Origin of the sequence: Corynebacterium sp. HMSC27B11, assembly GCF_001815985.1 — a bacterium.
In the GTDB taxonomy this organism is placed as follows: domain Bacteria; phylum Actinomycetota; class Actinomycetes; order Mycobacteriales; family Mycobacteriaceae; genus Corynebacterium.
Map to the genome: position 1 here is coordinate 1 of NZ_KV823550.1, position 182,744 is coordinate 182,744.

The 182,744-nt window shown below is 64.9% G+C and carries 148 protein-coding genes, 4 tRNA genes and 2 pseudogenes; 57 read left to right on the forward strand and 97 right to left on the reverse strand.

Translation table 11 applies throughout. The features are described 5' to 3' along the window. Positions 1-69 precede the first annotated feature (69 nt). A tRNA-Glu gene (locus HMPREF3097_RS02900) sits at positions 70-145 on the reverse strand. Between the two features lie 184 nt (positions 146-329). Between HMPREF3097_RS02900 and HMPREF3097_RS02905 the strand changes: the two genes are divergently transcribed. Beyond that, positions 330-1,469, forward strand: coding sequence for a YihY/virulence factor BrkB family protein (locus HMPREF3097_RS02905; RefSeq protein ID WP_070757841.1), 1,140 nt, complete (start codon positions 330-332; stop codon positions 1,467-1,469). 177 nt (positions 1,470-1,646) lie between these two features. Here the strand turns inward: HMPREF3097_RS02905 and HMPREF3097_RS02910 are convergent. The 4 genes from HMPREF3097_RS02910 to HMPREF3097_RS02925 all read right to left on the reverse strand — a co-directional run bounded on the left by HMPREF3097_RS02910 (position 1,647) and on the right by HMPREF3097_RS02925 (position 4,674). Beyond that, positions 1,647-1,719: transfer RNA gene (locus HMPREF3097_RS02910), tRNA-Glu, on the reverse strand. A gap of 38 nt (positions 1,720-1,757) precedes the next feature. After that, positions 1,758-1,829, reverse strand: a tRNA-Gln gene (locus HMPREF3097_RS02915). Positions 1,830-1,946: 117 nt separating this feature from the next. Continuing rightward, positions 1,947-3,446 (reverse strand): glutamate--tRNA ligase, encoded by a 1,500-nt coding sequence (gene gltX / locus HMPREF3097_RS02920; protein WP_070760819.1) that lies wholly within the window; start codon positions 3,444-3,446, stop codon positions 1,947-1,949. Between the two features lie 151 nt (positions 3,447-3,597). Further along, positions 3,598-4,674 (reverse strand): CE1 family esterase, encoded by a 1,077-nt coding sequence (locus tag HMPREF3097_RS02925; protein WP_070760821.1) that lies wholly within the window; start codon positions 4,672-4,674, stop codon positions 3,598-3,600. A gap of 106 nt (positions 4,675-4,780) precedes the next feature. Between HMPREF3097_RS02925 and HMPREF3097_RS02930 the strand changes: the two genes are divergently transcribed. Continuing rightward, entirely contained in the window at positions 4,781-5,923 is a 1,143-nt protein-coding gene (locus HMPREF3097_RS02930) for an isochorismate synthase (RefSeq protein WP_070760823.1), read from the forward strand. 54 nt (positions 5,924-5,977) lie between these two features. Here the strand turns inward: HMPREF3097_RS02930 and HMPREF3097_RS02935 are convergent, their stop codons facing one another. The 4 genes from HMPREF3097_RS02935 to HMPREF3097_RS02950 form a co-directional block, all read right to left on the reverse strand. Continuing rightward, entirely contained in the window at positions 5,978-6,784 is an 807-nt protein-coding gene (locus HMPREF3097_RS02935; RefSeq protein ID WP_012360016.1) for a fumarylacetoacetate hydrolase family protein, read from the reverse strand. A gap of 11 nt (positions 6,785-6,795) precedes the next feature. Next, positions 6,796-7,515: an exonuclease domain-containing protein gene (locus tag HMPREF3097_RS02940; RefSeq protein WP_070760825.1), complete on the reverse strand. Its 720-nt coding sequence runs from the start codon at positions 7,513-7,515 to the stop codon at positions 6,796-6,798. Between the two features lie 37 nt (positions 7,516-7,552). Further along, positions 7,553-9,415: a DUF294 nucleotidyltransferase-like domain-containing protein gene (locus HMPREF3097_RS02945; RefSeq protein WP_070760827.1), complete on the reverse strand. Its 1,863-nt coding sequence runs from the start codon at positions 9,413-9,415 to the stop codon at positions 7,553-7,555. 135 nt (positions 9,416-9,550) lie between these two features. Next, positions 9,551-10,570 (reverse strand): 3-isopropylmalate dehydrogenase, encoded by a 1,020-nt coding sequence (locus HMPREF3097_RS02950; protein WP_070760829.1) that lies wholly within the window; start codon positions 10,568-10,570, stop codon positions 9,551-9,553. Between the two features lie 139 nt (positions 10,571-10,709). Here HMPREF3097_RS02950 and HMPREF3097_RS02955 point away from each other — a divergent pair, with 139 nt between their 5' ends. Then, positions 10,710-11,564 (forward strand): ABC transporter ATP-binding protein, encoded by an 855-nt coding sequence (locus HMPREF3097_RS02955; protein WP_070760831.1) that lies wholly within the window; start codon positions 10,710-10,712, stop codon positions 11,562-11,564. A gap of 134 nt (positions 11,565-11,698) precedes the next feature. Further along, positions 11,699-13,213, forward strand: a complete 1,515-nt coding sequence (locus HMPREF3097_RS02960; protein ID WP_246821228.1) for an ABC transporter permease — start codon at positions 11,699-11,701, stop codon at positions 13,211-13,213. A 195-nt stretch (positions 13,214-13,408) separates the two neighbouring features. Here HMPREF3097_RS02960 and serA read toward each other — a convergent pair whose 3' ends face one another. Further along, the gene (gene serA, locus HMPREF3097_RS02965; protein ID WP_070760835.1) at positions 13,409-15,001 is read right to left on the reverse strand and encodes a phosphoglycerate dehydrogenase; all 1,593 of its coding nucleotides are present in this window, start codon (positions 14,999-15,001) and stop codon (positions 13,409-13,411) included. 661 nt (positions 15,002-15,662) lie between these two features. Between serA and HMPREF3097_RS02970 the strand changes: the two genes are divergently transcribed. The 3 genes from HMPREF3097_RS02970 to HMPREF3097_RS02980 all read left to right on the forward strand — a co-directional run bounded on the left by HMPREF3097_RS02970 (position 15,663) and on the right by HMPREF3097_RS02980 (position 19,725). After that, positions 15,663-16,430: a phosphatase PAP2 family protein gene (locus HMPREF3097_RS02970; RefSeq protein ID WP_070760836.1), complete on the forward strand. Its 768-nt coding sequence runs from the start codon at positions 15,663-15,665 to the stop codon at positions 16,428-16,430. An 8-nt stretch (positions 16,431-16,438) separates the two neighbouring features. Next, positions 16,439-17,914: a DUF5129 domain-containing protein gene (locus HMPREF3097_RS02975; protein ID WP_246821229.1), complete on the forward strand. Its 1,476-nt coding sequence runs from the start codon at positions 16,439-16,441 to the stop codon at positions 17,912-17,914. Positions 17,915-17,982: 68 nt separating this feature from the next. Continuing rightward, positions 17,983-19,725, forward strand: a complete 1,743-nt coding sequence (locus HMPREF3097_RS02980) for a DUF5129 domain-containing protein (protein WP_210398519.1) — start codon at positions 17,983-17,985, stop codon at positions 19,723-19,725. A 33-nt stretch (positions 19,726-19,758) separates the two neighbouring features. On the opposite strand, the gene HMPREF3097_RS02985 is transcribed toward HMPREF3097_RS02980, so the two are convergent. The 4 genes from HMPREF3097_RS02985 to HMPREF3097_RS03000 all read right to left on the reverse strand — a co-directional run bounded on the left by HMPREF3097_RS02985 (position 19,759) and on the right by HMPREF3097_RS03000 (position 24,422). Beyond that, positions 19,759-20,757, reverse strand: a complete 999-nt coding sequence (locus HMPREF3097_RS02985) for a cation diffusion facilitator family transporter (RefSeq protein ID WP_083317933.1) — start codon at positions 20,755-20,757, stop codon at positions 19,759-19,761. Between the two features lie 96 nt (positions 20,758-20,853). Then, positions 20,854-21,867: a ketol-acid reductoisomerase gene (ilvC, locus tag HMPREF3097_RS02990; RefSeq protein WP_012360004.1), complete on the reverse strand. Its 1,014-nt coding sequence runs from the start codon at positions 21,865-21,867 to the stop codon at positions 20,854-20,856. A 138-nt stretch (positions 21,868-22,005) separates the two neighbouring features. After that, the gene (gene ilvN, locus HMPREF3097_RS02995) at positions 22,006-22,509 is read right to left on the reverse strand and encodes an acetolactate synthase small subunit (RefSeq protein WP_070759343.1); all 504 of its coding nucleotides are present in this window, start codon (positions 22,507-22,509) and stop codon (positions 22,006-22,008) included. After that, complete coding sequence (locus tag HMPREF3097_RS03000) at positions 22,509-24,422, reverse strand: acetolactate synthase large subunit (protein WP_070760840.1); 1,914 nt, start codon at positions 24,420-24,422, stop codon at positions 22,509-22,511. The genes ilvN and HMPREF3097_RS03000 overlap by 1 nt, the downstream gene beginning before the upstream one ends. A 351-nt stretch (positions 24,423-24,773) precedes the next feature. On the opposite strand from HMPREF3097_RS03000, the gene HMPREF3097_RS03005 reads away from it, so the two are divergent. The 4 genes from HMPREF3097_RS03005 (at position 24,774) to HMPREF3097_RS03020 (ending at position 31,783) form a co-directional block, all read left to right on the forward strand. Continuing rightward, positions 24,774-26,468, forward strand: coding sequence for a mechanosensitive ion channel family protein (locus HMPREF3097_RS03005; protein WP_070760842.1), 1,695 nt, complete (start codon positions 24,774-24,776; stop codon positions 26,466-26,468). A 76-nt stretch (positions 26,469-26,544) separates the two neighbouring features. Next, positions 26,545-27,210: a PH domain-containing protein gene (locus HMPREF3097_RS03010; RefSeq protein ID WP_246821231.1), complete on the forward strand. Its 666-nt coding sequence runs from the start codon at positions 26,545-26,547 to the stop codon at positions 27,208-27,210. A gap of 98 nt (positions 27,211-27,308) precedes the next feature. Then, entirely contained in the window at positions 27,309-29,186 is a 1,878-nt protein-coding gene (gene ilvD, locus HMPREF3097_RS03015) for a dihydroxy-acid dehydratase (RefSeq protein ID WP_070760846.1), read from the forward strand. Positions 29,187-29,191: 5 nt separating this feature from the next. Continuing rightward, the gene (locus HMPREF3097_RS03020; protein WP_070760848.1) at positions 29,192-31,783 is read left to right on the forward strand and encodes an excinuclease ABC subunit UvrA; all 2,592 of its coding nucleotides are present in this window, start codon (positions 29,192-29,194) and stop codon (positions 31,781-31,783) included. A gap of 101 nt (positions 31,784-31,884) precedes the next feature. On the opposite strand, the gene HMPREF3097_RS10025 is transcribed toward HMPREF3097_RS03020, so the two are convergent. Continuing rightward, positions 31,885-33,411: a DoxX family protein gene (locus tag HMPREF3097_RS10025; RefSeq protein WP_070760850.1), complete on the reverse strand. Its 1,527-nt coding sequence runs from the start codon at positions 33,409-33,411 to the stop codon at positions 31,885-31,887. Between the two features lie 233 nt (positions 33,412-33,644). On the opposite strand from HMPREF3097_RS10025, the gene HMPREF3097_RS03030 reads away from it, so the two are divergent. Then, positions 33,645-34,691: a glutathione S-transferase family protein gene (locus HMPREF3097_RS03030; RefSeq protein WP_070760852.1), complete on the forward strand. Its 1,047-nt coding sequence runs from the start codon at positions 33,645-33,647 to the stop codon at positions 34,689-34,691. 29 nt (positions 34,692-34,720) lie between these two features. Here HMPREF3097_RS03030 and HMPREF3097_RS03035 read toward each other — a convergent pair whose 3' ends face one another. From HMPREF3097_RS03035 to gatC, 10 genes are all read right to left on the reverse strand, one after another. Continuing rightward, the gene (locus tag HMPREF3097_RS03035; protein ID WP_246821232.1) at positions 34,721-35,665 is read right to left on the reverse strand and encodes an ABC transporter substrate-binding protein; all 945 of its coding nucleotides are present in this window, start codon (positions 35,663-35,665) and stop codon (positions 34,721-34,723) included. A gap of 119 nt (positions 35,666-35,784) precedes the next feature. Continuing rightward, positions 35,785-36,489, reverse strand: a complete 705-nt coding sequence (locus HMPREF3097_RS03040; protein ID WP_070760854.1) for an ABC transporter ATP-binding protein — start codon at positions 36,487-36,489, stop codon at positions 35,785-35,787. After that, positions 36,486-37,541: a FecCD family ABC transporter permease gene (locus HMPREF3097_RS03045; protein WP_070760856.1), complete on the reverse strand. Its 1,056-nt coding sequence runs from the start codon at positions 37,539-37,541 to the stop codon at positions 36,486-36,488. Before HMPREF3097_RS03045 ends, HMPREF3097_RS03040 begins: the two co-directional genes overlap by 4 nt. Before the next feature lie 86 nt (positions 37,542-37,627). Further along, a complete protein-coding gene (locus tag HMPREF3097_RS03050; protein ID WP_070761021.1) occupies positions 37,628-39,259 on the reverse strand; it encodes an AMP-binding protein in 1,632 nt (543 codons plus the stop codon). A 135-nt stretch (positions 39,260-39,394) separates the two neighbouring features. Further along, positions 39,395-40,909 carry an Asp-tRNA(Asn)/Glu-tRNA(Gln) amidotransferase subunit GatB gene (gene gatB / locus HMPREF3097_RS03055; RefSeq protein WP_210398520.1) on the reverse strand — a complete coding sequence of 505 codons (1,515 nt, stop codon included), beginning with the start codon at positions 40,907-40,909 and terminating at the stop codon, positions 39,395-39,397. A gap of 54 nt (positions 40,910-40,963) precedes the next feature. Then, positions 40,964-42,001: a 6-phosphofructokinase gene (locus HMPREF3097_RS03060; protein ID WP_070760860.1), complete on the reverse strand. Its 1,038-nt coding sequence runs from the start codon at positions 41,999-42,001 to the stop codon at positions 40,964-40,966. Positions 42,002-42,071: 70 nt separating this feature from the next. Further along, positions 42,072-43,517 carry an MFS transporter gene (locus HMPREF3097_RS03065; RefSeq protein WP_070760862.1) on the reverse strand — a complete coding sequence of 482 codons (1,446 nt, stop codon included), beginning with the start codon at positions 43,515-43,517 and terminating at the stop codon, positions 42,072-42,074. 124 nt (positions 43,518-43,641) lie between these two features. After that, positions 43,642-44,319: an NUDIX domain-containing protein gene (locus HMPREF3097_RS03070; protein WP_070759320.1), complete on the reverse strand. Its 678-nt coding sequence runs from the start codon at positions 44,317-44,319 to the stop codon at positions 43,642-43,644. A gap of 81 nt (positions 44,320-44,400) precedes the next feature. Next, complete coding sequence (gene gatA, locus HMPREF3097_RS03075; protein WP_070759318.1) at positions 44,401-45,909, reverse strand: Asp-tRNA(Asn)/Glu-tRNA(Gln) amidotransferase subunit GatA; 1,509 nt, start codon at positions 45,907-45,909, stop codon at positions 44,401-44,403. A 99-nt stretch (positions 45,910-46,008) separates the two neighbouring features. Next, positions 46,009-46,314, reverse strand: coding sequence for an Asp-tRNA(Asn)/Glu-tRNA(Gln) amidotransferase subunit GatC (gene gatC / locus HMPREF3097_RS03080; RefSeq protein WP_070759377.1), 306 nt, complete (start codon positions 46,312-46,314; stop codon positions 46,009-46,011). A gap of 97 nt (positions 46,315-46,411) precedes the next feature. Here gatC and HMPREF3097_RS03085 point away from each other — a divergent pair, with 97 nt between their 5' ends. Beyond that, positions 46,412-47,095, forward strand: coding sequence for an ACT domain-containing protein (locus tag HMPREF3097_RS03085; RefSeq protein ID WP_070759316.1), 684 nt, complete (start codon positions 46,412-46,414; stop codon positions 47,093-47,095). A 63-nt stretch (positions 47,096-47,158) separates the two neighbouring features. Here the strand turns inward: HMPREF3097_RS03085 and ilvA are convergent, their stop codons facing one another. Together ilvA and HMPREF3097_RS03095 are read right to left on the reverse strand one after the other, a co-directional pair. Then, a complete protein-coding gene (gene ilvA / locus HMPREF3097_RS03090; protein ID WP_070759314.1) occupies positions 47,159-48,694 on the reverse strand; it encodes a threonine ammonia-lyase, biosynthetic in 1,536 nt (511 codons plus the stop codon). A 24-nt stretch (positions 48,695-48,718) separates the two neighbouring features. Continuing rightward, a complete protein-coding gene (locus tag HMPREF3097_RS03095; protein WP_246818125.1) occupies positions 48,719-49,390 on the reverse strand; it encodes a 3'-5' exonuclease in 672 nt (223 codons plus the stop codon). A gap of 62 nt (positions 49,391-49,452) precedes the next feature. Between HMPREF3097_RS03095 and ligA the strand changes: the two genes are divergently transcribed. Next, positions 49,453-51,588: an NAD-dependent DNA ligase LigA gene (gene ligA, locus HMPREF3097_RS03100; protein ID WP_070760864.1), complete on the forward strand. Its 2,136-nt coding sequence runs from the start codon at positions 49,453-49,455 to the stop codon at positions 51,586-51,588. A 70-nt stretch (positions 51,589-51,658) separates the two neighbouring features. Here ligA and HMPREF3097_RS03105 read toward each other — a convergent pair whose 3' ends face one another. The 28 genes from HMPREF3097_RS03105 to rho all read right to left on the reverse strand — a co-directional run bounded on the left by HMPREF3097_RS03105 (position 51,659) and on the right by rho (position 80,637). Beyond that, entirely contained in the window at positions 51,659-52,717 is a 1,059-nt protein-coding gene (locus HMPREF3097_RS03105) for a uroporphyrinogen decarboxylase/cobalamine-independent methonine synthase family protein (RefSeq protein WP_070760866.1), read from the reverse strand. Further along, a complete protein-coding gene (gene mnmA / locus HMPREF3097_RS03110) occupies positions 52,714-53,934 on the reverse strand; it encodes a tRNA 2-thiouridine(34) synthase MnmA (protein ID WP_070760868.1) in 1,221 nt (406 codons plus the stop codon). Before mnmA ends, HMPREF3097_RS03105 begins: the two co-directional genes overlap by 4 nt. A gap of 29 nt (positions 53,935-53,963) precedes the next feature. Continuing rightward, positions 53,964-55,151 (reverse strand): cysteine desulfurase family protein, encoded by a 1,188-nt coding sequence (locus HMPREF3097_RS03115; RefSeq protein ID WP_070760870.1) that lies wholly within the window; start codon positions 55,149-55,151, stop codon positions 53,964-53,966. Between the two features lie 30 nt (positions 55,152-55,181). Continuing rightward, on the reverse strand, positions 55,182-56,561 hold the full coding sequence (locus tag HMPREF3097_RS03120) for an SLC13 family permease (protein WP_070759375.1): 1,380 nt from the start codon (positions 56,559-56,561) through the stop codon (positions 55,182-55,184). A gap of 135 nt (positions 56,562-56,696) precedes the next feature. Then, a complete protein-coding gene (locus tag HMPREF3097_RS03125) occupies positions 56,697-58,481 on the reverse strand; it encodes a vWA domain-containing protein (protein WP_168167010.1) in 1,785 nt (594 codons plus the stop codon). Positions 58,482-58,669: 188 nt separating this feature from the next. After that, positions 58,670-59,620 (reverse strand): electron transfer flavoprotein subunit alpha/FixB family protein, encoded by a 951-nt coding sequence (locus HMPREF3097_RS03130; RefSeq protein WP_070759305.1) that lies wholly within the window; start codon positions 59,618-59,620, stop codon positions 58,670-58,672. A 62-nt stretch (positions 59,621-59,682) separates the two neighbouring features. Continuing rightward, positions 59,683-60,471, reverse strand: coding sequence for an electron transfer flavoprotein subunit beta/FixA family protein (locus HMPREF3097_RS03135; RefSeq protein WP_070759303.1), 789 nt, complete (start codon positions 60,469-60,471; stop codon positions 59,683-59,685). A 190-nt stretch (positions 60,472-60,661) separates the two neighbouring features. Beyond that, entirely contained in the window at positions 60,662-61,933 is a 1,272-nt protein-coding gene (locus tag HMPREF3097_RS03140; protein WP_070760873.1) for a class I SAM-dependent methyltransferase, read from the reverse strand. Positions 61,934-61,940: 7 nt separating this feature from the next. Then, complete coding sequence (locus HMPREF3097_RS03145; RefSeq protein ID WP_070760874.1) at positions 61,941-62,855, reverse strand: NUDIX hydrolase; 915 nt, start codon at positions 62,853-62,855, stop codon at positions 61,941-61,943. 50 nt (positions 62,856-62,905) lie between these two features. Further along, entirely contained in the window at positions 62,906-63,766 is an 861-nt protein-coding gene (locus tag HMPREF3097_RS03150; RefSeq protein WP_070759297.1) for an ABC transporter ATP-binding protein, read from the reverse strand. Positions 63,767-63,832: 66 nt separating this feature from the next. Next, entirely contained in the window at positions 63,833-64,870 is a 1,038-nt protein-coding gene (locus HMPREF3097_RS03155) for a tetratricopeptide repeat protein (RefSeq protein ID WP_246821234.1), read from the reverse strand. A gap of 89 nt (positions 64,871-64,959) precedes the next feature. Then, positions 64,960-65,700 carry an endonuclease NucS gene (gene nucS / locus HMPREF3097_RS03160; protein WP_070760878.1) on the reverse strand — a complete coding sequence of 247 codons (741 nt, stop codon included), beginning with the start codon at positions 65,698-65,700 and terminating at the stop codon, positions 64,960-64,962. Positions 65,701-65,735: 35 nt separating this feature from the next. After that, positions 65,736-65,945 (reverse strand): hypothetical protein, encoded by a 210-nt coding sequence (locus HMPREF3097_RS09655; protein ID WP_141759485.1) that lies wholly within the window; start codon positions 65,943-65,945, stop codon positions 65,736-65,738. A gap of 48 nt (positions 65,946-65,993) precedes the next feature. Further along, positions 65,994-66,425, reverse strand: a complete 432-nt coding sequence (locus HMPREF3097_RS03165; RefSeq protein WP_141759456.1) for a DUF2550 domain-containing protein — start codon at positions 66,423-66,425, stop codon at positions 65,994-65,996. Positions 66,426-66,677: 252 nt separating this feature from the next. Beyond that, positions 66,678-67,052: a F0F1 ATP synthase subunit epsilon gene (locus HMPREF3097_RS03170; protein WP_070759292.1), complete on the reverse strand. Its 375-nt coding sequence runs from the start codon at positions 67,050-67,052 to the stop codon at positions 66,678-66,680. A gap of 11 nt (positions 67,053-67,063) precedes the next feature. Continuing rightward, positions 67,064-68,512 carry a F0F1 ATP synthase subunit beta gene (gene atpD / locus HMPREF3097_RS03175; protein WP_012359967.1) on the reverse strand — a complete coding sequence of 483 codons (1,449 nt, stop codon included), beginning with the start codon at positions 68,510-68,512 and terminating at the stop codon, positions 67,064-67,066. A gap of 2 nt (positions 68,513-68,514) precedes the next feature. Next, positions 68,515-69,492: a F0F1 ATP synthase subunit gamma gene (locus tag HMPREF3097_RS03180; RefSeq protein ID WP_070760880.1), complete on the reverse strand. Its 978-nt coding sequence runs from the start codon at positions 69,490-69,492 to the stop codon at positions 68,515-68,517. A 64-nt stretch (positions 69,493-69,556) separates the two neighbouring features. Further along, positions 69,557-71,194 carry a F0F1 ATP synthase subunit alpha gene (atpA, locus tag HMPREF3097_RS03185; protein ID WP_012359965.1) on the reverse strand — a complete coding sequence of 546 codons (1,638 nt, stop codon included), beginning with the start codon at positions 71,192-71,194 and terminating at the stop codon, positions 69,557-69,559. Positions 71,195-71,251: 57 nt separating this feature from the next. After that, complete coding sequence (locus HMPREF3097_RS03190) at positions 71,252-72,070, reverse strand: F0F1 ATP synthase subunit delta (protein ID WP_070759371.1); 819 nt, start codon at positions 72,068-72,070, stop codon at positions 71,252-71,254. Positions 72,071-72,075: 5 nt separating this feature from the next. Further along, positions 72,076-72,636, reverse strand: coding sequence for a F0F1 ATP synthase subunit B (locus tag HMPREF3097_RS03195; RefSeq protein WP_012359963.1), 561 nt, complete (start codon positions 72,634-72,636; stop codon positions 72,076-72,078). Between the two features lie 148 nt (positions 72,637-72,784). Further along, positions 72,785-73,027 carry an ATP synthase F0 subunit C gene (locus HMPREF3097_RS03200; protein WP_012359962.1) on the reverse strand — a complete coding sequence of 81 codons (243 nt, stop codon included), beginning with the start codon at positions 73,025-73,027 and terminating at the stop codon, positions 72,785-72,787. A gap of 100 nt (positions 73,028-73,127) precedes the next feature. Continuing rightward, positions 73,128-73,928, reverse strand: a complete 801-nt coding sequence (gene atpB, locus HMPREF3097_RS03205) for a F0F1 ATP synthase subunit A (RefSeq protein WP_012359961.1) — start codon at positions 73,926-73,928, stop codon at positions 73,128-73,130. A 347-nt stretch (positions 73,929-74,275) separates the two neighbouring features. Then, positions 74,276-74,788: a Cg1360 family ATP-synthase-associated protein gene (locus HMPREF3097_RS03210; RefSeq protein WP_070759287.1), complete on the reverse strand. Its 513-nt coding sequence runs from the start codon at positions 74,786-74,788 to the stop codon at positions 74,276-74,278. After that, positions 74,781-75,962 carry an MraY family glycosyltransferase gene (locus HMPREF3097_RS03215; RefSeq protein ID WP_070760882.1) on the reverse strand — a complete coding sequence of 394 codons (1,182 nt, stop codon included), beginning with the start codon at positions 75,960-75,962 and terminating at the stop codon, positions 74,781-74,783. The genes HMPREF3097_RS03210 and HMPREF3097_RS03215 overlap by 8 nt, the downstream gene beginning before the upstream one ends. Positions 75,963-75,977: 15 nt before the next feature. Further along, positions 75,978-76,637: an L-threonylcarbamoyladenylate synthase gene (locus tag HMPREF3097_RS03220; RefSeq protein WP_070760884.1), complete on the reverse strand. Its 660-nt coding sequence runs from the start codon at positions 76,635-76,637 to the stop codon at positions 75,978-75,980. A gap of 89 nt (positions 76,638-76,726) precedes the next feature. Further along, positions 76,727-77,737, reverse strand: a complete 1,011-nt coding sequence (locus tag HMPREF3097_RS03225; protein WP_070760886.1) for a N5-glutamine methyltransferase family protein — start codon at positions 77,735-77,737, stop codon at positions 76,727-76,729. Next, positions 77,738-78,853 carry a peptide chain release factor 1 gene (prfA, locus tag HMPREF3097_RS03230; RefSeq protein ID WP_070760888.1) on the reverse strand — a complete coding sequence of 372 codons (1,116 nt, stop codon included), beginning with the start codon at positions 78,851-78,853 and terminating at the stop codon, positions 77,738-77,740. 62 nt (positions 78,854-78,915) lie between these two features. Then, positions 78,916-80,637 (reverse strand): transcription termination factor Rho, encoded by a 1,722-nt coding sequence (rho, locus tag HMPREF3097_RS03235; RefSeq protein WP_015381451.1) that lies wholly within the window; start codon positions 80,635-80,637, stop codon positions 78,916-78,918. Between the two features lie 540 nt (positions 80,638-81,177). On the opposite strand from rho, the gene HMPREF3097_RS03240 reads away from it, so the two are divergent. Genes HMPREF3097_RS03240 through HMPREF3097_RS03255 form a run of 4 tightly spaced genes read left to right on the forward strand, consistent with a single transcriptional unit; the run spans position 81,178 to position 86,031 of the window. Beyond that, positions 81,178-82,947, forward strand: coding sequence for a long-chain fatty-acid--CoA ligase (locus HMPREF3097_RS03240; protein WP_015381450.1), 1,770 nt, complete (start codon positions 81,178-81,180; stop codon positions 82,945-82,947). A gap of 44 nt (positions 82,948-82,991) precedes the next feature. After that, positions 82,992-84,035, forward strand: coding sequence for a GTP 3',8-cyclase MoaA (moaA, locus tag HMPREF3097_RS03245; RefSeq protein WP_246821235.1), 1,044 nt, complete (start codon positions 82,992-82,994; stop codon positions 84,033-84,035). A gap of 1 nt (position 84,036) precedes the next feature. After that, positions 84,037-85,335 carry a molybdopterin molybdotransferase MoeA gene (locus tag HMPREF3097_RS03250; RefSeq protein ID WP_070760892.1) on the forward strand — a complete coding sequence of 433 codons (1,299 nt, stop codon included), beginning with the start codon at positions 84,037-84,039 and terminating at the stop codon, positions 85,333-85,335. A gap of 18 nt (positions 85,336-85,353) precedes the next feature. Next, complete coding sequence (locus tag HMPREF3097_RS03255) at positions 85,354-86,031, forward strand: molybdenum cofactor guanylyltransferase (protein WP_070760894.1); 678 nt, start codon at positions 85,354-85,356, stop codon at positions 86,029-86,031. A gap of 77 nt (positions 86,032-86,108) precedes the next feature. Here the strand turns inward: HMPREF3097_RS03255 and HMPREF3097_RS03260 are convergent, their stop codons facing one another. Then, on the reverse strand, positions 86,109-86,363 hold the full coding sequence (locus HMPREF3097_RS03260; RefSeq protein WP_070760896.1) for a MoaD/ThiS family protein: 255 nt from the start codon (positions 86,361-86,363) through the stop codon (positions 86,109-86,111). Positions 86,364-86,391: 28 nt separating this feature from the next. After that, complete coding sequence (locus HMPREF3097_RS03265) at positions 86,392-86,937, reverse strand: molybdopterin-binding protein (RefSeq protein ID WP_070760898.1); 546 nt, start codon at positions 86,935-86,937, stop codon at positions 86,392-86,394. A 173-nt stretch (positions 86,938-87,110) separates the two neighbouring features. Here HMPREF3097_RS03265 and HMPREF3097_RS03270 point away from each other — a divergent pair, with 173 nt between their 5' ends. Continuing rightward, entirely contained in the window at positions 87,111-88,163 is a 1,053-nt protein-coding gene (locus tag HMPREF3097_RS03270; RefSeq protein WP_070760900.1) for a ThiF family adenylyltransferase, read from the forward strand. Positions 88,164-88,178: 15 nt separating this feature from the next. Here HMPREF3097_RS03270 and thrB read toward each other — a convergent pair whose 3' ends face one another. From thrB to argS, 4 genes are all read right to left on the reverse strand, one after another. Further along, the gene (gene thrB / locus HMPREF3097_RS03275; RefSeq protein ID WP_070760902.1) at positions 88,179-89,099 is read right to left on the reverse strand and encodes a homoserine kinase; all 921 of its coding nucleotides are present in this window, start codon (positions 89,097-89,099) and stop codon (positions 88,179-88,181) included. Positions 89,100-89,104: 5 nt separating this feature from the next. Further along, positions 89,105-90,445, reverse strand: coding sequence for a homoserine dehydrogenase (locus HMPREF3097_RS03280; protein ID WP_070760904.1), 1,341 nt, complete (start codon positions 90,443-90,445; stop codon positions 89,105-89,107). Between the two features lie 182 nt (positions 90,446-90,627). After that, complete coding sequence (gene lysA, locus HMPREF3097_RS03285) at positions 90,628-92,016, reverse strand: diaminopimelate decarboxylase (RefSeq protein ID WP_070760906.1); 1,389 nt, start codon at positions 92,014-92,016, stop codon at positions 90,628-90,630. Between the two features lie 12 nt (positions 92,017-92,028). Beyond that, positions 92,029-93,693: an arginine--tRNA ligase gene (gene argS, locus HMPREF3097_RS03290; protein ID WP_070760908.1), complete on the reverse strand. Its 1,665-nt coding sequence runs from the start codon at positions 93,691-93,693 to the stop codon at positions 92,029-92,031. A gap of 123 nt (positions 93,694-93,816) precedes the next feature. On the opposite strand from argS, the gene HMPREF3097_RS03295 reads away from it, so the two are divergent. Next, positions 93,817-93,889 (forward strand) — tRNA-Arg (locus HMPREF3097_RS03295). A 64-nt stretch (positions 93,890-93,953) separates the two neighbouring features. On the opposite strand, the gene HMPREF3097_RS10030 is transcribed toward HMPREF3097_RS03295, so the two are convergent. The 4 genes from HMPREF3097_RS10030 to HMPREF3097_RS03315 are packed head-to-tail and all read right to left on the reverse strand — an operon-like array spanning position 93,954 to position 102,251. After that, positions 93,954-96,848: an AAA family ATPase gene (locus HMPREF3097_RS10030; RefSeq protein ID WP_070760910.1), complete on the reverse strand. Its 2,895-nt coding sequence runs from the start codon at positions 96,846-96,848 to the stop codon at positions 93,954-93,956. A gap of 12 nt (positions 96,849-96,860) precedes the next feature. Continuing rightward, on the reverse strand, positions 96,861-98,129 hold the full coding sequence (locus HMPREF3097_RS03305; protein WP_070761023.1) for a metallophosphoesterase family protein: 1,269 nt from the start codon (positions 98,127-98,129) through the stop codon (positions 96,861-96,863). A gap of 13 nt (positions 98,130-98,142) precedes the next feature. Beyond that, positions 98,143-99,075 carry an SWIM zinc finger family protein gene (locus tag HMPREF3097_RS03310; protein WP_070760912.1) on the reverse strand — a complete coding sequence of 311 codons (933 nt, stop codon included), beginning with the start codon at positions 99,073-99,075 and terminating at the stop codon, positions 98,143-98,145. Then, positions 99,072-102,251 (reverse strand): DEAD/DEAH box helicase, encoded by a 3,180-nt coding sequence (locus HMPREF3097_RS03315; RefSeq protein WP_070760914.1) that lies wholly within the window; start codon positions 102,249-102,251, stop codon positions 99,072-99,074. The genes HMPREF3097_RS03310 and HMPREF3097_RS03315 overlap by 4 nt, the downstream gene beginning before the upstream one ends. A gap of 260 nt (positions 102,252-102,511) precedes the next feature. On the opposite strand from HMPREF3097_RS03315, the gene putP reads away from it, so the two are divergent. The 3 genes from putP (at position 102,512) to HMPREF3097_RS03330 (ending at position 105,358) form a co-directional block, all read left to right on the forward strand. Beyond that, positions 102,512-104,086 carry a sodium/proline symporter PutP gene (gene putP / locus HMPREF3097_RS03320; protein WP_070760917.1) on the forward strand — a complete coding sequence of 525 codons (1,575 nt, stop codon included), beginning with the start codon at positions 102,512-102,514 and terminating at the stop codon, positions 104,084-104,086. Positions 104,087-104,271: 185 nt separating this feature from the next. Then, the gene (locus HMPREF3097_RS03325) at positions 104,272-104,826 is read left to right on the forward strand and encodes an HNH endonuclease family protein (protein ID WP_246821237.1); all 555 of its coding nucleotides are present in this window, start codon (positions 104,272-104,274) and stop codon (positions 104,824-104,826) included. Positions 104,827-104,872: 46 nt separating this feature from the next. After that, a complete protein-coding gene (locus HMPREF3097_RS03330) occupies positions 104,873-105,358 on the forward strand; it encodes a hypothetical protein (protein ID WP_070759262.1) in 486 nt (161 codons plus the stop codon). 178 nt (positions 105,359-105,536) lie between these two features. Here the strand turns inward: HMPREF3097_RS03330 and HMPREF3097_RS03335 are convergent, their stop codons facing one another. Continuing rightward, entirely contained in the window at positions 105,537-107,882 is a 2,346-nt protein-coding gene (locus tag HMPREF3097_RS03335; RefSeq protein ID WP_070760919.1) for a DEAD/DEAH box helicase, read from the reverse strand. A 248-nt stretch (positions 107,883-108,130) separates the two neighbouring features. Between HMPREF3097_RS03335 and HMPREF3097_RS03340 the strand changes: the two genes are divergently transcribed. Next, a complete protein-coding gene (locus HMPREF3097_RS03340) occupies positions 108,131-109,561 on the forward strand; it encodes an amino acid permease (protein ID WP_070760921.1) in 1,431 nt (476 codons plus the stop codon). Between the two features lie 101 nt (positions 109,562-109,662). On the opposite strand, the gene HMPREF3097_RS03345 is transcribed toward HMPREF3097_RS03340, so the two are convergent. Both HMPREF3097_RS03345 and HMPREF3097_RS03350 read right to left on the reverse strand, forming a co-directional pair. Then, positions 109,663-110,970, reverse strand: coding sequence for an FAD-dependent oxidoreductase (locus HMPREF3097_RS03345; protein ID WP_246821238.1), 1,308 nt, complete (start codon positions 110,968-110,970; stop codon positions 109,663-109,665). Positions 110,971-111,123: 153 nt separating this feature from the next. Beyond that, the gene (locus tag HMPREF3097_RS03350) at positions 111,124-111,951 is read right to left on the reverse strand and encodes a hypothetical protein (RefSeq protein WP_070760923.1); all 828 of its coding nucleotides are present in this window, start codon (positions 111,949-111,951) and stop codon (positions 111,124-111,126) included. 166 nt (positions 111,952-112,117) lie between these two features. Between HMPREF3097_RS03350 and HMPREF3097_RS03355 the strand changes: the two genes are divergently transcribed. Both HMPREF3097_RS03355 and HMPREF3097_RS03360 read left to right on the forward strand, forming a co-directional pair. Further along, complete coding sequence (locus tag HMPREF3097_RS03355; protein WP_246821239.1) at positions 112,118-115,708, forward strand: ABC transporter ATP-binding protein; 3,591 nt, start codon at positions 112,118-112,120, stop codon at positions 115,706-115,708. Positions 115,709-115,826: 118 nt separating this feature from the next. Beyond that, a complete protein-coding gene (locus HMPREF3097_RS03360; RefSeq protein ID WP_070760928.1) occupies positions 115,827-119,525 on the forward strand; it encodes a multifunctional oxoglutarate decarboxylase/oxoglutarate dehydrogenase thiamine pyrophosphate-binding subunit/dihydrolipoyllysine-residue succinyltransferase subunit in 3,699 nt (1,232 codons plus the stop codon). Between the two features lie 199 nt (positions 119,526-119,724). Here the strand turns inward: HMPREF3097_RS03360 and HMPREF3097_RS03365 are convergent, their stop codons facing one another. Beyond that, positions 119,725-120,321 carry a hypothetical protein gene (locus tag HMPREF3097_RS03365; protein WP_246821240.1) on the reverse strand — a complete coding sequence of 199 codons (597 nt, stop codon included), beginning with the start codon at positions 120,319-120,321 and terminating at the stop codon, positions 119,725-119,727. A 197-nt stretch (positions 120,322-120,518) separates the two neighbouring features. On the opposite strand from HMPREF3097_RS03365, the gene HMPREF3097_RS03370 reads away from it, so the two are divergent. The 3 genes from HMPREF3097_RS03370 to HMPREF3097_RS03380 all read left to right on the forward strand — a co-directional run bounded on the left by HMPREF3097_RS03370 (position 120,519) and on the right by HMPREF3097_RS03380 (position 123,665). After that, a complete protein-coding gene (locus HMPREF3097_RS03370) occupies positions 120,519-121,832 on the forward strand; it encodes a magnesium transporter MgtE N-terminal domain-containing protein (RefSeq protein WP_246821241.1) in 1,314 nt (437 codons plus the stop codon). Then, entirely contained in the window at positions 121,825-122,391 is a 567-nt protein-coding gene (locus HMPREF3097_RS03375; RefSeq protein WP_070760934.1) for a DUF1003 domain-containing protein, read from the forward strand. The genes HMPREF3097_RS03370 and HMPREF3097_RS03375 overlap by 8 nt, the downstream gene beginning before the upstream one ends. A 143-nt stretch (positions 122,392-122,534) precedes the next feature. Further along, positions 122,535-123,665: an Mrp/NBP35 family ATP-binding protein gene (locus HMPREF3097_RS03380; protein WP_070760936.1), complete on the forward strand. Its 1,131-nt coding sequence runs from the start codon at positions 122,535-122,537 to the stop codon at positions 123,663-123,665. Between the two features lie 125 nt (positions 123,666-123,790). Here HMPREF3097_RS03380 and tatB read toward each other — a convergent pair whose 3' ends face one another. Genes tatB through sigE form a run of 3 tightly spaced genes read right to left on the reverse strand, consistent with a single transcriptional unit; the run spans position 123,791 to position 125,505 of the window. Then, positions 123,791-124,369, reverse strand: coding sequence for a Sec-independent protein translocase subunit TatB (gene tatB / locus HMPREF3097_RS03385; protein ID WP_070760938.1), 579 nt, complete (start codon positions 124,367-124,369; stop codon positions 123,791-123,793). 31 nt (positions 124,370-124,400) lie between these two features. Further along, entirely contained in the window at positions 124,401-124,874 is a 474-nt protein-coding gene (locus HMPREF3097_RS03390; protein WP_070760941.1) for an anti-sigma factor family protein, read from the reverse strand. A gap of 10 nt (positions 124,875-124,884) precedes the next feature. Next, entirely contained in the window at positions 124,885-125,505 is a 621-nt protein-coding gene (gene sigE / locus HMPREF3097_RS03395; RefSeq protein ID WP_070761029.1) for an RNA polymerase sigma factor SigE, read from the reverse strand. Between the two features lie 185 nt (positions 125,506-125,690). Between sigE and HMPREF3097_RS03400 the strand changes: the two genes are divergently transcribed. Both HMPREF3097_RS03400 and HMPREF3097_RS03405 read left to right on the forward strand, forming a co-directional pair. Beyond that, on the forward strand, positions 125,691-126,371 hold the full coding sequence (locus HMPREF3097_RS03400; protein ID WP_070760943.1) for an O-methyltransferase: 681 nt from the start codon (positions 125,691-125,693) through the stop codon (positions 126,369-126,371). Between the two features lie 114 nt (positions 126,372-126,485). After that, entirely contained in the window at positions 126,486-128,096 is a 1,611-nt protein-coding gene (locus tag HMPREF3097_RS03405) for a glycoside hydrolase family 32 protein (protein ID WP_070760945.1), read from the forward strand. Positions 128,097-128,289: 193 nt separating this feature from the next. On the opposite strand, the gene HMPREF3097_RS03410 is transcribed toward HMPREF3097_RS03405, so the two are convergent. From HMPREF3097_RS03410 to HMPREF3097_RS03425, 4 genes are read right to left on the reverse strand one after another with little or no spacing between them, the layout of a single operon-like run. Continuing rightward, positions 128,290-129,159 carry a methyltransferase domain-containing protein gene (locus tag HMPREF3097_RS03410; RefSeq protein WP_070760947.1) on the reverse strand — a complete coding sequence of 290 codons (870 nt, stop codon included), beginning with the start codon at positions 129,157-129,159 and terminating at the stop codon, positions 128,290-128,292. A 43-nt stretch (positions 129,160-129,202) separates the two neighbouring features. Continuing rightward, on the reverse strand, positions 129,203-130,690 hold the full coding sequence (locus tag HMPREF3097_RS03415) for a leucyl aminopeptidase family protein (protein WP_070760949.1): 1,488 nt from the start codon (positions 130,688-130,690) through the stop codon (positions 129,203-129,205). Between the two features lie 3 nt (positions 130,691-130,693). Next, the gene (locus tag HMPREF3097_RS03420; protein WP_070760952.1) at positions 130,694-131,038 is read right to left on the reverse strand and encodes a DivIVA domain-containing protein; all 345 of its coding nucleotides are present in this window, start codon (positions 131,036-131,038) and stop codon (positions 130,694-130,696) included. A gap of 14 nt (positions 131,039-131,052) precedes the next feature. Beyond that, complete coding sequence (locus HMPREF3097_RS03425; RefSeq protein ID WP_070760954.1) at positions 131,053-131,931, reverse strand: LOG family protein; 879 nt, start codon at positions 131,929-131,931, stop codon at positions 131,053-131,055. 166 nt (positions 131,932-132,097) lie between these two features. On the opposite strand from HMPREF3097_RS03425, the gene HMPREF3097_RS03430 reads away from it, so the two are divergent. Continuing rightward, the gene (locus tag HMPREF3097_RS03430) at positions 132,098-133,522 is read left to right on the forward strand and encodes an amino acid permease (protein ID WP_070760956.1); all 1,425 of its coding nucleotides are present in this window, start codon (positions 132,098-132,100) and stop codon (positions 133,520-133,522) included. Positions 133,523-133,626: 104 nt separating this feature from the next. On the opposite strand, the gene dapC is transcribed toward HMPREF3097_RS03430, so the two are convergent. From dapC to typA, 6 genes are all read right to left on the reverse strand, one after another. Further along, on the reverse strand, positions 133,627-134,796 hold the full coding sequence (gene dapC / locus HMPREF3097_RS03435) for a succinyldiaminopimelate transaminase (RefSeq protein WP_070760958.1): 1,170 nt from the start codon (positions 134,794-134,796) through the stop codon (positions 133,627-133,629). 97 nt (positions 134,797-134,893) lie between these two features. Beyond that, positions 134,894-135,211: a ferredoxin gene (gene fdxA / locus HMPREF3097_RS03440; RefSeq protein ID WP_012359913.1), complete on the reverse strand. Its 318-nt coding sequence runs from the start codon at positions 135,209-135,211 to the stop codon at positions 134,894-134,896. Between the two features lie 76 nt (positions 135,212-135,287). Continuing rightward, entirely contained in the window at positions 135,288-135,788 is a 501-nt protein-coding gene (locus tag HMPREF3097_RS03445) for a hypothetical protein (protein ID WP_070760960.1), read from the reverse strand. After that, complete coding sequence (mshB, locus tag HMPREF3097_RS03450; protein WP_070760962.1) at positions 135,781-136,788, reverse strand: N-acetyl-1-D-myo-inositol-2-amino-2-deoxy-alpha-D-glucopyranoside deacetylase; 1,008 nt, start codon at positions 136,786-136,788, stop codon at positions 135,781-135,783. Before mshB ends, HMPREF3097_RS03445 begins: the two co-directional genes overlap by 8 nt. Further along, the gene (locus tag HMPREF3097_RS03455) at positions 136,781-138,658 is read right to left on the reverse strand and encodes an ABC transporter family substrate-binding protein (RefSeq protein WP_246821243.1); all 1,878 of its coding nucleotides are present in this window, start codon (positions 138,656-138,658) and stop codon (positions 136,781-136,783) included. Before HMPREF3097_RS03455 ends, mshB begins: the two co-directional genes overlap by 8 nt. Positions 138,659-138,732: 74 nt before the next feature. Next, a complete protein-coding gene (typA, locus tag HMPREF3097_RS03460; RefSeq protein WP_070760964.1) occupies positions 138,733-140,643 on the reverse strand; it encodes a translational GTPase TypA in 1,911 nt (636 codons plus the stop codon). A 354-nt stretch (positions 140,644-140,997) separates the two neighbouring features. Here typA and HMPREF3097_RS03465 point away from each other — a divergent pair, with 354 nt between their 5' ends. Next, positions 140,998-141,705, forward strand: coding sequence for an Rv1157c family protein (locus tag HMPREF3097_RS03465; RefSeq protein WP_070760966.1), 708 nt, complete (start codon positions 140,998-141,000; stop codon positions 141,703-141,705). Positions 141,706-141,784: 79 nt separating this feature from the next. Here HMPREF3097_RS03465 and HMPREF3097_RS03470 read toward each other — a convergent pair whose 3' ends face one another. Beyond that, complete coding sequence (locus HMPREF3097_RS03470; protein ID WP_246821245.1) at positions 141,785-143,014, reverse strand: SulP family inorganic anion transporter; 1,230 nt, start codon at positions 143,012-143,014, stop codon at positions 141,785-141,787. Positions 143,015-143,196: 182 nt separating this feature from the next. Further along, complete coding sequence (locus tag HMPREF3097_RS03475; RefSeq protein ID WP_070760970.1) at positions 143,197-144,366, reverse strand: acyl-CoA dehydrogenase family protein; 1,170 nt, start codon at positions 144,364-144,366, stop codon at positions 143,197-143,199. A gap of 156 nt (positions 144,367-144,522) precedes the next feature. Between HMPREF3097_RS03475 and HMPREF3097_RS03480 the strand changes: the two genes are divergently transcribed. The 7 genes from HMPREF3097_RS03480 (at position 144,523) to HMPREF3097_RS03510 (ending at position 154,422) form a co-directional block, all read left to right on the forward strand. Then, positions 144,523-145,269, forward strand: a complete 747-nt coding sequence (locus HMPREF3097_RS03480; protein ID WP_070760972.1) for a DUF4232 domain-containing protein — start codon at positions 144,523-144,525, stop codon at positions 145,267-145,269. 37 nt (positions 145,270-145,306) lie between these two features. After that, the gene (locus HMPREF3097_RS03485) at positions 145,307-147,217 is read left to right on the forward strand and encodes a DUF2339 domain-containing protein (RefSeq protein WP_246821246.1); all 1,911 of its coding nucleotides are present in this window, start codon (positions 145,307-145,309) and stop codon (positions 147,215-147,217) included. Between the two features lie 73 nt (positions 147,218-147,290). Further along, positions 147,291-148,217, forward strand: coding sequence for a DUF808 domain-containing protein (locus tag HMPREF3097_RS03490; RefSeq protein ID WP_070760976.1), 927 nt, complete (start codon positions 147,291-147,293; stop codon positions 148,215-148,217). Positions 148,218-148,224: 7 nt separating this feature from the next. Then, positions 148,225-149,100 carry a patatin-like phospholipase family protein gene (locus tag HMPREF3097_RS03495; protein ID WP_012359902.1) on the forward strand — a complete coding sequence of 292 codons (876 nt, stop codon included), beginning with the start codon at positions 148,225-148,227 and terminating at the stop codon, positions 149,098-149,100. 133 nt (positions 149,101-149,233) lie between these two features. After that, positions 149,234-151,087, forward strand: coding sequence for a heavy metal translocating P-type ATPase (locus HMPREF3097_RS03500; RefSeq protein ID WP_070760978.1), 1,854 nt, complete (start codon positions 149,234-149,236; stop codon positions 151,085-151,087). Positions 151,088-151,275: 188 nt separating this feature from the next. Further along, positions 151,276-153,024 (forward strand): thiamine pyrophosphate-dependent enzyme, encoded by a 1,749-nt coding sequence (locus tag HMPREF3097_RS03505; protein WP_070760980.1) that lies wholly within the window; start codon positions 151,276-151,278, stop codon positions 153,022-153,024. Positions 153,025-153,054: 30 nt separating this feature from the next. Beyond that, positions 153,055-154,422, forward strand: coding sequence for a YkvI family membrane protein (locus HMPREF3097_RS03510; protein ID WP_070760982.1), 1,368 nt, complete (start codon positions 153,055-153,057; stop codon positions 154,420-154,422). 138 nt (positions 154,423-154,560) lie between these two features. On the opposite strand, the gene HMPREF3097_RS03515 is transcribed toward HMPREF3097_RS03510, so the two are convergent. The 3 genes from HMPREF3097_RS03515 to HMPREF3097_RS03525 all read right to left on the reverse strand — a co-directional run bounded on the left by HMPREF3097_RS03515 (position 154,561) and on the right by HMPREF3097_RS03525 (position 156,869). Next, positions 154,561-154,965 (reverse strand): cupin domain-containing protein, encoded by a 405-nt coding sequence (locus HMPREF3097_RS03515; RefSeq protein ID WP_070760984.1) that lies wholly within the window; start codon positions 154,963-154,965, stop codon positions 154,561-154,563. A gap of 154 nt (positions 154,966-155,119) precedes the next feature. Next, the gene (locus HMPREF3097_RS03520) at positions 155,120-156,001 is read right to left on the reverse strand and encodes a trypsin-like serine protease (protein ID WP_070760986.1); all 882 of its coding nucleotides are present in this window, start codon (positions 155,999-156,001) and stop codon (positions 155,120-155,122) included. Continuing rightward, the gene (locus HMPREF3097_RS03525) at positions 155,982-156,869 is read right to left on the reverse strand and encodes a DUF418 domain-containing protein (protein WP_070760988.1); all 888 of its coding nucleotides are present in this window, start codon (positions 156,867-156,869) and stop codon (positions 155,982-155,984) included. The genes HMPREF3097_RS03520 and HMPREF3097_RS03525 overlap by 20 nt, the downstream gene beginning before the upstream one ends. Positions 156,870-156,951: 82 nt before the next feature. Between HMPREF3097_RS03525 and HMPREF3097_RS03530 the strand changes: the two genes are divergently transcribed. Further along, positions 156,952-157,620 (forward strand): response regulator transcription factor, encoded by a 669-nt coding sequence (locus tag HMPREF3097_RS03530; RefSeq protein WP_070761033.1) that lies wholly within the window; start codon positions 156,952-156,954, stop codon positions 157,618-157,620. Further along, positions 157,617-158,651, forward strand: a complete 1,035-nt coding sequence (locus HMPREF3097_RS03535) for a sensor histidine kinase (protein WP_070760990.1) — start codon at positions 157,617-157,619, stop codon at positions 158,649-158,651. Before HMPREF3097_RS03530 ends, HMPREF3097_RS03535 begins: the two co-directional genes overlap by 4 nt. 28 nt (positions 158,652-158,679) lie before the next feature. Here the strand turns inward: HMPREF3097_RS03535 and HMPREF3097_RS03540 are convergent, their stop codons facing one another. Then, entirely contained in the window at positions 158,680-159,120 is a 441-nt protein-coding gene (locus tag HMPREF3097_RS03540; protein ID WP_070760992.1) for a YtoQ family protein, read from the reverse strand. 121 nt (positions 159,121-159,241) lie between these two features. Between HMPREF3097_RS03540 and HMPREF3097_RS03545 the strand changes: the two genes are divergently transcribed. The 5 genes and pseudogenes from HMPREF3097_RS03545 to HMPREF3097_RS09870 all read left to right on the forward strand — a co-directional run bounded on the left by HMPREF3097_RS03545 (position 159,242) and on the right by HMPREF3097_RS09870 (position 163,443). After that, positions 159,242-159,784, forward strand: a complete 543-nt coding sequence (locus tag HMPREF3097_RS03545) for a DUF488 domain-containing protein (protein ID WP_070760994.1) — start codon at positions 159,242-159,244, stop codon at positions 159,782-159,784. Positions 159,785-159,943: 159 nt separating this feature from the next. Then, positions 159,944-160,072, forward strand: a pseudogene (locus tag HMPREF3097_RS03550) (alkane 1-monooxygenase); the annotation flags it as partial. A gap of 127 nt (positions 160,073-160,199) precedes the next feature. Further along, positions 160,200-160,559 (forward strand): Cd(II)/Pb(II)-sensing metalloregulatory transcriptional regulator CmtR, encoded by a 360-nt coding sequence (locus tag HMPREF3097_RS03555; RefSeq protein ID WP_070760998.1) that lies wholly within the window; start codon positions 160,200-160,202, stop codon positions 160,557-160,559. Continuing rightward, on the forward strand, positions 160,556-162,448 hold the full coding sequence (locus HMPREF3097_RS03560) for a heavy metal translocating P-type ATPase (protein WP_070761001.1): 1,893 nt from the start codon (positions 160,556-160,558) through the stop codon (positions 162,446-162,448). The genes HMPREF3097_RS03555 and HMPREF3097_RS03560 overlap by 4 nt, the downstream gene beginning before the upstream one ends. A gap of 641 nt (positions 162,449-163,089) precedes the next feature. Further along, positions 163,090-163,443 carry a type IIL restriction-modification enzyme MmeI gene (locus HMPREF3097_RS09870; RefSeq protein ID WP_016423158.1) on the forward strand — a complete coding sequence of 118 codons (354 nt, stop codon included), beginning with the start codon at positions 163,090-163,092 and terminating at the stop codon, positions 163,441-163,443. Positions 163,444-163,513: 70 nt separating this feature from the next. Here HMPREF3097_RS09870 and erm read toward each other — a convergent pair whose 3' ends face one another. From erm to HMPREF3097_RS03590, 5 genes are all read right to left on the reverse strand, one after another. Further along, positions 163,514-164,368, reverse strand: coding sequence for a 23S ribosomal RNA methyltransferase Erm (gene erm / locus HMPREF3097_RS03570; RefSeq protein ID WP_070517629.1), 855 nt, complete (start codon positions 164,366-164,368; stop codon positions 163,514-163,516). Positions 164,369-164,717: 349 nt separating this feature from the next. Then, the gene (locus HMPREF3097_RS09875; RefSeq protein ID WP_246821248.1) at positions 164,718-164,930 is read right to left on the reverse strand and encodes a recombinase family protein; all 213 of its coding nucleotides are present in this window, start codon (positions 164,928-164,930) and stop codon (positions 164,718-164,720) included. A gap of 218 nt (positions 164,931-165,148) precedes the next feature. Beyond that, a complete protein-coding gene (locus HMPREF3097_RS10010; RefSeq protein ID WP_081636726.1) occupies positions 165,149-165,403 on the reverse strand; it encodes a HepT-like ribonuclease domain-containing protein in 255 nt (84 codons plus the stop codon). Next, a complete protein-coding gene (locus tag HMPREF3097_RS03585) occupies positions 165,324-165,653 on the reverse strand; it encodes a nucleotidyltransferase family protein (protein ID WP_070761034.1) in 330 nt (109 codons plus the stop codon). The genes HMPREF3097_RS10010 and HMPREF3097_RS03585 overlap by 80 nt, the downstream gene beginning before the upstream one ends. A 274-nt stretch (positions 165,654-165,927) precedes the next feature. Beyond that, positions 165,928-167,409 (reverse strand): ApeA N-terminal domain 1-containing protein, encoded by a 1,482-nt coding sequence (locus HMPREF3097_RS03590; RefSeq protein WP_070512995.1) that lies wholly within the window; start codon positions 167,407-167,409, stop codon positions 165,928-165,930. A gap of 30 nt (positions 167,410-167,439) precedes the next feature. Between HMPREF3097_RS03590 and HMPREF3097_RS09885 the strand changes: the two are divergent. Next, positions 167,440-167,595, forward strand: a pseudogene (locus tag HMPREF3097_RS09885) (RCC1 domain-containing protein); the annotation flags it as partial. A gap of 36 nt (positions 167,596-167,631) precedes the next feature. Continuing rightward, positions 167,632-167,991: an RCC1 domain-containing protein gene (locus HMPREF3097_RS03595; RefSeq protein WP_246821256.1), complete on the forward strand. Its 360-nt coding sequence runs from the start codon at positions 167,632-167,634 to the stop codon at positions 167,989-167,991. 277 nt (positions 167,992-168,268) lie between these two features. Here HMPREF3097_RS03595 and HMPREF3097_RS03600 read toward each other — a convergent pair whose 3' ends face one another. Together HMPREF3097_RS03600 and ychF are read right to left on the reverse strand one after the other, a co-directional pair. Further along, complete coding sequence (locus tag HMPREF3097_RS03600) at positions 168,269-170,329, reverse strand: hypothetical protein (protein ID WP_246821250.1); 2,061 nt, start codon at positions 170,327-170,329, stop codon at positions 168,269-168,271. Between the two features lie 208 nt (positions 170,330-170,537). Continuing rightward, positions 170,538-171,623 carry a redox-regulated ATPase YchF gene (gene ychF / locus HMPREF3097_RS03605; RefSeq protein WP_070761005.1) on the reverse strand — a complete coding sequence of 362 codons (1,086 nt, stop codon included), beginning with the start codon at positions 171,621-171,623 and terminating at the stop codon, positions 170,538-170,540. A gap of 226 nt (positions 171,624-171,849) precedes the next feature. On the opposite strand from ychF, the gene HMPREF3097_RS03610 reads away from it, so the two are divergent. The 4 genes from HMPREF3097_RS03610 to HMPREF3097_RS03625 all read left to right on the forward strand — a co-directional run bounded on the left by HMPREF3097_RS03610 (position 171,850) and on the right by HMPREF3097_RS03625 (position 176,282). After that, the gene (locus HMPREF3097_RS03610; protein ID WP_070761007.1) at positions 171,850-173,532 is read left to right on the forward strand and encodes a sodium-dependent transporter; all 1,683 of its coding nucleotides are present in this window, start codon (positions 171,850-171,852) and stop codon (positions 173,530-173,532) included. A 1-nt stretch (position 173,533) separates the two neighbouring features. Continuing rightward, positions 173,534-173,701, forward strand: coding sequence for a methionine/alanine import NSS transporter subunit MetS (metS, locus tag HMPREF3097_RS03615; RefSeq protein WP_012359873.1), 168 nt, complete (start codon positions 173,534-173,536; stop codon positions 173,699-173,701). A gap of 98 nt (positions 173,702-173,799) precedes the next feature. Next, positions 173,800-175,446, forward strand: coding sequence for an AI-2E family transporter (locus HMPREF3097_RS03620; protein ID WP_070761009.1), 1,647 nt, complete (start codon positions 173,800-173,802; stop codon positions 175,444-175,446). Between the two features lie 5 nt (positions 175,447-175,451). Beyond that, positions 175,452-176,282 carry a DUF6542 domain-containing protein gene (locus HMPREF3097_RS03625; RefSeq protein WP_012359871.1) on the forward strand — a complete coding sequence of 277 codons (831 nt, stop codon included), beginning with the start codon at positions 175,452-175,454 and terminating at the stop codon, positions 176,280-176,282. 181 nt (positions 176,283-176,463) lie between these two features. Here HMPREF3097_RS03625 and HMPREF3097_RS03630 read toward each other — a convergent pair whose 3' ends face one another. After that, on the reverse strand, positions 176,464-177,492 hold the full coding sequence (locus HMPREF3097_RS03630) for a 4-hydroxy-3-methylbut-2-enyl diphosphate reductase (protein WP_070758597.1): 1,029 nt from the start codon (positions 177,490-177,492) through the stop codon (positions 176,464-176,466). A gap of 154 nt (positions 177,493-177,646) precedes the next feature. Between HMPREF3097_RS03630 and xseA the strand changes: the two genes are divergently transcribed. Continuing rightward, positions 177,647-178,939, forward strand: coding sequence for an exodeoxyribonuclease VII large subunit (gene xseA / locus HMPREF3097_RS03635; RefSeq protein ID WP_070761011.1), 1,293 nt, complete (start codon positions 177,647-177,649; stop codon positions 178,937-178,939). A 26-nt stretch (positions 178,940-178,965) separates the two neighbouring features. Next, entirely contained in the window at positions 178,966-179,280 is a 315-nt protein-coding gene (locus HMPREF3097_RS03640; RefSeq protein ID WP_070761013.1) for an exodeoxyribonuclease VII small subunit, read from the forward strand. Here HMPREF3097_RS03640 and HMPREF3097_RS03645 read toward each other — a convergent pair. Next, a complete protein-coding gene (locus tag HMPREF3097_RS03645; RefSeq protein WP_210398522.1) occupies positions 179,277-179,942 on the reverse strand; it encodes a DUF4245 domain-containing protein in 666 nt (221 codons plus the stop codon). The two genes, HMPREF3097_RS03640 and HMPREF3097_RS03645, sit on opposite strands and share 4 nt — an antisense overlap. Before the next feature lie 224 nt (positions 179,943-180,166). On the opposite strand from HMPREF3097_RS03645, the gene glpX reads away from it, so the two are divergent. Both glpX and HMPREF3097_RS03655 read left to right on the forward strand, forming a co-directional pair. Beyond that, complete coding sequence (gene glpX, locus HMPREF3097_RS03650) at positions 180,167-181,195, forward strand: class II fructose-bisphosphatase (protein WP_070758600.1); 1,029 nt, start codon at positions 180,167-180,169, stop codon at positions 181,193-181,195. Positions 181,196-181,361: 166 nt separating this feature from the next. Then, positions 181,362-182,744 (forward strand): class II fumarate hydratase (locus tag HMPREF3097_RS03655; RefSeq protein WP_070761015.1); only part of this gene is annotated, 1,383 nt, incomplete at its 3' end.

A 182,744-nucleotide genomic window follows, 5' to 3' on the forward strand; every position in this document is an offset into this window, starting at 1 on the left:
ACACCGGACACACATTTTGTCGTTTAACCCGAAACCTCCCACCACAATCAAGTGGTGGGAGGTTCTTCTTGGTACCCCGTACGGGATTTGAACCCGTGTTACCGCCGTGAGAGGGCGGCGTCCTAGGCCGCTAGACGAACGGGGCGCATAGGACACACAAAACTAGCTCTCTACCGGCGTACCGATGTAACAGCAACCAGCTCTGTGATCGAGAACAAAGCCTACAGGCCACTGCCTCAACTCTCCTAATCCGCTGGTCAATGCCGGGTTTTAGGGAGTTCTCGCGTTAGCATGAAAGCAGTAGTGTCGCCGATGCGCCAAGGATGCCAATGACCCGTTCCGAGAATGACACCCCCGACTCGCTCGTAATGCCGGCCGGCGGTGGCACGGACCGACAGGCGATTTCTCCGGATCGTTACTCAGCAGAGGTCACCAGCGAGCATCGTTTTCCTGGCCCGAAGGCATGGGGCATGATCGCCAAGCGGCTGTACACGGAGTTTTTCTACCGTGGGCTTCCCGATAAGGGCGCGACGCTGAGCTTCTACTCCATCTTCACCGCGATCCCCACCCTCATGGCTTTCTACGCGATCGTGATGCTGGTACTCGACCAGAATCGCGATCAGGTGCTGGGCGTGACCGGCGAATTCATCAACCGCAACATCCCGGCAGACTTCGCGGCTCAGGCGTCGAACATCATCGAGGCGATCATCGGCACCACGCAGCGCTCCCTGATCACACTGATCTTCGCCGTCCTCTTCGCGCTCTTCTCCTCCTCGGCCTATGTTCGCGCGTTTTCCCGCAGCGCGAACGCGCTCTACGGCCGCGAGGAGGGCCGGTCGATCCTACGGACCTGGCTCGTGATGTGGGGCTTGACCATCGCTTTGGTTGCGGGGCTTGTGTTGATCGCGGCGGGTTTCTTCCTCCGCGAGGAGCTCCTCTCCCCCTTCTTCACCCACATCGCCGATCCCTTGGGACTGGCTGGCCTGCGCACCTTCATGCTCGACTATTTCCTGCCGCTGTGGACGTGGCTGCGGTGGCCGGTGATCTTCGGGCTCTCCCAGATGCTCATCGCGCTGCTCTATCACGTCGCCCCGAACGTCAGGCAAGGGCGTTTCCGCCTGTTCACTGCGGGCTCTGTGAGCGCGCTGGTTGTCCTCACGCTGATCGGGGAGGGCTTTCGGACTTACCTCAACAACTTTCTGCACATCGGCATGTACGGGGCGCTAGGCGGCATCATCGGCGGCTTCTTTTGCCTTTTCATGGCAAATAACGTGCTGCTGCTAGGCCTGCAGCTGGACGCTGAGCTCGCGCGTGCCCGGGAGCTCGCGGCGGGCTACGACTCCACCGAGCTCATCCTCGCCCCGCCCCGAGCCTCGGGTGCCGCGGATGGTGAGAAGCAGCTCGCCGAAACGTTGCAGGCCCAAGCCGTAAACTTCCAGCGCCGCGTACGGAACGCTGAGGACGACTAGCGGGCGGCTTTTACTCTTTCCATCCCACCGCCTGAGACGCGCTTCTGACCGCCCTCCTCAGCGCCCTAGGGTTATTCCTTGCATCTGAGGCTTCGTCCCTATCCGCGACCATCAGGCTTGGGGACTCCGCAGAAAAGAAAACAGCCTCACCGGAAAACCGGTGAGGCTGTTGATTTGTACCCCGTACGGGATTTGAACCCGTGTTACCGCCGTGAGAGGGCGGCGTCCTAGGCCGCTAGACGAACGGGGCATTAGGACGCGAGAGAAACTTAAAGTTAATCTTCGCTGCTGGCCTACCAGGACTCGAACCTAGAATGACGGTACCAGAAACCGTAGTGTTGCCAATTACACCATAGGCCAATCGTTAACACTGCGAGCATCTCCTTCTTGAGGAGCCCTGCGCTGTGCAACGATGACTACTATAGCCAGAAGCCATCGTCACACACAAATTGGCAGGTCGTCGCCTATTTTTAAACCTTAGTTCGCAGGCTGTTCAGCTTGGAAGGGAGTCTGCTCCAGCCCGGCGCGCAGGCGGGCCAGCGTGGAGTCCTTGCCCAGCAGCTCCATGGACTCGAACAGCGGCGGGGACACGGCCTGACCACAGATCGAGACGCGCAGCGCACCGTAGGCCACGCGCGGCTTGAGCTCCATCTGCTCGATCAGTCGGGTGGACAGGGCCTTCTCGATCGCCTCGGTGCGGAAGTCCTCCTCCGCGATGGCTTCGAGCTCCTCGATCGCCGCAGCCAGTGGCTCCTTCGCGGCCTCCTTGAGGTTCTTGCGCGCCGCCTTCGGCTCCAGCTCAAGGTCCTCGTCCTTGGTCAGCAGGAAGCGCAGCAGGCCGTCGGCGTCACTCAGCACCTTGATGCGGGTCTGCACCAGCTCAGCGGCGAAGGCAAACTTCTCCGCCGGGTAGTCCGCCGGCCAATCCTTGAATTCCTCCAGGTAGGTGCGCAGACGCTGCGTGAAGTCCGCCAGATCCAGCATGCGGATGTGGTCGGCGTTGATGGCCTCCATCTTCTTGTGATCAAACCGCGCCGGATTCGGCTTCACATCGGCGATGTCGAAGTTCTCAATCAGCTGGGACATCGTGAAGATGTCCTCGTCGGCGGACAGCGACCAGCCGAGCAGCGAGAGGTAGTTGAGCATGCCCTCCGGGATCACGCCGGCGTCGCGGTGGTTGAAGAGGTTCGACTCCGGGTCGCGCTTACTCAGCTTGCGGTTGCCCTCCCCCGTGACGAACGGCAGGTGCGCGAAGGTGGGGACCTCCTTGGCCACGCCGATGCGGATCAGCGCCTCGTAGAGCGCGATCTGGCGCGGGGTCGACGGCAGCAGGTCCTCGCCACGCAGCACGTGGGTGACCCCCATCAGCGCGTCATCCAGCGGGTTGACGAGGGTGTAGAGCGGCTGCCCATTGGAGCGGGCGACGACGAAGTCCGGCATCGTCTTGCCGTCGACGTCCATCTCGCCGCGGACCAGGTCGGTCCAGGTGTAGCGGCGGTCGTGGTCCATCTTCAGGCGCCAGACCGGCTTGCGGCCCTCCGCCTCGAACGCGGCGATCTGCTCCTCGGTGAGGTCGCGGTCGTAGTTGTCGTAACCCAGCTTCGGGTCACGACCAGCGGCCTTGTGGCGCTCCTCGACCTCCTCCGGAGTGGAGTACGCCGGGTAGACCTCGCCGGCGGCCTTCAGCTTTTCCAGGACCTCGGCGTAGATATCCATGCGCTGGGACTGGCGGTAGGGCTCGTGCGGGCCGCCGGTCTCGATCCCCTCGTCCCAGTCGAGGCCGAGCCACTTCAAGGAGTCGATGATGGCCTGGTAGGACTCCTCAGTATCGCGCTGAGCATCCGTATCCTCAATGCGGAAGATCAGCTTGCCGCCGGTGTGGCGAGCATAAGCCCAGTTAAACAGCGCGGTGCGCACCATGCCGACGTGCGGGGTGCCGGTGGGCGATGGACAAAAACGTACGCGAACTTCACTCATGGGCACTTATCCTACCCGCGCTACCCCACTGCACGATCGAGTGCCGGGGCGAGCACTCGCCCCTCGCCTTTCACACACAAAAAGCCCCGGGTGGCATAGCGACACCACCCGGGGGCGAGCACGGGTCATTGTCCCGCGCATGGCAGATGGATTACCTGAAGAAGTTCCAGGACTCCTGCGCTGCATCCGGGTTGCTCGGGTACCAGGTGTGCTCGCCACCTGCGACCTTCTTCACCATCGTCGGTACGGCGCAGCCCCGGTAGCGGTAGGTCGTGATGTTGCCGTTCGTGGCGGCACTCGGAGCCTTAGAGACGTCACACTTGTTCCGGGCAGCGAACTGGCGGTGCACCTGGTTGATGGAGAGGTAGCTAGCACCGTGACGGGAACCGCCGTTGTAGTTCACGATGTCATCGCCCGTGCCGTGGATGATCATGGTCGGCACCGAGGCATTCACACAGTTGCTCACCGCCGGGGTGTAGTAGGCGCCGGACACACCAACAACGCCCTTGACCAGGTCGGGTGCGGCACAACCGACGCCGAGGGCCAGGCCACCGCCATTGGACAGCCCGGTGGCGTAGACGCGGTTGCGGTCTGCCTTGCCTTCGCGGACCAGGGTGTTGACGATCTGGCGGACGAAGGCCACATCGGCGCTGCGGCTGGTGTTGGTGGCGTACGGGGCGCCACCCCACGCCGGGTAAGTCTCGCCCTTGAAGGTGCTGCGCACCGGCTCCGGGTACACGATGATCGCCGAGTCACCGGCTGCGGTGTTTTCCAGGCCGGCGTAGCTGCGGGCGTACTTCGCGTCGTGCTGCCAGCCGCCGAACATGAACACGACCGGCAGGTTGTTCCGCAGGCCGGACTTCGGCATCTTGACGATCGCCTTGCGGGTCTTTCCGTTGACGGTGAAGGTCCGCTCGCCCAGGTTGGCGTTATTGCTCGGAGGGGTGCCTGCCCCGCCTCCGTTACCATTTTGCAGGCCGCCGACGATGCCGTTGATGATGCCGGCGAGGTCCTCCAGGTCGCCCGCGGAAGAGCTGAGGCTTCCCATGGAGGACTGTGCCTGGGCTTCGGGGGATCCCTGCGGAACGAAAGAGAGGGAGAGGGCTGCTGCTGTGGCGAGTGCTCCGGTCAGGCCTCGGCGAATCATTCCGCGGGATTCTCCGGACTGGCGGGTCTGCTGCTCAGCGGGCTCACCGGCGCGCTGAGACAGGTGGGGAAGAAAGTTCATGCGGCAAATGTACTCTATGGCCCCTCAGGAAACCTAGCTGCGCCGAAAATTGGCCCTTGAGGTGGCCATCGAGGAGCCCGCGGGGGCGGTCGGTAGACTGGCGGGTATGGATTCAGACAAAAGGCCGGTGACCGCTCCGGACTTTTTGCTGTCACGACCACATCACAGCATTCGGACTCAAGGGCGTAAGGCCACGTTCCCGGACCCTTTCGAGGCCAGCACGGCCCTGCGCGAGGGCACCGCTGAGCTGCTGGTCGGCGCGATTCCTTTCAACACTGGCTTCCGCGCCGCGCTCATGGAGCCGGAGAAGGTCGTCACCTTCGACGGCCCGCTCGAGCCGCCCGCATATTTCCGCGGACGAGAGGCCGCCGAGTCCCTCGAGGCGGTCGAGGTCACCGTCGCGACCACGAAGGAAGAACACCAGGCCCGGGTCGCCGCGGCGATTCAGACCATCCGCCGGACCAGCCTGGAAAAGGTGGTTCTGGCCCGCGTTGCGGACGTGTACTTCGCTGACACCATCGACCCGCTGCTCGTCGCCGCCCGCTTCATCGATCTTTCCGCCAACCGTGACGGCTACGCTGTGGACCTGTCCGCGACCGGGCGCAAGGAGGACCAGGGGTCGATGTTCGTGGGCTCCTCCCCCGAGATGTTGGTCTCCCGGAAGGGCAGGACGGTTCGAGCTTTCCCGCTCGCGGGTTCAGCGCCGCGCACGGGCATTGCAGAGCGCGACGATGCGACCGCCGAAGAGCTGCGTTCCAGCGAGAAGAACCTCGTCGAGCACGCTCTTGTGGTGGAGCACTACCGCAGGATCTTGGAGCCACTGTGTTCGGAGCTCGATATCCCCGCCGAGCCCCTCATTCACGAGACCACCGAGATGATTCACCTGGGAACCCCGATCGTTGGCACCCTGGCTGACGCGGAATACTCCGCCCTTGATCTGGCCCTGATGCTGCACCCAACCCCGGCGATCGGTGGCACCCCCACCGACGAGGCGGTGGGGATTATTGAGTCTGTGGAGGAACCCCGCGAGTTCTATGCCGGCGCGGTCGGCTGGTGTGATGCCAGCGGCGACGGCGAGTGGATGGTCGCCATCCGTTGTGCCTGCGTGGAGGGGGATTCTGCGCGCGTGTGGGCCGGCGGCGGGATCGTCGCCGACTCCGATCCCCACGAGGAGGCGGAGGAAACCACCGCCAAGCTGCAAACCGCGCTGCGGGCGCTCAACGTCCCCGCCAGCATGCGGAACGTCTAACCCCCGCCCCCACGGCGTGGCGGACCTCCCCCGAGGCCGCCGACTCCGTATCTTCTAGTACGCCTGAACCGGGTTCGCCAGCGTTCCCAGGCCTGGGATTTCCACCGCGATGCGGTCGCCTGGCACCATCTCCGCGGTACCGGCCGGCGAACCGGTGCAGATCACATCGCCCGGCAGCAGGGTGAACGCGGAGGATACCCACTCGACGATCTCCGGGATGTCCTTGATCATCTGGTTAGAGTTCGAGTCCTGCTTGGTCTCGGTCTTCCCGTCGTGGGTCAGGTGTGCCTTGATGGGCAGGCTGTCGATGTCGATGCCGTCGACGTTCGTCTCGATCCATGGGCCGAGCGGGCAGAAGCTGTCCAGGCCCTTCGCGCGGGACCACTGACCGTCAGCGAACTGCAGGTCGCGGGAGCTGACGTCGTTGACGATGGTGAAGCCCAGGACGACGTCCTTCCAGTTGTTACGGTTGACGTCCTTGCACGGTCGTCCGATCACGATGGCGAGCTCGCCCTCGAACTCGACACGGGTGGCCCACTCCGGGATGCGGATCGGGGCTTCGGGGCCGACGACGGCTGTCGGGGGCTTCAGGAAGATGGTCGGTGGGAGGTGCTCCGCGCCCTGCTTGAAGACCTCCTTGACGTGGTCGGCATAGTTGCGGCCCACGGCAACGATCTTGCTGGGAAGGATCGGCGCGAGCAGCCGAACCTCCTCGATCGGCCACGACTTGCCGGTGAACTCCGGCTCGCCGAATGGGTGATTAGCGATTTCGCGGCAGGTGGCGCCGGTGCCGTCCGGCTGGCCACCCTCAAGCACCGCGAATGTCATTCCTTCTGGGTGAGCAATTCGGGCGATACGCATAGGTACCAACCCTACCTGGCTGTGCGCTCGATGATGTCGCTTAGGGTACTTGTTATCGAAAGATTATTTCTTTCGTGTTTCAGCATCGCGAGCAGCAGCTCCCCGCAGGCCAGCGCGTCGCTGAGCGCGTTGTGGGAACCGTAGTGCGGTAGCCCGTAGCGTTCCCGCACCCGTGGTAGCCGCAGATCCTCACCGCGCGGGTAGGTCGCCATGCGCTCGAAGTACCGGCGTTCGATGGCGAAGGTGTCGATGACCGGGACGGAGAGACCCGAACCGAAGTGTTGCCTGCACGCTTGCCCTAGGAACTGGGTCTCGATGGGCGAAAAATGCACGACCATCGCCCGGCCCCGGAGCGCCAACAGCAACCTGCTCAACACGTCGCGCAGCGGCTCCCCTGCCTCGATGTCCGTGTGGGTGATGCCATGGATCTTCGCCGATTCCATGCCGGCGGGTACGCGCTCCAGGGCCTCCGGTTCGTGGTGGATCACCGCGTAGTCCGCCTCGGCCGGGGTGATACGCCCGCCAGTCATGGGCACCCAACCGATGGAGAGGATGAGGTCCTTCTTTGGATCCAGGCCGGTGGTTTCGACGTCCACGGCCAGCAGTGGGGCCTCTCCGATGGGCTGGTCCACCTTGGCGCGGGGGACGTCGTAGTACTCCGCCAGGGCGCCCGTCGCCTTGCGGGTACGCCAGGAAGTACCCAGCCAGGGGGCCTGCCACCACTTCGCCATCGCTACTCCTTTAATAATCCTCTCGCTCGTCTTCGCGTTACACGCTGCGCACTGGGAAACGCACCGAGAGCCCCGATTGGGCCTTCTTGATGATCTGGAAGGCATCCCGCAGGTGCTCCCGTTCCATCTTCTTCAGCTCCCCCGGGTCGACCCGGTAGTCCGGCACCTCCCCTGCCGCGTCCTGATTCACCTGGTGGTGAAGGCTGATGGAAGACAGAAAATCGAAGGCATCGGTGAGGTCTGCCGCGGCCGATCGGCTCAGCGAATCCCCCGCCGCCGCGGCCAGCCGGGACCGAGTGGAGAGCTCGTGGCTGCCGCTCAGAATCGCGTGCAGGCGCGCGATCTGCACGACGGCGGCCAACCCGCCCTTCTTGATGTCCAGGGTGTGCGCGTGCTCGCCGCGTCGCCCCAGGATCAGGCCACGAAAGACCCCGAGCGGGGGTTCCCGGCGTACCGCGAGCGCGGCGAGGTGCGCGTGCAGCCGGGGTGCCTGGTTGGCCGCAGCGGTTGCATAGGCGTGGATCTCATCGACCATCTCCTCCCCGCCGCCGACGGCCCGCATGTCGAAGAAGGTCTGCGCGTGCAACAGGGCATCGGGTTCGGGGGCGGTGATCCAGTGGTGGAAGGTCGCCCGCCATTGGCTGACCGTCATCCGCCACTGCGGGTTGGAGGCCATCATGTCGCCGGGGCACAGCGGCTGCCCGGCGGTGGCCAGACCCTGGCAGACCATCTCGCCAAGGCGCCGGAAGTACTCGCCGTGCTTCTCGGGCTCGTATTCATCGGAGATGACCAGGGCGTTGTCCTGGTCGCTGGCGGTGCCCATCTCGCGGCGCCCCTGCGAGCCCAGCACGGCGAAGGCGAAGGGCACAGGGGCTGGGCCCAGCTCCTCCTCAGCGAGCGTGAGAAGCCGCCTGGTCAGCGCGTCGGTGGCCACGGTGAGCAGCCGCTGGGCCTCCTCAGAACTGGCCCCGCGCTCCAAGAAGCGGATGGCCACGGATTTGGCGGAGCGATAGGTCTCGGCCAGCTCCTCTGGGGTGCTCTGGCGTGCGAGCTGGCCGGAAAGATAAAGCGGGTCTGACTGCATGAGGCGCATGATGTCGGCCGCGGCGATGATGCCCGCAACCTTGCCGTCGTCGACGACCGGGATGTGGTGGATCCCGCGCTCCGCCATGAGCAGCATGGCCTCGAAGACGAGCGCGTCCGACCCCAGGGAAGTGGGGTTAGCGGTCATGGCCTCGGAAACCGGCGAGTCACCGCGGATGTCCGCGGCGACGGAGCGGCGCATGTCGCGGTCGGTGATGATGCCGCGCAGCTCGCGGTCGTCGATGACCAGCAGCGAGCTGACGTTGTGCTCCCCCATGCTGATCGCGGCGTCCCGCAGCGTGGTCTGTGAGCTTGTGGCGGCGGGGTCGGTGATGGCAAATGCCCCCAGCGGGGTGCGCAGCACCTCGGAGCTGGTGTTGCTGCGGGTCTGTTCCGCGGCGAGCCGGATGCGCTCGGAGAGGCTGGAAAAGTAGCGCAAAAAGTCGGCGAATTCTTCTGCGAGCGGGGCGAAGGTCTCCCGCGAGATGTAGATGATGAGGCTATCCTCCACGGCCTCCATCTGATAGTGGGATTCGGGCTCGGCAACGAGCGTGGAGTAGCCGAAGGTCTGGCCGATATCCCGGCGGTCCAGGAGGATGCCGTCCTCATCGATGACGTCCACGGCCCCGGAGCGGATCACGCCGAGCTCGTCGTTGACCTCCCCGTGGCGGATGAGGACCTCGCCTTTGCGGGCGTAGCCGATCTGGGTTCCCGCGGCGAGGGCGTTCAGTGCGGGTTCGGGAAGCCGGGAGAAGGGCTCGTGGGCGGCGAGGAAGCTGCGGATCTCCTCGACTTCGACGCTGACTGGCGCATTCATGGCCTCAACCTACCCATTCGGACCTAGGTTTGGGTGCCAAACCACCGAAGTGCTTCTCGCTGACGTGCGCGAGGCAGCACAAAGCCCGGGCCACGATATGAGACCCGGGCAGGTGTCGCTGAAGCGAGCGTAGGGCTAAGCCTGGACCGCTGCGGCGATGCGGTCGCCGACTTCGGCGGTGCGGATCGGGGAACCATCCCGGCCAGCAGCCTCGTCCAGCACGGCCTTCTCGATCTTCTCGGCGTTGGCCTCATCACCCAGGTGGCGCAGCATCAGGGCCACGGAGAGGATCGCGGCGCACGGGTCGGCGATCCCCTGCCCGGCGATGTCCGGGGCCGAGCCGTGCACCGGCTCGAACATGGAGGGGTTCTTGTGGGTCGGGTCGATATTGCCCGAGGCGGCCAGGCCGATGCCGCCGGTGACCGCACCCGCCAGGTCGGTCAGGATGTCGCCGAAGAGGTTATCGGTGACGATGACGTCGTAGCGGGATGGGTCGGTGACCATGTAGATGGTCGCGGCGTCGATGTGGTTGTAGTCCACCTCGACGTCCGGGAATTCCTCACCAATGGTCTCGATGGCGCGCTGCCACAGGCCACCGGCATTGACGAGGACGTTGGTCTTGTGGACCCAGGTCAGCTTCTTGCGGCGCTCCTGGGCGCGGCGGAAGGCGTCGCGGACGACGCGCTCGACGCCGAACCAGGTGTTCTGGCTGACCTCGCTGGCAACCTCGTGGTCGGTGCCCTCGCGCAGGGTGCCGCCGTTTCCGCAGTAGAGGCCCTCGGTGCCCTCGCGGACGACCACGAAGTCGATCTCGCCGGGGTTCTTCAGCGGGGAGCTCGCCCCCGGGTAGAGCTTGGAGGGGCGCAGGTTTACCGCGTGGTCGAGCTTGAAGCGCAGCGGCAGCAGCAGGCCACGCTCCAGTACGCCGGCCGGGACGGTGCGTGGGTCGCCGATCGCGCCCAGCAGGATCGCGTCGTGCTGCTTGAGGCTCTCCAGGTCGGCGTCGGTCAGCGTCTCGCCATTGCGCAGGTAGCGCCGGGCGCCGAGGTCGTATTCCGTGGTCTCGACGTCATCACGCACCGCCTTGAGAACCTTCAAGGCCTCTGCGGTGACCTCAACGCCAATGCCGTCACCATCAATAACCGCGAGTTTCATAGAATGAACCCCTTCATCTCACTATTTGAACACTGTGAGTGTATCACCTCACAGCTTAGAGCTAAAAGAATCTCTATGGCCGTGGCGAAAATTCGCTCTCACCCCAGGGCACGCGGGGCCACTTTGTTAGCTTGAAAACATGAGTGAAGCCCATAGCATCCGCCCCTACCCCGGCAGCTCCGCCGACCGCCCCGACACCGACGAGGTGGCTTCCACCGCCCTGACTATGAGCGGACTGAGCAAGAGCTTCGGCGACACCCGCGCCGTCGATAATCTCAACCTCCGCATCCCGCGAGGCAGCATGTACGGCGTCGTCGGACCCAACGGTGCCGGAAAGACCACCGCACTGACCATCGCGACCGGGCTGCTGGAGCCCACCAGTGGCAACGCCTGGATCTGTGGCATCCCGATGTGGGATCACGCCTCCGCCGAGCAGGTCATGGCAGCGAAGCAGCGCTTCGGGCTGTTGGCGGATGGGCTGCCCATCTTCGACCGGCTCACTGCCCGGGAATACCTCGACTACTTGGGCCACCTGCGCGGAATGGACTCGCAGGTCATCGAGCAGCGCACCGAGGAGCTCCTGGAGGCGATGGACCTCACCGGCGCAGAGGGTAGGTACATCGTGGACTTCTCCGCGGGCATGACTAAGAAGATCCTGCTCGCCGGGGCCATGCTCCACGGCCCAGAAGTACTGATCCTGGACGAGCCATTCGAGGCCGTCGACCCGGTCTCCGGGCAGGTCATTCGGGACATCCTGCGCCGCTACGTCGCGGCCGGCGGCACCGTCGTCATGAGTTCGCACGTCATGGAGTTGGTCGAAGGCCTGTGCGACCACGTGGCCATCATCGCCGACGGTCGGGTGCTGCGCGCCGGCACCATCGACGAGGTCCGTCAGGGCCAACCCCTCAACGAGGTCTTCGTCTCCCTCGTGGGCGGTCGCAGCCTATCGCAGGGTTCCTTCAGCTGGCTCGGCACTCAGGGAGACGCCCAGTGAGCCTCGCCCCAAGCCAACAACCCGCCCCAGCGCGTGCCAAAAAGTCACTGACCAAGCACCTGATCCGCCTCCATCTGACAATGTGGCGCCGGAGCTTCAAAAAAGATTGGGTCCTCATTTTCAACGCCATCTTCATGGCTGTTTTTGGGATCGCCGGTGCCATCGGGCTCGGCGCGTTCAGCTACGCGATGCTCACGCAAGAACATGAGGTGCGTCTGCTACCGCTGACCATGGCTGCCGGCGCCCTCGCCTACCTCCTCATTGTGTTCGTGTGGCCCAGCCCGGAAAACCACTTGACCCCGCAGAAGTTTGCCACACTGCCGGTCACTGAGCGCCAACTATTTCCCGGGCTGACCTGCGCGGCGTTCCTGCAATCCCGCGCCCTACTATCCCTCATCTGCTCGCTGATCATGGCTGGCTTCGGCGTGGCCGGAATCCAGGCGAGTGCTGCATCCGGCGCGGGTCTGCTCTCCGCGCTCTGGGTCATTGCCTGCCTCGCGCAGGGCATCGTCGCCGTCCTCCTGGGCGAGGCCCTAGGCTCGCTCAGCTCGGCGATGGCCAGCCGTGTGTGGTCGGAGCGGCTGGGCTACGCCTTCTCTTTCCTCTTTCTCGTGGCCATCATGGGACTGAATTTCACCACCAATGGTGTGCAAAACCTGGATAAGCTGCTGGAATTGGGCACGGTCTTTAGCTGGACGCCGTTTGGCGCAGCGGCAGGTGCCGCAGCCTCTGCCATCGCGGGCAACGCCGGCGCGGCTGTGGCCCAGGGCCTCATTGCCGCCGCGACCATTCTTGGCTGCCTGTGGCTCTGGCGCACTGCCCTGCGCTTCGAGCTGACCCACCCGATCCGCAGTAGTTCTGATCAGGCCACGAAGCACACCGGTGGGGTCATGCTGCGCTGGGCGTCCGCTGGCCCGCGCGGCGCGGTCTATTCCCGCACGCTGCGGTATTGGCGCCGCGATGTGCGCTATTCCTATCAGGCCGTGGTGTTTATTCTGATCGGCGCCATGCTTCTCGCTCTCGGCGTGCTCCAGGGCACCGGGGTGCAGTGGTACGCGCCCTTCATCGTCGCCCAGGGCGTGCTGATGGTCAATGGCAATGACTTCGGCCTGGATGGTCCCTCCAACTGGGTGAACATGGTCTCAGGGGTACGTCCGAAGGATCTCATCGCTGGCCGCCTGTTGGCCTCGCTGACGGCCATCGGCCCCATTTTCCTCCTCATCGTGATCGGGCTTGGGGCCATCGAAAACTTCCGCCCCCTCTGGGCGGGTATCAGCCTGCTCGCCGTGTGTTCCCTGGTGCAGTCTCTGGGGCTCAGTCCCGCTTTCGCATTGCGCTTCCCCTTCCCCAGCGCCGCACCGGGCACGAGCCCGATGAAGAACCGCTCCGGAACGTCCAGCAACGCGTTCATTCTTTCCATCGTCGGCCTGTTGGGGCTGTTCCTGCCGCTCATTCCTGGAACAGCGCTGCTGGTCATCGACCTCCACGACGCCGATTCCTGGGCAGATGCATCCCGGCTTAGTGCCATTGGCATCGGGGTGCAGGTGCTGATCAGCGGAGCTATCGGGCTTTTCGGCTACCGCTGGGCGGTGAAGAACACCTCCCAGCGTTGGCCCAAGGCCTTCGCGAAGGTCCGAAACTGGGTTTAGCCTTGGCTTTCCTGGTTCATTCGCCCGCAGCGTCGTGTCCGGCGCCCAGCCGATTAAGCCTGCAGGCCCCGCCCAACACATGGCAAACCGCCCCCGGCGCAGAACATTAATCCTGCGCCGGGGGCGGTTGCTGAAGAGAGCCTTGGCTCCGTTCGCTGCCCGCCGGTTGGCGGGAGGCGATGTGAGGAGTGCCTCTTAGAAGGCGACCTGGAAGGCGTTCTCGGCGGAGAGCTCCGTGTTAACAGCCTCCAGCTCATCCTCGGTCAGCACACGATCGATGCGCAGCACGAGGGTTGCGGTGCCGTCCTCGGTATTCGGGGACAGAGCCGCCGCAGCGATATTCACGCCCTGCTGGCCCAGCAGGGTGCCGATGCGGCCCAGCGCACCGGTCTGGTCCGCGTAGACCAGGAAGAGGTTGGTGCCCTCGGCACGCAGGTCCAGGCCGCGGTCGTTGATGCGGACGATCTTGTCGACGCGCTCCAGGCCGGTCAGCGCACCAACGACGGTGGCCGAGGAGCCGTCAGCGGCGACGACCTTGACCTCCAGCACGCTGCGGTGGGTGACGGACTCGTCCTGGGAGTTCACCTCGAGAGCCACGCCGCGCTGCTCAGCGATGGACGGGGCGTTAACGAAGGTGACCTGCTCGTCCAGCACGCCGGAGAAGGTGCCGCGCAGGGCAGCCAGGCCAAGTGCGTCGATGGACTCGCTGGAGAGCTCGCCGCGGGCGGTGACGACCACGGAGGCCGGAGCACCGTCCAGGAGCTTGGCGGCAACCGCGCCCAGCTTCGTGGCCAGGTTCAGCCACAGGGCGACCTCCTCGGAGACCTTGCCACCGGAGACGTTGACCGCATCCGGGACGAAGTCGCCAGCCAGGGCCTTGAGGACGGAGGCAGCGACGTCGGTGCCAGCGCGGTCCTGCGCCTCAACGGTGGATGCACCCAGGTGCGGGGTGACGACGACCTCGTCGAGCTCAAACAGCGGGGAATCCGTGCACGGCTCGGAGGCGTAGACGTCGAAGCCCGCGCCACGGATGTGGCCGGACTTGATGGCATCGGCGAGGGCCTGCTCGTCGACGAGGCCGCCGCGGGCAGCGTTGATGATGATCTGACCCTTCTTGGACTTCGCCAGGAGGTCAGCGTCGAACATGCCGCTGGTCTCCGGGGTCTTCGGCAGGTGGATCGTCACGAAGTCCGAGCGGCCCATGAGCTCCTCGAGCTCAACGAGCTCCACGCCGAGCTGCGCGGCGCGGGCCGGGTTGGCGTAGGGGTCGTAGGCGATGATCTCAGTCTCGAAAGCGGCGAGGCGCTGAGCGAACAGCTGACCGATGTGGCCGAAGCCCACGATGCCGACGGTCTTGCCGAGGATCTCCACGCCCTTGAAGGAAGAGCGCTTCCACTCGCCGTCGCGGAGGGTCTTATCGGCTGCCGGGATCTGGCGGGCGGTAGACAGCAGCAGGCTGATGGCGTGCTCGCAGGCGGAGTGGATGTTCGAGGTCGGCGCGTTGGCGACCATGACGCCGCGCTCGGTCGCGGTCTCGATGTCCACGTTGTCGAGCCCGACGCCGGCGCGACCGACGATCTTCAGATTCTTGGCGGCCTCGAGCACTTCCTTATCCACCGTGGTGGCGGAGCGCACGAGCAGGGCGTCGGCATCGACGACGGCGTCAAGGAGTTCTGGCCGGTTCGGGCCATCCACCCAACGGACGTCGACGGAATCGCCGAGTGCATCGACGGTGGACTGAGAGAGCTTATCTGCGATTAGTACAACCGGGCGGTTGGTGGTGCTCAAGGGAATTCTCCTGAAAAATTTTCACTTCCCCAGCGGGTGAAACGACCGCGTCACCCGAGGGGGCCCACGCCTGACCGTGTATGGCGCATGACCCCACAATCATATCCCTTGGCGGTGGCGTGTGTGTCGTAGGCCACCCTTAAAATCCCCCCGCTGGGCGGTGGTTTTGCATCTATTGGGAACCCCACCCCCGGCAGTGCCTTCACCGGCGAGCCCGAATCCTGGATTCGCCCAGATCATCTGCCCCTCACCCAGTAGGCACGAGCTCCAGTAACCAGCCCAACCATGTCGCGGCTGTTCACTCTCGCCCACTCACGTCGACCTCACTGCACCCCCTTGCAGCGGCGACCAACGTGAGTTGATCTGAGCCCCACCCCTGGTCCGCAACCCCGCGGACACCCAGGAATCGGGCTTGCCGGAAAGGTCGCCAGCCGAGCCCCGCCGCAGCGGTGCATCATGCTGACAAACCTAACCTAGGAAATTTGGGGAGCATTCGTTTTACCTTTTGCGTAATTGGGAGAAACTTTTCCCCACACCACCCCCTGTGTGTTCTATAGATTCTCCCGCTGCCAGCATCTTTAAGAATTCTTTAGCACCCCCGTTAGCTCTTCCTCAGCGGGCAAGTGGCGAGTACCTTCCGCTCTGCGAAGAATGATGCCCCGTGAATGCCTCCACCCCTACCCCGCACTCTGATCCGCAGCCACCGCCCCGCCAGCTCTGTCACCCGCCGCGCCTCGGCCCGGTCTCGGCGCTGGCCGCTGCGGGCATGGTTCTCGTCGCCGTGATGGGGTGGTTCCTGCAGGACTCCACCTTCGACCTGGCCGCGACGCAGGCGGCGAATCGTGACTTCACGGGCGCGACACGCCAATTTTTCGACGCGATCTATGCAGCTCTCCTCGGCCGCAACCTACCGCTGGTGCTGCTGGCCGGCCTGGTGGTAATCGGTCTAATATCTCGCCGGTTATTGCGGCCCCTGATCAGTGTGTTGACGATCGCCAGCACCTGGGCGCTGGTCTTCATCCCGAAGGCTCTGGTCGGCAGGCCCCGGCCCGACTGGGATTTTTTAACGCACCCGCCACAGGGCCTGCCCAGCGATATGAGCTTTCCCAGCGGGCACACGACGTTCATCGCCGTCACGGTTGCCGTCTGCCTCATCGCGACGTATCGCGGTCTCGACTCGAGCCTGCCCCGTTCGACGGTGGGATGGAAGGGAATCGGCCTGGTCGCCGTGGTCGGCTGCGCTGCCATCGCACTCATCGTGACCACCGTGATGGCCCGTGGCGTCCACTTCCCCAGCGACGCAGCCGGGGCCATTATTTTCTCCTTCAGCCTGGCACCGTTGGTGTGGACGCTATGGGAAAAACTGGCATTCCACCTCCTTCCTCGTGGCTGCTCGGCTCCCCGCGGCCACCAGAGCCCTGTGGCATGATTGGTGCCATGATGCACTCGCGACGTCGCCCCACTGCTCCGCTCCTGGCCCTCATGGGCATCGCGTGCGCCGGAGCAGCACCCTGGTTCCTCGTCGGAACTGCTGCTGGGGAGCAGCCGGTGGCCCCCAGCATCGTCCAGGCTCAGGCGGCACCGGCCGTGCCCCACACCAAGGTGGACGTCCAGGTCGCCGACGACTCCGGCGTGCTGGGCGACGCCGCGCGCCAGGGAATGATCGACCAGACCGCAAGGATCGATTTCCCCGACTCCGTCCACAAGGTCGTCTACGTCCTCATCCCGGGCAGCAGCGATAACTTCAACGACGACGTCCTCGACTGGGCAGCCCGAAACATGCCGGAGCTGGTGCCCGACGGCACCGGCAAGGGCGCCACATGGGAGAACGGTACTCTGATCCTGGGTGTGGGCACCAGCACCCGAACCAACGGTGTGTACTGCGGCAACGACGTCTGCCAGGACCTGGATATCTTCGAAGGCCCCCACCTGGACGCCTCCCTGGAGGCCATGAAGGACAGCTTCCGCCGCGGGAATTTCGCGAATGGGCTCGTGGAGGGCGCCAAGGTCGCCGCGGATACGGAACTGGGTGCGCGCCTGGCCGAGGAACAGGCTCGCGAGGACCGCAACGCCATGCTCGGCATCGGCGCGGTGGGCGTGGGCGCCGCGGGCCTGGGAGCGGCCGCCTGGCAGCGCCGCAAGAAGAAGCTGACGGCCACCGCGAAGCAGCAGTTCTACGAGCTTTCCACCCACTACACCGAGCTCTCGCAGCGCCTGGACGCCCTGGATATCCGCGCCAATTCGCTGAGCTCCCCGCTGGCGAATGCCGAGCTGCGTGCGCAGTGGACCACGATCCGCGACGAGTTCTTGAGCCTCAACAACCGGGTGGGGGCACTAAACCTGACGCTCACGAGCGATGACAAGGAGTTCTACGCCAAGCACAAGCAGATCGCGAACGCGCACGAAACTCTCGAGTCGATGAGCAATGCCGAAGACAACATCAACCTGATGTTCGAGCTGGAAAACGGCGATCAGATCAAGCGCGAGCGAGAGCTGCGTTCCATCAAGCAGGACCTCTCCGAAGCCCTGTTCGAGGTGCGCAACCGGGAGGCGATCCGCCAGCTTAAGAATGTCGAGGCGCAAGTCGAGGAGCTGATGCGAGACCTGCAAGCCCCGGACTTCATGGACCGGTTGGCCCGCATCGTCAGCGACCAGGCGCACGCGCTGGAGCTGGCCTCCCGCGACATGAAGCACCTGGACCGCGAGGCTCACCGCGACGAGCGCCCCTCCCTCACCGACCGCGACTGGCGCCCCGGTTACGTGTACTCGAACTGGGTTCCCTACTACCTGCTGGCCTCGTGGCACAGCGCGGATACCCGGGCCGCCGAGTCTTCCTCCAGCAGCAGCGGGGGCATTGCGAATACCAGCTTCAGCAGTGGCTTCTCCGGCGGTGGCGGCTCCTCCAGCTGGTAGCGGCGCCAGAGCAAACGGTTGCCGAAGCCGAGGTGGGAATTAGAACCTTTTGTGGCAAAATTAGCAATATGACCCACTCTCGCTGGCGCACTACCGCGCCACTCCTGGCCTTAACGGGTATCGCGTGCGCCGGTGTCGCACCGTGGCTTTTCGTCGGAGTAGCCGCCGCGGAACAAGCGGTCATACCCGCCACCATCCACGCCCAGGAAGCCCCGGCTCTACCGCATAGCAAAATTGATATCCACGTCGCCGACGAGTCCGGGGTGCTGAGCGAAAACGCGCGGCAGGGACTAATCGATCAGACTGGAAATATCGATTTCCCTGCCTCCGTTCAGAAGGTCGTCTACGTCCTCATCCCGGGTAGCAGCGATAATTTCAACGATGACGCCCTCGACTGGGCGGGCCACTCCATGCCAGAACTAGTCCCCGATGGAACTGGAAAAGGCGCAGCTTGGGCCAATGGCGCACTGCTCCTGGGAGTCGGTACTGAAACCCGAACCAACGGTGTTTACTGCGGCAACGACGTCTGCCAAGACCTGGACATCTTCGAAGGCCCCCACCTGGACGCCTCCCTGGAGGCCATGAAGGACAGCTTCCGCCGCGGGAACTTCGCAAATGGCCTCGTCGAAGGGGCCAAGGCCGCAGCAGACCCGGAGCTGGGCGTTTCCGATCCCTACGGCCTCGACTCTTTCTTCGACTCACTTGAGAGAAGACTCGATGAGCTCGCAAACGAGGCTGCTCAGCAGACTGAGGAAGAAAAGAAGGCGGAACTAGATCCACTGTTGGCTGAGGAAAAAGCCCGCGAAAACCGCAATGTCGCCATCGGAGTGGGGGCTGTAGGAGTGGGAGCCGCGGGCGCGGGCGCCGTAGCATGGCAACGTCGCAGACAACAGCTGACAGCCACCGCGAAAGAGCAGTTTAGCGAGCTTTCCACTCGGTACTCGGAGCTCGCTCACCGTCTCAACGAGCTAGATATCCGGGCACACTCACTGTGCTCCCCGCTGGCGAACGCGGAGCTGCGAGAACAGTGGACCACGATCCGTGATGACTTCTTGAGCATCGACAAACATATTGATGCATTAGGACTCACCCAGGCGAGCGAAGATAGCGATTTTTACGCTAAACACAAGCAAATCGCCAACGCTCACGAAACGCTCGAGTCAATGAGCAACGCCGAGGAAAACATCAATCTGATGTTCGACCTCGAAAACGGCGATCGGGTCAAACGCGAGAGGGAACTTCGGTCGATCAAGAGAGACGTTTCCGAGGCCCTGTTCGCCGTTCGCAATGCAGAGGCGATTCGCCAGCTTAAGAACGTCGACGCACAGGTGGATCCTCTCCTGCACGCATTGGATGCCCCGGACTTCATGGACCGGTTCGCGCGCATCGTTAGCGACCAAGCGCACGCACTGGACCTAACGGCCCGTGACATGGAGCACTTGGATCGCGAGGCTCATCGGGAGGAGCTTCCTGCACTCGGCAACGCCGACTGGCGCCCGGGCTTTGCATACTCAAATTGGGTTCCGTATTACCTGCTGGCTGCCTGGCACAGTGCGGATATGCGAAAATCAGGGACCTCCAGCAGCCGTGGAACTTCAACACCGAATTTCACGGACTTCGCAAAAACAAGCTTCCGGGATGGCATTCTCATTACGATAGCCAACAGCCTCAGCGAGCAGAAAGATCCCACCATCGACGAGAAGACTCGGAAGAAGCAGGAGAAGGCCGCGAGAAGGCGAGCTAGACGCAGTTCAACGCGTACCAGCTTCAGCAGTGGCTTCTCCGGTGGTGGCGGCTCCTCCAGCTGGTAGCGGGGAGCTCTCCCGCCGACGGTCCGCGCGGGGCTAACAGACGTTGTGCGGCCCCTCGTGCTCAACGTGGCTCGGGCGCTCCACCTGAATCGTCGAGTGGGCGATCCCCCGCTCTTGCAGGGCCTCCTGGGCCACACACAGCACGGCAGCCGGGTCGCGGTCTTCCGGAACGACCAGATGCACCGAGGCGAGCGCACTCGTCCCGTCGAGGGACCACAGGTGCAGGTCGTGAACATCCATCACACCGTCCACCTCGCGGAGAAGCGCGTCGATCTCGGCCGGGTCGTAGCCCGGCGGAGCCTGCTCCAGCAGGATCCGCAGCGTGTGCATCATGAGCTGCCAGGCGCGTGGCAGCACGAGTGCTGCGATGACGAGAGAGGCAATGACGTCCGCGTACTGCCAGCCGGTCGTGATAATGACGCCACCAGCGATCAGGACGGCGACGGAGCCCAACATGTCCGCCAACACGTGCAGGAAGGCGCCCTGCACGTTTACGGAGTTATCCCGCTGGCTGTGCAGGATCCACGCGGAGACCACGTTCGCGATGAGACCAATCACGGCGATGATCATCATGGGGCCGGCGAGAATCTCGACGGGCTCGCGGAGCCTGCGGATGGCCTCCACCACGATCCACACGGAGATGCCCAGCACAGTGACCGCGTTGACGAGTGCGGCCAGCACCTCCACGCGCCGGTAGCCGAAGGTCGCCTGCGCGTTGGAGGCCCGGCGCCCGATGAGGATGGCGATCACCGCGATGATGATCCCCGCCGCATCGGAAAGCATGTGCATCGCGTCGGCCAGCAACGCAACGGAGCCGGTGACCAGCCCGCCGATGAGCTCGGCGAAGAAGATCGTGCCGGTCACCGCGAGCACGATGAGCAGTGCGCGCAGCGGGGCGTCCGTGGGCGCGTGGGAGTGGGAATGCCCGTGTGCCTCGGAATGGGAGTGAGAATGCGAAGAACCGTGGCGGTGCGGATCGGCACCACCACGGTTCTGTGGGCGCTCGGGGGCTGCGTCAATGTGCTCGCTCATGCCCTCAAGCTTAGCGAGCGCCCCCCTTATTGACAACTTATTGAAAATAGTCGGGAGACGCGGTCGCGGGGCTATACCCCGCGGGATAACGAGACCTTAGGCGGTCTCGTTCAGCGGGTTCTTCACCCAGCTCATCAGGTCGCGCAGCTTCTCGCCAGTCTTCTCGATCTCGTGATCGTTGTAGCTAGCGCGCAATTCCTCGAGCTCCTTGTTGCCACCCTCGACGTTGGCGACGAGGCGCTTGGTGAAGGTGCCGTCCTGAATATCGGACAGGATGCCCTTCATGCGCTCCTTGGTATCGGCGTCGATGACGCGCGGGCCGGAGATGTAGCCGCCGAACTCCGCGGTATCGGAGACGGAGTAGTTCATGTTCTTGATGCCGCCCTCGAAGATGAGGTCGACGATCAGCTTCAGCTCGTGCAGGCACTCGAAGTAAGCCATCTCTGGCTCGTAGCCAGCCTCGACCAGAACCTCGAAGCCGGTCTTGATGAGCTCCTCGGTACCACCGCACAGGACGGCCTGCTCACCGAAGAGGTCGGTGACGGTCTCTGCCTCGAAGGTGGTCGGGATGACGCCCGCGCGGCCGCCGCCGATTGCCGCAGCGTAGGACAGAGCCAGGTCGCGGCCGTTACCCTTCGGGTCCTGCTCGACGGCGATCAGGCACGGAACACCCTTACCGTCGACGTACTGACGGCGCACCAGGTGGCCCGGCCCCTTCGGTGCGACCATGCCGATGGTGATGTTGTCCTCCGGCTTGATCATGCCGAAGTGAATGTTCAGGCCGTGACCGAAGAACAGGGCGTCGCCGTCCTTCAGGTTCGGGGCGATGTCGTTTTCGTAGATCTGTGCCTGGGAGGTATCCGGGGCGAGCAGCATGATGACGTCTGCCCACTCGCTGGCCTCGGCGTTGTTCAGGACCTTGAAGCCGGCCTCTTCAGCCTTCTCGCGGGACTTGGAGCCCTCGCGCAGGCCGATGGCAACCTCTACGCCGGACTCGCGGAGGTTCTGCGCGTGAGCGTGCCCCTGGGAGCCGTAGCCAATGATCGCAACCTTGCGACCCTGGATGATCGACAGGTCAGCGTCGTCGTCGTAAAAAACATCAATTGCCATGAGGTTTCAACCTTTCTCGCCAGCCGCGTCTGCCCGCGGCTGGCTATCGATGAGCATGTTTAGATTATAACAGAAATTTCACTCTTTGAGATGAAATTTACCATTCTATGAAATTTTACCCGGGCGGGTGCCCCCGGTTTAACGGCTCGGCGCCATCGATCGCGGACCGCGGGACATCGCAGTCACGGAAGACTCGATGAGCTCGCGAATACCGAAGGGCTCCAGAACATCCAGCAGCGCCTGCAGCTTGGACGGAGTGCCCGTGGCCTCGATAATCAGCGAGTCCGGGCTGACGTCGACAACGTGCGCACGGAAGAGCTTCGCCGCCTCGACAACCTGGGTGCGGTTGCTATTGCCGGCAGCGACCTTGACCAGCAGCAGACCCCGCTGCACCGTGGTTTCCGGATCCTGACGCGAGACCTTGAGCACCGGAACCAGCTTGTTCAGCTGCTTCGTGATCTGCTCGACAACGATCTCCTCGCCCTCGACGACGAGCGTGATGCGATTGACGCCGTCGACCTCAGTGCGCCCCGAGCTAATGGAGACGATATTGAACGCACGCCGGGTGAACATTCCGGAGATGCGGGAGATGATGCCGTCCTCGTCCTGAGTCAGGACCGACAGAGTGTGAAGGTTGGACATTAGTTCTGTTCCCCTTCCTGGGCGTCGATGTTGTCGACTTCGGTGTCCTGAAATTCCTGCATGGTCTCGTGGATCTCGGCCGGGGTCTCCGCTGCCGATTCCTCGTCGTCGAAAAGCGGGCGCAGATCACGCGCATACTGCACCTCGTCGTTGGAGGTGCCGGCCGGAACCATCGGCCACACCTGGGCATCCTCCCCGACGATGAAGTCGATCACGACCGGGCGGTCATTGATTTCGCGTGCCTTCTTAATGGTCGGGAGGACGTCCTCCTCCTTCTCCACGCGGAAGGCGGCGCAGCCCATGGACTCCGCGAGCTGCAGGAAGTCCGGGAGGTAGGCCTCCTTGGGCTTGAGGTTGGTGTGCGAGTAGTGCCCGTCGTAGAACAGGGTCTGCCACTGGCGCACCATCCCGAGGTTGCCGTTGTTGATCAGCGCGATCTTGATCGGGAAGCCCTCGACCGCACAGGTGACGAGCTCCTGGTTTGTCATCTGGAAGCAGCCGTCACCATCGATGGCCCAAACTTCCTTATCCGGCGCGCCAGCCTTGGCCCCCATGGCCGCCGGCACCGCGTAGCCCATGGTGCCGAGGCCGCCGGAGTTCAGCCAGGTGCGCGGGTGCTCGAAGTCGAGGAACTGTGCGGACCACATCTGGTGCTGACCGACACCGGCGCAGTAAATCGCGTCGGGACCGACCTCCTTGGACAGGGTCTCGATGACGAACTGCGGGGCCATCTTCTCGTTCGGCGTGTGCTCGTAGCCGCGCGGGAAGTGCTCCTGCATCTCCCCCAGGTACTCACGCCACTCGGTGGTGTCCGGACGAGACAGACCGTGGGTATCGATCGCCTTGTACAGCGCAGTGAGAACCTCCTTCGCGTCGCCGACGATCGGCACCTGAACCTCGCGAATCTTGCCGATTTCCGCAGGGTCGATGTCCGCGTGGATGACCTTGGCGTTCGGCGCGAAGCTCTCCAGCTTGCCGGTCACCCGGTCATCGAAGCGGGTACCGATGGCAATGAGCAGGTCGGAGCGCTGGAGGGCGGCCACTGCGGGCACGGAACCGTGCATACCCGGCATGCCCATGTGCAGCTCGTGCGACTCCGGGAAGGCACCGAGAGCCATCAGGGTGGTGACCACCGGGATGTCATTCGCTTCAGCGAAGGTCCGCAGCTCCTTGTGCGCCTCGGACTTGATGACGCCGCCACCGATGTAGAGCACTGGGCGCTTGGCCTTGCTAATGAGGCGCACAGCCTCCTCGACCTGGCGACCGTGGGGCGTGGTGACCGGGTGGTAGCCCGGCAGGTCGAACTGCGGTGGCCAGACGAAGTCCAGCTCGGCGTTCTGCACATCCTTCGGCACATCAACCAGCACCGCACCCGGGCGCCCGGTGGACGCCAGGTGGAAGGCCTCGGCCATCGCCGCCGGAATATCCTCCGGGCGGGTCACCATGAAGTTGTGCTTCGTGATCGGCATGGTCACGCCCCGAATATCGGCCTCCTGGAAGGCATCGGTGCCCAGCAGCCCCTTGCCGACTTGACCAGTAATCGCCACGAGTGGCACGGAATCCATGTTGGCATCCGCGATCGGGGTGACCAGGTTCGTCGCACCCGGGCCGGAGGTAGCGATACACACGCCAACCTCACCGGTGACCTGGGCGTAACCCGTGGCGGCATGGCCGGCCCCCTGCTCGTGGCGCACGAGAACGTGGCGGAGCTTTTCGGAGCCATACAGGGCCTCATACAGCGGGAGGACGGCGCCACCCGGGAGCCCGAAGACCACGCCGGTCCCCAGCTCTTCAAGGGAACGCACGATCGCCTCTGCACCGTTAATGCGCTCGGGCTTGCGGGCCTGCGCGACGCCGCGGCTAGCCGCAGCGACCGTGGCGGGCGTGGGCTGTGAGCGTGAAGTGTTGTTCACGGTTTCAATCGCTCCTTGCTCGGCACGCGAGATTTTTACTCGCTTCTACTTCATCGGGGACAAAACAAGAACGCTGCAACCTGCCGCATTTCCCCGAATTTCGGTAACCGGCGGGCTGAGCATTGTGATGATACTAACAATATGAGCCCCGGATGGCAAACTTCGCGACCTGCAGGTTCTCAATAGTTGAAATGTTTATTCCCATAGAGTGATTGCATGAGCGTGCTTGGACGACCGAGAGAACTATCCCGGCCCGTGTCATCCCCCGCCCCTGTTCACAGCCAGCATGCTGCCTGAATTATCAGCAGAGACCCGGCAAGGTCACAGGCTGCCTCGCTAGGGTTGTGCGCTATGCAAGCATCGACCTATTTCCTCACGCATTACGCGATCAAGGCATGGGAGTGGCTGATCCACCCCGGCCTGCCGCTAGCCGCACTCGCGGTTCTGGCGGTTCTGATCCCGCGAATCGGCAGACTATGCGTCCGCGTCGTCGCCCAGCGGCTGGATGCCGATGAGGAATCCACGAAATCCAAGCTCGCCCTCGCCGGCGCGCTGGTGTACCTCGTCGAAGCGGTGGTCTACTTCATCATCGCCATCCGGGCTCTGACCCTGCTCGGCGTACCAGCGGCCTCGGCAGCCGTCCCCGCCACCGTCGTTTCCGCCGCAATCGGTTTCGGCGCGCAGAACATCATCGGGGACTTCCTTTCCGGTGTCTTCATCATCACCGAGCGTCAGTTCGGCGTCGGCGATTACGTGAGCTTCGAGGGCACCAACAATGCGGTTGAGGGGACCGTCGTCGCGCTCACCCTCCGCGCCACGAAACTGCGTACCGCTAGCGGTGAGATGGTCACCGTCCCCAACGGCAAGGTCGGCGCGATCACCAACTTCTCCCAGGACTGGTCCCGCGCCTTCGTCGAGATCGATATCCCGCTGCGCCCCGGTGAGAACATCGACCACCTGGTCTCACAGGTCGAAAAGGCAACCAAACGCGCCGTGTCCGCCCCCGACGTCAAGCCCAATGTCACCGGCGACGTCGACGTCATGCCCGCCATCGCCGTCGTCCAACCCCAGGCAGCCGGTCAGCCGTGGGCCGTGACCTTCCGCGTCACCGTCGACGTCATCCCCGCCAAGCAGTGGGCCGTGGAACGCGCCATTCGCTCGGCCATTCTGAACACCTTCTGGGAGCGCATGGAAACCGTTCCCGCCTCGCCGTTCGGAGCAAAGGAAGCCTCCGGCACTTCCATCCCACACAGCACGGTGCCGGGAGCAGCCCCGAACACGGCAGCGGACGACTCCGCCCCCACGACCGTGTTCGCCACCCGGCAGGAAGCAAGCGCTTCTCCGCAGAGTTCGCCACATGACGGTGTCCACAGCACGGATACGTCTCGTCTGTCCGATGCCGACGATTCCGGCACCCCACTGGACCCGGCAGAAGAGGTCGCGATCATCCGATCGAAGGACGACGGCCCGGGAACAGCTTCCGACGGCGCGCTCATCGTCGGCACCGAAGACGACGATGAAGAAAACCTCGATTCCGGGGTATTCAAGCGATACGACTACAGCTCACGCTTCCAGCGCTGGCTGACCTTCGGCGGCCGAACCAGGGTCTCCACCACCCTGCTGTTCATCGCACTCGTGGTCCTGGGGCTGCTCGCCGCAGCATCCTCTAACCCGGACGATGGCCGCGCCGGCATCCTCAACCCCGCTTATTGGAGCGACCGGCCGGCGAAGACCAGCGAACAGACCGAGTCTCCGGCCCCGGAGCCATCACAGCCCGCAACCCAGGATTCCCCAGAGCAACAGGGGCAGCAGCCCCAGCAGACTGGCCAGGCGGATAGCCCCGAGCCTCGATCCACGCAGCAGCCGAACGCCAACGAGCCGCAGCGCGGACAGCAGAATCAGGCCCCGCAGCCTCAGCAGCGAAACCAGAATCAGAATCAAAACCAGCAGTCCGATGGGAATCGCGGTGCCGAGGCACCGTCTCCCACCGGCGCTGGCTCCGGGACTGGTGCGGGAGACTCCGGCGGGGACGCCGGGGGCTTCTAACGCGATCACACTGAGAGCCCAGGACTGAGGAAAAGGGATTTAAGCCCCACCCCGGGCACCTGGTTAAATGGCTCACATGAGCGCCCAGGACAACAACCCCACGAATAAGCCCCGCCCCGACCACAACCACGGTCGGCCGGCGGTGCGTCCCCAGACTTTCCACCCGAGCCGGGAAAACATCCTGGTCGGTTTCGTCATGTTCCTGATTAGCCTCATCTTCACCGGATACAACGTCTCGGCGTTCTTCTGGATCCCACTGCTCCCACTGCTGTTCATCGTGTGGGTCATCAAGGCAGGGACCCGAGTGGATGGCAAGGGCATTACGGCCAAGCCTCTGATCCGACCATCCAAGACCGTGTCCTGGCAGGACTTCCAGGGCATCCGTTTCAACAAGGCGGGGAAGGCCTACGCCGCTGCCACAGATGATTCGCAATTCTGGCTGCCTGGCATCACCTTCAACAGCCTCCCCGCCCTCGCCGAGGCCACCGCCGGCCGCATCCCGGACCCCCTCACCCCGGCGCGCCTGGATATTCACAACAAGGTGCAGGTCGTCAACCGCGATGGTTCGGCTGTGCTGATGGACTCCGAGGATTACGCTGAGTACGAGAAGCAGCGTCGCGCGGAGTACGAGGCCGAGCACCCCACGGCCGAACCAGCACCTGATGCGGATTCCGCCGCCTCCCCAGGGAACGCCGAGAATCCGGGTGCCAGCAGCACCCCCGAGCGCGCTCGCGATAACTAAAGAACACAACGCCGGCCTCGCGTTACCCGCTTCCAGGGACCGTACGGGGCCGGATAGCCACTTTCACCCATAGAGATATTGAAGAGAGCACTTCGACAATGACATCTCAGGACAACACCACTTCTTTCGGAGCCTCGATCCCGCTGCGCTCCGACGTCACGACGCAGGGCCGCAACGCTGCAGGTGCACGCGCGCTGTGGCGCGCGACGGGCATGACGGACGACGATTTCCACAAGCCGATCATCGCCATCGCGAACTCCTATACCCAGTTCGTGCCGGGCCACGTCCACCTCAAGGACGTCGGCGACATCGTCGCTGAGGCCATCGAGGAGGCCGGCGGTGTGGCTCGCGAATTCAACACCATTGCGGTCGACGATGGCATCGCGATGGGCCACGCTGGCATGCTCTACTCCCTGCCCTCCCGCGAGATCATCTCCGACAGCGTGGAGTACATGGTTAACGGGCACGCCGCGGACGCCCTGGTGTGCATCTCGAACTGCGACAAGATCACCCCGGGCATGCTGAACGCCGCGATGCGGTTGAACATCCCGGTCGTCTTCGTCTCGGGTGGCCCGATGGAGGCCGGTAAGGCCGTCGCCGTCGACGGCGTGGTCCAGGCCCCGACGGACCTGATCACCGCGATCTCGGCCTCCGCATCCGACAAGGTCGACGCCCAGGGGCTGCTGGACGTCGAGTCCGCAGCGTGCCCGACCTGTGGTTCCTGCTCTGGCATGTTCACCGCCAACTCCATGAACTGCCTCACCGAGGCGTTGGGCCTGTCCCTGCCGGGCAACGGCTCCACCTTGGCGACCCACGAGTACCGCCGCCGCCTGTTCACCCAGGCCGGCCACACCATCGTCGACCTGTGCCGCCGCTACTACGGCGAGGGCGACGAGTCCGTCCTGCCGCGCAATATCGCGACCAAGCACGCCTTCCAGAACGCAATGGCGCTGGACATGGCGATGGGTGGGTCCACGAACACCGTGCTGCATATCCTCGCCGCCGCCCAGGAGGGCGAGGTGGACTTCACCCTGCAGGACATCGACGATCTCTCCCGCGAGGTGCCTTGCCTGTCCAAGGTCTCCCCGAACTCCGACTTCCACATGGAGGACGTCCACCGCGCCGGCGGTATCCCCGCGATCCTGGGTGAGCTGTGGCGTGGCGGCAAGCTCAATGAGGACGTCCACACCGTGCATGCAAGCAGCCTCTCCGAATGGTTGGAGGACTGGGACATCCGCGCAGAGAGCCCGAGCGATGCCGCCATCGACCTCTTCCACGCCGCTCCGGGCGGGGTGCGCACCACCGAGGCCTTCTCCACCGAGAACCGCTGGTCCTCCCTGGACACCGATGCGACTGCGGGCTGCATCCGCGACGTCGAGCACGCCTACACCGCCGACGGCGGCCTGGTGGTACTGCGCGGCAACCTCGCCGAGGACGGCGCCATCATCAAGGCGGCCGGCATCGACGAGGAGCTGTGGCACTTCGAGGGCAAGGCCCTCGTCGTCGAGTCCCAGGAGGACGCGGTGCGGGTGATCCTGGATAAGAAGGTTTCCCCAGGCGACTGCATCGTCGTCCGCTACGAGGGCCCAGCCGGTGGTCCGGGTATGCAGGAGATGCTGCACCCGACCGCCTTCCTGAAGGGCTCCGGCTTGGGTCGCGAGTGCGCGCTGATCACGGACGGCCGTTTCTCCGGCGGTTCCTCCGGCATCTCGGTCGGCCACATCTCCCCCGAGGCTGCCCACGGCGGGCTGATCGGCCTGGTTGAGGACGGCGACCCGATCCTCATCGACGTCCACAATCGCACGCTGGAGCTGCAGATCTCCGAGGAGGAGATCGCGCGCCGTCGTAGCCAGATGGACGCTTCCGACACCCCGTGGCAGCCCACCACCCGCAAGCGCCGGGTCACAAAGGCCCTGCGTGCCTATGCGGCGATGGCAACCTCCGCCGATAAGGGCGCAGTTCGCGAGGTGAAGTAGCCACCATGGCTCAGGCCTCCTCCGGGTCCCCGGCTCCGCACACGACGGAGCGCGCGGGTCACGATCCGATGATCCGGGTGCGCGATGCACACCTGCACAACCTGAAGCACATCGACGTCGATCTGCCCCGGGACACTCTCGTGGCGGTCACCGGCGTGTCGGGTTCGGGCAAGTCCAGCCTGGCCTTCGGCACCATCCATGGGGAGGCGCAGCGCCGGTACCTGGAGTCCGTCTCCCCCTTCGCGCGCCGTCTCATCGGCGGCGCGGTCAACCCACGCGTCGGGTCGGTCACGGGGCTGCCGCCGACGGTGGCGCTGCAGCAGTCCACCACCCTGGGTGGAGCGCGCTCCTCGGTGGGCACGATCTCGAATATGTCGAATAGTATTCGGCTGCTCTTCTCCCGCTCCGGCAGCTACCCGGACGGCATGCGCGAGCGGTTGGAGTACGGCAGGCTCGATTCGGACGCCTTCTCCCCCAACACCACCGCCGGCATGTGCCCCGAGTGCCAGGGCACCGGCACCGTGCACCGGCCGACAGAAGAGTCGATGGTGCCGGATCCCAGCCTGTCCATCTGGGATGGTGCGATCGCCGCGTGGCCGGGAGCGTGGTTGGGCAAGAACTTCCGGGACATCCTGGGAACCCTCGGCTACCCGCTGGACGTCCCGTGGCGGGATATTCCGCAGGAGGACCGCGACTGGATCCTGTTCACCGACGAGCAGCCCGTGGTCACCGTCCACCCGGTGCGGGACGAAAACGCCGTGCACGGGTCCTACAAGGGAAAGTGGCGCTCGGTTGCCACCTACCTCAACGACACCCTGGCGGAGACGGAGTCGGATAAGAACCGCCGCCGGGTGCTCTCCTTCATGCACTCATCGACGTGCCCGACGTGTCAGGGCCGCGGCTTTCAGCCGGATACCCTGCAGGTCACTTATGCCGGTTATGCCATCGACGAGTTCAACGGCCTGGCGTTGAAGGATGTTCTTGCTGTGCTGGAGGATCGCCTCCAGCAATTGGCGGGTATCGCCAAGCAGCAGTGGACCGAGCACGACGAGGCCGAGGAACTGTTGCTGGATCAGGTGCTGCCCACGGTGCGCGCCGCAATCGAGCTGGGGCTGGGGCACTTAAGCCTCTCCCGGCCGGCACGCAGCCTGTCTGCGGGCGAGCACCAGCGCCTGCGGCTGGCCTCCCAGTTGAACTCGAGCCTGTTCGGAACGACCTACGTGCTGGACGAGCCCTCGGCCGGCCTGCACGTGGTGGAACGGAAGGCGGTCTCCGAGCTGCTGCAGCGCTTCATCACTGCTGGGAACTCGGTGCTGCTGGTGGAGCACGATATGTCGCTGGTTGCCGGCTGCGATTGGGTCGTGGACATCGGCCCTCGCGCTGGTGAGCGCGGCGGGCAGCTGGTGTTCTCCGGCCCTACTGACGAGTTCCGCGCCCGCGCCGACCAGCTGGGCTCCCCCACAGCCACCGCGTTGAACGAGGGCTTCCCCGAGTTGACGGCCACCCCGGCCGGCACCGGTGAAGCAATCGGCCTTCGTGGCGTGCACGCACGCGCCTTCGACGGAGCCGACGTGGACTTCCCGCTGGGGGCGCTCACCGCGGTCACGGGGGTGTCTGGCTCCGGCAAGTCCACCCTGGTCATCGGGGTTCTGGCAGACGCGGTGTCCCGCTCGGCCAAGCAGGTAGTCGGCGCCGACGAGGTCTCGGACGAGGACCCGGATGCTTTGGCCACGGCAGGTTCCGACCGTGACAGGAATTTCCGTGTGGATAGCGCCACGGGGGTCGATAAGATCCACCGGCTGGTGCACATCACCCAGAAGCCGATTGGGCGTACGGTGCGTTCCACCGTCGCGACCTACACGGGCCTGTTCGATCACGTCCGCAGGCTCTTTGCCGCGACCCCAGAGGCGAAGCGGCGAGGCATGTCGGTCTCCGATTTCTCGTATAACACGACGAAGGGCCGCTGCCCGGAGTGCGACGGTGCGGGCAGCATCGAGGTCGAGCTGGTGTTCCTGCCCGGCACGTACACCACCTGCCCGGCCTGCCACGGCAAGCGCTATAAGCCGGAGATCCTCGAGGTGCAGTGGAACGGTCGCAGTATCGCCGATATCTTGGCGCTGACCGTGGACGAGGCGCTGGAGGTCTTCGCCGAGGAGCCGAGGATTTTGCGCTCCGTCAAATTCCTACACGCCCTCGGCCTGGGCTACCTGCGGCTGGGGCAGGGTTCCCCGGAGCTCTCGGGCGGTGAGGCGCAGCGCATCAAGCTGGCCTCCGAGATGCAGCGTGGCTCCAGCCACAAGCACAGCCTGTACCTCCTGGACGAGCCGACGACGGGGCTGCATCCGGCGGATGTGGACCTGCTGCTCGCCCAGCTGCGTCGCCTGGTCGACGACGGTGCGACGGTGATCGTCGTCGAGCACGACCTCCGGGTGGTCGCGCAGGCAGACCACGTCATCGACGTCGGTCCGGGAGCCGGTGACGAGGGTGGCCAGATCCTGGCCACCGGGACGCCGGCGGCGGTCGCTCAGCAGGGTATGCAGCCGGATTCACGCTCGGTGACGGCCCAGGTTCTGGCCGATCGAGCCGGCTTGAGCTGAGCCTGAACACCTAAGGCCTGCCCAAAGGCATAAGAAAACCCGAGCCCTGGTGGGCTCGGGTTCTGTTTTCGCTGGCGCTTGCGCGCGCCGTACCGCGAAGTTTAGAAGGGGTTGCGACCGCCCGTGAGCAGCCAGAGCGCGGCGAAACCGGCGATGCCGAGGACCGCAAAGATCCACGAGGAGGCCAGCGGCCGGGTCGCCCAGCTACGGGAGCGATCCAGGGATGCCCCGCCCGGGCCGGTGAAGATCAGGCTGAGGCTGATCAGCGCGTAGAGCGCCCACTGGTGGATCACCGGGTTCAGCCCGTAGGGCCACAGCGAGCCCTGGTGGCCGGAAAGGTGGAAGGTCGCCATGAAGGCCGAGACCACGAAAGCGAGGGCGGCGGCGAACGGCGTGAGCAGGCCCAGGATCAGCAGTCCACCGGCGATGACCTCGGCGGCAGGGATAGCAACAGCGAGCACCCCAGATCCGCTGAAGAAACTAAGCCGACTTTCGAGGGCGCTGATGCCTGGATCCCCGGCAAAGCCAAAGAGGGTCTGCAGACCGGAGATCAGCAGCACCGCGCCCGCGACGATGCGCAGGATAGCCAGGCCGAGGGACTGAGTACCGCGGCGGGTCTCCACTGGCTCGGCGATCGGAGCAAGCGGCTGGCCGTCAGGCCCGTAGGCAACCTCGCCCTCAGGCCCCACCGGCTGCGCGTTCGGATCCCACTGCGCATCCGTGTCGAAGCCCCCCTGGGGGTGAGCTTCGCCTGGCTGCGCCGGGTAGCCCTGCGCGGCGGTGTCGGCGTCGTTCTTCGAAGCGCCGACGCCAGCGGCGTACCCGCCGGCGGCTCCCGCGGCCCCCGCCCCGGCCACCCCAGCGCCGAGCGCTGCGGTGTTTGTGCCGGTCTGTGGCTGAGCCTGCTGCTGCGCCGCCGTGCCCTGCGAGCCGGTGCCCGCACCAGCGCCAGAGAGGTCGAGCACCTCAGTCCGCTGATCCTCGGCGGCGCCTGGCTGCTCACCAGGCACATTCGGAACATCGGCTGCCGGCGCGGACTCAGCCTCGGGAGCTGGTTCCGGCGCGGGTGCCTCGATGCGCTGGGGGCGGGCGCGGCCCGCGAGCGCATAAATATCGCGCGGACGGCTCTGCTCAGCGGTCCCCCGCTCTGCCGCCCCTGCCGTGTCAGTCCGCTCCGCTGCGTCCTTGCCCTTGGCCGTGGCCTTAGCGTCAGCCGCCGCGGTGTCGGCCTTCTTAGCCTCGGCAGGCTTGGTGCCAGTAGCCTTAACTGCTGCCTTCGGGGCATCGCCCTTAGCAGGCTTCGCCTGAGCGGAGGCTGGGGATTTGTCGTCACCCGACTTCGCCTTGGGCTTGGCCGCAGTCTTCGCGGTTGGGGCATCCTTCGCAGCCGCCTTCTTATCCGCGGCAGCCGGGCCGTTCTTCACGGTCTTCGCCGCTGGAGCAGCCGGAGCCTTCGGGGCACCTGGCGCCTTCGGAGCACCCTTCGCGGCTGGTTCCGGCGTTGCGCCCTCGTAATCTGGCACATCGATATCGGCGTACGGTTCCGATGCGCGGTCGCTGTGCCCGAAGGGCGAACCTCCAAGCGCCCCCTTCTGGGGCTTCTTGCCATTCTTCGATGCGTCAGTCATGTCCCCAGCCTAAACGAGTTTCCCCAGGAACAGACCGAACAGACGCGGAGTGTCGGAGAACACTGCACCTGCCCAATCGAGCAACCTCCCTAGGATGAAGTTATAAAACCCGCAGCTCAGAGCATTCAAACGTCCAAGTGGCTGACTTTTGTTGACATATCATCAATAATGGAGGAAAGCCTAGCGGCTCAGGTCTCCAACAGAGCACGCAAATATAGAGGACAGTGAGGGATATGGCTTACGTTGAATCGGGCGGCGAATTCGATCGCGACATGAACTACATCGACGACCGCATCGTCAAGGACGTCGAAAACTTCGACCCCAGCAACACCGCCTCCGGCAAAGGACAGGCCTGGCCGGTCAAGCCCAATACTTACCGGCTGATCGCAGCCCGCGCCTGCCCGTGGGCACACCGCGCGGTGATCACCCGGCGCCTCATGGGCCTCGAGGACGCGATCTCCCTGGGGCTAACCGGCCCCACTCACGACTGGAAGTCCTGGACCTTCGACCTCAACGAAGACTCCGTCGACCCCGTGCTGAAGATCGGCAAGCTCCGCGACGCTTACCTCAACCGCTACCGGGATTACCCTCGCGGCATCACCGTCCCGGCGATGGTGGACGTCGCGTCGAAGTCGGTGGTCAGCAACGACTTCTTCAGCATCGTCGAGGACCTCGCCACTCAGTGGACCGATTATCAGCGCCCCGGAGCCCCGGACCTCTACCCGGAGGCGTTGCGCGCGGAGATCGACGAGATCAACGAGCGCGTCTTCCGCACCGTCAACAACGGCGTCTACCGCGCAGGGTTCACCGGTTCGCAGGAGTCCTACGAGAAGGCTTTCAACGAGCTCTTCAGCACCCTCGACTGGCTGGAGGAACGACTGAGCAGCCGCCGCTACCTGGTCGGCGATCACATCACGCTGGCGGATGTGTACCTCTACCCCACCCTGATTCGTTTCGACATGGTGTATCACAACCACTTCAAGTGCAATCGAAACAAGATCTCGGAGATGCCGAACCTATGGGGCTACCTGCGTGATCTCTTCCAGACACCGGGCTTCGGCGACAGCACGAATTTCCAGCAGATCAAGGACCACTACTTCCTGGTCCACACCGATATCAATCCCACCGGCGTGGTCCCGGTCGGCCCAAGCCCGGAGATCTTCTACACCGAGCATGGCCGCGAGGAGCTCCCGGGCAGCCCGTTCGGCGAGGGCACCGCCCCGGGCGCTCCCCAAGGGGAGGACGTGCTGGACGGCGACGAGGTCGGCGCCTTCGCCTAAGTTAGCGCCTGGTTTTTAGCGCTTCGGCACTAACGCTTGGTGCCGATCTTCTCGGCGACATCCTCCAGCCCCGTGGTGATCTTCGAACCCGCGGAGGCACCCGTGGTCGCCGGGGAAATCAGCTCCACCCGTGCGCCCAGCTCGGCGATCGCCGGCTGGTCCAGAAGATCCGCGAAGGCCTCCTTGCCCTGCCCGCGGAAGTCTTCGACGAGGATGACGTCCGGAGCAAGCGCGGCGATGCGCTCCGGGTCTGCCGGTGCCGCACCCCGCATGCCCTCAGCCTCGGAGATCAGCTCGCCACCGGCCTCCTTCACCAGGCCGCTGGCCATCGTGGACGGCGCCATGATCATCTTCTTGCCGCCGCGAGCCATGAGCAGCAGGACGCGGGGCTTGGCTTCCTTGTCCAGCGACCCCACGATCTCATCGCGTCGCTCGCCGATCTTCGCGCTCAGCTCCTGGGCCTTGTCCTGCTCGCCGGTCAGCTCGCCGAGGGTGGTCATGCTCTTCATGAGGCTGTCGATGGAGCTCCAGTCGGAGTCCTTGAAGGTGTGAACCTTCACCCCGCTGTTGGCGAGCAGCTCCGCGGCAGAGCCCTCGGAGCCATGCCGCTCGGTCAGCACGACCAGATCCGGGTTGAGCGCCAGCACCTGCTCCGGGTCGGCGTGCACCCCATCGGGAAGCGCGGTCTCGCCAACCGGCTTGCTGCCAGGGGTCGCCGGGGATGCCACGATGCGCTCGTGATCGACGAGCTCCGCGAGCACGCTGGTCGCATCGGAAGACAAGGAGGCGATGCGCTGCGGCTTGGTTACCGCCTCTCCGGACTCGGTGGACTCCGCGCTGCGGCTTTCCTCCGCTCCCTGCGTAGCTTGCGCAGCGCCGTCGTCCTCGGCCGGGGAGCACGCCGCGGCGAAAGTGAACAGCGAGAGGGTCAGCGCGACGAGCGCGCGACGCCAGTGCTTACGGGTAGTAGTCATTCTCATCCTTAAAGTCTTTTGTCTTGGGTCTCGGGGCGTAGCGTTTCAGTGCTCCGCCACCGTGGGATTCGGGTTTACGGCGCATCCGGAAGCAGCGGCCAACCCGCCGCCACGCGGTGTCACAGCGGGGTGACTCGCAGGCTCTCCGTCACCGGGTCCGGCCTAATGTCCACCGGGACGCCGTAAACCTCGGATACCAGCTCCGGGGAAAGCACCGCCTCAGGCGGCCCCGTGGCAGCCACGTTCCGCTCCGCCATGAGGACGAGCCGGTCGCAGTACCGCGCCGCCAGGGTCAGGTCGTGCAGGACAACCACCACGGTCTTGCCCTGCTGTGCCTGTTCCCTCAGGAGGTTGAGCACCCGCACCTGGTGTTTAAGGTCGAGCGCGCTGGTGGGCTCATCGCACAGCAGAACCGGGGTGTCCTGCGCGATCGCGCGTGCGACGTGAACCAGCTGGCGCTCGCCGCCAGAAATCTGATTGACCGATTTCTCCCTCAGGTGCTCGATCCCCACCCTCGCCAGCGAGTCTTCCACGATCTGGCGGTCGGAATCCGTGAACTGTTGGAACCGGGACACGTGGGGGTGGCGTCCGAACTGGACGACCTCGGCGACGGAGAAGTCGAAGCTCATCGTCGTTTCCTGGGGGACGACCGCCATCTGCTGGGCGCGCTGACGGTCGGAGGTTCCAGCATCCAGCCAGACCCCGCGCAGCAGCGTCGACTTGCCGGCCCCGTTGGGGCCGATGATTCCGGTGACCTGGCCCTGTTCGGCCGAGAAGGCGACGTCGGAAAGAATGCCGGGGACGGTGATGCGGGCGTCAATCATGCCGACCACCCCGCCGGACGACGGCCACGCAGCAGCAGCCAGAGGAAGATCGGCGAACCGATGAAGGCCACGACCGTTCCGGTCTGCAGCGTGACTGGGGCGAAGAGCATGCGGGCGATCGTGTCTGCTGCCAGTAGAAAGGCCGCACCGGCCAGCGCAGCGGTGGGCAGCAAGGACTTGTGATTCGGGCCGATGATCAGGCGGATGAGGTGCGGCACCACGAGCCCCACGAAGCCGATCACACCGGAGACCGCCACCGCCGACGCGGTGATCAATGCAGCAACCGTAAGTGTGACAACGCGAACCCGGCGCACATTCACTCCCGTGGTGCGGGCAGCCTGGTCGCCCATCAGCAGGATGTTGAGGTCCCGGCTAAAGAGCAACAGAAGCACAATGCCGAGCACAATGGGCAGGCTCGCGATGGCGACGGGCTCCCAGGTGCGGGCGACAAGATCGCCGTTGAGCCAGAAAGCCACGCCGCGGATATCCGAGTCCGAGGGTGCGTTGGCGATCGCAGCCGAGGTGACCGCACCCAAAAACGCGCTGAGCGCAATACCGACGAGCACGAGGGTGGCCGGGCCTCCCCCGCGCATCGCCGCGGCCAGCTGCACGATGGCCACGGCTCCCAGCGCCCCGAGGAAAGCCGAGGCCGGCAGTGCCCAGGCGGCCACCGCGCTGAATCCGGTGACGATGGCCAGCACCGCGGCCGTCGCCGCCCCAGCGGACACACCGATGATGCCCGGGTCTGCCAGCGGGTTGCGGAAGACCGCCTGCATCACGGTTCCGGCCACGGCCAGGGCCGCGCCCACGAGAGCGGCGATGATTGCGCGGGGCAGGCGGATGGTCGCCACAACGTTATAAGCGCTCCCCAGCGCCGGATCCTGCCGGGCGATCTCTCCACGCCCAGTGATCTGCGCCCAGACGCTGGCCAGCACATCCGGCACCGCGATGGTGACCGGCCCGATGGCGAGCGCTGCGATAAAGAGAATTGCCGCCAGGATCGCCGCGATGGCGATTGCTACCGCCGGCGAGCTAAGACGACGTTTCTGCACACCGCGAACCTACATTAATTGATAGCCATTTTCAATATTTGTGCAGGCTATCACCTCTAGGCCAATCTTCGGCCGCCAAGCAGGAGTTAGTGGATTTTGGCTTCCTGCCCTTGCCACGCCTCGTCACGTAGTTCCTTCTTGCGCACCTTGCCGGTAGAGGTCCGGGGCAGCTCGTCGAGAATGACGATATCCTTGGGAACCTTATAGCCCGCCATATTCACCCGGCAGTGGGCGATGATCGCCTCAGAAATCGCCTCCGGATCATCCCCTCGAGCCTCCGACCGCAGCACCACGTACGCACGCGGCCTCTCGCCCCATTTCTCGTCCGGCACTCCAATGACCGCGCAATCGGAGACGTCCGGGTAACTGACGATGCCCTGCTCCACCTCGATGGTGGAAATGTTCTCACCGCCACTGACCACCACATCCTTGGCCCGATCCAGCAGCTGGATATAGCCATCGGGGTGCTTGACACCGAGATCGCCGGTGTGGAAATACCCACCCCGGAAGGCGATGCGGGTGGCTTCCTCATCCTCGAAATATCCCGCCATCACCCCATTGCCAGTCATGACGATTTCGCCCATCGTCGTACCGTCGCTAGGCACCTCGACAATCGAATCATCATCTTCAGCGGTTTGCTCGATGACCAGCACCTCTTCGTTGGTGATCATTGCAACGCCCTGCCGGGCCTTCAGCACCGCGCGACGCCGGACAGTCATATCCGACCACTCGCGCTGTGGCTCGCAAACAGTAAACGGCCCATAGGATTCCGTCAGCCCATAAACGTGTGTGACTTCGATGCCGAGATTCTCACACCGAGTGATGATGGTGGGGCTCGGCGGGGCTCCCGCGGTCACGATCCTGAGGTTCTTCACGCGCCGCTTGTTCTCATCATCGACCAGCGTGGTGAGCACCGCGGGAGCGCCACACATGTGAGTGATCCCTTCTTCTGCGATCAAGCGCCACATCTCCGGCCCTCGCACCGCCCGGAGTGCCACCTGGGTTGCCGAAACTGCCATCGTCGCCCAGCCGGTACACCAGCCTGAGCAGTGAAACATGGGCAGCGTCCACAGATAGACGCTGTCGCTGGCGAATTTTTGCGCGTTAACCTCACCGATAGCGTTGAGATAGGCTCCGCGGTGTGTGTACACGGCGCCCTTCGGCTTACCGGTCGTGCCCGAGGTGTAGTTGATCGCAATGGGCTCATTATCGTCGGCCACCCGATAACTTAGATCCTCGCCCTCCCGGTGGGGCGCGATGAAATCCGCGAAAGAGGGGAACTTCCCGGGCTGGGTGCCGTCCAACTCTGGGATCTCCAACAGCCGCAGTTCTTCTGGCAGTTCCTCAACCACGCCGGCTAGCAGGTCAGCTGCACCGATGAGGATATTAAACCCAGCGTGACCTTGGATATAGGCCACCTCGGCCGCCGCGAGCCGGGTGTTGATAGGCACGGTCACTCCCCCAGCGAGAGGCACAGCAAACTGCGCCAGCAGAGCCTCGTAGCTATTCGGGGCAAGCACCCCTACCCGGTCGTGCAGCCCCAACCCGTGGGCTCGCAACGCACGAGCGAAAGCCTCCGCATCCTCTCGGAACTGCCTGAAGCTGATGCGCCGCACTCCGTCGATGCAGGCCGTGGCTTCTGGGAAGATATTGGCGCTGCGCTCTAGGAACCGCAGCGGGGTCAGGGGAACGTTCAAACCTCGATACTTAGTTTCCATAACCAACACGCTACATTCCCGCGCCCGCTTAAAGCGAGAGAAAATAAGAAACCTCCGAGCCCGTTTTCCCGGGGCCCGGAGGTTTCTACGCGAATCACCGCGCATCACGCACGCGAGCGGTGGCCGCGTGCGGTGCTAGTTCAGCTTCTCGGCGATCAGCTTATTGACCTGCGCCGGGTCACCCTTACCCTTGGTTGCCTTCATCACGGCACCCACGATCGCGCCGGTGACCTTCTTATTGCCCGCGCGGTACTTCTCCACGATGTCCGGGTTTGCAGCCAGGGCCTCGTCGACGGCGGCCTCGATCGCGCCGTCGTCGCGGACGACCTCCAGGCCACGATCCTTGACCACCTGGTCGACGTCACCCTCCCCTGCCAGCACACCGTCGACGGCCTGGCGGGCGAGCTTGGTGGTCAGCTTGCCTTCCTTGACCAGCTCGATGATGCGGGCGACCTGTGCTGGGGTGATGTCGAGCTGCTCCAGCTCCACGCTCTGCTCATTGGCCTTCTGCGCCAGGTAGGCCACCCACCAGCTGCGGGCATCCGCCGGATCCGCGCCAGCCTCGGTGGTCTCCACGATCAGGTCGAGCGCACCAGCGTTGACGAGGTCGCGCATCTCCGCGTCCGGCAGACCCCACTCCTTCTGGATTCGGGCGCGGCGGATCCACGGCATCTCCGGTAGGGTCGCGCGGATCTCCTCGACCCACTCCTCCGGCGCAAGCACCGGGGGCAGGTCCGGGTCGTTGAAGTAACGGTAGTCCGCCATGGACTCCTTCGGACGACCCTTCGAGGTGGTGCCGTCCTCCTGGTAGTGGCGGGTCTCCTGCTGGATCTCCACCCCGTTGACGAGGCAGGCGGCGTGGCGCTGCATCTCGAAGCGCACGGCCTGCTCCACGGAGCGCAGGGAGTTGATGTTCTTGGTCTCGGTGCGGGTGCCGAACTCGGTGCTGCCCTTCTCGCGCAGGGAGAGGTTCGAGTCCACGCGCATGGAGCCCTGGTCCATGCGGGCATTAGACACGCCGAGGGCCTTAACCAGGTCGCGCAGCGCGGTGACGTAGGCGCGCGCGATCTCCGGGGCGCGCTCGCCGGCTCCCTCGATCGGCTTCGTGACGATCTCAATCAGTGGCACCCCGGCGCGGTTGCAGTCCACCAGGGAGGCAGTCGCACCGTGGATGCGACCGGAAGCGCCACCGAGGTGGGTCAGCTTTCCGGTGTCTTCCTCCATGTGGGCGCGCTCGATCTCGACGCGCCACTCGGTGCCGTCATCGAGGACGACGTCCAGGTAGCCGTCGTAAGCGATCGGCTCGTCGTACTGGCTGATCTGGTAGTTCTTCGGCTGGTCTGGGTAGAAGTAATTCTTGCGCGCGAAGCGGGAGTACGGCGCGATCTTGCAGTTCAGTGCAAGCCCGATCTTGATGGCCCACTCCACGCCCTGCTTGTTGACGACCGGCAATGCGCCCGGCAGACCCAGGCTGCACGGGTCCACGTGGGTATTCGGATCCCCGCCGAAGGCAGCGGTCGAGGTGGAGAACATCTTGGTGTTCGTGGACAGCTCGACGTGGACCTCCATTCCCATCACGGGTTCGAAGCGCTCCAGCACTTCGTCGAAATCCATCACATCGTCGGAATAGTCATACAACTGCGCAGTCATGGCGCCCATCTTAGTACCTTTGCCACCGGTCATCTGTAATCGGCTCGGGTGCTTTTAGCCCAGCAGGCCCTGGAGGTTTTGGTAGCGGTAGCCCGGCACGGACTTCACCCGCCCGACGGCCTGCTCGAAGTCGATGAGGTCGATTTTCTCGCCGTGCAGGGCGGCCACTTTTCCGGTCTTTCCTTCCAGCACTGCCTTGGTCGCGTTGACCCCACAGCGGGTGGCCAGCACCCGGTCGAAGGCAGTCGGGGTCCCGCCGCGCTGCATGTGCCCCAGCACCGAGGAACGCACCTCCACTCCCAGGCGCTTCTCCACAGCTCGGGCCACCTGGTAGCCCATGCCCTGGAGCTTGACGTGCCCGAACTCGTCGAGCTCCTCTTCCCCCTCGCCCTGGCCGTCCAGGCTGCCGCCCTTCGGTTCCGCGCCTTCTGCCACGCAGATGATCCCGTAGCGCTCGCCCTGCTCGAAGCGCTTCTCCATGCGGGCGCAGACCTCGTCGATGTCGAAGGGGAACTCCGGCAGCAGCACGTCGTGAGCGCCACCGGCCATGCCCGCATGCAGCGCGATCCAACCGGTGTGGCGCCCCATGACCTCAACGATCATGACGCGCTTGTGGGACTCCGCCGTGGTGTGCAGGCGGTCGATGGCCTCGGTGGCCACGGCGACGGCGGAGTCGAAGCCGAAGGTGTAATCCATGCCGTCGACGTCGTTGTCGATGGTCTGCGGAATGCCGACAACCGGGATGCCGTTGTCGTGCAAGAACTGTGCACCCCGCAGGGTGCCGTCACCGCCGATCGGGATCAACGCGTCGACCTCGTGCTCCGCGAGGTTGGCCTTGATTGTGTCGATCTGCGCCTTGAACTTATCCGGGTGCAGCCGGCCAGTGCCGAGAATCGTGCCGCCGTAACGAATGATGCGGTCGATATAGGCGTCGTCGTAGAGCGGGACCACGCGGTTTTCCACCAGCCCCTGGTAACCATCCTCGAAGCCAATAACCTCGACACCGGCGGCACCCGCGGTGCGCACGACACCACGAATCACTGCATTCAAGCCGGGGCAATCCCCACCACTGGTCAAAATCGCGATACGCATATCCTTAAGCTCTCCTCCCGAGCTGTGCCACCGGCACGTGTGCTTCCGTTGCAGCCTTACGCCAGCAACACTAGTTGCGCGGGGCAGGTCCTGGCTTAGCACTTCCCGAGACGGCCGTGGCCACGAGCCCGACCAGCAGCGCAGCGGCGATCGGGAGGAAGGACTGGCCGAAGGCATAAGCAAGCTGCTCCCCCGCGCCGTCGCCGTAGTGGCTCAAACGCACCTGGAGGACAGCGCCCACCACGGCCACGCCGGTGACCGCACCGACCTGGCGGATCGTGTTATATGCCCCCGATCCGGCACCGGCCAGGTGGGGCGGCAAATCCCGCAGCGTCATCGCGGAGTTGGGCGACCAGAAGGCAGCGTTGCCCGCCCCCATCAGCAGCATGGGCACGATGATCGCCCCGGCCGATCCTCCCGGGCGAAGGCAGAAAAACAGCCCGAGAATCCCGGCGATCATGAACACGAAGCCGGCCACGGCGATGGGCTGGGCGTCCTTCCGGTCGATGAGCCAACCGATCCAGGGTGACAGCGGCAGCGCCAGGACGGACATGGGCAGCACATAGGCCACGGCCGTCATCGCGGAGAGTCCGTGGACCTGCTGCAAGTACATCATCAGCGGCAGCATCATGCTTGCGGTGGCAAAGCCCATCGTGAAGATCGCGAGGTTTCCCATCGAGAAGCTGCGGCGGGAAAACAGCGTGGTCGGCAAGACCGGATCCTTGCCTTCCGCGCCGTGCGTGAGCCGGGCCTGGCGGCGGAAGAAGAGCACGCCGATGGCGATACCCGCAGCCATCACGGCCCAGATCCACCAAGCCCAGGCCACGGTCTCGCCCTGCTGAATCGCGAAAATGAGGCAGCTGACCGCGAGCATGGACTGGACCATCGAGATCCCGTCGATGGGCTTATCGGTGGGCTCGAAGGGCGGCACCCAGGCCGCAACCAGCGCGATGGACAGGATGCCGATGGGAACGTTGACCAGGAAGATCCAATGCCACGAGAGCGTGGAGGTGATGACCCCTCCCAGGATCGGCCCCATCATGGTGGATAGGCCTGCCACGGCACCCCACACCCCCATGGCCGCGCCCCGCTTCTCCCGCGGAAAGACCCGGTTGATCACCGACATGGTCTGCGGGGTCAGCAGGGCCGCGCCGAGCCCCTGCACCGCCCGGGAGATCATTAGCCACTCGATCGTCGCGGAATAGCTGCACGTCAGTGAGGCCAGCGTGAAGATCACCATGCCCACGATGTAGACGTTCTTCGGCCCGTAGCGGTCCCCCAGCCGCCCAGTGACCAGCAGCGGGACGGCGAAGAAGAGCAAGTACACCGAGGTCACCCAGATGACCTGGTTATAGGTGGCGCCCAGCTGTGCCTGCAGATCCGGGGTGGCAACGGCCACGATCGATTGATCCAGCAGGATCATGAAGAAACCGATGCAGAGGGCGGTCAGCGCCCGCCAGGCCGCCACGCTGTTCAGCGGGAGGGTCGGATACTTGTGCTCAGTCACAGGCACCATCTAATCACCTCCCCGGTCCGCTCTCCCCTCCCCGGGCCACGCCGGGCGGGAAGGCCGGGTCAGTTACCAGCCTCCGGCGGGAATAGTTGTGGAGCGGGCTCTGTGTCTTAGTCCAAGAGCTGTTTTAGCCCCAGAGCTGCGCCACCCGCTGCCGCACCTCCGGCAGCGTGGCCCGGAATTCGGGCATGAGGTTGAGCTCCTCCAACTTCGAGAGCGGCTGCCATCGCAGGTCCGTGGATTCCTCGGTGAGGACGAACTCCAGCGGGTGCTCAGCGCGCGCAATGACGGTGCTATACCGCCATTCAGTCACAGTCTCATCGAGCACCTCCCACCAGAACTTGGCGCCGAGCCCGAAGACCGCCCGTCCCCCGTGTTCTGGGTGGTAAATGGGCTGCTCCTGCAGTGCCTGGCGGACATCGCCATCACGCTCGATCATGGCGCGCACAGGATCCAACAGGTGTTCCTCCTCCGGGAGGACGGCTTCGCGGCGCAGCACGTGGTTCAGCTCGACGCGAGAGGTGACCAGCGTGTCCAGGACGGTGACGTCCGCGGGGTCGATCCCAGTCTCCTCCTGAGTCTCGCGCAGCGCGCCCTGCTCGGGCGATTCGCCGTGGTCAATTGCCCCACCCGGCAGCGCCCAGGTGTCCCCACGGTTGGTCCACCAGGCACGGTGCTGCATGAGGACGACCGGCTCGGCGGAGTCCTCGGCCGGGGCGCACAGGAACAGCCCGGCTGCCCCCAGGGTCCCCCACCTGCGGGAGCCATCGACGCCAATTGCCCAGCCATCACCCGTAGTAACCATAGGGTCTACTGTACGCCAGCGGCCCCGCACCCAAATCGAATCTGGGTGCGGGGCCGCTCGGTGTGCCTAGTTCAAGGAGCCTTAGTTCTCGCGGCCTGCCTCGAAGGCGGAGCCGACGCGGTAGATGCTCTCCTCACCATGGGCCGGGCCCATCAGCTGCAGACCGGTTGGCAGCTGGGTATCGCTGCTCAGTCCGCCCGGAACGGACATGCCGCAGACACCGGCGAGGTTCAGCGGGAGGGTGAACAGATCGAAGAGGTACATCTGCAGCGGATCGTCGACCAATTCGCCGAGCTTGAACGCGGTGGTTGGGGTCGTCGGCGCGGCGATGACGTCCACCTGTTCGAAGGCCTTGGCGTAGTCCTGCGCGACGAGGTTACGCACGCGCTGTGCCTGCAGGTAGTAGGCGTCGTAGTAACCAACGGAGAGCGCGTAGGTGCCCAACATGATGCGGCGCTTCACCTCCGGACCAAAGCCCTGCGCGCGACTCAGGCTCATGACCTCATCGGCGCTGCGGGTGCCGTCGTCACCGGCGCGCAGGCCGTAACGCATCCCGTCAAAGCGGGCGAGGTTGGAGGAGATCTCGGAGAACTGGATCAGGTAGTAGGCATTCAGCGCGTGGTCGAAGTTCGGGCAGTCGACCTCCACGAGCTCCGCGCCCTGGGACTTCAGCTGCTCCAGGTTGGCCTCGTAGCGCTCGCGCACGCCCGCCTGCAGGGCTTCTGCCTGCTGGAACTGCTTGATCACACCAACCTTCACGCCCTTGAGGTCACCGTTCGCACCCTGCTTGGCGGCTGCGACCACGTCGGCGATCTCGTGGCGGGAGGACGTGGCGTCGTTCTGGTCGAAGCCCGCAATCACCTGGTGCAGGCGGGCGGTGTCCTCGACCGTACGGGCCGCCGGGCCACCCTGGTCCAGGGAGGAGGCGCAGGCGATAAGGCCATAGCGGGAGACGGTGCCGTAGGTCGGCTTCACGCCCACGGTGTTGGTCAGTGCAGCCGGCTGGCGGATGGAGCCGCCCGTGTCGGTGCCGATGGCCAGCGGCGCCATGCCCGCAGCCAGCGCGGCGGAGGAGCCACCGCCGGAGCCACCCGGGGTACGCTCCAGATCCCACGGGTTGCGGGTCACGCCATAAGCGGAGTTCTCGGTGGAGGACCCCATTGCGAACTCGTCCATGTTGGTCTTACCCAGGATCGGGATACCAGCGCTGCGCAGACGCAGGGTCAGCGTCGCGTCGTAGGGGCTCATGTACCCCTCGAGCATCTTCGAACCGGAGGTGGTGGGCGCGTCGGTGGTGACGAAGGCATCCTTCAGCGCGAGCGGCACACCGGCCAGGCTCGAGGTCGGCGTATCACCAGCGGCGATGGCGGCGTCGACGTTGTGGGCGGCAGCCAGTGCCTCGTCGGCGCTGACGTGAATGAAAGCGTTGATCTCCCCATCAACGTCGCTAATGCGGTCCAGGTGAGCCTGGGTCACCTCGACAGAGCTGATGTCCCGCGAGTGAATCTTCTCTGCCAGTTCGGCGGCGGTCCAGGTCGTGAAGTCGGAGTCCGTACGCTCCCCGACCGTCAGGCGCTGAGCTTCAGTCATCAATAATCCTTTGAGCTGTAATCATCGGCAGCGTGGGTACGCTGCGTGGAGTTGGTGTTGTTATTCCGGCGTGCCAGCCAGGCACAAAGCTAAGGCAGGTTAATCGGCGAGGATCTGCGGAACCTGGAAGCGCTGATCCTGCACTGCCGGTGCCTGATCCAGGGCCTGCTCGGCGGTCAGCACGGGCATGACGACGTCCTCGCGCATCACGGAGACGGCACCGTCGACGTTCTGAGTCGGGTGGCTCAGCGGCTCAACCCCCTCGGTATCGACCTTGGAGATCGCGGCGACGTGCTCGATGATGTCGTCGATCTGGTCGGCGTAGCTCTGCAGCTCATCCTCCGGGATCTCGAGGCGTGCCAGCTTGGCCAAGTGGGCAACATTTTCGCGGGAAATTTCAGACATGCCCATAACTCTAGTCAAGGCCGTGCACGTTCACCTAGCATGCCCCGGCCGGAAAAGAGCTCCTTAAGTTTTTCGCACGGATCGCTAGACTTTAGGCATGTCTTATTTGATGCGCGTGCGCGTACCCGATTCGCCCGGCGCCCTTGGCAAGATCGCCCAGGCGCTCGGCAACGTCGACGGCAACATCCAAGGCGTCGACATCGTCGGCTACGACGAAGACGACTCCCTGAACAACGAGATCGTCGTCGTTGACGACATCGTCGTGGACCTGCCCCACGGCACGTTGCCGGACGTCTTGATCACCGCAGCCCAGGAAGTCGAGGGCGTGTTCGTCGACTCCATCCGCCCGTTCTCCGGCTCGATCGACCGCCGCGGCCAGGTGCAGATGTTGGCCTCCATCGCGGCGCTGCGCTCCCGCCGCGCTGAGGCCCTGGAGACGCTGATGGCGGATCTGCCGCGGTCCATGTCCGCGGGCTGGGCCATCGTGTTGGATACCGCGCCCCGCACCCATCGCATCGCGGCCTCGAGCGCTGCTCCTGAGGACAACGGCCAGGAGCTGGATTCCGCGCCCGTACTCGAGGCCCGGGTTCTCAACCCCGAGCAGGAGGACTGGATCCCCGAGCCCTGGGCGGTCATGGACTCCTCGCTTGCCGCCACCCCCATCGAGGGTTCCTCGCTGATCCTCATCGTGGGTCGCCCGGGCGGCCCGGACTTCCTGCTCTCCGAGGTGGAGCACCTGCGGCAGCTGGGCAGCATCCTGGGCGCGTTCTTCGCCGACTGATCCCTCGCCGGCGAAATACAACGCCCCGCGGCCGGGCGGGCGACCGTCGGGGGCTGGGGTGTTTTAGGCCTTCAGGAAGAACTGATAAGCCGGGCTGGAGCTGACCTCCGTGGCGTGATAACCCAGCTTCTCCAGGTGCTCGGCGAACTCCGCGTCCCCCTCCACATTCTCGAACGCGGCGAGCACGCGACCATAGTCCATGCCGATGCTTCGGTAGTGGAAGGCCGACACATTCCACCGCGTTCCCAGCACCTCGAGGAAGCGGATGAGAGCGCCCGGGTGCTCCGGGAACTCGAAAGCGAACACGCTCTCGGTCACGGCGTGTGGTGGCTGGCCGCCAATCATGTACCGCACGTGTTCCTTGGCCACCTCGTCCTCGGAGAGGTCGACCACCCCATAGTCAGCCGCAGCCAGGTCGGTGAGGATGGATTCCCGCTCCTGGTGGCCACCCTTGAGCTGCACACCGACGAAGATCTTCGCTGGTTCGTCGGTCTCCCCCACGCGGTAGCTGAACTCGGTGACCGCGCGGCTACCCAACACGGTGCAGAAGTCCAGGAAGGCACCCTTGGCCTCGGGGATCGTCACGCCGAACAGGGCCTCGCTGCCTTCGCCGAGCTCCGCGCGCTCGGAGACATAGCGCAGCGAGTGGAAGTTGACGTTGGCACCCGAGAGCACGTGGACGAGGGTTTCGTCGGTGATCTCGTGCTCGGCGCAGTAGCGCTTGAGGCCCGCCAGCGCCACCGCACCGGCAGGCTCGGCGATCGCGCGAGTGTCGTCGAAGATGTCCTTGATCGCCGCGCTGATCTCGTCGGAGGTGACGGTCACGACGTCATCCAGCCACTCGTCCAGGATGCGGAAGTTCTCATCCCCGATGCGCTTGACCGCCACGCCCTCGGCAAACAGGCTGGTGTAGGCCAGGTCCACCGGCCCGCCCGCCTTCTTCGCGGCGACGAAGCAGGCGGACTCCTCCGGCTCCACGCCAATGACCTGGATTGTCGGATTCAACTGCTTGAGCAGGATCGCCACACCGGCAGCCAGGCCACCGCCTCCGATGGGGACGAAGACACGGTCGATCTCGGGGACGTCCTGGAAAATCTCCAGGCCGATGGTTCCCTGACCGGCGACCACCGCCTCGTCGTCAAAGGGGGCGACGAAGACCATGCCCTCGGTCTCGGAGAGCTCGATGGCCTTCGCCTTGGCCTCGTCGAAGTTGGCACCGTGCAGCAGCACACCGCCGCCCAGCCCCTGCACTGCAGCGACCTTGATCTGCGGGGTGATCTCCGGCATTACGATGGTGGTCTGGATACCCAGCTCGCGGCCGGACAGGGCCACCCCCTGCGCGTGGTTTCCAGCGGATGCCGCGACCACGCCCCGATTGCGCTCCTCCGGGCTCAGTTGAGCCATGCGGTTGAAAGCGCCGCGAATCTTGAAACTGTGCACCGGCTGCAGGTCCTCGCGCTTGACGAGCACGCGGTTATTCAAGCGCTTGGACAGCACGGGCATCGCGTCGGTGGGAGTGTGCTTCGCCGCCCGGTAGACGGGTGCTGCGACGATCTCCTTGAGGTAATCGGCTGCGGTGGGCTGTGGTGAGGAAGACATGTTTAGAAATTATAGGCAACCGGCCTATTGCAGCGGCCAGCTGGTGTTCACGTTCGCGTCGCGCCCCTTGGAGCGGAAGTATTCTGCCAAGCTGGACTGCTGCTCGTAGTACCAAGTGGACTGGTTCAACATCAGTTCATCGGCGCTCATCTGGGTAAGCTCCGGGTGCTCACGGGCGATCTTCCATGCCACGCGGGCCGCGGCGATCGCATCAGCGGTGGCCTCGTGCGCATTGTCGAGGGCCACCTCGTAGTGTTCGCAGACCGCCCCCAGGGTGCGCTTGCCCTTGCGATACTGGTCGAAGTGGCGGTCCAGCAGCAGCGGGTCGATGACTGGACCGTCCACGGTGAAGCTCGGGTCTTGGCTGCGCAGCACCGTCAGGTCATAGGGGGCATTGAAGACCACGAGGGTCGCGCCGTCCTCCCAACCCTGCCGGATCGCCCGGATCGTCTCCGCCAGGACCTCGTCGTGCGGCTGACCGTGCTCCCGTGCGTATTCGGTCGTGATGCCGTGCACCGCGCTGGCCTGCTCGGGGATCTCGACCCCCGGGTCAGCGAGCAATTCGACGTCATCCACCTGACTGCCGCGGATGCGCACCATGGCGCTGGTCACGATGCGGGCGGACAGTGGATTGGTGCCGGTGGTCTCTAGGTCGAAGCTCAACATGTGAGCCGGATTGAAATGCGCTGCGGTCATGATCCTTACTCTAACCGGAGCACCAGACAGGCCAGAGCGGATCCTCGATAGACTTGGAACCCGTGAGCACTCAATACGATTCCGATTCCTCGCCCGCCGCCAACCCCGGAGCCGCAGATCCTGCGCTTGCAGAGCTGAGCCAGCAGTGGCAGTCCCTCGCGGACCAGGTCAGGCACCACCGCGAGGTGTACTACTACGGCAATCCGGAGATCTCCGACGCCGAGTTCGACGCCCTGCTCACCCAACTTCAGGAGTTCGAAAACACCCACCCCGAGGCGGTAACCGGACCCAGCCCCACCACCGAGGTCGCCCCGGCCCCTCCTGAGTCCAGCCCGTTTCGCAACGTGGACCACCAGGAGCCGATGCTCTCGCTCGATAACGTCTTCGACACCGAGCAGCTTTCCTCCTGGCTGGAGCGCACCCCGGCCAAGACCTACCTCACCGAGCTGAAGATCGACGGCGCGTCGATCAACCTGCTCTACCGTAGCGGTGTCCTGGAACTCGCTCTCACCCGCGGCGACGGCACGACCGGCGAGGACATCACCCACAATGCCCGCACCCTCTCCGATATTCCGGCGCGCCTGCAGCCTTCCGAGGACTTCCCAGTGCCGGAGCTCGTGGAGATCCGCGGCGAGGTGTTCATCCGCGTCGAGGACTTCGCGAAGATGAATGCCCAGCGCCAGGCGGAGGGGCTGAAAATGTTTGCGAATCCGCGCAACGCCGCGGCCGGCGCGATGCGCCAGAAAGACCCGGCGGAGACCGCGCGCCGCCCGCTGCGCCTGATCTGTCACGGCATCGGCGCCCGCGAGGGCTTCACCCCCGCTTCCCAGCACGCGGCCTACGAGGCGCTGGCGGCCTGGGGCCTGCCGGTGAGCCCCTATACCAAGCAGGTGCACAGCGCCAAGGAGGTCCTGGAACAGGTCGCCTACTGGGCGGACCACCGCCACGATGCGGACCACGAGATGGACGGCCTCGTCATCAAGATCGACGACACGGAGTCCCAGCAGCGACTCGGAACGACCAGCCGCGCTCCGCGCTGGGCGATCGCCTATAAGTACCCACCGGAGGAGGCCCGCACCCGGCTGCACGACATTCGCCTAGGGATCGGACGCACCGGCCGGGCGACCCCGTATGCGGTGATGGAGCCGAAATACGTCGCGGGCTCCACCGTGACCATGGCGACCCTGCACAACCCCTCCGAGGCTCACCGCAAGGGCGTGCGCCTGGGTGATGAGATCATGATCCGCAAGGCCGGGGAGGTCATCCCGGAGGTGCTCGGCCCGGTGGAGGACGCCCGGAGTGGCGCGGAGCGCGAGTTCCTCTTCAGCAGCCTGTGCCCGGAGTGCGGCACTCCCCTGGGCCCGGCCCGCGGAGAGGACGCGGACTGGCGCTGCCCGAATACCCGCTACTGCCCCGGCCAGCTGCACACCCGCCTGACCTACATCGCCGGCCGCGGGGCCTTCGACATCGATGCCCTCGGCGAGAAGGCGGCCTATGACCTCATCCATTCCGGCGTGCTGCCCGACGAGACGGGGCTGTTCTCGCTCACGGAGGAGGATCTGCGCCGCACGGACGCGTATACGACGAAGTCCGGCGCGCTGAATAAGCAGGGCGAGACGCTGTTGACGACGCTTGCGGCCGCCAAGGAGGTCGATCTGTGGCGCGTCATCGTCGCCCTGTCCATCCGGCACGTTGGACCAACCGCGGCGAAGGCCCTGGCCAATCACTACGGTTCCATTCCGGACGTCGCCGCCGCTGATGTGGAGACGATGTCCACCGTCGACGGGGTGGGTCCCATCATCGCCGAATCCGTCCGCGACTGGTTCGCGGTCTCCTGGCATAAGGAGATCGTCGATGCCTGGGCGGCCGCTGGGGTGCGGATGGAGCAGGACGTCACCGAGCAGCCTTCTGCCGACGCGGCCGGGTCCATCCAAACCGACCTGCTGGCTGGGTTGAGCATCGTTGTCACGGGCACGCTGGAGGACTTCGACCGCAGCAGCGCGAAGGAGGCCATCGAGTCCCGCGGCGGGAAGGCAACCGGCAGCGTGTCCAAGAAGACGGATTATCTGGTCGCCGGGGCCAAGGCCGGCTCGAAGCTCACGAAGGCCGAGGAGCTGGGCATCCCGGTGCTCGACGAGGCCGGCTTCCACAAGCTGCTGAGCGAGGGGCCGGGCGAGGGCGACGCCGAGGAGGACTAGTCCCGGAACGCTGGGATCAACACTTCGCTGCTGCGAGCCGGTCGTTCCAGGCTGCCCTGCTGGGTGAGGCCTAGCCCGCAGCGAGGTTGCGCGCGGCGATTCGTGCGGTCGCGGACCACGTGGCCGCCACTGCGGGGCTCACAGCGACCTCGTCCAGCCCCGGGGTGATCGCGCAGAGGTCAACCTGCTGGATCAGTCGCTCCGCGGGGAAGCTCCATTGCTGCCACAGGCGCTGAACTGCACCCGCGTACGTGGCGACACTGTCCTCGATCGCCGCGGCCCCCTGCGGCTCTGCGGGGCGCGGCACGCAGATGCCGATGCCCTGGCCCGCCCCCACGCTGGTACCAATGACGTCCTTGAGCTCCGAGGTGGACTGCTCGCCGAAGAGGTGCTCGGCGGCCACACCGACGCGGTCAAAGCCCACCTGCGGGATGTCCCGGAATAGCTCCGGTGGACATTCGTGCAGCACGGCCCCAACCCCCTCAGGCAGCTGGCCGAGCAGCCGCTGCCACACGCCGAGGATGTGCTCGGGGTCCACCGGGGCCAGCCGATCCCAGCGCGTGGCCCCGGCCAGCCCGGCCAACAGTTGCGGCACGGCGGGCTCGTGGAGACCAATGAGCACCTCCGAGCCGGTCGCGCTGGCCAGCCATTCGGCGGTCTCCGCCAGCCCCGCCCCCAACGTGAGGGCGATGTCCCGGAATGCGGGCCGGTCGGCCACGATGGGATGCCCCGCCAGCTCCACAGTGGCGCCAAAGCTCCAGGGCCCGGCGACGTTCAGCATGATCCGTGGGGCCCGACGTTCGGCAAGCACCGCGGGCACCAGGTCTCGGAGCTCCGAGAGATAAGACCGGGTCTGGCGGCCGATCAGACTGGCCCCGTGGCTAATCTCCCAGCCCCGCGGGTTCGCGGCGAGGCTGAGCTGTGCGAAACCGGCGGTCAGGGCGGTGACGTCCAGGGCGACGTCTTTCACCCCGGGCTCGCCTGCAGGCTGGATACGGGGCAGGGAGATCCCGCCTGGCGCGCCGGTATCCTCATCCACATCGACGCCGCGGAGAAGCGCGGCCTCCAGGGCACTGTTCTGGTCCGGGTGGGTCGTGGCGAAGGATTCCCACCAGCCGAGACGTGTCATCCCTGGGCGTCCTCGCCCTGTTCGATGGCGTCGGCGTCCACCGCGCCGACGGTGCCGGGTGCGGGCTGCTCCTCAATCGGGGCGCCGAGGGCGGTGGTCGCGCGGATGGTGCCGGAGCCCAGCAGGATGTCCCCGTCCTCGTCGGGGCGATAGACCACGGCGGCCTGGCCGCGCGCCACGCCCTCCAGGGGCTGCAGCAGCTCCAGCTCCAGGCGCCACGGCAGCTCGTCGGCCTCCTTCACGCGACCCGCCGGGGTGACCGGGGCTGGGTCGTCGACGAGCCGGGCGCGGGCAGGAACCACCCCGCCGTGGGCGCGCACCTGCACCTCGCAGTCGAATTCGCGGCCGTGTACCTCCGGGTCGAGGCGCTTGAGGCGGTCGGCGATGATCCCGCCGACCCGCAGGTCCTCCCGGGTGCCAACGGTGACGGTACCCGTGTGGGCGTCGATATCCGTGACATAGCGTGGGCGGCCGTCCAGGGTTTCGCGCGGCAGGCCAAGCCCCTTGCGCTGACCAACGGTGAAGCCGTACACGCCGTCGTGCTCCGCCACGGTCTCCCCGCCGGTGTCCCGCACCAGGCCGGGACGCAGGCCGATCTTCGAGCCCAGGAATGCCTGAGTTCGGCCATCCGGGATAAAGCAGATGTCGTGGCTATCTGGCTTATTGGCGACCCCGAAGCCGGCGTCGGCGGCCTCCTCGCGGATCTCGGGCTTGACGGTGTCCCCGACCGGGAACATGCAGTGTGCCAGCTGTTCGTCGGTTAGCACGCCGAGGACATAAGACTGGTCCTTGTCCGCGTCCACGCCCCGGCGCAGCACGCCGTCGTGGAGCTGCGCGTAGTGGCCGGTGACCACGGCGTCGAAGCCGAGCGCGATGGAGCGGTCCAGCAGGGCTTCGAACTTGATCTTCTCGTTGCAGCGCAGGCACGGATTCGGGGTCTCGCCGATGGCGTAGGAGTCCACGAAGTTATCGATCACATCGGCCTTGAAGCGGTCGGAGAAGTCCCAGACGTAGAAGGGGATGCCGAGCTTGTCGGCGACCCGCCGGGCGTCGGCGGAATCCTCCAGGGAGCAGCAGCCGCGGGAACCGGCGCGCACGGCCTCCGGGGATTGGGACAGCGCCAGGTGCACGCCGATAACCTCGTGGCCTGCTTCGAGTGCCCGGGCGGCCGCGACCGCCGAATCCACACCACCGCTCATTGCTGCTACTACTCGCATGGGTGGCACCCTACTCGGGTTTAGCGGGCTTAGGCCATTCCGGCGGCGCGAGCCTGCTCGGCCACGCGCGGCAACAATTCGGCGATGCGTTCAGCGTCCGCCATCGTGGTCTCCGCGCCGAAGGTCAGCCGCAGGGCACCTCGGGCCACCTCCACGTCCACACCCATCGCAGCGAGCACGTGGCTGGCGCGGTTCACCCCGGCCGCGCACGCCGAACCCGTGGAGGCATCCACCCCCGCAGCGTCCAGCAGCATGATGAGGCTATCCCCCTCCGCACCGGGGATGCTCAGGTGCAGGTGGCTGGGCAACGAGGGTTCGTGGGTCCACACTTTTATCCCCTCGATGCCACGGACGGCCTCCAGCACCCGCTCGCGGATGTTCCGTAGCCGCTCGTTCTCCGCAGCCATATCCCGATGTGCCGCCGCCAGTGCTGCTGCGGTGCCCACCGCCCCGTGGACGTTGACGGTCCCAGAGCGCAGCCCGCGTTCCTGGTTCCCGCCCTTCAACGGCGAGAGGATCTTCGCATCCCGGCGCGCGAGCAACACCCCGGTCGAGCGCGGCCCGCCGAACTTGTGCGCGCTCGCTGCGAGGGTGGCGACCCCGAGGCCGTGGAAGTCGATCGGCACCCTCCCCGCTGCCTGCACGGCATCCACGTGCATGGGCACTCCCTTGTCCGCTGCGATTGTGGCAAGTTCGCCGACCGGCTGGATGTTCCCGGTCTCGTTATTCGCCCACATGCAGGTGATCAGCGCCGTCTGCTCGGGAGCCATGTTTTTTAGGACGCCGATCTCCTCGGCCGCTTCAAGATCAACGACTCCGTGTTCGTCCACGGGCAGCTCGACCCGGCGGTACCCCAAGTCAAGCGGGCCGGTGCACAGCCAATCGATGGATTCCCCCACCGCCGGGTGCTCGATGCCAGGAGCGATGATGTCGCCGGCAGTCGGGTGCAGCTTCCGGGAGCCGAAGGCCAGCCCCTGCACGGCGATGTTGTCGGCCTCCGTGCCCGAGGCGGTGAAGATCACCTCCACGGGTTCGGCGCCGAGGAACTCGGCGATCTGCTCGCGGGACTCCTCCAGCACCCGCCGGGCGTCCCGGCCGGTGCGGTACTGACCGGCCGGATTGAGCGCGGATTCTGCCTCCCGCATCGCCTCGGCTGCCTCCGGGCGCAACGGGCTCGAGGCGGCGTGGTCGGCGTAGATGCGGGGCTGGCTTGTCATGGTTTCTAGTGTGGCATAGCCCCTGGCAAGCTAAGCGAACATCCCCATGCCCCAGCAGATGGCAACCAGCACGATGGAGAATGCCCAGACCACCGGCAGTGCGCGCTTGAGATAGTGGCCCATCTGCCCCTCGGCGAGGCCGAGCGCCAGCCAGAGCGCCGGCGAGAACGGGGAGACGAAGGTGCCGATGACATTACCCACGATGAGCGCTGCGGCAGCCCCCATGCCGCTCACACCGAAGTTCGCAGCAGTCTCCTGAACGATGGGCAGCACCGAGAAGTAGTAGGCGTCGGTGGACGTGAGAAGGTCCAGTGGGACGCCGAAGAACGCGACAATGATGTGCAGGTACTGCCCCACTCCCTCAGGCATGATCGCGATGAGCTGCAGGGCGATCTCCTCGAGCATGCCGCTGCCGTTGAGCACTCCCAGGAACATGGCGGCCGCGATGATCACACCGGCCATGGAGAGCGCATTCGGTGCGTGCCGGTTAAGCACCCCGGTCTGAGCCTCCTTGCCCTGGCAGTTCACCAGCATGGCCACGGTGGTGGCGATGAGGAAGGCCGGAGCCGGTGGCAGCAGGCCCGCCAGCAGCACGACCAGCACCGCGAGGATCAGCACGACGTTAATCACCGTCACCGCCCTGCCAGTGCGGAAGGACAGGCCGATCTCCGCCTGCTGTTGGCGCTGGTTCTCTGCGAAGTTGGCGGCCATCTTCTCGACGTCGACGTTAGCCGGGCCTGGGGTGTCTGCCCCGGCTCCCACCTTCTGCGCGCTGCGCTTGCGGGCACGGCGCAGCTCGAGAACACCGAGGGCCGCAGCTACTGCGAACACGCCGAGCAGCGCGATCCCCTGGGCCGGCAGCAGGTGGATCCAGATATCGTGCGGGTCCTGCGCGATGACCGAGCCCGCTCGCCCCACCGGGCCTGCCCACGGCACCATGTTCATCACCGACGCTGCCAGCGCGACGATCATCAGTAGGGTGTAGCGGCTCATGTGCATCGCCTTATACAGCGGGAGCAGCGCGGGGATCGTCAGCAGGAAGGTCGTCGAGCCCGAGCCGTCGAGGTGGGCGACCACGCCAATGGCCGCGGTTCCCAACGTGATGAAGACAGGATTACCCCTGGTGCCCTTGATCAGCGCTCGAATCACGGGCGTGAACAGCCCGACGTCCTGCATGATTCCGAAGAAGATGATCGCGAAGATGAACATCACGACCACACTCATGACGGATTTCAGCCCGTCGCTGAAGAAGTCCGAGAGTTCCTCAAAGCTATAGCCCAGGATCAGGGCTCCGATCGCTGGGATGAGGGCCATGGGCACGATCGGACTCACCTTGCCGCGAATCAGAATTGCGACGGTGAGAAAGATGATGGCGAGCCCAGCGATGGTGAGCCCGAGGGCTGACTGCATGCCCAAGTCCTTTCCAGTGAGGAGGTGGCGCGCCTTCAGCGCGCCTATGTCGTGCGTCACATTGTGACAGACACCCCAAACTGGAGCACAATCATCGAGCGTACGAGTATTTTTGCGCTCGATATAAAAGCTGGGCTAGGACTTCTTCCTTCCCGTCACCGCCAACACAATGGCTGCCAGCAGGGCGATGATCCCTATCCCGGCGGCTCCGATCATGGGCCAGCTCATCCCATCGTCTTCCTGCTCTGCGGCCACATTCTTGGCATCTGCAGCGCCATCATCCTTCTCTTCGTCCAGATCCTGATCGAAGGAAGCAAACTCCGGCGCCCCATCGCCAGCCTTGCCCAGGACCTCCACGGTCATCGTGCCCGTGGCCTCCCCGTGCTTATCGGCCGTGTCCTCCCGATCGCCTCCCGAGACGATGATGTAGTAGCGGCCCGGCAGCGAGTTCTCGTTCGGGTAAATCTCGCCGCTGTTCTTATAGCGGATGGGGTAAGTCCGGGCCTGGAGGCTGACGCTCTTGCTGCTGCCGAAGTCCGAGCTATCAGTGTCGTTAACGAGGGCATCGCTTCCGAAGGGAGAAAGCACCCTCGTGTTCCATGCCATGAAGCGCTTCTGCACCGTTTCCAGGTCGGTCTGCACCTGTACGTGCTGCCCCCAGTCCAGGTCCACGGCGAATACCTGGCTTTCACCCATCGTCACCGCGATGTTGTGGGCACCAGGCTCGATCACCTTGGCGTTCCCGAATGAGTCACCGCCGTAGGACACGCCTTCCGGCGCCTGTGCCGACCCCATCTCCTCCCACTCGGGATTCTTGGCAGCCTCTGGCAGCTCGTCGAGGTTCTGGACCGCGCCACGCTCCTCCAAGTGGATCCGCACCGGGAGCTCGCCTTCGCCCTTGACCTCCGTGGTGACTTTCAGCAGCAGGTTGTCGGCGTCTTCGCACTCCCTGCTAGATAGACTGGTGGCCAGCAGACCCTCGGGGCCTCTACTGTGCCCATAGTCGGATTCTTGGGCGCATTTTTCTTCGCTGGCGGGATCGACCAGTTCGACGGTGATGGAGCCGTGTTCTTTGTCAGTTTCCGCCAGGCTCATCGCGGCACCTGCCCAGACCACGGAATCCTTGGCCTGCTTCGGCACGCGGTACCAGCGCGTCTCGTTGAAACCGAACTCGTCCAGGTAGGTTCCCGGCCTCATGTCGGGGGCCTCAGATCGGGAGTCCCCGCCGGTGATGGGGTCCCCGTCCAGTTGGAAGGCCTGGCCCGTGCGCATCGCAGCTTCCTCGATGGCTGTCTTGATCTCATCGGCGTTATCCGCCGAGTAGTACTTTCCGTTGCCCTTCTTCGCGATGCACTGCAGCTGATTGCGCGCCTTGCCATCCACGTTCATGCCCACCACGTTGATGGTTACGTTGATGCCCTGCTTCTGAAGTTCATCGACGACATCGCAGGGGTCCGGGACGCAGGTTTCCTCGCCGTCGGAGACCAGGACGATGGTGTTTTCTTCATCCTCCCCTGGCTTGCCGATGTCCTTGCCGGCTTCCTTCAGGGCATAAGAGATCGGGGTCCACCCGGCTGGGCTGTACCCCTCGATGGCCTTCGAGAGGTCCTCGCGATTCCCCGTCGCAATCGGGACCACCAACTCGGAATCACGGCAGGATTCTTCGCTGCCTTTGTTCTTGTCATTCGCGCCGTACACCCGCAACCCCAGCTCGGTCTCCTCCGGTGTTGAATCGACCAGGGAGTTCAGGGCGTCCTTGGCTGCATCAATCCGGGTTTTCCCGCCATCAATCTTCTCCGCCATCGACCCGGATGAATCCATGACCAGGTGTACTCGCTGCTTCTTTGGCTTGTCGATATCGGCGTTAGCTACCCCAACGGGAACCGCCACAGCGAGGATCGCCCCCACCACAAACGCCATAATGGCCCCAACCGAACGTCGTGCCCACATCTTAAAAGTCCCCTCAACTCGAAGTTTTGTTTACTGCTTCCCAAAGCTCTTAGGCACACTATGGACGGATATAAAAAAAGCCGGTGCTCCGCCATGACGGGAAACACCGACTTTTAATTTTTAGCTGCGCTCAGGGCAGCTGATTGGATTCGGGAACCTTAACGGTTCTTGATCTCCTCGGTTGCCTGCGGGGCAACGTCGAAGAGGTCACCAACGATACCGAAGTCTGCGATCTCGAAGATCGATGCCTCGTCATCCTTGTTGACCGCAACGATGGTCTTGGAGGTCTGCATACCAGCCTTGTGCTGGATAGCACCGGAAATGCCCAGTGCGATGTACAGGTTCGGGGACACGGTGACACCGGTCTGGCCGACCTGGAACTTGCCCGGGTAGTAGTCCGCGTCGACTGCGGCACGGGATGCACCAACGGCACCGCCGAGCGCGTCGGCCAGTGGCTCGACAACGTCGGTGAAGCCCTCGGAGCCGCCCACGCCACGACCACCGGAGACGACGATCTTCGCCTCAGCCAGGTCCGGACGGTCGCCGGCCTCAGCCGGAGCGAAGCTGGTGATCTTCACAGCGGTCGGGCCAGCGCCCGGCAGCTCGACTGCCTGGATCTCACCGGCAGCGTCCTGCGGCTCCGGATCGATGGAGCCGGCCTGCCAGGTGAAGACCGGGGCCACGCCTGCGGCACCGGAGTCGACGATGTACTCGCCACCGAAGACCGGCTTCTTAGCGTTGCGCTCGGCGTCGATCTCGGTGATGCCGTAGACCGCACCGGAGCCCACGCGTGCGGACACGCGGCCAGCAACCTCGTTGCCGGTAGCGGACGCAGAGACCAGGACCGGAACCTGCAGGTGAGCGGCGAGCCCGGAGAGGGCGTCGACGGACGGGGTGATGAGCAGGGAGTCAGCCTCGTCGGACTCGGCAGCGTAGATGGTCTCCGCGCCAGCAGCAGCCAGCTCGGACTTCAGGCCCTCAGCGGTGCCCGGCTTGCCAACAACGACGGCGCCGACCTGGCCGAATACGCGACCAGCGGTGATGAGCTCGCGAGTGGAGTTCTGCAGCTCACCTTCAACGTGATCAACCAGTACCAATACGTTGGTCATGGATTTTCCTCTTTCCTAATGTGGCAGGGAATGTCGGGTTATGGAACGTGAAAAGCGGTGAGCTAGATCAGCTTTTCCTTAGCGAGGAACTCGACGAGCTTCTTGCCGCCGTCGCCCTCATCGGTGATCTTCTCACCGGCAGACTTCGGTGGCTTCGGCGTGACGCCAGCGACCGAAGAGGTTGCGTTGCCGCCGCCGACGTTCGCCGGATCGACACCGATGTCGGAGAGGCTGAGCTCCTTGATCTCCTTCTTCTTCGCGGCCATGATGCCCTTGAAGACGGCGAAGCGCGGGGTGTTGGCCTTCTCCGTGACGGAGACGATGGCCGGGGTCGGCGCCTCGAGGCCGAAGATGCCCTCCTCGGTGACGCGCTTACCGGTGACGGTGCCGCCCTCGACAGCCAGCTCCTCCATGTGGGTCAGAGCCGGGATCTGACGGTACTCGGCCAGCAGGCCCGGGATAGCGCCCGCAACACCGTCGGTGGATGCGTTACCAGCGATGATGAGCTCAATGTCCTCGATCTGGTTGAGCGCGTTGCTCAGCGTCCAGGCGGTACCCAGGACGTCGGAGCCCTCGAGGCCCTCATCGGTGACCAGGATTGCCTCGTCGCAGCCCAGGGACAGTGCCTTGCGCAGCGCCTCGGTCGCGCGGGTCGGACCCACGGAGAGCACGATGACGTTGCGGGAGGAGTCTGCTTCCTTCAGCTGGAGTGCAGCCTCGACAGCGTTCTCGTTGATCTCATCGAGAACAGCGTCGGCGCTGTCACGGTCCAGACGGAAGTCGTCCTCACGGAGCTTGCGCTCGGAGTACGTATCCGGCACCTGCTTAACCAGAACAACGATGTTCGACATGCGTTGGCCTTTCGTGATTGCGTGTTAGTTTCCAGTTCAGCTTAGCTTGAAAAACGTGAGCTTCGCCACAACACATTAATATTTTTCTAGAACCACCCCGCCATGCGGGCTGGGCGTGTCACCGTCCGTTCTACCCAACCGGCACACCCCGCGCCCGCGCTTTGCGCCAACCGGCAGCGAATTCGCAGAATTAGCGCTTGTCGGGGGCTACCGCGCGGCAGATATAGGCCACCACCCCGCTGCTCACCCCGCCCCCGCGCTGCGTCGAGTTCCGCTCCCCCAGCCGCGCGATGACGACCGTCGCCTCGCCCTTGCCCTTCAGCTTCAGCTTCGCGCGCAGCTGGTCGGGATTGATATCCGCCCCGCGCACGAGGATCTCCAGCTTGCCGACTCCTCGTTGCTGCAAAGCCTTGCGCAACTGCTTGACAGGCACGGCATCCAACACCTCGAAGGCCCGCATGCCCGCCGGGATGTGGTCCCCCGTGACATAAGCCAGGTTCGGGTCCACCAACCACAGCCCCTCCCGGGCCGCGAAGTGGCGCACCAGCCCAGCGCGAATGAACGCTGCATCCGGTTCCATGATGTACCGGCCAGGCTGCCCCGCGCGTGCTGCGACGTCGTCTTCTGACAGCTCCGGCTCCCAGCTGGCCAGGGCGTCCACGCTGTCCCCCTGACTGCTGGTGCTGATCACCACAGCCCGGCGCGCCAACCCCTCGCTATCCCGGGCTTCCGGGGACACCAGCCCGGCGGTTAAGGCACAGGCCTCCTTGGCTTGCCCGTCCACGCTGATGACATCCACCTGGCCGGCCCAGTCCTCGAGCTCGGCGAAGTCCACTCCCGGGGCGAGTTTCACCATCAACTCGTGGCCAGGATAGGTCGCGACCAGACCGCTAACCGGGGGCTGCATGTCCTCGAGCCGGTGAATCCGCCCCGAGGAGTTGCGCCGAGCCGGGTCCGCAAGGATCACCGGCTTCTCCCCCGGTGTCCCTCCCCAGGGCTCGAGAGCATCGGCCACCCGCACCTCGACCGCCGGGCAGTTTGTGCGAGCCATCTCCACCCGAACCGGATCAATATCGGAGCCGCTGCACGCCAGCCCGGCCTCCTTAAACGCCACAAGCTCGGTCCCCACCGAGCAGGTGACGTCGCGCGCCACCGCCACCCCCAGTGCTGCGAGGTGCCGAGCACGGAACCGCGCCACGGCCAACGGGGTGGACTGCTGGGCAGCATCCTTATCGGTCCACCACCCGGCCGCGAGTTCCCCAGGTAGCTTCACCGCCACAATCCGGCGGGCTTCGACCAGCTCGGCCACCGCCCGGGCGTTGTCACCCCAGGCTTTGCGCAACGCTGCCATATCGGACACCACGCTGCGCTGGCTGAGCTCAAGCTCGCCGGCCTGCGCGATGGCGGTGCCGGCGTCGGGAGAGGACTGGAGCCACTGAAGCTCCTCAAAGCTAAAAGACAACCGCGACCTACTGCAGGTAGGAGCCCGGACGGTGCTCGAACGGGTGCTCCGGCAGCTCCGCCGGGTCCACCGCAAACTTCATCCCCGGGGCGAAGACGCGCTTCGGGCGACCGTACATCTTGGATTCCATGAGGTAGTACTCGGCCATATAGGGCTCGTCGATCGGCTCGTCCAGCACGGGGTCCACCGAAAGTCCCGACGAGAAGTCCATGACCTCGTCGACCGTGCGGAAGGTGCTCAGCAGCTTCAGCTGCGCCCACGTCGGGGGCATCAGGCTAATCTTCCGGGAACGCCACCCGTCGAGCAGCGTTGACGGGCGGAACCAGCCCGTGGACGTGGCCTCCCGCGTGTCCCCGGTCGTGTCCTGCCCCTCCGGCAGACGGGCGACGAAAAATGCCGTGTCGTAGCGGATCGGCTGCCCCTCTGGGGTCACCCAATTCGCCCAGGGGCGCAGCAGATCGGCCCGCAGGATCAGCTTGTGCCGGTCCATGAACGTAGAAAACGGGAGTAGGTGATTCTCCAGCTCCTGGCGCTCGTGCTGGAAGCGCGTGGTGTCCGCGACAATATCTCCGTCCTCATTGGAGGCCAGGAGCGTGCCTGCCTCCTCGAAGGTCTCGCGCACCGCGGCACACACGAGGGCGCGGGCAATCGCGGGATCCTTGCGCAGACGGTGGGCCCACCAACGAACGTCCGGGCCGGACCAGCGCACATCGGGCGAGTCCACCCCGTCGCCGTCGACGTCACCGGGCATATCGCGAGCATCCACCCCACCACCCGGGAAGACAGTCATCTCCGCGCAGAACGCCATGGTTGACGCGCGCTCCTGCACGTAGACCTCCGGGCCGGATAGCGTGTCACGCAGCAGAATGACCGTGGAGGCATGCCGTGGCTCTACCGGACCCAACTGCTCTGCAAATCCCATCTCGAGCCGGACCTCGCTTTCCACCTAAATCGGTACTTAAAAGACTCTAGCTAATCCCGCGCCCGGTGGGCTCCACCGCGACGAAGACGGCGGGCGAACCAGCGGCCGTCCTCCTGCTTAACCTCGATGGGCTGGTGGTAGGCCTTGGTGAGGTTCTCGCTGGTCATGATGTCGGTCAACAGGCCCTGGGCCACGATGTGGCCTTCGTCCAGCAGCATCCCGTGGGTGAATCCCGGCGGGATCTCCTCCACGTGGTGGGTGACCAACACGGTCGCCGGGGAGTCCGGATCCATCGCGATCTGGCTGAGCAGCTCGATCAGATCTTCGCGGCCACCGAGGTCCAGCCCGGCACCCGGCTCATCGAGCAGCAACAGCTCCGGGTCGGTCATCAAGGCGCGCGCGATGAGGGTGCGCTTGCGCTCTCCCTCAGACAGCGTGCCCCACGTGCGGTCGGCCAGGTGATACGCCCCCACGACCTCGAGGGTGTTGACGGCCTGCTCGTAGTCCATCTCGTCGTAGGCCTCCCGCCACCGGCCCATGACGTCGTAGCCCGCGGAGATGACGATGTCCGAGACCACCTCGTCGTCCGGGATACGGTGAGCCAGGGCAGAGCTGGACATTCCGACGGCGGTGCGGATGTCGCGGACGTCGGAGGAGCCCAATCGTTCGCCGATGATGTCCACAGTGCCGGTCGTCGGGAAAAGCTGCGCGCTGGCCAGTCGCATCAGGGAGGTCTTCCCGGCGCCGTTGGGCCCCATGATGACCCAGCGCTCGTCAAGCTCGACCTGCCAGTCCAGCTCGTGCAGGATCTCGTTGCCGCCCCGGCGCAGCGATACACCGCGCATGTCCAGGATCAGGTCCTCCGGCGCCGCCGGCTGGGTTTCCGGGGTGGAAATGACATTGCGTTGCATGGTAGTTCTCGTTACCTCAGGGGCTCGTGGGATCGGATCGGGTTACTCCGGCGGATAACCGCGGTTCTAGAACAGGGCGCTGGCCATGTTCGTGCGGGCCGCGATGACCTCCGGATCGGCGGCATCATAAAGCTCGAAGAGCTGCAGCAGCTGCTGCTTCGCGCGGTCCTTCTCCTCGCCCGCGGTGTGGCGCATCGCGGTGACGAGAACGTCGAAGCCCTGGGCCTTCTCACCGCGCAGGGCGAGCAGCTCGGCGGCGGCCATCGCGGCGTCGACGTTGCCGGGGTCTGCAGCCACCTGCTCCAGTGCCTGCTCTCCGGCAGCTGGATCCCCGGCGCGTTCCGCGAGGATGACGTTGGCCCGTGCGGCCCGTGCCGTCGCCGCGAGCTCGGGGTCGGTGTTCGGGTCGGCGAGGATGGCGTCGTAGGCGGCGATCGCTTCCTGGGTCTGCCCCTGCTCGATGAGGGCTGCGGCCTCGTCGAGGCGGGAGTCCTGCTCCTCGGCGGCGGCGCCCGAATCCGCAGGCAGGCCCGGCAGCTTGCCGTCGACGGCCTGAATCACCGACTCCAGCCACTGCTCCACCTGCTCCTGCGGCTGGGCGCCCTGGAAGGACGTCGCCGGGCGGCCAGCCACCAGGGCGAGCACCGTGGGCACGCCGCGTACCCCGAGCGCCTGGGCCATCTCCGGCACGGCATCGGCGTCGATGTAGCGGAAGACCCACTTCAGCTGCTCCTGAGGCACGTCCGGCATCTCCACCAGACGGGCGAAGAAGTTCTTCAGCTCCGCGCTGGCCTCGGAGCGGGCACTACCCACCAGGAGGATCACCGGAACCTGGGTGGAGCGGACCACGAGGTCCTGCTCGAAGGATTCCGGGGTGACGTCCGCCGAGCGGGCGACGTAGTCCACGCTCACTCCAGCTTCCGCTGCTTGCTGTGCGTGCTTCTCGCGCTGCACGGCCTGCTGCTTCACCGTCCCCAGGTCAATCGCCCCCGAAACAAAACGCTGCGGCGCCTGCGGCTGCCGAGGGGAGGATGGCTGCGCCTGCGGGGCGCCGCTCTGCGGACGAGAGGCCGGCTGGGAGGAAGGATCGTGCGGTACAGTCATGCCCTCCATAGTAACGGCTTCCGACCGCGGGGTGACCGCGCCCAATCCCCCGGCTGACTGGGACACGTCGGACCCGTGACCAACGGGGCCTAGAACAGCCGGAACTCCGAATCATCGGTGCCACGCATCGCCGCATAGTCCAAGGTCACGCAGCGAATTCCCCGGTCTTCGGCCAGGGTGCGGGCCTGAGGCTTGATCTCCTGGGCGGCGAAGACACCAGTCACCGGGGCAAGCAGCTCGTCACGGTTGAGCAGCTCGACGTAACGGGTCAGCTGCTCGACTCCGTCGATGTTCCCGCGGCGCTTGATCTCCACAGCGACGGTCGCCCCCGTCGCATCCTTGGTGAGGATGTCCACCGGCCCGATGGGGGTCGGGTACTCACGGCGCACCAGGGAGTAGCCCTCCCCCAGGATCTCGATCTGCTCGGCCAGCAGCTCCTGGAGGTGGGCCTCTACGCCGTCCTTCTGCAGCCCCGGGTCTTCGCCGAGGTCAAAGTTCTGGTCGGAGTGCACCGCGAAGAGCTGGATGCGCAGCTGCTCGCCCTTCGGATTCTCGACGACCCACAGGGCCTCGACGTCTTCGTCCTCCAGCTCAGGAAGTGTGAGGAAGGGGGCCTTGCCGTCTGTGGCCTCGGCGAGTACCTCCGCGCGGCGGTATTCCGTCGTCGTGCAGGGTGGGGTCATCCAGTTCAGGGGCTTATAGGCCCGGTCATCAGCATGGATGGAGACCGCACCGTCCGACTTCACCATGATCAGGCGATCGGCGCGCGGCAGATGAGCTTCCAGTCGACCGACGTAGTCGACGGCACACGTGGCGATGATGAGACGCATTTTTCCAACGCTACCCCACGGCAGGCGGCAATGGGCTATTCGTAGGGCGTCGTGGTCAGCACTCCGTGGTGGAGGTACAGGCGGCGATCGCAGAGCCGGTCGATGCCCAGGGGCAGTGTCTGGCGGATGGTCTTATCGGCGGTGACGTCGATACCCACCTGGACCTCCTCGCTATTCGTCTTACCCCTTCTCTCCAGACGGCGCGGTGGGCAGCTGGTCAGCTTGGTTTTCTTTGGCCAACGCAAAAACCCCGCCCGGGTAGCCCCGGTCGGGGTAGAAAACGATAAGAAGACTCAAGAGAATCGCGTCGTGCGCACCCAGCGCTCTGAAGGCGCGGACTCCAGCCAGGAGACGAAGGCGTTATCCCCCTGCTCGTCGATGGCGATCTCGTACTCCTCGCCACGGTGGGAAATCTTCATCACGTGGCAGTAGCCCTCGATGAAGGGGCGCTCCTTATCCACAATGTCCCGACGGGACACCACGGTGGTTCCCAACCGGGTCAATACCAGGTCCGACCCGGGCCGCAGGCTGCGCAACTTGTACAGCCGAGCCGAGGTCCTCGAATACACCAAAACCCCGTGTCGCCAGTGCCTTGCCTCCTCGGCGGGAAGCGCACGCAGCAGCACGGGGTAGCCCTCGCTCCGCAGGTAGAAGAAGCGCCACAGGATGACGCCAACGAGCAGCAGAAGAAGAACAATTCCCAAAAGCACAAGAATCGTGGTCAACGTTTCCGCCTCTTCGCCGTCGCATCATCCCGCCAACCCGGCGGGCAGGAAAACCAGGAGTGTTTCAAGGCTGCAATACCTTAAACAAAATTTAGCCCCATGCCTGGATATTAACAATTCCCTCCCACCGGTGGGCTGCCTTCCGCACTCAGCGGGAGAAAACCGCATCCTTAGGGCGAAAAGCACAAAGGCCACCCCGCGCGGGTCACCCCACGCGACGTGGCCTTTGGCCGGTAGTCCGAAAACCTCGGTCTACTTCTCCTTGGAACGCTTCACAGCGCGCAACTCGGACTCTGCGCGAGACTTCTCCTCCTCGGAGGACGCCTCACGCACCCGAGCCTCAGCATCAGCCTGGTCGACCTCATCGGCCCACACAGCGCTATCAGCGAGAACGGTGATCTTCTGGGTGGACACGGACAGGAACCCGCCCTGTACCGCGGCCACCAGCTTCTCACCCTCAGTGGTCCGGATGATCACGACGCCATTCTCGACCAGCTGGCCGAGCAGTGGCTCGTGACCTGGAAGCACGCCGATCTCGCCCTCGGTGGTCTCCGCGATGACGGCCGTTGCGGTGCCAGACCACAACGCCTTCTCCACAGCCACCAATTCAGCGGCAATCTCAGCCATGTGTGCTCCTCTTACTTGTCCGTGAGCTTCTTGTAGGCGGCCTCGACGTCATCCAGACCACCCAGGCCGTTGAAGGCCTGCTCTGGGTAAGCGTCGAACTCACCATCACAGATGCGCTCGAAGGCGTCGATGGTCTCCTCCAGTGGAACGAAGGAGCCCGGGATGCCCGTGAACTTCTCTGCGACGAAGAAGTTCTGGCCCAGGAAGCGCTCGATACGCCGAGCACGCTGGACGGTGATCTTGTCCTCCTCAGACAGCTCGTCCATACCGAGGATGGCGATGATGTCCTGGAGCTCCTTGTTCTTCTGCAGGATGTTGATCACGCGCTGTGCAACCTCGTAGTGCTTCTCGCCGACGATGCCCGGCTCGAGGATACGAGAGGTGGAGGTCAGCGGGTTCACTGCCGGGTAAATACCCTTGGAAGCGATCGCACGGTCCAGCTCAGTGGTTGCATCGAGGTGGGCGAAGGTCGTCGCCGGTGCCGGGTCGGTGTAGTCATCGGCCGGCACGTAGACAGCCTGCAGGGAGGTAATGGACTTACCCTTAGTGGAGGTAATGCGCTCCTGCAGAACACCCATCTCGTCAGCCAGGGTCGGCTGGTAACCCACTGCGGACGGCATGCGGCCGAGCAGCGTGGAGACCTCAGAACCTGCCTGGGTGAAACGGAAGATGTTGTCGATGAACAGCAGCACGTCCTGGCCCTGAACATCGCGGAAGTACTCCGCCATGGTCAGACCGGACAGAGCCACGCGCATACGGACTCCCGGCGGCTCATCCATCTGGCCGAACACCAGGGCGGTGTCCTGGAGCACGCCCATCTCCTCCATCTCGAGGAAGAGGTCCGTACCCTCACGGGTACGCTCGCCGACGCCGGCGAACACGGAGGTGCCGGAGAACTCGCGGGCGATACGGGTAATCATCTCCTGAATCAGGACGGTCTTACCCACACCTGCACCACCGAAGAGGCCAATCTTGCCACCCTTGACGTAAGGGGTCAGCAGGTCGATGACCTTAACGCCGGTCTCCAGGATCTCGGTCTTACCCTCGAGCTCGTCGAATGCCGGTGGCTCGCGGTGGATGCCCCACTGCTCGCCGTCGCGGCCGAGACCTGGCTCGTCCAGGCAGTCGCCCAGGGCGTTGAAGACGTGGCCCTTGACGACGTCGCCGACTGGCACGGAGATCGGCTTACCGGTGTCCTTGACCTCTGCACCGCGGACCAGGCCGTCGGTCGGGGCCATGGAGACGGTGCGCACCAGGTTGTCACCCAGGTGCTGTGCGACCTCCAGGGTAATGGTCTTCGCAACTGCCTCGAGGTCAACCTCGACGTGCAGTGCGTTGAATAGTGCTGGCTGCTGCCCACGCGGGAACTCCACGTCGACAACCGGGCCGATCACTCGAACGACGCGGCCGGCAGCAGTCGGTGCAGCAGAGTTCTGCTGCTCCTGAATTGCTGTAGTCATTATTAGTCACTCTCTCCGCTATCGCCGAGCGCAGACGCGCCACCGACGATCTCTGTGATTTCCTGGGTAATCTGCGCCTGGCGAGCCTGGTTTGCGATACGAGACAGGTTCTCGACCAGCTCGCTCGCGTTGTCCGTCGCCGCACTCATAGCGGTACGACGCGCGGCCGACTCGGAGGCTGCTGCTTCGAGCAGCGCGGCGAAGATGCCGCGGGATACGTACTGCGGAAGCAGGTTCGCGAGAAGCGTGTCTGCGTCCGGTTCGAAATCCACCTCAGCGGAGACCTGGTCTGCGGAGTCCGACACCATGTCGGAACCCAGCTCCATCTTCTCCTCTTCGACGACAGTCTTGATTGGCAGTAGGCGGTGTGCCTTTGGCACCTGGGAAAGCATCGAGTGGAACTCGGTGTAAACCATGTGGACCTCGTCGAAGCCCGGCACCTGGTCGCCCTCGGCGTTAACGCCGTCGACGACGTCGACAGTGCCCTCCGAACCGGCGAGGAAGCCGCCGATCAGGTGGTTACGCAGGTTCGCGGTTTCGGCGTAAACCGGGTCCTGAGAGTGCCCGGTCCACGCTCCACTGATGTCTTCGTTGCGGAAGTTGTAATAGGTCACGCCCTTGTTTCCAAGGATGTAGAGAACAACTTCCATGCCCTCGTCCTCAAGCAGCTTGCGGAGCTCCGCAGTGGTCTTGAAGACGTTGTTGTTGTAGCCACCGCACATGCCACGGTCACTCGAAACCACGAGGATGGCTGCGCGCTTCGCATCCTTCGGCTCCCGGATCATCTTGTGATCCAGGGAGCTGGCGGACGCCAGACGCTCGATCACCTTGGTGATCTCGTGAGCGTAAGGCTGCGAAGCGTCGACGCGAGCCTGCGCCTTCGTGATCCTCGAGGTGGCGATAAGCTCCTGGGCCTTGGTGATCTTCTTGGTCGAGTTCACGGACTTGATACGTGACCTGAGTTCGCGAAGATTAGCCATGCGCTACCGCCTCCCTTCTTGTCCGTAGTTAGTCATGGTGCTTTGTCGATCCCTTTCCGCGGCCTTAAACGGTCTTGCGGGTAACGGTGATCTCGGACTGCTTAACTTCGTCCTGCTCCATGGCGCGAGCCTCCGGCTCCCGGATGATCGGGGTGCCGTCGGTGGTCTGGAAACCACGCTTGAACTCGCTGGTGGACTGCTTCAGCTGCGCCTGGGACTCCTCGGTGAACGGGGTGCCGCCAGCGATCTGGTCGAAGACGCCAGATGCGTTGGAGCGCAGGTGCTCGATCAGCTCAGCCTCGAAGCGACGGACATCCTCAACTGGGACGTCGTCGAACTCGCCCTCGCCGGCCAGCCAGATGGAGATCATCTGGTGCTCGACGGACTGCGGCGCGTGCTCGGTCTGCTTCAGCAACTCGACGAGGCGCTCACCGCGCTCCAGCTGAGCCTTGGAAGCGTCATCCAGGTCGGATGCGAAGGCAGAGAATGCCTCCAGGTCGCGGTATGCGGCCAGGTCCAGACGCAGGTTACCGGACACCTTCTTCATGCCCTTGGTCTGTGCGTCACCACCGACACGAGAGACGGACACACCAACGTTAATTGCCGGGCGGACACCCTGGTTGAACAGGTCAGACTCAAGGAAGACCTGACCGTCGGTAATGGAAATAACGTTGGTCGGAATGAAGGCAGAAACGTCGTTTGCCTTCGTCTCGATGATCGGCAGTGCGGTCAGGGAACCGCCACCCAGCTCGTCGTTCAGCTTTGCAGCACGCTCGAGAAGACGGGAGTGCAGGTAGAACACGTCACCTGGGTATGCCTCGCGGCCCGGTGGGCGGCGCAGCAGCAGGGAGATCGCGCGGTAGGCCTCAGCCTGCTTGGTCAGGTCATCGTAGATGACGAGGACGTGCTTGCCCTGGTACATCCAGTGCTGGCCGAGGGCTGCACCTGCGAACGGTGCGAGCCACTTGAAGCCTGCGGAGTCGGATGCCGGTGCGGCAACGATGGTGGTGTACTCCAGCGCGCCGTGCTCTTCCAGGGTCTGGCGGATCGACGCGATGGTCGAACCCTTCTGACCAATCGCAACGTAGATGCAGCGCACCTGCTTCGATGGGTCGCCGGACTCCCAGTTGTCACGCTGGTTGAGGATGGTGTCGATGCAGACGGAGGTCTTACCCGTCTTACGGTCACCAATGATCAGCTGGCGCTGACCGCGGCCGATCGGCGTCATTGCGTCGATAGCCTTGATGCCGGTCTGCATCGGCTCGTTCACTGGCTGACGCATCAGGACGGATGGAGCCTGCAGCTCAAGTGCGCGCTCCTCCGTGTCGGTGATGTCGCCAAGGCCGTCGATCGGCTCACCCAGTGGGTTGATAACGCGGCCGAGGAAGTTCTCCCCGACCGGAATGGAAAGGACTTCTCCGGTCCGCTTTACCTCGTCGCCCTCTTTAAGGGTCTCGTAGTTGCCCAGGACCACGACGCCGACAGAGTCGGTGTCCAGGTTCTGTGCGACGCCAATGACGCCGCCTGGGAACTCGAGCAGCTCGTTAGCCATCACCGATGGCATGCCGCTCACGTTGGCAATGCCGTCGGCTGCCGTCGTGACCACGCCGACCTCCTCGCGGGAGGCCTCCGGGGAGTAGCTCGAGGTGTAGTTCGCAATCGCGCTACGGATCTCATCGGAGGAGATCGTCAGCTCCGCCATGTTTTTCCTGCTCTCGGTTTCGTGTTCCAGCAATTCGTGTTCTCGCTTGGTCGGTCGTTATGCGAGGGAACGACGCATGCGCTCCAGCTTGCCAGCTGTGCTTCCGTCGATCACTTCGTCGCCGACCCGGACTACGGCACCGCCGAGGAGGCTGGAGTCAACCTCAGTGTGAACCGCAATCTTGCGACCATAAATCTTGTGCAACTTCTCGGAGAGGCTTGCCTTCTGCTCCTCGGACAGCGGGCCGGCGCTGGTAACGCGCGCGACCTCGTAGCCGTTGAGGGAAGCTGCCTCCTGGCACAGGTCATCCAACAGCTCGACCGGCGCCTTGCGGGCGCGACCGACTGCCTGCAGGGCCAGAGCTTCAGTCACCGAGGAGACCTTGCCGTAGATGACCTTCGCGAGAAGATCACGGCGGTCGTCCACAGCTGCTGCTCGATCGGAGAGCAGAAGCTCGAGCTCGGACTCGCGCTCGAGGATGCGGGCGAGGGAGAACAGCTCTTCCTCGACGCGCTCGAGCTGGCCCTGGGCCTCAGCCGAACGAAGCAGTGCTCGGCGGCCGAGACGCTCCAGGCCGGTCCGGAAGTCCTGCGAGTTTGACCAGTTTTGGGATACCGCAGCGGACACGATCTCTTCAGTAGAGGCCGTGACCTTGCCGGACAGCAGGGTCTTGACGAGTTCGACACGCTGTTCCGGGGTTGCAGCGGCGTCGACCATTGCGACGCGCAGGCTGCGCTCCTGATCCAGGACGTCGACGACATCGAAAAGCTCGGTGCCGGTCGTTGCTCCGTTGCCTACTGCGTTATCAGACTCCTTCAGACCCTGGTCCAAGGTCTTGATGAGTCGCTCAAATGCCTCGCGGCTCGCTGCGTGCATACCGATCACTTCCCAGCGGTGCCGACGTTGTCCAGCCCGGCGAGGAAGTTGTCGATGGTGCCCGAACGCTTGACGTCATCGTTCAGCTGCTCGCCCAGCAGGCGCTCAGCCAGGTTGATGGAGTTCTCCCCCATCTCCTTGCGAAGGTCAGCAACGACGGAAGCGCGGTTGGCCTCCAGCTGCTTGTTACCAGCCTCAACGATGCGGTTGGACTCCTCGGTTGCCTGCGTCTTCATGTCAGCGATGATCTTCTGCCCCTGGGAGCGAGCATCATCACGGATCTGAGCCGCTTCGGTGCGTGCCTCTGCGAGCTGCTTGTTGTACTTCTCGAGGGCTTCCTGAGCCTCGGCCTTGGCGGCCTCGGCACGCTGAATGCCACCCTCGATTTTGTCCTCACGCTGAGTCAGCACTTCCTGGAACTTCGGAAGGACGACCTTCGCGAAGACAAACAGGATGACGGCAAACGGGATAATGGACCAGACGATGTCATAAAGCGGTGGAATGAGCGGGTTAATCGGCTCTTCCAACGGCAGCGTCTCAGCTGCCAAGAAAAAGGTGTTCGTCATAGTCTCCAGCTTTCGCTTTAGTGCGTTGTTCTTGAAAGTCCTAAGTTTTTAAAACTTTTTCTCACGATCGGTGCCGGTTCGCTGGCTCCTCGCGGGGAGGAGCCTTGAGAACCCGAGCAATCCCCGACCGCTTCTTGAGCGGACTGTCTTAGAACAGGAAGCCGGCGACGAAACCAATCAGGGCCAGGGCCTCAGCGAACGCGATACCCAGGAACATGGTGGTGCGCAGCTGGCCAGCCATCTCCGGCTGACGTGCCATAGCCTCAGCGGTCTTGCCTGCGACGTTACCCACACCGATTGCAGAACCGATTGCTGCGAGGCCGTAGCCGATGGTGCCGAAGCCCTCGAACTTGGTGACAGTGTCCTGAGCCAGGAAGAGGATGTCGTTCATTTGGTTTCCATTACCTTTCTGGTGACCGATCTTCCCGCTTGTTGCGGGTGGTTTGTGGCGATCGGTTCAGTTGTTCAGATTTCAGAGTTACTAACCGGGGTTAGTGTGCGTCCGCGTGCAAGCTCAGCTCGATGTACACAGCCGTCAGCAGGGCGAAGATGTACGCCTGCAGGAAGACGATCATGAGCTCGAAGAGCGAGAATGCGATCGCGAAGACCATCGTGCCGCCAGCCACCAACGACCAGCCGTTCAGCTGCCAGAAGAAGAAGTTCGTGGCGCTGAAAAGCATGACGAGGATGATGTGACCAGCCAGCATGTTGGCCATAAGACGAATGGTCAGGGTTACCGGACGGAGGATGAAGGTCGAGAAGAATTCGATCGGTACAACAATGAAGTGGATGAAGGTCGGCAGGCCAGGAATGACCAGCGAGGACTTCATGTACTTACCGAACCCGTAACGCTTCACACCCGCGTAGATAAACACCACATATGCCACAAGCGCCAGTACCAGCGGGAGGCCGACACGGGCGCTTGGGGAGATGTTCAGGAACGGGATGAGGGTCGGCAGGTTCGCAGCCACGACAGTGAAGAAAATTGCCGCAATCACCGGCAGGAACCGGCGACCTTCCTTCTTGCCTAGAATTTCCTCCGCGATGTGGATCCGCACGAAGTCCAGAGCGATTTCGCCAACGTTCTGGATACCGCGGGGAACCAGCTTCGGCTTGCGCATAGCGATCAGGAAGAAGATCACCACGATGGCGATCATCAGGATACGCACGAGCATGAGACGGTCGAGGGCGAAGATATCGCCCGCGAAACCGGTCAGCCACAGCTGATTTGGATCCACCTGCCCCGGGAAGAATTCGTGCTCCAATGAAGGGGGATGAAACTCACCCTTCATTGCCAAGGTTGTTACACTCAGCGTTCTCTCCCGTGATTGGGCCGCGTGAACTTTTAGAAAAGTTAGGCGGTGCGATGGAGGTCTATTTCTTGGTATTACCTCTCCCCCAGGACTCCGTCGCACGTCCATGAGGGTGGGTCGGTGCCGAATTACGCTGCCTTGGTGGCAAAACGCCCAGCAGCCCAGTTGGCCCGCTACGACTCTACCAGGAAACCCCCAAGAAACCATAAGCGAAACCCCACAGGTTGTGATCACATTCACCTGTGGGGTTTCGCTTATTCCCGCTGCGCCGGATTACCGTTCCGAACAGCCCCCTTCCGCCGCGTGCCGACGGCTGGATTCGCGGCCTATTTCTCGGGGATATACATCAGCTTCGTGCGTGTAATTGCCATGATCTCCGAGCCGAGCATCGCCACGAGCACCAGAATGATCGTCACCCCGAGTGCAGTGTTGTCATAGAAGGTTTTGTCTTTAATCACGATCAACACAACCAGCAGCAGCGCCGCCTTGAGGAGCCAGGACCCCAGCACCGCCCCCAGGGTGACCTGCGGGGAGGAGTTGGCAGTCACCAGCACCACGCCGATCGTCATCAGCAGGAAGCCACCACCGATAGCCGCGCCGATGAGTGCGCCATAGATCCCCGGAAGGTCACGGGTCGCGCCCCACAGGGCCAGCGAGAACACCGTCACCGCAGCCAACGCGATGAGACCTCCCCGGGCGGCACGGATCAGCGGACGGCGGGAATCACCGACGTCCGGGTCGTCCTCAACGGGAGGCAGCGGGGACTGCGCAGCTTGAGGGTCGTTTGCCCCGGGCTGGTCTGGCTGGCGGTCATTGTGACCTGCAAAATCTTCACTCACGTCGGATTACTCTATCTTCCGCTTCCCCAGATTTCCACAATGGGATCGCCGTGCTCACCACGGCCACGAGCAGCAGCACCCCGACCAGGATCGCGGTCAAGTTCGTTGGCAAGACCGTGGAACCCACCGCGCTGAACGCCGCCACCCCGACCCAGGTATAAAGCACCAGGACAACCTGCTTTTGGGTGTGCCCCAGCCGCAGCAGGCGGTGATGCAGGTGCTTCTTATCCGGCGCGAACGGGCTCTTGCCAGCCGCCACGCGCCGCACCACAGCGAGCACGAGATCCAACAGCGGGATGAACAGCGCAGCCAGCACCACGATCACGGGAGACAGCAGCGCGAACATGTCCGCCACACCGTAGAGCGAAAGGTTAATGCGTCCGGAGGCCGACACGCAGGCGGCCGAGAGCAGCGTGCCGATGAGCATGGACCCGGAGTCTCCCATGAAAATCCGCGCGGGTGAGAAATTATGCGGCAGAAAGCCCATGCACACCCCAGCGAGCACGGCAGAGATGATCGCCGGCGGGTACGCGGACACCGCCCCGCCCTGGTCGTGCAGGATCGTCAGCGAGTAAATCAGCACGGTACCCGCCGCGATCAGCCCCAGCCCGGCGGCCAGCCCATCCAAACCGTCGACGAAGTTCATCGCGTTGATGATCGTGACGGTGAGAAGAACGGTCAAGATCGTGGACTGGACTTGGTCAAGAATGAGGGTGGTCCCCTCCCCGCCTGGCCAGTAGATCAGATACCAACTCAGGCCCAGCAGGCTCATCAGCGTCGCCCCCACGACCTGTCCGCCGAGTTTGACCCACCAGGCGATGTCGCGCAGGTCATCGAGGATACCGATGATGACGATCACGAAGGTCGAGGCCAGCACCGCCGTCATATCCGGTGTGACCGGCGGGAAACCACGATTCAAGGCAGGAAGCTGTGCTGCGGCGACGATCGCGAAGACCACGCCGGTAAACATCCCTATCCCACCCAAGCGAGGTGTGGGAACCGTGTGCACGTCGCGCTCCCGTGGCATGGCCATGGTGCCGTAGCGGACCATGAGGTAGCGCACACCGCCAGTGGTCAGGAAGGTCACGGTACAGCCGACCAGCAGCACGAGCGCCAGCTCACGCAGCGGCACGCCGGCACCGGCCACCGGCGTGAGTCCCTGAGCCACAAGCATCCTGTTAGCCCACCTTTAGGACTTCGAGCGCAGCTCGCTGGCTGGCATCTGAAGCACCTCGCCGATCTGCTCGGCGCTGATCGCGCCCTCGCGCAGGATGCGTGGGCGGTGGCCAGCCAGGTCAACGATCGTGGAGGGCTCCCCGATGGTCGCCTCCCCGCCGTCCAAGTACACCGCCACGGAGTCCCCGAGCTGCTCCTCAGCCATGGCCACGGTGGTCGCCGGCGGCTGGCCGGAGACGTTCGCGCTGGAGACCGCCATCGGGCCCGTGCGCTGTAGCAGGTCGATGGCGATCGGGTGGTTCGGCATCCGCAGCATCACAGTGCCGCGGGTGTCCCCCAGGTTCCACGGCAGGCTCGGAGCCTGCGACACCACCAGGGAAAGCCCACCGGGCCAAAATGCCTCGACCAGCCGGCGCAGGTGCGCGCTGAACTCTGCGACCAGCCCCTCGACGGTGTCCCAAGAACCGATCAGCACGGGCACCGGCATGTCCGGGCCGCGGTGCTTGGCCTGCAGCAGCGCCTCGACGGCGGCGTTATCGAAGGCATCGCAGCCGATGCCATAGAGCGTGTCTGTCGGCATGACGATCAACCGACCGCCCTTTACTGCGTTCTCCGCTGTGACGATGGCGCCTTCCCGGTCTCCGGGGTTTGTCGCGTCTACTCGCTGGGCCATGTGCTTCCTTCTCCCTTACGTGGGAATTGTGCGCTGTTTTCTTCTTCTTGAGTGTAGTGCCCCGCCCGGTGCCGCCCGCGCGGTGGCTGTTATTGGCTTGCCTGTGGCACAGTCGCTCGCCCGACGACGAAGCGGTCGCGGCCAGCAAAATCTTGTTTCTTCTCGACGTCGCTCAGTCCCGCGGCAATGAGGATCTCCCGGGTCTGATCCCCGGTGGCGTCGTCGTGTTCGACGGCGACTGGCGCCCCGGGGGCGGCGGCGCGCACGATCGCGGCGGCAACGTGGGGCATGAGTTCGAGGCCGTCGTCGCCGGAGAAGACGGCAATCGCAGGGTCGGCCCCGGTCTCGACGTCCGTTCGGCTGCCGCTGGGGACGTAGGGCGGGTTCGCGACGACGAGCTGGGCGCGACCGGCAAGACCCAGGGCGTCGAGGAGTTCGAGGTCGCGGACGTCGCCTTCCACGAGGCGGACGTCCAGCTGCTCGCCGAGCAGACCCGCCCGGCGGAAGTATGTGAGATTCTCCTGCCCTAGCTCGACGGCCGCCGGGTCCAGCTCGATGCCGGTCACCTCAATTGTGCGGAGCCAGCGGTAGTCGGCGGGGCTGGACGTAGCCTGTCCGCGGAGGAACTCGGCGAGCTGCGCGGCCAGCGCCAGGCCGATGGTGCCGGGACCGGCGCACAGGTCCACGACGCGCACGACTCCGTCTGCGGGACGCAGGTTTGGCTCGGCGGCGGCGCGCTCAAGCCAGCCACGGATCTTCCCCAATGCGTACTCGGTGAGCAGCTCGGTTTCAGGCCGCGGGATGAAGCCGCGAGAGTCGCTGTAGAGGTCGTAGCCGAAGAAGGGCGCGGCCCCCACGATGTGCTGCAGGGGCTCACGACGTGCCCGGCGGGCCACCCACTCGGCAAAAATCGCTGGCTCCGGGTCGCCACCGGCTGAGAAGACTTCGGTCAGTCCGGCCGGGGTGCGCGGCGAATCCGCGTTACCCTCCCCGGCCAGGGCGTAAGCCATGAGCCAGCGAGCGTCGTTGAGCGGAGACGCCAGTCCGGCGTCGGAAAACTGCCGCGCAGCGGTGCGCACCGCCTCGCTGACGGTGGCCATTTAGGCCTCGGCCTCGAGGCGCTCGATGCGCTCGGCTTCCTTCAGAGCCGCGAAGAGGGACTCCAGGTCCCCGTCCAGCACGGAATCCAGGTTATTGGCCTTGTAACCGATGCGGTGATCGGAGACGCGCGACTCCGGGAAGTTATAGGTGCGGATGCGCTCGGAGCGATCCATGGTGCGGATCTGTGCCGCGCGGCCCTCCGCTGCCTCCGCCTCGGCCTCTTCTTCCTTCATCTGCTGCAGGCGAGCAGCCAGCACCTGCATCGCGCGGGCGCGGTTCTGGATCTGGGAGCGTTCCTTCTGGCAGGTCACGACCACGCCGGTCGGCAGGTGGGTGATGCGGACCGCGGAGTCGGTGGTGTTCACGCCCTGGCCGCCCTTTCCGGAGGAACGGTAGACGTCCACGCGGATGTCCTTCTCGTCGATCTGGACGTCCTCGACCTCGTCCGGCTCCGGGTAGACCAGCACACCGGCGGCGGAGGTCTGGATGCGGCCCTGGGACTCGGTGACGGGCACGCGCTGCACGCGGTGGACGCCTCCCTCGAATTTGAAGTCGGCCCATGCACCGTCGCGGGAGGGCTGCTTGGAGCGGATGGACATGGTCATGTCCTTGACCCCGCCCAGGTCGGTCTCGTTGAGGCCCAGGATCTCCGTGGCGAAGCCGTGACGCTCCGCGTAGCGCTGGTACATGCGCGCCAGCTCTCCAGCGAAGAGGGCCGCCTCCTCGCCACCGGCGCCGGACTTGATCTCCATGATGATGTCGTCGCCGTTCTTGGGGTCCCGCGGGGCGAGCAGATCGGTGAGCTTTTCCTGCAGCTCCTCGATCTCCGCCTCCAGGCGGGTGGCCTCCTCAGCGAACTCCGCATCCTCGCTGGCCATTTCGGCCGCGGCCTCGTGATCCTCCCGCGCGGTGTTCAGCCGCTCGTAGGTCTGGATCACCGGCTGGAGCTCCTGGAAACGCTTGCCGACCCGGCGCGCCGCCTTCGGGTCATTGTGCAGCTCCGGGTCCGCCAGCTGGGCCTCCAGCCCCTGGTACTCCGAGAGGATGTCATCCATCACCGACGGGGTGTGGTCGAGCGCGGAATCCTTGCTCGAGTCTTTGCCTGCCTTGGACATGCTTTTAGTCTCTTCCTAATAGTCCTGGTCCACTGGTCAATGCTAGCCGGTTGGCGTGCGGACTAGTCATCCTCTTCATCCGCGAGCGGGGCGGAGCTGGCGATCTGGATCATGAAGTCGCGGTTCGTCTTGTTCTTCCGCAGCTGCTTGATGAGCAGGTCGATCGCGGCCTGCGGATCCAGGGCGGAGAGGATGCGGCGCAGCTTGTGCATGACACGTGCCTCGTCCGGGCCGAGCAGAAGTTCGTCCTTGCGGGTGCCGGACGGGTTGACGTCCACGGCCGGGAACACGCGGCGCTCGGCGATCTTGCGGTCCAGCTTCAGCTCGGCGTTACCGGTGCCCTTGAACTCCTCGAAGATCACCGTGTCGCCAGCGGAGCCGGTCTCCACCATCGCGGTGGCGATGATGGTCAGGCTGCCGCCGTGCTCGATGTTGCGCGCAGCCCCCAGGAAGCGCTTCGGCGGGTACAGGGCGTTGGAGTCCACACCACCGGACAGGATGCGCCCGGAGGCCGGCGAGGAGTTGTTGTACGCACGGCCCAGTCGGGTGATGGAGTCGAGCAGGAGAACGACGTCCTTACCCTGCTCGACCAGGCGCTTCGCGCGCTCCACCGCGAGCTCCGCGACGGCGGTGTGCTCCTTCGGCGGGCGGTCGAACGTCGAAGCGATGACCTCGCCGTTAACGCTGCGCTGCATGTCCGTGACCTCCTCCGGCCGCTCGTCGACGAGGACGACCATGAGGTAGCACTCCGGGTTATTGGTGGAGATCGCGTTGGCGATGTCCTGCAGGATCGTGGTCTTACCGGCCTTCGGCGGGGAGACGATGAGCGCGCGCTGCCCCTTACCGATCGGCATGATCAGGTCGATCACGCGGGTGGTCAGCACCTTCGGGGTGGTCTCCAGGCGCAGGCGCTGATTCGGGTACAGCGGGGTCAGCTTGGAGAAGTCCGGGCGCTGCGCTGCCTGCTCCGGGGACAGGCCGTTGACTGTCTCTACGGAGTGCAGCGGGGTGAACTTCTGGCGGTTGCGGCCGCGGCCACCGCCCTGCTTTGCGTTCGGACGGATGGTGCCGACGATGGCGTCGCCGTGGCGCATGCCGTACTTGCGCACCGTGTTGATCGGGACGTACACGTCCGTCGGCCCCGCATGATAGCCGGTGGTGCGGATAAAGGCGGTGTTGGCATCCGCGAAATCGAGGATGCCCGCGACCGGGGCCTCCTGCGGCTCCGGCTTGTGGTCCTGTTGCTCCTTGCGGTTCTCGCCACCATCCTCATGGTTGCCGCCGTCCCCGTGACCATTGTTGCGGTGCCCGTTGTTGCGGTCGTGGCCACGGTCTCCCCCACGACGGTTGCGACGGTTGCGGCGGTTACGACGCCGGCGTCCCTGGTGGTTATCGCCGCCATCGTTGTGACGGTTGTTGCGACGATCCTCCCGCTCATTGTTGCCCGAGTTCTGCTCCTCCTGCTGGCCGGAGTTGTTCTCTGGCTCCTTGGAGGATGCGTGTCCGTCCTGCTGCTCATCGCGACGGTCGGCCTGCTTGCCTTCTCCGCGCTCGTTGCGCTCGCTGCGCTGCTCAGCCTTCTTCTCGGCCTTCTGTTCGGGCCGGTCGCTTGCTACAGCGCCGCCACCCTTGCCGGCGTTCTCGATGGCTGCCACGAGGTCTCCTTTACGCAGTTTCGACGTTCCCTTAAGCCCCTGGGCCGCTGCAACCTGCCGCAGCTCGGCCAGCTTGAGGGAAGCCAGCCCATTGGCCTGACCCCGCTCGATGATGTCGGACAAGCTCACGAAAGTCCTTTCCGTCGCACAGCACCCTTGGTCGACACCGGCCAGGACTATTGACCAGTGCATCTCACGCGCTGCGCAGAATTTGCATTGATTTCTTGGCCGACGACACACGCCGGCCCAGGTGGCAGCCACTCAACAGATGCGCCAAGCAGACAACAACCCGGAATTATTCTTGAGTATTAAAGAAATTGCCCTCACACGATCCCGCACGTCTGGCGGACGCCCACTATCTGGGGCCGACCGGGAATCGCGGTGGCGGTGCGGCTGCCACGGGGCCACTAACAACCCGGCCCACGAAGCGGCGCTGGCGATTGAACGCCCCACACCATGGAATCCTCCTTTGGCCCCGGCTGTTCGCACGGTGCCCTCGAAGCAGCTGCAAGTGTAACACCCGGCGATAGCTCACACACTTTTAAACCCCGGCCTTGAGTCTCGTTCCCTGATGGCCAGGGTGCATCATCATCGGCCGAGTCGCCGGGTTGGTGAGCTGGTGGCGTCATAAAGAAAAGGAACACCCAACCGCGGGCTAAGGTGGACAGCATGGAATCTACGATGCAGGAACGCCCCTTTTCCGTATCGCAAATCTTGACCTACGGCGCCAATGCGCACCGCAACAGCACGGTGACCACTTACCTGGGAACCGAGCCTGAGGTCGCGACGTTCAAGGAAATCGGGGCGCGTGTGGCCGCGCTCGCCCACGCGCTGGCCGAGGATTTCGGTATCCGCATCGGCGACCGGGTGGCAACCCTGATGGTCAACCGCACCGAGCACCTCGAAGTGCTGCTGGCTGCCCCGTCGATGGGCGCGGTCTTCCAGCCTCTGAACCGGCAGCTCGCCGACGACCAGGTCATCCACGCCATCAACCACGCCGAGGACCGCGTCATCGTCTGCGACGCGGTGGACGCCGACCGCCTGGTCGAAATGCTCGCCCACTGCCCCACCGTGGAGGGGGTGATCCTCGTCGGGGCCAGCCCCGCGGATATCACCCGCATCCAGGACCGGATCACCCTCACCTTCGCCGAGGCTGACCCCAATCGCCAGGTCCACGTGGCCGACTACGAGTCGCTACTGGATGAGCGGCCTGCGATCTACGACTGGCCGAATCTGCCGGAAACCGCACCGGCAGCACTGTGTTATTCCACCGGCACGGCCGGGGCGCCGAAGGGCGTGGTGTACTCGCACCGCTCCCTGTGGCTGCACTCCCTGGGGCTACGCACGGCCGATAGCTTCGGCATCCAGAACGACACCCCATTCCTCCTGGGAGTGCCGATCTATCACGTCTTGAGCTGGGGCGTTCCGCTCGCTGCGTTCATGTCCGGCGCGCCGATGGTGATGACCGGGCACACCACGGACCCCGAACACCTCGCCCACGTCATCGAGGACGCCATGCCCCGCCAGGCGCACGGGGCCTCGGCTGTATGGATGAGCCTGATCGTCCACTACGAGAAGACCCCGCCGCGGCGCATGAGCCTGCAGACGATCTATTCCGGCGGCTCGCAGGTACCCCCGGCCCTCATCGACGCCTGGGAGGCCCGCTACGGCGTGGACATGATCCACTGCTGGGGAATGACGGAAACCTCGCCGATCGGCACGGTCGCCCACCCACCTGCCGGCGTGGCCGGTCAAGCTCGTGCCGCTTACCGCTACTCCCAGGGTCGCTTCCCCGTGGGGCTGGAATACCGCATCGTCAACGACGCCGGCCGCGCCCTGGAATCCCACGACCGCAACGCCGGCGAGCTGCAGGTCCGCGGGAATACCGTGGCCGCTAGCTACTACGAGTCCCCCAGCCAGACGGGCGACGGCGCGGCGAGCGTCTTCCGGGGCGAGGCGGTGGACGATGGCTCCAGCCGCTTCACTGTCGACGGCTGGCTGCGCACCGGGGATATCGCCACCGTGACCCAGGACGGTTTCCTCGTCATCCACGACCGGAAGAATGACGTGATCCGCTCGGGCGGCGAGTGGATCTACTCCGCCTCCCTGGAGAACTACCTGCTGGCCTATCCCGGGGTGAACGAGGCGGCGGTCATCGGCATCCCGGACGATAAATGGGGCCAGCGACCCCTGGCCGTCGTCGTCCTGGCCGCGGGCTACGAACCAACGGAGGAGACCGCGACGGATATCCGCAACTCCCTGCTGCCGCAGGTTCCCGCGTGGATGGCCCCGGAGAACTTCTGTTTCGTGGAGAACATCGAGCGCACGAGCGTGGAGAAGTTCGACAAGAAGGAGCTGCGCCGGCTGATGCGCCGTGGCGAGTTGGAGATCATGACCCTGCCGGATCCCAACGAAGAAGCTGAGTTCGGCGAGGACTAGTGGCTGCTACGGGCGTTGACAGTCCCACTAGAATGAGCCCCACGATGACTCACAATTCCTCTGCTCCCCGCCCCCGCCAGCTGGTCGACTCCTTCGGTCGCGTGGCCCGGGATCTGCGGGTCAGCCTCACCGATCGCTGCAACCTGCGCTGCACCTACTGCATGCCGGCTGATGGCCTGGAATGGCTGCCCACGGAGCACTCGCTGAGCGATGCGGAGGTCATCCGGCTGGTGCGCATCGGCGTGGAGACGCTGGGCATCCGGGCGGTTCGTTTCACCGGTGGCGAGCCGCTTCTGCGCAAGTCCCTGGAGGAGCTGGTGGCGGCCACCGCCCAGCTGCGCACCGACGAGGGCCAGGTGCCGGGCATCGCCATCACGACGAATGCGCTCGGCCTGGACAAGCGGGCAGCCGGGCTTGCGGCGGCCGGTCTGAACCGCATCAATATCTCGCTTGACACCACGGATCCGCAGACCTTCGCGGCGCTCAGCCGGCGGGATCGGCACGAGGACGTGCTTCGCGGCATCGACGCCGCACTGGCGGCCGGTTTGAACCCTGTGAAAATCAACTCGGTCGTCCTGCCCGGCGAAAACGAGGACTCGGCCGCGGATTTGGTGCGCTTCTGCCTGCGCAGGGGCCTGCAGCTGCGCTTCATCGAGCAGATGCCCCTGGGGCCGCGCGGCCAGTGGACCCGCGAGGGTATGGTCACGGCCGATGCACTGCTCAAGCGGCTGGCAACCGAATTCACGCTCACTCCCGCCACCGAGCCCCGCGGCTCCGCGCCCGCCGAGCTGTGGGATGTCACCGACGGCGAGTATTCCGGGCAGGTGGGCATCATCGCGAGTGTGACCCACCCCTTCTGCGGGGCGTGCGACCGCACCCGACTGACCACCGACGGGGCGATCCGCTCCTGCCTGTTCTCCAAGGCAGCCGACGAGGTCTCCCTGCGGGATATGATGCGGCAGGGTGCACGCGACGAGGAGCTCGCCGATGCGTGGGCGGGCGCGATGGCACGCAAGAAGCCGGGCCATGGCATCGACGACCCCGGCTTCCTCCAGCCGGAGCGCACCATGAGCAAGATCGGCGGCTAGTGTGGCGGATCTCGTGTCCATCGCGCAGCACCGCGAGCGGGTGCTCGCGCTGGCTCAACCAAACGTGCTTTCCGGTGTACCGCTCGACCAGGCCTACGGGCACGTGCTGGCGGGCGAGGTTCACGCCATCCTGGCGAATCCGATCTTCGATAACTCCGCGATGGACGGCTTCGCGCTGCACGCGGCGGATGTCGCTGGTTCTGGCCCCTGGGTGTTGCCGGTGGCCGGCGATATTCCCGCCGGCGCCCCGCGCATCGAGTGCCCGCCCGGTCACGTGGTCCGGGTCATGACGGGCGCCCCGGTGCCACCGGGAGCCGACATCCTCGTCCTCCCGGTGGAACAGACGGACGTCCCCGCCGGGCCATTAGAGCTGCCCGAGCAGATCACGGTGCGCACGGTGGATCTGCACCGCAGCCATATCCGCCCTGCTGGGGGCAAGCACCCCGCCGGGGCGGTCGTGGCTAAAGCGGGCACGCGGGTGGATGCGGGCACGCTCGCCGCGCTGACCTCGGCGGGGGTGCAGGCGGTGGACGTGTACGCCCGGCCCACCGTGGCGGTAATCTCCACCGGAGACGAGCTGGTGCCCTGGCCGAATGTCCCGGGTGCCTCCCAGCTGCCGGATTCCAACCTGCCGATGATCGCCGCCCTGGCCGTGGAACACGGTGCTGCCGAGGTGCGGCGGTTCCACAGCGGGGACCGTGGGCGGGGTTTGGCGGAGCTGCTGGACGAGGCGAGTGCGTGCGATGTCATCGTGACCACCGGCGGCATCAGCGCCGGGGCCTTCGACGTGGTGCGGGAGGTGGTGGGCCCGCGCGAGGGATCGTGGTTCGGCCCGGTCGCGCAGCGCCCCGGCACCCCACAAGGGGTCGCTTCCTGGGGTGAGGCCACGATGGTCTGCCTGCCGGGGAATCCTGTGGCAGCCTACGTGTCCTTCCTGCTCTACGTGGCCCCGCTGCTCGCGGTGCTGGGCACGGGTAGCCGGGCGGCCCAGGCGTTTCGGCCGCTCCAGGCGGTGGCCGGCCCCGGCTTCGCCGCCCCGCGCAAGGGTCGCTCGCTGGTGGTTCCTGTCCGACTATCCGACGGCGACGACGCCCCGGTCGCGGTGCCGTTTTCTACGGGCTCGCATAATTCCAGCGACGTCACCGCGCTGACCGGCATCGATGGCTTCACGATCATTGAGCCCTCAAGCGAGGCCGCCGCGGGTGGTGCGGCAGAACGCGGCGTGGCGAGGGCTGCAGCCCCGGCCGAGGGGGATCCGCTGCTCGTCCACCTGCTCGGCCGCGGAACAACCGGGCAATGAGTATGAGCAGGTTCGAACATGTCGCGCCCTAGAAGCAACAGCGAGCCCACGACCGTGAGCCCCAGCGCACCGGCACCGTCCCCCGGCGCGCCGGCGCCATCCCCGGAATGCGTCTTCGCCAACCTCGGCATCGTGGTGCTGGCGGGCGGGAAGTCCACCCGCATGGGCGCCGATAAGGCCCAGGTCAAAGTGGACGGGCGCAGGCTCATCGACCGGCTGTGGGGGTCTCTGCCACCCAATTGTCCGCGGGTGGCTGTGGCACCTCAGAACCTGGGGGTGCCGACGGTCAGCGAAAGCCCTCCCTTCGGCGGACCGGTGGCGGGTATTGCGGCGGGGCTGCGGGAGCTGGATACCGAATGGGTGGCGGTGTTAGCCGTCGATGCCCCCGGCTCCGCCATGCTCCTGCCGCGGCTCGCTGAGGGCATCGGTGGGGCGGACTGCGCGGTGGTGGTCAACGCCGCGGGCTTCGACGAGCCGCTGTGTGCGCTCTGGCGCCGGGCCAGCCTGCTCACCGCGATAGCGCGGACCGGGGACCGCGACGTACCTGCCGGTGCCCTGCTGCGGGCCGCTCGGCAGGTGGTGCGGGTGCCGGGAACGGGCGCGGAGCGGGACTTCGATACCCCGGCGCAACTCGCGGAGCTGGGTGACGTCGAACTGGGTGACCAAGCTGAGTTGGGCGACACCGGACTTGGGTGACGTCCTACTGGTCTGAGACCGAGCTGGGCTCATCCGCGCGGCCGGGCGCGGCCGAAAGCGAGCCGCCGAAAAAGACCCTATCCTCCGGCGAAAGGTGGCAGGACGTCCACGCGCTGCGCCCCGGCGAGCCCGGTCGCGCGCTCGGCCCGCTGGCCGTCCACGAGGAAGGTGCAGCGTTCCAGGATGTCGGCGAGGCTCAGGCCAGAGTCCGTGCGTCCGGTGTGCCGCGCTGCCGCATCGTCGAGCAGCTCGCCGAGGGTGTCGAAGGCCTCAGCGGGTTCCTCGCTGACTCCGGTGGCGGCGCGGGCGGCGGCGAAATAGTGGATACGCATGCGTTCCATGCTAGCCCGTCCCCGGGCGCTATCGGATCCAGCCCGAAATGCTGGGCCAGACAGCCAGGATGACCTTCAGGCAGTCCCGCATGCCGCCCGAGGACGAGGAGGCATTGACCACGAGTGTGCCGCCCGGCTCCCGAGAGCTCAGACCGATCACGCCACGCGACATCGAAGCCTTGGGCGTGTTCTTCAGCCCCTCCACGAGCACCTGGGTTTCCACAGTCTCCAGCCGGGTAGAAATGACCTTGAGGGTTTCCTCCGGGGTGAGGTTCCGCGGCCCCAGCCCCGTTCCGCCGCAGGTCAGCAACAGCGCCACCCCATCAGCGATTCCCTGCTCGAGCTCGCGCCGGATGGGCTCGGCCCCCTCGGGCACGACGATGAGGTCGGTGACGGTGAACCCGGCTTCCTGCAGCATCGCCGCGGCGTCCTGCCCAATGGTGTTCTCCCGCTCCCCGCCGGCGATGCGGTCGGAGACGACGACGATCTTCGCGTTCTGGCGCGGGGCCGGATTGTCGCGCGGGGCCGTGCTCTCGCGCGGGGCCGTGTTGTCGTGTGGGGTTGTACCGCTCATCTGTGCTCCTCATCTGCTGTTCGGCGGCGCCCGCAGAGACCACAAGAAACACCGTTTTCTGCCGGGCTGCCCTGGGCTACCGGATCCCATTTTAGGGCTACAGTGGGAGGTCGCCTGCGGGGTACGAATCCTCGCGACATTCGGCCGCACGTTAACCCCAAGGAGCATGAAGATTGTCCTCGCACTCCATCGACCCTGCGGGCTCGCCGAGCGCCAGCCAACGCTATAGCCGCCAGGTCACCCTCATGGGCCCGGAGGCCCAGGAGAAGCTGGCTGCCTCGCGGGTCGCGGTGATCGGAGCCGGTGGGCTGGGCTCCCCCGCGCTGCTGTACCTCGCCGCGGCGGGCATCGGCCACATCACGCTCATCGACGACGACACCGTGGAGCTATCCAACCTGCACCGCCAAGTGATCCACAGCTCTGCGGCTGCCGCTAACGGCGAGTCCAAGGCCCACTCCGCCCGCGCACGGCTGACAGAGCTCAACCCCGATGTTCACCTCGAGCCAGTCGTCGAGCGACTGACATGGGAGAACGCGCTGAGGGTCCTGGAGGGCGCGGACCTCGTCCTCGACGGGACGGATAACTTCGACACCCGGCACGTGGCCAGTCACGCGGCCGCCCGGCTGGGGATCCCTCACGTCTGGGCCTCGATCCTGGGCTATCAGGCGCAGCTATCGGTGTTCTGGGCAGGCCACGGGCCGATCTACGAGGACCTCTTCCCCACCCCGCCCGCGCCGGGCGCGGTGCCCTCCTGCTCGCAGGCGGGTGTCTTGGGGCCGCTGGTGGGCATCGTGGGCTCGGCGATGGCCCTGGAGGCCATCAAGCTCATCACGGGCGTGGGCCGCCCGCTGGTCGGCCGGCTCGCCTACTACGACAGCCTGACCGCTAGCTGGGAGGAGATCCCGGTGGCAGCCAACCCGGAGGTCACCGAGCAGGTGCGCACGGGCACTCCCCCGCATGGCCCGGTGGAGGTCACCGAGATTCCGCCCGGGAGCACGGTCATCGACGTGCGGGAGCCCAGGGAGTTTGCGGAATTCCACCTGCCCGGGGCGATCAATGTGCCGCTGGCCGAGATCTTGGGCGGCTACACCCCGCCGGAGGTGGAAAACGGGGCGGTCGTGGTCTGCGCGCGCGGGGCTCGTTCCGCCCACGCGGTGGATGCGCTGGAGCGACGCGGCGTCACGGGGCTAGCCAGCCTGCGCGGCGGGCTGATCCGCTTCCGCTAGTTCGCGGTCAGCCGCTTAGGCGTCCTCGACGGTCACCGGCCCGGCCACCGTCAGCTCTTCGACGCGGATGCCACGATCGCGTGCCTCCTGCAGGAGCGCCTCCTCCACCGGCTCGGTGGACAGCACCAGCACGGTCGGACCCGCCCCGGAGAGGAACGCCGGGTAGCCCTGGTTGCGCAGGCGGTTGACCCACTCGGAGGAGATCGGCAGCACCTCGGCGCGGAATGGTTGGTGCATCCGGTCGCGGGTGCCCTCCCACAGCAGGCTCGGGTCCTTGGACAGGGCAACAAGCAGCACGCCGGTGCGGGACACGTTGAAGCGGGCGTCCAGGTGCGGAATATCGCTCGGCAACACGCGACGCACGGCCTCGGTGGAGGCGTGGGAATTCGGAATCAGCGCGGTGGCGCGGATATCCGGGTGCACCGTGACCGGGGCGGCGTGGTACGTCGGCTCGGTGCCGTCGACCGGGATGTTCGTCCAGGACACGACGGCGCTGCCGAGGACGGAGGCCGCGACGTTATCCGGGTGGCCCTCGAAGGTCGAGGCAAGCTGGATGATCGTGTCCGTGTCTAGGACGTCCCCGGCCAGCGCATTGGCCGCCATCACGCCCGAGACCGCGGCGGCGGCAGAGGAACCCAGGCCGCGGGACTGCGGGATGGAGTTATTGCAGCGCACCCGCAGGCCACGAGCAATGACGTCCGCCTTCTTCAGCCCGGCGCGGATGGCGCGGACGACCAGGTGTCGCTCGTCCAGCGGCACCTCGCCCTGCCCCTCGCCGGTGACCTCCACCTCGAGGCCGGAGTCGATGACCTCGACCTCGACGTGGTCGTAGATGCTCAAGGCCAGACCCAGCGAGTCGAATCCGGGGCCCAGGTTCGCGGAAGAACCCGGAACCTTGACCCGAACCTTGCGGCCGACGGGGATCTCAGTCGCCATTGCTGTTACTTACCTTCCATACGGATGACGGAGTGGACCTCGCGGACGGCGTCGAGCTCGTTGAGCGTGGCGACCGTCTCCTCCAGGTCCTTCTCGGTGGCGCTGTGGGTCACGACGACGAGGCGGGCGCCCAGGTCGTCCTTGTTCTCCTGGCGCACCGTCTTCAGGGAGACGTTGTGCTTAGAGAAGGCGTTGGAGATCTCGGCGAGCACGCCCACACGATCCTCCACCAGCATGTCAACGTGGTACCGGGTCACGACGTCTCCAAAATCAGCGATCGGAAGGGCGGCGTAGGTGGACTCGCGCGGACCGCGGCCACCGTGGATGATGTTGCGGGCCACGGCGACGACGTCACCGAGGACGGCGGAAGCGGTCGGGCCACCGCCGGCGCCGTTGCCGTAGAACATCAGGCGACCGGCGGACTCGGCCTCGACGAAGATGGCGTTATAGGACTCGGAGACGCTGGCCAGCGGGTGGGACAGCGGGACGAGCGCCGGGTAGACGCGGGCGGAGACACCTGGGGTACCGTCGGCCTGGGTGACGCGGTCGCACAGGGCGAGCAGTTTGATGGTGCAGCCTGCGGCGCGGGCGGCCTCGATGTCCTGGGTGGTGATGTTGCGGATTCCCTCAGTGTGGACATCCTCGCTGGAGACGCGGGAGTGGAAGGCCAGGGATGCCAGGATCGCGGCCTTGGAGGCGGCGTCGTGACCATCGACGTCCGCAGTCGGGTCAGCCTCGGCGTAGCCCAGTTCGGTGGCCTCGGCGAGCATCTCGTCGTAGCTGGCGCCGCGCTCGTACATTGCGTCGAGGATGAAGTTGGTGGTGCCGTTGACGATGCCCATGACGGACTCGATCTTGTCGCCAGCCAGGGAGCGCAGCAGCGGGCCGACGACCGGGATGGCCGCGGCGACGGCTGCCTCGAAGAAGAGGTCAGCGCCGGTGGACTCGGCGGCCTCGGAGAGCTCGCCGGAGTGGGCGGCGATGAGGGCCTTGTTCGCGGTGACCACGGACTTGCCGGCCTTCAGGGCCGCGTTGACGACCTGGCGTGGGTAGTCGATGCCGCCGATAACCTCGATCACGAGGTCGATGTCGTCGCGCTGCACCAGGGAGAGCGCGTCGTCCGTCAGCAGCTCGGGGTCGACTCCCTCGCGCGGGCGGGACAGGTCGGAGACCGCGACGCCGCGGACCTCCAGCGGCCCGCCGATGCGGGCGGCGAACTCGTCGGCACGCTCGTTGAGCAGTCGGTAAACCTCAGCACCGACTGTGCCCATGCCCAGCAGTGCAACACCAATGGTGGCGTCGAGTCCTTTACCCGGGCGGATGGTGGGCGCCGATGCGTCAGTCATGAGTTTTCTCCCAATGTTGTTGTTGGTTTTGTGCTCGCCTTTGGTGGCGTCGGTTAGCCATTCTAGCGAGCAGCAGAATGCCAAGTTGTGTATCGCTTAGGTCAGAGGTTAACCCACCTAGACCAAGCTGTCTAGTTTTATGTTTTGCGGGTGTGCCCCAGCGTTGCCGAGGCAGACCTTCCCTAGCCCTCGAGGGCCAAAATATCCTCCAGGCGCTCCCGGCGAATCATCACCCGGTCCTGGCCATCCGCCACGGTAATCACCGGCGGGCGCAGGAACATGTTGTAGCGGGAGGACATCGAGTAGCAGTACGCCCCCGTCGCCGCGATGGCCAACAGGTCGCCCGGCGCGACGTCGTCGGGAACCGGGACATCGTTGATCAGAATGTCGCCGGACTCGCAGTGGGAGCCGACGATGCGAGTCGAGACCAGCGTGCCGGCGACCTCGCGATTGACCACCCGGACGTCGTACTCCGCCTGGTAGAGGGCCGGACGGATGTTGTCGCTCATCCCGCCGTCGACGGAGACGTACCGGCGCACAGTGTGGTCGCTGGTCTCGACGTCCTTGACGGTGCCGACCCGGTAAATGGTCACCATGGCCGGGCCTGCGATCGCGCGCCCCGGCTCGACGTTGACGATCGGGGTCGGAACACCGACCTCCTCGGCCACCTCGGCGACCTTCGCGAGCAGGTTGCGTGCCACGGAGGCCACGTCAAGCGCCTCCTGGTCCGGGGTATACGCGATGCCATAGCCGCCGCCCAGGTCGAGGACGTTGAAATTCGCCCCCGTGGCTTCGTGGGATAGCAGCTGCTTCCACAGGCCCAGCAGGCGCTCGGCGGCGAGCACGAAGCCGTCGGCATCGAACACCTGGGAACCGACGTGGCAGTGCAGGCCGCGCAGGACCAGGCCATCGGCGGCGAGGCACTCCTCCGCTGCCTGCTTGGCCTTCCCGGAGGCCAGGGAGAAGCCGAACTTCTGGTCCTCGTGGGAGGTCGCGATGAACTCGTGGGTATCGACGTGCACGCCCGGGGTCACGCGCACCAGGACGTCCTGGGTGGTGCCCAGCTCGCGGGCCACGCGGGAGAGCTCGGCGATCTCCTGGAGCGAGTCGATGACGATGAGCTCCACGCCCGCCTCGACGGCGGCGCGCAGGAACTCTTCATTCTTGTTATTGCCGTGCACCGTGATGCGCTCGGCCGGGAAGTCGGCATGCAGGGCGATACGCAGCTCGCCGAGGCTCGCGACGTCCAGGCTCAGCCCTTCCTCGGCCACCCAGCGGCACACGGCCGTGGAGATGAAGGCCTTGGAGGCGTAGTGCACCCGCTCTCCCCCGCCGAAGGCCTCAGCCATCTCCCGGCAGCGGGAGCGGAAGTCGGCCTCGTCCATGACGAAGCTCGGGGTGCCGTGTGTGGCGGCGAGCTCGGGCAGGCTCACGCCGCCGATCGCCACCTCCCCGTTCTCTGCCCGGCGCGTGGTGCGTGGGAAGACGTGAGCCGGGATGAGGTTGAATTCCTCGGTGGTGGCGGTGCGCCGGCGTAGTGGTGTGGGTTGTTGTGCTGTGACCGGATCCATGCGGGTGTAGCCTTACATCCTTTCTGGTGCGGACACGCCGACCAGGCTCAGTGCGTTCTCCAGTACCTGGCGGGTGGCGGCGGCCAGGGCCAGGCGGGCGTGGAAGATCGGGGCTGCGTCCGCACCGGTCGGCTCGTCGGCCTTCGGCAGCACCTGGCAGGCGTCGTAGAAGCGGTGGAAATCCCCGGCCAGCTTCTCCGCGTAGTGGGCGATGCGGTGCGGTTCGCGCAGCTCAGCGGCCGTGCGGACCACCTTCGGGAACTCGCCCAGGGAACGGATCAGCGTGCCCTCGCGGTCGTGGGTCAGCAGCGAGAGATCGGCGCCGCCAAAGTCCACGCCCTGTTCGTCTGCCTTGCGCTGCAGGGAGCACAGGCGGGCGTGGGCGTACTGGACGTAGAACACCGGGTTCTCGTTGCTCTGGGAGGCCCACAGGTCCATGTCGATGTCCAGGGAGGAGTCCACCGAGGAGCGGATCAGCGCGTAGCGTGCCGCGTCCACGCCGATGGCCTCGACCAGGTCGTCGAGGGTGATGATGGTGCCGGCGCGCTTGGACATGCGCACGGCCTCGCCGTCGCGGACGAGGTTGACCATCTGGCCGATCATGACCTCCACCTGCTTCGGGTCGTACCCCAGTGCCGCTGCGGCGGCCTGCAGGCGTGCGATGTAGCCGTGGTGGTCCGCGCCCAGCATGTAGATGCACAGGTCGTGGCCGCGATTGATCTTGTCCGCGATGTAGGCGATGTCGCCGGCGATGTAGGCGGCATTGCCGTCGGACTTGATGACGACGCGGTCCTTGTCGTCGCCGAAGTCGCTGGAGCGCAGCCACCAGGCACCGTCGGCTTCGTAGAGGTTGCCGTTGGACTTCAGCTCCTCGATGGCCTTGTCCACCGCGCCGGATTCGAAGAGGGAGTTCTCGTGGAAGAAGACGTCGAACTCGGTGCCGAACTGCTTCAGCGTGGTCTTGATGTGGTCGAACATCAGCTCCACGCCCTGGGCGCGGAAGAGCTCCTGGGCATCCGCGTCGGAGAGCTCGCCCCAGGTCGGGTTCGCTTCGGCGACCTGGGCGGCGATGTCCTGGATGTACTGGCCACCGTAGCCGTCCTCCGGGGTGGGCTCGTTGCGCGCGGCGGCGAGCAGGGACTTCGCGAAGCGGTCGATCTGGCCGCCGTGGTCATTGAAGTAGTACTCGCGGGTCACCTCGCCACCCTGGGCGGCCAGCAGGCGGCCAAGAGAGTCGCCGACGGCGGCCCAACGGGTACCACCCAGGTGAATCGGACCGGTGGGGTTAGCAGAGACGAATTCCAGGTTGATCTTCGTGCCCTTGTAGGCATCTCCGCGGCCGAAGCCCTGGCCAGCGGCGAGAATGTTCTCCACAATCTTGCCCTGCGCGGCAGCGGCCAGGCGGATGTTGATGAATCCAGGGCCGGCGACGCTGGCCTCGTCGATCTCCGGGCTGGCGGCCAGCTTCTCAGCGAGCCACGTGCCCAGCTCGCGGGGGTTGGTTCCCGCCTTCTTGGCGGTCTGCATGGCGACGTTGGTGGCGTAGTCGCCGTGCTCTGGGTTGCGCGGGCGCTCGACCGTCGGGTTATCGGGGACGACGGAGGCGTCCAGGCCACGCTCGGTGAGGACCTCGCGGGCGATGCGTGCAATGAATTCGGAAAGTTCTGCTGGAGTCACGCCTAAAGACTTTATCAGCACGTAATGCGGGTTCGTCGCCCCCGTCCGTCTGCGCGGGGCGCGCTGGCCGGCGGGGTGTTTTTGCCTCCCCTTGCACCCAGGGTGCTAGACTACCGATCTGATGCCTCCGTAGCTCAGGGGATAGAGCACTGGTTTCCGGTACCAGCGGTCGGACGTTCGAATCGTCTCGGGGGCACGTTTTATTGCCCGGGTGGCGGCGCACACAGTGCGCCCCACCCGGGCTTTTCATGCCGCAGGGGCTATTCCCCGGCGCGGCGCAGCTGAACCATGTCCACCTGTTTGGCGCCCACCACGCGGGAGAAGCGCTGCGCATCGCAGGTCAGCACGATGATCTGGTGCTGCTCGCCCAGTTGGGAGAGCACCACGTTCATGTCCCTGCTGCGCTGCGGGTCGCTGTAACCGAGGCTGTCGTCGATAATGATCGGCACTCCCCCGCCCCGGGCCACCAGCGATGCCACCGCGAGACGGGAAAGCAGGTTGATCTGCTCCCTCGCGCCACCAGACAGGGAGGACACGTCGAGGGCCACGCCGTCGTCAATGCGGCGGCTGACCTGCAGGTCCTCGTCGAACTCGAACTGGACGCCCGGACCGTAGATGGTGCGAGCAAGGACGTGGAAGGCCTCGGACAGCGGGCGGGAGTAGCGACCCCGTAGCTCGGCACGAGCCTCATTCATCGTCTCCCACAGAAGCTGGGCGGCCTCCGCCCGGGCAGTGACGGCAGCTAGGGCGCGGGCGGCCCGTTCCGCCTCGGCTGCCGCTTCACGCTTGGCCTCCGCAGCGCCTTCGCGGCCGGCCAACTCGGTGCGCAGGCGGACGAGCTCCTGGCCGCGTTGCGTGGCGTTTTTCTGCAGCACCCCGAGGCCCGCCTTCTCACCGTTAAGGAGGCCCTCAAGCTGCTCGGCGGTGGCGGCGGACTCGTATTTCTCCTTCTCCTTATCGCGAATCGCGGCAGCCTCCACCAACGCGCTGTTCTGCACGGCGACGGCCTCCGCCAGCTGCTCGTCGCTGGCCTCTTCGCGCTGCTGCGCCAACTCGTCCTCTGCGGCCGCGAGCTGCTGCGCCTGCTGCGTGGCATTGAGTTCTGCCAGCTTGTGCTCCTGGAGGATCTGCGTGTGTTCCGTCGCGTCCTTGGCCTGCTGAGCTGCGGTGTACCGCGCCTCACTGCGCTCGAGGAACAGTTGTGCTGTTTCCAGCTCGACCACGAGCCCCGCAAGCTCGCCGTTGTGCCCTGGGGCCTGCTCCCCCGCAGTCCGGGCCTCAACGATCTGTGACTCAGTGGTTTCCGCCGCATCTCGCACCGAGTCCCGCGTTAACCGCGCGAGCTGTTCTTCCAGCTCGGGCTCAAGGCCGAATTCCTCGGCCCGCTCTGCATTCCCGCCCAGCTCCCGCCAGATATTGGCCGCGGCGCGAGCCCGGTCGGATAGCTTCTCACCTGCGGCGACCAGCTCCCGGCTGGACTGCTCCACACTGAACTGCAGGTCCTGGGAGCTGACGCCCCCGGTGATCCCGCGCAGCTCCAGCTGTGCCTCGTCGCGATCGTTTTCCAGGGCGCGCCGTTGCTGGGCCAGCCGGTGAGCGGCCTCCGTGTCCCCGTCCTCGATGCCGAGGGCCTTCGATGCCTGGGCGACCTGCTCCCGAGCACGGCTCACCGCGGTCTCCGTCTCGCTGGTGTCGCGGGCCGGAGTGACCGCAACGCGGTAGTCCCCGAGTGCGAACTGACGCAGGGAGCTCACCAGGGTGCGGTACCCCTCCGCCGTGAGTTCGACATCCTCCTCGCCGTCGCGCACCGTGCCAGCGGGACCGGTGATCTTCACCTCGGTGGCGATTGCCTCCTGCTGCGCGGTGGCCACGGCAAGCTGGGTGTTGGCGCTACTCAGCGCGTCCAGGGCCTGCTGGGTCGCCGGATTCTCCGCGAGCTTATTCCCAAGCTCCCGCAGCCTGTCCACCGTCTTTTCTGCCTCCGCTGCGCGCTCGGTGGCGTTCTTGTGGCTCTTCTCCGCCTCGCGATATTCGGCGCCCGCCTGCGCCCACGCAACGTAGCCTCGTGCGAATCGCTGCTGCTCGGCAGCGCTGGAGTATTCCGCTTTCAGCTTCTGCTGTTCTTCCTCAGCCTTGGCCGCCTTCGTTGCGAGCTCATCGCGCCGCTCTTGTTCCTTCTCGAGCTCGGCTCGCTTGACCGCCACCGCATCAACCTGCTTCTTCCGCGCGTCATGGCGGTACTTCGCTAGATCGAGCGCCTGGTGCGCGTTCTTGACCTCGCGTTCGAAGCCCCGAAGCTTTTCCTGTGCCGCCCGGGCGGTCTGCAATTGTTCCTCGAGTTCCTCGACGGCCCGCTTCGCCTCGGGCAGCTCCGCCGCAGCCTGGCGCTCTTCCTCTTCCAGTTCCGTGATCGCCCGGATCTGCCGCTGTGCTCCGTCATAGATGTCGGTGGCTTCTGCTAGGGCCTGTTCTGCGGCCTCGCGCTCGTCACGGGCCTTCTGCAGCTCACCATTCTTCTTCACAGCCCCCTTGGCGGTGAAATAGCGATCGTATTCCTTCTCGATCGCCGCGAGCAGTTCCGCGGCCGTGGCGTCCACCTCGTGGCCGGTATCGGCCTCCGCGCTCTGGTCACTCTGTGCCGCCAGAACGGTGCTGAGGGATTGGATTCGGCCAGCGGAGAAAGCCTCCAGGCTCGCGCCCTGCTCCACTGTCAGCGCATCCAACAGAGTGCGATCCACCGTCTCGTTGAGGATCTCCGCGAAACGTTCCTCGGCCTCCCGGTCTACCAGGTTCTCCACGGTGGGGGCAGAGACATCGAGTGTGGCCGCGTGTCGGCCGGTGCCGAAGCTCTTCTCGATCCGCAGCCGGTAAGCCCCAATGCTCATCTCAGCGGCGACCGTGGGCTTGCCATTGCTGCCTGCCGGCTTGAGCGCCATGACCTCCTGCTTGCGGGTCTTGGTGTTCACGCTCGTGTTGAGCAGGAGCTTCATGGCCGTGAGCAGGGTCGATTTTCCGGATTCGTTGCGCCCGTGCACCACGGTGACCCCGGAATCCGCCAGGTCGAGGTCGACGTGGGGCACTCCCGCGAAGTCGTCCAAGGTCAGGCGGTGGATGGCCAGGCCGGCCCCGGTGTTGTGCTGCTGTGAGTTTGTCATTGTCCTCGTCACCTAGCTTTCCTTGGCCTGCACGCCGGCGGCCAAGCGGTAAAGGAGCTTCAGGGCATCCGTGGCTTGATCTCGAGTTCCTTGGGCCTGACGCTGATCCTCAGCGAGTGCGAGCAGCTTCTCCATCGCGATTTCTGGGTAGCCCCGCAGCTGGAGGGCCCCACGCAGCTCCGACAGTTCCGGGGACACGTGCAGATCCATCAGCCGGGTGCGCTCGTAGAGCGCGGCGAAGCGAGGGCGCTGCTCAGCCAGCGCGGTCTCCAACCGGATGTCTGTCATCAGGTCGATGCTCCCCCGCAGCGCGTACTTGACCACGGTCGATCGCGGCTGCGGCAGGCTGGCCAGCTTCGCCAGGAAGTCCTCGGCGTCCTCTGGGGAGTTGATGTCCTCCGTCATGGCCAGGAAACGCCACTGGCCGATCTCAACCTGCTCCACTGCAACGGTCGCGGGCGCAGCCGGGTTCTCCGGGTCGATGCCGACCTCCACGACCAGCGCCTTACCCGAGTTGGACTCGCCACCGCCGTCGGGCTCCTTGAAGTCGGTGACCTCCGGAGCGCCGGAGTACCACACCACGCCACGGTCATCGAGGGGCATCGCGGAGTGCGTGTCCCCCAGGGCCACGTAGTCGACGACGCGCTGCCGGGCGAGCTCGCTGAGCCGGGCGACGTCGATCACCGACGGATCCGCGACACTGTCCCGCGACTCCGTGTGCCCGTGACCAACCGCGATGCGGATTGTATTCCCTGCCGGCGACAAGTCTGCAAGCGCCCGGTACACCAGATCCTCGCTGGCCACCTTGCTCAGCAGCGGCGCGCCGATGATCTCCACGCCCTCGCGCAGTGGCCTTGGGGTCGAGTCCCGCAGGACAGTCACCTTCCCGCCATTGTCTGGGGACAGCTGCTGCAGGCTCGGCTGGTGGTAAATGCTCGCCGGGTTGAGCGGATCGTGATTGCCCGGCAGCAGGTAGACCGGAACCGGGGCGTTGCGCAGGACATCAAGGATCCGCGTCCAGGTCTTTCCCGCCAGGAGGTTGTCGTCGAAAACATCCCCGGCGACGACGATGGCCTCACACTTCCGGTCGGCAGCCACCGCGAAGAGCTTCTCCACGGCTGCCAGCCGCGCCTCGTCGAAGAGCCGCTGGTTATCCTCGCCGAGGAAGCGCCGCCCCATCCCGATCTGCCAATCGGAGGTGTGCAGGAAGCGCACCGAATGCGCACCCACGCCGGTATCGCGTGGCCGGGAAGACGCCGTTGTCAGCTGTGCATCGCTCATGTTCTTCACCTTGTCACTTCATCCTCGTGCCCGTCACCGGGCGGGCCCACGGGGTGGGGTCGAAACGCCCGGAGTCATCGGTGATCATCTCCAGGCACAATTCCAGTTCGTGCATCGTTTGCAGTTGATCAACGCTGGTCCAGCTCAGGCTGCGCAGAGCCCGCATCAAGGCATCGCGATCCCCGAGCTCCAGACCGCTTTCCACGGGCGGCGCCGACCAGCTCACCCGGCGTTCCTCCGAGCCCCAGAACTCCGCCTGGTCGAGCACCTCCGGGGTCTGTTGGGCGGAGCTTCCCGAGTTCGGCTGGGTTGAACTGCTCTCCTGCTCCCCGGCGTGGCTGAGCTGGACGCTGCGCAGCGCCTCGGCAGCTTCGACCCCACGCCACTGCAGGATGGCTGCGGGATCGTGGTTAAAGGTATCCGCCAGCTGATAGGCCACGGCGACCGCGTGTTTACACACCGGCGCCCCATCCGGGCACGTGCAGCCCTCGAAGCGGATCTGATCGGGCCGCAGCAGCATCGCGGCGAGATCCGTCGGGGGCGCATCTCCGCGGATGATGGTGCGCAGGAGCGCTGGGTCGGCGGCGACCTCCGCGGCGATGAAGTCCCTTCTCTTCGCACTCAGCGCCGCCACCTTGATCACCACCTCAAAGGGCTGTGGTTGGGTGCCGGCGACTAACGCCACCACCGTGTTGGTGCTCAGCTCCATGCTCTGGACGTGGCCGCCCCAGTGATAATCCCGGCCTCGCTCCAGCCGACCGCGGTCGGTGGCGCCAGCGACGGCTTCCAGCAGCTGCGCCCCGGCCCAGCTTTCTGGGCCTAGCGGATCGGCAGGAATGGGAATCGACGGGCGCGGGGTGACTGCCTCCGCACGGCGGCGGGCCCCGAAATCCGCGAGGATGACGTTGCCTTCCCAGGTGGTCCGAGGAGTGTTCTTCCTACTCATCTGCTGCCTCCTTCCGACTGGTTATCCGCTCCGGGAACCTTGGTAGCCACAGATGTAGCATCCGCAGCAGACACGTCCGAGGACTCTCGTAGCTGCCAGAGCTCGGCCAGGTCCTCGTCGCTCAGGCTCGCGATCCAGCCTTCGCCTTCACCCACGACGGCTCCCGCGAGGTCCCGCTTGCCGGTGATGATCTCATGGATGCGTTCGTCGAGGGTGCCCGCCGAGACAAATTTATACACATCGACGTCACGTTCCTGACCGATGCGATAGGCGCGGTCCGTCGCCTGATCCTCCACCGCCGGATTCCACCAGCGGTCGATGTGAATCACCACGGAAGCCCTGGTCAGGGTGATTCCAGTACCTCCGGCGCGCACCGAAAGCAGCATGACCCCCGGACCGGTATCGCGCTGGAACTGCTCCACCAGCTCCGTGCGCCGCGACCTGCTCACTGAACCGTCGAGTTGGAGGACGGGCATCCCGTACTCGGCCTCGATCGCGGGTGCCAGCATCCGACCAAAGGAGGGGAACTGCGTGAATAGAAGCACCTTCTTGCCCTCCGCCACGGCCTGGCCGATGAGCTCGAAAATCCTTTCGATCTTCGGCGAGCGGTGCTTCCCGCCACGCAGGATCCCCGAGCCATCTCCCGCGAAGTGCGCGGGGTGGTTGCAGATCTGCTTGATCTTGACCAAGGAGGCCAGGATCAGGCCACGGCGGCTGGCAGATCCCTGCTCCAGGGCCTCCTCGACCTGCGCGATATAGGCCTGGTAGAGGCTTGCCTGTTCGGCGGACAGTGGCACGGTTTCCACGTGTTCCCGCTTTTCGGGCAGCGCCACCCCCACTGCAGGGTCTGTTTTGAGACGCCGGAGGATGAAAGGCTCCACGATCCGCTTGAGACGTTCGGTTGCGCCGACGTCCTGATAACGCTCGATGGGGATAGCAAGGCGGTTCTGGAACGCGGCGGCCGAGCCCAGAATCCCCGGATTCGCGAAGTCCATGAGGGCATAGAGGTCGGAGAGCCGGTTTTCGACCGGCGTGCCCGTGAGCGCAATGTGGTGATTGGCGGGGATCCCGCGCACGGCCTGGGACTGCTTCGTCGCGGGATTCTTGATGTTCTGTGCTTCGTCAGCAACCACGCGGCGCCACCGAATCTTCTGATAGCGCTCCGGGTTGCGGGCGACCGTCCCGTAGCTGGTGACGACGAGGTCCGCCTGCCGGGCATGCTCCGGGAACTCGGCGTCGGTCACCTTCCCGGCCCCGTGATCCACCAGCACGGAGAAGCCGTGGATGTGACGGGTGGCCTCCGATTGCCAGGCAGCCAGCACGGAGGTGGGCGCGACCACCAGGGTCGGACCCATGGCATCCTCGCCCGAGCCCGCCGGCGAAGATTCCTCCTTTTCCCAGGCCAGCAGGGCCAGCACCTGCAGGGTCTTCCCCAGCCCCATATCATCGGCAAGGATCGCCCCCAGGCCGTGCTCCGCCATCCACGCCAACCAGTTCACACCGCGGCGCTGGTGTTCGCGCAATTCGGTCAGCACCGTCGCTGGCAGCTCCACCTGCCGGGCGGGAGCAACGACGTTCTCACGGTCGAAGAGCTGACGCACCCAGCCGTCCATATCCACCCGGATGTTGTGGTCCGGGTTTTCGCCCCCGTGAGCCTCGGCGGCGGCCTCCGCCTCCAGCAGCTCTGCCAGCGTGACTTCGCTGAGCTCCGCCGCGTCCTTCTCCGCCGCGTCTGTGAGAGCGCTGAGCCAACCTCGGGCCTTGCTCAGCGAGCTCTTGTCCAGGAAGACAAACTGCCCGTTGACCTGCACGATCTGGCGGGCAGAGCTGATGAGTTCCAGCTTGTCCGACTCCCCAACCGGGGTGCCGTCCACCGAGAGGTTCCATTCGAAGTCCAGGAGCTGGTCCATCCCGAGCTTCCCGGAACCCGGCCCGGAGCCCACCGCCTGAAACTTGGCCCCCACCTGCGTGGTCTTCGGCGCCCAAGCCCGTGGGATCATGACGGGAAAACCCGCCTCCTGCAGCCGACTAGCCTTGGTGTCCAGCAAATCCGCCACGTCGTCGAGGTCCACGCTGAACGCCAGCTGGCGGTCGAGGGCGGGGTCCCCGGTATAGGCAGCTTCCGGTGGGACCCAGCGGCCCACGGTTGCCCACCGGTCGACGGGGCCTAGGTGCCTGCCCAAGCGCGGCCATACCTTCGCCGCCTGGTGTAGCCGCTGCTGGATCTTGCGCGCCTGCTCATTGCCGGCGGTCGTGGTGTTGACCGGTTCGGCGGGTGCCCCGTCCACCGACAGCCCCACCTCCAGCCGCCAGGTGAATTGCTTCGCCGCATCATCGGCTGCCTGCTCCTGCTCGCGTTCCCGGTTGGCGGTGGAGCGGTCTTCCGCCAGGGACGACGACGCCACCGGCTCCCCAAGCTCCCGGGCATCAGCCGGATCCGTGAGCCGGAAGACCAGCTGGGTGGCTGCATCCCTAGCGCTGCTGCGCCACTCGTTGAGCGCGCTCACCGTTGCGGGCCCCGCCTTCGCGGTGGCCCGCCCGGCGAGGAGGTCGGTGACCAGAGGGCTCTCCAACTCCTCATATTCCGGCGGCCGGGCGCGGTCGGTAACGAGGCTCACGGCCATCCAATGCGCCCAGTCGTCGGCAGCATCCCCCACCACGTCTCCGTTGCCGTTGCGCGCCAGCACTCCGGGGAGCTGCTGCCGGAACTCATTGAGCACCGCGGAATGCTCCCCGGCGGTAGCCAGGGTGAAGCGAGGGTGCCACTGCTGATCCTGCCGCTCCATCCGCACCATGACCCGCCCTGCCTTCACGGTGGCTTCCACGTATTCGAATAGGTCGATGAGGAAGATCACCTCGGGGCTCAGCCCCTCGCGAACCTCGGGATCGGTGGCGATCCGGCGCAGCTGCTCCATCAGCGCGATGGATTGCTCTGGCACCCACGCCGCGGTGGGGATGGCGAGCGTGGTGGGCTTACCGCTCGGGGTGGAGACGAGCACCTGGCCTCGGGAGCGCAGCGGTTTGGCAGCCAGCACAGCGCGCAGCTCTGCGGGCCACTGCCCGTCGGGGATGTCCTCGGCGCGCATGACGATCTGGCGGCCGGCCACCTTTTCGGCCCACAGCTGCACGCCGCCCCCGGCGGGCACGAGCGCGTGCAGCAGAAAAGCAGATCCCATAGTTATAAGGGTCTACCATGCCCCGCGGACACACCGAATCGGCGCACGTAGACTGCCCATTTTCCTCTCACTAAAGCCCAGCAACACGGCATTCTTTCGGTCTTTTTTCAGGATTTTGGCAGAAAAGCGTTGAGAATTCTGGCATCATGGCCATGCTCAAGTTTTAAATATTGACTTCGACTAACCATTCGGCCGGCTCTTCATCGGCCCCGGGTGGTCTTTCAGGAAGTCTCGACCCTACAAAGAAAGAGACATTCTGTATGACAGACCAAGCATGGTTCGTCACAGCAATGGTGATCTATCTGATCGCCATGATGTTCATTGGACTCCTCGGTTATAAGCAGACCGACGAGTACGAGGACTACATGCTGGGCGGCAGAAACCTTAACCCGTTCGTCGCAGCCCTGTCCGCTGGCGCCTCCGATATGTCCGGCTGGCTGCTGATGGGCCTTCCCGCCGCGATCTTCGTATCCGGCTTCTCTGAGCTCTGGGTGGCCATCGGCCTGCTGCTCGGTTGCGCACTCAACTGGTGGTTCACCGCACCACGCCTGCGCGCCTACACCGAGATCGCGGACAACTCCATCACCGTGCCGAGCTTCCTGGAGAACCGCTTCGAGGACAAGTCCCACGTGCTTCGCGTGGTCGCTGGCCTCGTGATTCTGCTGTTCTTCACCTTCTACGTGGCGTCCGGCATGGTCGCCGGTGGTCGCTACTTCGAGTCCACCTTCGACTCCTCTTACGCCGTCGGCATCGCCGTGATCGCCGGTGTGACCGTGATCTACACCTTCGTCGGTGGCTTCCTCGCTGTGTCCTACACGGACGCGGTGCAGGGCTGCATCATGTTCATCTCCCTGATCCTGGTGCCGATCTTCGCGGTTCTGCACATGGAGGACCCGAGCGCCATCTTCAGCTTCCAGACGGAGAACGCCTACGCTGCCTCCGGCCTGGAGCCGAACCCGAACTGGTTCTCCCTGGTCAACGGCGTGGGCTTCGTGACCATCATCTCTGGTCTGGCCTGGGGCCTGGGCTACTTCGGCCAGCCGCACATCATCGTGCGCTTCATGGCGCTGCGTACCCCGCGGTCTGCTCGCAAGGGCATGTTCTACGGCGTGACCTGGATGGGTCTGTCCATGATCGGTACCGTCTTCGTGGCGATCATCGGCCCGGCATTCTTCACCGAGAACCCGGACATCAAGATCGTCGACCAGATCAACTTCGAGACGATCTTCCTGGACATGGGCCAGATCCTGTTCCACCCGCTGATCGCTGGTCTGGTACTCACCGCAGTGCTGGCGGCCATCATGTCCACGATTTCCTCCCAGCTGCTGGTGGTCTCCTCCGCACTGATCGAGGACATCTACAAGGGCCTGTTCAACAAGAACGCTTCCGATCGCCTGCTGCAGGTTCTTTCCCGCTTCGCAGTGCTCGTCGTCGCCCTGCTGGCGGTGTTCATCGCGGCCAAGCCGGATTCCGGCGTGCTGAGCCTGGTCGAGTTCGCGTGGGCCGGCTTCGGTTCCGCATTCGGCCCGGTCATCATCGCCTCCCTGTACTGGCGTCGCCTGAACGCCCCGGGCGCGATCGCCGGCCTGGCTGCCGGTGCGATCGTCAGCTTCCTGTGGGGCGGCCTGGCTAACTTCGGCATCGCCGATAAGCCGTTCGGCCTCTACGAGATGATCCCGGGCGTGCTGGCCAACGTGGTCTTCATGGTCGGCGTGACCCTGATGACCAAGGAGCCTTCCGCGAAGGTTCTGGATGAGTTCGACAAGTCCATCGAGCTGAGCAACAAGGCCGATCGCCTCACCGAGAAGGAGTTCGTGGAGGAGGCCGCTAAGTAGCCCCTCCCCTCCCTGCGGAAAAGTTTTTCCGCATCCTCGGGAACCAAACGTCGCCTCGCGTTGTCTAAGACAACATGGGGCGACGTTTCTTTTTCTCTCTAGTCTTTCTCTTCACCGTGGCTGGTCTGTTGTTTTTCACGACGTCGGTTCCGGTGCCAACTGGTTGGTTGCCTGGGGGCCGCTCTGTGGATCAGCGCGCGCAGGAGCTGGCCCGCCAGGCCCTGGCGCGGGTGGAGGTCGTGCCCCAGCGGATCCGAGTGGTGGGCTACGACCGCACCCGGTTTCTGCAGGGCTGGGCGCACAGCATCGCACCTGATGGCAGTTATTGCTCGACCCGTGAGCTGGTGCTGAACCTGAACTTCCCCACCGAACCCGCCAGCCCCTGCCCGCGGGCCACCGGCGAGGCATCCGATGAGTACTCCGCCGAACCGGTACGCCCGCAGGGCACGGATATCGACCACATTGTCCCACTCGCCGCGGCCTGGGATTTGGGGGCACACGCCTGGACAGCAGAGAAGCGTCATCGCTTCGCCAATGACTGGCACTACAACCTGGCGGTCACCGCCTCGGAGCTGAACCGGGAGAAGTCTGATGCGACGCTGGAGGCCTGGTTGCCGCCCAACCCTGCGGCCCGCTGCCCCTACGTTGCCCGCTACCTGGTGGTGGCGGCCCGCTACGGGCTGACGATCACCGCCGGCGACGCTGCCGCGGCCCGCGAGGCCTGCCAGCTGCCCCGCTGACGGGGGTTTTGTGACTAGTCACGAATTTTTTGACAGAGTGGTTCACATGGATCAATTTATTACTGCTCTCCACGTCATCGCTGCGATCCTCCTCATCGGACCGGTCGCGATCGCTACCTCGGCATTCGCACCTTCCCTGCGTGCCGCGCAGTCCGGCTCCGCCAAGGCGGTGGGCTCCGTGGCAACCCTGGCTGGCATGACCCGCCGCTACGGCTACATCTCCCTGCTGGTCCCCGTGCTGGGCCTGGTCGCCTTCATGACCGTGGACGGCGCAATGCAGAACTACGCCTTCCACGCCGCCATTCTCACCTCTCTGGCGGCCTGGCTGGTCCTGCTGCTGGCGGTGATCCCGCAGCAGCGTCGCGGCCTGATCTCCGTTGATGGCCTCGACGAATCCGACACCCCGGCGAGCGAGGACGAGCTCGCCGCCGTCCAGGGCGATGCGGCCAAGGGCCTGCCCGGCAAGGCTGCCATGTTCGGCGGCATCTTCAACCTGCTGTGGCTGATCACCGCGGTCCTGATGTTCGTCTAGTCCACGCATTTTCGCAGGCGCTCGCATGCAGCGCGCGAATGCCACATAGCCGTGGGAGTGAGTTTCACTCCCACGGCTATTTCTCTATGCCTTGCTTTGGCCACCTGACCCAGCCGACCCCTACGAAAAATCCGGCTGACGAGGTGTCTTCCACGTCAGCCGGATTTACAGGTTTCGGCTAGTAGCGTCCCCCGCGGCGGTTATTACCGCGGCCGCCACGCCCCTCAAAACCGCGGTCGTCCCGGTGGCGGCCACCGCCACGGCGATCCCCACGGGAGTCTTCGAAGCGGTTGTGGTGCCCACGGCCGCGCCCACACCCACCGCGGTCGCGGTCGAAGCGTCCGCCGCCCCGGCGCTCCCCCCGGCCCCGGTCGTCGCGGTAGCCACCGCGGCGACCATCGCGGTCGCGGCGGTTGCCACGGTGGGAGCCCGGGCGGCCCTTCGGGGCACCCGGGTCCGGCTCGATATTGATCAGCTGACCGGACACGCGGGTCTGGTCGAGGGCCTCAAAGACCTGCTTCGGCAGGTCCGCCGGCAGCTCCACCAGGGAGTGCTCGGAGAAGATGCTGATGCGGCCGAAGTCGCGGGAGTTCAGCCCGCCCTCGTTGGCCAGGGCACCCACGATTGCGCCCGGGCGCACGCGCTGGCGGTGGCCGACGGAGAGGCGGTAGACCTCCATGTCGTTGCCGTTGCGATCCGTGAACCGGGGGGCTGGCTTGTTGAAGCGCTCCTCGAAGGAGCGGTACGCCCCGCCACCACGGCGATCGGCATCGCCGTAACGGTCGTCGCTGCGGCGCTTGTGCTCGCGGCGCGGAGCCTCCTCCATGAGGAACTTCTCCCCGCCCTGGGCCCCGGCTGCCAATGCCGCAGCGATGTCCTCCAGGGTGACTCCGTTGTCCTCCGCGTAGGTGGTCACCAGCTCGCGGAACACGGAGACCTGCGGATCCTCGAGGTTCTTGGTCAGCTCGCGGTTGAACTTCGCCTTGCGGGCCTCGTTGACCTGGTCAACGCTCGGCAGCTCGATCTCGTTGAGGCGGGACTTCGTCGCGCGCTCGATGGACTTCAGCATCCGGCGCTCACGCGGGGTCACGAACAGCACGGCGCGGCCGGAACGCCCCGCGCGCCCCGTGCGGCCGATGCGGTGCACATAGGACTCGGTGTCACGCGGAATGTCGTAGTTGAACACGTGCGTGATGCGCTCGACGTCCAGGCCACGAGCGGCGACGTCGGTGGCGACCAGGATGTCCAGGCGACCGTCCTTGAGCTGGTCCACGGTGCGTTCGCGCTGCGCCTGGGCGATATCGCCGTTGATGGCGGCAGCCTCGTAGCCCCGGGCGCGCAGGCGCTCCGCAAGCTCCTCGGTGTCGTTCTTGGTGCGGACGAACATGATCATCGCGTCGAAGTCGGTGACCTCGAGGATGCGGGTCAGCGCGTCCAGCTTCTCGCGGTGGTGCACGATCAGGTAGTCCTGCTCGATATTCTCCGCGGTGCGCTGGGTGGACTTGACCGTCACTTCCTGCGGCTCGTTGAGGTAGCGCTTGGACAGGTGACGGATCGCGGACGGCATCGTCGCCGAGAACAGCGCGACCTGCTTCTCCTCCGGAGTGTCCTCCAGGATGCGCTCCACGTCCTCCTGGAAGCCCATGTTCAGCATCTCGTCGGCCTCGTCGAGCACCATGAAGCGCAGCTCGGAGATGTCCAGGCTGCCCTTCTGCAGGTGGTCGATCACGCGACCCGGGGTGCCGACGACGACGTGCGCGCCGCGGCGCAGGCCCGAGAGCTGCGCGCCGTAAGGCTGGCCGCCGTAGATCGGCAGGATGTTGACCCCGCCCATCTTCCCCGCGAAGTCCTCGAAGGACTCCGCGACCTGCAGCGCCAGCTCACGGGTCGGTGCCAGCACCAGGGCCTGCGGCTTGCGGGACTTCAGGTTCAGCCGGGACAGGATCGGCAGCGCAAAGGCGGCGGTCTTACCGGTACCGGTCTGCGCGAGGCCGACCACGTCCTCCCCTGCCATCAGCAGCGGGATGGTCTGCTCCTGGATTGGGGACGGCGAGGTGAATCCGACGGCACGGACGGCGTCGAGCACCTCCGGCGACAGACCCAGGTCACCGAAACCGGCACCGTCGTCGTCCTTGTCTTCCTTCGCGTTGTCTGCCTGCTCGTCGTCCTTCGCGACGGCGACGTCCTGGATGGACGCGGTCGGGGTGGTGTCGTTGTCGTTGTTGTTTTCTACGGTTTCCGCCTGCTGATCGGCCACAGTGTCCTCTGGGTTCTCGTTCTTGTTCTTCTCGTTGTTGAGATTGTCGGTCTTCCCAGAATCTTCTGCGCCCTCAGCTACAGCGGAGCCACCGGCGGATTCCATCGCGGAATCTTCGGTGTTCTCCCCCAACACATCAGAGATATTCAGCGGCGCATCGTTGACCGGCGCCTGCTGAGCCTCTTCCTGCAGATTGTTCTGAGCTACCGAGTAATCGTTATCCACCGGCTTGTTGACGTCGCCGGAGACGCTATCAGTATCACTCATCGCACTTGACAGTACGCTCTGCGGCCAGCAAAAGCCATACCGCGCCACCCGGTGGAAGGCAGATCGTAGCCTGCACTGATTGTGGCTGCTGGCAGTACTGACCCCAGTGCTGCCCCAGCACTGACCCCGGTGCAGCCCCAGTACCAATCCAGCGCCGACCCGAATCTTTCGCCCGGAGTGTGACGTGGCATACTACGGCTGATATCGATCTGACTTTCGCGGCTTGACGGAATCCGGAGGACAATCCCATGTCGCAACAACCAGCGCCCGAGGCCGCCACGGCGGGCGAATCCACGACTGACAGCCACCAGGGCGAGCTGCGGCGCGCGCTGCGCCACCGACACATCCACTTCATCGCGCTGGGTTCGGCCATCGGCACCGGGCTGTTCTACGGTTCCGCCGGCGCGATCGGCGCGGCGGGCCCCGGTGTCATCTTCGTCTACCTGCTCGGCGGCGCGATCGTGTACTTCATGCTGCGCGCCCTGGGCGAGATGTCCGTGGCCCACCCCGTCGCTGGCTCTTTCGCGGAATATTGCCGCCGCTACCTGGGCGGATGGGCCGGGTACATCACCGGCTGGATGTATGCCTTCGAGATGATCATCGTGTGCCTGGCCGACCTCACGGCCGTGGCGCTGTATATGAAGTTCTGGTTCCCGGAGACGGCCTCCTGGGTCTGGGTCGCGGTGGCGCTGATCATCGTGGGGGCGGCGAACCTCGCCTCCGCCCGCTGGTTCGGTGAGCTGGAGTTCTGGTTCACGACGATCAAGGTGACCGCGGTGGTCGCCATGATCCTCGGTGGTGCGGCCATCCTCGTGTTCAACGTGGACACCGGCGGCACCGTCGGCATCTCGAACCTGTGGAACGACGGCGGCCTGTTCCCGAACGGCTTTACTGGCGTGCTGTCCGCCCTCATTCTGGTGCTCTTCGCCTTCGGTGGCACGGAGATCATCGGTGTGACGGCCTCCGAGGCCGAGGACCCGGAGAAGACGATCCCGAAGGCCATCAACACGGTGCCGATGCGCATCCTGCTGTTCTACGTGCTCGCGATCTTCGTCATCGTCGCGGTGATTCCGTGGCGCGAGATCACCGGCGAGCAGTCCCCGTTCGTGCAGATCTTCAGCTCCCTGGGCATCGGCTGGGCCGCTGCCCTGCTGAACGTCGTGGTTCTCTCCGCGGCACTGTCCGCGATCAACTCGGATCTCTACGGCGCCGGCCGCGTGATTCACGGCATGGCTCGCCAGAAGCTCGCCCCGAAGATGTTCGCCAAGATCGACCCGCGCAATGGCGTGCCGGTCTCCACGATCAGTGCCCTGCTCATCGTGCTGGTCATCGGCATCGTATTGCAGCTGATCAACCCGACCGCTGAGCGCCTGTTCCAGGACATCGCCGCGCTGGCCACCTTCGCCACAATCTTCGTGTGGCTGATGATCCTCATCAGCCACCTGGCCTACCGCAAGCACCTGAACTCCGAGGACGTCGCCCACGCGCACTTCACGGTGCCGCTATGGCCGCTGGGTCAATACTTCGCGATCGCCATGATCCTGCTGACCTTCGGCACGATGTTCTGGATGTCGGATTTCCACTCCGCCCTCATCGCAGGCGTGGTGTTCACGGTGGCAATGTCCATCCGCTACTACTTCATCGACCGGAGGAATAAAGCCGAGACCGCCGCGGCCTAATCCCCCCTGAAGCAATGAATCCCCGCAGAGTGCGGGGATTGTTGTGGATTATTGCCCTGTTGCCAGGCGGTGGCCCCAGAGTCGCCCCACCCGGTACGGGGCTATTTTTCTGCCAGCAGCTCCGCGATAGCCCGGGCAGAACGCTGCCCGGAGCGGATAGCACCATCGATGGTTGAGGTCGCGGTGTGAGCGCCGGCGACCGCTACGCGCCCATCGAGCAGCTCGGCTGCCGACTGGGCCTGAATCGCGTGATTGGGCCCGACCAGTGGCAGGGCGTCTGGAATGTCGTGGCGGGTGACCAACTCCAGGGCCTCGGGGCTGCAGTCGTAAATGCTGGCCACGTCACGGCGGACCTGCATTTCGGTGGGCAGATCGCGGGCCGCGTCGAAATCGCCGTTGCTGTGCGGCTGGGAGGTCGCTGCAGCAATCAGCTGGCTTCCCGGCGCGTAGGCCGGGGCCACGGAGGTGACCTCGGCGGCCAGGTCGATGCACAGCTCACCGCTGCCGTCCACGGTCACGAGCCTGTCGCTGTGCACCTCGTCGCTCACGGTGAACCACCAGGTACTCTGCCCGCGATGCTCGGGCACCGCAGTGCCGATCAGCTCGTGGGCCGCCTGCGCAGAGGTGGCCACGATCGCATGGGAGAAGCGCTCGGTCTTGCCGTTCACCGTGAGCTCCACCCCATTCGGTTGGACGTCCACCGCGCTGACCTGGGAGTTCAGTTCGACGCGGACGCCGCCGAGGCGCCCCATCGTCGCCGCCAGGTCCCCCATTCCGCGCTCCGGCAGGGCCAGCGTGCCGCGCAACAGGGTGACGAAGACCCACTTCGCGAACTCCGCGGAGGTTTCCCCGCCGTGGTCGTAGAGGAAGGCGCGCAGGATTGGGTCGACCGCGTTCTGGCGGACCGGGCCGGTGATGCCGGCCTTGGTAAGCGACTCCGCGACCGGCTCGTCGCTGGCGTGCCCGAAGCGGCTGGGGCCACGCAGCTCCAGTGAGGAGCGGTGCATCAGCTCGCTGCGCAGCCAGTTGCGCATGCGCACGAGCTCACCCAGCCGTAGCGCGGAGCTGAATTCCGAGCGCAGTAGCTTCGGCACCATCGATGGCGCGCGAACGGGATCGATGATCAGCGCGGAGCCCTCACGCGTGACGGTGTTGATCCCCGGCTGGAAGTTCTTGATCTTGAGGGCGGAGTACTCCCCGGGGTTCAGGATCTCCTTGACCGCCGGGTACCAGGTATTGAAGAACTGCAGTCCCCGGTCCACGGTGATCTCGCCGTGCTGCTCCGAGCGCACCAGCCCGCCCACTCGGTCAGCGGCGTCGAAGAGGGTGCAGCGCACCCCGGCCTGAGAGAGCGTGCGGGCCGCTGCGAGGCCGGCCATACCGGCCCCAATGATGGCTACCTCGGTCACGTGCCCCTCCTGCGGTCCTCGCTCAATGCTGGGTGGCACAGCATGTGCCCGGCGCCGTGCCGGGGGCTGTGCCCATCATCACGCTAGCCATGCTAGCCCACACCCCGGCCGCGCCTGACCACCCGCGCCCCGCCAGTCGCGGTGCGTGGAAAGCTAGCGTTCCTCACCGTCTGCCGTCACGTCGCCGTCCTCCTCGTCGGCAGCGACGTCGTCGGCGTCATCGTCCTCAACGTCACCGTCCTCGACCTCGACCCACTCGAAGAACGGGTCCTCGGAGCCGTCGTCGAGGGTGACCAGGAGGTCCTCCCAGTCCTCGGCCTGCTGCGAGACATAAGCGAGCACGTCGAAGAGCTGGTTGAAATCCTCGAATACGCCGAGGTCCAGCACCTCCTGGTACTGCGTGCGCAGCTCGTCCAGGGTGGCGTCCAGCATGTCCAGCTTCGCCGGGTCCTGCTCGTCCTCCTCATCGACGAGGATCTCCGCGGCGATGTTCTCCGCGAGATCGAAGACGCTATCGGGCAGCACCACAAAGCTCACTGCAGCGGTCGGCGCCCCCTGCCCCTCCGAGATCTTCACGGTGACCTTGGAATTTGCGCTGAGGTTCGCGCGCAGGACGAGGGGGTCGTAATCATCCTGTTCGAACTCGAGGTCCTCGACGCGGGGATCCTGCCCGTCGAGCAGTTCATTGAGCACCGTGATCACCTCGTCGGTGGCCATGTGCCGGTTCACCGCCTCGACCGCGGCCTCCGGGGTGAAGACCACGCCGACCAGGGCGGCGTCGAAGTCCTCGTCCTCATCGGTGACGTCGGCGAGCGCGACGAAGACGTTCGCGGCCGGCGTGCTGACCCCGGCCACCCCTTCAATCAGCTCGAACTGGATCTCCACTTCCGCAGAGACTGGAACGAACAGCGTTCCATCGTTGGCTCGGGACTCGATGCCCTCAACGTCGAGGGCCTGGGCGATGTTTTCCAAAAATCCCATTGAGGAATCCTCTCTCCGCGGCGCGGTTCGTCTCCTGCGTTGATCTTAACCCGGTTTATTTGCCTCGCGCCGGGGCCGTTTCTCCCGGCTCCCGCTTTTCGACGTCGCCCGCTGCCGTGGTGGCGGGCTTTTCCTACCTGGTGCAAGCGATAGGCTGATAGCTATCGTGTTTGCTTTCCTCCGCGCCCCCTTGAGCGCTCACCGCATGCAGCTGGGCATCATTACCCTGCTGAGCGTTCTCATGCCCGCCGCGGCCGTGCTGATCCCGCTGTTCGCCGGCCGGGCGATCGATGGTAGCCGGGGCGCGATCGGCCTGCTCATCGCGGCGGCTTTCGCCCGGTTTTGTACCCACGGCGCGCGGCGCTTTTTCGCCGGGAAGCTCTCCGTCGACGTCCAGCACGACATCCGGATGCGGTGCCTCGCAGCCTTACAGGGCGCATCGCCGGCGGCGATGGCCCAGGTGCGCACCGGGCAGGTTGTCTCCCGAACCATCTCGGATTTGAACCAGATCCAGGGGATGCTGGCGATGCTGCCCATCATGGGCAGCATCTTCGTGGAGGTCGTGCTGATCCTAGGCATCATGTTCTGGCTCTCCTGGCCGCTGGCGGTGCTGCTCAGCATTCAGCTTCCGGTGCTCGCCGCCATCGCCTTCTTCTCCCGCCGCCGGCTCTACGACGCGACGTGGGAGGCCCAACAGCAGGCCGCGGACGTCGCCAGCCAGGTGGAGGAGACAGTGACGGGCGTGCGCATCGTCAAGGCCTTCGTCCAAGAGAACCGCGAGCAGACCAGCTTTATGGCGCGGGCCCGCAGGCTCTTCGGGTTGCGCTTGCACGTCGGGCGGCTCACTGCCCGTTTCCAGCCCGCGTTGGCTGCCGTCCCCCAAATCGCGCTGATCGCCACCGTGGTTGTCGGTGGCCTGCTCGCGATGCGGGGCGCGATCACCCTCGGCGAGGTCCTCTCGGCGTCGGCTTACGTCACCCTGCTGTCACGGATGACGCGCATGGGTGCCGGGATGCTGGTGATGTTGCACCTTGCGAACGCCGCTGTCTCCCGCGTGCAGGATATCCTCGCCCTCCCCCAACGGCAGGCGCCTGAGAACCCGGGAAAGCTCCCGGATGGCCCCGTCGGGGTCCGGGGCACCTTCCGCACCCGGGGCGGCGAGGACCTCGCCGTGGACGTAACTCCCGGCTCCACCGCGTACATCACGGGACCCGCGGGGTCCGGGAAGTCGGCGCTGGCGCTGGCCCTGGCTGGGCAGTCGGCGGACGTTACGGCCGATTTTGAGGCCTACGCGGGCAGCACCGCGGTGTGGCTGGGCGACCTGGCACCCGACCAGTGGCCGACGATCGTCTTCGACGAGCCCTTCCTTTACTCCATGTCCATCGCGGAGAACATCCGCATGGGAACTCAGGCGAGCGACGCCGAGGTGGCGGAGGCAGCCCGCATCGCCTGCGCCGCCGACTTCATCGACGAGCTCGGGGGTTATTCCACCATCGTGGGTGAGCGCGGCCTGAAGCTGTCGGGTGGGCAGCGGCAGCGCATCGCGCTGGCCCGCGCGGTGCTGCGCAACCCCAGGGTCCTGGTTCTGGACAGCGCCACCAGCGCGATCGATACCGTCACCGAACAGAAGATCATCGCCAATCTCCATCAGCGCGCGGGCGAGGGCAACCTGACGATGGTGATCGTCGACCACCGGGCAGCGCCCGAAGACAAGGGCGCGACTAACGCTGACGCCGGGAAAAGGGGCGTCATCAGCCTGCCCGCTCCCCCGGCCCGTCCGCTGTGGCCGCGCAGCTGGGAGGAGATCCAGGAGGAGGCGGATCGAGAGCTGCTCGGCGTCGCCGATGGCGCCCATGGCGACGAGGGGCGCGCACGAGCGGCCGTAGCGGCGAAGTTCACGAAGCTGTTGGAGGCCGACGCCGCAGCGCTGCGCCGCGTCACCCCGGCACAGCAGGAATCGACCTCCCACAACTCCACGCCCGCTGGCTCGGCGTCCGAGAACACGACCCCCGCACTGCGGCTGCGCACCCTGGTGGGGCTCGTCCCGGTCGCGACCGCGGTCATCGTGGCAACGCTCCTGCTGGGGCTCGTCGCCGATATTGCCCTGCCATCCCTGGTACGCAAGGCCATCGACGAGGGAATCAGCAGGTCAGACCGCAGCGCGCTGTTCTCCCTGGGGCTCGGCGCCCTGCTCCTTGTCTGTATTTCCTGGGCCGCCAGCGCGTGGAACACGGTGCTCACCACGCACACCGGCGAGCGACTGCTCTACGCCCTTCGCGTGCGCAGCTTCGAGCACCTCCACCGGCTGCCCATGAGCTGGTTCGAGCAGAACGCCTCGGGCCGGGTCATGACCCGAATGACGACCGATATCGACAACCTCTCCAGCTTCCTGCAGACCGGGCTCTCCCAGGCCATCGTCTCCACCACAATGCTGCTGGGTGTGCTGGGCATGCTCATCTGGACCGACCCTGCTCTGGCTGGCATCACCGCACTGTTCCTGCCGGTCATCGGGGTGGGCGCGTGGGTCTTCCGCCGCTACTCCTCGCGCCTCTACCGGGCCGCCCGCTCCCAGGTCTCCACGGTCAACGCCCACTTCCAGGAGGCGGTCAATGGGCTGAACACCGCGGCGGCCTACGGCTTCGGCCCGGTGCTCGCCGAGCGCATCGGGGAGCAGTCGCAGCGGTACGTGGGGCTGCGCACCCGCGCGCAGGCAGCGGTCAGCATCTTCTTCCCCGGCATCTCCTTCATCACCGAGCTCGCCCAGGCAACCGTCCTATTTTTCGGTACCGCTCGGGTCGCGGAGGGCACGACGAGCCACGGCGCACTGGTCGCCTTCAGTTTGTACCTGACCTTCTTCTTCGGCCCCGTCCAGCAGCTCTCGCAGATCTTCGATAAGTTCCAGCAGGCTGCGGTGAGTTTCGAGCGAATCTCCGAGTTGTTGGCCGTCCCTACCGAGCGCAGCACTGGGGACGACGGCGCCGATGCCAGGTTGCCGGGCAAGGTCACCGCGGTGGACTTCTCCGACGTTCATTTCCGCTACGACGGTGCCGAGCAAGACTCCCTGCGGGGCGCGCGCTTGAGCTTCCGCGGCACGACCGCCCTCGTTGGCGCGACAGGCGCCGGGAAGTCGACGATCGCGAAGCTGGTCACCCGGTGGTACCAGCCAACGGCGGGGTCCATCACCGCCGTTTTCGCGTCGGGTGGCTCCGGAGTGCAGCGCCTCGACCTCCAGCAGCTCCCCTTGCGGGCCTGGCGCTCTCGGGTGGGCTACGTCCCGCAGGAAGCGCACCTGTTCCGTGGCACGGTGGCCGAGAACATCGCCTATGGTCGACCGACTGCGAGCCAGGAGGAGATCACCGCGGCCATCGCTGCCATCGGAGGCACGGAGATTATCGCCGGCATCGACGGCGGCTTCGCCGGCGAGGTCGGCGAGCGGGGCCGGGGGTTGTCCTCTGCCCAGCAGCAGATCATCGCGTTGGCTCGTGCGGAGCTCATCGACCCGGACGTCATGGTCCTGGATGAGGCGACGGCGAATATCGATCCTGCGGTCGAGACGGACGTGGTTCGGGCAATCGCACTGGCTACGCGTTCGCGGGTGGCGATCATCATCGCCCACCGACTCTCCACCGCGGAGCTGGCTGACAATATTGCGGTCGTCAGCGCCGGAAAAATTGTTGAACAAGGCCGTCATCAGGAGCTTTTGGAATCCAGCGGCAGATACGCGGACCTCGTCGCCGCATCCCGGGAATCTCGCTAGGTCACACGCCGTTTTTCGCCGGTCGGTGACGCGCCACCTGGAAGCGAAATCACATAGCACATCGTGTAGGCTGTTACAGCGAGACTGAAGTCATGATGAAAAGAGGCGAGGACCTGCTGTGAGCAGCGCGAATTTCGGTCAGAACGAATGGCTGGTCGATCAGATGTACCAGCAGTATAAGAAGGACCCGGAGTCGGTTGACCCCGAATGGCGGAAGTACTTCGAGAAGAACGGCGAACTCGCCGGCAGCTCGGCGGGCGCAAATAACGGTGCCGCCACGAGCACCCAGAGCGCCCCAGCCGCCTCCACTGGCGCCGCCACCGCCGCTTCCGGCCGACGTGGTGGCCTGCGCGGCGACGCCGACGAGCGCGTCATCGAGTCTTATGACGCCATCCCGAAGCGCGTCGCCCCGCCGGAGCCGAAGCAGCCGGTAGAGGCCCCCGAGGCCGGCGAGCAGGTGATGCGGGGTGCCGCCCGCGCCATCGCTAAGAACATGGATGCCTCGCTGAGCATCCCGACCGCAACCACGGTCCGCGACATGCCAGCGAAGCTCATGTTCGAAAACCGTGCGATCATCAACCAGCAGCTGCTGGCCCGCGGTGGCGGCAAGATCAGCTTTACGCACATCATCGGCTGGGCCCTGATCCGCGCGGTTCAGGCTCACCCGGACATGAACCTGAATTACAAGGTCGTCGACAACAAGCCGACCGTCGTCACCCCAGAGCACATCAACCTGGGCCTGGCGATCGACATGAACAACAAGGACGGCAGCCGTAGCCTGGTCGTGGCAGCGATCAAGGAAACGGAGAAGATGAACTTCTCCGAGTTCGTTGACGCCTACGAGGACATCGTCGCCCGCGCCCGCGTCGGCAAGCTGACGATGGACGACTTCCAGGGCGTGACCATCTCCCTGACCAACCCGGGTGGCATCGGTACCCGCCACTCCGTACCGCGTCTGACCAACGGCCAGGGCGCGATCATCGGCGTTGGTGCGATGGATTACCCGGCCGAGTTCCAGGGCACCTCCGTCGACCGCCTCGGCGAGATGGGCATCGGCAAGCTCGTCACCATCACCTCGACCTACGACCACCGCATCATCCAGGGTGCGGAGTCCGGCGAGTTCCTGCGGACCATGTCCCGCCTGCTGATCAACGACAGCTTCTGGGACGAGATCTTCCAGGCCATGCACGTCCCGTACGCGCCGATCCGTTGGTCCCAGGACCTGCCGAACACCGGCGTGGACAAGTCCACCCGCGTCGCGCAGCTCATCGAGGCCTACCGCTCCCGCGGCCACCTCATCGCGGACATCGACCCACTGCACTGGGTCCAGCCGGGCCTGCCGGTGCCGGACCACTCCGACCTGAACATCGAATCCCACGGCCTGACCCTGTGGGACTTCGACCGCACCTTCAACGTCGGTGGCTTCAACGGTCGCGAGACCATGACCCTGCGCGAGGTGCTCGACACCCTGCGTAAGGCCTACACCCGCAAGGTCGGCTACGAGTACGCGCACGTCATGGACAAGGACGAGCGCCTGTGGCTGCAGCAGCACGTCGAGGGTGGTCAGCCGAAGTACTCTTCCGCAGAGCAGAAGTACATCCTGCAGAAGCTGAATTCCGCTGAGGCCTTCGAGAACTTCCTGCAGACCAAGTACATCGGCCAGAAGCGCTTCTCCCTGGAGGGCGCGGAGACCCTGATCCCACTGATGGATGCGGCTATCGACCGCGCTGCGGACTCGAAGCTCAACGAGGTTGTCATCGGCATGGCCCACCGTGGCCGCCTGAACGTCCTCGCCAACATCGTGGGCAAGCCTTATGCCCAGATCTTCACCGAGTTCGAGGGCAACATCGACCCGGGCTCCGCCGGCGGTTCCGGTGACGTGAAGTACCACCTGGGCGCCGAGGGCACCTACATCCAGATGTTCGGCGACAACGAGATCGACATCACCCTGACTGCCAACCCGTCCCACCTGGAGGCAGTCAACCCGGTGATGGAGGGCATCTCCCGCGCGAAGCAGGACCTGCTCGTCGAGAAGCACGGCGAGGACGCCAAGGGCTCGGTCATGCCGATCCTGCTGCACGGCGACGCAGCCTTCACCGGCCTGGGCATCGTCCAGGAGACGATCAACCTCTCCAAGCTGAATGCCTACTCCGTCGGCGGTACCGTCCACGTCATCGTGAACAACCAGATCGGCTTCACGACGACCCCGGACTCCGGCCGTTCGACCTACTACGCCACCGACCTGGCCAAGGGCTTCGACGCCCCGGTCTTCCACGTTAACGGTGACGACCCGGAGGCTGTCGTCTGGGTGGCACAGCTGGCGGTCGATTACCGCAACCGCTTCGGCAAGGATGTCTTCATCGACCTGGTGAGCTACCGCCGTCGCGGCCACAACGAGGCCGACGACCCGTCGATGACCCAGCCGCTGATGTACGACATCATCAACGAGCTGCCGACCTCCCGCGAGCAGTACACCGAGGCCCTCATCGGCCGCGGCGATATCTCCGAGGAGGAGGCCGAGCGCGCTGCACAGGACTTCCACGACCAGCTCGAGACCGTGTTCAACCAGGTCCGCGAGGCCGAGAAGGGCACGCCCCCGGCAGAGCAGACCGGCATCACCGGCTCCCAGAAGCTGCCGCACGGCCTGGACACCTCCATCTCCAAGGACCTGGTCCGCCAGATCGGCGACAAATTCTACGAGACCCCGGAGTGGTTCAACGCCCACCGTCGCGTGAAGCCACTCATCAAGCGCCGTAAGGAGATGAGCGAGAACGGCAACATCGACTGGGCCTTCGGCGAGCTGCTCGCCCTGGGTTCCCTGGCTGCCGAGGGCAAGCTCATCCGCCTCGTCGGCGAGGACTCCCTGCGCGGTACCTTCACCCAGCGCCACGCGGTCCTCTTCGACAACGAGGACTTCGACCGCTACAGCCCACTGCAGTCCCTGGCTGAGGACACCGGCAACGGCGGCCGCTTCGAGGCCTACAACTCCGCGCTCACCGAGTACGCGGGCCTGGGCTTCGAGTACGGCTACTCCGTGGGTAACACCGACGCGCTGACCCTGTGGGAGGCACAGTTCGGTGACTTCGCCAACGGTGGCCAGACCGTCATCGATGAGTACATCTCCTCCGGTGAGGCGAAGTGGGGCCAGAAGTCCAACCTGGTCATGCTTCTGCCGCACGGCTACGAGGGCCAGGGCCCGGACCACTCCTCCGCACGCATCGAGCGCTTCCTGCAGATGTCCGCGGAAGGTTCCTGGACCGTGGCTCAGCCGAGTACCCCGGCGAACTACTTCCACCTGCTGCGCCGCCACGCGCTGGGCTCCCTGACCCGCCCGCTGATCGTCTTCACCCCGAAGTCGATGCTGCGCAACAAGGCCGCGGTGTCCGCTGTTGAGGACTTCACGGATACGAAGAAGTTCACCTCGGTGATCGACGACCCGAACCAGAACGGCGTGAACAAGGACATCAAGACCGTCCTGATGTGCTCCGGCAAGATCTACTACGAGCTGGAGAAGAAGCGTCAGAAGGATGGTCGCGACGACGTCGCCATCATCCGTCTGGAGATGCTGCACCCGCTGCCGTTCAACCGCATCCGCGACGCTCTGTCCAACTACCCGAACGCGGAGTTCCGCTGGGTGCAGGACGAGCCGGCCAACCAGGGTCCATGGCCGTTCATCGCGCTGGAGCTGCCTGAGTACCTGCCGGGTATCCAGCTGAAGCGCGTGTCCCGTCGCCCGCAGTCCTCCACCGCAACTGGTGTGGCTAAGGTCCACCAGCTTGAGGAGAAGGCACTGCTCGAGGAGGCCTTCGCCGACTAGTCGGCATATTGCCCCCTGCTCCCCCAGCCAGCTGGCTGGGGGAGCTTTTTCTTGTATCTGGTAGCGCTCTTTACCCCGCCAATTTTCTAGCCGAGCCCCCTTCGCGCGCCCGCCCGGCTACGGCGCACTCCCTGCTCTTCTTGGCGAGCCCCCAGGTTGTGTGCGCCCTGCTAGGACTCGCGCTCCCCCAAGCCCTCGCTTATTGGACGTAGTCCTCGCCCGCAGCGGTCGCACGCAGCTTCTCGGTGGACCCCCCGCCGGCGACGTTATTGGCCGCGCGCAGTTCATAACGATCAGGCTGCGGCTTGGCCCACAGGGCGACGATGTTCTGTGGCAGGGTCTCGTCCTCGCAGATCACGGCAGCTCCGGGGTGGGTTGCCGCCAGCTCCGGCGGGAGCGCCGAGAGCATCGTGGAGTGCGTGATATCCCGCCACTCCACGCGGTCGGGCTTCTCCTCCGCCGCATACAGCTCGCGTAGTTCCCTGCCCTTCGCCGGGTCGAGAACGTCCAGCAGCTCCCCCACACAGCCGAAAGTCATGCTGACCTTGCCCTCGCGCAGCTGGTCAATTCTCTGCTCGGCGGAGATCGGCGTCGTGGAGACCTCTGGGGTGTCCTCGGTGATGTCCTCGAACTGCTCGACGTACTCCTGCGCCAGCGGCTCGATCAGCTCTTCCTCCATGCGTGGCCCGCCGTGGGTCCCGGTGCCGGCGTCCGGCACCCCGATCACGATGTGGTCCTTATCCGCGCAGGAAGCAAGCGGTGCCACCAGTGCCAGCGCCAGTCCAGCTACCACCACGCGCTTTCTTTTCGGGGTGCGCCCAGCATCGGCATTGCGCGGAAGAAACACGGTTTGCAGCTCTCCTTGGGTGAATTTCACAGCTTTAGGGTTCGCAGCGAAAGGCTTGGCTGCGAGGAATGCTCCTCATCCTATCGCGGGCCTGCCACCTGGCCGGGCATCGTGGCTGCGTAGGCACTCAAGTATTCTTGGCTACCATGACAGAAACTCGCGTTTATGCAGGCCGACTGGCCGGAATGATGCTGATGGGCCCCTACGGGGATTCCATAGGCCGAGTGCGGGACGTGGTGGTCACCATCTACCAGCACCGCAGCCACGTCCTGGGGCTGGTTATAGCCCTGCCCAATAAACGCCAGATCTTTCTGCCGATCCTTCGCGTGGCCAGCATCAACCCCTCGGAGGTGATGGCGACCTCCAGCTCGGTGAACCTGAAGCCCTTCCAGTCCCGCTCCGGTGAGATCAGCATTCAGCACGAGTTGGTGGGCTCCAAGGTGCACACGGACGATCCCGAACACGCCGAGCTGCATGGCCAGGCGCTGGAGATCGTGGACGTGGAGCTGAAACAGTCCCGCACCAGGGACTGGGAAGTCAGCCGCGTCGCGGTGGCCCAGCGCGGCCGCCTCGGCCGCCTGGGGAAGGTCGCGGTGGTGCCGCTTTCACGCATCCAGGGCCTGAGCGCGAGCGGCACCGGGCCTGCGGACAACAACGCCGAGCTGCTGGCGTCCTTCCAGGAAATGCGCGCCGCGGACATCGCCATCGCGCTGAACGACCTGCCGGAAGAACAGCAGACCAGGCTGGCCCGGGAGATCCCGAACGAGCGCCTCGCCGATGTCGTCGCGGAGCTGCCGGAGGATTCCCGCATCGCGATCCTCAATCAGCTCGGCGTGGAGCGCGCAGCCGAGGTTCTGGAGGAGATGGAGCCGGACGACGCCGCTGATGCGCTCGCCGAGCTCCCGGCCGGCACCTCGGACGTTCTCCTCGACCTCATGGATCCCGAGGACTCCGCCCCCGTGCGCCGCCTGATGAGCTTCTCCGCGGACACAGTCGGTGGCGTGATGACCTCCGAGGCAATCATCCTCACCCCACAGGCGACGGTTGCTGAGGCGCTGGCGCACGCCCGCAACCCCGATGTGTCCAGCTCTTTGAGCTCCCTGGTGTTCGTGGTGCGTCCGCCCCAGTCCACCCCCACGGGGCACTATCTGGGCTGCGTGCACCTGCAGAAGCTACTGCGGCATCCGCCCGCCACCCTGGTCAGCGAGCTGCTCGACCTCGACCTACCGGCCCTGTCCGTGGCCGATAGCCACGAGACCGCGGCGCGCTTCTTCGCGACGTACAACCTGGTCTGCGCGCCCGTGGTCGACGAGGGGAACCACTTGCTCGGGGTGCTCGCCGTCGACGACCTGCTAGACGCCCTGCTGCCGGAAGACTGGCGCGACCAGGACTGGCGTGTCAGCAACGAAGCACAGAAGGAACCACAGACGTCCTTGCAGGAAGGTGACGCGGATGCCTAAGAACTACAACCAGCCTGCCCTCGACACCCCGGTCACCGGGGCGCGCCGCTCGCTGTTTTCCTTCAACGGCGACGCCGTCGGCGCGGGCGCAGAGAAGGTGGCCCGCTTCCTGGGCACCGGCAAGTACCTCGCCTGGCAGACCCTCATCGTGGTGGTGTGGATCTGCCTCAACATCGGTGGCATGTGGTGGAACTGGGATCCGTACCCCTTCATCCTGCTCAACCTGGCTTTCTCCACGCAGGCTGCTTACGCGGCACCTCTGATCCTGCTGGCTCAGAACCGGCAGGACGACCGCGACCGCCTGGCGTTGAACGAGGATCGGCGCCGCGCTGCGGAAACCAAGGCCGACACGGAATTCCTTGCCCGGGAACTGGCGGGTGTGCGCATCGCGGTGGGCGAAACCGTGACACGCGACTACCTGCGCCGCGAGCTCGACGAACTCTCGGAACTGATGCGCCGCATTGAGGACAAGCTCGAGGACCGCGCCCACGACGAAGACGAGCGCGAGACGGCGGAGGGCGCTCGACGTGCAGGCGAATCCCCACGTGGCGAGGCCTAGCGGGCCTGCGGAGAGCCACGTGACGGGGCCGAGGTTGAATAAAGCGACCGCGCCCAAGGTACAGTGGCTTATTGGCTTGAGGGTCAGTTTTTGTGACCCAGACCCTCGAAAACACTTATAGGTAAAGAAGCAGATTTAAGGCGATGCCCATGGTTCAAGAATCTGATATTCGCAACGCATTGTCGAAGGTCGAGGATCCCGAGCTGAACCGCTCGATCACCGAACTCGGCATGGTGAAGTCCATCGAGATCGACGGCGCCGACGTGGCTGTCGAGATCTACCTCACCATCGCGGGATGCCCGATGAAGTCCCACCTCACGGAGGAAACGCGGAAGGCCGCAGAAAGCGTGGCCGGCGTCGAGAACGTCACCGTCACCACCGACGTGATGAGCGACGAGCAGCGCCGCGAGGTGCGCAAGCTCGTCCGCGGCGACGCCGCCGACCCGGTGATCCCGTTCGCGCAGCCGGACTCCACGACCCGCGTCTACGCTGTGGCCTCCGGCAAGGGTGGTGTGGGCAAGTCCTCCACCACGGTGAACCTGGCGGTCTCCCTGCAGCGCCGTGGCCTGAAGGTCGGCGTGATCGACGCCGATATTTACGGTCACTCCATCCCGAACATGATGGGCAGCACCGACCGGCCGCACCAGGTCGACGAGATGATCATGCCACTGCAGGCGCACGGCGTGAAGCTGATCTCCATCGGCCACTTTGTCGGCGACAACTCCCCGGTCGTGTGGCGTGGCCCGATGCTGCACCGTGCGATCCAGCAGTTCCTCGGCGACGTGTTCTGGGGCGACCTGGACATCCTGCTGCTCGACCTGCCGCCGGGAACCGGCGACGTGGCGATCTCGGTCGCGCAACTGGTGCCGAACGCTGAGCTGCTGATCGTGACGACTCCGCAGGCGGCTGCCGCGGAGGTCGCGGAGCGTGCGGGCTCCATCGCGCAGCAGACCCGCCAGCGCATCGGCGGCGTGATCGAGAACATGAGCTGGATGCAGATGCCGGATGGCTCGAAGAACGAGATCTTCGGCTCCGGTGGTGGCCAGCTGGTGGCCGATCGCCTGTCGCAGATCGCGGGTACGAAGGTGCCGCTGCTGGGCCAGATCCCGCTGGACCCGAACCTGCGCATTGGCGGCGACCTGGGTAACCCGATCGCCCTCTCAGAGCCGAACTCTGAGGCAGCTCAGGCCTTCGGCGCGATCGCCGATCACCTGGCGCTGCGGCGTTCCTCCCTGGCCGGCAAGTCCCTCGGCCTGGGGGTCACCCGCAAGTAGCTTTTGGACTCAACGGCTAACGCCCGCTCGCTGAATCTTCAGCGAGCGGGCGTTTCGGTTTCCCACAGTGCTCTAGCGGAGCAACTAAAGTGCACGGCACTCCCGGCTAGGGCTCCCAGTGGGCGTTAGAGGACGTCGTCCCACACCCCGGCTGCCCGTGGCGGCGCAGTGCGCTCCCCCGCCGCGGGCTGCTGGGGCTGCTGGCTCGGCGTGCTCCCCGAAGTACCGCCCGGTGCTCCCTGGCCGGCAGAGCTGGCCGAAGCCGCCGCGGTGGAGGCGCTCCCTGCGCCCTGGTCCCCCGCCCCTGCCTGGGAGCCGGCCAGCGGGGCTTGTGAGGAGGGGCGCTCGGCGCTGGTGTGCCCGGCCGGATTGGTCACCGAGTTCACCGAGTCGGCCAACTGGCGGCCGGTGTTCTCCAGGTCGTTGAAGAAGGCGTCGTCCCCATCGAAGAGAGCCTTGGTTACCAGCCCGCGCGGCCCCATCCGGCGGTACTCGTTGATCTGGCTCAGCGGCTTCTGGAATTCCTTGAATTCAGGGCCGAAGTCCTCATCCAGCTGGCGACGCGCGTCGTTGACGAGGTTGCGAAAGGCCAACGCCACCGCGCGGATATCTTTGATCATCCCCGGCAGCCGCTCCGGGCCGATAACAATCAGCCCGATGATCAGCAGCACCAGGATGTTGAACCAACTGATGGAAGAAAACACGCCTCCACTTTAGCCCACCGGACAAGCGGACTTAAGACCTCCTGGCGTCGCGAAGCTGGTGAATGAACAGCTCGATTTTCGCCGCCAGCGTGCGCGGGAATCGCCGGCCAGCGATATCGAAATTCAGCTTCTGCTCGGCGCCATCTCCCCCACTGCGCGCACCCGCTCGGCCACGGTCGCCAGCAGCGGCGACACCAGCGGCACGCGTGTTCTGACCGTTTCGCGCAGCCGCCTGGGGATCGACCGAGTCTTGCGGGATCGCCGCCAAGCGCGACAGCAGTGCGGCGGGCAGCCCCTGGCCCTCGTGCTCAACCGTGTGGCCCGGGCCGTGCTGCTGCGCCATGGCGGTACGCATCGCCTGGGCAACCTCGCGCTGGGACAGCACCTCACGGCGGCAGTCCGCACAGTTCACGAGATGAATGCGCGCGCGTTCAGCCGCGCGGGGGCTCAGTTCCCCATCCACGAGGGCGACGATGGCCTCCGGCCCCAAGTGACCGATCTCCATAGCTCCCACCTTAGGATCCGACGTAGTGCAATTCACCCTGCTTTTCCACGAGCCTAACCTTCATCTGCGCACGAGCGCGGTGGATGCGGGAGCGCACTGTCCCCAACTTCACGCCAAGAGTGACGGCGATTTCGTCGTAGCTCATGTCCAGACCATCCCGTAGCACCAGCGCCACACGATACTCCGGCTGCAGGTCGGCCAGCGCCGCATCCAAGGCAGGGTCGAGGTGGTTGAGCTCGAAGGCAGCCTCAGGCGTGGGCTCCGAGGAGGCGGCCGGGGTCCAATACTCCGGGTATTCCTCCAGCGCGTCCATCCGAATCTTGGATCGGTGGCGCACCATGTCCAGGAAGAGGTTCGTGGTGATGCGGTGCAGCCAGCCCTCAAAAGTGCCGGGACGGTAGTGCTTGAGGCTGCGGAACACCCGCATAAAGGTTTCCTGGGTCAGATCCTCGGCATCCTGCTGATTGCCAGAAAGCTGATATGCCAGCCGGTACACGCGATCAGCGTGCTCGGCCACCAGCTCGGACCAGGAGGGCATCTCAGCCTCGCCGGCATCAAATGCGGCGGTGGTGGCAGGGCTCGTTACCTGCCCGTCAGCCTGGGGGTGGGGGCTGGCGTTCGAGTGAGTCATGTTTTTCAGCATGTCATGCGGAGTTCCCTGCGGGGTAGTTTCCGACTGGGGAAACGCTGTGAACTTTGGCCGCCACCCCACTTTGGCCACAGTGATTAACAAGCGTTTCTATTTCCTTAAAAACCCCGCCCTATCAGGCATGTCTTGAACCCAAATCAAGTCCCCGTGCCATAGTCTCGACAATCGTGAACTCTGCAAATAATTCCAGCATCAACGCCATCAAGTCCTACGTCGAGCAGACCACCCCTGCCGATGAGGCACTCGCCGCCGCGGCCGAAGCTGCCCGCGAATTCGGTCTGCTCGTCCCGGACGCCGTGACCGCAGAACTCCTCCGGTTCCTCGCGGCCAACACCGCGGGCCGCGCGGCGCTGGGCGGCCACACCCCCACCGGGATCATCATGTCCCCAGCGTGTGGCCTGCTGGGTTCCCACCTCTTCCGTGGCTTCTACGCCGCCGGCGCCACCCAGGCGCACCTGACCTGCATCGAGCCTGAGGTCCAGCACCAGCAGCTCGCGAAGAATGCCTTCAAGCAGATCGGCATCGCTAGCAACGGCTTCCGCTTCCTACCCAGCCGTCCCCTGGACGTCATCGGACGGCTCGCCTCCACCAGCTACGACCTCGCGATTGCAGAGTGCGCGGTCGAGGACATCGAGGCCACCGTGGCAGCCACCCTCCCCACTCTTCGTTCCGGTGGCGTCCTCCTCCTGCTGGACACGCTGCTGGACGGCACCCTCGCCGACGCGGAGCGCACCGACCGCCAGTCCGTCTGTGCCCGCGAGGCCGACGAGTACATCACGAGCCTGGACGGCGTGACCGCCGCCCACCTGCCCGTCGGCGCCGGCGCCACCATCATCACAAAGCACTAGTCCCTCCTTCGCCCCCACGGCTCCCCTCTTTCCACCGGCGGCAGCCTCCGGGCAGGCGCTAGCTGGGCGAACTCCGCCCTGCCTCGCACGCAATCCGCTGGTATAAACGGGGTCATGGCTAACCCTTCCGCAGAACACACTTCCGCGCCGGTCAACCCGCAGCTTGCAGGCACTGACGCGGAGCTCCCCCACCAGGCCCCAGAGCTTCACATCACCGCCGAACGCGGTGTGCTCGAGGCCCCGGCGGGAGCCGTCTTCGCCGATGGCGCGATCCACGTCTTCCACCAGTTCCGCACGAAGCGCAGCAACGGCTCGCGGTGGGCGCACGTCACCGCCTCCCACATCCCCTACGACTGGGACATCAACGACGACGTCCTCAAGCCCGAGGGCGAGGAGCTGGACGTCCTCGCGGGTTCCGCCCTCACCCTCCCGGCCGCAGACGGCACCCCGGAGACCGTTGAGCTGATCTTCGTCACCTCCGAGCCACGCGACGCGGGCGCCAAGCGCGAAGAACTGCTGGGCAGCCAGGTCGCGAATGGCCGCCGTGGCGCGCGTACCTTCCGCATCCAACGCGCCCAGATCGACAACCTCGCCACCCTCAACGAAGTTTCCGACGACCCGAAGGCCGTGGCCGCCGGCGTGCGTCGCCTGGGCCCCATCGACGTCGACGATTCCGCCCACCCGGTCGCTGACCTGGTCACCCCGAGTGTGGTCCCCCTCGGCGAGGATAGCTGGGGCATGCTGGCTCTGAACCTCGTCAACGACGAGGACGCCGAGATCGTCTGGCTTCTCTCCGAGGACCGTCAGCGCTGGCGCGTGGCCGGTGCGGTCGAGATCGACGGCGATGTGTCCCTGCCCGCATCCCGCCCGTTCGCCCCGCGTCTGGTCAAGATGACCGACCAGGGCGATGGCCAGGACTACCACGTCCTCATCCTCACCTACCGCGACGACGGCACCTGGAAGGCCGAGGGCGACGAGGTCACCGGCTATCTCGTCGGACGTATCGACACCCCCGCCGCAGGGAAGGTCACTTTCCGGCCCCAGGGTGAGTTCCGCGTCCTGGACCACGGCCACGACCTGACCCGCCCCCGCATCATCCCGGGCGACACCCCCGCGCTGATTGGCCTGGTGGGCGCCCACCCGGACGCCAGCACCGGCGCGGACTGGGCCAATTGCCTATCCACGCCGCGCGCCCTCACCCTGCTGGACGGGTCGCTGTACCAGGACATCGTTGGCGCCCCGCAAGCCGTGCACGCTTTCTCCGACTTCGGGCTCATCTGGACTGGACAGCTTGCTCCAGGCGAAGGAAAGGTGGAGCTCAGCGTGCGCAACATGGACGGCGGGGAGATCGCGCTGATCACCTACACCAAGGACGCGGTGTCCGTCACCCGCGAAGGCGACACCCGCACCGCGTCCCTCGCAGACCCGGAGGCCGACGTGCTCACCGTCTTCATCGACGGCCCGCTGTGCGAGGTCTACGCCGATGGAGGTGCGGCGACGCTGACGAGCAGCATCTCGGCGGCGGTACCGGTCAGTGACGTTAAGGTCACCGCGACCGGCGGGGCCCGCACCGAAGTCTCGATGGTCACCCTGGGCCGCCAGCTGCAGCGCCTGCACGCGGGTCTGAACTCGGCCGCCGCTCAGGAGCAGATCATCGCAGATTCTGCGCAAGCCGATCGGGATATCGAGGCCGGCGCTATCGACGACCTGCTGGATCTGGATTAAAGCGGGTATCTGCCACGGCTTTCTGCGTGAGCAATGCCAGAGCCCGGGCGGGAACGCGTGTTCCCTGCCCGGGCTTTAGCTTTGCTGTGGGGCGCTGACGTGGCTGGCCGCTGGTGAGCGCGCGTGCCGCGGAGAGGCGCCGGCAACAGTGTGAGCGCCAGCAAGGGGGCTTGCCTCTCCCCTGCTGCTCGCGTTAGGCCTTCGCGAGGCGGGTGATCTTCGCGCGCGCGGTGACGTTCATCTGCGGCGGCAGGTTCTCGATGCGCTCGGCGAGCACCTTGGAGTGAATGTGGCGCGCGGACGGGCTCATGCCGATCTGTGCGGCAATGGAATCCTGGTCGAGGGTCATCGCGAACTCCACGGTCTCCGACTCCCCGACCGGGGTGAGGTGGCCGGAGGCCTGCTCGATCATGCGCTCGACCTTGCCCTCCTCAACCTCGATGATGCCCAGTGGCTCGCGTAGCTCGTGCAGGTGGCCGGCGTCCGCCGTGAGGACGACGACCTCCCCGCCCGGCTTCAGAATGCGGGCGAACTCGGCAGCGTTGCGCGGGGCAAAGACGACCATGATGGCGTCCACGGACTCGTCCTGGATCGGCAGTCGCGACCAGGCGTCCGCGACGACAGCGCCAATGCGGGAGTGGGCCTTAGCCAGGCGCTTGACCGCCGCGGTGGAGACGTCGATGCCCACGCCGCGGGAGTTTTCGATGGTGTCGAGCGCGTGGCTCAGGTAGTAACCGGTTCCTGCGCCGATCTCCACCAGCCCTGGGTGGCTACTCGGCGCGACCCCAGCGTCGTCCAGCACGTCCTCCACCTTGTGGGTGACGGCCTCGACGAAGGGAGCGAAGTGCCCGCCGGTGAGGAAGGTTTCGCGGGCGCTAATCATCGCGGCGTCATCGCCGGAGTAACGAAGCCCGGCCCCGCCGGCCAGCGTTACGTAGCCCTGGCGGGCGATGTCGTAGCTATGCCCCGAGTCGGACACGAGGGTTCGCCACTGCGCGTCACCAGCCGACAGCGCGGTTCCGTCCACCGGGTCCGCCAGCAGATCAATCACATCAGAAAGCACAGTCGCGCTCCTTCATTCAAGCCTCAAGAACTTCTTTTATAAACTATTTGGCTAACCACTGTACAAGTGTGCGGGCACCGAACCCGGTACCGACCGGCGAGACCTCCGCGTAGGTCTGCTCCGCGCGACCCGGACCAGCGATATCCAGGTGGATCAGGTCGACCCCGCGGGTGAACCGGCGGAGGAACATCGCCGCAGTGGTCGCACCCGGCCCCTTCGGAGCCTGGCGGACATCCGCGATCTTCGAATCCACCGCCTGCTCCAGGTACTTCGGCTGTGGCAGCGGCCACCACTGCTCACCGACCTGGGCACCCCGGCGCGCGAGCTTCAGCGCTACCTGCGGGGTGGGCGCGAACACCGCTCCCGTGCGCAGGCCCAGGGCCAGCTTCGCGGCACCCGTGAGCGTGGCGATGGAGATGATGGCATTCGGCTCGTACTTCTTGGCCACGTAGCTGATCGCGTCGGCCAGGACCATGCGGCCCTCGGCGTCGGTGTTGGTCACCTCGGAGGTAATGCCACCGTAGTGTTCGACGACATCTCCCGGCCGGTAGGCGTCCCCGGAGACCATGTTCTCCGCCATCGGGACGATCGCGACGACCTTGCGCGGCACCTGTCCTTCCGCGAGCGCCCGGAAGGCGGCGATGACGCTCGCCCCGCCGGTCATGTCCGTGCGCATGAGATCCATCCCAGCGGCGGGCTTGATGCTGATACCACCGGTATCGAAGGTCACTCCCTTGCCGACCATGGCGATGGGGCTGCGGCGCTGTGGCAAGCCGATGCTCTCGGGATCCCACACCATCTCCACCATGACCGGCGGCCGGGAGGATCCGGAGCCCACCGCAATGATGCCGCCGAAGCCCTTGCTACGTAGCCACTCGGCGTCGCGGACCTTCACCTTGACGCCCGGGATGTTCCCGACCAGCTTCTTCGCGCGCTTAGCCAGCCATTCCGGGGACTTCACGTTGCTGGGGGCGTTAGCCAGATCCCGTGACAGGCAGGTTGCCTTACCCAGCTGCACGCCGTCGCGCACCGCGCGGCGCAGCCCCAGGTTCGTGCGATTGTCGATGCTGCGGTGCGCCGGGTTGTCCCATGCCAGGTGGAGGTTGCGTACCGCACCGGGTCGCTTCTCATTCGTTGTGACGAACTCGTGGCCACCCACGATCGCGCCGATGATGAGGGAGCGTAGCTGGCGCGGCTTGATATTGGCGGGCAGGTGAAGCTGGACGAGATGACGCTTGGAGCGCACCGGGTGGCCTGCGACGACCTGGTTCATGTGGCGGATGACCTGCGCCCCGCGGGCGCGCCAGCCGTCGTCGAGAAAGTCGCTGTGCTCGGAAAAGTCAGATGCCCGCGTGGGCGCATCAGGCAGCCCCACGACCCATTCGACGGGTTCTCCGTTCGCGCTGATCTCAACTCCGCGGGCAGGCTCGCGATCCGCGTCGAAGCGCACATTCAGCACTTCGGTTCCCTCGACGGGCGCGCCGAAGGTGATCTCGGGTACAGCCTGCGGAATCTTGGGAATGGGAGCCACGGTTTATGCCCTTTCTGCTGCTTGTTTATCTTCCTTATTATCCCCGGCGGCTGGGGGCGCTTGCTTATAGTCGCCCGGCTGGCCTGGGTCGCCGAGGTGGGTGGCGAGCCGCTCGAGCAGGGCGTCGACTTCGGCCGCGTCGTACCCGCGGAGGGAGCGGGTGAACTTCACCTGCCGTAGGTTCGCCCCGGTGAGCTCACAATTCGCGCGGAACTCCGCTGCCTGCCTTTCGGCGGGGTGGTCTGCTCGCGGCCCGGTGTACTCCCCCGGGCCGAATACGCGCCCCACCAGGTAAACGAGAAGCCCCGCGACAAGTGCCGCGCCGGCGATCGAAAAGATCCAGTACATCCTTGGGGTTTCTCCTAGGGCTGCTCCCGGCGGAGCATCTCCAGCTCCTCCTCGATTCGACCGCGCTCGCGTTCGAGGTCCTCGCGGCGGCGCTTCAAGCTTTCGGTGTGCTTATCGTGCGCACGGTGGCAAAATTCCATGGCGTCCTCGGGGTCGTCTGTGAGGTGAATCAGGTCGACGTCCTCGGGAGAAATCATCTTCTCCTCGACGAGTCGCTCCTTAATCCAGTCCACCAGCGGACCCCAGAATTCCGTCCCGACGAGGATGATCGGGAAGCGTTGGATCTTCTGGGTCTGAACCATCACCAGAGCCTCGAAGAGCTCGTCGAGGGTACCGAAACCGCCAGGCAGGCAGATGAAGGCCTGGGAGTACTTCAGGAACATCGTCTTGCGCACGAAGAAGTAGCGGAAGTTCATACCCAGCTGCACCCAGTCGTTGAGGCGCTGCTCGTGGGGCAGCTCGATGCCCAGGCCGATGGAGAGCCCGCCCGCATCTGCCGCACCCCGGTTCGCGGCCTCCATCAGGCCTGGACCACCGCCCGTGATCGTGGCGTAGCCACTGCGGGCGATCAGCGTGCCGATCTGCTGGCCAAGCTTGTAGTACTCGTGGTCTTCCCGGACGCGTGCGGAGCCAAAGACGGTGATCGCCTTCGGGATCTTCGCGAGCGCGCCGAAGCCGTCAACGAACTCGGCCTGGATCCTCATCACGCGCCACGGATCCGTGTGCAACCAGTCGGTGCTGTCCTGGGGCTGAAGCAGGCGCTGGTCGGTCGTGGAGTCCTTCGGCTCTGAGTCCGGAGTCCCCCGGTACAGAACGGGCCCACGGAAACGAAAATCGGAGAGATTGGCCGAATCTGTGGCCGGAAAGTTGGGGGTGGGGTCTTCAGTAGTCATCGCTACTCATCTTAACGGTGACCCAGGACACGTGGCCGCCGACAATCTCCTGGCACGGCCAGCATTCCCCCTTAACAGGTGCAGTGCGCGCCCCCGCAGGCCTGGAAGTGGGCAAAGAAGTGGACTTCATTGTCTGACGCGCGCGTGAATATGGTCTAATTCATACATGAATTCCCCCAATACTCAGTCGGCTGCCGACACCACAGCGGCAACCCCAGAGAGTGGCTCCGCCCTCGGCAAGGGGCTTGAAACCCGACACCTCACCATGATGGGCCTCGGCTCCGCTGTCGGTGCCGGCCTGTTCCTCGGAACAGGCGTCGGCATCGAAGCAGCCGGCCCTGCTGTCCTCTTGTCCTACATCGTCGCCGGTGTCATCGTCATCTTCGTGATGCAGATGCTGGGCGAGCTCGCGGCCGCGCGCCCGGCCTCCGGCACTTTCGCCACCTATGGCCGCCTGGCATTCGGTAACTGGGCGGGTTTCTCGCTCGGCTGGCTGTACTACTTCATGCTCGTGATGGTCATGGGCGCCGAGATCACCGGCGCCGGCGCCATCATGGGTAAGTGGTTCGGCGTGGATGGCTGGATTCCTGGCCTGATCGCGGTCGTCTTCTTCACCATCGTCAACCTCACCGCCGTGCGCGGCTTCGGCGAGTTTGAGTACTGGTTCGCGTTCATCAAGGTCGCGGTCATCGTCATCTTCCTCGTCATCGGCCTGGGCCTGCTCTTCGGCTTCTTCCCGAGCTTCGAGAGCCCTGGGCTCTCCCACTTCAGCGACTTCGCGCCGAACGGCATCTCCGGCATGGCTGCCGGCCTACTCGCTGTTGCTTTCGCATTCGGCGGAATCGAGATCGTGACCATCGCCGCAGCCGAGGCCAAGGACCCCACCACTTCCATTGCCTCCGCCGTGCGCGCCGTCATCTGGCGCATCTCCGTCTTCTACCTGGGCTCGGTCTTCCTGATCACCGCCCTGCTTCCGTACTCCACCCTGGGTGACGCTGAGACCGCCGCAGAGTCCCCCTTCACCCGCGTGCTGGAGCTGGCGAACATCCCGGGTGCTGTGATGCTCATGGAGATCGTCATCGTCCTGGCCCTGCTCTCGGCATGTAACGCCCAGATCTACGCCACCTCCCGCCTGCTGTTCAGCTTCAGTAGCACTGGCTACGCACCGAAGATCTTCCGGAAGACGAACTCCAAGCAGGTTCCGATCCCGGCAGTGTGGGCATCCCTGTTCTTCGCCTTCCTCTCGGTGACCCTGCAGGTCTGGGGCCCAGAGAACCTGATCGGCATCCTATTCAACGCCGTCGGCGGCTCGCTGCTGGTGATCTGGGTGATGATTGTGCTCTCCGAAATCAAGCTGCGCCCGGCTCTCGAGGCCCGCGGCAAGATGCCGGTCCGGATGTGGGGCTACCCGTTCCTGCCGTGGCTGACCGTTGCCCTGCTGCTGGGGCTCACCATCCTCATGCTGTGGGATCCCTCGGCCCGAGGCCAGGTCATCACCGTGGCCGTCGCTTTCGCTGCGCTCTCCGCACTGGGCTACATCGTGGGCAAGGTTAACCCTGCTGCCCAGGACCACGAGGAGATGACGCTCTAGAACATCACCGGCGCCCCGGGCCCTCCTGGGGCGTCTCACGTGGCAAGAAAAGTCAACGGCCTCGAAAGCACAAAATGGTGCTTCCGAGGCCGTTTTCTTTGAATCTATACCGCGCCCTCACCCACCGCGCCCTCACCCAGCGCGGCGAGACGCTGGGCGGCCTGGGCGATCTGCTCATCGCTAGCGGTCAGCCCCACCCGGACATGCTGTGCTCCGGCGGATCCATAGAAGTGCCCCGGAGCCACGAGGATGCCAAGTTCCACGAACCGGTCCACCGTCTCCCACGCATCCCGGCCTTCGGTGGCCCAGATATAGAGCCCGGCTTCGGAGTGCTCGACCGTGAAACCGCCAGCGGCCAGCCCGGCAAGCAGCACCTCACGGCGCTCCCTGTAGCGCTGCCGCTGCAGGGTTTCGAAATCATCGGAACTCAGCGCCGCGATCATCGCGCGTTGGATCGGCCCCGGCACCATGCCCCCGGCGTGCTTCCGGATCCCGAGAATCTCAGCCATGAGCTCCTGGTCACCTGCGAGCCAGCCCGCGCGGTAGCTGGCCATATTGGAGGTCTTCGACAGCGAATGCACCGCGATCAGGTTGCGGTGGTCGCCATCGCAGACCCGCGGATCGAGGATGGAGACGGGCGCGTCGGCCACCTCGGTGGCCTCCCACCCCAGGCCGAGGTAGCACTCGTCGGAGACAACGATGCAGTCGCGCTGCCGGGCGAAGTCCACGACCTTGCGAAGGTGCTCTACCCCGAGCACTGCGCCGTGCGGGTTCGCGGGCGAGTTGAGGTAAATCAGGGCTGGAGTTTCGGGCCCCAATTTCAGCAGCGAATCAGCGCGCAGCACCCGGCAGCCCGCGAGTTTCGCGGAGACCTCATAGGTCGGATACGCCAGCTCTGGGATGACCACCAGCGAATCGGCATGGATGCCGAGGTCCATCGGCAGGCTCGCGATCGCCTCCTTGGTGCCGATCACCGGCACCACGGCATCCTCGCTGAGCCCGGTGACACCGAAGCGTCGGGCCATCGCGGCCACGATGGCTTCCCTGAGTTCAGCGGAACCTTCGGTGGGCGGGTAGCCCGGCTGCCACGCGGCCTCCGTCAGCGCGAGCTGGACGTTCGGGGGGACGTCGTCGACTGGCGTTCCGACGGAGAGGTTAATCATCCCGTCGGGGTGGGCGGCAGCTCGCTGCGTCGCTTCAGCCAGAGTGTCCCAGGGAAACGCTGGAAGCCGCTCGGCGGCGGGGGTGCGAAAAGCTGGTGACCGTCGAGTCACGGGTTCACTCTCCTCATTGAAAAACTCCCGGTGCCCCACCAGAAGCACCGGGAGCCGGGCACGCGGCCGACACTGTGAAGGCCGGCCTTCCAGCCACTTAGGCCTGGGGTGGCAGGGCCGCGATCATCGGGGCGTCGAAGTCCTGCGGGCCAAGCGCCGCAGCACCGCCCGGGGAGCCCAGGTCGTCGAAGAACGCCGCGTTGGCGTCGTTGTACTCTTCCCACTCCTCCGGGATGTCGTCCTCGTAGAAGACGGCCTCGACCGGGCAGACCGGCTCACACGCGCCGCAGTCCACGCACTCATCTGGGTGGATGTACAGCATGCGCTTGCCTTCGTAGATGCAGTCCACTGGGCACTCTTCGACGCAGCTGCGGTCCAGGACGTCGACGCATGGTTGCGCAATCGTGTAGGTCATTATTCTCCCTTATGCACTATCGGGTCTAGCGCTAACGGCTAAGCACTTATCTCTTTATTCTGTCACTCGGGCGGGTTCAATTCGAATCACGATCGGCCGTGGGGTCGATATACATGACCGGAATCGCGCCACCCAGCAGCCCCGCTGCGAGCAGGCCGAGCGTGGTGATGCTTTGCGGGATCAAGGTATCCCCGCTGGAGCTGAGGGCAGGCCACAGCAGCAGCGCGATGAATCCCGCCAGCCAGATCCAGGTGGGGATGGCAGCGATCGCTTTATTCGGGGTCCACAGCAGCGCGGTTTTGGTGATGATCCAGTTGAACACTCCCGCGAACACGATCGTCCAAGGCAACGGAATACTCACCTCGCCGATGCTGATGCGGCTGCCCAGGTAGAGCACGGAGACGAAGAGCCCGAAGGCAGCCCCAACGCTCAGCCAGGCGATCCCCGCAATCCGTTCGCGGCGGGTGGTGTCACGGCGCACCTGACTGCGGTTCGGGTCTCCCCAATGAGGCTCGCTCCGGCGTGTCTCTTCGGGATTGACGGCACGGTGGTTTTGGCTTGTCGCGTTGTCAGCCATTCTCACCCCGTACCTTCCCGTCGTTACCGTGTTCTTGGGCGGTCCCGTTGCTGGGAACCACGAAGTCAAAGTGTAGCAGACTGATCTGTCTGTTTGTGTTTGGGTCAGCGTTCTTCACCCAGCCCAACTGATAACCCTCGACGGGGAGGATCGGCTGGCTGATGAGGTTCGACAACGCGAAGAGGTACTCCCCCGTCGGCGTGACCACGTCCCGAGCTTCGGGGTTGACGTCCGTTCGAGTACCGTCGGCGACCCACAACTGCGTGGCGTGCGCCGCCATCGCCTTCCGCTTGGCCGCGACGTCCTCGGGCGCGCCCTGGACGAAGGCGTCGATAAACTCTTCCGCGACCAGCGCGACCTCCCCGTCCTCCGCCTTACGCCAGCCTTCCGGCACCTCCGCGCCCGCCATCGCCGCGTGGAATGCCTCTGCCGGAGTGACGGCCCACCAGATCTCGTGCGGGGCGGCCTCCTCGCCCGCGTCCACGAGTCGGCGGACTGCTTCGTGGGTCACCCGGTGGGCTCGGATGTGGTCGGGGTGCCCATAGCCGCCGTCGGGGCCGTAGGTGACGAGCACCTCCGGGCGCTCACGGCGGAGCACCGCGAGCAGCTGCTCAACCTGTAGCTCCCAGTTATCCTCCGACTCCCCGGCGAAGGCGCGGGGGTGCCGGATCGTCGGGGTATCCGCCATCCCGGAGTCCCGCCAGCGGCTCAGCCCACCCAGGAACTGCGGGCCCTGCTGAACCCCGAGGTGCTCAAGGGCTTGCTGCAGTTCCCCGATGCGGAAACCGCCCAGCAGGTCGGAGTGCTCGGAGGTGAGGTTCTGGTACTTCTCCCCGATCACCTCCCCTTCTTCACCGAGCGTGCAGGTCAGCACGGAAGTCTCCGCACCTACCCGGGAGCTCGCGGCCACCAATAGGCCGGTAAACAAGGATTCATCATCCGGGTGGGCGTGGATAAACATCACCCGGCGCGGTGCCGCGTGGGTGGCGGGCTTAGTCATCTGAACGTGGTACCTCCGGTTCTGGGGCTGCCGTCGTCGGTTCCGCCACGTCCTGGCGCGTCCAGCGGGCACCGCCGAAAAAAATTCCACTATAGGGGTCGAAAGGCCACTGCTCGACGGGCTTGTCGGAGCCCACGAACTCTGGGCTCGCAGCGTAGTACTGCTCATCGCGCAAGAGTGGCAACAGCACGGACTGGTTCTGCACCAGCGCGTTCACCTGCTCGATAGCTGCGGCGGAATCTTCACCGTCGCGCACCTCGGCGATGGCTTCGTCGATTGCCGGGTCGCAGAGGCCCGTGATGTTCGCGCCGAAGGTTCGCTGCGGGGACCCTTCCGCCGGCTCCACCGACGGGGTGGCCTCCGTCTCGCCAGGTTCTTGTGACGAGCTCGCCTTGTCGGATTCGGTGGCCTTTTCGCTGGTCGCGGAGCTGACGGTCGACTCCTCGGACTTGCTGTCCTCGCCCGACGTTTTATCCTCGGCAGCCCGTTCCTCAGCCTGACGCAGCGTCTCCGGCTGGACGCAGGAGAACTGGTTGGCCACGTCCGTGGGGGTATCCGGGGTGCGCCCCCACAGCACCGACGCGTCTACCTCCCCCTCGGGGATCATCTCCTCCAGCAGATTTTCCGCATCCACAGTCAGAGCCTGGGCGTTGATCCCGTTGCGGCTGAGCTCATCAGCGATCGTGCGGGCGGCGATGGCCGCCTGTTTGTCGTTATTGGGAGCGGCGATGGTGAAGGGGCGCTCGTCGAACAAAGCCCGGGCCTCGTCCGGCATCTGTTCGGTGGGTCGCTCACCCCATTCCGGAGGGGTGACGTCCCTATTCCCGGAGACGATCTGCGCCACGGTGTCTGGCTTGATCGCCGCCAAGGCTGCGCGGCGCACAGCCATCTGGTTCATCCGCTCCGAATCGAGATTGAGAGCGAAGTTCAGCTGGACCTTCCGGTCCCGCTGGGTGCCGCGGACATCCGGCACCTCGCCGAGGGTCAGCGCCGCCAGCCCCGCTGGGTAGGAGGCGTACATCTGCAGCTGCCGGGAACGCAGCATCTGCGCCCCCGTGTGAACATCCGGGACCGCCCGGAGGACCAGCTTATCCGTGGCGGCAGGGGCTGATCCCCAGTAGCGGTCGTTGCGCTGCAGCTCAATGACACCGCGCCCAGCGTCTACTGCGTGAACCCGATAAGCTCCGCCCGAGGCCACCGATCGCTCGTTCATCATCGTGGCGAACTGCTGCCCCTCAGCCCGATAGATATGGCTCGGCAGCAGATGCCGGAACAACTGCCGCCAACCTTCCTGCGGCTCGCTAAAACTCACGCGAACCCTTGAGCCTCCCCCGGAGACCTTGATCCCAGATATTTTGCTGTATTGGGCAGCATTCTCCGCGATGCGCTGGGTGCGCAGCTCATCCCAGAGGTACTGGAAATCACTGCCAGAGATCGGGGTGCCGTCGGACCACTGGGCGTGCGGGCGCAGGGTGTAGGTCACCTCGGTCGGCGCCTCAGGGTTATCGGCATCCACCTTGACCAGGAGGTCCTTGTTCATCACCCAGCGGTTGCCGAAGCGATTGAACGCGGACGGCAGTGTGAGATCAGCGACCGCCATCGTGGATTGGCCCAGGTTTCCGACGATGTGCGGGTTCAGGTTGCCGTCGAATTCATTGACGCCAATGTTGATCTCCCGCAGCTTCGAATCCGGAGTGTCTTCGTTCTTTTCCTCGCTAGGCTCCTTGGCCTTGGGCTTGGCCGGCTCCTCCACGGTGGGGGCATCGCCGGGGCGGGCCTGGCAGCCTGCCAGCACGAGGCTGAGCGCCACCGGGGTGGCCACGAGGGCAGCAAAAAAGCGCTGACGGGGTTGCCTCTGAGTAACTGCCAAGACCAACCTCCGTCAGCGCCACTGCGCTCTATCACGCCCGTGCGGGTGGCTCCCCGCCGCGGGCGAAGAGCACATTACTTGTTACGAGCCTTCTCGCGGGACCGGGCGCGAGCGCGCTCGGTTGCGTTAAGGACCAGCTTACGCACGCGAATGACGTCCGGCGCGACCTCGACGCACTCGTCGTAGCCACAGAATTCCATGGCTTCCTCGAGGCTCATCTCGTGGGCCTTCGCCAGGGTCACGGTCGTGTCCGCGGACGCGGCGCGCATGTTCGTCAGCTTCTTTTCCTTGGTGACGTTGACGTCCATGTCCTCGTCGCGGTTGTTCGCGCCGACGACGACGCCCTCGTAGACCTCGGCGCCCGGCTCGACGAAGAACTGACCGCGGTCGGCGAGGTTGATCAGCGCATAGGCGGTGACCTGGCCGGTGCGGTCCGCGACCAGGGAACCCGTCGGGCGGCCCTTGATCTCGCCAGCCCAGGGCTGGTAGCCCGCAGAGTAGTGGTTGGCGATACCGGTGCCGTGGGTCTCGGTCATGAAGACAGTACGGAAACCAATGAGTCCACGAGCAGGCACGACGAAGTGCATGCGGATCCAGCCGGAGCCGGTGTTGTCCATGGACTCCATCCGGCCCTTGCGGGCGGCCATCAGCTGGGTGATGTTGCCCAGGTACTCCTCTGGAGTGTCGATGGTGAGGTTCTCGTAGGGCTCCATGAGCTGACCGTTCTCGGTGCGGGTCACGACCTGTGGCTTACCGACGGTGAGCTCGAAGCCCTCGCGACGCATGGTCTCAACGAGGACGGACAGCGCCATCTCACCACGGCCCTGGACCTCCCAGGCGTCGGGCCGCTCGGTCGGCAGCACGCGGAGGGAGACGTTACCGATCAGCTCCTGATCGAGGCGGGCCTTCACCATGCGGGCGGTGAGCTTATCGCCACCGCCACGACCAGCCATCGGGGAGGTGTTCACGCCGATCGTCATGGAGATCGCAGGCTCATCTACGGCGATGCGCGGCAGCGGATTCGGGTGCTCCGGGTCGGCGAGAGTATCGCCGATCATGATGTCGTCGATGCCAGAGATCGCGGCGATGTCACCGGCGATGACCTCCTCGGCGGGCACACGGGTCACGCCGACGGTGCGCAGAAGCTCGGCGATCTTCGCGGTCTTGACGTGCTGCTCGCCCTCCTCGTCGTAGTGGATCCACGCGACCTGCTGGCCCTTGCGCAGCACGCCGGAGTGGATGCGGACCAGGCCGATGCGACCCAGGAAGGAGCTGGAGTCGAGGTTCGTGACGTGGGCCTGCAGCGGGCCTTCGATGTCGGCGGAAGGCTCCGGGAGAGTGTCGTACAGGACGTCGAAGAGGGGCTGCAGGTCCGGGGAGTTCGGGACGTTGCCGTTGCCCGGGTTCTCGGTGGACGCCTTACCCTCGCGGCCGGAGGTGTAAAGCACCGGCAGCTCCAGAAGGGACTCGGCGGCCTCCATGGCCTCCTCGTCCTCCAAGGTGGAGGCCAGCTCGAGGAGCAGGTCCTGCGCCTCTTCGACGACCTCGTCGATGCGGGCATCCGGGCGGTCAGTCTTGTTCACGCAGATGATGACCGGCATCTTGGCGGCCAGCGCCTTGCCGAGCACGAAGCGGGTCTGCGGCAGCGGACCCTCGGAGGCGTCGACGAGCAGCACCACACCGTCCACCATGGACAGGGCGCGCTCGACCTCACCGCCGAAGTCGGCGTGTCCCGGGGTGTCGATCACGTTGATGACGAGGTCGGAGCCGTCCTTACCGAGTCCCTTGCGGCGAATCGCGGTGTTCTTCGCAAGGATCGTGATGCCCTTTTCGCGCTCCAGGTCACCGGAGTCCATGACACGGTCCTCGACTTCCGCGTGCGGGTCGAAGGCGCCGGACTGGCGCAGCATGGCATCGACGAGAGTCGTCTTTCCGTGGTCGACGTGCGCAACGATGGCGACGTTTCGAAACTCGGTATGGGTCACTAGTTCAACGCTTCCTTAAAAATATTGACTATGAGCGATTGGCTATTCCTACGGTGCCAATGTTAGCGCCGCGGTTGACTCCACTATTTTTCCACATGCCTCGAAGTTTTTCTGCATGCGTTATCCCGCCCTGCGCTCGCCACCCCTGTGCACTCCCCCGCTTCCGGGGTCAGGTGGCGGCCAGAAAAGTTTTATCGTTTTCCCCAACTTTTCACGCCGTGCTGATATTGTGAACCAAACCAAACAACAAGCGTGCAAGCGCTGACTGCCCGTCGCCCGTAGAGCGGTGATGAGCAGCACCAGGTTTGCCGGCCCGAAATAATCCACAACCAGCACTGGAAGGCACCACCCGGAATGAACGTCAAGGCCACCTCTTCTCGCAAGCGCACGTGGGGCCGCCGCGCCGCCACGACCTTTGCCGCGATGGCGCTCAGCGCCACGGCTGTCATCAGTCCAGCGCAGGCAGCCCCTGTCGGCTCTCTCGATCACCTCGGCCGTCCGGCACCGCACGTGCTGAACCAGATCGAGCAGTTCGCGAACACCCCTGGCCTGCCGGATAAGGCCAAGTCCGCCCTGGAGTCGGTGGTCGGCTTCTTCCGCGGCGATGGGGACAAGGACCCAGGTGTCTACCTGCCGAAGGGCGGCCCGGCATTCACCCAGTTCGCCTTCCCGACGGTGTCCATGAAGTGCATCGATGGCAAGAACAAGGCCGTCGGTACCGCCATGGCTGTTCCGGGCCCGGCACCGCTGCCGCTGCCTGGTGTGGCGGCGGGCGAGGTGAACTTCGTCTTCACCGCACTGGGCACGGGCCCAGCGGCCAAGAAGCAGGCCATCCCGATGCGTGTCCACTGGGTGAACATCAACAACGGCCGCACTGGCACCACCGTGCTGGGTAACAACGGCATCAACCCGAAGGGACCGGGCACCGTCAACGGCGCCGCAAAGACCGGCCCGGGCACCGTCCTCGCCCTGCTTGAGGGCGGCGTGACCACGGTGGAAGAGAACTCCGGCCCGTCCAACTGTGGTTTCAGCCCGACCGTGGCAATGATCAACGTCCGCTAAAACAGCCGCGATGACCATCGCCGGCTAGCACAGCGCCCGTGGCCCCAAGGGCCACGGGCGCACATGCTTGCGGACACAGCTAAGCGGCCTTGCCCCCGCTTTCCGTGGGGGCGATCTTTTTGAGCGCTACGCCCACCGCAGCGCCCAAGACCACACCGACCGCGAGGTTATTGGTGGCCAGAGTCGCGGTGAAGACGCACATCATCACCAGCGAGTGCTGCCAAGGCAACCGCAACAGCCCCTTGGGGCTCACGGTGTACCAAGAGATCGTCTTCAGAGAGACGATGACCATGATCGCAGCCAGCGCCGCCATCGGGATGGCAGAGACGACCTGGTGCAGCGAAAGGATGAACAGCAGCAAGAACCCACCCGCAGCGATCGAGGAGAAGCGGGTGCGGGCGTGGGATTCCTCAACATTGACCATCGTCTGGCCGATCATGCCGCAGCCACCCGTTCCGGCCAGCGCGCCAGCGGCAATATTGGCCACGCCTTGGCCCCAGCATTCGCGGGTCTTGTTAGAGGAAGTCATGGTCATACCGTCCACCAGCTGGCCCGTCATCACCGACTCCACCAGCCCGACGGCAGCGAAGCCCAGCGCGTAAGGCAGCACGAGGAAGAAGGTCTCCCAGGTCCACGGGACATCTGGCATGCGCACCTCGGGCAAGCCGCCGGTGAGCCCACCCATGTCCCCCACATCAGGCACCCGCCAGCTGAGGATCACAACCATCAAGGTCAGGATCGCGATGGCAATCAGGGGCGCGGGGATCGCGGCAGTGATCTTCGGGAAGATCAGAAGGGCCGCGATACCAATCGCGAAGAGCACCCACACCGGCCAATCGGCGCCGATGATGTGCTCCAGCTGGGCGGTGAGGATCATGATGCCCAGAGCATTGACGAATCCGGCCATCACCTCAGGAGTGATAAAGCGCTGCAGTTTGGCCACACCCAGCAGTCCGAAGATCACCTGAATGATGCCGGCCAGCACGACCGTCACGATGAGGTAATCCGTCCCGTGGCTGGCCACCAAGGGTGCGATGACCAGGGCGGTGGCACCGGCAGCGCCGGTGATCATCGCCGGCCGCCCACCCGTGAACGCAATGACGAAGCACAACACAACCGTGGAAAACAGCCCCACCGCGGGGCTCACTCCGGCGAGGATCGCGAAGCTGATGACCTCCGGGATCAGGGCGAAGGAGGTAGCCAGCCCGGCCAAAACCTCCGTGCGGAATCTTTGTCGACTGCTGAATGCTTCGCGGAAGGAGCCCACCACCGACTGGTACGGAGGCCCCTGGGGAACGGTACGTGGCATGCGCTTAAGCATAACGGGCTGCAAAGCAGGTCCCCACCGCCGGGGTGCAGCCCTAGCCCGGAGGTTCATGCTGTCCGCCCCAAGCGCAAACGCTCAGCTCTTGCCACGCGCAACAGAAAAATCCGCCCCGGGCGCTGTATTGCGCTCCGGGGCGGATCAGTGGGCTGCCGCCTGTTACGGTGTTAGCCCAGAATCTGGCGCCCCATCACCATGCGGCAGATCTGGTTGGTGCCTTCGTAGATCTGGGTGATCTTGGCGTCACGCATCATGCGCTCCACCGGGAAGTCACGAGTGAAGCCGTAACCACCGAGCAGCTGAACCGCGTCGACGGTGACCTCCATCGCGACGTCGGAGGCGAAGGCCTTGGAACCGGCGGCCATCAGACCCAGGCGCTCCCCACCCTCGGCGACCCCGCGCTCCGCGTTGGACGCTGCGGTGTAGATCATCAGCCGGGCAGCATCGATCTTCATCTTCATATCGGCGAGCATGAACTGGGTGTTCTGGAAGTCCGCGATGGCCTTCCCGAACTGCTTGCGCTCCTTGACATATGCCACGGCCTGGTCGAACGCGCCCTGGGCGATGCCGAGAGCCTGCGCGCCAATGGTCGGCCGGGTGTGGTCCAGGGTTTGCAGGGCGGTCTTGAAGCCCGTGCCTTCCTCGCCGATCATGCGGGAAGCCGGCACGCGGCAGTCCTCGAAGTACAGCTCTGCGGTCGGGGAACCCTTGATGCCGAGCTTGTGCTCCAGGCCACCGACGCGGAATCCCGGGTCGTCCTTGTGAACCATGAACGCGGAGATGCCCCGGGCCCCTGCCTCCGGGTCGGTGACAGCCATGACGGTGTACCAGGAGGAACGCCCACCGTTGGTGATGAAGCACTTGGAGCCGTTAATGACCCACTCATCGCCCTCGCGCACCGCGCGGGTCTTCATCGCGCCAGCATCGGAGCCGGCCTCGCGCTCGGTCAGCGCGTAGGAGGCGAGCTCACCGTTGGCGATATCCGGGAGCACTTCCTGCTTCAGCTCGTCGGAGCCGTTGAGGATCAGCCCCATGGTGCCGAGCTTGTTCACGGCCGGGATGAGGGAGGACGAGCCACAGACGCGGGCGACCTCCTCGATCACAATGACGGCCGCGAGGGAGTCCGCGCCCTGACCACCGCAGTCCTCCGGGACGTGGATCGCATTGAACCCGGATTCGTTCAGCGCCTTGAGGGCCTCCTCCGGGAAACGCTCATTTTCATCGACGTCCTGCGCGTACGGGGCGATGTCGCGCTCCGCGAGGCCGCGGATGGCTTCGCGCAGCTCCTGGTACTCCTCAGGGAGCTTGAATGGTTCGAAGTCCGGGTTGAATCCCATAGGTGACCTCCACAAATTGCATTTAGGAATTGTGTTCTAGATAACTATCTGACACTGTAGCGCGCCACGGGACACCGGGGCAGCATTGTCACGATTTCACAACTTTTTAGCCCTTCCGGTTCTCGGTTTTTCCGCAGCTCAGTTACCCTAAAATTCATGATTCAGTCCCAGCCATATAGCGACGCCACCCCAGCATCCCAGCCAGGTAATGAGGGCACCGCCCCTGCGAATCCTGCCGTGTTGCCGGGCGCAGCCACCTCCGCTCGCGCAGACAAGCACGCTTCCCGGTGGGCCCAGCGCGCCGCTGCGGGGCTGGGCGCCGCAGCACTAGCACTGACCGCTGCCTGCAGCTGGGGCTCCGACAACCCCGAGGACGCCGAGCCGCAGTCGCTGTCCTCGCAGACGGATCGCGAATCCACCACCACTGCTGACTCCGATTCCACTGGCTTGGCAGCCGCGGAAGACGAGCGCAAGCGCGATGGCCTGTGCATCACCCCTAACCTGAAGATCGACGCGGACAACATGCAGGGCGCGGCTGGCAGCACCCTGCTGGACGTCGTATTTACGAACACTGGCGACGAGGAGTGCTCGCTCGAGGGCTACCCCGGGGTCAGCCTCGTGACCGATAACAACGGCACGCAGCTCGGCGCCAGCGCCGATCGCGAGGAGTCCGGCGATTCCGACAAGGTGACCCTCCAGCCGGGAGACCGCGCAACCGCCTCCGTCCGCATCACGAAGGTCGGGGCGCTGGACCCTGAGGAGTGCAGCCCGAAGGCCGCCGACGGGATCCGCGTCTACCCGCCGGAGGAGACTCGCTCCGCCTATATCGAGCTCAAGGGGCTCGAGGGCTGCACCGGGAAGGATAAGTACATGTCCGTGCAGCCAGTGCGCGCAGCCCAGTAGCAGCTGACCAGGGGGTTCCATGGGCGCAGCGAGGTCAGTGCGGTTCGCCACTTTCGCCATCATTCTCGCCGCCACCGCGCTCAGCGCATATCGGGTGGCTGGCCGCACCCTGTACTGGGATGACTTCCTGATCCCCGCCACCTACGGCGCCCCGGAGCAGCTCTCGTTCACGGGACTCTTCCTCTCCCACGACGGGCACCTCATGCCCGGCGCGATCGCCCTCCAACTAGCGGTCGACCGCATCGCCGCCCTGGAATGGTGGCTGTCGGCCACGCTGATCGTGGTCGGCACCTTTGTGTCTGCTGTGCTGTGGGCTGCCAGTGGGGTCGCTCGAGGTCGCCCGTTGGTGCTCGCCCTGCTGTGTTTCTCCCCATTCCTGGGGGCTGCGCTGGGCTGGTGGTCGGCGGCCATCAACGCGCTGGCCTGGCAAATCACCTGCGCTGTGGCGCTGTTGCTGCTGCGCCGAACGAGGCCGTCTTCTCGCGCTCGGCTTGCAGTGCGCGGTGCTGCGGTGGCTGTCACAGTCTTCGTCGGGTTGCTGTTCACGGAAAAGGCGCTCTCCATCCTCCCCCTGCTCACCGCATTGGCGCTGTTCTTCCCGTCCTTCCTCTATCCCTGGTGTCAGGACGTCGCGTCGCGACGCATGCGGGTCCTCACCCTTGCGCCTGGGTGGTTGGTCACCGCCGCGTGGGCGGTGCTCTATGTTGCGGTGACGCGGACTGCGCCGTCCAACGGGGAGGCGTCGGGGTCCGTGGTGTGGGGCGCGGTACCGCGGGCGCTGCGGGACGCAGTTCTCCCCGGGGTTCTCGGTGGGCCGTGGAGCTTTGAGCGTTGGGCGCCTGGTGGCAGCTTCGCCTCCCCCTCGGCTGCAGTGGGCTGGCTCGCTGCGGTCGGGGCCATCGTACTCGTGGCGGTGTGGCTTTTCCGGCATGGCCAGGGGCCCGTTGGCACTCGGCTGCGGGCCGGCGGGCTGGTACTCTCCTTGAGTTACCTGGCGCTGGTTTTCCTCGCCCTAGCCCTGGCCCGCTCTGGCGCCAACACGGCGGACGTGATCACCGCCTCGCTGCATTATTACGCCGATGCCTTCACCGCGGCCGTCCTGTTGTGCACCGCGGCTGCCGTGCAGGCGGAGGCCCGAGCGCTCCCCGACCATCGGATCGCTGGTCACGCGGCGGCAGCTGATGGTGACCCGCGGACAAGCACCACGCGCCGTCATGGCACCAAGGGCAAGTCCCAGGCTCCGCATGCCCGCACTATCGTGCAGGCCGTCCTCGTCGTGGGATTCATCGCCTCCTCCACCGCCACGACCGTCAGCTACCTGGATAGCTGGCATGACGATGAGACCGCCGAGTGGCTGCGCACCGTCAAGTCCAGCCTGCGGGCCGCGCCCGCCCCGCTTCTGCCGCAACCCGTCCCGGCCATGATCGCGAACCGCTACGACGGCCCGCGGGTCGACATCGGCGAGGTCGCCCGCTCCCTGCCTGATTGGCCCGGCGTATCAGCCGGGACGCCACGCCCCATGTTCCTTAACGACGAGGGGAAGCTGGTGGCCGCGGACGTCCTGAAACTCGCGGTCAACGAGCAGCCAGACGGCAAGAAATGCGGACAGCGGATCCCCCTCAACGAACCGACGCTGGTCAAGCTCAGCGCGCCGCTGAAGTTCGGCGAGTGGACCTGGGTGCTGAACACCACGGCGAGCACCCCCGTCACGCTGCGCATCCTGACCCCCAATGGGCTCGAAAGCTACGAGGATTCCCTGGCCCGCGCGCACCGGGTCGCGGTCCCCGCCGAACTGAACCAGCAACACGTGCGGGTCTCCGGGGGCGGGAACACGATCGAGGTTCTGGCGGCCCCACAGCAGCGCTCCACCCCCGCGAACGGTAACTATGTGTGCCTGGGAGCAGGCGCGATCGGTCCGCTCCTCCCCAAGGAGCGCTCGCCCCACTAAACTTGAGCCTTCTTGGCAACCCGGGCGAGCGCGACTGTGCCCCGCCTCAGAACCGAAAGGCTACAACCAGACTATGGCAGGTGGACTCGCCGCCCTCTTGGATGACGTTGCGCTGATCGCGAAGAAGGCCGCGGCCACGGTGGATGACGTCGCTGCGGCCGCCGGACGCACGAGCGCGAAGGCCGCGGGAGTGGTGGTCGACGACGCCGCGGTGACCCCAAAGTTCGTCCAGGGCGTGACCCCTGCCCGCGAGCTGCCGATCATCTTCCGCATCGGGCGGGGCTCACTGTTCAACAAGCTCGTGATCATCCTGCCGCTGGCGCTGCTGCTGAGCTGGCTCGCCCCGTGGGCGCTGATGCCCCTGTTGATGGTGGGCGGGTTCTATCTCTCCTTCGAGGGGGCGGAGAAGGTCGCCGAGAAGCTCGGAATCGTCGCCCATCACGACGCCGAGAGCGAAGAGGTCGTCGAGGAGGACGCGCTGGTAAAGCAGGCGATCCTCACGGACTTCATCCTCTCGGCGGAGATCATGGTCATCTCGCTGAACGAGGTGGCCACCGAACCCTTCTTCAACCGCACCCTCATCCTCATCATCGTCGCCCTAGCGATCACGCTCGGTGTCTACGGCTTCGTGGGCCTGCTGGTGAAAATCGACGATATCGGGCTGCGGCTCATCGCCACCGACAAACCCACGGCCGCCCGCTTCGGCCGGGGCCTGGTCACGGCGATGCCGAAGATACTGAACACCATCGCGGTGATCGGCACCTTCGCGATGCTCTGGGTGGGCGGGCACATCCTGCTCTCCGGCTTCGACGAGCTCGGCTGGCATTGGCCACACGAGGTCGCCGCAGCTGCGAGCGGTGCCGTCGAATCCTGGGGAGGTTTCGCCTCCTGGACCGCGGAAACCCTGTGTAGCCTCGGGTTTGGGCTCGTCGCCGGGTTCATCGTGCTTGGCATCGTCGCTGTGTGCAAGGCGATCGCGACGTCGATAAAGAAGAAGTAGGGAAAACATGCTGGATGCAAGAAACGTTGCCCTCGTCCTGGAAGGCGGTGGCATGCGTAATAGCTACACCGCGGCCTGCATCGATCAGCTACTCGCCCATGAGGTGAAGTTCGGCTGGGTCGGCGGGGTGAGCGCAGGTGCCTCGCACACCGTGAACTTCCTCTCCGGCGACCGGCTGCGCGCCCGCGAGAGCTTCATCACCCTGCCTGCCCACCCCACGGCGGGCGGGATGTCGTCCTTCATGCGGGGCAACGGCTACTTCAATTCGGACTTCATCTACGAGCAGGCAGCGCTGCCGAACGCATCGATCCCCTTCGATTTCGAGACCTTCTTCGCGGACGACACCCCCTTTTCGATCAGCGCGTTGCGGGCCGACACGGGAGAAACGGTCTCCTGGGGTCGCGGTGACCAGCACAACGACGGCGACCTGATGAAACAGGTTCGGGCTAGCTCGACGATCCCCGCCCTGATGCCGACGACCATCATCGACGGGGTGCCCTACGTGGACGGTGCGCTGGGTGACACGGGTGGCCTCGTGCTGCCGAATGCGATCGAGGCCGGCTTCGATAAATTCTTGATTCTGGCAACGAAACCTCGCAACTACACGCGCCCGGCGATGGGGTCTCCACAGCTCGTTCGCCTGTTCAACCGCAAGTACCCGGCGGTGGCGGAGGCCGCATTGACGAGACACGAGCGTTATAACGCGGTGCGGGAGCAAATGACCGAGCTGGAGCGCCAGGGCAAGGCCATGATCTTCTACCCGGAGAACATGATGGTCACCAGCACCGAGCGCAAGGTACGCGCGCTGCGACGAAATTACGCGCTGGGGATGCAGCAGACGATGCGCGAGCTCCCCCGGTGGTTGGAGTTCCTGCGGGATTAGTCCGCTGCGCAGAAATGGCCTGAAGAACCCGGGGCTGACCGCCGAGCCTCAGCTTTCCGAAGCCCAGCATAACCGCAGTTCAGATAGGCTATCCTTGCTATCGAAACGCGCATTAATAGGCGAATATGTGCGTATGCTTAAAAATCTCCAACGCTACTGGCTGGTCTACCTCGCGCTGGTAGTCCTGGCCACGACGGGCGCGCTCCGGCTGATGGAGCAGCCAGTCGCCGCACAGTGGCTCGCCTCAGTATTCATCGTGGCGGTCATCCTCTGGGTGGGTGCGGACATGATCCGCGACCTGCTGCGCGGGCACACCGGCCTGGATATCCTCGCCGTCGTGTCGATGACGGCCACCTTGCTGGTCGGTGAGTATGTCGCGGGCCTGATCATCCTCCTCATGATCACCGGAGGCGAGGCCTTGGAGGATTACGCGCAGGCCCGCGCGGAGCGCAACCTCACGAATCTTCTCAACCGCGCCCCACAGCACGCGCTCCGCCTGCTCTCGGCGGATTCCGACGAGGTCGAGAAGATCGCGGTGTCGGACATCGCGGTCGGGGACGTCATCCTGGTCCGCCCAGCCGAGCAGATCCCAGTGGACGGCACGCTGCTTTCCGAACACGCCAGCGTGGACGAGTCCGCGCTGACCGGCGAGCCCCTCAGCGTCGATAAGCACACCGGCGACGAGGTGATGTCTGGCTCCCTGGCTGGCCAGGCGGCCCTTCGTCTGCGGGCGGATCGGGTGGCCGCGGATTCTCAATACCAACGGATCATCGACCTGGTGGCCACGGCCCGCGAGGAAAAGGCCCCGGTCGTGCGCATCGCCGACCGTTTCGCGCTCCCATTCACGGTCTTCGCCGTTCTCCTCGCCGCGGTGGCGGCGTTCATCGCTCAGGACGCCACCCGCTTCGCCGAGGTGCTCGTGCTGGCCACCCCGTGTCCGCTGATCATCGCAGCCCCCGTGGCCTTCCTGGGTGGGCTGTCGCGCGCCTCTGAGCGGGGCATGGTGGTCAAAGGCGGTGGCGTGCTGGAACAGCTCGCCACGGTGCGCTCCGCCGCTTTCGACAAGACCGGCACCCTCACGTCGGGCCGGCCGCAACTGGAGCACATCGATACCAGCAATGGCTGGCAGGAAGACCAAGTTCTGGCTCTCGCTGTGGCAGCGGAGCGCGGCTCCACCCACGCGCTCGCCGAGGGGATCATGCAGGCCGCCGAGGCCCGTGGGGTCACCGTCCCTACTGCCACGGATTTCGAAGAAATCGCCACGAATGGTGTGGCTGCCGAGGTCGGTCGGCACCAGGTCCGGGTCGGCAAGCTGAGCTTCATCCAGCAGATCGACCCGGGGGCGCGTGCGGCGGAGGTGCTATCCGGGGAGACGGTCGCCAATGTCGCGATCGACGGCCAGTTCGCGGGTTCGCTACACATGGCCGACCAGGTACGCCCGGAAGCGGGTGCGTTGATTCGCTGGCTACGCAACCAGGGTGTCGGCAAGCTCGCGATCCTCACCGGTGATGCAGAGCCGACGGCGACGGCCGTCGCCGAAAAACTGGGAATCAACGAGGTCCACGCCGGGCTGCTGCCGAAAGACAAGGTGGAGCTGGCGGGCAACCTCGCTCCCCACCCGACGATGATGGTCGGCGACGGCATCAATGACGCCCCAGTGCTCGCCGCGGCAGACGTCGGCATCGCCCTGGGCGTGCGGGGAACGACGGCGGCCGGCGAGGCCGCGGACGCCGTCATTCTGAAGGACAGCCTCGCTCCCCTGGCCGAGGCGATCGAGGTCGCTCGGCACACACTGCGGACCGCCAAGACCGCGATCATCATCGGTATCGCGCTCTCGGTGGGGCTGATGCTGGTGGCGGCATTCGGGTACATCCCGGCGGTCGCGGGCGCCCTGTTGCAGGAGGTCGTGGACCTCGCGGCGATCCTGTACGCGCTGCGGGCGCTACAGGCGCCAGTGGCCAATCTCGAGGGTTCCGCGCAGCGCTAGCCACACCGCTCACTCCTCGCCTGCCCTCATGCTGGGGCGCTGCGCACGCTCTGCAGGCTTCTGACCCGGCCGTTACAGTGGGACTCAAAGGGCACCACTGTGGCTGGTCGCCCCGGACCGGCAACCAGCCGCAACTGCTTCTTTAAAAAACAGAAACTTAGGTCTGAATTCGAGGAGCGATTGAACCCATGGCTATGACAGTCGGCGAAATGATGGTTAAGGCTCTGGCCGAGCACGGGGTCTCCAAGGTCTGGGGCGTGGTGGGCGATGCCCTCAACCCCATTACGGACGCAATCCGGCGCGAGGATCGCATCGACTGGATTGGTGTGCGCCACGAAGAGGCCGGCGCCTTCGCCGCCTCCGCGCAGGCCCAGCTCACCGGTGAGCTCGGGGTGGTCATGGGCACCGTCGGACCCGGCGCGATCCACCTGCTCAACGGGCTTTATGATGCTCAGAAGTCCCACGCCCCGGTGCTTGCCATCGTGGGCCAGGTCCCGCAGGCCTCCATCGGGACGAACTTCTTCCAGGAGGTCAACAACGACCGCCTCTTCGACGACGTCTCCGTCTTCACCGCGACGGTTACCACCGCCGAGCAGATGCCCTACCTCTTCGAGCAGGCCGTGAACGCCGCGATCGCCCAGAGTGGCGTGGCGGTTCTGAGCATCCCCGCCGACGTGGGCGGCCTGACCCTGCCCAAGGAGGCCACCACCCCACGCTTCGCGCCGAAGCCCGCGGGGTCTACCCCGTCTGCCGACCGGATCGGCGAGGCGGTCAACGCCTTGCAGTCGGCGGAGAAGGTCTCGCTGCTGGTCGGCCGCGGGGCGCAGAACTCCCGCGAGGAGCTGCTGGAGCTGGCCGAAATCCTGGACTCCCCGATGGTGTTGACGCTTAAGGGCAAGGAGTTCCTTGAAGACGAGAACCCATGGCAGCTCGGCCAATCAGGGCTGATTGGTAACCCGGCGGCGATTAAGGCCATGGAGGAATCCGACACGATCTTCATGATCGGCACGGACTTCCCCTACCGGGAGTGGATCCCCTCCGGCAAGCAGATGATCCAGCTGGATATCAACGCCAGCCACATCGGTCGCCGCGCCCAGATCGACGTCGCCCTGGTCGGTGACGCCACCGAAAGCCTCCGCCTGCTGATCGGCGCGCTGCGCAGCGCCGGCGTCGAAAAGGATGCGAAGGACTGGGCAGAAGGGCTGCGTAAGCGCTACGAGCGCTGGCTGGACGGGCAGAAGAAGCTCGCTAACCCGCACTTCGATGAAACGCTGCTCGGCAAACTGCGTTCGCTGGGCGATAACCCCAGCAAGCGGATCCGCCCGGAGGGTGTGGCCACCGCGCTGGACGAGGTCTGCGCCGACGATGCGATCTTCACCTCGGATACCGGAATGTCGACGGTGTGGCCCTCCCGGCTGCTGCCGATGCGTGGCACCCGGCGCCTCATCGGTTCTTATAATTTGGGTTCGATGGCCAACGCCTTGCCGATGGCGCTGGGCGCGCAGGCAGAGTACCCGGATCGCCAGGTCGTGGCCATGGCCGGCGATGGTGGGCTCATGATGTTGGCGGGCGATCTGCGCACCGCGGTGACCTACGATTTGCCTATCACCGTCGTGGTTTTCAACAACACGAAACTCGGCATGGTGAAGCTGGAAATGGAACAGGTCGGCCTTCCGGAGTACGGTACTGATTTGGATAATCCAGACTTCGCTGAACTTGGCCGTGCCATGGGCCTGGAGGCGGTGCAGGTCTCCGAGCCAGAGGAACTGGCCGAAGCCCTGCGCACTGCGGTGCACTCCCCCAAGCCCTACCTGGTCGAAGTTCTCACCAACCCCGACGAGGTGTCGGTGCCGGGCGAAATCGAACCCTCCCAGGTTTATGGTTTCGCCCGGGCGAAGGCGCTAGAGCTCCTTCCGGATGTGAACTTCCGGAAGTAGCGGGAAGCACCTTCAAGGGAAAAGTTAAGAATGAGAAGCATCAAAATTGGGTTGGCGCTCGTCGGGCTACTGGTCGGCGCTGGCTTCGCAACCGGCAAGGAAGTTACCCAGTACTTCGTCAGCTTCGGCACGATGGGTGTGTGGGGTGTGCTCGTCGCAGCCATCACCACCGCCGGTGCCGCGATCGTGGCGATGACGGCGGGAAGTTTCTTCCTCGCCGAGGAGCACTCCTCCGTATTCAACCGCATCTCGCACCCGATCATCTCCAAGGTGATGGATGCGGGAGCGACCGTCACCCAATTCGCGATTGGCTTCATCATGATCGCCGGCGCCGGGGCCGTCGTCGAGCAGCAATGGGGCATTCAGCCCTGGATCGGCGCCCTGAGCCTGACGATCATCATCGCCCTGGTGGGTTTGTTGGACGTGGACCGCGTCTCGACGATCATCGGCGGAGCGACGCCCCTGATCGTCGTGGTAATCCTCATCGTCTTCGTGTGGGTGCTGCTGAATAAACCGGACGGCTCTTTCACGGAGCTGGCTGCCATCGGAGCACAAAACGAGTCCCCAGTGCGGCCATGGTGGCTCTCCGCGCTGAACTACACGGGCATGACGCTGGCCACCGGCATCAGCATGATCCTGGTCATCGGTGGCGATAGCGCCAACATGCAGAACGCGATCCGCGGTGGCCTGCTGGGTGGGCTGATCTACAGCACCATGGTGGTCATTGAAGTCATCATGCTGCTGCTGGCCGCCCCACTGGTCCTCGGCTCCGACGTCCCGATCCTGGCACTGACGACGCACATCGCACCGTGGTTCAGCCACTTCGCCAGCGTGGTCGTGGTGTTCATGGTTTTCAACACAGCCCTGGGCATGTTCTATGCCCTGGGACGCCGCCTGACCGCCAAGAAGCCGGAGGCCTACCGCCCGGTGTATCTGCTGGGTGTGCTGGTCGGCTTCGGCGTGAGCTTCGTGGGCTTCGGCGACCTGGTCAACATCGTCTTCCCGATCCTGGGCTGGATCGGCATGGTCATCGTGGGCGCGTTGATCCTGTGGCGCTTCAAGACGGCCAGCCGCATCGAGGCAGAGGGCAAGGCCCGCTCCCGCATCTGGAAGTACGCCACGGCTCCGGCCAAGGCGTCCACCCGTGACCTGCGCCGCATCGCAACACTGATCCGCGGTACCGCGCCGGAGAATGAGCGCTTCCGTGAGAAGCTGCAGGATGAGTTGGAGCAGCAGCACGAGGGTGAGGGCGAATACGAGGACTCCCCGGAGGCTGCTCAGCACCAGGAGATGCTGGACAAGCTCGAGGAGTACGACGAGCGCTACGCGGCACAGCACGCCACGGGCGCGTCGGATCAGTCCCCTGACGCTGCAGCGGACGCACCGAAACAGAGCTAGGACCAGCGCGGCCAGCCCCGTGCTCTGGAGCCCAATCGGCTCCCAGGGGGATGGAAGGGAAGCTTCACGATAACAAGACAACAAAAGCGCCCAGCCTGTCGGCGGGGCGCTTTGTCTGACCTTGGGGGCTGAAGGTTTTTAGTCGACGTCGTCCGCCTGGGTCTGGTGGACGGTGCCGTGAGCGTGGTGCGGCGGGGCGTAGATGCTGTAGAGCTTCATCGGCTCATCACCAATATTGATGATGTTGTGCCAGGTCCCCTTCGGAACGATGACTGCCCAGTCGGCGGAGACCTCCTCGGTGAAGGTCACCTCATCCTTGGATGGGCCCATCTCGACGCGGCCACGGCCGGACTCGAGGCGCAGGAACTGGTCCTCCTTGGTGTGAACCTCGAGGCCGACGTCCCCGCCCACCGGGATGCTCATCACGGTGACCTGGAACTGCTCACCGGTCCACAGGGCGGTGCGGAAGGTCTCGTTATCGAGGGTTTCCTTCTCGATATCGACGACGAACGGCTTCGGGCCCTGATCGCGTGTCTCTGCCATGACTACTCCTTGTCCTCGAGTTTCTTTGGCTTAGTCGGTCTCGGCTGAGCCAACCGTAATCCGTGGTCAAACGGCTACGCCTCAATTGTAGGCGCAATCATGCAGGCCCGCCCGGGTGAGATGGCAGCACGCCAGGCAGGCGGCTAGGCAGGCTTTAGGCCCCGCGGCGGCGCAGCAGCAGCCAGGCGCCAGCCACAACGAGGACGACGACGCCCGCGCCAATGCCGACGTTGCGCGCGGTGTTCCCGGAGTCCTCCGAGGACGCCGCGGCTGCAGGTTCGCTGGAATCTTCCTTCTGGTCGCCGCTCTTCGCATCATCACCGATGATCCCGCGGATCCAGTCGGCCTGCTCCGCCACCGGTGCGACAGAGACAGCGGCGTTCGAGGTCATCTCCTCCTCCGTCGGGTTCTCCGGGTCCTCGAACAGACCGGCGGACATGATGCCGGCGACCTTGCCATCGGCGAAGATCGCGCCACCGGAGTCGCCCGGCTGGATGCGCGCGCCGTCCTTCAGGGCAACGTCGAGGGCCTTCGGGGCCTCGTAGAGCGCGAGCGGCGAGTCGCCGCGGACCTTAGCCTTGGCGGACGGGAGCTTCGTGGAGCCACCGGAGCCGTCGGAGGACCAGCCGTAGATGTTCACGTCCCCGGTGGGCACCTCATCCGCGACCTCAGCGAAGGTCTCCAGGTTGATCTCCTGCTCAGTGTGGAGCAGGGCGATGTCCCCGCGTGGGGCAACCTCGTGACGGTCGACCTTGTACACCCGCTGCTCATCGCCCTGGCCGATGCGCACCGAACCGCCCGGCTTGGCGGCCGCATCGATGCAGTGACGGGCCGTGATCACCCAGTGGGCGTCGATGGCGGTGCCGGTGCACACGCCCTCGTCAGGGTCAGAATCATCGACACGGACGGAGACGACCGGCTTTGCCTCCTCGGTGTCCCCGGCGAAGGTCTTGCTCTCCATGGCACTGGCTGGTGCGATGGCGAGTGCTCCTGCTGCGACCACCCCGGTGGCCACACTAGCTGCGAACTTCTTCATTTTTATCCTTTCCAAATACCGCGGTGATGCGGCGAAGCAGAGTTTCCAGCGGCCCACGGTCAAACACCGCGAGCCACGCATAAGAGATGGCAATGGCGCCGCCCAGGCTGACCCAGAAGCCGAACCACTCCGGTGCCAGCCGATCCGCCGTGAGCACGTGGATGCAGTAGATCGTGAGCGGCATGCGGCCCAGCGGTGCGAGCCAGCCGATCCAGCGCTGCAGCAGGCAGCACAGCGAGCAGATGCCCACCGACGCCCCGATGCTTCCGATGATGTCGCCCAAGCCACCGGTGTGGCCGCCGACGTCGAAAAACTCGGGCAGCATGGTGTACCAGCGAAGTGCGAGGTCCACGGCGAACAGTCCCAGCCCAACCACGAGGCCAAGAACAAGGCGCTGGCGCGTGAGCATGTGCCGCCGGAAGAGCATCCCGGCGATCATCAGCGCTCCCCACATCAACGGCGAGTAGGGCCAGAAGGCGGGAATCAACACCGTCGCAGTGGAGGCCAGGACCGCCGATGCAAAGGCCAGCACGCAGGCCAGCCACAGGAGCACGGGCGAGCTCCAACGCGGCGCCCAGGCAAGCAACGCCATGCAGAGTCCGATGGTCCCGAGCACCACGAACACCTCCCCGGTGAACGGGGCAAGCGCGAAGTGCAGGGCAATCAGGCACAGCCCGCGCACGATGATCTGAACAGGACGTGCCCGCATGTAACCCATCGACACCCCGGAGATGAAAGCAAACAGTGCGGCCGGGAAGCCGTAGAACACCTGGACAGCCACGCCATCCAGGTAGGTCAGGTGGGCGACCATCATGCCGACGAGCGCAACTGCCCGCGCGACGTCGATACCAACGTTTCGGTTCTGCATAGCGTGAACGGTACGCAGGCCGATGTTGCGGGGACGTTAACGCGGGCACAACACCCGTGCCGTTACGATCGGTGCCATGACAATCCGCGTTCTCGTCGTCGACGACGAAAGCTACCTCGCCGACGCCATTTGCACCGCGCTGAACAGCGCAAACATGCAGGCCACTGCGGTCTACGACGGTGCCACCGCGCGCTCGTCAATCGACGATATCCGGCCCGACGTCGTCGTCCTGGACCGCGACCTGCCTGGCATCCACGGCGACGACATCTGCCGCTGGGTCGTCGATGCCCACCCTGCGACGAGGGTGATCATGCTGACCGCCTCGGGCACCCTGGACGACCGGCTGGAGGGCTTCGACCTCGGCGTGGATGATTACCTACCCAAGCCCTTCGAGGTCCCGGAGCTCATCGCACGGGTTAATGCGCTAGCTAAGCGAAACCTGCCGGTGCGCGGCGAGGTCTACCGGTGCGGCGACGTGCGGCTGGATACCTTCCGCCGCGAGGTCACCCGGGATGGAGCGCCGGTGCCCTTGAGCCCGAAGGAGTTTGCGGTGCTGGAGGTCCTCATGGAGGCAGCCGGCGGGGTGATCTCCGCTGAGGATCTGCTCGCGGAGGCGTGGGATGAGAATGCCGACCCATTCACCAACTCCCCGCGCGTGACGGTCTCTCACCTGCGCAAGAAGCTGGGCGAGCCGCGCATCGTGCACACCGTGGCAGGTGCTGGTTACTACGTGGCGGAGGCGCCGCGATGAAGTTGAGCTTGCGGGCACGGATCACCGTGCTGTTCTTAGGCACCGTCTTGGGCGTGGGGTTGGCGCTGATCGGGCTGGTGTATGCGTATTTGAAGCTCACTCCGGTCCCCTTCATGGCCCAAATCCCGACGCCGGATGAGGGGCTGGTCATCGACGGGGCGGTGCCGATCGCCGATGAGGTTCTGCGCCGTGTGCTGGTGGCCTCCCTGACTGTGTTGGCGCTGCTCACCGCGGTCGCTGGGGTGATCGGTTGGTTCGTGGCTGGGCTCGTGATTAAGCCGCTTCGGGATTTTGCGGACGACGCCGCGACCGTCACCCGGGGTGACTTGAGTGCCCGCATCAGCCACCAGGGCCCTGATGACGAGGTGGGCGAGTTGGCGGATGCGCTGAATGCGATGCTCGACGAGCTGGCGGATGCCCTCGAGCGGCAACGCCGCTTCGCATCGAACGCCTCCCACGAGCTGAAGACACCAATCGCGACGATCCAGACGATGGCTGATGTGGCACTAGCCAGCGGCGATGAGCAGGTACTGCGGGACACCTTGGGCCGCGTGCGCGAGGTCAACGCGCGGGCGGCCGATACCGTGGCTGCCCTGCTGCAGCTGGCGAACGTGGACGTCCGCGATCGCCAGGAGCTGGATCTGGCCGCGCTGTGCCGTGACATCGGTCGTGGGCAGGGCGTGGCGGTGACAGCGGAAGCGGTCACGGTGGCTGCCTCCCCCACCCTGGTGCGTCAGGCGGTGGAGAACATGGTGCGCAACGGGATCACCCACGGTGAGGATCCGTCCATGACGGTGGCACAGGTGGGGCGGAACGCGGAGATTACCGTGGAGTCGGATGGCCCGCAGTTGGACGCGGCGGAGGTTCGCACGTGGGTGGAGCCCTTCGCCCGGGCGCAGCGGACCTCGGGGGCCGGTCAGGGCCTGGGGCTGGCGATCGTCGATGCAATTGCGAAGGCCCACGGCGGTTCGGTGGAACTGACGCCGCGGGCCGAAGGTGGGCTCGCCGTGACGCTGCGGCTGCCTGCTTGATAGAACAGCGCCGCTTTCGGGCTTTCTCTTAGGCCTCGAGTACGTAACGCAGGATCTCCACGACCTGGTCGGTGGTGGTGCACCACGCCTGCGCGGCGGCGTCGACTTCCTTGAGCGGGTGGACGATATCCTCGCCATGCAGCGTGACATAAGGCTTGTCCAGTGCCGCGCAGTAACCCGCGTCGAAGGCGGCATTCCACTGCTTGTACTGGTCCCCGAAGCGGACGACGACCATGTCAGCCTTCTCGATCAGAGTGCGGGTGCGGATGGAGTTCACCTTCGAGGACTGGTGATCGCGCCAAAAGCCCGCGGGTGCCTCGCCCAGGTGGTCGCCGGCTGCGTCGCTGGCGGGGTGGTCGGTCACCGGCGCGGTGAATACGACGTCGAGCCCGGCGGCCTCCGCGCCGCGCTGGATCTCTTCGCGCCAGTCGGTGTGGATCTCGCCGGACAGGTACGCGTTGAAGCTCAAGGCCTTTTCTCCTTACGGTTTTTGACGTTGACCTTGAAGTTTACGACGTGTCGTCGCAAAGTCACCTTCTCATTCGTGAAGCCGATGTAAGTGTAATCGCTTGGCGCGTAGCATTGGCGACATGCGCATTTACACCGTGGGCCACTCCAACCTCGAGTTCGAGGACTTCGCTGAAATGATCAAGGCTGCCGGTGTGGCATCCATCGTGGATGTGCGCAAGCTGCCCGGGTCCAGGAAGTACCCGTGGTTCAACGACGACCACCTTGCCGAACACCTTCCCACATGTGGCATCACTTACAGCAGAAGCGAGGGCCTCACCGGGCGGCGCAACGTATCCCACTCGGTGCCGTTTGAGGTTAACGGCAACTGGCGTAACCGCAGCTTCCACAATTACGCCGACCATGCGCTGGGCGAGGAGTTCTCGGACGCGCTCTCGCAGCTACGGGTGAACGCCGCCGAAACCCCCACCGCGATCATGTGCTCCGAGGCGGTGTGGTGGCGCTGCCACCGGCGCATCATCGCCGACCACCTCATCGCCCACGGTGACGAAGTTGAACACATCATGGGGGTGGGTGCGGACGGGGCGAAGGCGAGCGAGGCAACGCTCAACGACGGCGCAGTCATCGGCAACGACCTCCTCGTGCGCTACCCCGAGCGGGGCTAGCGCGTACACCAGAGGCCAGGGGTGCGGAAACTCGGACTACGCCTCAGTCAGCCACGGCATCCTCCTCGGCCTGACCTCAGGCGCAACCTACGCCTTGTATTCATGGGCGCCCGCCACCTTATGAGCAGCAGCATCGGAGGCACACCAGCGGACAGCACGCTCAAAGCCGACGCCGCCATCATGTCCGCCGACACCTTGCTCATCACCATCCCCACCGGGATGGGCGTGGACGTCAACGTGAAGATCTTGGACAACTTCGCCACGCATGTCGCCCCCGCGTTGGGTTAGCAGCCGAATCACGAAGACCCAGTTACCGGCTATCCCATCGACTAATTCCTGCAGGTCGCAAGCTCTTTGCTTCAATGTCAGTTCAGTGCATGTTGAATAGTTCAGTAATTGCTGTATAGTTCAGCACATGCTGACTATTGCTTCACGCCTCGACGTCATGAACCGGCTCGGCCGAGCCATGGCGGATCCGACGCGCTCCAGAATCCTGATGACCCTACTCGACGGCCCGGGCTACCCGGCCGTGCTTTCGCGCGACCTGGACCTGTCCCGCTCGAACGTCTCGAACCACCTGACCTGCTTGCGTGACTGCGGCATCGTCGTCGCCGAGCCGGAGGGCCGCAAGACACGCTACGAAATCGCCGATCGGCACCTCGCGACAGCGCTCAACGCGCTAGTGAACGCGACGTTGGCTGTCGACGAAAACGCCCCGTGCATCGACCCTGAGTGCTCGGTGCCCGGCTGCGACGGAAAAGGAGTGGACGCATGAGTTCAGCATGTGGATGCGAACACGAACCAGCCACGGAGATCGAAGATTTCGATCGGCCATGGTGGAAGGACGCCGAGTTGCTACTGCCGATCTTCTCTGGCGTAGCCCTCGGTATAGGCCTGGCGCTGGACTGGTCCGGACTAGAGACACCCGCGACAGTTCTGTTCTGGATCGGCCTGCTGCTAGGGGCGTATACGTTCACGCCCGGCGCTATCCGGAACCTTGCCACGAAGCGCAAGCTCGGCATTGGTTTGCTGATGACGATCAGCGCGGTCGGCGCGGTAATCCTCGGTTATGTCGGAGAGGCGGCGGCGCTAGCGTTCCTGTACTCGATCGCCGAGGCACTGGAAGACAAGGCGATGGACCGGGCCCAGGGCGGACTGCGGGCACTGTTGAAATTGGTACCGCAGACCGCGACGGTGCTGCGCGACGGTACGACGGTCGAGGTCGCAGCGAAGGATCTCGTGGCTGGCGAGCTGATGCTCGTGCGCCCCGGAGAGCGGATCGCCACGGATGGCATCATTCGGTCTGGGCGCTCCAGCCTTGACACCTCAGCGATCACCGGAGAATCCATTCCGGAGGAGGTTGCGGCCGGCGACGAGGTGGCCGCGGGAGCAATCAACTCCGCCGGCGTGCTGGAGGTCGAGACGACCGCAGCTGGAACGGACAACTCGCTGACCACACTCGTGGACCTGGTCGAGCAGGCGCAGGCGGAAAAGGGCGACCGCGCCCGGATCGCCGACCGGATTGCCCAACCCCTAGTGCCCGGGGTGATGATCCTGGCGGTGCTGGTCGGCGTGATTGGCTCGCTGCTGGGCGACCCCGAGACGTGGATCACCCGCGCGTTGGTGGTCCTGGTCGCAGCATCGCCGTGTGCGCTGGCAATTTCGGTGCCGCTGACGGTCGTGGCCGCGATCGGCGCGGCCAGCCAGTTCGGCGTGGTCATCAAATCCGGCGCGGCGTTCGAGCGACTCGGCGGCATCCGCCACCTGGCGGTGGACAAGACCGGAACCCTTAGCCGCAACCAGCCCGAGGTTACCGACGTGGTCCCGGCAGACGGATTCGATCGGGCTCAGGTGCTTGCTTTCGCGGCGGCAGTTGAGCAGCAATCGACGCACCCCCTCGCTGCGGCGATCGCGGCAGCGGTGCCCGAAGCGCCCGCTGCCCAGGACATCAGCGAGGAAGCCGGACATGGCATCGGCGGCACCGTCGAAGGTCGACGGGTGCTGGTGGGCAGCCCCCGGTGGATCGACGCCGGGCCACTAAAGGCAGACGTTGAGCGCATGGAGTCCGAGGGCCAGACCTGTGTCCTTGTCACCGTCGATGACGCTCTCGCCGGGGCGATCGGGGTGCGCGACGAGTTGCGGCCCGAGGTGCCCGATGCCGTGCAGTCCCTGCACGACAACGACGTGGAAGTGAGCATGCTCACCGGCGATAACACTCGCACCGCCCGGGCGCTGGCTGAAATCGCCGGAATCGACGACGTGCGCGCCGAGCTGCGACCGGAGGACAAGGCAAGCATCGTCGCCGAACTCTCCTCCAAGACGCCGACGGCGATGATCGGCGACGGCATCAACGACGCGCCGGCACTGGCGGGCGCAACGGTGGGCATTGCGATGGGAGCAACCGGCTCTGACGCCGCGATCGAGTCCGCTGACGTCGCCTTCACTGGCCACGACCTCCGGCTGATCCCGCAGGCGCTGCAGCACGCCCGCCGAGGCAGCAGGATCATCAACCAAAACATCGTGCTGTCTCTGGCCATCATCATCGTGTTGATGCCACTGGCGATCAGCGGTGTACTGGGCTTGGCCGCCGTCGTGTTGGTACACGAAGTCGCCGAAGTCATCGTGATCTTGAACGGCCTGCGGGCTGCACGAGCGAAACGCTGAGGCTGTGACCGGCAAGTCTTATAAGGGTTAAACCACGCGCCGAGCGCACACACGTTGGACCAGGCGAGTCATTCGAGTTCACCACCTGGTCCTTCTCGATGCGTGCAGGCACGGGAACTGTGGGGGAACCTAATAGTTCAACGGTTCGATACCGCTTGCAGATTCTTCACACGAGGTAGCGGAATGGACCGAGGCCGAACGAAAACCCGAGTTAGAGACAGCGCTCTTCAACCTACCCCCAATAACGCGAAACGTCATTAACGCCTCGCGTTACACGTTGAACTTGAACTCGACGGAGTGTCGTCGATAAATAACCATTTGATGCGCGCGTGCGGAATTAACAACGAAATACCGCTAAAACAGACAACATATGGGGTGCACAGAAACACATATAAGTTCTGCGGAAAACCTATAGGGTGCGTCGCTAAAAACCGCTGTGCGCGAAAAACATAAAGGGTTTACGGACCCGGTCCCAGACCCCTCAATACTCTGAGCCGGAAGAATGGAAAGTGGAAGGTTGATGTATCCCCACTATTTATTTTTTCCGTTTTTCGGAGTACATCGGGAGCTACAACTGCGGACCAGCTCTGTGTGAACTAGATGAGAAGGCGCAGCAGCGAATCATCGACGCTGGACAGTTGGTGCTGCGGGCACGCGAGCGGCACCCCCAGCGGTCACTCGCGGAGCACTACAACCCGTTATCGATGGACCCAATTCTGCTCAAGGCTCACAACAACTTGGACCGGGAAGTCGATAAGGCTTTCGATGTGGCACGCAAACTCACCAACGAGCGCCAGCGCCAGGAGCTACTGTTCGCCAGCTACGGGGAGTTGGCGAGGGGCTATGTCTCCTCGCTTTCATCAAAATCGAAACCACCAGCAGGGTCGTTCCCCGTGCGGGTGATTTTGATCGGTCCCGCTGCTGGGTGTAGAACCCTGTCGCTGGCAACGCCGGGAACTATGACTGTGCCCGACGAGAACACGTCACTGCCATAACGCGGCTCACGGTAGACGAACATGGGTCGTTCACTACTACTGGTGGATTTCGGTTTTGGTGGTGGGGGGATTACCGCCGCCGGCCTCGATTTTTCCGTTGAGGAGGTCGTTGACTACTTCCCGATGGTGAAATGGGCCGATGGTGAGGTAGAGAGGAACCAGTCACCTGGAAGAGATCGATCCAGTCGCTGGTGTGCAATCTGGGAGGTAGGGTCGCGGGGTCGATTCCTCGCGAGCGCAACCATGATTGTGTCTCTGAACGTGATGAAAACAACCCTGCCCTTCGGAGAATTTCCCCTATCCCGCGTCCCCGGGCAGTGAAAACGGTGTGCACCATCGCCTGAAAGGCTTTGCGCTGCTCTATCGGAATCTTCGGGTCACCCACCCGGCGGATCACTAAGATCCCCCCGTCAACGTTTGGCTGTGGCCGGAAAGCAGACCTTGGTACTCGGGAACCAAGGTGAAACGTGAACCATGGGGACCACTGAGCCGTCATCATCGTGCTTGCACCTACCCCGGCCCGGCGGCGAGCGACTTCCCACTGCATGAGGAGTACAGCGTCAGTCCATGCCGGCGCATGCAACAACTTTCGAAGAATGGCAGTGGTGAGGTGAAAGGGAATGTTTCCCACAATGACGCAGGGAGTGGCGGGTAACCGGAAGTTAAGGAAATCATCATGGACCACTTCGACCGCCGCCGAGGCGGTCTTTTTTGTGAGTTTGGCAGCTAGTTTTGCGTCTACCTCAACTGCCGTTATCGCCCTCCCCAAGTGGGCCATCGGGTGAGTGAGGGCACCGCTTCCTGGCCCGATCTCAATGATGGGGCCGGAGGTTTGTTTCACAAGATCGACGATGGAGTTGATGATCTTGTGGTCTGTGAGAAAATTTTGGCCATGCTCGTGACGGCCGTATCCGTATGCAGACATCAGGTGTGCTCCTTGGAGTTGAAACGGAGCCGGGCATGACAAATAGCCGCCCGGCTAAAGGACCGGAGCGGTTTCTAACCTGCGGGAGGGAGAAAACCGCCTTAGCGGCTGGTGAGCGGCCGCATGAAAACGGAACCTGAAATCAACATGGGCCTATCGTATCCAATTAATTTCGCAGGGTCCAATACGGTGAGAAAGAAGACAACCGCACCGCAACAGTGCAAGACCTCTCTGGATTGGAATTTGTCCTACCTTCGGCTCGTCGTACAGACGCCACTGGCGTATTTTGTCTCTGGGCAACGAGGGGGAGTTACCCCCACCTCCGGATGTTTTTAAGGTGCACCCCTTATTACGCTGTGGTGCGGGAGTAGTTTTGTCCGACTGATCGGACTACCCACCGACGTGGGGCGGGTAGTTCGAGGTCCCAGCAGATGATCGCGTCGATTTCGCCGCGTTCAAAGGATGCCACCATGGCGTCGTAGTCGGGGCGAGCCACATTCTTCTTTGACGCGGAAATGGACTGATCGGCGTAGTTATGTCCTATGTCCAACGTCCAAGCCACGCTGCTTTGCAATGGCTTCACAGTCCTGACGCTGCCGGTCGATGGTGAGGCCATCCACGTCAGCGTCTCGCGAGATACGAAGGTAAATAGGAGCGCGTGTTGCCAAACGCTTTTAATAAGGCCCTTAGCTAACATTGAACTTAAACTCGACCACGTTCCGTAGCCGAATAACCTTTGGAGCCGCGCCGTCAGTTAGCAGAGATGTGGCACCGCAGCGCCTAGGCAAGAGGAGGCAGATGAGTATCGACGATATCGCGGACCACGTCGATGTCGACGCCGAAATACTGGTGCACCAGGATGTTGCGGAAATCCCGAATCTGAGGCCAGACGATCTCAGGGTGCGCGCCGGTGATCTCATCGGGAAGATGGTTCACGGCTTCGCCGGACTGCGACTCACAGCGGCACCGCCTCGGCGAGCGTCGAAGCGGATACCGGGTGCCTGAGCAACTGGGCAGGAAACACGTCGATGCCATCGCGCCCGAACAGAGCGCGACTCTCCTCGAGCAGACCAGACGCACGCATCAGGAGACGTCCCTCCGCAGGGTCCATCCCGACGAGGATGTCGATGTCCGATCCTGCAGACGCGGTGCCGCGCGCGACGGACCCGAACAACTTCGGGTTGGTCGCGCCGTACCGATCGATGAGCACCTGGAACTGGTCAAGACGCGCAACGAGAATCCCGCGTAGGGCAAGCGTCTCAGGCGTCATGACGGTCTCAGACATGCTTCCGGGGGAAACGGGCCCGGCAGCACGTCGACATGGAGCTTTGACATTGAAGCGGAACTCCACCGCGTTCTTAAGGGCCGACGACATTCTCCCGTCTCACCGCCGCACCAGGCGGCACTGACGCGCTGCCACCACTTACAGCCGGTCGTCTCGCCCGCCCGCCATGACGCACTCAACGAACGAGCGATAGAGCAGGCTTACACGCGTCTCGCACTAAACGACCGGGCAGCAGCGTCACGGAGGTTCCGAAGTAGCGGCTATCGCAGTGCACCTAAGGGTTTGGTGAGGGAACCAGCCATTCGGCAGCGGTACGGAACGTAGCCCTCAGTTGCGGGTGCTCCCGCACGATCTCTCGCTGCCGCTCCGCCGGCAACCCGAGCTCGTGCAAGACGTTGAGGATTACGACCGCGGTCGTCACCTCGACGACGGCGATCAGCTCCTCGATGGAATGGTTGGGCGTTCTGCCCTCGTGCGCGAGGTCATTGCGGGCGCGCGTCGTCCACTTCGCCCAATGGTCGACATCCGGTAAGAGCTGTGCGATCGCTTCCTGATCGGGTCGCGCGGCGAGGGCATGGAGCCGATCACGGAGGGTCGGGTCGTTGCGGATCGCCCCCTTGAACCTGTTTCGGTGCTCATCGGGAACCTGCGCCAGCATCGCCTCTCGCATCGCCCTGAACTCCGCGTTGGGGAACGGTTTCTCGTCGATGCGGAGGTTGCGGTGCAACACCTCGGCAGCATCGACTGCCGTCAGAAGATTGTTCTCAACAAAACGGGCCGGTGCGTAGCGCAAGCCCAAGATCATGTTTGTCGCTGCCTCCAGGCGGCCATGGGCCTCGCACCATCGGGGCATGACCTCCTCAAATGGGATCGAGCCGCAGGTGAAGAACATTCGGTGGTGATCGACGACTTTCGCGTCGTGTTTTCCAAGCGCGGCCGGTGAGTAGAGCACATCGGCACGTCGGCGCGGCAGCGGGCGGCCATCAGGGAAGTGCGACTCGGTCCCGGCAACTTCCAGTCGGAGCCAGATCACTCCGGCCGCGCGATGCGTCGCCAGGGAGATCAGGTCCTGCACCAGGCTCGCCTCCTGCAGAGCAACACTCAGAGAGAATGGTTCGGCTGGCACGACGCAGATGGACACCGTGTCCCGCATACGTCCGACGCTTCCTCCCTTGCGCTGGTCGAAGAATGGAAGCGTGTGCGTGTGCTGAAGGCGATACTCAGTGTCGTCGACCACGACCGATTGCGCCTCGACCGGCTTCACCGAGATACGCCCGGTCCCATCGATCTTGCCGTCGGGAGCCCCGAGGGATCCTTCGAACACAGAAGACGCCGCCCAGAGACTCAGATCCTCGACTGAGACTTCTGCCCTAGCGAACGCCGGATCCGCGTCACCGCTGACATGCGCGCCGATGATGGCGACCGTCGCGGTCACGGTCTGCTTATCAGGGCTCGCCACTCGCGCACCCATGGTCCTTCTGGTGCTCCTAGGAACACAGCCAAGCAGTGTGATCTCCCTGAGCTCGGCCACACCGTGCATGACTTCCCAGGTGCGGGTTCCTTCGTGAACAGCAGTCCATCCAGACGAGTCCGTCGTCAAGATCCGATCCTCGAAGGTGCCGATCAGCGACAGAGAGAGACCATCTTCCGGGTCGTACCGTAGGACACCCGGGACCTTCTCGCTAGGGGCTTCCGGCAGCCACCACACGCCAGCCCACTCGCCGGCCTTGTCGAGGTTGAGAGGATCATTAGGCATCGTACTCCCGGTCCCGGGCTCCTTCCTGTCTTGCGGCCAGATGTCAGGTCGAAAATCTTTACTCCACCACATGCCCCCCACGTAGGACAATCTACAGCGAGATCATGGTCAACTGAGATCGGATGCGGCGACTGGCACACAATCGCAGTTCGACGCGACGGCACAGCCCTCGCAACTGGCAACAATCAGCGAGGGCAGACCGACGTCGCCCGGTGGACACACGTGTCCGGGGTCTCTGCCGGCTACCTGCACACCGTCGGCTTACACGAAGACGGCACCGTCGTCGCCGTCAGCGACGACAGCAGAGGCCAGTGCGAGGTGTCATCGTGGAGAAGCATCACCTCAGTGGCGGCCGGCTCCGTCCATACGCTCGCGCTGAGCCAGACCGGAAGGGTCTTCGGAACGGGCGACAACCAGTTCGGCCAGTGCGATGTCCAGTCATGGACCGGCATCACAGCGATCGCAGCCGGAGCGAGACACTCGCTCGGGCTGCGCGCCGACGGAACAGTCGTGGCTGCGGGCGACCACACCGAGCAGCAATGCAATGTCAACGCCTGGGCCGCTCGACCACAGATGAACTGAAGTCCAGCGTGCCCGATAATCGGCCGTCGATCACACGTTGAATCTAAACTCCACCGAGTTCCGGCACATAGGTACATCTGAACACGGGGTTCACGTGCTCCCCCCTCCCCACGGTCAGTGCTCGCTACTGATCAGGGGACACAGGCTCACCCTCGACGTGGGTCAGCCTGCAGGACGCCACGAAGGAGGTACCGCGCCATCACGCCGGCAGGGAACCCGGCTGAGACGCCACATACTAGGGATCTGAAGAGGGCTCAACCATGCCAGCGGTCGGCCCCTATTCCTTCGCGAGCACGGCGTTATCCGTCAGGCAGAAGTCATCGTTGATCTTGATGACCAGCGCAACGAGTAGGCGGAGCGCTGTTAGATACGTGTGGCGGTGAACGCGGTCGTCGTCACCGTCTCCCTGTGATCCATGGAGGTAGCGGTTGCGCAGGCTAGGTCCGTTGCTGAACTCCTTATCGTTAAGGAAGTAGTTGAAGTAGCTGACCTCCGCGGCGCTGAGCAGCGTTGATCGATGCACCAGCCATCCGGCGCTCACCATCTCGTCAATGGCTTTCTGGCCGGCCGCCGAATGATGGAGACAGCTCGTCACCTCGTACTCCCAGAGTTCCTTGAGCACATGCAATTGTGGCGCGCTTGCAAACGCAATTCGGTCACGATCTCCGGTCAGGATGCCCTTCTCGACCAGGAAGTCGATGTTGCGCTGTTGGTACTCGTGGAACTGGTCGTAGGCGATGTCATTGGCGATGACCAAGTGGAGGAAGCTCTCTGCCTCCAGATCGCTGCTGATGTGCACCAATCCGGATTGGTCCGAGAAGAGCAGGTGCTGAATTCCTTGGATGTCCGCGTTGTTGGCAACGTAGGCGTACTTATCCACAACCTGACTCGGGATGTCGCCGTAGGAAAGCTGCTCCGATGTGATTGTCAGCAGCTCCGGGTCAACCTCGCCGTAGTCGACATGCAGCGTGAACTGCTTGAGGAGGCTCTCCATCTCTGAGAACAGATGGCGGCTCTTCTCAAGGTAGGTAGCGGTCGGGCTGGAGGCGCGGTACTTCAGCCCCTTGGCACCGAACTCCTGCTCAAGGTAGTCCGTGAAGAACCAAGCGATGACCGACTCGAGCTCTATACCTTCGGAGCTGAGGAAGCGCTCGTACATCAAGGTCTGGAGCAAGGACGCCTGATCCTTGAGCCTGAACACCGCCCCCGTCCGGTAGTCGCCCTTGCCCGGCGTACCCATGAACCGCTCGAAGACGCCAAGTTGCGCTCCGTAGGAAGGGAGTTCCAGGAGCATATGGTCGTTGGCGAACTGGAACAGGTGAACAAAGTTATTCAGAATAGTCGGGTAGTCGAGGTTCTCCGTGAGCCAGGTTCGACTGTAGGAGTACTTGCCAACCATGCCGTCCAAAGACTGGACGACCTCTTCGACCTGATCGGCCGAGATGCCCACTTCGCAGCCGGTCTTGATCCCCTCCGTGGACTCGAACATCTTCTTCGTGAGCGCATCTGCCTTGCGACGAGCCTTTAGCTTCAGTCGTGCATCGACGCCGGTGTTCTTGTCAGCTCGTGCGGATGCGATCAGCTTGACGAAGTTGAGGTTGGGCTCTTCCTCATCGAGGTAGCGGTCAAACAGACCACGCTGATCCGCGGGAGTGAAGCTCTTCGGAAGATGGATTGGATCCCGCCCCTCGGACTGGAGGAACTTCCGCGCAAGCAGCTCAGCATTGCGCGGCTCATCGAGTAGCAGGGCCCGAATCTCCTGGTCGTAGGCACGCACGAGTGCCTGGCATGAGAGCAGATCGTGCGGGTGGAAACTCTGCTCTTGAAGTGCAGCAAGCACGATCGAGTCAGTGCAGCGCTCGAAGACCTTGTTTTTTCCGAGAAGATCGAGGACGTCTGTGCGGTACTGAAAGTCAACGTCCTGAACGAGCGTTGAGAAGGTGGCGTCAGTCACTTTGCCGAAAAACCTGCCGATGACTTCCCGGATCTCGGGGACGTGCGCCAGAGGCGCGTCTCGCTCTGCTTCGGCCAGGTCCTTCGGGAGAACTTTGTGTTCTAGGAACAACGCGAGATGATGCAACTCAACGATGTCGTTTATGCCCTGATCGCCACGAGTAGCATCGAATTCACGGACGAGCTCTAGGAGGCGGTCGGCCTGCCAGAAGGTTCCGTAGTCGCTGAGGCCGAAGAACTTCAGTCTCTTCTCTGGTCCGCTTTCCGACACTCGAATCTCCCTCCCGGTAGGCGTCACTCTATACAGTTCGGGGGCGCCTAGTGGCACGAATTTGAAGTTGTTGTCTGATCGTGCAGCAGTCCCCTTGGCGGAGCCGTCGTCCACGTCGATCGTCGCGTCGGCTCCTCGTTCTGTCGTGGAAGCGAGCCGAACTAGCGGCGCATCACCCCGAGGCGGACACGACCTACGTCTTCATGGGCATAGTCCCGCGCCCCATCGGACTCCTCCCCACCGCGGAGCGGCGCACGACGGACGAACGGACCGCGCTTCAACCTACTCCCCCAATAACGCGAAGCGTCATTAACGACCGGCGTTAGACGTTGAACTTGAAGTCCACGACGTCGCCGTCGACCATGACGTACTCCTTGCCCTCCTGACGGACCTTGCCTGCCGCGCGGGCCTCAGCCATGGAGCCCAGCGCGTCGAGGTCTTCGAAGCTGACGATCTCGGCCTTAATGAAACCGCGCTCGAAGTCAGAGTGGATTACGCCGGCGGCCTTCGGTGCGGTATCGCCCTGGTGGATCGTCCAGGCGCGAGCCTCCTTCGGGCCGGCGGTCAGGTAGGTCTGCAGACCGAGGGTCTCGAAACCGGCCTTGGCCAGGGTCTGCAGGCCCGGCTCGTTCTGACCGACAGCAGCGAGCAGCTCCGCAGCGTCCTCCTCATCAAGCTCTAGCAGGTCCGTCTCGCTCTGGGCGTCTAGGAAGACGGCCTCGGCCGGGGCTACCAGCTTGCGTAGCTCATCCTTCTTCGCGTCATCCGTGAGGACGTCCTCGTCGGAGTTGAACACGTAGAGGAAAGGCTTGGCGGTCATCAGGTGCAGCTCGCGGAGCAGATCCAGGTCGACCTCGCCGGTCTTCGAGGCGGCGAAGAGGGTGCGGTCGTCCTCGAGGACTGCCTGGGCCTTCTTGACCTCCTCGACGGTGTCCGCGACGTCCTTATCCTTGCGCGCTTCCTTCTCCAGGCGCGGCAGGGCCTTCTCCAGGGTCTGCAGGTCGGCGAGGATCAGCTCGGTGTTGATGACCGAGATGTCGCTGGCCGGGTCAACCTTACCGTCGACGTGAATGACGTTGTCGTCAGTGAAAGCGCGCACCACCTGGCAGATCGCGTCGGCCTCGCGAATGTTGGCCAGGAAGGCGTTTCCCATGCCCTCGCCCTCGGATGCGCCCTTAACGATGCCGGCGATGTCCACGAAGGTGACGGTGGCCGGGAGGATGCGCTCAGAGCCGTAGATTTCCGCCAGGCGATCCAGGCGCGGGTCCGGCAGCTCCACCAGGCCCTCGTTCGGCTCGATCGTGGCGAAGGGGTAGTTCGCCGCCAGCACGTCATTGCGGGTCAGCGCGTTAAAAAGGGTGGACTTGCCGACGTTCGGCAGGCCAACAATTCCAAGGGTGAGAGACACTCAACAAGTCCTTACAGATGCGATCGAATAGTGCCTTCTAGCTTGCCTGAAGTACTCCCCTTGGTTCAAACGCGCCACCCTACCCAATGTTGATCGAGAAAGTACGTCAAAAATCACTTGGAATTCGCTGTGTGTTGCTAATATTCCCTTTTCAAGAGCGTGAGGTAGATCACCGGACCCGCCGGTGGCCTCCCGCTACTATCTTTTCGATAGGACGCACCACATTATGAGCTCCACAACGCCCGGTGGCTCCACAACCTCACCCGGAGCACTCACCGCTGACTCGCGCTCCCAGGCCCGCGAGACCTTCAACACCCGCCTGGTATTCCTCATGGCGGCGATCGGCTCGGCCGTGGGCCTGGGCAACATTTGGCGCTTCCCCTACGTCGCCTACGATTCCGGCGGCGGCGCCTTCCTCATCCCCTATCTGATCGCTCTGTTGACCGCGGGTATTCCGCTGCTGTGGTTCTACTTCAGCATCGGCCACCGTTTCCGCGCCTCCGCACCGCTGGCTTACCGCCGAATGGACCGTCGCGCGGAGCCTATCGGCTGGTTGCAGGTGGGCGTGGCTTTCTTCATCACCGTCTACTACGCCGCCATCATCGGCTGGGCCGGCCTCTACGCATGGAAGTCGTTCTCGCTGAGCTGGGGCACGGACACCGAGTCCTACTTCTTCAACGACTTCCTGCAGCTGGATGCCGAGTCCACCCACTCGGGGAAGTTCGTTCTCCCCATTCTGCTGATTATGGTCGCAGTGTGGGTGATCACCACCATCGTGCTGGCAGCAGATGTCAACAAGGGTATCGGTAAGCTCACCACCATCTTCGTGCCCCTGCTGATCGTCCTGTTCCTCTTCATGGTCGTTCGCGCACTATTCCTCGACGGTGCGCTCGATGGCCTGAATGCTTTCTTCACCCCGGACTGGGGCGCACTGACGGACTCGGGCGTGTGGATCGCCGCCTACGGCCAGATCTTCTTCTCCCTGTCTATCGGCTTCGGAATCATGACCACCTACGCGTCCTACCTGAAGCCACGCACCAACCTGACGAACACCGGCATGGTGACTGCCTTCGCGAACTCCTCCTTCGAGCTGCTGGCCGGTATCGGTGTCTTCGCAGCCCTGGGTTTCATGGCTCACCAGACGCAGACCGACGTCTCTGAGGTTGTCAGCGGTGGCATCGGCCTAGCCTTCGTTGCCTTCCCGACGATCATTAACGAAATGCCTTTCGGTGAGGTCTTTGGCATCCTGTTCTTCGTCTCGCTGTTCATCGCCGGCCTGACCTCTCTGATTTCCCTGATGGAGGTCGTGGTCTCCGCTGTGAAGGACAAGTTCAACCTAGAGCGCAAGACCGCCGCGATCATCATCGGCGCGGTCATGGGAACCATTTCCACTCTGCTGTTCTCCGCGACCACCGGCCTGGTCGCCCTGGACATCATGGATAAGTGGACGAACAACATCGGCATCATCTTCTGCGCCTCGCTGTCCCTCATTCTCACCGCGTGGGTGTTCAAGCGCCGCGTGGAGCTGACGCAGCACCTCAACGCGGTGTCCTCCGTGAAGGTCGGCCCGATCTGGCAGTTCTTCGCCTTCGTCCTGACCCCGATCGTCCTGCTGTACACGATGATCTCGGAGATCCTCGGCCTGATTAAGGAGCCCTACGAGGGCTACGGCACCGCTCAGATCACCACGTATGGCTGGTTGGTGCTTGTGGTCATCGCAATCGCAGCCGTCACCATGACGACCGCTCCGTTCCGCCAGGGAGTCCACGTCAATGGCATCCCGGGCTCGGACTACGGCGTGCCGAAGTTCGGCCGCAAGAAGAACGAACCAAACACCCTGGCCGTAGCCGCACAGGGCTCGGCTGCCACCACGGCCACCCCGAACCCCGCCAAGAAGGGAGACAACTAACATGACCGCAATCGCGCTGATCATGATGGTGCTTTTCATCCTCGTCATCTGGGGTGGCCTCGTCGGATCTGTCATCATGCTGACCAACAGCACCGATGAGGAATCCGGTGAGCTGGGAACTGCCCCAGGCACTCACGACGAGGCGCTCGCCGCCGTGCGGGTGTCCTAGCCTCCTCCTCCGCGTTAAAAACTAACCCCACCGCCAAATCATGATTTGGCGGTGGGGTTAAGCATTGTTTTGACGCACCTTTCAGGCATGATGGATACATGAATTCTTCCAAGGAACCCCGCAACAGTGGCCGTGGCGAGGGCGCGCATCTCCCCGACCACGACGGCGAGCGCGACTTCGCCGACTTCCTCGCTGGTTCTCGGCGTGCTGATCACGAGTCCACCCTGCCCCTGCCCGAAGATCAGGGTCGCAGCCGTCGCAGCTCGGACAACCAGTCCATGCAGAACGATGAGAGCGGCGTCAACGTCGACGGTGCTGCGCCCGCTATCCCAGAAGGAATGGCGGATAACGAAAGCGATGGCAACGAGCACGCCGACGGCAAGAATAAGCTCGCCGAGAAGTTGAGCGAGAAGTCTCGCGAATTCCACAAGAAGCATCCTCACCTCCACGACGGGTCGCTGGATAAGTACACCAGCCTTGACGAGGCCGAGGATCTCAACCCCGAAGTGCGGGATCGTGCCGAGGTGCTGGGCACCTCCGTGCGCTGGTTCGCGGGCTGGTGCCTGCGCCTGCTGATCATCGCCCTGGCCGCCTACGTGGCGTCCAAGGCTTTCGGCAAGCTGTGGGTGGGCATCCTGCCGGTTCTGCTGGCGCTCATCGTCTGTACCGTGTTGTGGCCGGTCGTCCGCGTGCTGCGTGAGAAGCTACACTTCCCGAACGCACTGGCGGTCGCCACGACCATCATCGGCTTCTTCGTGCTGATCGCTGGCCTGTTCGCACTGATCATTCCACCGGCGGTGGATCAGTCCCGAGAGCTGGCAAGCCAGGCCAACGCTGGTATTCGCACGATTCAGCGCTGGCTGCAGGGCCCGCCGGTCAATCTCCAGGAGAGCCAGTTCAACGATGCATTGAACCAGGCGACGAGCTGGCTGCAGAACCAGTCGGGACGTATCGCCTCTGAGGTCGCCGCGGGCGCTTCCGCCACCCTGTCAGCAGTGATGACGCTGTTCATCATGCTGGTGCTGACTTTCTTCTTCCTCAAGGACGGCGAGAAATTCTTGCCGATGATCCGCCGCATCACCGGTCGCCGTGTCGGTTGGCACCTCACCGAGGCTCTGACCCGTTGCTGGCAGACTCTCGGCGGGTTCATCCGCACCCAGGCGCTGGTCTCCTTCATCGACGCCGTATTTATCGGCGGTGGCCTCTTCCTCATGGGTGTTCCGCTGGCCGGCCCGCTCGCGGTTCTGACCTTCTTCGCGGGCTTCATCCCGATCGTCGGTGCCACGGTCGCCGGTGTTCTCTCGGTCCTGATCGCACTGGTGGGCGTTGGTTTCAAGACCGCGATCTTCACCCTGATCCTGGTGCTGGCTGTTCAGCAGCTGGAGGGCAATGTCCTGTCGCCGTGGCTGCAGGCCAAGGCGATGGACCTCCACCCGGTCATCGTGCTGCTGGCAGTGACGCTGGGTGGCACGCTCTTCGGCATCATCGGCGCGTTCCTGGCGGTGCCGGCTGCCGCAATGATCGCCGTCGTGCTGCGCTACATGGGCGATCTGACGGATCTCGCGACGGGCGAGAAGTCCATGGAGGATATCGAGTTCGCCACCACCGCGGGTTCTCTGTCCGGTGCGCAATCCCAGCGCAAGGCGGAGCAGTGGCTGGAGGGCCAGCGTCATGCGATGAAGGTCACTAAGGAAAAGCTGACGTTCAGCAACCTGCTTAACCCGCTACGCAAGGGCGATAAGTAACATCAATGGCCGTGTCTGATACCTCACCGCATAACTCAAGTTCCCGCTTCCCCGTCTGGTCTCCCCTGCTGGTGATGACCGCGGTGTTGCTCACTGGGCTTGTCATCGGCTGGGGCAGCACAACGTTGCCCACGGGGTATTTCGTGCTCTTCGCCGCCGCCATGGTGGTCTCCACCCTGTTCGTGGAGCCGCGTGGCCTGTTCCTGACGGTGGCCTCGTTCCCACTCTGGTTCGTCGTGGGGACGTTCATCATCGCCCGCATCGCAGCCCCCTCCGGCGGTTCGGCCAAGGCGAAGTTGGCGACGTCCGCCTACCCAATCGTCCAGCATTACCTGTGGCTCGCTGTCACGATGCTGATCTGCGTGCTGATCGCTGCGGTGCGGTGGTGGCTGTACCGGGAGAGCGTCGACCGTGCGCGGGCCAGGGCCACGCAGCGCCGGCGCCGCCAGTCCGACGCCAACCGCTCCAACGAGGAGCTCTCCCAGCGTGCTCGTTCTCGTGCCGCGCACCGGCGTTCGGCTACCAGCGGGAAGAATGTGCCCTTCGACCCGGCGCGATTCCAACAGCGCCGTACTGAGGGCGCCCGCAGCTATAGCCGGGAGGATTTGCGGGCATCCTCCGAGCGCCGTCGTGGTGTCCCGGGCCGGGCTGATGAGCGCTCGGCTCAGCGGTATCGCTCCTCTGGGTCTTCATCCCGATACTCCACTGGCTACCCCTCCCCCGCCGATGGCGAGTCGCGCTTTGGTTCTTCGGATTACGACAACCGCCGCAGCCCCCTGCCGCGGAGCCGAGACACCGGCACCGGGCGGGCATCCGCTGAGGACCGCGACTACTAGCGGGGAGCGGGGCGTCACCTGCGGGATAACCGAATTGGTCCGCGCACAGGGACACGCCAGCTGATCTAGCTTTCGGCTTGAGCCTCTCAAAAAGCACAACCCGCCACGACCATGGTCGTGGCGGGTTTTCACATCACGCCGGGGTGGGATCTCTCCCCTCCCCAGCCTCAACGTTCGGTGACTAAGCCTTCCGGCCGGCGGTGCGGGACGGGCGCAGCTCGCGCGGCAGGGAGAAGATCAGGTCCTCCGTGGCGGTGGTGACCTCCTCAACCTCGGCATAGCCACGCTCGGCGAGCAGCTCGAGAACACCGCGGACGAGGATCTCCGGCACGGAGGCGCCCGAGGTCACGCCGACGTTCTCAACGCCCTCGAACCACTCCGGCTTGACCTGGTTGGCGTAGTCGACGAGGTGGGCGTCCTTCGCCCCGTTCTGCAGCGCGACCTCGACGAGGCGCACCGAGTTGGAGGAGTTCTGGGAGCCAACCACGATCATCAGGTCGACCTTCGGCGCGATGGCCTTCACAGCGACCTGGCGGTTCTGCGTGGCGTAGCAGATGTCGTCGGACGGCGGATCCTGGATGTGCGGGAACTTTTCCCGCAGCATCTTCACAGTGCGCATCGTCTCGTCGACGGAGAGGGTGGTCTGGGAGAGCCAGACGAGCTTCTCGTCATCCGCGAACTCGAGCTTGTCGACGTCCTCCTGGTCCTCGACGAGGTGGACGACGTCCGGCGCCTCGCCCGCGGTGCCTTCGACCTCCTCGTGGCCGTGGTGGCCGATGAGGATGATCTGGTAGCCCTGCTTCGCGAAGCGGGTGACCTCGTGGTGCACCTTGGTGACCAGCGGGCAGGTCGCGTCGAAGGTTTTCAGCTCCAGCTGGCGGGCCTGGTCGCGGACGGCTGGGGACACACCGTGGGCGGAGAAGACGACGTTGGAGCCGCGGGGCACCTCGTCGGCTTCATCGACGAAGATCACGCCGCGTTCCTCGAAGGTCTTGACGACGTGCTTGTTGTGCACGATCTCCTTGCGGACGTAGAGCGGCTCGCCATGCTTTTCGAGCGCCTTTTCTACGGTCTCAACGGCACGATCCACGCCGGCGCAGTAGCCGCGCGGTGCAGCGAGGTAAACCTTCTTCTTCCCCGCGGTGCCCGATGGGGTGGCCGCGGTGGTGTCGTCGTTTTGTCGGGTGTCGGTGGTACCAGGCAAAGTCATGCCCCCACCTTAGCCCAGCTGCCAAATCATGGGCTTTTCCGCGGTTCCGCCGCGGCCGTTGGGGCGGACGTCGAACCGTGTTCGCCGGTAAGCAAGCGCGCATTGTCTGCGAGGCCTCCCGGGCTTGTCTGCAGCGATCTCTACAATGACTCGCATGAACGCGAACTCACCGGAGCAGCCGTGGCCCGTGTCCATGGTCAACCAGAAGATCAAGGGGTGGATCGAGCGCCTCGGCTTCTTGTGGGTGGAGGGCCAGATCACGCAGGTCAACATGAAGCCGACGTGGAAGCTGTCCTACATCACCCTGCGTGATGTGGAAAAGGACCTCTCCATTCCGCTGACCATGAACACCCGCACCCTGCAGAACCTGCCGACCCCGTTGCGTGATGGCGACCGGGTGGTGGTCTACGGCAAACCCGCTTTCTACGCGGGCCGGGGCTCCTTCTCGCTGTGGGTGACCCAGGTGCGTCAGGTTGGCGTGGGCGAGCTACTGGCACGCATCGAGCAGTTGAAGCGGGCGCTGAGCGCCGAGGGGCTCTTCGACCCGCGTTTGAAGACCGCTCCCCCATTCCTGCCGAAGAAGATCGGCCTGATCACCGGGCGGGGTTCTGCCGCGGAGCGGGACGTACTGAGTGTCGCCCAGCAGCGGTGGCCGGCCGTGCGCTTCGAGGTGATCAACACCGCGGTACAGGGGCCGAATACGGTGCCCGAGGTGGTCGCTGCACTGCAGCGACTCGAGGCCGACGAAGACGTGGACGTCATCATCGTCGCCCGTGGCGGTGGCTCGGTGGAGGACCTGCTGCCATTTTCCGAGGAAGCGCTGGTCCGCGCGGTGGCACGGATGCGCACCCCGGTGGTCTCGGCGATCGGACACGAGCCGGATAATCCCGTGCTCGACCTGGTCGCCGATGTGCGGGCCGCAACCCCCACCGACGCAGCGAAGAAGGTGGTTCCGGATGTGCTCGGCGAGCAGCAGGCGATCGCGGAACTGCGCCAACGGGCCGTGGGTGCCCTGCGCAGTTGGGTGCGCTCGGAGCGCCGACAGCTTGAGGGGGTCCGCTCCCGGCCAGTGCTGGCTGACCCGCTGCTCCCCCTGCGCAGGCAACGGGAGATCATCGAGGAGGCAGTGGGCCGAAAGGACCGCGCGCTCGGATTGCTCGTTCGCGACATGCGTTCCCGCATCACCTCGCTGCGCGCCCAGGTCAACGCGTTGGGGCCGTCCCAGACTCTGGCCCGCGGCTACTCCATCATGCAGGTCATCCCCCGGGATGGGTCGGGCCCTGCCGTGGTCACCACGGTGGCGGATGTCGCCCCCGGCTCGCAGTTGCGCATCCGAGTGGCGGATGGTTCCGTGACCGCCGCGGCGATGGCGGTGGAGCGAGCCCCCGGCTCAGAAGCTTCAGATACGACGCGAGCTAACACACCGACAAACACCGAAGAAGAATAGTTTTAAGGATCAGTGAAGGAGCAGCCATGAGTGACCAGCAGAAGTTTCGCCCGATCGAGGAGCTGAATTATGAGCAGGCCCGCGACGAGCTGGTAGAGGTCGTTCGCATCCTCGAGCTCGGCCAGATGAGCCTCGACGAGTCGCTGAATTACTGGGAGCGAGGCGAGGAGCTAGCAGCGTACTGCGAGAAGTACCTGGATGGGGCAAGCACGCGCATCGAAAAAGCCCTGGCCGCGCGGGAAAACGCAGGCCAGGGCGGCTCGCCTCAGGGGAATGCGGGCCAGGGCTCTTCGGGGCAGGGCGACGCCGGTCAACAGACCGGCGCGCCGAGCAGCTCTTAATCCCTACCGGGCGTCACCGGCTGCCCCACCAGCAACTCCGGAGTCTGCCGCACCGCTGCTTGCGGGTGCTCCCCGGTGGACTGGGATTCAGCCGAGACCTCCAGCGGCTTGGTCTTCGCCGTGATCTCCGCGGCGGTTGCCATGTCCTCGTGGCTGGCCATCCCCTCCAAAATCAAGCGCGTCTCACCCGCGTCGGCGACCCAGATAGGGCGGGCGTCCTCCCCCTTGTAGACGTGCCAGGTCAGTCCGCCGGCTTCCTCGGTCCCCGCAGCCTCGCGGAAGTGCTGATCCGGCTGGGTTGCGGCCTTAAAGTCCGCAGAGGTCTGGCGCAGCGAGATGTACCGCTCCCCGTCGATGACCCAGCCCACCAGCGGCGCAGGTTCTGCCCCGACCTGGGATCGGCGGGCGGAGTTCGGCACCCAACCCTCTGGCATCTTGGGCTCCCGCAGCGGGAAGTTCATGCCCCGCGCCTCCAGGGTGAGGAAGGAGTGGGCGTCCACCTCACGGACCGGACCGGACTTGTCCGGCCCGCCCGGGTTGAAGGAACACAGGCCGGTAAAGCCCACCGTGAAGAACGTCACGAGGAGGAGGACACCGAGGGTCAGCAGGATGTCCTTCGTGGACTGAAACAGACGGGGCTTTTCGATACGCACGCCGGTCATTATCCCAAAAGCAGGCGGAATTGGTAATTCCCACCCGCACTCGCAATCACGGGCGCTGCCCGAGTTAGGGCAGTCCCCACGTCGCTGCCAACCTCTGTGTGCGGAGGGATATAAAATGAGGGCCGTACAGGGCTGCACTCTGCCGGAACTACAAAAACGTGGCGGAGTCGAACAGCACGCTCAGCCCGCACGACCCAATCGAGTGAAAGAGTTGGTTTAACACCATGTCCGCCGATAATTCCAGCGCCACCCCGCAGTCGACCAAGCAGGCCCCCGATCGCAACCTCGCCATGGAGCTCGTGCGCGTGACTGAGGCTGCCGCGCTCGCGTCCGGAAAGTGGGTCGGCCGCGGCCAGAAGGAGTCCGGCGACGGCGCCGCTGTGGACGCGATGCGCATGATGATCAACTCCGTCGCGATGGACGGCGTCGTCGTCATCGGTGAGGGTGAGAAGGACGAAGCACCGATGCTGTTCAACGGCGAGTCCGTCGGCACGGGCAAGGGCCCGGCGGTGGACATCGCCGTCGACCCGGTGGACGGCACCACCCTGATGGCAGAGGGTCGCCCGAACGCGATCTCCGTTATCGCGGCGGCGGAGCGCGGCAGCATGTACGACCCATCCGCGGTGTTCTACATGAAGAAGATCGCCGTCGGCCCGGAGGCTAAGGGTCTGATCGAGCTGGACGCGCCGGCTTCCCACAACATCCAGGTCGTCGCGAAGGCCAAGGGCATCGCCCCTGAGGAGGTCACCGTCGTGGTTCTGGACCGCCCGCGCCACCACGACCTGATCCGTGAGATCCGCGAAGCCGGCGCGAAGGTGCGCCTGATCGGTGACGGCGACGTCGCCGGCGCGGTCGCCGCCGCCCAGGACTCCTCCACCAACTCGGTGGACATCATGATGGGTATCGGTGGCACCCCGGAGGGTGTCATCACCGCCGCCGCCATGAAGTGCATGGGTGGTGAGATCCTGGGGCAGCTGTGGCCCAAGGACGACGCTGAGCGTGAGAAGGCTATCGATGCCGGCCACGACCTGTCCAAGATCCTCACCACCGACGACCTGGTGAACTCCGAGCACTGCTACTTCGTCGCCACCGGCGTGACCGACGGCGACATGCTGCGCGGCGTGTCTTACCGCAACCGCTCCGCGGTGACCCGTTCCCTGGTCATGCGCTCGAAGTCCGGCACGATCCGCTTCCTGGAGTCCCAGCACCAGCTAGGCAAGCTGCAGGAGTACTCGGTGCTCGACTACATCTAAAGCGAACATCACGCGCTCCTCACGCGCATGGAGACTGCCCCGCGACCCGCGTGTCGCAAAGCTCGGTAGAATGTTGTGTGGCATGGGGAGCGCCCGAAGCTCCCCGCCCCAGCTGGGGCGCGCGATAATCCGAACTATTAATTCTTCAGAACAGAAGGAAGCGATTATGACCGATCAAGAGTTCCGCATCGAACACGACACGATGGGCGAGGTTAAGGTCCCGGCGAAGGCCCTGTGGCGCGCCCAGACCCAGCGCGCAGTGGAAAACTTCCCAATCTCCGGCCGCCCGCTGGAGAGCGCACAGATCCGCGCGATGGGCCTGCTGAAGGCTGCTTGCGCCAAGGTCAACATCGAGCGCGGCCTGCTCCCGGAGGAGAAGGGCCAGGCCATCGTCGACGCTGCCCTGCGCATCGCCGATAACGAGTTCGACGCCGAGTTCCCGATCGATGTCTTCCAGACCGGCTCCGGCACCTCCTCGAACATGAACACCAACGAGGTCATCGCATCCCTGGCTAAGCAGGCGGGCGTCGAGGTCCACCCGAACGACGACGTCAACATGGGCCAGTCCTCCAACGACACCTTCCCGACCGCGACCCACGTCGCCACCACCGAGGCTGCGGTCAAGGACCTCATCCCGGCCCTGGAGAAGCTCGAAGCTTCCCTGCTGAACAAGGCCAAGGAGTACAAGAACGTCGTGAAGTCCGGCCGCACCCACCTGATGGACGCGGTTCCGGTCACCCTGGGCCAGGAGTTCGGTGGCTACGCCCGCCAGATCGAGCTCGGCATCGAGCGCGTGGAGGCTACCCTGCCGCGCGTCGGCGAGCTGCCGATCGGCGGCACCGCAACCGGCACCGGCCTGAACACCCCGGCTGACTTCGGTGCGAAGGTCACCGAGGAGCTCAAGAACCTCACCGGCCTGGACGTCCTGAAGGAGGCCGAGGACCACTTCGAGGCTCAGGCTAACCGCGACGGTCTGGTCGAGATGTCCGGTGCGCTGCGCAGCATCGCCGTCTCCTTCTACAAGATCGCCAACGACATCCGCCTGATGGGCTCCGGCCCGCTGACTGGCCTGGGCGAGCTGCACCTGCCGGACCTGCAGCCGGGTTCCTCCATCATGCCGGGCAAGGTCAACCCTGTTCTGTGTGAGACCGCAACCCAGGTCTCCGCGCAGGTCATCGGCAACGACGCCGCGATCGCTTTCGGTGGCACCCAGGGCCAGTTCGAGCTGAACGTCTTCATCCCGATGATGGCTCGGAACGTGCTCGAGTCCATCAAGCTGCTGGCGAACACCGCCACCGTCTTCGCCGAGCGCCTCGTCGACGGCCTGGAGGCCAACGAGGAGCACATGAAGCTGGAGGCCGAGAAGTCCCCGTCCATCGTGACCCCGCTGAACTCCGCGATCGGTTACGAGAACGCAGCTAAGGTCGCAAAGACCGCACTGGCTGAGGGCAAGACCATCCGCCAGACCGTCATCGACCTGGGCTTCGTCCCGGAGAAGCTCTCCGAGGAGGAGCTGGACAAGCGCCTCGACGTGCTGGCGATGGCCAAC

Excerpts from the sequence above, each read along its gene's own strand:
- HMPREF3097_RS03420 (WP_070760952.1), bottom strand. The coding sequence starts at position 131,038 with ATGTACTGGATCTTTTCGATCGCCGGCGCGGCACTTGTCGCGGGGCTT.
- HMPREF3097_RS03645 (WP_210398522.1), bottom strand. The coding sequence starts at position 179,942 with ATGACCGGCGTGCGTATCGAAAAGCCCCGTCTGTTTCAGTCCACGAAG.
- HMPREF3097_RS02945 (WP_070760827.1), bottom strand. The coding sequence starts at position 9,415 with ATGAATGCGCCAGTCAGCGTCGAAGTCGAGGAGATCCGCAGCTTCCTC.
- HMPREF3097_RS02975 (WP_246821229.1), top strand. The coding sequence starts at position 16,439 with ATGATGCACTCGCGACGTCGCCCCACTGCTCCGCTCCTGGCCCTCATG.
- HMPREF3097_RS03425 (WP_070760954.1), bottom strand. The coding sequence starts at position 131,931 with ATGACTACTGAAGACCCCACCCCCAACTTTCCGGCCACAGATTCGGCC.
- mshB (WP_070760962.1), bottom strand. The coding sequence starts at position 136,788 with ATGACTAAGCCCGCCACCCACGCGGCACCGCGCCGGGTGATGTTTATC.
- nucS (WP_070760878.1), bottom strand. The coding sequence starts at position 65,700 with ATGCGTCTCATCATCGCCACGTGTGCCGTCGACTACGTCGGTCGACTG.
- HMPREF3097_RS03620 (WP_070761009.1), top strand. The coding sequence starts at position 173,800 with ATGAATTCTTCCAAGGAACCCCGCAACAGTGGCCGTGGCGAGGGCGCG.
- HMPREF3097_RS03610 (WP_070761007.1), top strand. The coding sequence starts at position 171,850 with ATGAGCTCCACAACGCCCGGTGGCTCCACAACCTCACCCGGAGCACTC.
- HMPREF3097_RS03520 (WP_070760986.1), bottom strand. The coding sequence starts at position 156,001 with ATGAAGAAGTTCGCAGCTAGTGTGGCCACCGGGGTGGTCGCAGCAGGA.
- HMPREF3097_RS03560 (WP_070761001.1), top strand. The coding sequence starts at position 160,556 with ATGAGTTCAGCATGTGGATGCGAACACGAACCAGCCACGGAGATCGAA.
- HMPREF3097_RS03215 (WP_070760882.1), bottom strand. The coding sequence starts at position 75,962 with ATGCTTGTGGCTCAGGGACTCACGCCGGTGGCCGGTGCCGGCGTGCCG.
- HMPREF3097_RS03315 (WP_070760914.1), bottom strand. The coding sequence starts at position 102,251 with ATGGGATCTGCTTTTCTGCTGCACGCGCTCGTGCCCGCCGGGGGCGGC.
- HMPREF3097_RS03145 (WP_070760874.1), bottom strand. The coding sequence starts at position 62,855 with ATGGGATTTGCAGAGCAGTTGGGTCCGGTAGAGCCACGGCATGCCTCC.
- HMPREF3097_RS03105 (WP_070760866.1), bottom strand. The coding sequence starts at position 52,717 with ATGACACGTCTCGGCTGGTGGGAATCCTTCGCCACGACCCACCCGGAC.
- HMPREF3097_RS03490 (WP_070760976.1), top strand. The coding sequence starts at position 147,291 with ATGGCAGGTGGACTCGCCGCCCTCTTGGATGACGTTGCGCTGATCGCG.
- HMPREF3097_RS10025 (WP_070760850.1), bottom strand. The coding sequence starts at position 33,411 with ATGACTGACGCATCGAAGAATGGCAAGAAGCCCCAGAAGGGGGCGCTT.
- ilvN (WP_070759343.1), bottom strand. The coding sequence starts at position 22,509 with ATGTCCAACCTTCACACTCTGTCGGTCCTGACTCAGGACGAGGACGGC.
- HMPREF3097_RS03035 (WP_246821232.1), bottom strand. The coding sequence starts at position 35,665 with ATGACTACTACCCGTAAGCACTGGCGTCGCGCGCTCGTCGCGCTGACC.
- HMPREF3097_RS03535 (WP_070760990.1), top strand. The coding sequence starts at position 157,617 with ATGAAGTTGAGCTTGCGGGCACGGATCACCGTGCTGTTCTTAGGCACC.
- HMPREF3097_RS03065 (WP_070760862.1), bottom strand. The coding sequence starts at position 43,517 with ATGGTGCCTGTGACTGAGCACAAGTATCCGACCCTCCCGCTGAACAGC.
- fdxA (WP_012359913.1), bottom strand. The coding sequence starts at position 135,211 with ATGACCTACACGATTGCGCAACCATGCGTCGACGTCCTGGACCGCAGC.
- HMPREF3097_RS03590 (WP_070512995.1), bottom strand. The coding sequence starts at position 167,409 with ATGCCTAATGATCCTCTCAACCTCGACAAGGCCGGCGAGTGGGCTGGC.
- HMPREF3097_RS03220 (WP_070760884.1), bottom strand. The coding sequence starts at position 76,637 with ATGGCCCAGCGAGTAGACGCGACAAACCCCGGAGACCGGGAAGGCGCC.
- HMPREF3097_RS03195 (WP_012359963.1), bottom strand. The coding sequence starts at position 72,636 with ATGACGAACACCTTTTTCTTGGCAGCTGAGACGCTGCCGTTGGAAGAG.
- HMPREF3097_RS02985 (WP_083317933.1), bottom strand. The coding sequence starts at position 20,757 with ATGAGCGAGCACATTGACGCAGCCCCCGAGCGCCCACAGAACCGTGGT.
- atpD (WP_012359967.1), bottom strand. The coding sequence starts at position 68,512 with ATGACTACAGCAATTCAGGAGCAGCAGAACTCTGCTGCACCGACTGCT.
- metS (WP_012359873.1), top strand. The coding sequence starts at position 173,534 with ATGACCGCAATCGCGCTGATCATGATGGTGCTTTTCATCCTCGTCATC.
- HMPREF3097_RS02955 (WP_070760831.1), top strand. The coding sequence starts at position 10,710 with ATGAGTGAAGCCCATAGCATCCGCCCCTACCCCGGCAGCTCCGCCGAC.
- gatB (WP_210398520.1), bottom strand. The coding sequence starts at position 40,909 with ATGACTGCGCAGTTGTATGACTATTCCGACGATGTGATGGATTTCGAC.
- HMPREF3097_RS03085 (WP_070759316.1), top strand. The coding sequence starts at position 46,412 with ATGTCTTATTTGATGCGCGTGCGCGTACCCGATTCGCCCGGCGCCCTT.
- atpB (WP_012359961.1), bottom strand. The coding sequence starts at position 73,928 with ATGAAGGGTGAGTTTCATCCCCCTTCATTGGAGCACGAATTCTTCCCG.
- HMPREF3097_RS03070 (WP_070759320.1), bottom strand. The coding sequence starts at position 44,319 with ATGGTTACTACGGGTGATGGCTGGGCAATTGGCGTCGATGGCTCCCGC.
- HMPREF3097_RS03040 (WP_070760854.1), bottom strand. The coding sequence starts at position 36,489 with ATGATTGACGCCCGCATCACCGTCCCCGGCATTCTTTCCGACGTCGCC.
- HMPREF3097_RS03500 (WP_070760978.1), top strand. The coding sequence starts at position 149,234 with ATGCTTAAAAATCTCCAACGCTACTGGCTGGTCTACCTCGCGCTGGTA.
- HMPREF3097_RS03115 (WP_070760870.1), bottom strand. The coding sequence starts at position 55,151 with ATGACAAGCCAGCCCCGCATCTACGCCGACCACGCCGCCTCGAGCCCG.
- HMPREF3097_RS02930 (WP_070760823.1), top strand. The coding sequence starts at position 4,781 with ATGGATTCAGACAAAAGGCCGGTGACCGCTCCGGACTTTTTGCTGTCA.
- HMPREF3097_RS03555 (WP_070760998.1), top strand. The coding sequence starts at position 160,200 with ATGCTGACTATTGCTTCACGCCTCGACGTCATGAACCGGCTCGGCCGA.
- HMPREF3097_RS03150 (WP_070759297.1), bottom strand. The coding sequence starts at position 63,766 with ATGCAACGCAATGTCATTTCCACCCCGGAAACCCAGCCGGCGGCGCCG.
- HMPREF3097_RS03330 (WP_070759262.1), top strand. The coding sequence starts at position 104,873 with ATGGATCAATTTATTACTGCTCTCCACGTCATCGCTGCGATCCTCCTC.
- atpA (WP_012359965.1), bottom strand. The coding sequence starts at position 71,194 with ATGGCGGAGCTGACGATCTCCTCCGATGAGATCCGTAGCGCGATTGCG.
- lysA (WP_070760906.1), bottom strand. The coding sequence starts at position 92,016 with ATGGATCCGGTCACAGCACAACAACCCACACCACTACGCCGGCGCACC.
- HMPREF3097_RS03005 (WP_070760842.1), top strand. The coding sequence starts at position 24,774 with ATGCAAGCATCGACCTATTTCCTCACGCATTACGCGATCAAGGCATGG.
- HMPREF3097_RS03470 (WP_246821245.1), bottom strand. The coding sequence starts at position 143,014 with ATGCCACGTACCGTTCCCCAGGGGCCTCCGTACCAGTCGGTGGTGGGC.
- HMPREF3097_RS03125 (WP_168167010.1), bottom strand. The coding sequence starts at position 58,481 with ATGGCGTTTGTGGTGGGGGCGATCCTCGCTGTGGCGGTTCCCGTTGGG.
- gatA (WP_070759318.1), bottom strand. The coding sequence starts at position 45,909 with ATGACTGAAGCTCAGCGCCTGACGGTCGGGGAGCGTACGGACTCCGAC.
- HMPREF3097_RS03060 (WP_070760860.1), bottom strand. The coding sequence starts at position 42,001 with ATGCGTATCGCGATTTTGACCAGTGGTGGGGATTGCCCCGGCTTGAAT.
- HMPREF3097_RS02905 (WP_070757841.1), top strand. The coding sequence starts at position 330 with ATGACCCGTTCCGAGAATGACACCCCCGACTCGCTCGTAATGCCGGCC.
- HMPREF3097_RS02940 (WP_070760825.1), bottom strand. The coding sequence starts at position 7,515 with ATGGCGAAGTGGTGGCAGGCCCCCTGGCTGGGTACTTCCTGGCGTACC.
- HMPREF3097_RS03515 (WP_070760984.1), bottom strand. The coding sequence starts at position 154,965 with ATGGCAGAGACACGCGATCAGGGCCCGAAGCCGTTCGTCGTCGATATC.
- HMPREF3097_RS03255 (WP_070760894.1), top strand. The coding sequence starts at position 85,354 with ATGTCGCGCCCTAGAAGCAACAGCGAGCCCACGACCGTGAGCCCCAGC.
- HMPREF3097_RS03200 (WP_012359962.1), bottom strand. The coding sequence starts at position 73,027 with ATGAACGACATCCTCTTCCTGGCTCAGGACACTGTCACCAAGTTCGAG.
- HMPREF3097_RS03545 (WP_070760994.1), top strand. The coding sequence starts at position 159,242 with ATGCGCATTTACACCGTGGGCCACTCCAACCTCGAGTTCGAGGACTTC.
- HMPREF3097_RS02935 (WP_012360016.1), bottom strand. The coding sequence starts at position 6,784 with ATGCGTATCGCCCGAATTGCTCACCCAGAAGGAATGACATTCGCGGTG.
- HMPREF3097_RS03505 (WP_070760980.1), top strand. The coding sequence starts at position 151,276 with ATGGCTATGACAGTCGGCGAAATGATGGTTAAGGCTCTGGCCGAGCAC.
- HMPREF3097_RS03640 (WP_070761013.1), top strand. The coding sequence starts at position 178,966 with ATGAGTGACCAGCAGAAGTTTCGCCCGATCGAGGAGCTGAATTATGAG.
- prfA (WP_070760888.1), bottom strand. The coding sequence starts at position 78,853 with ATGTCCAAGGCAGGCAAAGACTCGAGCAAGGATTCCGCGCTCGACCAC.
- HMPREF3097_RS03370 (WP_246821241.1), top strand. The coding sequence starts at position 120,519 with ATGACAGAAACTCGCGTTTATGCAGGCCGACTGGCCGGAATGATGCTG.
- HMPREF3097_RS02960 (WP_246821228.1), top strand. The coding sequence starts at position 11,699 with ATGGCTGTTTTTGGGATCGCCGGTGCCATCGGGCTCGGCGCGTTCAGC.
- HMPREF3097_RS03190 (WP_070759371.1), bottom strand. The coding sequence starts at position 72,070 with ATGCACGCAGCGAGCCGCGAGGCATTTGAGCGACTCATCAAGACCTTG.
- HMPREF3097_RS03510 (WP_070760982.1), top strand. The coding sequence starts at position 153,055 with ATGAGAAGCATCAAAATTGGGTTGGCGCTCGTCGGGCTACTGGTCGGC.
- HMPREF3097_RS03305 (WP_070761023.1), bottom strand. The coding sequence starts at position 98,129 with ATGAGCGATGCACAGCTGACAACGGCGTCTTCCCGGCCACGCGATACC.
- HMPREF3097_RS03310 (WP_070760912.1), bottom strand. The coding sequence starts at position 99,075 with ATGAGTAGGAAGAACACTCCTCGGACCACCTGGGAAGGCAACGTCATC.
- HMPREF3097_RS03630 (WP_070758597.1), bottom strand. The coding sequence starts at position 177,492 with ATGACTTTGCCTGGTACCACCGACACCCGACAAAACGACGACACCACC.
- HMPREF3097_RS03180 (WP_070760880.1), bottom strand. The coding sequence starts at position 69,492 with ATGGCTAATCTTCGCGAACTCAGGTCACGTATCAAGTCCGTGAACTCG.
- ilvD (WP_070760846.1), top strand. The coding sequence starts at position 27,309 with ATGACATCTCAGGACAACACCACTTCTTTCGGAGCCTCGATCCCGCTG.
- HMPREF3097_RS03380 (WP_070760936.1), top strand. The coding sequence starts at position 122,535 with ATGCCCATGGTTCAAGAATCTGATATTCGCAACGCATTGTCGAAGGTC.
- HMPREF3097_RS03240 (WP_015381450.1), top strand. The coding sequence starts at position 81,178 with ATGGAATCTACGATGCAGGAACGCCCCTTTTCCGTATCGCAAATCTTG.
- HMPREF3097_RS03280 (WP_070760904.1), bottom strand. The coding sequence starts at position 90,445 with ATGACTGACGCATCGGCGCCCACCATCCGCCCGGGTAAAGGACTCGAC.
- HMPREF3097_RS03405 (WP_070760945.1), top strand. The coding sequence starts at position 126,486 with ATGGCTAACCCTTCCGCAGAACACACTTCCGCGCCGGTCAACCCGCAG.
- HMPREF3097_RS03095 (WP_246818125.1), bottom strand. The coding sequence starts at position 49,390 with ATGACCGCAGCGCATTTCAATCCGGCTCACATGTTGAGCTTCGACCTA.
- HMPREF3097_RS03155 (WP_246821234.1), bottom strand. The coding sequence starts at position 64,870 with ATGACTGTACCGCACGATCCTTCCTCCCAGCCGGCCTCTCGTCCGCAG.
- HMPREF3097_RS03010 (WP_246821231.1), top strand. The coding sequence starts at position 26,545 with ATGAGCGCCCAGGACAACAACCCCACGAATAAGCCCCGCCCCGACCAC.
- ilvC (WP_012360004.1), bottom strand. The coding sequence starts at position 21,867 with ATGGCAATTGATGTTTTTTACGACGACGACGCTGACCTGTCGATCATC.
- HMPREF3097_RS03625 (WP_012359871.1), top strand. The coding sequence starts at position 175,452 with ATGGCCGTGTCTGATACCTCACCGCATAACTCAAGTTCCCGCTTCCCC.
- HMPREF3097_RS03585 (WP_070761034.1), bottom strand. The coding sequence starts at position 165,653 with ATGTCTGAGACCGTCATGACGCCTGAGACGCTTGCCCTACGCGGGATT.
- HMPREF3097_RS03525 (WP_070760988.1), bottom strand. The coding sequence starts at position 156,869 with ATGCAGAACCGAAACGTTGGTATCGACGTCGCGCGGGCAGTTGCGCTC.
- gltX (WP_070760819.1), bottom strand. The coding sequence starts at position 3,446 with ATGAGTGAAGTTCGCGTACGTTTTTGTCCATCGCCCACCGGCACCCCG.
- HMPREF3097_RS03135 (WP_070759303.1), bottom strand. The coding sequence starts at position 60,471 with ATGTCGAACATCGTTGTTCTGGTTAAGCAGGTGCCGGATACGTACTCC.
- HMPREF3097_RS03170 (WP_070759292.1), bottom strand. The coding sequence starts at position 67,052 with ATGGCTGAGATTGCCGCTGAATTGGTGGCTGTGGAGAAGGCGTTGTGG.
- HMPREF3097_RS03130 (WP_070759305.1), bottom strand. The coding sequence starts at position 59,620 with ATGACCAACGTATTGGTACTGGTTGATCACGTTGAAGGTGAGCTGCAG.
- moaA (WP_246821235.1), top strand. The coding sequence starts at position 82,992 with ATGACTCACAATTCCTCTGCTCCCCGCCCCCGCCAGCTGGTCGACTCC.
- HMPREF3097_RS03375 (WP_070760934.1), top strand. The coding sequence starts at position 121,825 with ATGCCTAAGAACTACAACCAGCCTGCCCTCGACACCCCGGTCACCGGG.
- HMPREF3097_RS02925 (WP_070760821.1), bottom strand. The coding sequence starts at position 4,674 with ATGAACTTTCTTCCCCACCTGTCTCAGCGCGCCGGTGAGCCCGCTGAG.
- HMPREF3097_RS03020 (WP_070760848.1), top strand. The coding sequence starts at position 29,192 with ATGGCTCAGGCCTCCTCCGGGTCCCCGGCTCCGCACACGACGGAGCGC.
- HMPREF3097_RS03465 (WP_070760966.1), top strand. The coding sequence starts at position 140,998 with ATGAACGTCAAGGCCACCTCTTCTCGCAAGCGCACGTGGGGCCGCCGC.
- HMPREF3097_RS03260 (WP_070760896.1), bottom strand. The coding sequence starts at position 86,363 with ATGCGTATCCACTATTTCGCCGCCGCCCGCGCCGCCACCGGAGTCAGC.
- HMPREF3097_RS02950 (WP_070760829.1), bottom strand. The coding sequence starts at position 10,570 with ATGAAACTCGCGGTTATTGATGGTGACGGCATTGGCGTTGAGGTCACC.
- HMPREF3097_RS03390 (WP_070760941.1), bottom strand. The coding sequence starts at position 124,874 with ATGGAGATCGGTCACTTGGGGCCGGAGGCCATCGTCGCCCTCGTGGAT.
- HMPREF3097_RS03120 (WP_070759375.1), bottom strand. The coding sequence starts at position 56,561 with ATGCAGTCAGCCCTCGGGCTCACCATCGCTGGGCTCGCCATCATCTTT.
- thrB (WP_070760902.1), bottom strand. The coding sequence starts at position 89,099 with ATGGCGACTGAGATCCCCGTCGGCCGCAAGGTTCGGGTCAAGGTTCCG.
- HMPREF3097_RS03495 (WP_012359902.1), top strand. The coding sequence starts at position 148,225 with ATGCTGGATGCAAGAAACGTTGCCCTCGTCCTGGAAGGCGGTGGCATG.
- HMPREF3097_RS03340 (WP_070760921.1), top strand. The coding sequence starts at position 108,131 with ATGTCGCAACAACCAGCGCCCGAGGCCGCCACGGCGGGCGAATCCACG.
- HMPREF3097_RS03265 (WP_070760898.1), bottom strand. The coding sequence starts at position 86,937 with ATGAGCGGTACAACCCCACACGACAACACGGCCCCGCGCGAGAGCACG.
- HMPREF3097_RS03475 (WP_070760970.1), bottom strand. The coding sequence starts at position 144,366 with ATGGGATTCAACCCGGACTTCGAACCATTCAAGCTCCCTGAGGAGTAC.
- HMPREF3097_RS03430 (WP_070760956.1), top strand. The coding sequence starts at position 132,098 with ATGAATTCCCCCAATACTCAGTCGGCTGCCGACACCACAGCGGCAACC.
- HMPREF3097_RS10030 (WP_070760910.1), bottom strand. The coding sequence starts at position 96,848 with ATGACAAACTCACAGCAGCACAACACCGGGGCCGGCCTGGCCATCCAC.
- HMPREF3097_RS10010 (WP_081636726.1), bottom strand. The coding sequence starts at position 165,403 with ATGGCATCGACGTGTTTCCTGCCCAGTTGCTCAGGCACCCGGTATCCG.
- xseA (WP_070761011.1), top strand. The coding sequence starts at position 177,647 with ATGAACGCGAACTCACCGGAGCAGCCGTGGCCCGTGTCCATGGTCAAC.
- glpX (WP_070758600.1), top strand. The coding sequence starts at position 180,167 with ATGTCCGCCGATAATTCCAGCGCCACCCCGCAGTCGACCAAGCAGGCC.
- HMPREF3097_RS03050 (WP_070761021.1), bottom strand. The coding sequence starts at position 39,259 with ATGGAAACTAAGTATCGAGGTTTGAACGTTCCCCTGACCCCGCTGCGG.
- ilvA (WP_070759314.1), bottom strand. The coding sequence starts at position 48,694 with ATGTCTTCCTCACCACAGCCCACCGCAGCCGATTACCTCAAGGAGATC.
- HMPREF3097_RS03445 (WP_070760960.1), bottom strand. The coding sequence starts at position 135,788 with ATGGCTGACAACGCGACAAGCCAAAACCACCGTGCCGTCAATCCCGAA.
- erm (WP_070517629.1), bottom strand. The coding sequence starts at position 164,368 with ATGTCTGCATACGGATACGGCCGTCACGAGCATGGCCAAAATTTTCTC.
- HMPREF3097_RS03350 (WP_070760923.1), bottom strand. The coding sequence starts at position 111,951 with ATGGGATTTTTGGAAAACATCGCCCAGGCCCTCGACGTTGAGGGCATC.
- sigE (WP_070761029.1), bottom strand. The coding sequence starts at position 125,505 with ATGACTCACTCGAACGCCAGCCCCCACCCCCAGGCTGACGGGCAGGTA.
- putP (WP_070760917.1), top strand. The coding sequence starts at position 102,512 with ATGACAGACCAAGCATGGTTCGTCACAGCAATGGTGATCTATCTGATC.
- HMPREF3097_RS03335 (WP_070760919.1), bottom strand. The coding sequence starts at position 107,882 with ATGAGTGATACTGATAGCGTCTCCGGCGACGTCAACAAGCCGGTGGAT.
- HMPREF3097_RS03030 (WP_070760852.1), top strand. The coding sequence starts at position 33,645 with ATGGCTTACGTTGAATCGGGCGGCGAATTCGATCGCGACATGAACTAC.
- HMPREF3097_RS02980 (WP_210398519.1), top strand. The coding sequence starts at position 17,983 with ATGACCCACTCTCGCTGGCGCACTACCGCGCCACTCCTGGCCTTAACG.
- HMPREF3097_RS03480 (WP_070760972.1), top strand. The coding sequence starts at position 144,523 with ATGATTCAGTCCCAGCCATATAGCGACGCCACCCCAGCATCCCAGCCA.
- mnmA (WP_070760868.1), bottom strand. The coding sequence starts at position 53,934 with ATGCGAGTAGTAGCAGCAATGAGCGGTGGTGTGGATTCGGCGGTCGCG.
- HMPREF3097_RS03225 (WP_070760886.1), bottom strand. The coding sequence starts at position 77,737 with ATGGCCACCGTCAGCGAGGCGGTGCGCACCGCTGCGCGGCAGTTTTCC.
- gatC (WP_070759377.1), bottom strand. The coding sequence starts at position 46,314 with ATGTCTGAAATTTCCCGCGAAAATGTTGCCCACTTGGCCAAGCTGGCA.